Here is a 230,686-nt window from a genome sequence, read left to right as displayed (position 1 = left end):
ACATCAGAGCGTCACCCAAGCCGCATCCTGCGCGGAGGAACTCACACAGGCGGAGATAAAGGCCATGCCCTCCAGTCCTGCCTGGATCCCCGGCAAGAGCCCCATAGCGGTTGCTTTGTCGGTGCCGTTCTGAACCGCGCGAATGGCTTCGGCGGATTCGTTGTAAATGGTCGCAAAGCCTTCAAGATAGCCTTCGGGATGACCCGCTGGGATGCGGCTGACCGCAGAGGCTGCGGCACCGGCGCCTGCACCATTTCGGGTGATCAGACGTTTGGGTTCTCCTTGCGGGGTGAACCAGAGGTAATTCGGGTCTTCCTGAGACCATTCCAGCCCGCCCTTGCTTCCATAGACGCGCAGCTTGAGCGCGTTCTCGTTGCCGGGCGCGACCTGAGACGACCAGAGCATCCCGCGTGCACCAGAAGCAAAGCGCAACAGCACATGGGCATTGTCATCAAGTGTGCGTCCGGCCCCGAAGGCTTGCAGATCTGCCGCCAGTTTTTCGACCGAGAGACCCGTGACAAAACAGGCGAGGTTGTGGGCATGAGTGCCAATGTCACCGACCGATCCGCCCGCACCGGAGCGTTTCGGGTCGGTCCGCCATTCGGCCTGTTTGACGCCTTCTTTCTCAGCGGGGCTGGTGAGCCAGTCCTGCGGATATTCGACCTGAACAATGCGGATATCGCCAAGATCACCGGCATGCACCATGTCGCGGGCCTGACGGATCATCGGATAGCCTGTGTAGTTATGTGTCAGGATGAAAAGCGCGTCACTGTCAGCCACGGACTGTGCCAGACTTTGCGCGTCTTCCAGCGTCGAGGTCAAAGGCTTGTCACAGATCACATGGATGCCTTTCGCGAGAAAAGCCTTCGCGGCGGCCGCATGGACGTGGTTCGGGGTTACGATGCTGACCGCCTCGATCCCGTCTTCGCGTGCCGCTTCTGCATTGGCCATCTCGGTGAATGATCCGTAACTGCGGTTGATGCCGAGTGCCTTGGCGCTGGCTTCGGATTTCTCCGGTGTCGAGGATAGCGCCCCGGCCAACAGTTCGAACCTGTCGTCGATCCGCGCGGCGATGCGATGCACCCCGCCGATAAAGGCGTCATTTCCGCCGCCGACCATACCCAAACGAATACGTTTCATCAGTCGATCCCCAACATTTTACGATTTGCAGCCTCATCCGTGCCGCCATCTGCGAAGTCATCAAAAGCGCGTTCCGTGACGCGGATGATGTGGTCTTTCACGAATTGCGCCCCTTCGCGCGCACCGTCCTCGGGATGTTTGAGCGCACATTCCCATTCAACCACGGCCCAGCCATCAAAATCATTGGCCGCCATTTTGGAGAAGACCGCGCCGAAATCCACCTGACCGTCGCCCAGACTGCGGAACCGTCCGGCACGATTGACCCAGGATTGATAGCCGGAATAGACACCTTGTCGCCCCGTCGGATTGAATTCCGCGTCTTTGACATGGAACATGCGGATGCGGTCTTTGTAGATGTCGATATTGTCGAGATAGTCGAGGCACTGAAGCACATAGTGCGACGGGTCATAGAGCATACAGGCACGGTCATGATTACCGGTGCGCTCAAGGAACATCTCATAGGTGATCCCGTCATGCAGATCTTCACCCGGATGGATCTCATAACAGACATCAACGCCGCAGTCTTCGGCATGGTCGAGAATTGGGAGCCAGCGCTTGGCCAGTTCCTCGAATGCGGTTTCGATCAGACCGGCAGGGCGCTGTGGCCACGGGTAGATATAGGGCCATGCCAAGGCGCCGGAGAAGGTCGCATGTGCGCCGATGCCCATATTCTTGGAGGCAGACAAGGCTTTCTTGACCTGCTCGACCGCCCATGCCTGACGCGCCTTCGGATTGCCGCGCACTTCAGGAGCCGCGAAACCGTCGAACGCATCGTCATAGGCGGGGTGGACGGCAACAAGCTGGCCTTGCAAATGGGTGGACAGTTCGGTGACCGTGACGCCGTTTTCGGTGGCTTGTCCCTTGAACTCGTCGCAATAGTCTTTGCTTTCGGCGGCCTTGTCGAGGTCGATCAGACGCGCATCCCAACTGGGCACCTGAACCCCTTTATAGCCGCAGTCCGCCGCCCATTTGGTGATGCTGTCCCACGAGTTGAACGGAGCTTCGTCACCTGCAAATTGCGCCAGAAACAGCGCGGGCCCTTGAATGGTCTTCATGATTTTCCTCCTCCCTATTCAACCGCGTTCAAACGAAGCGGTTCACAATATTTTCCAAGATTTCCTGACGACCGGACCGCGGTTGCGGATTGATCGCGTCGGCTTCGACCTGTGCAGCGATTGTGGCCAGATCGCTCTTGAGAAGTGCCTGACCTTTCGGCGTGTCCCATCCGGCGTAACGTTCGCTGCGCATTGCTTCGAGCGTGCCATCCTCCAGCATGGCCGCCGCGGCTTTGAAACCGCGAGCGCAGACATCCATTGCACCAGCATGTCCGGCGATCAGATCCACCGGATCAAGAGACTGACGGCGCAGTTTGGCATCGAAATTGGTCCCGCCGGTGGTGAAACCGCCCGCCTTGAGTACTTCGTAATAGGCCAAGGCCACTTCCGGCACGTTGTTGGGGAACTGGTCGGTGTCCCAGCCAGACTGATAGTCATTGCGGTTCATGTCGATGGAACCGAATATTCCGAGAGCAGAGGCCAGCGCCAGTTCGTGTTCAAAGGAATGACCGGCAAGGATCGCGTGGCCTTGCTCGATGTTCATCTGCACTTCGCTTTCAAGGCCGAACTCCTTGAGGAAGCCGTAGACAGTGGCCACGTCGAAATCATACTGGTGCTTGGTTGGTTCCTGGGGCTTGGGCTCGACAAGGATCGCCCCTTTGAAGCCGATCTTGTGTTTATACTCGACCGCCATTTGCAAGAGCCGTCCGGCTTGTTGGCGTTCGCGCTTCAGGTCGGTGTTGAGCAGGGTTTCATAGCCTTCGCGCCCGCCCCAGAGCACATAATTTTGGCCGCCCATCTTATGCGTGGCATCCATACAGTTTTTCACCGTTGCGGCAGACCATGCGAAAATATCGGGGTCGGGATTGGTGGCCGCGCCCGCCATGAAACGACGGTTGGAAAAGAGGTTGGCGGTTCCCCAAAGCAGCTTGGTCTTGCTGCTTTCCATCTTTTCGCTGAGATAGTCGACCATTTCTTCGAAGTTGCGCTTGCTCTCGGCAAAGCTGTCGCCTTCAGGGCGGATATCGGCATCATGCCAGCAGAAGAACGGCACATTGAGCAGGTCGAACATTTCGAAAGCGACATCTGCTTTCATCTTTGCCAGATCCATCGTGTTGCCAAACCATGGCCGTTCAAAGGTTTGCCCGCCAAAGGGATCATCTCCGGGCCAGGCAAAGGAATGCCAATAGGCGACAGCAAAACGCAGATGGTCTTCCATGCGCTTGCCCATGACGACCTCGTCAGGATTGTAATGACGGAAAGCCAACCCGTCGGATTGCGGATCGTAACGAAGCGGTGAGATGTCTTTGAAAAAGTCGGTCATCGGGGCACTTTCCTGATCAGTTCATTTCGGTTGGAAGGTTGTCGCGCACATAGATCGCCGGAATGAGCTCCGGCGATGGGGGTGGCGGCATTTCATCTGCGATGGCTTGCAGCAGCGCCAAAGCGCGGTTCATCTCAATCTCGGGGCGTTGGTCGAGGGCGACATCAACGAAACCGTCTTGGAGCGCATCGCAGACAGTTGTGGAAAGTTCATGGACGATGCAGAAAATTGCGCCATCCGGATCACGTTCGCGCAGGGCACGCACCAGACCTTCGTTGCCCGCGCCAGCATTGTAGATTGCCGTGATTGGGGAGGCGTCGGACAGGTTCTGGTGCAGGCTTTGCTGCATCAGTTCGGCTTGGTCCTTGGTCTCGATGACTTCGGAAATCCCGATATTGGGGAAGTCGGCCTCTATCACTTCGCGAAACCCGTTGATCCGGTCGCTGTGGTCGCGAAGATCAAGAGATCCTGCCGTCAGAACAACATGGCCCGGCTTTCCGCCATGTGAGAACCCGATCAGGCGTCCGGCGGTGCGGCCAGCCTTGACGTTATCAATCCCGATATAATGATCGCGATTGTTCTCCGGCACATCAGAGACGAGCGTGACAATTTTCGTCCCTTCGGCCCGCAGAGCCGTGAGGGAGGTGGAGAATTTGTCCAGACCCTGCCCGACAAAGGCGACACCATCATAGTTTTTTCCGATCAAGCCGGAGAGAGCCTGCTCCAGAGCGCGCGCGTCAAAGGCTTCGAACTCGATCACATCGAGCACCACTCCGGCGGTTTTGAGATGCAATGCGGCGGCTGCAAGCTGGTCATGCATCCGGCCGAAAAAGTCGTGGGATTTGTCAGGCAGAACGAAAGCGAGGTGGTGGTGCCGGCTTTTGGAGAGTTTGGCAGCGGCGATATTGCGGACATAGCCAAGCTGAGCGACGGCATCATTGACCTTGCGCACCGATTTCTCGGCCACATTGCCGCGCCGGTTCACAACGCGATCCGCAGTCGCATAGCTGACGCCCGCCAAAGCGGCGACATCATGAAGTGTCGGGTTTTTCATCTTTCCTCCCGTGCGCAGCACTCCTCCTGCTGGCACGGGTTTAGAGTTGACGCAAAAATGATATACGTCAATCATTTTCTTGTAATTTAATTTATCAACTATAAATCAATGCATTAGATGGTGCTGGCGTTTACCCGAATCTCAATGCCACTTGGGGCGATGTCCGATATCATCCTGTAATGCACAGCTGCCCGGAGTGCTTCCGTCGCCAAAGGGCGGGCATACGTTTCAGAAGTCGAGGGAATTGCGTTCGCGATAGCCTTGCAAAAAGCTGGCGAGGCGCGGGTCGGTCGGGTTGTTGAACACATCGCGCGGCGAGCCGGTTGCAACGATCTCTCCGCGTTCCATGAACACCACCCTATCGGCCACATGCGCGGCAAATCCCATTTCGTGGGTGACCACGACCATGGTCATGCCTTCGGCGGCAAGCTGTTTCATCACACCGAGCACCTCGCCCACCAGTTCCGGATCAAGTGCGCTTGTCGGTTCGTCAAACAGCATAATGCGCGGTTCCATTGCGATGGCCCGAGCGATGGCGACCCGTTGCTGTTGGCCGCCGGAGAGATGGCTGGGATGGTTGTCTTCCTTGTCCGCCAGCCCGACCTTGGCCAGAGCCTCGCGTGCACGGGCCTGCGCCTCGGGGCGTTTCAGCCCACGGACGCGTTCCAGCCCTTCGGCCACGTTCTGCAAGGCGGTCATATGCGGCCAGAGGTTGAATTGCTGGAACACCATGCCGATCTCGCGGCGCATCTCGCGCAACCGGTTTGCGGCCATCACTTTGCCGCCGGGGCTGTCATAGCCGATCAGCTGGTCGTCAATCCGCACCTCGCCGCTGTCGTAGAGTTCAAGAACATTGATACAGCGCAGCAATGTGGACTTGCCCGAACCGGATGGGCCGATCAGGCAGGTCACCTTGCCCGGCGGGATGTCGAGGCTGACGTCCTTCAGAGCCTGAAACGGGCCATAGAATTTGTTGACATTGCGCAAATGGGCGGAGGCGGCGGTCTGGCTGGTCATCTCTCAGCTCCGATCAAGAAGGTAATGGGTGAAGCGGCGCTCCAGACGGCGGCCGAAGCGCGAGATCAATTCGACGAAGCCCCAGAAGAACAAGGCAAGGATCAGGATCGGGGCGACGAAAGCGAAGGTTTCGCTCATCATCGTTTGGGTCTGGAACATGATCTCGGGAACGGTGATCATCGACAGGATCACGGTTTCCTTCGTCAGGATGATCGCGAAATTCACCAGTGCGGGCAGGGCGGAGACCATCATGACCGGCACCATGATGCGGGTGATAATGGTCGTGTTGCGAAAGCCGATGGCGCGGGCGGCTTCGACCTGACCGACGGGTACGGCATCAAAGCCCGCACGCAGGATTTCGGTGAAATAGGCGCTGCCGTAAATCGTCAACCCGAGGATGCCTGCGGGTAGGGCGTCCAGACGCAGCCCGATGAGCGGGCCACCGTAATACAGGACAAAAAGCTGCACGAGGAAGGGCGTGCCACGGACGAATTCGACATAGGCGCGGATCGGATAGCGCAGGAATGCGGGGCCAAACCGGCGGGCGATCTCGATCATGAAACCGAGTACAAGGCCGAGGAGTGTCCCCAGCGCCCAACTCAGAATGGTGTATCCGAAGCCTGTAAGCAGATCAGGGCCGTAGCGTTGGATTATCTCCGTCATCAGACCGTAAGCCTCCGTTCAAGCATGCGTCCGGCCTGTGCAATCACAAGGTTGATCACGAGGTAGATAAAGGCGGCGGCAAGGTAGATTTCGAGGGGACGATAGGTGGCGGCGGCGATGGACTGGCTCATGCGCGTGATTTCCACAATGCCGACCACGGTGACAAGGGAGCTGGCTTTGACCAACAGGATCAATTCGTTGACGATAGCGGGCAGGCCGATCTTGAGCGCCTGCGGCAGCAGAATACGGATCCAGACATCGCGGGGCGCCATGCCGATGGCAGCGGCGGCTTCCGCCTGACCTTGGGGGATGGCGTTGAGAGACCCGCGCAGCACTTCAGACAGGTAGGCGGCGGCACAAAGCCCGACGGTCAGGACCGCCGCGGCCAGTGCGGGCACATTGATGCCGATCACAGGCAGCAGGTAATAAGCCGCGAGAAGCTGGATCAGCAGCGGGACGCCGCGAAAAAAGCTGACATAAAGCGCCGCAATCCGGCGCATCCAGCGCTTGTTCGACAGTGCCGCAGCACAGATCACCGCACCGAGAATGAGCCCCTCGATACAGCCGAGGACCGAGATCAGGAGCGTGTAGCGGGCCGAGCCGAGCAACACTGGAAAATTTTCCACGATCGTCTGGAATGAAAACATTGCCATGCCTTGAGAATGGGGAGGGCGTTGCGCGGGCGAGTGGGCCCCGCCCGCGCGGGTTATATCTTAGAGTTCAGGCATTGTCGCCGGAAGTTCGGTGGCCATGCCGAACCATTTTTCTTGCATGGCGGCCATCCGGCCATCGGCCTTGATCGCTTCAAGAGCGTCATTCACAGCGGCAACCAGTGTATCGCCATCACCTTTGCGGGCTACAAAGCCGAAATAGGTGGGTGTGCCGAAGGGCGGGGTGACAACGGCGAAGTTGTCAGGGCGTGTATTGGCAAGGTAGCTGAGAAGCGGTGCAGACCCCGCAACCGCGTCAAGACGACCGGTCATCAGATCGGCATAGGCTTCGTCCGGTGTGCCGTAACCTTTGACAGTAATACCGCCGATTTTCTCGCCATAGGCTTCAAGCTGTTTCTCTTGCGCCGTGCCTTTTTGCACGCCGACCGTCATGCCTTTGGCATCTTCCGGCCCTGTCATCTTGCCATCTTTACGCTGCACAAAGGCAACGGTCGCATCCGCGATCGGCAGGGTGAAGCTGTAGCGTTCTGCGCGTTCGGCGGTCATGGTCACAGGGGCCAGAACAAAGTCGAATTTGTTGACTTCGAGACCCGGCAGGATCGAGGTCCACGGCAAGTCCAGATATTCCGGCGTGACGCCCAGTTCCTTGGCGATCTCGTCAAACAGGTCGCGGTCAAACCCGACATATTCACCGTTTTCGAGCATGTCGAAGGGTGCGTAATGCATCTCTGTCGCGACGACAATTTTGCCTGCGGCTTTGATGTCGGCCAGATCATCTGCCAGAACCGCTGAAGTGGTGAAAGCAAGTGCGCCCAGACCAAGAAGCGCGGATTTCACAGTTGTGTAAAAGGTCATATTGTCTCTCCTGTTGGCGGGGCTTTTCATTCCGGCACCGCGCCCCTTGGGTGCCGGACAGTCGGACCAGCGCCGGTTTTCCCGGCGTCGGAATTTTCTATGTCAGATGACGCACAATGACGGCAATCACGGGACCGGAGACGACTTGGCCGCTCAGGTCATGATTTTGATCTGAAACTATAATTTCGTCGGGATGCAAGACGAGATCGCCAATTTTAACCGGTTGGTGGCGCGTGACAAGGGCAACTGCACAATTTGGCACAGGTTGACCTGCCGCCAGCATCACGACCTGATGTGTGCAGACCCCGCGTCGCGTCATGACGTTGAAGTCCAGAACCGGACCTGCGCTGAGGCGAGCATGGAGTGCGGCCTCTCCGGGAAAGGAGAAAGGCGGCGTGTGATTGTCCAGTGTGACAGACCCGCCCTGCGCAAAATCGAGATGCAGACCCGTGCCGGACAAAACCGTTAACGTGCGGTCTATGCCCGTAAAGGCGGAGAACCCGCCCTCGGTCGCGACCTCGGCCATACTGATCCGCCACAGCATATCGTCAAAGCCTGCCCCGGCGGGGAAGGCGGCGATTTTCCATGTCAGCCCGCCGCCATTTTTCCATGGCTGTGCGGTGAGATCGCTGCGGCGGATCAGTTTCATTTCAGGATCCCCGGCAGGTTGAGATCATGTTCAGTGGCGCAATCACGGGCAATCTCATAACCTGCATCGGCGTGGCGCATGACGCCCGTGGCCGGATCGTTCCAAAGCACCCGCGCAATGCGGCGGTCTGCATCTTCGGAGCCGTCACAACAGATGACCATGCCTGAGTGCTGCGAAAAGCCCATACCGACGCCGCCACCGTGATGCAGCGAGACCCATGTCGCGCCTGACGCGGTGTTGAGCAGAGCATTCAACAAAGGCCAGTCGGAGACGGCATCGGAGCCGTCCTTCATGGCCTCGGTCTCGCGATTGGGCGATGCGACCGAGCCACTGTCGAGATGGTCGCGCCCGATGACGACCGGTGCTTTCAACTCGCCGTTGCGGACCATTTCGTTGATCGCAAGCCCCGCCTTGTGCCGTTCGCCCAACCCGATCCACATGATCCGTGCGGGCAGCCCCTGAAACTCGATCCGCTCGCGGGCCATATCCAGCCAGCGATGCAGATGGGCATTTTCAGGGAACAGTTCCTTCATGCGTTGGTCGGTTTTATAGATGTCCTCGGGATCGCCCGACAGAGCGGCCCAGCGGAACGGCCCGACGCCGCGACAGAACAGTGGACGGATATAGGCCGGCACGAAGCCCGGAAATGCAAAGGCATTTTCCAGCCCTTCTTCCTGCGCCATCTGGCGGATGTTGTTGCCGTAATCGAGCGTTGGCACACCCGCGTTCCAGAACCCTACCATCGCCTCGACATGATCGCGCATCGAAGCCCGTGCGGCGCTCGCGACTGCGGCGGGATTGCTTTCCTGCTCTGCGCGCCATTGCGCAACGGTCCAGCCTTTGGGCAGGTAGCCGTGGAAGGGATCATGCGCCGAGGTCTGGTCGGTCACAATGTCAGGCCGGCCGTTGGGAAGCGCTTCGCCAGCCTGCATCCGGCGCAGGATTTCGGGGAAAACATCTGCGGCATTGCCGATCAAGGCGACGGATTTGGCCTCGCCCGCTTTGGTCCAGCGATCAATCATCGCCAGCGCTTCGTCAAGCGAATGGGTTTTCTCGTCGCAATAGCGGGTGCGGATGCGGAAATCGGCGCGGGTCTCGTCGCATTCCACTGCCAGACAGCAGGCTCCGGCCATCACAGCGGCCAGCGGCTGCGCGCCACCCATGCCGCCCAGACCGCCGGTCAGAATCCAGCGTCCCTGCAGATCACCGTCGTAATGTTGGCGACCGGCTTCGGCAAAGGTCTCGTATGTGCCCTGCACAATCCCTTGCGCCCCGATGTAAATCCACGACCCCGCGGTCATCTGGCCATACATCGCCAGACCCTTTTTATCGAGTTCGTTGAAATGCTCCCAATTCGCCCAGTGCGGCACGAGGTTGGAGTTGGCAATCAGAACGCGCGGCGCATCCTTGTGGGTTTGGAATACACCGACCGGTTTGCCAGATTGCACCAACAGCGTTTGGTCGTCGTCAAGTTCGCGCAATGCGGCACAAATCCGGTCGAAATCGTCCCAAGTGCGTGCGGCACGGCCAATCCCGCCATAGACCACCAGTTCATGCGGATTCTCGGCGACATCGGGATGCAGGTTATTCATCAGCATCCGCAGCGGCGCTTCGGTCAGCCAGCTCTTGGCCGTCATCTCGGTGCCGGTTGCGGGGAAGATGTCGCGGGTGTTGTGACGCGGATTGTTCATCAGTTCGATCCTTTCTGCATCTCAGGCGAGCAATCTGCCCGCGATGATGTTGCGTTGAATTTCAGAGGAGCCTTCATGCGCATGATCCGCAGATCGCGAAGGTGGCGCTCCAGCGGGAAATCCCGCGTGAAGCCGTATCCGCCACAGGCTTGCGCCCTTCGAGCGGTTTCATCTCGTCAGCTCCGGAGCGAGGGTTTCAAGGGCGGTCAGAATTTCGGCGAGATAGGGGCGCAGGCGTGCGGCCTTCTCTGCGTTGATCTCCCAAGGCGGAGCCTCGGCAGTCAGGTGGGTGGACTGCGCCAGTTCCATCTGGATGGCATGGACGCCTGTTTCGGGCTGGCCATAGTGGCGCGTGGTCCAACCGCCTTTGAACCGCCCGTTAACGACATGGGTAAACCCCTGAGCTCGGGCGCAGATCTCTGCAGTGACAGCTTCGATTTGCGGCGCGCAACTGGTGCCATTTGCCGTGCCGATATTGAGATCCGGCAGCTTCCCGTCGAAGAGATAGGGGATATGCGAGCGGATCGAGTGGCAGTCATAGAGGATCGCCACACCGTGCCGAGCGCGGACCCGTTCGATCTCGGCCCGCAGGGCGGCATGATAGGGGGTGTGAAACTGCACAAGACGCGCTTCGACTTCGGCCGCATCAGGTTCCTCGGTCCAGATCGGTACGCCGTCGAAATCGGTCAGGGGCACAAGGCCCGTCGTGTTCTGGCCGGGATAGAGGCTTTCATTTTCCGGTCCGCGATTGGCGTCGATCACATAGCGGTGGAAGGTGGCGCGGACGGTGGTCGCATTCGGGAGCAGCCCGTCATACAGGTGATGGATATTCCAGTCCGTATCCGCCAAGGCACGTCCGCGTGGATTCAGTTTGGCCCGAACCGCATCAGGGACATAGGTGCCCGTGTGCGGAAGGCCCAGAATAACAGGGCTGTCGCCTTGAGTAACTTCAACGGGATCAGGGATAGTGCGGCTCATGAGGCCACCTCCAACCCCGCAGCCGAGACAAGCACTTGATCTTCGACGAGGCTTTGTGCTTTTTCAAGATCGGGCGCGAGATAGCGGTCAGCACCTATCGCGTCTACATGAGCGCGCAGCGCCTCGATCACCCGTGTGAGCGGCGCGGAGGTTGTCAAAGGAGCGCGGAATTCGATGCCTTGGGCGCTGCATATCGCTTCGACCCCGAGGATCATCGAGAGGTTCCGCGTCATCAGCCCCAGCCGCCGTGCGCCATGAGCGGCCATGCTGACATGGTCTTCCTGATTGGCGCTGGTGGGGGTGCTATCCACCGAGCAGGGGTTGGCGAGATGTTTGTTCTCGCTCATCAGGGCGGCGGTCGTGACCTCAGCAATCATCAGGCCACTGTTCAACCCCGGCTCCGGCGTCAGAAAGGGCGGCAGGCCGAAGCTCAGCGCCGGATCGACCATGAGCGCGATACGGCGCTGGGCGATGGCACCGATCTCGGCCACGGCCAGTGCGATCTGGTCAGCGGCAAAGGCCACAGGCTCCGCGTGGAAATTGCCGCCGGAGACGATGCTGCCATCCGAGAGAACGAGAGGGTTGTCGGTCACCGCATTGGCTTCGGTGATCAGGGTCTGACCCGCGAAACGCAGCAGATCAAGCGCGGCCCCTGTGACTTGGGGCTGGCAACGAATGCAATAGGGGTCTTGCACGCGGGCATCACCTTCGCGGTGGCTTTCACGGATTTCGCTGCCTTCGAGCAAATCCCGCATGGCGGCGGCAACGTCGATCTGGCCGCGATGGCCGCGTAGGGTGTGGATTTCGGCGCGTGTCGGTGCGGTCGATCCCATGATCGCATCGGTTGACATTGCCCCTGTGACAATGGCTGTGCGCAGACAGGTCATGGCGCGGAACAGACCGACCAAGGCCAGAGCGGTGGAGAATTGCGTGCCGTTGATGAGCGCGAGCCCCTCTTTCGCGCCCAGCACTACAGGAGCCAGTCCAGCACGCGCAAGCGCCTCTGCACCGGAGAGACGTTGACCTTCAAACATGGCCTCGCCCGCGCCGATCATCACCGCCGCCATATGGGCCAGTGGCGCAAGATCGCCCGAGGCGCCAACGCTGCCCTGTTCCGGCACAACAGGCGTCACGCGACGGGCCAGCATGCCTTCGATCAGCGCGATGATCTCGGGACGCACGCCTGAGGCCCCGCGTCCGAGGCTGAGCAGTTTGAGCGTCATCATCAACCGCGTGGTCTGTTCGGCCAAGGGCGCGCCCACTCCGCAGCAATGCGACAGGATCAGATTGCGTTGCAGCGTGGCCGTGTCATCGGGGACAATGCGGACAGAGGCGAGTTTGCCAAAGCCCGTGTTGACCCCGTAAATCGCCGCATCCCCTGACGCGGCAGAGGCAATCCGTCCGGCCGATGTTGCTATGGCCGCCGCAGTGCGCGGATCAAGTTGTGCCGCGGCGTCTGTGCGCCAGAGGGTTTCGAGTTGGTCGAGTGTTGTCTCGCCTGGAATGAGGGTCAGCATTTGCGGCCTCCGAAATAACGGCTGTAAAGAGGGTTGAAGCCGATGCGGTAGGTCAGCTCGGCGTAGTCAGTGACATCCCAGATGGCGAGATCGGCCCGCAGCCCCGGCGCAAGGCGCCCGCAATCATCCAGCCCAAGGGCCTTTGCTGCGTTGCAGGTCACGGCTTCCAGACATTCGGTCGGCGTCATGCGGAACAGGGTCGCTCCCATGTTCATCGTCAACAGCAGCGATGTCAGCGGCGAGGTTCCCGGATTGCAATCCGTGGCCAGCGCCATCGTGCATCCCGCCGCGCGAAAGGCTGAAACCGGCGGCATTTGCGATTCGCGCAATGTATAGAACGCACCGGGGAGCAGGACTGCGACGCTGCCGGCTTTGGCCAGCGCCTCGGCATCCGCCTTTGTTGTATATTCGATGTGATCGGCCGAAAGCCCGCCTCGTTCAGCAACAAGCTGTGCACCGCCTTGGTGGCTGAGTTGCTCGGCATGGAGTTTGACCGGCAGGCCCAGTTCCTGAGCAACATCAAAGACCCGCGCCATCTGGTCGGCAGAAAAGGCAATGGATTCACAAAACCCGTCGACGGCATCGACCAGCCCTTCCGCGTGGGCCGTGCGCAATCCGGCGATCACCACCTCGTCAATATAGGCCTCTGTGCGATCCTTATATTCGGGGGGCAGCGCATGGGCCGCGAGCCATGTTGTTTTGATACGCACATCGCGCAGCGTTTCAAGACGCCGTGCCGCGCGCAGCATTTTAATCTCGTCCTCAATCGTCAGCCCGTAGCCCGATTTGACTTCGACCACCGCCGCACCTTCGGACAGGAGCGTGTCGAGACGGGGCAGGGCCGTGGCCACCAAATCCTCCTCGCTGGCCTCGCGTGTCGCATTCACAGTCGAGAGGATGCCGCCACCGCTGCGGGCGATGTCTTCATAGCTGACACCTTCGAGACGTTGTTCGAATTCCCGTGCGCGGCTGCCACCATAGATAATGTGGGTGTGACAATCGACCAGCGCCGGTGTCACCAGCCGCCCGCCCAGATCCTCGCCCTCGGCATCCCCTTCACCAAGTGCGGCGATTCGTCCGTTCTCGATGCGTATCCAGCCGCGAAAGGCACGGTTCTCGCGATCTCCGGTGCAAGGGACAAGGGTTGCGTTGGTGAGGGTGATTTGGGTCATAATCTCGATTCTCTCTTGATTTGAAATTAATATGTCTGCACATAATAATCCTGTCAACACGGAGAGACGAGCATGCAGACGATCTGGGCCCGCAGGGCGCTAGTGATGAATTCTTGGGCAGAGGCGGTGAAAGTCGATATTCATGAGGATGGCCGGATCGGGGCTGTGGTCGTGGGAGCGGACTGCCCGCCTGAGGCAACGCGGGTCGAGACTTTGCTGCCTGCGCCGGCCAACTTGCATAGCCACGCGTTCCAACGAGCGATGGCCGGTCTGACCGAACGGCGCGGCGATGATCCGCAAGACAGTTTCTGGACGTGGCGCCAGTTGATGTATCGCTTTCTCGACCGGCTGACCCCTGATGACATTCAGGCCATTGCGGCTTTCGTGCAGATGGAGATGTTGGAGGCGGGCTATGCCACGAATGTGGAGTTCCACTATCTGCATCACGGGCCGGATGGTCGTCCCTATGACGATTTGGCGGAGATGGCGGGCCGGATCGCGGCGGCAGCGGCACAAACGGGGATTGGGCTGACCCTTTTACCGGTGCTCTACAGCTACGGCGGTCTGGACCGCCGCGCGCTTGTGACGGGGCAGGACCGGTTCGGCAATGATCCCGACCGCTTCGCCCGCCTTGTCGAGGCGGCGCGGGGCCATGTCGCAACGCTCGGGGCCGATAGCGGGTTGGGCATCGCACCGCACAGTCTGCGGGCCGTTGATGCGGCGGGGCTTCAGTCCGCGATCTCGCTTGCGGGGGATGCACCGATTCATATCCACCTTGCCGAACAGGTTGCGGAAGTGGAGGAGGTGCTGGACGCCACCGGACGTCGCCCTGTCGAATGGTTGCTGGAAAATGCTCCGGTCGATAAACGCTGGTGCCTGATCCATGCCACCCAAATGCTGCCCGCCGAGACCGAGACGCTTGCCGCGACGGGGGCGGTAGCGGGGCTGTGCCCGATCACCGAGTCCAGTCTGGGGGACGGGATTTTCGATGGAGCGCGCTGGCGTGCGGCTGGCGGGGTGTTTGGTGTCGGTTCGGACAGCAATATCCGCATTTCTCTGACAGAAGAATTGCGCACGCTCGAATATTCGCAACGTCTGCGCGACCGCAGGCGCGCCGTTCTGGCCGATGCGGGTCGCTCGACCGGACGGGTGTTGTTTCAAGGCGCGGTCGAAGGCGGGGCGCAGGCGGCAGGCCGCGAAACCGGTGCCATCGCGACGGGGCTTTGGGCCGACCTTCTGGCGCTGGATGATCTGGGACCGGATGGCTGCGCCAAGGCCGGTGATGGCCTGTTGGACACATGGATTTTCGCGCGTGACGACAGATCGGTGCGCGATGTCTGGTCAGCGGGGCGTCATATGGTACAAGATGGGCGTCATATTGAACGTGACGCGATTGTGCCGGCCTATGCGCAGGTCATGGAGCGGCTTGGACATGAGGTGTGAGCTTGAGCAAAGAGGGCAAGGCCGACAGTTCGGTCAGCTGGCAATCTATTCGTGATACGATGATGGCCCGTATCCGCGCGCAGGACTATGCGCCCGGAGAGTTGATCCCCAACGAGGTGGATCTTGCTGCGGAATTCGGCTGTGCGCGGGCGACGGTCAACCGTGCCTTGCGCGACCTTGCGACCTCGGGGTTTCTGGACCGCCGCCGCAAGGCGGGGACCCGTGTGCGCGAGGCACCGCGCCGCAAGGCCACGCTCGCTATCCCCCTGACGCGCGCCGATGTTATCGCGAGCGGTGCGCGTTATGAATACCGCCTGTTGGAGCGCAAACTGGACACGCCGCCACCGCTGGTGCGTGAACATCTCAAACTCTCCGGCTCGGAGCGCCTACTACGGGTGCAGAGCCTCCACCTCGCTGATGACGTGCCGCATATGTTTGAAGACCGCTGGATTGTTCTGGACACTGTGCCTGACATCGAAGACGTGGACCTGACAGAGACCAGCGCCAACGAATGGCTGGTGCGGCAGGCCCCTTACACGCATGGCACAATGGAATTTTTCGCGGAAACCGCAGGGGCGCGGGGCCAGCATCTTGTCTGTGCACCCGATGATCCGGTGATGACGATGATCCGTGTGACATGGCTGGAGGCCGCACCGATCACGCTGGTTCAGCAATCCTATTCTCCCTCACACCGTATGCGTCTCGACTTGTAACAGGTGAGGGTGAGCGGGGGCGGGCTGATCCGGCCTTTTGTGCCGCAGATTTTTGCGCAATGCGGGTCATTGTGGAGCTACTGTGGGGCCAGTGTGAGGGTCGCCACCCTGTACGCGCATGCCATATGCGGTGATGAGACGCTGGCCAGAGCGCGACCGAAGCGCTGACCGTCGGGCCACGCGGAATTCCTCTATAAACATTATTTTCATCAACACTTTAACAGGGCTTTCCTGCTGCGCCCTTATTGTAAGTTGCTATTACATAAATGGTTAGAATTAGTTCCTTTGTGTTAGTTAAACTCTCTCATAATGTATTTTCATAACCCATTGAAGAACGACAGGTGCGCCGTGAGCGAAGAAGACATTCTTGAAGTATCGGTCTGGAGAGGCACTGGAGACACTGGAGAATACGAGACATTTCAGGTCCCAGCGCGTGAAAGCCAGACGGTTTTGGACGTGGTGACATGGATCCAGCAGCAAATCGATCCCTCGCTGAGCTACCGCTATGCGTGTCGGGTCGGGATGTGCGGGTCCTGCGCCATGATGGTGAACGGCGAGCCGCGCTGGACCTGTCGGACACATGTCAAGAAGGTCACGCGGGACGGGGCGCTGCAAATCGGTCCGTTGCGCAATCTGCCGACGATCAAGGACCTTGCCGCAGATATGGACCCGTTTTTCGACAAATGGATCGCGGCCGGTGGTGTCCATACACCCAGCCGCTCCCGTGCAGAACCTATTGCCGAAGTCTCTCCCGAGGATCCCGGACGCGTCGAGGCCAACAAAGGTATCGAATGTATCAATTGCTCGGTGTGCTACGCGGCCTGCGATACGGTGGCCAACACGCCCGACTATCTGGGGCCGGCGGCGCTGCAACGGGCCTGGACGCTTTACAATGACAGCAAGGTCGAGGACCGGCAGGCCGTTCTGGACGCTGTGTCCAAAAACAACGGCTGCCACAACTGCCATACCCAAGGCAGCTGCACACAGTATTGCCCGAACGAACTGGACCCGTTGAGTGCAATTGCAGGGCTCAAACGGGCCAGCGCGAAGTCGTTCCTCTTCAAATCCAAGGAGGACAGACAATGAATCTCGGACTTTATATGGCGCAACGGCTCAGTGCGATGGTCATGGTCCCGCTGGTCTTCGGGCATCTGGGCGTGATGATCTATGCCATTCAGGGCGGTTTGACCACGGCTGAAATCCTTGAACGCACCATGGGAAGCCTGTGGTGGTTCCTGTTCTACGGTTGCTTTGTGGTGGCCGTGTCAATCCACTCCGCAATCGGTATGCGGGTGATTGTCCACGAAGTTCTCAAGCTGCGCGGTCTCGCCCTTGAGCTTGTCATGTGGGCCTTTGGAATTTCCATCCTGTTTTTGGGGGCACGTGCTGTAATGGCCGTGACAATGCTATGATCCGTCCTCATCGAACCCACCCGCTCTGGTTTGCCTATATGCTGCACCGCCTTTCGGGGCTCGGTCTGGCCCTGTTCCTGCCCGTGCATCTGTATGTTCTGGCAATGGCACTGACACGACCTGCCAGCCTGGACCGGTTTCTGGCATTTGCCGACAACCCGATCGTGAAGCTGGCCGAATTCGGTTTGGTCTTTTTGCTGGCTGTCCACCTGTTTGGCGGTCTGCGCCTTCTGGCTCTTGAATTTCTTCCATGGTCCGGACGGCAAAAAAGTGCGGCAGCGGCGGCACTGGCGGGGGCTTTCCTCGTCTCCGGTTCTTTCCTCTTGCGAGCGGTGTAAGCTATGCCTTTGAAAATCGATATCGAACGTTATGACACGGATATTCTGATCCTCGGCTCCGGTGGTGCGGGCCTGTTCGCCGCATTGCACGCGCATCAAAGCGCCCCTGCGGGCACCAAGATCACGCTGGCCGTCAAAGGCCTGATCGGCAAGTGCGGGTGCACCCGTATGGTTCAGGGCGGCTACAATGTCGCGCTTGGAAACGGTGACACGGTCGAGCGTCACTTCATGGACACGATTCAGGGCGGCAAATGGCTGCCCAATCAGGACATGGCCTGGAAGCTTTGCGAACAAGCCGTGGTGCGTGTTCGGGAGCTGGAAAATGAAATCGGTTGTTTCTTTGACCGCATGCCCAATGGCCAGTTGCACCAAAAGGCCTTTGCCGGACAAACGGCGGACCGCACGGTGCACAAAGGCGATCTGACGGGGATCGAAATCATCAACCGTCTGATGGAACAGGTGCTGTCCCGCCCCATTGAAAAGCTTCAGGAACATCGCGCCATCGGCTTGATCCCGAACAAGAGCGGCGATGCGCTGGCAGGTGTTTTGTTCATTGATATGCGCAGCGGAAAGTTCCGTTTCGTGCGGGCGAAATGCGTGATGATGGGCACGGGCGGCGGGCCGACCATGTATAAGTATCACACGCCCTCAGGCGACAAGACGATGGACGGTCTGGCGATGGCGCTGCGCGTCGGTCTGCCTTTGCGCGACATGGAGATGGTGCAGTTCCATCCGACAGGGCTTCTGGCCGGAGAACACACCCGCATGACCGGCACGGTTCTGGAAGAAGGTCTGCGCGGTGCGGGCGGGCAATTGCTCAACGCCGCCGGAAAGCGGTTCATGTTCGATTATGACGACCGCGGCGAACGCGCCACACGCGATGTTGTGAGCCGCGGCATCTATGCCGAAATGCGCAAGAACAACAATCCGGAACAGGTCGGCATGTTCATTTCCATGGGCCATCTGGGACCGGAAAACGTGCGCCAGAAATTTGCCGGCATGGTGAAACGCTGTGCTGACTCGGGCTTTGATCTGGCCGCAGGCAAGGTCGAGGTTGTGCCCACAGCGCATTATTTCATGGGGGGCGTGGTGGTTGATCCCGATACCCGCACCGCTATGGAAGGCCTCTATGTTGCGGGCGAGGATGCCGGCGGGGCGCACGGGTCCAACCGTCTGGGCGGCAATGGTGTGGCCAATTCGACGGTCTATGGCGGCGTTGCCGGTGATACGATGGGCGCTGACATCCGCAAGATGCCCACTCTGCGCGATCCGGACGAAGAAATCCTCTCCGCCGAAGTCGAACGCGCCATGCGTCCGTTTAGCAACAAGCCTGCCAACATCCAGACCCTGCGCAACAATTTGCAAGAAGCCATGTGGGAAGACGTGGGCGTGATGCGCACCGGCGAGGGGATGGAACGTGGCTTGTCCCGCATTGCCGATCTGCGCGGAGAATTGCTAGAAACCGGTGTGGACGCCTCTCATCTGGCCTTTAACCTGACGTGGCATGACTGGCTGAATATGGCGTCTCTGATCGATATTTCCGAAGTCATCAACCGCGCCGCCTTGACGCGTGAAAACTCGCGAGGCGCGCATTTCCGCGAAGATTTCCCCGAGCCGGGCGAACTGGAAGCCTCCTACTTCACCGTGGTGCAAAAGCAGGGCGACGAGCTGACTGTCAGCAGGGAAGATGTCCAGTTCACCATCGTAAAACCCGGCGAAACCATTCTTCCGGACGACGAACCCGAAACATTGGTTGCGGCCCAGTAAATCGGTGCGGCCTTCGGGCCGGAGCGCCGAGATAGCAAGGAAAAGGAAACGGTCAGCATGATACCGATAGATATCATCCAATCCACTGCCGAAGATCTGATGGCGAAAGCGGCCATTGAAATCCCCGAGGATTACCTCGAAGGATTGAAATCCGCCTCCAATACGGAAGACGGAGACCTCAGCTCGTTTGTGTTGCAGGCAATGCTGGAAAACTATGAGGCGGCCAAAGAGGACCACCGTGCGATGTGTGGCGATACGGGCACGCCGCGTTGGTATGTCAAAATGGGCAATGATGCCCGCGTGGAAGGCGGCCCTGTCGCGCTGGAGGCGGCATTGCGTCGGGCAACGGCGAGTAGCACCAGTGCCGTTCCGCTGCGCCCCAATCGCGTGCATCCGCTATGGCGCACGGATCATAACAACAATGTCGGCATCGGCGCTCCCGAAATCGAATACGGGTATGAGCCGGACGGCGACTGGATCGATTTGATCACGGTTCATAAAGGCGGACTGTTCGGCACAGACTACCGGATGCTGTTCCCGTCAGACGGATTGCAGGGGATCAAACGGTTCTATCTCGATAGCCTTGTGGCCTTCGGAAAGCGGGGGCTGGCGTGTCAGCCTGCGATCATCGGCATCGGTCTGGGCGGGTGCAAGGACACATGTATGGTCCTTGGCAAGCGCGCCGCCTGTTTGCGTACGGTTGGCAGCCGGAATTCCGACCCGCGTATTGCCGAGCTTGAAGACGAGTTGAAGGAACTGGGGAACTCTATCGGCATGGGCGCCATGGGATTTGTCGGCAAGAACATGGTGATCGATGCCAATATCGAGGTGGGCTATTGCCACACCGGCGGGATGCAGATGTCTGTCCATGCGTTCTGCCTGTCCTCGCGTCGTGCCGTGGCGCGGATTTACCCTGACGGACGGGTCGAACATCGCACGGATCCGGATTGGTTCACGCCCTATCAGCGGCGCGAAACCGTTGAATGGGATGGAACTATGCAGGAGGCAGCCGAATGAAACCTCGCGAAATCGTATTGAGCACAACCCCGACACAGGAAGAGCTTGCCCAGCTGCGCCTTGGCGACGTCGTTTATCTGGACGGGCTGATGTATACCGCGCGTGAGGGCGTCTATATGCGGGCGTTGGAGGACAAGGCAAATATCCCGATGGAATTGCCTTCGCAAAGTGCCGCAAATTTCCATTGTTCTCCGGCGGCTGTGATCCGTGAAGACGGTTCTTTCGACATGGGGGCCGTGACCGCAACGGCAAGTTTCCGGTTCGCCAAATGGTTGCCGGAATGGCTGGAGAAAAGCGGTGCCAAGTTGATCATCGGCAAAGGCGGCATGTCTTCGGCAGATTACAAATCCTATTTCGTGCCACACGGGGCCATTTACCTGTCGACCGTAGGCTACGGCACCGGCGCATTGTTGGGGCGGGGAGTCGAGAAGGTCGAGGCCGTGCATTGGCATGAGGAACTCGGGCTCGCCCAGGCGATGTGGGTCATCCGGTGCAACCATATGGGGCCGTTTTTTGTGGCGTCCGATCTCGAAGGGAACTGCCTGTTCGAACAGGAAAATGAAAAGATTTCCCGCAATCTCGACCGGATTTACGAAGGCACCCGTCCGGCGGTTCTCAAACGGTTCGGTGAAACGGACGACCGGTCCGAAGAGTTGATCGGATGAAGGAGGCTCTCAATTCCAGCGCCCCGCATGTTGCCATGTTCAGAAAACTGCAAACCCTGTTTCCCGGAGTCCTCTCTGCGGTCACTGTTGCCTTGGCAGCCAAATTCCTGTCGGAGCATTACGGCGCGCCCGTCATGCTCATGGCCTTGCTGATCGGCATGTCCTTTGCGTTCCTGTCGGATGCGGGCACGCATACGGTCAGCGGCATTGAATTTGCCTCGAAACAACTGCTGCGCTTTGGTGTCGCGCTCTTGGGACTGGGCATTACGGTGCAGCAGATTGCCTCTGCAGGTCTCGGGGTTTTGTTGATCACATTAAGCGGTGTGGGGCTGACCATTGCAGTGGGCATCCTCTTATCGCGTGTGTTGGGTGGTTCCGCGCGTTTCGGTCTTCTGACCGGAGGCGCGGTCGCGATTTGCGGGGCCTCTGCGGCTCTGGCCATTTCTTCTGTGCTGCCCAAAGACGATCCGGATCTGGAACGCAACACTGTGTTCACGGTGATTGCGGTGACGGCACTTTCCACGCTGGCGATGATCCTCTACCCGATCCTGTCAGGGGTTCTGGGACTGTCCGATGAAATGACGGGCGTGTTCTTTGGTGCCACAATTCACGATGTCGCGCAGGTGGTCGGGGCGGGGTATTCTGTGTCTGATCTGGCCGGATCGACCGCAACATTCGTCAAGCTGCTGCGTGTTGCGACTTTGGTGCCGGTTGTCATCATCCTGTCTCTGGTCTTCTCCGGCGCATCCGCACAAACGGAGAAGAAGTCTCTCCCCATTCCGTTTTTTGTTCTGGGGTTTGCGGCTCTGGTTCTGATCGGAAGCGCGGATGTGATCCCCGAGACGGCCGTTGCCTTTCTTCTGGATCTGTCCCGCTGGTGTCTTGTGACAGCCATCGCCGCGCTCGGGATGAAAACATCCCTGCGCAAACTCGGAGATGTCGGCGCGCGGGCCATTATCGTCATCTGTCTCTCAACAGTGATTTTGGCCGTCTTCGTGCTCAGCGCCATCCACCTGTTTCTTATCTAACCTGTGATCTACAAACGAGGGAAATCCATGTTCGTTGATATGCGTACCTATACGCTCAAAAATGGCAATGTGCCGAAATTCCTGAAACTCTATGAAGAAGAGGGGCTGGAGGTCCAGACCCGTATTCTGGGGCAGATGGTGGGGTATTACTTTACGGACATCGGGCCGCTGAACCAGATTGTCCATATGTGGGGCTACAAGAGCATGGATGATCGCTGGGAACGGCGCAAAGCCCTTCAGGCCTCTCAGGAATGGCAGGACTACGCGGTGCAAATGAGACCGCTTGTCGATCATATCGAGAATAAAATTCTGGTTCCGGCCCCGTTCTTCAAGGCCGACTGACCACTTTGACGTTGTCCCCCGAGACAAGGCGCATCGTTTTCGGTGCGCCTTGTTTTATGTCCGCGTTCAGAACAGCTCGCGCAGCATCAGGAGCGCGCCGGACAGGAACATCATAGCGATCAAAAGGCGGCGGAACTGGAGGTCGCTCAACCGTTTGAAAACATAGATGCCGAGCTGGGCCGAGAGCATGGTGACAGGGAGGGCAACTGCCAGAAACAACAAGGTTTGTGGCGTGTATTCACCGCGCAAGGCCAGCAGTATCGCGGTGAGACACAGGATGATGACGTTGAACGGCTGCAAGACAGCACGGGTTTCCTGTTTGCTCCACGGTCGCATGGCGCACCACATGGTTGGCAAAGCTCCCGACAAAGAGGCTGCACCGCCTAAGACGCCGCCCAGAAAACCGACCCCTGCGTCCAGAACCGGAGTCGGTCGGGTGAATTTCGGGAGCGTTCTTCTGACGGTAAAGAACCCGCCAAACAGCAGCATGAAAGCGGCAATGGTCACTTTGAGGGTGCGACTGTCGATCCATGACAAAAGCTCTACGCCGAGAGGGATGCCAATAACGGCCGGCAGAAGGAACAAAAGCAGACGCCCCATGCGGGCGCGTATATCTGTGCGCACAATCCAGACGCCCTGAAGGCCGGAAAGCGTGGAGACAATGACAACGATGGCCACCGCTTGCGGGGCGGGCATGATCTGGAGCCAGAATCCCAACGCAAACAGCGCCGTGCCGAACCCCGCCAGACCGTTGATAAATCCGCCAGCGACAGCGCCGCAAACGAGCATAAGAATGAATTCCAACGTCATTTAGTGTGGTCCTGAAATCGTATCGGATGAAAACAGCCCGACATCAATCGCCTCGCGCAGCGCGTTGGTGACTTCTTCCAGAACACGCGTCTTGGTGCTGGATTTGCTCTGGATGAGGCCAAGCTGACGTGTCGGCGGGGTCGCGCAGAGTGGAATTTTGCGCAGAGGCAGGCCGTTCATGGGCACCACGCAAGGATCGGGAACGATGGAAACGCCGAGGTTGGCCATAACCATGCTCGAAATGCTTTCGAGGCTGATGAGCTCCATCGTATCTACAACGCTGATGTTGTTGGACTGAAGCCAGTTCTCGATAATGTCCCCCACGACAGCGTCACGAGAAAAGCGGATGAACGGATGGGTGCGCAAAATCTCTTGCGCATCGTCGCCTTCGACATCCTGAGACGCGATCAGGACCATGGGCTCCTCTGCGAGAGGTGTCCATGACAAGCTCTTGGAAATCACGCTCGGCTTCGAGATCAGCGCGGCGTTCAGGAGATTGCGCTCCACCTGATTGATAAGGTGGTTGGACAGACCCGGATAGAGGCTGACATGGAGATCTGTATACTTGTTTTTGAGCATTGCACTGGCCAGGGGGACCAGTCCGGTCATGGAGGTCGGAACCGCGCCGAGATTGAATTCCCCTTTCAGCCCGTCATCCCCGATCACGGAGGGGACAATATCGTCATAGGCCTGAACGACTTCTCGGGCTTTCTCCAGAATGGCCAGACCGAGCGGTGTGAATTCAGGGGTGCGTGTGGCGCGGTTGAAGATCTGGACCTGCCATTGTTCTTCCAGTGCTCGCATCTGCTGGCTCACGGCCGCATGGGTGACAAAGACAGCGTCCGCCGCGGCGCTGAAGGTTCCGTGGTCAGCAATAGCAATGAGCGTGCGCAGCATGCGAATGGACATTTTCTCACCCTAAACGTAAGTAATTGTTTCATAAAAATCATTTCATACGGACATATATTAATCAATACTTTCCTGTTGTGGCCGCGCAGGCTGTAAATGCCGTCCGACCTACGGGATTTCCGGTTGGCAATAGGTGTGAACTGCCAACCGAAGTGGTGAAGTGTCGCCGGTCCTTCCCTTTACGGGATCAGAATGGAGGTGAGGAAGGGCAGCAACGCAATCATGATCCAGACCACGAAGAGCGACAGGAGGTAGGGCACGGTGTATCTCAGCAGTTTGAGATAGGGCACCCCTGTGACGCCGGAGGCCACATAGAGATTGAGCCCGTAAGGCGGGGTGATGAACCCGATGGAGGCGCCCACGAGGAAGATCACACCAAATTGCACGGGGTCCACCCCGACAGAATGGGCCACCGGCGCGAGGATCGGGGCAAGGATGATGGTCACGGGCAGGCTTTCGAGCACCATCCCCGCTACAAACACAATCGCCATCGAGGTGAAGAGCACCGCATAATAGCCACCCATACCGCGCACGAAATCTCCGATGATCTCCTGCGCGCCAAGCACGGACAGGATTTGCTGCATCATGACCGAGACCGCAATCAGCGGCGCCAGCACCCCTGCAATCTGGGCAGACCGCATGGTGATCGAGGGCAGTTCAACGGGCGTAAACCCTTGCACGACGAGATATTCCGACATGTTGCGCTCTGTGTAGGGTCTATCTTCAGACGGCGATCCCATAAGGCGATAGACGGGCAGGCTGATAAATCCCACAACAATACAGAACCCGACAGTAACGCCCGCCGCTTCGGTGGGGGAAAACTTGCCGGTGTAGATGCCCCACAGGACAAGACCGATGGCAAAAAAGCCGAGCCATGCCCCGATGGCTGTTTTCATGATCCGGTTGAGTTGCAGCGGGATCAGATAGCCCCAGCCGTTTCGCTTACAGATCATAAAGGCCACCAGCATCATGGCGCCGACCATCATGGCTCCGGGAATAATGCCAGCGACAAACAGTTCGGAAATGGGCAGGTTTAGCAAGAACCCGTAGACGATGAAGATGATGGAGGGCGGGATGATGATGCCGACCGTACCCCCCGCTGCGGCGGTTGCGGCGGAGAACCGTTCGTCATAGCCGCCCTTGACCATCTCCGGATGCAGCATGGAGCCGATGGTGGCCGTTGTGGCCGAGTTGGAACCGGAGATCGCCGCGAACAACCCGCAGGCCCCCAGACTGGCCATGGCCAAACCGCCCCGCAGCCAGCCAAGGCAGGCATAGGCAAAATCCGACAAGCGCCGTGCAATACCGGAGCGGTTGATGAGATCGCCGGTCAGAATGAACAACGGCATGGCCAAGAGGGCAAAGCCGTCCGTAAAAACATCCGCCAGGGCCGACCCCGTATTGATCAGGGGCAGGCCCAGCACGAAACTCATGCCAATGACCCAGTAGCCGATCACGAGAAAGACTGGAACGCCAAGCATAAACAACAGTGTCACGGCAATGGAAATAAGTGTGGTCCAAGATCCATCAGTCATTGTGGTCTCCTCAGTCTGCGCCAATTGCGGACGTGACGATCAGGTCATTGCCAGCGCGGAAGTTTTTCAGGTCGAGCAGCCAGTTTTCGATGGTGCGCGCCGAGATCAGGATGAAGCTGAGCGGCACGGAGGCGAGAAACCACCACTGCAATAGATTGTCGGTTCCCATCATGACCTGAAAATTAGCGGCGGAATTCGCAACCGTCTGTGTCGATGTCACCACGATGATCCATGAGAAACCGATCCAGAGCACAGCATCCAGCGACAGACAGAGGAACTGGAGCTTGCGTGGCATATTCAGACGGAATTCTGAAAACGTCAGATGGCTGCGGGTCTTGACGTTATAGGCACAGCCCACCCACGTCATGATGAGAAAGAGGAACGGGGGCAGGGTTGTCGACCATGATGACTGAACATTCAGGACGAAACGGCGAAACACCTCGACAAAGATAATGACCCCGATCAGCAGGTATGTTGAGACCATTACCGAGGCTTCCAGATTCCGCTCAAGCCACGGCACATAGTGGTAAATAACAAGAAACAATACGCCACCGAGCAGCGTCACCGCGCCGCCCAAGACCCAAACAGCATTTGACGTCAGTGCTTCGCTGATCATCCAGGCGTCGTTCGATAGAACGGCACTTAGTATTTCGCAAATATCTCCGAACATGGTGGTCCTCCTCCTTTGGGGTGGTCGCGTCGGAAGACACGCCACCCCTTGTGCGTCAATGTGTCGGGATCAGGCTTTCCACCAGCGCCGCGGCTCGACGTTTTCTGCGCGCATATCGGCCGGGATTTCACGGGCGACACGGTGCAACTCGGTGTATGTATCAATGCCGCCTGCCCAGTTATTGATGCGCTCGCGCCATTTCTCCCAAGGTTTGGGATTGAATTCAGGGGAACACATTTCCTCTGCGACCTTCAGTTGGTCGGGGGCGAGGAATGCGGTGCGCACATTGTTTTGTTCGAAAATGGTGCCGGACAGGGGCGGGGCCGTGTAGCCGACAGTGTTCACCAGAGAGGCTTCGTTTGCCGCCTGCACATGCACCTGCGCCAGATAGGCGGATTCCATCACGGCATCTTGCAGATAGCCGTCCAGCTTGTCGAAGACCTTTGCCGACATGGCGGTGTGCTCTGTGCCGCTGAAGAACCGCAGGTCAATGGATTGCGACACGACTGGGGACATATTGGCATAGGCCACAGCAGAGGCCCATGTTTCGGCCCCGTCAATCAGGCCGGTTTTCAATCCGTCCAGTGTTTCCTCCCACGCGATCGGAACCGGATTGAGGTTCATCAACCGCATGGCGATCCGGCCCATTTGGGTGCCGGTCACGCGGTTCTTGGTGCCAAAGAGATCCTCGATGCGCGTGACGGTGGGCTTGTCCTCAAAGCTCTTGCCCATCTGGAGCCCGCGAAGTTCGCAATGGCTGAACAGGAATTTCAGCCCGTGACGTTTCTCCAGAGGCTCACGCAACAGGGCGTTGGATTCCGGACTGTAGAGGAAATGGTATTGCGAGGCCCTGCTCGGGAAAACATAGGCATAATCCAGAACATTGAGATAGGGAGCCCCGCTGGCGGAGTTCTGTGTGGCTGATGTGTAAATATCCACAATACCGTTCTGGGCTTTCTCGACGCAGCTCAACTGCCCGCAGATCTGGTTGTCTCCCATGAATTCAACGCGGATTTCTCCATCCGTGCGCGATTCCAGATCGCGTGCAAATTCCAGACATCCGGCCCGCTCGACCAGCAAGTTGCGGGGGTTCAAACCGGCGCCGCCAAATTTCAGTGTGTGTTTTGCAGGTTTGGCATAGCGCTTCTCGTATGTCGATTCCGCTGCGCGCGCCAATCCGGGCAGCGTCACGGCACCGGTGAAACTTCCGGCGGCAAGCAGGGTGGATGACATGCCGTATTGTCCGGCCAGTTTAAGCAGGTCGCGCCGTGAGATGCGGCTCAGTTTTTGTGAGATGTTCATTGGGTCCTCCTCCAAATTTCGGTAAATCAGCCTGTTGATCAGGCCGTCTGCCTCTGGGAATGCCTGATGCGCGATGCCTCTTCCTCCGAAAGACATCATGCCCGTGCCTAGTCAATCCGGCGTTTTAATGCTGGCCTATGTGGCGTTGGCCAGATGTTTGACCGTCCGGTAAATCCCGGTGGTCCAGTCTTCCCTGCCATGTCCGGCAGCACTCGCAATATTATAGATTTCACGGGTGACGCTGCCGGTGGCCAATGGCACTTTGGCGTCGGCCGCGGCAGTCAGCGCCAGCCCCAAATCCTTGCGCGCAAGGTCCAGCATGAACGCAGGCGAGGGGTCATCGGCCAAGGCCTTGGCCGGCCATGTGGTCTTGATATGCCCGAGCCCTGCGGGCGTCTGGGAGATGACTTCCACCATCGTGTCCTGATCCGCTCCAGCCGCCAGACCAAGCGCCATACCTTCCGCCGTGACCAGATTGCACACCGCAGAAATGTAATTGTTCACGAGTTTCACGGTCGCACCAGTTCCCAGAGGGCCGCAATGGGTGATGCATTCTCCCATACACTCCAGATAGGGCATGACCCGTTGCACATGTTCTTTGTCCCCGCCCACCATGAAGGTTGACGTGCCCGCAACCGCATGTGCCGAGGTGCGCCCGACGGGAGCATCCACCATCGCCACGCCTTGCTCCGCGAGCTTCCGGCCAATGTTGCGCGTTTCTTCGGGCAGAATGGTGCTCATATCCACATAGATCGCATCATTGGAAATGCCTTCGGCAATGCCGTCCGGACCGAAGACCGTCTGGTAAACAATGTCACCGATCGGGAGCATCGTGAACACGACCTCTGCACCTTCGGCAGCAGCGCGTGCGCTGGTTGCGGCTTCCGCGCCGGCATCAACCATGTTCTGAACGGCGGCTTCGGCGCAATCGTAAACCTTGAGTTGGTGCCCTCCCTTGATCAGGTTGCGACACATGCCGCTTCCCATTTGACCAAGACCGATAAAGCCGATTTTTGCCATGTTGGTAGTCCCTTTTGTGCGTGCGCGTCCGGGGGCGCGATCAGGTTGTAAGGTTGGAGTGTGCCGCCCCGCTGCCGGTCCGGGTGTGTCGGATCAGGCGACAGCGGAGCGCGTGGCATTTCGGGTCAGGCCGGTTTCGCCAGACCACCCATGCAGCGGTATTTGATGTCCAGATATTCATCGATCCCGTATTTGGAGCCTTCGCGCCCGAAACCGCTTTCCTTGATGCCGCCAAAAGGGGCGACCTCGTTGGAAATGGCCACTTCGTTGACGCCGACCATCCCGTATTCCAAAGCATCCGACACACGCCACGCGCGGCCCAGATCCTGTGTGTAAATATAGGAGGCGAGGCCATATTGGGTGTCATTGGCCAGAGCGATGGCTTCTTCTTCCGTGTCAAACCCGAGAACAGGTGCGATCGGCCCGAAAATTTCGTTGCGCGCAACGTCCATAGTCGGCGTGACATCGGTGAGCACTGTTGGCTGGTAGAAGGCTGTTTTCTCATTCGGGGCAACGTCCTCACAGCCCATCTGCCCTCCGGTGACGATGCGCGCGCCAGCTTTCACTGCATCCTGAACGATCTCGTGCATTTTTTGCGCCGCATCAGGGGTGATAAGCGGACCAATATCTGTGTCTTCGGCATGACCGTCACCGAGCTTCAAGGCCGCCGCGCGTTCGGCAAAGCGGGCGACAACTTCATCACGGATGGAGTTTTGCACAAAGATCCTGTTGGCGCAGACACAGGTCTGACCGGCGTTGCGGAATTTCAGGGCCATCAATCCGGAGATCGCGGCCTCTATATCGCAATCGTCAAAGATCAGAATAGGGGCGTTGCCCCCCAGCTCCATCGACATGCGTTTGACCGTATCGGCGCTTTGTTTGATGAGGCTTTTCCCGACTTCTGTCGATCCGGTGAAAGAGATTTTCCTGACCGTTTGACTTTCTGTGATGACCTTGACGATACGGCGCGAACTGCCCGTGAGAACGCTGAACACTCCCGGGGGAAGCCCCGCTTCTTCGGCCAGCGCGGCAAAGGCCAGCGCCACGAACGGGGTGCGTTCTGAGGGGCGCACGATCATCGCACAACCTGCCGCGAGCGCGGGCGCGAGTTTGCGGGTGAACATCGATGCCGGAAAATTCCAAGGCGTGATGGCGGCGGCCACGCCGACGGGGTGTTTGGTGACCAATGTCTGCCGCCCGCCGACCGGCGAGGGGATGACATCGCCGTAAACTCGACGGGCTTCCTCGGCGAACCATTCGACATAGGCTGCCGAAATATCGACTTCAATGCGGGATTCTGTGATCGGCTTGCCTTGCTCGCTTGTCATGATCCGCGCGAGATCTTCCTTATGCGCCAGTATGAGGCCATGCCAGCGCTTGAGCACGGACGCGCGGTGGGCCGCTGTTTGCGCGGACCAACTGCGAAAGGCCTCCTGCGCTGCGGAGATCGCGTTTTCAACGTCTTCTTCTGTCAGGGAAGGACAAGTGCCCAAAACGTCTCCGGTCGCCGGATTGGTGACTTCGAAGGTTTTCTTGTCTTTGGCATCTAGCCATTGGCCCGAATGATACGCCTGTTGCTTAAAAAGTGCACAGCTTGCGAGGGTGAATGACATGCGTTTCTCTCCGAACAATTCTTTAGAAAAATTTATGGTGTTAGGGGATTTTAATAAAGCGCATTAAGCTAACGATATGTGTAAGATTAGCTTAATATTTGAAATCTGTCCGCTTTCGTCAACGGAGACTAATATTCTGTAAAAGATAGGTTTTTCAGACAGAGTTGGAGTGACATCCCATCTGTGCGCCCAGACGTTTTCCTGTCTCGGGCGCTGTTCAAGAGTGAGTTATCGTTGATGCCAAACTTACCGTTCCTACGACAGAAAACATGGGGGCAAGGTCGTGTTTTTACGGCACTTGGCCCGCCAAAACCGGCGGGCCAAGTCCTTCCGTCTGTATTTTTGCACGGGCCGGATGGCCCTGTTGCGTTAGCTGGTCTCGTAACCGGATTCTGCCGCTCTTTTCCGTTTTTGCGACAGGACAATGATCAGGCCAAAACCGATCCCCGTGATGTCAGAGATCACCCCGCCATCAATCATCGCCAAGGCTCCGGCAAAAAGCATCAGACGCCCGAGGGGTGACATTGTGCCAAAGCAATATCCCGAGACAGCTGAGGACAGCATCAGAATCCCGACCATTGCGGTGATGCTGACGTGCACGATATCCATGAGATTTCCCTGCATCAGAAGGGCAGGCGCATTGAAGAACATGAAGGGCACGATGAACGCCGCCAAACCGATGCGGAAACTTTCGACCGAGGTCTTCATCGGGTTGGAACCGGCAAGTGCCGCGCCAGCATAGGCGGCCAGTGCGACCGGAGGCGTGATGGCGGACATGACGGCAAAGTAGAAGATAAAGAAATGCGCCGTCAGCGGTTCGATCCCTGATTGTATCAACCCCGGCCCGATCACAGAGGCCGCAATCGTATAGGCCGCTGTTGTCGGCATCCCCATGCCCAGAATGATCGCCAGCAACATCGCAAAGAACAGGGCGAGCAGATGGCTGTGGCTCGACACCGCCAGCAGAATGGAGGCAAAACGGCTGCCGACACCTGTCAAGGAAATGACGCCCACGACAATACCGGCACAGGCGCAAACGGCCACAAGCTGGATCGACATTTGCGCGGCAAGTTGCAGGGCATGCAGGATCGCGCGCGGCCCCATGCGATTGGGGGTCAGCCAGCTCACCATCGCGGCGGCGGCCATAGCCAGAGTGCCCGCACGGATCACGGAATAGCCCATGAACAGCGCGTAGATCAGTATGATCACCGGCGTGAACAGATAGACCTGCCGCAACAACTGCGCAAGTTTTGGCAACTCGTGTTTCGGAAGACCTTTCATCCCGCGTTTGAGGGCTTCGAAATCCACCATCAGGTAGATGGACGCAAAGTAGAGCGCGGAGGGAATGATCGCGGCGATAACGATCTCGGAATAGGCGATGCCGGTGATTTCCGCCATGATGAAAGCACCAGCCCCCATAATCGGCGGCATGATCTGCCCGCCCGAAGACGCGGCCGCTTCGATGGCGGCAGCGGTCTGGCCCCGATAGCCCACACGTTTCATCAGCGGAATGGTGAGCGAACCGGTGGAGACGACGTTCCCCGCAGAGGTACCGTTGATCATCCCCATCAGACCGGAGGCGAACACCGCCACTTTCGCAGGACCGCCACGGCTCCGACCGGCGGCGGCAAAGGCGAAGTTGACGAAGTAATCCCCGACTTTCGAGGCCTGAAGAAAGGCCGCAAAGGTCACGAACAGAATGATATAGGTCGATGACATCGCCGTTGTCGGCCCGAGGATACCGTTGTCGGAATAGATGTAGGTGATCATCCGGTCCAACGTATATCCGCTGTGTTGCAAGAAGCCGGGCATATAGGGGCCGACAAAGCAATAGAGGATGAAAATCGCGGCAATGATGACCAGCGCAAATCCCGCAACGCGGCGCGTCAGTTCCAGAATAAGCAGCGTCCCCGTCAGCGCGGCATAGACATCACCGGCCGTCGCAAGGGGCGTGCCCGCCCGCATCCGGATAATGCCGAGATTGGAAATCAGGTAAAGCGCCACCGTGACCGCAGCCAGCGCCAGTAGAATGTCGGACCAATGGAACCATGCGCGTTTGCCGGAGCTTCCTGACCAGGACGCAGCCAATGTCAGCAGAACACCGATGAGCAAAGCCGCTCCGAACCCGTTGGTGACCATATCGGGTAAGACCGCACGGGCATCCTGAGACTTCACCATCATCCCGTAGCTTTGCAGGGCAAATGTCCCGAAAATCAAAGCGGCGGCGAAAAGGCCGACAGGCCATTCAAGGCGAAAGCGCGTCAGAAAGGATGTCTCGGCGGTGTCATGCTGCCATGGGCGGGGCGCGGTCAGCAGAAATCCGAGGACCAGTCCGCCTGCAATATGCATGATGCGATAGGTCCATTGTTCCACCGGATAGACGTTCATTACGAACAGGTGGAACGCCGTATAGGCCACACAGAGCGCCCCGAATAAAAGCGCAGGAACTCCCTCAAATATCCGGTCGTTCGGCCCTGCAGGTTCGATATCGGCCCCGTGTGACAAGATCGGGGGCTTTTCGACATCTTTCTCAAGTTGGGAAACAAGGTTCCCCAGTTCAGTTCGACTTGTCATGGAAGACTCCAGCGTTGGGGATAAGGTTTTAGAGAGCGGGCGTCCTCACGCCCGACTCCCGTTCCGCTTATTGGCCAATCAATTCATCAGGGATCTCGAATCCGGCCTCACGCAGATACCGTGCGGCACCCGGATGATAGGGGATCACTTGATTGGCTTCCCAATTGTCGGCGACCATGTCCTTCATGACGGAATGGACCTGTGTCATATACTCATGGTTGGTCAGAACCGTCTTGGTGATTTCATAGGCCATGTCTTCCGGCATTTCGCCGCTGGTAATGGCGAAATTCCACATGCCCACGGTTTCCTGATCATAGTCATGGCCCTGATATGTCCCGCCGACGATGTTGAACGGGGCGAACACCGGCATCTCGGCCATCACCGTCTGGCGCTCCTCCTCGGTCAATCCGAACATAAGCACATCGGCCTCAACCGTGAGCTGCGAGAAAAACGGCACAGGCACACCACCGGCAAAGGCGATGGCGTCGATCAGACCATCGGTCAACTGTCCTGCGGCATCCGACCCTCCGGAAAATCGCTCGCTATAAGAAACGTCAAGCGTGTCCAGAATGAGGGGCCAGTAGGTGCCTCCGGTGCCCGTGGCCGGTCCGAAGTTGATACGTTTGCCTTCCAGATCGGCAACCGTTTCAATGCCGGATTTGCGCAGGGTAATCACCTGAAACGGCGTGACATACATGGGGAACAGCGCCCGAAGGTTCTTGTGCTCCATGCCGGGGGCCAGCGTGCTCTGACCATCCCATGCGGCCTTGGCCGGTCCGAGCGTGGCAAGCGCGATCTGGTGGTCGCCGGTTTCAACCATTGTGACGTTCTGAACCGGCCCTCCGGTGATCTCGGCAGAGGCATTGATGCCAAGCTGGTCCGAGATCAGACTGGCAATCCCGCTGCCAATGATGGAATAGCTGCCACCCTGACTGGCGGTCCCGATTTTAATATCGCTTGGCCAATCATTGTCTGCCAAAAGCGGTCCGGACCCAGCCAAAAGCACAGCTGATGCGAGAACCCCTTTCAAGATTTTCGTAATATTCATGTTTTCCTCCCATTTGTCCTTCACATCCGGACCTAATGCCTCTCGGGCATTCAACCTCCCAGTTGTCCGTGTGTGAATTCATTTTTTGATGCTATACTCATTTTTTGATGCGTGAGCCCAATAAATAGTTTCGCCCAGAGTAAGTGCTGCTTACATGAACTCCCTTAAAGCAAGGGGCGTCTATATTAAACGCTTACAAAAAATTCAGAAAACTGCATCCGTAGGGGATCACAGGATGACAGCAACTCGGTCAACGTGCCGGAGAGCCCTGTCTGCGTTGTAACCACATGTGAAAACTAATGATTTTCACCCGTTTGAATGCGATATTCAGGATTGGTCAAATTTTTTTTACACCTCACTTTATCCGCATAATTCGGCTTAAAACGCAGATTAGCGGAACAAAAACCCTTTTATCATTCCGCAAAATGTCCTTACCTGTGTGTGAGAGACAAGAGAGCGCAGGAGGCGCGGAGCATGGGGCGGATGGCGGACCAAGAGCGGATGGATAACGGAGCGACAATCATGTCTCTCGCTGACGTTTACCGCGCCGAAATCCTTGCGGCGCGGCTGGAGGGCGCGTTGCGGGCCGATGCGGAGCTTGCGATGCTTTGGCGCGCCGAGGCAGCTGTGCAGGAGGCCTGCGCTTCGGCATGGCTTGAAGATTTGCCCGTCCGGCCCGAGACGCTTCTGGTGCGGGATTTCCGTGCCGAGGTTGGCGATCCTGATCAGGACCGTGCGGCACTCTCTGCGGCGGGGATTTTGCGCGGGCTGCATTCGCCGGGGGATCTTCTGCATATGACCGAAGAGGTGATGAGCCGCATCTGGGCGCTCTCCATGCGCGAGGTGACCGGCGACGCGCCCTTCACAACCGCGGATTGCGCCCGCATCCAGACCGCCTTGCGCGATGCGGAAAGCCCCATTCTCGGGGCCATCGCAGTCGCGCAACTGGTCAGCGAATTCACGGAAGGGCAGGCGCCCTCTGTCGAGCGGCTGGCTTTCGTCGCCGCAGATCACAGCTTGCGCGGGTCGGGGCGGTTCATGCTGGGAGAGGTCGAGGCCCCAAGGCATCTGATCGCAGCGCCGCGTGGCAACTGGGTGGTGCAGCCTTCTGTCGCGCTGGTGGACAACGGGTTCCGGCTCTGGTCGGTGATGCGTCCGGAACGGGTGGCTGATCTGGTGGCGGGGCTGACACACAGTCTTGAACGCGCCGTCGGATCGCTTGCCCTGCATTGCAGGTTTCTGGACCATGCGCGCAAGCTTGAAGCCAGTGCCCACGGCAGCTCCAAAACCCCCGAATTGATGCGGCTTTTGATGGTGCAGCCGATTGTCTCCAGCGGCGAAGTGGCCGCACGTCTCGACATCAGCCCGCGCGGGGCGCTCAAGCTCATCGATCGCGCCGTGGAGGACGGGATTCTGGTCAAGGTCGTGGGCCGGAACACCTACCGCGCATGGGCCACCGTGCCTTTCGCGCGGGTGTTGGGACGGCGGTGAGAGGGCTGCGACAGCCACCTCCCATGCCCTCACCGCCGCCGCATCTCGCTCAAGACACGCCGCGTGCTCAGACGCACTCTTCGATCAAACGGTCGATGAAGGTCTCGCAGCGGGCGAGTTGATCCACGGCGATGAACTCGTTCGGGCGGTGCGCTTGAGCGATAGAGCCGGGGCCGCAGATGATCGTGGGAATGCCGAGAATGGTTTGAAACAGCCCGCCTTCTGTGCCGAAAGCGACTTTCTTGACCTCGTTGGATCCCGCAAACCGCATCGCGGATTGCGCGACAGGGTCATCTTGGGCGGTGTCAACGCCGGGGAAGGCCGCCAGAGGGGTAAAGACAATATCCGCGCTGGTATCAACCGCGCGCATTTCGGGCAGAAGGACATCGCTGGCATAGGCTTTCAACTCATCGGCCAAGGCATCGGGATCATCGGCGGCAATGGTGCGGAATTCCAGATCCATCTCGAAGACCTCCGGCACGATATTGAGTGCGGTGCCCCCGTGGCCGGTGCCGACATGGGCGGTGGAATGAGGGATGTCATACATAGTGTCGGACGCCCCCGTCCCCAGACGGCGGCCGATTTCCTGCATTTTTACTATCAGCCTTGCGCCATATTCCACGGCATTGACGAATTCCGGCGCGCGCGAGGAATGACCGGGGGTGCCTTTGACGGTAACGTGAAAGCTGCGTTTGGATTTGTGCCCGATCACCACGGCCATCGAAGTCGGTTCTCCGACCACACAGGCCAGCGGTTTGACGGGGCGGCTGGCGAGTTCTTCCAGTAGCCCGCGCACACCGATGCAGCCCAGTTCCTCATCATAGGAAAAGGCGAAATGAATGGGCACGCGCAAATCCATCTTGGAGATTTTCGGTGCCATTCCCATGCAACAGGCGAGAAAGCCTTTCATGTCACATGTGCCGCGCCCGTAAAGATAATCGCCCTCTGCGTGCAACTTGTGCGGATTTGTGGCCCAGTCCTGCCCGTCAACAGGCACCGTATCCGTGTGTCCCGAAAGCACCCAGCCGGGCGTGTCGGTCGGACCGAATGTGGCCCAGAGGCTGGCTTTTGTGCCCGTGGCGTCGAACACGCGCTCGCAGCGCGCACCAAGGGCAGTCAGCTCGGCCTCGGCCCAGTCAATCAGCGCGAGGTTGGAATTGCGGCTGGTGGTGTTGAACCCGATCAGATGGTCCAGCGAGGTGAGCGTGTCTGGTCCGGGGCGCAGGGGGGCGGTCATTCGAAATATCCTTTTTGTGAGGCAACAGTTTCGCGCACCAGTTTCATGAAGGCCAACACGGCCGCGCTCGGGCGGCTGGAGGCTGGCGTCATGAACCAGGTCCGCATGGCAACACGCGGCCGGAAGGGGCGCGCACAGAGCGCCGGATCGAGTCGCAAAATCGTCGGGAAAGGGTTGATCAGCGCCACGCCCGCGCCTTGCAGCACAAGCTGCGTGGCAAGCACGACGGTGCCGACCTCGAAAATGGCATCGGGATGGGCATTGGCGGCGGCCAGCACACCGTCTTGGGCGGCGCGAACCGTGTGGCGGCGCGTCTGGGCGACAAAGGGCTGCCCGTCCAGATCGCGCGGGGTGATGACATCGCGCTCCGCCAGAGGATTGTCGCGGCGCATCACACAGACCAGATCGGAGGTGCGAAAGGCCTCGGCCCAAACACCGGGGTGGTTCGGCTCGCTGTCAACCAGAGCCAGATCGAAGCGCCCTTCGGCCACTTGGGTGACGAGGCTGTCGCTGGAGCCGATGTCAGCCACGATTTTCTGGCGCGGGAAGCGTCGGTTGAACTCGGCCATGACCAGCGGGAGGAACCCGTGCCCGATGGTCGGTGGTGTGGCCAGATACATGGGCCGCTCGGAAGGGGGCAGGTCGGTCGATTGCGTTTCGATACGCGAGATCGCGGCGAATATGACATCCAGCTCCGAGTCGATCTTGCGCGCCTCGTCTGTGGGCAGCAGCCGCCCGCCTTCGCGTAGAAAAAGTTTGCGGCCAAGAGTGGCTTCCATCTGGGACAGGGTCCGGCTGATCGCGGGTTGCGACAGGCCCAAGGCTTCCGCCGCAGCGGTGGCTGTGTTGTGATCCATCAGAGCGCGCAGCACTTCCAACTCGCGCAATGTGAGGTCGCTTTTCATATCTCCACCTCCCGTATCCGGCCGAAACTCTATGCGTTTTCGTTATGAGTTTGTGTGTTGACAATTCACAATACGAATAGACAATGTTTGTTACAAGTAGGATTTACGCAAAACCGCGGCGGTCTTTTCCCTCCTCCAGACGAGAGGCCGGATCCTATGCGTTGGTCGGCATGTCCGCCGATCATTGACCGGAGCGCAGGCGCGGGCTGTGGTCAAATGAAGTATGAAATAACAGAGCCAGAGGACCATTGCGCCGGTCTATAGTTGGCTTTCAAGCACTACAGGGAACTAAAAATGACACTTAATCGCCGTTTCTTTCTTGCCGGCACCGCAGCGCTGGTGACTTTCGCCGGTGCTGCCGCTCAGGCTCAGGATGCTCTTGAAAACGTCATGAGCTCGGGCGTCATCCGCATCGCCGTTCCGACAGATTACCCGCCCTATGGATTCGTTGGTCTGAACCTTGAGTCGCAGGGGCTCGACATCGATATGGCTTCGCTCATTGCTGAAAAATTGGGCGTAGAGCTTAAAATGGTGCCAGTGACCAGCGCCAACCGGATTCCTTACCTGCAAACTGGTCAGGTCGATTTGGTGATTTCCACCTTGGGGAAAAACGCCGAGCGGATGGAAGTCATCGACTTCACCCACGCCTATGCACCGTTCTTCCAAGCCGTCTACGGTCCGAAATCCATGGCGATTGAAACCTTTGACGATCTCGACGGCAAAACCATCGCCGTGGCGAAAGGCGCTATGGAGGAGCCGGAACTGGCGAAGCTCGGGCCGGATGGCATGATCTTCAAACGTTACGAAGATCAGGCCTCTGCGACAGCCGCGTTTGTGGCCGGTCAGACCGATGTGATCGCAACCTCGACCTCGAATGCGGCCCTGATGGCCAAGAAGAACCCGCATCTTGATGCCGAGTTGAAAAAGATCATCAAGGAAAGCCCCTGTTTCGTTGGTATCGCCAAAGAACAGGATGCGCTGCGTGGCAAGGTCAACGAGATCATTCTGGCGGCCAAAGCCGACGGCACGATTGATGCGATGAGCCAGAAGTGGTTGGGCAAGGCCGCTGGCGACCTGCCGTTGACCGAATAAGACTCCGTTAAGGTCGTAAAGATGACAGTAGAACTCAATTTTCTGGCCGTCTTTCAGGACTGGCCCATGTTGGTTACGGGCGTCATCTGGACACTTGGGCTAACGGCGATTGCGATCGTCGTTGGCCTGACGGTCGCAGTTGCCTGTGCATGGGTGCGCACTGAAGGCCCCAAATGGTTGGCAATTCCGGTTGCCGCCTATGTAGAACTGATGCGCAATACACCCTTCATTGTGCAGCTGTTCTTTATCTTCTTCGGATTGCCGGCTCTGGGGGTGCGCTTTTCGCCGCCTGTGGCTTCGGGCATCGCTCTGGTGTTGAACCTCGGCGCCTACGGGACCGAGATCATTCGCGCAGGGCTTCTGGCCACGCCGAAAGGACAGATCGAAGCGGCGCTGTCGCTGGCGCTCTCCAAATTCCAGATTTTCACCCGCGTCGTGCTGCCGCCTGCGTTGAAAAAGGTCTGGCCCGCGCTGGTGAGCCAGATCGTGATTGTCATGCTGGGCTCTGCGGTCTGCGGTCAGATCGCGACCGAAGAACTGAGCTATGCGGCCAATGTGATCTCGGCCAACACGTTCAGAACCTTCGAAGCCTATATCATTGCCACGGCAATCTATCTTGTCCTGGCCCTCATGGTCCGTAGCCTGCTCAATTGGGCCGGACCGCGTTTCATCTTCGGAAGGTGAGATCATGGTCGATTTTACACTATGGGATATCCTGCGAAACCTCATCATCGCGGCGCAATGGACGGTTCTTCTGTCGCTGATCGCCTTTGTCGGTGGCGGGCTGGTCGGGCTGTTCTGGCTTTTGCTGCGGCTGTGGCGCCCCGGCGCGTTCAAGCTTCCCTTCGCCATCTATGTGCAACTGTTTCAGGGTACACCGCTTCTGATGCAGCTTTTCCTGAGCTATTTCGGTCTGCGCCTGTTTGGGGTGGAGGTCTCGGTCTGGGTCTCTGTGTCTCTGGCACTGACGCTCTATACCTCGGCCTTCCTCGCGGAAATCTGGCGTGGCTGCGTGGCCTCGATTCCGAAAGGCCAGTGGGAAGCCTCCGCCAGTCTTGCGCTGAGTTTTGGTGAACAGATGCGCTATATCATTGCGCCCCAAGCCCTGCGCATTGCGATCCCGCCGACTGTCGGGTTTCTCGTGCAGGTCATCAAAGGCACGGCGCTGGCCTCTGTCGTGGGGTTCGTAGAACTGACCCGCGCCGGAAACATGATCGCCAATGTCACCTATGAACCCTTTACCGTCTTCGCCTGTGTCGGATTGATGTATTTTATCATGTGCTATCCGATCAGTGCCTATGCCCGCTATCTTGAAAGGAAAACGCATGCCGTTAGCCGCTGAATCCCATGCCGTTCCCACAATCGTAGACATTGCCGGGCTGCGGAAGTCCTACGGCTCCACGGAAGTCCTCAAGGGCATCGACCTGCGCGTGGCGCGTGGCGAAGTGATCTCGATCATCGGGCGAAGCGGCTCGGGGAAATCCACATTGCTGCGCTGTATCAACGGGCTGGAAATGTTTCAGGAAGGGGGGCTGTCCGTCGATGGCAAATCCCTTTTGTATGACAATGCCACGGCGATGCGCGAACTGCGTCAAAGCGTGGGGATGATTTTCCAGAGCTTCAACCTCTTTCCGCATCTGACCGTGGGGCGCAACATCATGCTCGCACCAACGCTGGTCAAAAAACGCGACAAGGCCGCCGCCGAAGAGATAGCAACAAAGCTGTTGGAACGTGTGGGGCTGGAGGACAAATTCGATGCCATGCCTGACCAGCTTTCCGGCGGGCAGCAACAGCGTGTCGCGATTGCGCGCGCCTTGGCGATGGAGCCGAAGGTGCTGCTCTGTGACGAGGTAACCTCGGCGCTGGACCCCGAACTTGTGGGCGAAGTGCTGCGCGTGGTCGAAGGGCTTGCCAATGAGGGGATGACGCTTCTCATGGTGACCCATGAGATGAACTTTGCCCGCAAAGTGAGTGATCGCGTTGTGTTCATGCATCAGGGTCTGGTGCATGAAACGGGGCATCCGTCGGAGCTGTTCGAAAATCCGAAAACCACGGAGCTTCAGCAATTTCTCTCGTCGTTGAAAGACTGACGCAAACGGCCTGACCCCTTTGCGCCCTTCCTGTCTTTGGCCCCATCTCTGTGGCGCGGGACGGGGAGGGCGTTTTATACCGCTATGCTATGCTCGGCTGTCGCTGCGCTCAGTATCCATTCGCCCACTTTCCGGACCTTTGCACTCGCTTTCCTGTCGTCGCGCAGAAAGAGGTAGTAGCCACGGTTCGTCGCAAGCTGCACATCGCTCAGCCGGACCAGCGCGCCGGTGTCAAAATAGGTGTCCAGCAACCCTTCCCATGCCAGACCGACGCCATGTCCCGCGAGCATCGAATTGACCAACAGGGAATAGGAATTGAACTCCACCTTGCGGCGCGGGTGTTGCTCCGGTGCGCCGAGGTTCTTGAAAAAGACATCCCAACTATACCACCGGTCCCCCGCATCGACTGAGAGAAAGACAAGATCCTGCGTAAAGCGGCGCAGGTCCACGCCCCCTCTTTGCGCAAGATAGGCAGGGCTGGCCGCCGCAAACACGGCTTCGTTAAAAATCTGTTCACCTTCTCGATGCAGAGGCTGGTCGCTGGCCGAGCTGATGAACCGGATATCAATATCACCGATCAGGTCCGAGCCACTGGTGTCACTGTCGATCACCTTGATGTTGATGTCGGGGAAGGCCTGATTGATCTCGTTGAGCCTGTGCAAGAACCAGTAGTTCAGAAACCCTGTCGGCCCTGTGATTGTCACGCAGGGAACCGCCGTTTTCTGGCGCAGCCGGTCCGTGGTGGACTCCACAATTCCGAACCCGTGCTGCAACGCGTCCAGAAGCTCCCGCCCCTCCGGCGTGAGCGAGACGGGCTTGGTCGATCGGTCGAACAGCGGACAGCCGAGATCGTTCTCCAGTTCCTTCAACCTCCGGCTCATCGCGGGTTGCGACACGTTGAGAGAAGCCCCCGCCTTCGCAAGGGTTTTATGCAGCGCGGCTGCGCGGAATGCCGTCAGTCCGGCGAAGGGCAGGTGTCGGGAAATCATTATAACCTCAGCGCATAATGACGAATATCTTATGGAGATTGCTGTGCAGATTTGGGGTCAATAGAAAAATAGCAGTGCGGCAACAAACAGGGGAAAGGCAGCGAGATGCAGCCTAATCAAACATCACAAATCGACGTCGATGGTAAGATTTTGGACGGGTGCGATTTTGAGGAGATGCAATGCCGGAAAAGAGATGCCTTTTCCGTGCATGTCGAACATGTCCCGCAAGAGGGCGGCGATGATCCGGCTTATGGCACCGTGCGCTGGCGGACGCTTATGGGTGGAGAGCAACGGGAAACGCCGGAGTTTGTCTTCGGCATTGCCGAATACGGCCCCGAAGGCCTGCTTCCGGCGCATCGTCACAGTTCTGCGGAATTCTATTTCGGCTTGAGCGGCTCCGGCGTTGTGACGGTCGATGGTGTGGCGCATCCGATCTCGGAAGGGATTGCGATCTATATCCCCGGAGATGCGGAACATTCCGTCAACGCCAGCGCGGAAGGTCTGCGCTTTGCCTATGGTTTTGCAGAAAGCTGTTTTGACAACATTGTCTACAGGTTCTCCGATAATGCCACATAAATAACAGCAAATACAATGGGTTGAGGTCAATTTTCTGCCATTGTAAAACGCTCGGAACAGTCGCGTTCCTGCGCGACTGAACCGTTGGGGCTGGACCCGAACAGGCCTGTAAGAGCCGGTCCGGCCGTCACGTCATTCGGCACCTACGCACAACACGCACGCCGCAATACCCATTATAAAAACAACACGGGAGCCTTCTATATGGAAGACATACAAACTGCTGATCCAAAGGTGGACAAGCTGATCTTCGGTATGGCGTTTATCGTCATACTGGCCTTTGCCACCCCTTTGGTTCTTTGGCCCGCCGAGGGCAAGGCCCTGCTCGGCACCGCCCTGTCATGGGTGACGAAAACTATTGGTTGGATGTTCTTGTGGTTCGCCATCGGCGCGCTGGCTGTTCTACTGTATTTTGCCTTTGGAAAATATGCGAATGTCCGCTTCGGCGGCGCTGAGGCCACGCCGGAATTTTCCACCCTGAGCTGGATCGCCATGCTGTTTTGCGCGGGCATCGGGTCGAGTGTCATGTATTGGGGCACAATCGAATGGGCCTATTATTACGCAGGCCCGCCCTTTGGTGTTGAGCCGAAAAGCAAGGATGCGCTGGAATGGGCCGGTGCCTATGGTTTGTTTCATTGGGGCGTGGCCGCTTGGTCGATCTATTGCCTTCCGGCCTTGCCTCTGGGCTATGCGCTGTGGAACCGCACCACACCCAGCATGCGTCTGTCGACCGCCTGTTCGGGCGTGATCGGCCACGCGTCGGAAGGTTTCGCGGGCAAGCTGATCGACGTGATGTTCATGTTCGGTCTGATCGGCGGCATCAGCACCACAATCGGCCTCGGAACACCCATGCTTTCTGCCGGTTTGTCGGAATTGCTGGGCATTGAGCGCACCTTCATGCTGGACGCTGCGGTGATCTGTGTCTGGGGCGGGTTGTTCGGGTTCTCCGTTTACACCGGCCTCGACAAAGGCATCCGCATTCTGTCCGACATCAATGTCTGGCTTGTGGGTGTCCTGCTGGGCTGTGCCTTTTTGTTTGGTCCCAAGATGTTCCAGCTTGATATGCTGACCAATTCCATTGGTTTGTTCTTTGAGCATTACCTTTCCATGAGCTTCAACTCCGACCCTGTCACCAAGGCAGAAAACATTCTCGCCGCTCAGGCTGCCGGAGAAACCTATGTCGCGGCCAGTGGCACGTTTTCGGAATGGTGGACCATGTTCTATTGGGCGTGGTGGATCGCCTATGCGCCCTTTATGGGTCTGTTCGTGGCCCGCATCTCCCGCGGTCGCACGTTCCAGCAACTGATCGCCGCCGAGCTTGTGGCCGGCACGATTGGCTGCTGGCTGTTCTTTGCGGTGCTGGGCAATACCTCCATGTTCTTCCAACTGGACGGGACGATGGATGTCAACGCCATGATTGCCAACGGGCAGGCGCCCGAAGCCATCATCCAGACCATCAAGCTGTTGGGTGACCGGATCTGGCCGCTGGGCTGGCTGCTTGTGCTGGTGTTCGTGGTGCTGGCCTTTATCTTTGGTGCAACGACAATGGACAGTTCCGCCTATACGCTGGCGGCGGTGGCCAGTCAGGAAGACGGCGTGCGTCATGAACCCGCCCGCTGGCACCGTTTCCTGTGGGCGATCGTGCTGGCCTGCGTGGCGCTTTCCCTGCTCTATGTGGGCGGGAAAGACACGCTCTCGGCGCTGCAATCTGCCTCGGTGGTCGTGGCTGTGCCCTTGGTGCCGATCTTGGTGATGTCGGTCATTTCCCTGTTCAAATGGCTGCGCGAGGATTTCGCCTAACTCAGTCGCAAAACCCACGGGCATATAGCCCTATGCACAACCGGCCCGCCCTCAGACATGGGGGCGGGTTTCTTGTGGCCGAAGTTCATGACATCGTGATGAGCGCCGGAATGACTTGTCGCGCGTGCTGCGCATCTTTATGGAGCACAGCGTTAAACCGCCAGAAGTGCAGCGGCCCTCAAAGCGACCAAGCTCATGCCGCATGTCTCACAGAGCAATTTTCGGTGTCTGCAACCAAGGATGTGCGCGCATGGAATATCTTCTAAACTTTCGCAAAGCCCTGCAACCTGTCGTCATGTTGTGGCTGGCCTGCGTCATGGCGCTGGGTTTTGTCACCCCCGCCGCCAGTCACCAGATGGACCCTGCGGTCATCTCCGCGCTGGTGCAGAGCGATCATGTCGAGATCACGATCCGCGATGCTCTGGAACCCCTCATCGCCATATCGCAGGTTGATCCCAAATCCAACGCGGATGCCGAGCGCGTCAACAGCCTGTATCGGGACTTGCGGACCAGTGATCCGGCCACTCTGGAAGAGGTCTTGCGCCAGAATTGGGACGTGATTTCCGCCAACTTTCACGTTTATGCCGGAGACACCCGACTCGAGTTGAGTTTGGACAGTGTCACGGTGCCCGAGATTGGCGATCCCTTGCAACTCAGGTTCAGCAGTCTGACCATGACCGCCGCCTTGCCCGCAGATGACACGCCCGTGCGCTTTTCATGGCGCGCTGACTTCGGCCCCTTCAGCATTCACCAAGCAGGCGGAGACGGCGACGGTTACACCGAGCTTTTGCAAGGCGGGCAGGAAAGCCAGTTCATGCCTCGCGCCGCCCCTGTCAAACAATCCGCATCAAGTCTTTTTGTGCGTTTCGTCGTCTCGGGTTTCGAACATATCGTTCCCAAAGGCACCGATCATATCCTGTTCGTTTTGGGCCTGTTCCTGTTCTCCTTGCGGATAAAACCCATTCTGGCACAGGTAACGGCCTTTACGCTGGCCCATAGTATCACGCTGGCCTTGGCGAGCCTGAACATCGTCTCCCTTCCTGCCAGCATCGTCGAACCGCTCATTGCGGTCTCGATTGTCTATGTGGCGTTGGAGAACATCCTCTTTGCAAATCGCGGCGCCATATCGCTTGCGCGGGTTGCGGTCGTGTTCGGCTTCGGCTTGCTGCACGGTCTGGGATTTGCCTCTGTCCTGAGCGATGTCGGCCTGCCCGCAGGGCAATTCCTGATCGGTCTGGTGGGCTTCAACGTCGGCGTCGAACTGGGGCAGCTGTCCGTGATCTGCGCCGCGTTGCTGTTGGTGGGCCTGCCCTTCGGGCAAAAGCCCTGGTATCGGTCCTACATCGTTATCCCTGTCTCTGCCGTCATCGCCGTGATCGGACTCTGGTGGGCAATCGAGCGCGTGTTTTTTTGACGCGCAGCTTGTCGGCCTCTGCGCTGCCATGAGGTTGCGAAGAGGCCGAGCGTGTCGGTTTTAGTCGTTGCGCGGCGGCGGTCCTGCCGGTCTGCCGCCACCGATTGAGGCGTTACAGCTTGCGTCGGGGTCGTCCAGACTGCATCCGGTTTGCGCGGTCAGGCAAGGCAGGATCTCGTTCGTGCCCGCAGCCTCAACGTGATAGTGATAGCCCAGCCCCTCGGTCATATGTCCGCGGCAAGCATCCAGATCGGCAGGTTCCGTGCCGTCGAGGTCGTGTTGGTCATAGAGGTCGTAGCCGTCCAGAGCGACACCAAGGCGCGCGGCATGACCGCTCAAGGCGGCGTCGGCGCGGGCACCGCAGTCTTCTTGTATCCCGTGGTAGTGATAGCCTTCGCTCGGGTTGATATGCCCGCCACAATCATCAAACGGCCCCAGCGTATGCTCGCCAAGGATAAGCTCAAGAGGCGCGGGGCCTTCGACCTTCACACCATTCAGCGCCACCCCGATACCTCCGTGAACATCCCCCTTCTGCCCGTCGGTCGGGACAGGCGAAAGCGGAATGAAATAGGTCCGTGTCACTGTCTTGCCGATGAAGCCGAGGCTGCAATCAACACAGATATTGTCCGGCTGCCCAGTCTCGTTGGTGGGATCCCCCGCGACGATACAGCCGATTTCATTGTTGCGGACATAAATGTCGCCGGTTTCGGGATCAAACATATGCCACGCATCGTCCTGATAGATCTCGGCAAGATTAGCGATGAAGTCGCCATCCACATCGCGCACCTCACCATCCACAAACCATGTGCCACCATCTTCGGCCGTGTCATTGATGTTGAGAGGGCAATAGGGGCCTGTAATGTGATCGGAAGGCGCGGCGACCACGGTGATCTTCATACAATGCGCTTGGGCCCCTTGGGACAGGATACAAGGTTCAACACTCGGCTCACCGACGATGGTTGCGCTCTGGTAGAGCGCCGACAATTCGGCAAAGCGGTCCAGTTCGGCCTGTGTCTGGGCAACAGCAGGGGCCGCAGAAGCGGTCGCGGCGGCGATGAGGGGAATCCAGATGCGCATGGGGAAGCTTTCATTGCGGGAAAACAGAGGCTTCCTCAATACCCGTTTCCTCCATGCACGATCAAGGCGAACTGTCGGCCTCCCGCGCGATTGGTGGCAGGCGGCTCATGCACATTGCCGATGGACCGAGATGATGGGCGTATATGTTCCGTTTTTAAACCTTTGCGCATGGGCTTTCATCACGATGACCTGATCCGTCACCCTTGGCGCTGATCCGGCCTTGGTTCTGTGAACCTCGCTTGCTATGCCTGCTTTAACACAACGGAACAAATCCCGTTGGCTTGGGCCACAAAAGGAATATGGCCCTCATGAAACACGCCGGAAAATTTGCCCTCCTGATTGCTCTGGTTGGCGCTATTGCCGTGGGGGTGATGCTCTTCGGGGCGCGCTTCGGGTTTTGGGAGCCGATTGTGGGGTTTGGCCTTTACCGAACCTATCTCAACCCTTTGGGGGCCATCCTGACCGGAATAGGGCTTCTCGCACTTGTCCTTCATCTTATACGCAAAGAAAGCGGCAGCGCTGTCGCAGGTGGCTTTGCCGCGCTCATCGGGCTGGCTTGTCTGATGCCTTTGATCGCCGGAACACTCAATCCGCCCCTCAGAGCGCCACCTATCCATGATATTTCGACGGACACGGTCAATCCGCCTGTGTTTGAAGTGTTGGATGAGACCCGTGCAGGGGCGAAAAACACGCTTGAATACGGCGGAGCGGACCTGGCCGCAGCGCAAGAGGCCGGCTATCCCGACATCGCACCTCTGAACACGGATCTGTCCCCGAAAGAGGCCTTTGAGCGCGCCTTGAGCGTCGGCAGAGACATGGGATGGGACATTGTCGCGTCGGATGCGGAGCGTCTTCGTTTCGAAGCGACGGCCCATACGCCGGTCTTCCATTTTGCCGATGATATTGTGGTTGTTGTCACGGCAGATGGCGATGGCAGCCGTGTCGATATGCGCAGCGTTTCGAGAGTCGGACGCGGTGACCAAGGGGTGAACGCCGCAAGGATTCGCACATTCCAAGACCGTTACGCGGAATAAACACGGCAATAGAAACGCCTGTCGGCAAAGCCCTGGCGCAAATCTGCGCTTTGACCTTGCCGATGGATGTGTTCTGGCGGGGGAACCGATTGCCGGTTTCCACCCGCCGAAAGAGGCCTCAGGTGCCCGCGATCGGTTGCCAGTTTCCGTTCTCGTCTGGTGCGAATTGCGGGATATGCGCGACGGAGACGAGATGGTTCACATCCTCGCCCAGTGTTTTGCGCCATTCCTGTGCTTCGGTCAGAATAACGCCCGCGCCGACAACTTCACCGCCCGCCTGACGGACCAGTTCGAGAGCCGCTTTGAGGCTGGAGCCGGAGGCCACAACATCATCGACCACCACCACGCGCTTGCCCTTGATGAGCGGGATCGCGGCCCGATCAAGCAGGAGGCGCTGTTCACCCTTGGATGTGATCGAGGTCAGTTTGTATTCCAGCGCATCGGACAAGTGAAGTTTGGGGGATTTCTGCAAAACCACATATTTGTCCAGCCCGAGCGCCCGTGTGACCTCAATAGCCACAGGAATGCCGAGGGTTGCCGGCCCCACGATGATGTCGGGCTGAAGCGGCGCGATCTGTTCCGCAAGGCAGCGTCCGATATGCTCGCCAAACTTCACGCCAAGGTCGATCACCATCATCAGGGAGATGGCAAAGTCGGGGTTGATCGGCACAATCGGGAGATCAAGAGAATAGCCTTGAACATCCACGGTCCATGTCTGGGGGGCGGTTTTGTCGGTCATCGGGTCTTATCCTTCCAGGACATATGCGGCTCGACCATCAACCCCACCTCGCGCCATGTTGTGCGTTTGCGGGACAGATCAAAGCCGTAAAGGGTCAGTGAAAATGAGATGGCATGGGCGGTGCGGATGGCTTGCACCAGAAGCGGCACCCCGCGCGCAAGTGCAAAACGGAGCTTTTTCACAAGGCCCACATTGTCGATCTCCATGCCGCGGGCGCGCTGGGCGTCGGCAATGCGCTCGAACTCGTCGCGGAGCATCGGGATAATTCCGAAGGTCAGGGACAGAACCAGCGTGACAATGGCGGGCAGGCGCGCGGCAGAGCAGGCGGCCAAAATCGCACCGGGGCTGGAGGTTTCCATCACGAAGTAGAACAGCGCCGTCGTGGCCACCAGCCGTGCGGCCATTTTGGCGGCAATCGCCAGCGCGTCGAGCGGCGCGGTGCCTTGCAGCAGGAGGTTCACCATCCAGCTTGCAATTACCATCACCGTGAGCAATCCGGCCCCTTTGAGATAGCTGCGCAGTTTGGGCACTTTGGTAACCCAGAGACCAAACAGACACAAAAGTGCAAAGGGCACACCATATTGCCAGTTCGGCGCAAACCACGCGACGGTCATCAGGGCAAAGGCGAAGGCCAGTTTCACGAAGAAATTCAGGTCATGCAAGCGGGTCATTCGGCGCATTCCTTCTGAGCGGCGTAGGGCGCGGGCCAGCCGAGCGCCGCAAAGGCCGGACTGTTCCAGCCGTCCTCGCATGTGCCGTCGAACGGAATGTGCCCGTCCCCGACAATCACAAGGCGGGTCGACACATCGTCCACCAGTTCCAGATCATGGGACACCAACATCACCGCGCGTCCGGCCTGTGTCATCCGCTCAAGGAATTTTTCGAGAAGCGCGCGGCCTTCGAGATCACGTGCCAGCAGGGGTTCGTCAATGATGGCAATCACCGCACCACTGGCATCGGCACAGGCAAGCCCGAGCTGGCCTTGCTGGCGGGCGGAGAGTGCGAAGGGGTTCGTCTCGCCCAGACCGGCCAAGCCGTAGCGGGCCAGCAGGGTCTCTTCCTCCTCGTGACTGTCACCCATGGAGAGCGCGAAGCGCACCTCTTCCGCGACGGTCATATGGAACAGGATTTGTCGCATGCTTTGCGGTACATAGGCGATAGACCGTGCCCGCCGTGCCGTGGTCCATCCGTCCGCCCGCGTGCCAGCCAGCGTGATTTCACCCGAGGCGACAGGGGACAGGCCCAGAACAGAGCGCATCAGCGTGGTCTTGCCCGCGCCATTGCGACCGATAACGCCCAAGACTTCGCCTTCGCGCAGGGTCAATTCAAGCTGGTCCAGAACCGGCTTGCCGGAAGCGCGTGTGAGCTTTGTACGCAGGTTTGAAATGCCCAGCAATTCGGCGCCAACACTTTGTGCGGCACGGGTGCGGGCCGGACGGCGCGGTGCCAGAAGTCCGGCGTCTTGCCACAACGCGGTCTCCTCCAGCGCAGGGCGCAGAGGCCTGATCGGGGACAGTGTGCCTTTCGAAAGAATGGCCAGACGCTCTGTGACGGAGGCAAGATGGGTCGGATCCTGTTCCGCAATGATTACGGAGGACACGGTCTCTGCGGCCTGTGACAAAGCGTGACACAGGCGCTGCCGTGCCGCCGGATCAAGACCGGTCGTCGGCTCGTCAAGGACCAGAACCTTCGGATGAGGGGCCAGAGCCGCCGCAAGAACCACCATGCGCCGCTCACCGCCCGACAGGGTCAGGACGCGGCGTCCGGCCAGTTCGGTCAGTTCCAGCTGTTCCATCAAATCCCGCACACGGTCGCGGACCTCGGCCCGCGCCACGCCACGGTTTTCGAGCGGGAAGGCAATGATGTCTTCGACCGAAAGGTCCCAAAGCTGGTCTTCGACGGTCTGGGCCACAAAACCGATATGGGAGAACAGCGCGTCATTGCCCATTTCGGACAGCGCGCGGCCTTCGAGAGAGACCCGACCGGAATAACTCTGGTTCGGAATGATTTTCGGGATGATGCCGGCCAGCGCCATCATCAACGTGGTTTTGCCTGCCCCTGTCGCGCCACAGATCAACAGGCGTTGCGCGGGGTCGAGGTCAAAGGTGACATCAGACAGAAGGGGTTCGGACGCGCCGAACCCCAATGTCAGGTTTTGTGTAGAGAAAAATGACATGTAATCAGAAGCGCTTGAAGCCGGCCGGATGTGCGGCAGTCAGGATTTTCTGCGCGGAAGCCACCAACAGAGGCGTCCCGATCAACATCGGCACAATGTCCGACAGGCCGAGATAGCCAACAGCCCACCAGAAGGGGAAGATGTTGAGGAATGCAAGGCTTGCGGAGACGGCAACAACCATCACCAGACCGACACCCAGACATACGGCCGCAATGCGGATCAGGGTCTTTTTGTCGAATGTGGTTGTGGCAGGATTGAACAACAGCCCCGGAACCAGACCTGTCAGACCCACGGCCAGACCATCGACGATCAGCGAATGGGCCGGAATAAACGTGCCCGCCAGAAGCGACCAGATGATGGTGCCGAGATAGCCGCAAATAAACCCGCTCTTCCACCCCAGAAGGATGCCGATCAAAGGCGGCAGGAAGGCAAAGATGCGCCATTGAATGATCCCCGGAACAAGCTGGATCGGGTTGGCATAGGTCCACAACACGCCTGTTGCGGCGGCAGCGACGATGGAGAGAACGAGGGGAAAGAGGCTGGAGCCATTCTCCTCGGGAAGAGCGGTGTTGGTCATGATGTTGGTCCTGTCGGTTAAGGGGAGGCGTTGTGCCTTTGGGGTGGTGTCGTATGCGATCTGGCCTCCTCCCAACCGTCTTCGCGCTAGTGTCGTGTCTATTCCGCCATGAGTGGTTGCGTCGGGGCGAGGCTCGGGTCCGCGCTGCTCAGATCAATGCGCGCTTCGCCGTCAACGATGCGGAATTGCGGAATGTGGCCCAGCCGGTGCACCAGAGCGGCGTCCTGCGCCAAGGCTTCGCGCCAGCGGTTGCCCTCTGTCAGAATGGAGCCGACGGCGAGAATTTTTGCGCCCGCCCGCCGCACCAGCCGCATCGCTGCCGACATGCTTGCACCAGTGGCAATCACGTCATCCACAACCACCACGCGGCGGCCTTGCAGCAGCGAAATCTGCCTGCGATCCAGCAGCAATCTCTGGGGCTTGTCCGTGGTGATGGACCGGACGGGCTCTTCCAAAGCATCGGCAAGGTGGAATTTCGGAGACTTCTGCAAGATGACATACTGGTCCAGTCCGAGATGGCGGGAAACATCCATCGCCACCGGAATGCCCAACGTCGCGCTGCCGATCACAACCTCGGGCTTGAGCGGGGCGAATTTCTCGGCCAGCGCCTTGCCGACACGGTCGCCAAAGGCCAAGCCCATCTCGATGTCCATCAGAAGCGCAATCGCCCGTTGATCGTCAAGCTGTAGCATCGGCAGGCACGTCGGTTCGCCTGCAATATTCACCTCATAGTATTCCGGAGCGATCAACCGCAAGAGACACACCTTTCGAGTCGTAAATACAGGTCATAACCTCTGACATTCACGGAAGCGTTACAAACGCGAAGAATCCAACACAGCGTTGAGTTTTAGTTTACACTCTGCGATGATTGCGCCTTATGGTGCTCACGGATAGAGGCGTCTTTATGGAGCGCGTATTTTTCTCTCGTTTTTTCAAGTATATGGATGAAATTGCCCGCCTCGGTTCCATCCGTCAGGCGGCGGATAAACTCCATGTCTCGGCCTCTGCAATCGACAAGCAACTGCTCAAAGCGGAGGAGGATTTAGGTCTTCAGCTCTTCGAGCGTCATCCTAGAGGCGTGCGACTGACCTCCGCCGGAGAATTGCTCATGTACCGGATGCGGGAATGGCAAAAGGACATGCGTGCGGTCGGGGCCGAGATCGAAGAGTTGAAGGGGCTGCGCCGTGGCGAGGTCCGTATCGCGGTGCCGCAGGAGACGGTTGTGAGCTTTCTGCCGCAGGCCTTGAGCGCCTTTCTGCACGACAATCCCAAAATCAACATCACCGTCCAGACCGTGGATTCTGAACAGGTGCGCCAGATGGTGATCGACGGGGAGGTGGATTTCGGCCTGACCTTCAGTCCGCGCCCCTTGCCCGGAGTTCTGATCCTGCGCGAATTGGCTTTCAAGATTTTCGCGCTGACGCCAGCGGATGGCACGACACGCAAAAGCATCTCTCTGGAACGCTTCTTCGCCCGCCCGATCCTGATGCCGGACGGGACCAGCCATTTGCGCGATATTCTCGACATCGCGGCGGCGCGGGCGGGAGTCGATTTCAAACTGGGGCTGACCTCAAACAACCTCGAACTTTTGCGCCAGCTTGTGCGGGAAGGCAGTGGTCACAGCGTCATTCTGTCCTGTCCCGCGACATTCTCCGGTCCGGGCGAAGGGCTGACCGCCCTGCCGCTGCGCGGGGCAGGGGTCTCTGATCTCGACCTGTCCCTGATCGCCGCGCGAGACCGGTCTGCGGGGCTCGCCGCTGTTGTGGCCATACGCCATTTCGAGACTTTCATCGACACCATCTCAGGCGCGACCTGACAGAGAGCGCTGCAAGAAGGGGCCGCCTTTCAGGGAACGCCTTACAACAGTCTTGCGCGGCGTGGCCTCTTTCAATATATGCACATTTGCGCTAATGAGCGAATAATTGAGTCGAAACTGGATATGGTCGCAAAAATGCAAGACAGCCCTTGGACACTAGCCTTCAATGAATTCCTCCATGTCGGTGGCGTTCTTGTCGTCATCATCGCCGTTGTCTCCGTGGTGACAGGCATCATTCGGGAATATATTCCGCAGGAAAAACTTCAGAAGAAACTGGCCAAACATGAAAACCGCGGCCCGTTGATGGGGGCGCTTCTGGGCACGCTGACGCCGTTTTGCAGCGCGTCGATGGTGCCCGTGGTGATGGGCATGGCGGAGATGGGGGCCTCGATGGGCACGATCTTCGGCTTTCTGATCTCCGCGCCCCTGTGCAACTTCGTGGTGGTCGGGCTTATTCTGGCGACCTTCGGCCTCAATGTGACGCTTATCTATATCGCGATCACGTTGGGCGGGGCGGTTCTCGCGGGCTATCTCATCGGATTTACGCCGCTGAAGCACGCGGTCCGGCGCGACATGACCGCCCCTGCGAGTGGTTGTAGTGCCGCGCCCGCCCCGTCTTGCGGCGCAACCCCTGCGCCCACATGCGGCGGCACACCAGCAATGGCCACGGCTAGCTGCTCTGCGGCTCCAGCCTCTGCCTCCGCCTGCGACGATACGGGCGTGCCCATCGTCTTTTCGGCGGACACGGCAAATTCCACCCATGCCACGCTCCCCCATGCCCAGCGGATCCGTGCCTCCATGCCCTTTGCCTGGGCGCTGTTCAAACGGATCATTCCCTATGTGCTGATCGGTGCCGTGATCAGCGCCATATCGGCCGCCTTCCTCCCCGCCGAAATCGTCGAGAAATATGTTGGCAGCGACAGTTGGTATGCAATCCCGATTGCGGCGGGGATCGGTGTGCCGCTCTATCTGCGCATCGAAATGGCACTGCCCCTGCTTCAGGTGTTGATCGCCAAAGGCATGGGGATGGGCGCGGCCATGGCGCTTCTGATTGGCGGCACGGGGGCCAGCTTGCCCGAAATCGCGATCATCTCTTCGGTGCTCAAGCCCAAGGCCGTGGTCGCCTTTGTCGTCACCGTGTTGACGCTGGCCATGATCGGCGGCGGGCTCTTTGTTGTCATCGCGTGATCTGCCCCGAACCAAGGAGGCCTGACCTTGAAACGGCTTTTGAACCTCTGCCCCTACACGCATCTCTGGCGGGCGGGCAAACGCGCGGTGGTGGAGCGTAAACTGCCCGACTCCGCAAGACCGGGAGCCTTTGTCACGCTCTTGGGCCTGTTCTGCCCCTTTTTCTGGCTGGCGCTCTTCACCGGTGCCAGCCGGAGCGAACTGACCTTCCATGCCATCCATTCCGGTGTGGTGGTGCTGATCGGTGTCATATTACTGGTGATCGGGCTGGCGAAAGACCACAGCGATCCAGAGCGCCGCGATCCGCCAGCATAACGCCATTTGCGCAGGGCACGGGAGCGGACGCATTGCTGTTCCGTGCCCGCTCGGTTAGTTTTCGCACAGAGGATTTTCGATGGGGGATAAAATGGACGACCGCTATGTCGAAGCGCTAAAGGCCATTGCCGAGCCCCATCGTTTGCGGCTGTTCTGGCTATTGCTGCAAGTCAACGAGCGGATCTGTGTGGCCGAGGCGATGGATGTGCTTGGCGAGACCCATTACAATATGTCGCGCAACCTGAAGATCCTGTTGAAAGCGGGACTGGTGCGTGCCGAGAAAGACGGAAAATGGGTGTTCTATACCCTGAGCCCCAAGGATGACGCTTTTCATCAAGGGCTTGTCGATGCGGTCCGGTCCATCCCCGCCAGCGAATTCACGGACGAGATCAAACGGTGCCGCCTGCGCCTGAGCCTGCGCGAAGACGGGCGTTGCGTGGTCGGGGCCGGAAGCGCGGAATGGGAAGAGGCCTGCCGCGCCGAGCAGGCGCAAAGTAGCCCGCGACCGAACTAAGTCGCCGGTGTCCGAATTGGACACCGGCCCTCGCTCTACTCACATATTCGGATAATTCGGCCCGTCTGCGCCTTGCGGCGTGGTCCATGTGATGTTCTGCGACGGGTCTTTGATGTCGCAGGTTTTACAATGGACGCAGTTCTGGAAATTGATGACGAACTCCGGTTTGCCGTCTTTCTCCACCACCTCGTAGACGCCTGCGGGGCAGTAACGCTGTGCGGGCTCGTCAAACTTCGGCAGGTTGACCGAGATCGGCACATCGGCCTGCGCGAGTTTGAGGTGACAGGGCTGGCTTTCCTCGTGGTTGGTGGCCGCGAAGGCAACGTTGGTCAGCCGGTCAAACGACAGCACGCCATCGGGTTTCGGGTAGTCGATCGGCTCGAACTTGTCGGCGGGGCCGGTGGCTTCCGCATCGCTCTTGCCGTGTTTGAGCGTGCCAAAGAAAGAGAAGCCGAACAGCGAATTGGTCCACATATCCAGACCGCCAAAGGCCAGAGAGCCCATGAGGCCGAGCTTGGCCCAGAGCGGTTTGACATTGCGCACGGGTTTGAGATCCTTGCCGACCGGTCCCTCGTGGATGGCGGTCTCGTAGGCGGTCAGTTCGTCGCCCGCCCGCTCTGCCGCGATGGCACCGGCCGCGGCTTCTGCGGCCGCGATACCGGAGAGCATGGCGTTATGGTTGCCCTTGATGCGCGGCACGTTCACCATACCCGCCGAACAGCCGAGCAGCACACCGCCAGGGAAGCTCAGCTTCGGCAGCGACTGATAGCCGCCCTCGGAGATCGCGCGTGCGCCGTAAGCCACGCGTTTGCCGCCTTCCAGAAGATCGGCGATCATCGGGTGGTGTTTGAGGCGCTGGAATTCCATGTAGGGAAAGACATGCGGGTTTTCGTAGTTCAGGTGGGTCACAAGCCCGATAAAGACCTGATTGTTTTCCGCATGATAGATGAAGGAACCGCCGCCCGCGTTCTTGCCCAGAGGCCAGCCCATCGTGTGGCTCACCGTGCCTTCGCGGTGTTTCGCAGGGTCGATTTCCCAGATTTCCTTCATGCCGAGGCCGAATTTCTGCGGCTCTTTGCCCGCGGAGAGATCGAACTTGGCAATCACCTCCTTGCTCAGAGAGCCGCGTACGCCTTCGCCGAAGAAGACATATTTGCCGCGCAACTCCAAGCCCGGCTCGTAATTCGCGCCGATAGAGCCATCCGGCTCGCGCCCGAACTCGCCTGCAACAACCCCTGCCACACGCGGGGAACCGTCCTCATTCGTGTCCCAGACGATCTGCGAGGCGGCCATGCCGGGAAAGATTTCAACCCCAAGCTCTTCGGCCTGTTCGGCCAGCCAGCGGCAGACATTGCCCATCGAGACAATGTAATTGCCGTGGTTTGACATGAGTTTCGGCATCGGCCAGTTGGGAATGCGAACCTTGCCGGAAGCGCTCAGCATGTAGAAATTATCTTCCTTGACCTCGGTGGTCACAGGCGCGCCCTTGTCCTTCCAGTCGGGGAACAGGGTTGCCAGACCCACCGGATCAAGCACGGCGCCCGACAGGATATGCGCCCCCACTTCCGATCCTTTTTCCAACACCACGACCTCAAGTGCGGGGTCGATCTGTTTCAGCCGGATCGCCGCAGACAGGCCCGAAGGCCCCGCGCCGACGATCACGACATCATAGTCCATGGCTTCGCGTGTTATCTCGGTCACGGCTGGCTGTCCTTATGTGTCTGGTTTGAAGGGCAGGCCGCCCGATATGCGTGGGCGGCCTTGATGTGTTGTGTGGGGAGGGGGGCGGAGGGTATGTTTTACCCTGCGCCCACAGGTTTTCGGGGGGTTATGACTCAGCCCTCGCAAGTGTGCTCGGGCGCGTTTACCCTGCGCCCGCAGGTTTGCGGGCGCGTTCGAACCTTTCAAAGGTCCACTGGACCTTTGAATCCGGCAAAGCCGGACCGGTTCTCACCCCATTCTTTCCGAGCTATAGCTGCCCGGTGATGCCTGGAAGACCACCGTCTTGTTGCCGTTCAGGAACACGCGGTGGTTGGCGTGGGCGTGGATGGCGCGGGCAAGCACCTGACTTTCCACGTCACGACCCAGCGAGACGTAATCTTCCGGACTTTGCGCATGGGTGACGCGGACGGTGTCCTGTTCGATGATCGGACCTTCATCCAGATCGGCGGTCACATAGTGAGAGGTCGCCCCGATCAGTTTCACGCCGCGCGCATAGGCCTGTTTGTAGGGGTTCGCGCCTTTGAACGAGGGCAGGAACGAGTGGTGGATGTTGATGATCCGACCCGACATTTTCTGGCACATCTCGTCCGACAGGATTTGCATGTAGCGCGCCAGAACGATCAGCTCGGCGCCCGAGTCCTCGACCACTTTCATGATCGCGGCTTCGGCTTCGGGCTTGTTCTCCTTGGTCACCTTGATGCAGTGGAAGGGAATGTCGTTATTCACCACAACCTTCTGATAATCCATGTGATTCGAGATCACTGCCACAATCTCCACCGGCAGCGCGCCGATGCGCACGCGGTAGAGCAGGTCGTTTAGACAATGACCGAAACGCGAGACCATGATGACCACTTTCATCTTTACGCTCTCGTCGTGGAAGGCGTAGGTCATGCCGAAGTCTTTGGCGATGGGGGCGAAGCTCTCTTCGATCTCGGCCAGATCAATGCCGGTTTCCGGCGTGAAGCTCACGCGCATGAAGAACTGGTCGGTTTGCGGGTCGTCGAATTGCGAACTGTCGGTGATGTTACACCCCATTTCGGCAAGCTTGCCGGAAATGGCCGCAACAATGCCGCGCTGGCGTGCGCAGGTGACGGTAAGACAGGAGTTGGTCATAGATACGGGGTCCTTATCAAACGCCCAGAAGCGTTGGTTCGGGGAAAGAGTGAAGATGGCAACAGGCGCTCAGCGTATTGGCCAGAAGACAGGCGATGGTCATCGGGCCGACACCGCCGGGCACAGGGGTGATGGCTCCGGCAACTTCGGAAACCTCGTCAAAACAGACATCGCCCACAAGACGGGTCTTGCCCTCGCCGCGTTCGGGCGCGGGGATGCGGTTGATGCCCACGTCGATCACAGTGGCACCGGGCTTGATCCATTCGGCTTTCACCAGCCCCGGCACACCAGCAGCCACCACAACGATGTCGGCCATCCGTGCCAGTTCGGGAATGTTGGTCGAGGACTTGTGCGCCACAATCACCGTGCAATCGGCATTGAGCAACAAGCGGCCCATCGGCTTGCCCACAATGTTGGAATGGCCGATCACCAGTGCCGTCTTGCCGCGAAGATCAGGGTAGATCTGCGCCAGCATCATCATACAGCCGCGCGGCGTGCAGGGCACAATCGCGTCCTGTCCGGTGCCAACCATGCCGACATTGGTGGTGTGGAACCCGTCCACATCCTTATGCGGATCAATGGCGTTGATCACCAGCTTGCTGTCCAGATGTGCAGGCAGCGGCAGTTGCACGAGGATGCCATGCACCTCCGGATCGGAGTTGAGCCGTGTGATGAGGTTCAAAAGCTCCTCTTCGCTGGTGTCCTCGGAGAGCCGGTATTCGAAGGAGTTCATCCCCGCCTCGACAGTCTGCTTGCCCTTCGAGCGCACATAAACCTCGGAGGCCGGATCGTTGCCGACGAGGACAACGGCCAAGCCCGGGATCACCCCGTGCTCGGCTTTGATCTGTGCGACGACATCCTTGACGGAGCTGCGCAGGTCCGCTGCGAGCGCCTTGCCGTCGATGATCTGCGCTGTCATTTGAGCTTCTCCGTCATCTCGGGCACAGCGTCAAAGAGATCAGCGACAAGACCGAAATCGGCGACCTGGAAGATCGGCGCTTCTTCGTCCTTGTTGATCGCCACGATGATCTTCGAGTCCTTCATGCCGGCCAAGTGCTGGATCGCACCGGAGATGCCGCAGGCGATGTAGAGATCGGGGGCGACGACCTTGCCGGTCTGACCGACCTGCTTGTCATTGGGCGCATAACCGCTGTCTACAGCCGCACGCGAAGCACCAACAGCCGCGTCCATCGTATCGGCCAGACCTTCGATCAGTGCAAAGCTCTCTTCGGAGCCGACACCACGCCCGCCGGAGACCACGACCTCTGCGGAGGTCAGTTCGGGGCGGTCCGAGGTCACAACACGGTCTTCGATCCACGAGGCTAGATCGCTTGCGGCGACCGGATCAAGTGTTTCGACCGGAGCCGAACCGGTAGACCCCGCGGCATCGAAACCGGCGGTCCGGATGGTCAGCACCTTGACCGGATCGTTGGATTTTACGGTCTGGATCGCGTTGCCCGCATAGATCGGACGCGCAAACGTATCCGCGCTCTCGACAGCCACGACATCAGAGATCACCATCACATCTAGAAGGGCGGCCAGACGCGGGAAGGCGGCTTTGGCCGATGTGGTCGCTGGCGCCACGATATGGGTGAAACCCGGAGCCAGAGAGAGCAGAAGATCGGTCAGCGCCTCGGGCATCTGGTGGCCGTAATCAGCGCCTTCGACATGCAGCACCTTGGCAACGCCATCAAGTGCAGCCAGCGGCGCGGGATCGACACCTTCGCCTGCGGCCAGAACCGTGATCGGCCCCAGAGCGGTTGCAGCCGCCACAGCTTTGGCCGTGGCATCAAGCGCGATATTTGCGCCGGAGATTTCAGCGACGAGAAGTACAGACATTAGGCCACCCCTGCTTCTTTGAGTTTGGAAATCAGCTCATCAACAGAGCCCACAATCTGACCTGCGGCCCGCGCGGCGGGTTCATCGGTCTTGACCAGCTCAAGGCGCGGTGTGACATCCACGCCGTAATCCGCCGGTGTCATCTTTTCGAGCGGCTTTTTCTTGGCCTTCATGATGTTCGGCAAGGAGGCATAGCGCGGCTCGTTGAGACGCAGATCACAGGTTACGATGGCCGGAAGCTTGACTTCCACCACTTGCAGACCGCCATCCACTTCGCGGGTGACACGCGCGGTGCCGTCCGCGATTTCCAGCGCAGAGGCCGAAGTCGCCTGACCCCATCCCAGAAGCGCGGCCAGCATCTGACCCGTCGCGTTCATGTCATTGTCGATGGCCTGTTTGCCCGCGATCACCAGACCCGGCTCTTCGACTTCAACAACCTTGTCCAGAAGCTTTGCCACGGCCAGAGGCTCGATGTCCGTATGCACATCGTCCGCCGCCGTGATCAGGATGGCGCGATCCGCCCCCATAGCCAGCGCCGTGCGCAGCGCATCTTCCGACTTGGCAACCCCGATGGACACAGCCACCACTTCCGTCGCGATCCCTTTTTCCTTGAGACGCACAGCTTCTTCCACCGCGATCTCGTCGAAAGGGTTCATCGACATTTTTACATTCGCAAGATCGACACCGCTGCCGTCCGACTTCACACGGACCTTCACATTGTAATCAATCACGCGTTTCACAGGCACGAGAATTTTCATGTATTCATTTCCTTTTGAGGGGGAGGAAGGTCCGCGCTTACGCGCGGATCCGTGCATATTCAGGGTCGTAGAGGTCCGGCTCGACCACTTTCGCCGCAATCGGCTCGCCGATCACTTCGACAAAGAGATCTGTGCCGATGGGCGCGAAGTCGGGATCAACAAAGCCCATGGCGATGTTCTTGCCGGTCCGGTAGCCCCAGCCCCCAGAGGTGATCGTGCCGATACATTTGCCATCGGCATCCACGATGCTGTCGCCACCTTGAGCCGGGGCATGGGTGCAGTCGATCACCATAGAGACAAAGTTCCGGCGCGGGCCTTCTTCCTTCATCTTGAGCAGGGCGTCCTTGCCGATGAAGGCGGGCTTGTCGAGTTTCACGAAACGGGACAGGTCGCTTTCCAACGGGTTGTATTCGGTGATGAGATCGGCCTTCCAGTGACGGTAGCCTTTTTCGAGACGCATGGAGTCCACTGCCATGCCACCGAAGAGTTTCATGCCGAATTCTTCGCCTGCTTTTCTCAGGGCAAGGTAGGCGGCATAGAGCTGGTTGTTCGGGACGTGGATTTCGTAGGCCAGTTCGCCAGAGAAGCTCACCGACATGACCACAGCAGGGGCGATGCCGATGAAGGCTTCGCGCACGGAGAGCCACGGGAAGGCCTCTTTCGACCAGTCGCCACGGGACACGGCAGAGAGGACATCACGGGATTTCGGCCCTGCGATCACGAGGATGGTGTAGTCGTTGGTCAGGGATTTGACCTGAACAGAGCCGTCTTCGGGCAGGTGTTTTTGCAGCCAGTCCATGTCGTGATATTCGGACGCCGCTGCCGAGCCATACCAGATTTTGTCTTCGGAGAGGTTCGCAAGCGTGGCCTCGCCTTTGACATTGCCGTGGTGGTTCAACAGATAGGTCAGACCAACCTTGCCGACTTTTTTCGGCACGCGGCTACAGACAATCGTGTCCAGCCATTCGCGCGCGCCCGGACCGGTGATCTCGAACCGGTTGAACCCGTTCACCTCGGTCAGGCCGACAGAGGTCTGCACGGCTTTGATCTCTTCGGCGACCACGTCGAAGGTCTCGTTGAATTTGAAGCTGTAGCTCTGGTGGAAATCCGGTGTCGGCTTGATGAATTCCATCCGTTCCCAGCCGTTGACGACACCGAATTCCGCACCTTCTGCGGCCAGCACAGGAGTGATCGGCGTGGTTTTCGCCGGACGACCTGCGGGGCGGTGTTCGTGCGGGAAGTGGAAGCGGAATTCGTTCTGGTAATCCTCGATGGCTTTAAGGGCCGTGAGTTCCACATTGGCGTGGCCGGTGAAGCGGCGTGGGTCGATCACCCATGTGTCGTAGCAGGCTTCGCCATGCACGATCTGTTGCGCGAGAAGCCAGCCGTGACCGCCGCCTTCGCCAAGACCTGCACGCAGGCCGATGATGCAGAAAGCATTGCGCTTGCCGGGGATCGGGCCGACGAGCGGGGCGCCGTCGATGGTGTAGGTGATCGGGCCGTTGACGATGGAGTGGATACCCACTTCGGTCAGCGCCGGCATACGTTCAAACGCGCCTTCTAGCACATCCATCACGCGGTCCAGATCGTCGGGACAAAGGGCGTTGACAAAGTTCGGGTCGATCCCGTCCATGCCCCAAGTCTTACAATCCTGCTCATAGAAGCCCACGAGCAGACCGTTTTTCTCCTGACGGCAGTAGTAGTCGCTGATCGGGCAGCGCAGGAGCGGCATCCGGAAATCGGACTCTTCGATGGCTTTGATCGGCTCGGTCAGGAAATACTGGTGCTCCATAGAGGCAACAGGGTGGTGCACACCCATCATCGCGCCCACTTCGTTCACGCGGTAGCCACAGGCGTTGACCACAATGTCACAATCAATGTCGCCATGTTCCGTGTGGACGGTCCATGTGTCATCCTTGTGCTGGGTCAGACCGGTCACCGGCGTGTTGCGGTAGACTTCCGCACCGGCCAGACGCGCACGACGCGCCAAAGCCTGACAGAGCTGCGCAGGGTCGATGTCCCCGTCGAGCGGATCCCAAAGACCGCCCAGAAGGTTGTCGGTGGACACCAGCGGGTGACGGCGCGCGCATTCTTCGGCGTCGATCAGTTCGAAATCCACGCCCATGCCTTTGGCAACGCTGATGAAATGGCGGTAGCCTTCCATCTGCTCTTCGGTGTTGGCAAGGCGGATACCGCCATCGGCGTGGTGGTAGTTGATCGGATACTCGGGATCCTCCGCCAGCTCTTTATAGAGCGCGATGGAGTGGGACTTCAGCCCGACCATGGTCTGCGTGGCCCCGAAGTTGGTGACCTGTGCCGCAGAGTGCCAAGTGGTGCCCGAGGTCAATTCGTTGCGTTCGACCAGAACGACATCCGTCCAACCTTCCTGCGTCAGGTGGTAAAGCGTGGAACAGCCAGCAATACCGCCACCGATAACAACAACTTTCGTTCGCGTCTTCATATCGACCTCATCTGGAAAAATTCTTTCTTCCGCTAAATCCTTCCGCCTGATTTGGGTCAATTGATTAAAATGCGGGTTCAGGAAAACAGAACGGGTAAAAAATGAAATGCGAACATCTCGAAAAGATCGTTCAGGCGTTAAAATTGCTTTGTTTCTTGTATTTTTAAGGGTTTAATGGGATTCTGGCGGCATATCCCATGAAATTGCCACGGCGGAAAATTGTGCCTGAAATACGGGCATTTTGAAAATGGACCTGTTTCGGGTTCATCAAACAAGAATAGGGTGTGACAGGATAAATGGCAGAGTCGACTCAATCATCGCGGGTTCTGACGGAGTTCTCGGACCGGCTGACCCTGCGCGGTCTGCGGGTGTTCATTGCTTTGGAAGAGGTCCGCTCGGTGGCCGAAGCGGCCAAGGTTCTGGGGTTGAGCAAATCCAATGTTTCGCAAAACATCACCACTTTGGAACAGAACCTCGGAACCAAGCTTTTCGACCGCAAGCAAAAGCCGATTTCCCTCACACCGGCGGGGCATGTGCTGAGTCTGCACGCGCATCGCATCATGGCGATGGTCTCGGCGGCGGAGGCCTCTCTGGCTGAATTCAATGTCGACAGCCTGCCGGTTCTGAACTTCGCCATTATCGATGATCTGGACGCCTCTCTGGCTCCCGTCATGGCGACAGCCCTGCAGTCGCATCTGGCCAACAGCTATATCTGCACCTTCTCGGGCCGCTCCGATCAGGTTACATCGCGGCTCATCTCAAGGGCGGCGGATATTGCGGTGACCGCCAGCATCCCCACCGACATCCACAAATTCCACATTCAGGAGCTTTACCGCGAACAATTCGTTCTGGTCACGGCGCGAAGCAAATACCGCCCCTCCGATGACTGGCGCGAAACGCTTTCGCAACTGCCCTTTGTGCAATATTCCGATGCCATGCCCGTGGGCCAGCTTGTCGCCACACACCTCAAACGTATCGGCTTTGACGTGCCGCGCCGCTTTGCTTTCGAGACCAGTCGCTCGGTGATTGCTACGGTCGCGCGGGCAGGGGGCTGGACACTGGCCACACCTCTGAGCATCCTCGATGCCAGCCGCTTTCGTCAAGACGTGGACATTTATCCGCTGCCGTTTACGGGGCTGTCCCGTCCGATCTATCTCATCAGCCGGATGAACGAATTGGGTGCTTTGCCGGATATTCTGGCCAAGCAATTCCGGATTTTGCTGCAAAACGAATTGTTCCCGGAATTTGCCAGAACCGCGCCAAATGTGGCCGATGCTCTGGAAGTGCATGACATGCCATAGCGGGGCAGGGCGTCAGGGCGTGCCCAAAGCCTGCGCCGTGTGTTTCATCAGAGCCTCTACCGCTGCGATCCGCGCAAATCCTGAACGCCCCCGCCGCGAGATCGACCAGAGCCGATGATAGCGACGCTTCGGCAAGGGCAGGATTTTGAGCGCGTCTTGATGCGGAAAGGGATCAATGCCGGAGCGTGGCAGGATCGTATAGCCCAGCCCCTGCGCCACGGGGAGCGGGATTTGCCCGATCTGGTTGACGAAGGTGCGCAGCCTGAGCCGGTCCGAGCCGAGATACTCCTGTGAGAAATTGAGCGCGAACAACTCGTTGGCATAGGCATACCCGTCCGGATGGCCCACAAAACCCAAGGCATTCAGCCGCGCCAGATCAATACCGTCGCCCTCATAGGTTGCAGGCAGGACAAGGCAAAGCTCCTCACGCGCCAAGGGGGTGGCCTCCAGCCGTGGGTGATCCGGTTTGTCCGAGACCACGCCCAGATCAAATGCGCCTTCTAACACCTGCGATATGATGCTGGCTTGCGGCGCGGCGGTGACCTGTATCACCAGTTCGGGCGCGTCCTGCATCGCTTTGAGCAGATGCGGATAGACCCACATGGCAAAACTGCCGGAACATCCGATGCGCAACTCTCCGACCTTCGGATCATCCGCACTGATCGCGTCCCTGAGTGCGCGTTCCTCGGCGCGGCGGGACTTTCCCAGTTCGAACACCGCCTCGCCCGCAGGCGTGAGGGTAAAGGACTTGCCGTCTTTCAGGATGAGCGGCTTGCCGACTTGCGCCTCCAGCTTGCGCAGATGTTGCGACACGCCGGGCTGGGTCATGCCCATACGTTCGGCGGTGCGGGTGAAATGCCCGACCTCGCACAGGGTGGTGAAAGTCTCCAGCCAGATCGCGTTCAGCATGTTGATCCATTTTGTTATGAAAATAATGATAAATGATAATTTTTGTAAATTGATCCGTCGAGGTAATTCTGTCTCCAGACCCAAATGGAGATTATCATGATACCGACCCCGCGCAGCTTTTCCCATATCGGCCTGTCCGTTCCCGATCTCGACAAGGCCGTGGCCTTTTACCGCGATGTTCTGGGCTTTTATGTCATCATGGAGCCGACCGAGATTCTCGAAGACGACAGCGACATTGGCCGGATGTGTTCCGATGTTTTTGGCAAAGGCTGGACCCGCATCCGCATCGCGCATCTGGCCTCGGCGGACCGGATCGGCTTTGAATTGTTCGAATTCGACGGGCACCACGCGCCGGAGAACAATCTGGATTTCCGTCAGCACGGCACGTTCCACTTCGCGATTCAGGACCCGAATCTGGAAGACACGCTGGCCAAAATCGTCGCGGCCGGAGGCAAGCAACGGATGCCCGTGCGCGAATATTTCCCCGGTGAGAAACCTTACCGCATGGTCTATGTCGAAGACCCTTTCGGCATTGTGTTCGAGCTTTACAGCCACAGCTATGAGTTGACCTATTCGGCAGGCGCGTATTCCTGAGTATTTGGGCCATCAGAAAGCCGAAACGGTAAAACGAAAACGGCAGCCCCGTCAAGCTGCCGTTTGCTGTTTCATGAGATGCGAAAGAGGCGTTAGCTGCGGCCCTTCCACGGCACCAGCCATGCCTCGGCCTTGCGCATCAGGATGTCGATGCCAAAGCCGATCAGACCGATCAGCACGATGCCCATGAGGACGATATCTGTCGCCTGAAACTTGGAGGCGGCCACGATCATCTTGCCCGCGCCTTTTTCCGCAGCGACCAGCTCGGCGGCCACAACGGTCCCCCAGCAGACCCCCATCGCCACACGCGCACCGGTGAAGATTTCCGGCAGGGAGTTGGGCACAATCACATGGCGCAGGATTTGCCATTTGCTCGCGCCCAGCGAATAGGCGGCTTGCACTTTGGTGATGTTGACGCCGGAAACACCGGCCCGCGCCGAGATGATCATCACCCAGAGTGCCGCGAGGAACAGCAGCACGATCTTGCCGCTTTCACCGATGCCGAACCAGATGATCACCAGAGGGATCAACGCCAGTGGCGGCACGGGACGCATGAATTCGACGATGGGATCGAACCAGCCGCGTGCCCAGCCCGACAGGCCCATCGCATAGCCCAAGGGAATACCCACGAGAGAGCCAAGCACGAAGCCCGCGAACACCCGCCACAAGGACCAGCCGACATGTTCGAAGAGCGAGACGTTCTGATAGCCGTCCGTGGCGATTTCCCAGAAGCGCGAGAAGACGGATTCAGGGGAGGGCAGCCAGATCGGCTCCATCTGCCAACCGGCATCGGGGGAGAAGTTCAAAGAGCCTTTGGCGGTCATGGTCACGTCACCGTGGGGCACTTTGACCGTTTCGCCTGCGGCAATGGGTTTGCCTTCGATGGCGACGATCTTGGCGTCTTCGCCGTCATTGGCCTGCGCACGAATGAGGACAGAGCGCCATGCTGCCACACTCGCCGCGTCACCTTGGGCAAAGCCGCTGGCGGCAGGGGCTTCGGGGGCCTCAACCTTTTCGCCCGCCTCATGCACGATCACATTGACCGTGGCTTGTGCGGTTTCGCCGGCGGGGTTCTCGGAGGTGTATGTGAAACTTGTCTCCCCCTTGAACGGTCCGGGCATATGGACCGGCACCAGTTTGGAATCCGTGAAGGCCCCCCAAACCAGAAAGATCATCAGAACCGAGATGATCGATGCCGCCCGATCCGGTATGACCGCGCTTTCGTCCCCGAAGGTCACGGTCTTGAGCGAGGTGAAATCGGTGGTCTTGCTCATGAAGGTGCGGGCCATTTTCACGAGGACATAGGCCCCGAGAAACAGCCCCACATAGATCAATAGAACGATAATACCAGACATGTTCAGCTCTCCGCTCCGCCCATGATTTCTTCTTCCATTTCCCAGATCATCTGGAGAATTTCTTTCTTGGTCGCCCCGAACTCGGGATCATCCTTGACCGCTCTGAGATCGGCGCCCACGGCCTTGTCGGCAAAGGGAAGGTTGTATTCCTTGAAAATACGCCCCGGACGCGGGGCCATCACCAACAGGCGTTCGCCCAGCAATAGCGCCTCGTCCACCGAGTGGGTGATGAGGATGATCGTCTTGCCGGTCTTCTTCCAGAGGTCGAGCACAAGCCCCTGCATCTTCTCGCGGGTCAGCGCATCAAGCGCGCCCAGAGGTTCGTCCATCAGGATCACATCGGGATCATTGGCCAGACAGCGCGCCAGAGCGACCCGTTGCTGCATCCCGCCGGAGAGTTCGTAAACCGCCTTGTCCTTGAAATCATGCAGACCCACGGTGTCGAGCAGGTTCTCGACAATCGTGTTGCGTTCGGTCTCTTCCATTTTTTTCATACGCGGGCCGAATTCCACGTTATGGCGCACGCTCATCCATTCGAACAATGCGCCTTTTTGGAACACCATGCCGCGCTCGGGGCCGGGGCCGGTCACGTCCTTGCCGCCAAGGGTCACAGTGCCCGAAGTCGGGGCCAGAAATCCCGCGAGAATGTTCAAAAGGGTGGATTTACCACATCCCGAAGGGCCGAGGACGGAGAGAAGCTCGCCCTCTTTCAATTCGAGTGAAACGTCTTGCAAGGCTTGAACGTGCGAGCCGTCCGGCAATTCAAAACGCATGGAGATGTTATTGATTGTCAGAGCACCCATTCGGGATCTCCCTGTCCATGATGGTTTGTTGGAAGGATGCACATACGGCGCAAGTCACGCCGTATGTTCTGTTTGTTGCCGAGGCGATTATTCGATCGCTTCGAGCGGGCCGAGGGCAATCGTGCCCTCATAGCTTTCAAGAGCCGAAGGGATCGCGCCGGATTCGACGAAGACATCCGCAACGCCCTTCATGTAGCTGGCTGCCGTACCGCCAAGCCATTTTTCGGAAATCTGCTCTTCGATGGTCGGGAAGGTAAAGCCGGAGATCGACGCCAGAGCGGCCTCTTCGTCCATGCCGGATTCCATTGCGATCTTGGACAGCATTTCTGCGGGATGGGAGTCGTTCCATGTCGCATTGGCTTCGGCTGTAACGGAGAGGAAGGTCGAGACCAGCTCTTCGTTTTCGACGATGAAATCGGAGGGCGCCGAGGTGACGTCAAAGACCAGAATGCCGAGTTCTTCTTTTTCCGCACCGGTCAAAAGGATGTTGCCATGCTCTTTCATGCGCGTCAGGCCACCGCCATAGCCGCAGGCGAAATCAACAGAGCCCTGCGCCAGAGCTGCGGCTCCGTCAGTCGGAGCCATATCGACGATTTCAAGGGTGGAGATATCGACGCCGAAGTGGTCCATCTGCTTGAGGAAGCCGTAATGCGACGCAGTGCCGAGCGGCACGGCGACTTTCTTGCCGGCCAGCTCTCCGGCGCTGTCCTTGTCGATCTCAAGTTCGGTCGCCACAACACAGTTGTCATTTTCCGAGTAGCTCACAGCCACGTCGATCATCTGCAACGGCTGGCCGGAGGACACGGCAACCACGAAGGGCGGCACGCCTTGGCTGATGGAGATTTGCACATCGCCGGAGGCCATCGCGGCGGACATTGCGGTGCCGGTCTCGAAGCTGACCCAGTTCACCTCCATGCCGAGCGCCTCTTCATAAGCGCCATCGGCTTTGGCGGCGAGGAACGGCATGGGCCATTCGAGGAAGTAACCAACGGTCAGGCTGTCCTGTGCAACGGCGGGAGTGGCTGCGGCAAAGCTGGCCAGTGCAATGGCGGATACGCCCAAGAGCGGTTTCATAAAATTGGTCATTCAGTTCTCCTTGTTGGGGTCGGACATCTCTTTCGTGTCCGGTTTTTGTAAGCGGTTAAATCCGGTTCCGCGTGTCGGCGATTGTGCGACATGTCTGATCAAGATCGGATGTGCGGTCCTTCTTCTGGGGCAGGTGATACCCGGTTTTGGCGCGCACCTCTGAGCAATTCCTTTCGAGGCGGGCAGATATACAGGTCAAACTCATTACAAAACCTAAGGGGCGCGGGATCGAAACGGTCAATTCAGCCATGCGTTCGTTCAGGAAATCAGAACGGAAAAACCTGTAAATCTGAACGCCTGATCGAAAGGGCTTCTCCTGAAATTCGTGAATTTTCTTTTTATTCTCATGTCTTAGATACCTGCGCTTGGGGGTTGCATCCAATTTGCCGCAAATTTCCCTGCCCAGAAATCAAGCGTTTCGAAAATGCCCGACACATGTCCGACCAAAGTCCGACATGTGTCCGACCGATATTTTCGGTTCTTGTTGCGGGGTGTGACGGTCGGAACAGGGGAGGCATTCCGACCGTCACGAGGCGCACCGACCCGACCGCAGAGACGGCGCGGTCAAGGGGTTCGGTGATGTGCAAATGCCCGTTGAGGCTGGCAGCTGGCATCGTTTGTGCGAATGGAGTGTTCGAGCTTTGACGGGGCATGTGATCATTCTTTGTGCATTGGCGTCTCGGTCCCCTGCCTGACTGCCAGTGGCCCACACAGAGCCAGTTTTAGAGTTTGAATTGGGCCAGTTTGCCGACTGAGAGCCAAACGTCTTGCATCGGGCGGAAAATGATCGCAGCCTTAGCGCCACACAGATGCGCCGCCTCACTGCACCCAATGTCACAGGGTCAAACCCGTGCAAGCGAGGCTGCCCGCACTCCAACCTATTTACCGATGAGGCCCGCCATTCATTCGCTGCCTATTTCCATTGATCGCGCCAGCAAGGAACCGATCCAGAGCCAGCTGCGCCGGGGCATCATCACGGCCATTGGCACAGGTCAGTTGGCACCGGGCCAGAAGATGCTTTCGACACGGCTTTTGGCCGACCAGTTGGGCATTGCGCGCAACACGGTTTCGGCGGTGTTCGAGGAGCTTATGGCGCGTGGTTATCTGGAGGCACGCCCCCGTCGCGGTTACTTCGTCAGCGACAGCAAGCCGCCGGTCACGGACCGGGTGGATTCGGCGGTCACGCTCGATTGGGAAAGCCGTCTGAACCATCATCCTTCGCGCTTGAACCATATTCGCAAGTCATTGAATTGGCATGATTATAAATACCCGTTTATCTATGGGCAGGTAGATCCCGGACTGTTCCCTTTGAACGCATGGCGGACCTCTTCTCGTGACATGTTGGGACGAGCCTCCGTGGACTGGTGGGGAGCGGATCGCGCGGTGGATGACGACCCTATGTTGATCGAGCAGATCCAGACACAGGTTCTACCGGATCGCGGTATCTATGCCCGTCCTGAAGAGGTGATGATCACCTTGGGCGCACAGGAGGGTTTATACCTCATTTCGCAACTGCTTTCGGGGGCCGGAAAACGGGTGGGATGCGAGATGCCGGGCTATCCGGATTCACGGTTTATCTTCGATCTTTCAGGGGCGGAAATTGTGCCTTTGGACCTCGATACAGAGGGGGCGTTGATCCCCTCGAATGCGGGGTTGGATCTGGCGGTTTTGACCCCCGGTGCGCATTGCCCGTCCATGACCGTGATGTCGGATTCCCGCCGGAACGAGACCCTCGCGCTGGCCGCAAGAGAGGATTTTCTGATCGTCGAGGACGACTATGAGGGGGATATTTCCTTCGCCAAAGACCTTGCCTTAAAATCGCGCGATAAAGAGGGCCGCGTGCTATATTTGGGCACTTTGTCTAAAGTTTTGGCACCCGGTGTACGGCTCGGTTACATCGTGGCACCGGCACCGGTTATCCGCGAAGCACGGTGGTTGCGCCGACTGATTCACCGCTCGGCGCCGCTCAACAACCAACGCGCCGCCGCCATTTTTCTGGCCGAGGGACATTACCGCAATCTGGTCCGTAAATTGCGCAGCACCTATCAGGCGCGCTGGGAAACGGTGATGGAGCATCTCCCCGACCTGATGCCCGGTTTCCGCGCCCCCGACCCCTGCCATCCCGGCCGAAGCGTCTGGCTGGAATGCCCCGAGGGGGTGGACGCACATCAGCTTTTGCAGGAAGCGATGGCGCAGGGCATCCTGTTCGAAAGCGGCGACCCCTTCGTGGATCCGAGCCAGAGCGGACGTTTTTTCCGACTGGGCTTGTCTGTCATCGAAACGCATACGATTGTGCCCGGAATGCGCAAACTCGGAGAAATCGCCGCGCGTCTGTAGACGTCTGCGAACGAGAGGCGTTAAGAGGATAGGGCCGCACGGTTCGTTCCGTTGGCTGGCCCAATGGATATACCCTTTCTGGCCCGATCCTGATTTGGGCCTTCGCGCTAAAGAAGGACGATTCGCATATGGAGCGCCGCGCATGACCGTTATGATAGTTCTCTTTGTTGGTATTGCTGTTCTGTTTTCCTCTTTTATTCGTGGCATTGCGGGGTTCGGGTTCGCGATTGTTGCCGTGCCGGTCATGTCGCTGGTTCTGCCGCCGCTGCAAGCTGTTACTCTCGCCGTTCTGGCGCAGTTGATCGTGGGCTTTCATGATGTCTATGCGTTGCGCCAAGACATTCACAAACCATCTGTGCTGCGGCTGGCGATTGGCTCTCTGATCGGAACGCCCATCGGAATCTATGCGCTGGCGGTTCTGTCGCCGGATGCCGCACGCGTGCTGATCTCCGTGGCGGTCATGCTTGGACTTTTGCTTTTGCTGCGCTACAAACCCGCCGAGCCGCGCCCGAGCGGACATCTCGCGGCGGTGACAGGTGTTGCTTCGGGTGTGTTCTCCGGCTTGGCCGCCATGCCCGGACCGCCCGCTGTGGCCTACTATCTCGGAGTAGGGATGCCCGCAAAAGAAACCCGCGCCTCTTTGCTGATCTTCTTTTTCTTTTCATCCCTGATTGCCACGCCAGGGTTGGCCTTGGCAGGAGCGATTGATCTGCACATGCTGGTGCTTGTGGTCGTGTCTGTGCCGGGGCTGATCTTCGGAACGTGGCTGGGCACAGAGGCGTTCAAGCGGCTTGGTTCGGATCAATACCGCAAAATCGCAATCGGTGTGATGGCCGTGGCGGCAGTGCTTTCCGGCTGGCGCGGGTTGTCTGCCTACCTCTGAGCGAGACCTCAATTTTGAATTGAAACGGCCTTGGCACATGTTGTTGAGGCCGTTTGCGTGTTTTCTGTGCGCATTTTGCCCTGTGTTTTGCTCAAAAAATATTCACCTATGGGTTTTCGTGAAATTTTGTTAAGAATTTTCATGACTGTTTGTGAAAATTTAGAGATAAATTTCATGACGCAGAGAGGTGCTGATTCACCCCTTGCCCGCCAGAAGATGAGAGCCCCATGCCTAACACTCCCGACCTCGGCCAAGATATTCGCGCTTTGCGCACGGCCCGCAAAATGACCTTGGAAACCCTTGCGCAGAAGTTGGGGAAGTCCTTGGGTTGGGTGTCGCAAGTGGAACGCAACCTCTCGACCCCGACGATGGATGATCTGCGCGACATTGCGCGGGTGTTCGATGTGCCGCTGTCCTTGTTTTTCGGCACCGCCCCTGCGCCGGAAAAAGAGCGGGGCCGGATCGTGCGGGCATCGGCCCGTCGCCATATCGGCGCACATGAGACCGGATTGGTGGAAACCCTGATCTCGCCGGACCTGACCGATGATTTCGAGGTGATCCATTCCACCTTTCAACCGGGTGCCGCGCGTGAAGAAGTCATCACGCGTCCGACCACCGAAGTCGCCTATATGATCTCCGGCATGCTGGAGCTCTGGATCGACGGTGAAAAGTTCACAGTCTCCGCTGGAGACAGTTTCCGCATTCGTGGCGACAGCTACCGCTGGGCCAATCCCTATGACACTCCGGCCATTGCGGTCTGGGTCATTTCTCCCCCTGTATACTGAGGTCTCCCCATGTCTCTTCCCTCTACAGCTCGTGTCGTCATTATCGGTGGCGGTGTTATCGGTGTCTCCACGCTCTACCATCTCGCGAAAGCGGGCTGGTCCGACTGTGTTTTGTTGGAGAAAAACGAACTGACCGCAGGCTCCACATGGCATGCGGCGGGCAACTGTCCGAACTTTGCAGCGAATTACAGCGTGATGAATATGCAGCGTTACGGTCTGGCGCTGTATCGCGATCTGGCCGATGAGGTGGACTACCCGATCAACTACCATCTGACCGGCGCGGTGCGGCTGGCCCATAGCCATGACCGGATGATGGAGTTCGAGCGGGTCAAAGGCATGGCGGCGCATATGGGACTTGAGATGGATATGTGCACGCCGGAGGAATTGCAGGCGCATTTCCCCTTCATGGAGACCCATGATCTCGAAGGCGGGCTTTGGGATCCGCTCGATGGTGACATTGACCCGTCGCAGGTGACGCAGGCACTGGCCAAAGGCGCACGCGCTCTTGGGGCGACGATTGCACGGTTCACACCGGCCACGGGCGTATCCCGCGACAACGGGGAATGGGTGGTTCACACGGAGAAAGGCGATATTCGCTGTGACTATGTGGTGAACTGCGCGGGGTATTATGCCGCGCGGGTGGGAGAATGGTTCCTGCCACATGGCGGGCGCGAGGTGCCGCTCACGGTCATGAGCCACCAGTATTTCCTTACTGAAGCCATCCCAGAGATCAAAGCATGGACGGAAGAGAACGGGCGCAAAGTGCCGATGCTGCGCGATGTGGATTCGTCCTATTACCTGCGTCAGGACACCTATAGTCTCAACCTCGGCCCCTATGAACGCAACTGTCAGGTCGGCTGGGCCTCGGGGCAGGAAATGCCCGAAGATTTCAGCTTCCAGCTTTATCCCGACGATCTGGACCGCCTTGAATGGTATATTATGGATGCGATGGAACGGGTGCCGCTTTTGGGCACGCAAGGCGTCCAGCGCAACATCAACGGCCCGATCCCCTATGCGCCGGACGGCCTGCCGATGGTGGGGCCGATGCCGGGTGTGCCCAATGCTTTCGAGGGCCACAGCTTCACCTTCGGCATTGCCCAAGGTGGCGGTGCGGGCAAGGTTCTGTCGGAGTGGATCATGCACGGGCAAACCGAGTGGGATATGTGGTCCATTGATCCGCGCCGGTTCACAGATCACGCCGATCACGATTTCAGCATGAAAAAGGCTATGGAAACCTATGGTCATGAATATGCCATGCATTTCCCCCATCACGAATGGCCCGCCGCGCGGGACAAGAAACTCTCCCCGAACCATGAGCGCCTGATTGCGGACGGGGCGCAGATGGGGGCCTATAACGGCTGGGAACGCGCCAACTGGTTCGCCAAAGATGGTGACGACACCTCTGAGGAGGCCACCCATACATGGAACCGCACCGGCCCGTGGACGCCGCGTGTCCGTGAAGAGGTCGAAGCGGTACGCGATGGCGTTGGCGTGATCGACATGTGCGGCTTTTCGCGGTTCACCCTGTCGGGCGAAGGTGCGGCCGAGTGGCTGCGCGGACGGATCACGGGGGCGCTGCCGAAGATTGGCCGGATGAACCTGATCTATTTTGCCACGCCGACGGGGCGGGTTCTGACGGAAATGTCCTGCATGCGTCATGACGAGGAAAATTTCACCCTGATGACCGCCGCTCTGGCGCAATGGCATGACTTCGAGATCCTGTCGCGGAATTTGACGGACGGGCTGCACCTGAGCGATCACACCAAGGCCGTGACGGTCATGCTCGTGAGCGGTCCGAAATCCCGCGATCTGTTTGCGCAGCTTTCGGATGCGGACCTGTCCCTTGGCTGGCTCACCCATCAGTCGGCGCTGATCGCGGGCAAATCCGTCACGCTCGCACGGGTGTCCTTTGTCGGCGAACTGGGCTGGGAGGTCCATTGCGCCACCGAAGACGCGGCGGAGGTTTACAAAGCCATCCGCATGGCCGGTGCAGCGCCCTTTGGCATGTATGCGCTCAATTCGATGCGGATCGAAAAGGGGTATCTGACGTGGAAAGGCGATCTGTCCACGGATTACAGCCTTCTGGAAACCGGACTAGATCGCTTCGTCAAACTCGACAAGCCGCAGGACTTCGCCGGCAAGGCCGCGTTGCAAGCGCAGGCGCAGGCCGGTGTCTCCAAACGCCTTGTCACCCTGACCGTCGAGACCGCAGAGCAGGACGCGCCCTATATGGCCGCCGTGTTCAAGGACGGCCAGCGCGTGGGGGAGGTGACCTCCTCGGCCTATGGCTACCGCGTCGAGAAGGCCATCGCTTTGGCCATGCTGGATATAGAGGCAACGGCAGCGGGCACGGAGCTTGAGATCGAAGTCTACGGCAGGCGTCTGAAAGCCGTGGTTGAAGCCAATGCGACCCTGTGGGACGCGGAAAACGCGCGTCTGCGTGCTTGATCTGAAAGGACTATGACAATGGCAATGCCTCCAAAACACGCGCGTGTCGTGATCGTCGGCGGTGGGGTGATCGGCTGTTCGGTCGCCTATCACCTGACCAAATTGGGCTGGACCGATGTGGTTCTTCTGGAACGAAAACAGCTCACCTCGGGCACAACATGGCATGCGGCGGGGCTGATCGCCCAGTTGCGTGCCACGAAGAATATGACCAAGCTCGCCAAATATTCGCAGGAGCTTTACGGCACGCTCGAAGACGAAACAGGCGTGGCCACAGGGTTCCGGCGCAACGGGTCGATCACAATGGCGCTGTCGCAAGAGCGCCGCGAGGAAATCCTGCGTCAGGCGTCTATGGCCCGCGCTTTCGGGGTCGAGGTCGAGGAAATCGGACCTGACGATGTGCTGGCACGCTATCCCCATGTGAATGTCGAAGACATGACCGCCGCCGTCTATCTCGACAAGGACGGGCAGGGCGATCCGGCCAATATCGCGCTGGCACTGGCGCGCGGGGCCAAGGATCGCGGCGCAGTCGTTCTGGAGCGCACAAAGGTCACAGGGTTCGAAAAGCAAGACCGCCGGATCACAGCTGTGAACTGGGAAAGTGCCGAGGGCGAAGGCCGCATCACCTGTGACCATGTGGTGAACTGCGCTGGTATGTGGGGCCATGAGGTCGGGCGCCAGATGGGCGTCAACGTGCCGCTTCATGCCTGTGAACATTTCTACATCGTCACGGATACGGTGCCGGAGCTGACACAGCTTCCGACCCTGCGTGTGCCAGAGGAATGTGCCTATTACAAAGAAGACGCTGGCAAAATCCTGTTGGGCGCTTTTGAGCCTATGGCGAAACCTTGGGCGATGAAAGGCATTCCCGAAGATTTCGAATTTGACCAGCTTCCCGAAGATTTCGACCATTTCGAGCCGATCCTTGAGGCGGCGGTGAACCGGTTACCGCTTTTGGCCGAGACGGGAATACACACGTTTTTCAACGGGCCGGAGAGCTTTACGCCGGACGATTCCTATCACTTGGGTCTTGCGCCCGAGATGGACAATGTCTGGGTTGCAGCGGGGTTCAACTCCATCGGCATCCAGTCAGCGGGCGGGGCGGGTATGGCGCTGGCCGCGTGGATGGACACGGGGTCGAAGCCTTTCGATCTAGGGGATGTGGACATTTCCCGCATGCAGCCGTTTCAAGGCAACAAGACCTATCTCTTCGAACGCTCCAAAGAGACCTTGGGCCTGTTGTTCGCCGACCATTTCCCCTACCGCCAGAAAGCCACCGCACGGGGCATCCGCCGCTCGCCGCTGCATGAGGCGCTCAAGTCCGAAGGGGCTGTCTTTGGCGAATTTGCAGGATGGGAACGCGCCAACTGGTTTGCCGATGCGGGGCAGAAGGCCGAATACGAGTATTCGTGGAAACGCCAGAACTGGTTTGACAATGCCGCCCGCGAACATCAGGCCATCCGCGAGAATGTCGGGATTTACGATATGTCGTCCTTTGGCAAGCTGCGGGTTGAGGGGCGCGATGCGGAGGCCTTTCTGAACTATGTGTCCGCCTCGAACCTGTCTGTGCCCGTGGGCAAAATCGTCTATAGCCAGTTTCTCAACACCAAAGGCGGGATCGAGGCGGATGTGACCATCACGCGCCTGTCGGAGACCGCCTATCTCATCGTTACCCCTGCGGCGACGTGCCTGGCCGACCAGACATGGCTGCGGCGTCATCAAGGGGATTTCAACGTTACCATCACAGACATGACCGCCGCAGAAGCGGTGATCTGTGTCATGGGGCCCAATGCGCGTGCGCTTCTGGAGCGGGTTTCCCCGAATGATTTCTCCAACGCGACCAACCCCTTTGGCACCTGTCAGGAGATCGAGATCGGCATGGGCCTCGCGCGTGCCCATCGTGTGACCTATGTGGGCGAGCTTGGCTGGGAAATCTATGTGTCCACTGATATGGCCGCGCATGTGTTCGAAGTGCTGCACGAGGCGGGGCGAGACATGGATGCCAAACTCTGCGGCCTGCATATGATGGACAGTTGCCGCATCGAAAAGGGCTTTCGCCATTTCGGCCATGACATCACCTCGGAGGATCATATTCTGGAGGCAGGGCTGGGCTTTGCCATCAAGAAAACCGATGTGGATTATATCGGGCGGTCTGCGGTGGAGCAAAAGCGCGAAGAGGGGCTCAGGATGCGGATGGTGCAATTCCTGCTCACTGATCCCGAGCCGCTACTCTATCATGCCGAGCCCTTGCTGCGTGATGGTGAAATCGTCAGCTATCTGACCTCCGGCGCTTACGGGCATACGCTCGGCGGGGCCATGGGGCTGGGCTATGTGCCCTGTGAAGGGGAAAGCGCCGCGGAGCTTCTGGCCTCCAGCTATGAGGTCGAAGTGGCCGGACAGCGCGTGGCGGCGCGTGCTTCTCTGAAGCCGTTTTATGACCCGAAGTCGGAACGCGTCAAATTTTGACGCGGGGGCACGAATAGGGAGAACTGGCCCGCCTCCCGTCATGAGAGGGGAGGCGGGGCTTTGTCGGTTGTGTCCAATCCTCGCGATGGACTAACCTGCCTCAACGCACCGAATTTACGCGCTTCGATCAGGGTTTTCTCCCGATGATCCCGCAGCGTTGCCGTGAGCCGCACCGTGCCGCGCTCTCCCGTGAGGCGGAGCCAGCATCCGGTGGTCCCGCCTTGCAAGACGGGGCAGTTCGGACCGATAAGCGTCGCGGGGCCCTCGACCTCCAGAAACACAGGCTCGTTCAGAAAGTGGAGCTTGTTGCCCGCCTGATCCAGCGCACGGATCATCACGCGGATGTCGTCGCTTGGGTCGGCCTCGGCCTCTTGGACATCGGGCGCCAGTTCCAGCCGGTCCAGCACGGCGTCGGCGGGGAAGAAACGCTTCACCACCATCTTCCCGTTCAGGAAACCGCGCAAATGTCCCGCGTGCCAGCTTTCGCCCCAGTCGCCCAACTCGTCTTCGGTGAAATGGCGATGGTCGATGATGACCGGCGGGTGAGGCAAATGCGGGAAACGCTCACGGTCCGGCCCGACGCGTTTCGTGACATTGGCATAGGACAGTTCCACCTCGTCGCAATTGGTCAGCACGATCAGCGGAAGCACCCCGCCGATATTGCGCTCCCCACGCGCCCAGACGGTGACGGGCTCCATAAGGATTTCGTCCTCGGGATCGCGCTGGCTGGCATAGGCATAGGCGGCGAATTTCGGTTCACGGAAGATCGTCATGACACCGTGGTGGCAGATCCGGTCTCCGGCGCCGAAATCCTTGTGCGTGTTATAGTCGAACATACACCACCCTATACAGCCCGCCAGACCGGTGGCCGGATCATGAGCGGCGTTGAGCACTTCGAGATGGCGAATGACATGCTCGTGCTGGCGATGTTCGGGATCACCCGCCTTGGTCGGAAACATATGGCCGTTATATTCGGTGACCAGATAGGGCACACGTTCCGGCAGGCCCGTGACCTCCTGTTGATCGCGCAACGCGGTGCGCGGGCGGTTGGAGAACGGCATCTCGAAATCGCCCAAGATGAAATCGTTCATCGTGTAGACATCTTCAAGCAATGTGCTGTCGGGGATGCAGCGCACACCGCCGGTCTGGCGCGTTGGGTCGAGATCGCGGGCGAGGGCATTGGTGCGCGTATAGAACGCATCCTCATCGGGGCTTTCATTGATCCGCACCCCCCAAATGATGATAGAGGGGTGGTTCCAGTCGCGCCGGATCATGCGCTCGACATCGAGCAGGGATTCATCTTGCCACACGGGGCCGCCGATATGCTGCCAGCCCGGGATTTCCTCAAAGACCATCAGGCCGATCTCGTCGCAGCGGTCGAGGAAATAGGGGCTTTGCGGATAGTGCGACGTGCGCACGATGTTGCAGCCCAGATCAAAGCGCAGAATTTCTGCATCCCGTTGCTGGCTGCGTTTGCCTTGCGCATAGCCGGAATAGGGAAAGCTCTGGTGCCGGTTGAGGCCGCGCAGGATCACCCGTTCGCCGTTGAGAAAGAACCCTTCCGGCGTGAACTGTGCTTCGCGAAAACCGAAGCGTTGTGTGATCTGGTCCCCGCTGTCGGGCAGGGTGAGCGTTAGCGTGTAAAGCGCAGGCGTCTGCGTGGACCAAAGCGTGATGTCTGTCAGGCCCTTAAAGCGGATATCCCCCTCGCCGGTGCTATGCGCGATCTCGCGGCCTTGGGCATCGGTGATCTGTGCTTCGACCGGCCCCGCCTCACTGGTCGCGACTTTGGCAATCACGGTCTTGGTTGCGGCCAGCACATCAGGCGTTTCGATTTTGACCGAGGTGATGTGGCGCGCAGGCAGGACTTCCAACCAGACATCGCGGTAAATGCCGGCATAGGTGAGATAGTCGATCCGGCCACCAAAGGGCGGGATCTCGGGATTTTCCGCACCGTCAACGCGCAGGGTGACGAGGAGTTTCCCGTCCACAAATGCGTCACTCAGATCGACGGTAAAGGGCGTGTAGCCGTCGCGGTGGTGGCAGGTCTCGACCCCGTTGAGCCAGACCGTCGCATCGGCCATAGCAGCATCGAACCGCAGGCGGACGCATTTGCCCTCCCATGCCGGAGACCACCGGATTTCGCGCTGATAGGTGAAGGGCTTCTGATAGGCGCGTTCGTCGAAATAGCTCATCGGCAGATCTACCGCGTTGTGGGGCAGGGTGACACTTTCGCCTGCCATTGGCGCGTTGATATGGGCGGGATCGAAACCGGCGGCAAAGGTCCAGCCGGTATTCAGGGATGTAATCTCTCTCATGTTACCACTCCGCAAAGCTGCCATCGGCGTGACGCCAGACCGGATTGCGCCAGCGGTGACCTTCGGCGGCGGCTTGCCGGACTTTGGCTTCGTTCACCTCGATGCCCAATCCCGGCCCTTGCGGGATCGCCACGAAACCGTCCTTGTATTCGAAGACGGAAGGATCAATCAGGTAGTCGAGCAGGTCGGAACCCTGATTGTAATGGATGCCCAGAGATTGTTCCTGAATAAAGGCATTGTAGCAGACCGCATCCAGTTGCAGGTTGGCTGCGAGGGCAATCGGCCCCAAGGGACAATGCAGCGCCAGCGCGACGTCATGGGCTTCGGCCATGGCCGCAATGCGGTAGGTCTCTGTGATGCCGCCCGAATGGCTCGGGTCGGGCTGGATGATGTCGACATAGCCGCCTTGCAACACGGATTTGAAATCCCAACGACTGTAGAGCCGCTCGCCCAAGGCGATGGGCGCGGCACAATGGTTGGCAATCTCGCGCAGGGCTTCGGCATGTTCGCTGAGCACCGGTTCTTCAATGAACATCAGATTGAATGGCGCGAGTTCTTTGGCCAGTTGTTTCGCCATCGGGCGGTGCACACGGCCATGAAAATCAACGCCGATGCCGAAATCCGGTCCCATCTCGTCGCGAATGGCCTGCACACGTTCCAGAACCGCGTCGATCTTGGCATGGCTGTCGATGAACTGAAGCTCCTCCGTGCCGTTCATCTTGACCGCCGAAAAGCCGCGATCCCCACAGTCGCGGGCCATGCGTGCGGTGTCGCCGGGGCGATCGCCTCCGATCCAGCTATAGACCCGAATCCGGTCGCGTTGTTGACCGCCCAAAAGCGCGTGGACCGGCACACCAAGGGCTTTGCCTTTGATGTCCCAAAGCGCCTGATCAATGCCTGCGATGGCGGACATATGGATGCCGCCACCGCGATAGAACCCGCCGCGATACATCACCGTCCAGTGGTCCTGAATATGGCCGGGATCCTTACCGATCAGAAGATCCGACAGTTCCTCGACACAGGCCGCAACCGTTGCTGCACGTCCCTCCAGAACAGGTTCGCCCCAGCCGGAAATGCCCTCGTCTGTGGAGATTTTCACAAAACACCAGCGCGGGGGCACGATGAAGGTCTCAATTGCGGTGATTTTCATAGTCTATCCTCGGAAAAACTTATTGGGCCGCTTCGGTGTCAAACGGCGCGACAGTGTTGAAACGGGCGGTCATGAAAGCATCGGCCACAAGGCGTAGCGGCGCGAGGTCGAGATCGCTTTGCCCTTGTGCCACCAGATCACGCATGCGGGCATAGAGGCGGGCGTATTCGTGGTTGTTGCCGCGGCATATCTGCGCGCCGTTGACCGAAAACTCCGCGCCGCCCTTGTCAAGCTGCGCCAGATCGCCCTCGTCGGTTTCAATCGTGATACGCCAAAGCTCGTCACCGGTTTCGCGCCAGTCGAACTGCGCTGTGACGGGGGTGTCGCCTGCGCACAGTGTCAGATCTGCAGCAATCGGTGTCTGGCGTCCTTCGGGAATGTTCAGTGTTGCGGATTTGAGATGGACAGGATCGTGCAGAAGCCGCGTCAGGATCGACAGGGCGTTGATGCCCGGATCAAAAACGCCAAGCCCGCCGGGTTGCCAGATCCACTCCTGACCCGGATGCCATTTGCGCACGTCCTCACGCCACGCAATCGCGATGCGCGTGGCTTTGCGCTCCAAAAGCCACGCGCGCGCGGGCTCGACAGCAGCGGCTTCGCGTGAATGCCATGTGGCAAAGATCGTGCACTCGGCTTGCGCCGCAGTCTCGCGCAAGGTTTCGATTTCGCTCAAACTCATGGCGGGCGGCTTTTCGAGCATCAAGTGACGGCCTGCGTGCAGCACCTCCATCCCCTGTTCGAACCGCCCCTGCGGCGGGGTGCAAAGGGACACGATGTCGAGCTCTGGATGTGCCGCGAGCATTTCGGTCAAACCGTGGTGGCTTGGCGCATCGGGCAGGGTGGCGTTGCGGCTGGCGATGGCGGCAAGATGCACGCCTTCGGTCGCAGCAATGGCCGGAAGATGCTGGGCCTTGGCAATGGCACCAAGCCCCACAAGACCGATTGCAAGGCTCATCCGCGCACCCTTGCGCCGTTGTCAGCACGGAACAGGTAGAGCGAGGCGGGATCGAAATTCAGCCCCACCGTGCCGCCGCCGGAGGTTTCGAGGCGCTGGTCGGTCTCCACCACAACGCGCTCGCCGGTGGAGGCGCTCAGATGAGCATAGCTGACGCCACCGAGGTTCTCGGCCATCTGGATGCTGAATGGTCCTTCGGTTCCGCTCAACTCAAGGGCATTGGGGCGAATACCGATCTCAAGCGCCGTGCCTTCTGGCGGCAAGGTCACCGGACTGTCGAATTTCTGCCCCAAGGCGGGAATGTCGAGTTTTCCGCCGGAGACAGTTGCAGCGAGGAAATTCATCGAGGGCGAGCCGATGAACCCCGCAACAAAACGGTTGTCAGGATCGTCATACAGGTCCATCGGACGACCGACCTGCTCGATATAGCCTGCGCGCAGCACCACGATCTTGTCGGCCATTGTCATGGCTTCGACCTGATCATGGGTGACGTAGATCATCGTCGCGCCGATCTCGCGGTGCAGTCGGGCAATCTCGGCCCGCATCTCAACACGCAGTTCCGCATCAAGATTGGAAAGTGGTTCGTCGAACAGAAACACCTCCGGCCCGCGCGTGATGGCGCGCCCGATGGCCACACGTTGCCGTTGTCCGCCTGACAGAGCCGCAGGTTTGCGGTTCAGCAGCGGTTCAAGTTTGAGAATTTGCGCAGCCTCTTTGACTTTAGCAGCGATGTCTTCCTTGGGATGACCGTTCATTTTCAGGCCAAAGCCCATGTTTTCGGCCACGGTCATATGCGGGTAGAGCGCATAGGTCTGGAACACCATCGCAATGCCGCGTTCTGCGGGTTCGACATGTGTCACGTCCTGCCCGCCGATGCGGATGGAGCCGCCGGAGGTCTCTTCCAGCCCCGCGATCATCCGCAAAAGCGTGGACTTGCCGCAGCCGGACGGGCCGACAAACACGCAGAATTCCCCCGGTTCGACCACAAGGTCGACTCCGTGGATCACTTTCACATCGCCATATTTCTTGACGATCTTCTCTAAGGTCACTCCGCTCACAAGGTCTCCTCCCTTATTACTGGCGTTATATCTGGTGCGCTGTCTGGTTTGTCCGTGCGCGATTGGGTCCTGTCAGGCTGTTTCTGTTGCACGTTGTTGTTCGGGAAAGCGCCACTCCATAGCGGCCTTCGCAATTTTTTCTGCTGTTTCCTTTAGAAGTGGCGCGTAGGTTTCGAGTTGGGCGTGGCTGTCGTTCTGGCCCGAGGTGATGGAAATCGCCCCCAGTACACGGCCTTGCGCCGACAGGATCGGCGCGGCGATGCAGCGGATGCCGGGTTCGTGTTCCTCATTGTCCCACGCAAAACCGCGCGCGCGGATATTGTCCAACTCGGCCCGCAGGCTCTCGGCATCCGTGAAGGTGGTGTCGGTGAAGCGGTGGAAACTCTGACGCTTCAGCGCGTCTTGCAAAGCATCCTCGGGCAGATAGGCGAGCATCGCCTTGCCCACGCCGGTGCAATAGGCCGGTCCGACCTTGCCTGATTGCGAGAACATTTCCACCGGACGGGCGGCGTTGCGTTTGTCCACATAAAGCACCATGCCCTGATCCAATTGTGCAAGGTGCAGGGTCTGGCCTGTCTGTTGCGAAAGCTGGTCGAGATAACCAGCGGCAATCGGAGCAAGCGAGCTTTGCGCCCAAGCCGCATGGGCAAGACGCACGAGGCGCAGTCCGGGTTTGTAGGCTTGGCGCTCGTCATCATAGGCCAGCATGCCTTGATTGGTGAGGGTTTGCAGAAAGCGGTAAAGTGTCGCTTTCGGCAAGCCTGCCTTGGGCAACAGTTCCGCAAACCGCACGGGCCGCCCGAACTCTGCCACAAGGTCCAGCACGGCCAAGGTGCGCCCGACGGTGCCGTCGGTTTTGCCCGCTGAACGTGCAGGGGTCTGCTCGGTCGTTTCGCCAAGGGATCGGGATGCGTCGGTCATGGTTCCTCCTCAGGACTGTTGACAGGATGAAAGATTCGCGGCAACATTTCAATATGTAAAACATGGTTCCAATATTTGAAACTAAAATATGGAGCCTGTGCTGCAAAACGGGAGGAAACCGAATGAATATTTTGAAGACAACGGCGCTAACCGCGCTGGTGGGTGCGCTTGCGATGCCGGCGATGGCCGAACAGCGCGTGCTCAAGCTTTTTACAGATGCCTCTGACCCCGCCCCTAAAGCCGCTTTCGAACAGCTTGTGGCAGGGTTCGAAGCCGAAAATCCCGATGTAACTGTCGAGGTGAACACCTTTGATCACGAGGGTTACAAAACCGCGATCCGCAACTTTCTTACAGCAGACAGTCCGGATCTGGCCAACTGGTATGCGGGCAACCGTATGGCCCCCTTTGTAAAAGCGGGACAGTTCGTGGATGTGTCGGATGTGTGGGAAGAAAACGGGCTGAAAGACAGCCTGAGTTCCGCGCTTTCGTCGATGACCATTGATGGCAAGCAATGGGGCGTGCCTTACACCTACTACCAGTGGGGCATCTATTATAACAAAGACGTTTATGCCAAAGCGGGCGTTGAAGAGCCGACCACTTGGGACGAATTCATCTCGAATTGCGAGAAGTTTCAGGAGATCGGCGTCGACTGTCTGACCACAGGGACCAAGGCACTCTGGCCCGCTGCGGGGATTTTCGACTATCTCGATCTACGCACGAACGGATATGACTTCCACATGCAGCTCACCAACGGCGAAGTGCCGTGGACCGATGAGCGCGTGCGCAATGTCTTTGCCGAATGGGCCAAAGTGGTGCCCTATACCTCGAAAAATGTGGCTGCGATTGACTGGCAGGACGCCGCCTCGAACATTGTTCAGGGCAAGGCCGCCAATTACGTCATGGGAAATTTTGCGGTCGCCACCTTCAAGGATGGCGGGATGACCAATGACACATTGGGCTTTATGGACTTCCCGACGATCAATCCCAACATTCCCCGCGCGGAAGAGGCTCCCACGGACACGATTCACATTCCGGCAGGGGCCAAGAACGTCGAGGATGCCAAGAAATTCCTCGCCTATCTGGCGCGCGCGGATGTTCAAAGTGCAGTGAATGCCACGCTTGGCCAGTTGCCGATCAACAAGAACAGCGAAGTTGGCGACGATCCCTTCCTGCAACAGGGGTTCGAGGTTCTGTCCACGGCAGAGGGCGGCATTGCCCAGTTCTTTGACCGCGATGCGCCGGCCCAGATGGCCAAGGCCGGAATGGAAGGCTTCCAGGAATTCATGGCCTATCCCGATCATCTGGATGCCATCCTCGAGCGTCTCGAGAAGATGCGTCAGCGCATTTACAAAGACTGATCCTCCCCGGGGGCGGTGCCTGTTTTGAGGTGCCGCCCCTTGTGTCCCCAATCGAGGAGAGCCGTGATGACCGATTCATCCGTCCCTGCGTCGCGCAACAGCGGCGCTTTTACCCCCCGTCGCAAACTTGGCCGGAAACTGGCTCCGTGGCTGTTCCTTGCGCCGGGCATGATCATGTTTTTGGTTTACGTCATCATTCCCATCGGCCAGTCGATGTGGATCTCGTTTTTTCAATGGGACGGTTTGAGCCCCAAAAGCTGGGTCGGGATCGAGAACTATATCGAGCTTCTTGATGACGAGGCCTTTTATACCAGCCTCAAAAACAATGTGATCTGGCTGGTGCTCTATATGCTGGCGATCCCCTTCGGGCTGTTCATCGCGCTTTTCCTGAACCAGACCGTGCGCGGGATACGCATCTATAAATCCCTGTTCTTTTTTCCCTTCGTGATTTCGCAAGTCGTGGTGGGGCTGATCTTTTCCTGGTTCTATGCGCCGGGGTTCGGTCTGTTGTTCGAGTTGACGAAAATCTTCGGCGGAGAAGGCATTGCGGTCCTCGCCAATCCCCACACGGTCACTTACGGGATCATCGTCGCGGGGCTCTGGCCACAGATCGCCTATTGCATGATCCTCTATCTGACCGGCCTGAATGCCGTCGCCCCCGATCAGATCGAGGCCGCGCGTCTTGACGGGGCCAAGGGGATCAAGATGCTCTGGTATGTGGTCTTGCCGCAACTGCGTCCGGCCACGTTTATCGCCGTAGTTGTGACGGTGATCGGAGCGCTGCGCAGCTTTGATCTCGTGTCGATCATGACCGATGGCGGACCCTTCGGCTCCTCGCGTGTGCTGTCTTATTACATGTATGAACAGGCACTCTCCGAATACGGTTATCGCATGGGCTATGGCGCCGCGATTGCGGTGGTGCTTTTCGCGATAATGATGATCTTCATTTCGGGCTTCATCTGGAAGATGTGGCGCGACGAAAGGGGGCTTTGAGATGTTTCCGAAACCTGTCCAATCCATGAGTCGGACTGCACGGCTTACCTATCAAGTCGCGCTTCCGGTCATGTTGGTGATCTGGCTCCTGCCGCTTTTGGGGGTGGCTGTGACCTCTCTGCGTCCGTCCAGCGATCTGGCGCAGGGCAATTACTTCGGCATGCCCTCGGCACTGGCCTTTTCGAACTACCTTGATGTGTTTAAAAATTCGCCTTTCGCCAGCTACATGCTGAACTCGTTCCGTGTGACCATCCCGACTGTGATCGGCGCTGTGGCGCTGTCGTGCCTGACGGGCTATGCGCTTGCTGTCTATAAATTCCGCTCCAACCTCATCATCTTTTTCATGTTCGTCGCGGGGAATTTTGTGCCCTTTCAGATCCTAATGGTGCCGGTGCGGGATTTGACGGTGAACATGGGTCTTTATGACTCGATCACGGGGCTTGCGCTGTTCCATGTGGCGTTCCAGACCGGCTTTTGCACCTTGTTCATGCGCAACTTTATCAAGGCTCTGCCGAAGGAACTGATCGAAGTCGCCCGTGTCGAGGGAGTCGGAGAATGGCAGATTTTCTGGCATATCGTCCTTCCGCTGGTCCGTCCGGCCATTGCTGCCCTTTCCGTTCTGGTCTTCACCTTTATCTGGAACGACTATTTCTGGGCGACGGTCCTGACCACAGGGGCCGATACGCAGCCGATCACTGCAGGGCTGCAATCGCTCAACGGTCAATGGGTCGCGGCCTGGCATCTGGTGTCTGCGGGCTCCATCCTTGCCGCGCTGCCGCCGGTTGCGATGTTCTTTCTGATGCAGAAACACTTCATTGCGGGGCTGACGCTCGGGGCGGTCAAATGATCCGCACATGGCATCTTGAAGACCCGCAGCAAAGCCTTGTTCTGGCCAGCCATGATGATCGCCTTCCCGAGATCATTTATTGGGGCGCGGCCTTGCCTGCGAGCGAAGACCTGACCTCACTGGCGCAGGCCTGCCGTCCCGATGTGACGGGGGGGATGCTGGACCGTGCGCCGGAGGTTTCGATCTGTCCGGAGAGCACACAAAGTTTTCTGGGAGAGCCGGGTCTGATCGCCTATGACGCCAAAGGCCGCCCGCTGCGCCCAGCGTTGCGCTTCGAGGCGGAGGAGTGCGATGAGAACGGCGTGACCTTGATCTATGCCGATGGGGCGACGGGGCTGCGCTATCGGGCCAACTTTGCGCTTGACCCACGCACCGGTCTCGTCTCTGCGCGGGCTGCCATTGAAAGTGCGGAGCCGATCACCTTGCACTGGCTGGCCGCGCCGGTCTTTCCGGCCCCTCAACTGGCCGACGAGATGCTGGAGTTTTCGGGTCGGTGGTGCGGCGAATTCCGGATTGCCCCTACGCCTTGGCAAGCGGGGCAACGAGTGCGGGACAACCACACAGGACGCACAGGCCACGAACATTTCCCCGGCCTGATCCTGCCCGCACGCGGAGCAACCAAGACTGCGGGCGAGACCCGTGCCTTCCACTATGGCTGGTCAGGTGGTCACCGAATGGTGGCGGAAGAATTGCCTGACGGGCGCCGCCAAATCCAGTTCGGCCATGCCTCTGGCTCGGAGCCGCAACCGGACACAGGGTTTGAAACCGCAACGCTTTTCGCGGCGTTTTCGCAAGAGGGATCAAACGGCTGCGCCCGCGCGTTCCAGCGGCACCTGCGGCACACCGCGCCGCAAATCTCCCCGCGCCCTGTGCATTACAATTGCTGGGAAGCGGTCTATTTCGATCATAACCTGTCCGAGTTGCAAGAGATCGCCAGCCGTGCAGCGGCACTTGGTGCAGAGCGGTTTGTGCTGGATGACGGTTGGTTCGGGCGTCGGGATGATGACACGACCAGCCTTGGCGACTGGCAGGTTGACCGGCGCAAATATCCCGACGGGCTTGCGCCGTTGATCGACCATGTGAAAAGCCTCGGCATGAGCTTTGGTATCTGGTTCGAGCCGGAGATGGTCAACCGCGACAGCGATCTGGCGCGGGCACATCCTGACTGGATCTTGGGGCCGGAAGACCAGATCGAAGGCCGCCAACAGCGCGTGCTTGATCTGGCGCGCCCTGAGGTGCGGGCCTATCTGTTCGAGGTGATCGACGGGCTGCTCTCGGATTGTGACATCAGCTATATCAAATGGGATCACAATCGGGTTTTGCCCGCACCGGATGCGGCCCAGACGCGTGGGGTTTACGACCTGTTCGACCAACTGCGCAGCGCGCATCCCACGGTGGAGTTTGAAAGCTGTGCCTCGGGCGGCGGGCGCATCGACTTCGGTATTCTGGAACGCACCGGACGGGTCTGGCTTTCCGACAGCAACGACGCGTTGGAGCGGTTGCGTATTCAACATGACGCCGCCCTGTTCCTGCCTGCTTCGGTCACAGGGAGCCACGTTGGCCCACGCGTCTGTCACACCTCGGGGCGGGAGATCGATATTCACACCCGCGCCTGGGTTGCGGCACAAAGGCATATGGGCTTCGAGATGGACCCCCGCGAATTGACTGACACAGAGGCCAAGGTTCTCTCCTCCGTCACTGCATGGTGGAAAGCCAACCGTGACTGGCGTATGCGCGCGGATATTCTCCGGTTGGAAAGCGCCGATCCGGCGGTGATTGCAGAGTTGCAACTGGCCAAAGATGGTCAGCGTTTCGTGGTCTTTGCAGGACAGGTGACGCCCTCGGATCATGTGTTGCCCCGTCCATTGCGCCTGAGCGGGCTTGATCCCAAGGCGCGGTATCGTGTCCGGCTGATCAATACGGATGAGACATCACATCTGTCCCGCGGCAGCCCCGCACTCAAGACCGGTACGCTGGAATTGAGCGGTCAGGCCCTGATGGGCCAGGGGCTCACCCTGCCTTGGAGTTTCCCCGAGCGCATCCGGGTTATCGAAGGAGAAAGACTATGAGTCATACGATGCCGGACTGGATTGCTGCGGACTGGGGCACCACGCATTTGCGGCTCTGGGCCATGCGCGGGCACGAGGTGCTTGAGCGACGCGCCACGGATCAGGGCATGGGTAAGCTGTCCCCTGCGGATTTCGGCGCGGTGTTGGAAACGGCGGTGGAGGGCTGGGGTGCGGCTCCGGTCGTCACATGCGGCATGGTCGGGTCCCGTCAGGGCTGGTTCGAGGCCCCTTATGCGCCTGTGCCTTGCGCCGCCGCGCCAAGACTGGTGCGCGTTCCCGACCATGAGGCCCGCCCTGTCTACATTGCCTGTGGCGTGCGTCAGGACAGCCCGCCCGATGTGATGCGCGGAGAGGAGACCCAGATCGCGGGGCTTTTGCTGCGCGAGCCGGACTTCAACGGAACGGTCTGCCTGCCCGGCACCCACACAAAATGGGTCGGGCTGCGTGACGGGAAAATCATGCGCTTTCAAAGCTGCATGACCGGCGAAATCTTCGACCTTCTGTCGCGTCAATCGGTGCTACGGCATTCTTTGGGCGGGGCAGGAGATGATCTTGCCGCTTTCGAGGCCGCCTGTTCTGACGCCTATGCGAACCCGGCCCTTGCCTATGGCGCGCTGTTCGGTCTGCGGGCGGGGGCTTTGCTCGGTGATCTGGACGCCAATGCCGCCACGGCGCGGCTGTCGGGTTTGTTGATCGGGTGGGAATTGGCCGCGACCCATGAAATCTGGTCCGGAGGTTCTGTCGCCTTGATCGGCAGTCCGGTTTTGAGCCCGCTCTACAAACGCGCCTTGGCGCTCTGCGGGATCAGCGCAACGGTCCATGATGCCGAAGATGTAACGCTCGCGGGGCTCTACGCCGCGCAACAGACGATAGGAGATCAGACATGAGCCGCCCCTTGATTGCGATCCTGCGCGGGATTACCCCGCCGGAAGCCCTGCCTGTGACAGAAGCCTTGCTGGAGGCAGGTGTGACGCGGATCGAAGTGCCGCTCAATTCGCCTGACCCGTTGGACAGCATCAAGGCGATGGTCGTTGCCTTCGGAGATCGGGCGTTGATCGGCGCGGGCACGGTTTTGCGTGTCGATCAGGTAAACGCAGTTGCCGCCACGGGGGCCAAACTGATCGTCTCCCCGAATTGCAACGCGGAGGTCATCGCCGCAAGCAAGGTCGCCGGATTGCAGAGCTTTCCCGGTGTGATGACCCCAACCGAGGCCTTTGCCGCGTTGGACGCGGGTGCAGATGGTTTGAAACTCTTTCCCGGCGAATTGATCGGCCCCATCGGGCTGCGGGCGATGAAGGCGGTTCTGCCCAAAGAAGTGCCCCTGTTTGCTGTAGGCGGCGTCTCGGTGGAGAACATGGCCGACTGGCACGCGGCAGGTGCGGTGGGCTACGGGATCGGCTCGTCAATCTACAAACCCGGCGATAGTGCCGCAACCGTGGCCGAAAAGGCGCGGCGGTTGGTGTCCTGCCTTAATGAGGTTTGCGGCACATGACGGCGCAGGTTTTTGATGACCGGCCGTGTTTCCTCGGCGAAGGCGCATTCTGGCACCCCGAACGCGCACAGCTTTTCTGGTTCGATATTCTTGCCGGACGACTTCTGAGCCGTGTAGGGCAAAAGCCGCTGGAATGGCAGATCGGCCAGATGGCCTCAGCCGCCGCGTGGGTAGATGCGGAGGCTTTGGTCATTTCGACTGAAACCGGATTGCGCCGTTTTGACATTGCAACGGGCGCGCATGAGCCGCTGATCGGGATCGAAGCGGATCGCAATGAGACCCGATGCAATGACGGGCGGGCCGATCCTATGGGTGGGTTCTGGGTGTCGAGCATGGGCAAACATGCCGAAGCCAAGGCCGGCGCGATCTACCGCTATTATGGCGGTGCCGTGGAGCTTTTGTTTCCCGAAATCACTATCCCGAATTCGATATGTTTTGCGCCGGACGGGCGACGGGCCTATTTCGCGGATACGGCGGAAGGCAGGATCATGACGGTCTCTCTGGATGCGGACGGGTGGCCGGATGCCTCGCCGGATGTTTTTGTGGATTTGACTGCGCAAGGGTTGAACCCAGACGGTGCACAGACCGATTGCGAAGGCGCACTCTGGAGTGCGCAATGGGGGGCGGGCCGAGTGGCACGCTACCTGCCCGATGGCCGGTTTGATCGCGCGATCGCGCTTGCCGGACGGCACTGTTCCTGTCCGGCGTTTGGCGGGCTGACATTCGAGACGCTTTTTGTCACCACCGCGCGCGAAGGGATGGAGACGCCCGATGCGGGGCAGGGGGTCATCTACCAAGCGCCTGCAGGGGTCGCAGGGCGGGCCGAGCCGGCCCTCCGGCTTTGCGCGAGGTGAAGTAGGGCACGGGGGATCAATGCCCCCCGGCCTTGGCGCCTTTGCGCGGCGGTTGCATGGCCAGCGCCAGCACTGCCAGCCCTGCAAACAACAGGGTGATCAGGGTAAAGACATCGATAAAGGACATCACCGTGGCCTGCTGCGATATGCGGGCGGCCATGTATTTGAGCGCACCCGTCTCTCCATCCACGCCATTGAGGCTCAACAGGGAGGAGATGAGATCAAGTTGCCTGAGGGCTTCGGCATTGGACCAGTTCAAAGCCTCGCGCAGATGGGCGCTGTGCAACGCATTGCGGTCGGTGAGCAATGTATTGATGACAGCCAGCCCGACAGCCCCGCCAAGATTGCGCATGAGATTGTAGAGACCGGATGCGTTCTTCATCTTGTCCGGCGGCAGCGTGCCCAGTGCGAGATTGTTGATGGGCACCATGCAGATCATCAAGGATATGCCGCGTAGGATTTGCGGCGCGAGCAATTCGTTGAAGTCCCAGTCTGCGGTCATGCCGGTCAGCATCCATGAGGAGGTCGCAAAACCGATGAACCCTGCCAGAAGCATCACACGCAGATCAAGTTTCGAGGCCAGCGCCCCTGCAATCGGAGCGGTCATGAACATGGCCAGACCGGAGACGAAAACGGTCTCCCCGATCATCAGGCTGTCATAGCCCCTGATTTGGGATAGATAGAGCGGGTAGAGATAGGTCATACCATAAAGCCCAATCCCCATCACAAAGCTGAACACGGAGCCGACGGCGAAGTTCACATTGCTAAAGGCGGAGAAATCCACCACGGGGTTCTTGCGCGTGAAAGCCCGCCAGAAGGTTATGATCCCGCCGACAATCATCACGACGAACAGCCCTGCGACAAGTTCATCGTCGAACCAGTCATTTCCCGGTCCTTCCTCCAGCACATATTCCATAGCTCCCAGAAAACAGGCCAGCGCCCCCAGCCCGATCCAGTCGAAATTGTCGAACAGGGACCAGTTGGGCTTGTCAAAGTCGATCAGGACAAAGGCCCCGATGGTGACGGCAATGCCTGCGGGGACATTGACCAGAAAGAGCCAGTGCCAGCTCAGCGTATGGCTCAGATAGCCGCCCACGGTTGGCCCCACCGTGGGGGCCAGCGTGGCAATCAGGCCGATCATGGGGGATACCACGTTGCGCTTGGAGGCGGGAAAGATCGTAAAGGCGGCGGCGAAGACGGCAGGGATCATGCCACCGCCGAGAAAACCCTGAACCGCGCGCCAAAGGATCATTTCATTGATGCTGCCGGAGGTGGCGCAGAGAAAGGAAGCCACGGTAAATCCCGCCGCCGAGGCGGCAAAGAGGTAGCGTGTGGACATCATCCGGCCAAGCAGCCCCGACAAGGGGATCATGATGACCTCTGCAATCAGATAGGCGGTCTGCACCCAACTGATTTCATCGGCAGAAGCACCGAGACCCGCCTGAATTTCCGGCAGGGAGGCGGAGACAATCTGGATGTCGAGAATGGCCATGAACATGCCGAAGACCATGACCAGAAAGGCCGCCACCCGACGCGGGGTGACCTTTGGTTCGACGGCTTCTGCGGCGGAGGTCATTTGCTTGCCTGTGCCAGATTTGTGCCTGTATCGGCGGGGGTTGTGCGCTCGTCCACCTCGACCACAACGGACAGGCCGGCGCGTAAACCCTCGACCATATCGGGCAGCAGGATGCGCACGGGTACACGTTGCACGATCTTGGTGAAGTTGCCGGTGGCATTGTCCGTGGGCAGGAGCGAAAAGATGGAACCGGTCGCCGGAGACACAGAGGCCACACGCCCTTCGATTTCTTCGCCCCCCATCGCATCCACCCGCACTGTCGCGGATTGACCGGGGCTGATGCCGTCAAGCTGGGTTTCCTTGAAATTCGCTTCGACATAGAGCCCGTGGTCGGGAACAACGGCGGCAAGGCTTGCGCCAACGCTCACAAGTTCACCGGCCTCAATGGCGATATTGGCTACGGTGCCATCAAAGGGCGCGCGCAAGATCGTATGGTCGAGATCTCGTTGTGCTTTGGCGACGTTGAGTTCTAGGGTGCGGCGATTGGAATCGGTTTCCGCACGCTGGGCCTTGAGCACATCAATTTCCGCTTTTGCCCCTGTGATGGCGGCTTGGGCGGCGGCGCGGTTGGCGCGGGCCGTGGCCAATGCCTCGTTGGCGTCATCAAGGCTGGCTTGCGAGCTGACCTTGCGATCGTTCAAATCCTGCGCGCGTTTCTGTGCGGTTTTGGCGGTTTGGTAAGCCGCTTCAGCAGCAGCCAGTTCGGCTTCGACCTGTGTGACCGTCGCTTTTGCCGCTATGATCTGTGCATCAATCCGCGCGAGCGTTTGATCCAGTGAGGCGAGGTCAGCCTGCGCTTGGGCCAAGGCAATGCGGTAATCACTGTCGTCGATCTGAACCAGAATATCGCCTTTGGAGACGTGTTGGTTTTCCTTGACCGGAATTTCGGCCACATAACCTTGCAGCTTGGCCGAGACCAGAGACACATCGGCCTGCACATAGGCGTCATCGGTCTCGATCATAAACCGTCCATGTGTCCACCAGTTCATCCCCGTATATCCACCTGCCAGAAGTACTGCGACGGCGATGGACCCGAGAATGATTTTTTTGCGCCCGCTTTTCGGTGCTTCGGACTCCATAGGGGTGGGGGATGCGTTTTGTGTCATGAGTGAAGGCTTCCGGTTTCAGGAATGAGTGCGTTGGGCTGTTCGTTATCGAACCAGTTGGTTCGACAGAAATTAGGGCGAACGGAAATCAAAATCAAGCCTTCATCGAACCGATTGGTTCGACTATATTCAAAACATGAGTGAAGAATGTTCCGAGTCTCCGGCCTGTCCTACGCAACAGGGTGAAGCGACCACACAGAAATGCCGGCATCCTGCGGGCAAAGACCCCGAAAAACGTCGCCAGATCCTGAGCGGTGCTTGGCAGGTCTTTGTCGATCAAGGCTTTGACGCGGCCACGATGAACGGAATTTGCAAGGCGGCAGGCGTGTCCAAGGGAACGCTCTATGTCTATTTCAAAAACAAGGAAGACCTCTTTGTCGCTCTGGTCGAAGACCGGCGGGAGGCTTTTTTCGCGGGCATTATCGAGCGCCTTGAAGACGCCGGAACGATAGAGGATCACCTACTGGCCTATGCCACTGGTCTGTCCATGCAGGTCAATTCCGAAAATGTCATCCGCGCGCAACGCATTGTCATCAGTGTGGTGGAGCGGATGCCCGATCTCGGTGCGCGGTTCTATGACGCGGGGGCGCGATATTTCCTCGGCCATCTTGCCGAGTTTTTGCGCTCGGAGACCGAAGCTGGACATCTCGCTGTGCCTGATCCGGAGTTTGCGGCTGCGCAGTTTATCGAACTTGCCACCGCCGGAACATGGCGTGCGCGTATCTTCGGGCGTAGGCGCACGGAGCCTTCAGCCGAAGAAATCACTCGCACCGCCAGAGAAGCTGTACGGATGTTCATGGCGACCTATGGCGTGTGATCCGCCTTGAAAGGGCGCAATAGGCGAAAAAAGAATATCCTTCCGGTTCTTGCGCTCCGACCAAGACAGTTTTTCCGAAAAGTCATGCGACACAAATCCCTCTCATGCGCAGCGGCGCAGATGCGGAACTTTGTCTGGTCTCAACGGGCGGGGTGACGCGGACCATTCCTTGACCTCTCACACTATCGGGTCGAGATGCCTTGCAAACCCGTTTGGATGAAGAGGCTTCGTATGACCTTGAACATGATTTCTATCGCGGCGGCAGCGGTCGCTCTATCTGCCAGTGTCGCTATGGCAGCAGACCTTGGCCCGCTGGTAACCCCCATCGAATTGAACGCGGCACTCGAAGATGCGGAGGGTGCGCCTGTCCTTTTGGACATTCGGGGCGATGCCTATAGCAAAGGCCATATCGAAGGTGCTGTGTCTGCGCCTTATAGCCTGTTTCGCGGACCGGCAGACAACCCCGGCCAGATCGTGCCCGTTGAGACGCTTGAGGACACTTACGAACAACTCGGACTGACGCTGGACCAGCCAGTGGTGATTGTGACCGATGGCAAGACAGATAGCGATTTTGGTGCGGCTGCACGGGTGTATTGGACCCTGAAAAGCTCTGGTTTTGAACAGCTGTCCATTCTGAATGGCGGCGAGCTGGCATGGGTTAATGCGGGGCTTCCCGTGTCCACGGATGCCGTGGAGCCCGTGCCGACAGAACTTTCCATCACTTGGGATAACAGTTGGACGGCAGAAACCGCCGATGTGCAGAATGTTGTGAACGGAGCGGCGGATGCTCTCTTGCTCGATGCCCGTCCTGCGGCATTTTTCGAGGGCAAACAGGCTCATGCTGCTGCGGCCCGTCCGGGGACGCTTCCGGGAGCGAAAGACTATCCCTACAATAATTTCTTCCGGCCCGATGCCTCCGCAATCTCGGCGGAGTCCTATACGCCGGAGATGAAAGAGACCTTGGGGATCAGTGACGGCCAGGACGTGATTTCCTTTTGCAACACTGGGCATTGGGCAGCGACAAACTGGTTCGCTCTCAGTGAACTGGCGCAACTGGATCAGGTGAAGCTCTACCCCGGTTCTATGGTCGAATATTCGAACATGGGCGGCGAGATGGCGAACGCGCCCGGTCTCATCGAAAACCTGTTCAACCAGTTTCGCGGAGGCAATTGATGACGCAGGCGGTTTCTCCTGATTTGCGGCTGGAAACTGGCAGCGGTGTGATCTCGCGCCGTGCCGCTTTGGTTGTGGCCGCATTGGTGAGTGTGGCGCTTGTTGCGGTATTTGTCGGCGCGCGCTACGGGCTTTTGCTGGCCGTCGGCCTCGGGTTCGGCGTGGTGCTGGAAGGGATGCGCTTCGGCTTTGCCGGACCATGGCGTGCGATGATCCTGCGGCGTGAACCGTCGGGGATGCTGGCGCAGCTTCTGGCGATTGCGCTGGTCTCTGTAGTGGCCATCCCCTTGCTCTCGGCGCACCCCGGTGAATTGGTGGGCGCACAGGCCGCTGTCGGATTTGCGATGGTCGGCGGTGCGTTTGTATTCGGGGCCTGTATGCAGATTTTGCTGGGCTGCGGGTCCGGCACATTGGTGAATGCGGGCAGCGGCAATCCCATTGCGGTTTTCGCCCTGCCGTTTTTCTGCATCGGTAGCTTTTTCGGCGCCTATGGTCTGGTCTGGTGGACCTCGCTCGGAGCTCTGCCGATCCTGCAATTCCGCGGCATGACGGGGCTTGGCCTGACTCTGGTGTTGCTGGCCATTTCCGCCGCCATCGTGCTTTGGCGCGCAGCCCCCGGCACCGTGCGTCTGAGCCGTCGTCACGGCATTGCGGCAATCGTGCTTGCGGTTCTGGCGATTGGCAATCTTGTGGTCGCGGGACAGCCTTGGGGTGTTGTCTATGGTCTGGGCCTATGGACCGCGAAAGTTGCCACCGTGGCGGGCGCGGACCTGTCCGGTTCGGCCTTTTGGGCAGCATCGGGATCCGTTGAACGGGTGCAATCTAGCCTGCTGACCGACTACACCTCATTGACCGACATCGGCCTGATCGCCGGTGCTTTCGGCGTTGCCACATGGCGGCGCGGCGGTTTGACTGCGAAATTGCCAAGCTATCCCGCCCGCGCTTGGATCGCGACCATGGTGGTCGGGTTCCTGCTGGGGTATTCGTCACGGCTTGCGTTTGGTTGCAATGTCGGGGCGTTCTTCTCGGGGATTTCAACAGGCAGCCTGCACGGCTGGGTCTGGTTTATCTCTGCATTTGCAGGGGCATTTGTCGGCATCCGCTTGCGGCCCCTACTGGGATTGGAGGCACGCGCATGACACGTCGTTTCACTGCAACTCTTGCCATTGTCGGTCTGTTTCTTCTCGTCGGCTTTGACCTGATGAGCGCTCCGCCCAACCCCTATCATGCCCCGCCTGCCTTGGCGCTTGGCTCGGGGATTGCCGCCTCGGGCGGGTTCTGCGGCGCGCTGCCCGATTGAACGCTCTGCGCGACCGAACACAGAGAAAACCGGCCCGCCCCAAGAGATCGCCTTTGGCCGTCTCGGGGCGGGCTTTTTTATGCGCCCACATAAGGCCCGTCACTATTGGGATTTACGGAACGCGGAGATCAGGGACCAGAGGATCAGCGCCGCTGTCAGGACGACAAAGACACAGGCGATAGGGCGTTCGATAAAGACCATCGGATCACCACGGGAAATGAGCATTGCGCGGCGCAGGTTGGTCTCGATCAACGGCCCAAGCACGAAGCCGAGCAGTAAGAGCGCAGGGCTGAATTTCGCCCGTGACAGGGCGTAGCCGATGATGCCAATGCCCGCGACCATCGCAATGTCAAAGCTGGAGCCACGCACGGAATAGACTCCCATCGAAATGAACACGATGATGGCCGGATAGAGCCAGCGGAACGGAATGCGCAGCATGTTCACCCAAATGCCGATCAGCGGCAGGTTGATGAAGAGCAAGAACAGGTTGCCGATGGCAAAACTGGCGACCAGTCCCCAGAACATGTCTGGATTGCTCTCCAACATCATCGGGCCGGGCTGCACCCCGTGGATCACCAGAGCGCCGAGCATGAGCGCCATGATCGGGTCCCCCGGAATGCCCAGCGTCAGTGTCGGCACAAAGGCTGAGATGGAGGCGGAATTGTTCGCGGCTTCAGGGCCGGAAATACCTTCGATCTGGCCGGTGCCGAATTTCTTCGGCTCGCGGGAGACGCGGCGTTCCAACGCGTAGCTGAGAAAGGAGGAAATCGTCGAACCTGTGCCCGGAAGTGCGCCGAAAAAACTGCCCAAGGTGCTGCCGCGCAGGATCGGGGCGGGGAGGCGTTTGAGTTCCGCGCGTGAGGGGAGAAGTTCCCGCAAGGGGATACGGGCGACGGGAGTGCTGCGCTCTGTGTTGCGGATGTTGGAAATCACTTCCGCCGCACCGAAAAGACCCATAGCCAGTGCCACAAGGTTGACCCCGTCCATGAGTTCCGTGCGCCCGAAGGTGAACCGCTGAAGGCCGGAGTTCACATCGGTCCCGATAACGCCAATGATCAGGCCGAGGACAACCATCGCCAAGTTCTTGGCCGGGCGGCCCGAGCCGACCGTGGAGGCCGCGACCAGCCCCATAATCATCATTGCCGCATAGTCCGCCGCACCGAATTTCGTCGCCACGCCGCTTAGCCATTCGGCAAGGAAGATCAGCACGATGATCCCGAGCATCGAGCCCGAGAATGACGAGATCATGGAGGTGAACAGCGCAAGCCCCGCCCGACCGTTTTGTGCCATAGGGTAACCGTCAAGCGTGGTCACCGCCGATTGCGGCGTGCCGGGAAGGCGCAGCAGAATGGAGGCCACCGCTCCGCCATATTGCGCCCCGTAATAAACCCCCGCCAGCATGACCAGCGCGGCTTCGGAGGACACATAATAGGTGATCGGCAACAGCAACGTGATGGCGGCCATCGCTCCGATGCCGGGCAGGACGCCGACGAATGTGCCGAGGATCGCGCCGAACAGGCTATAGACGAGGACAGAGGGATGAAGGGCAACGGACAAGCCGTGCATCAGGCCTTCGTACGTGGTCATATCAACGGCTCCATGGCCCGACGGGGATCGGCATTTGCAGCGCCAGAATAAAGACACCTGCGGCCAGAAGCGTGATGACCAACGACAGGACCACGCGCCACAGGATGCCTTTGTGCGGGGCAACAGAGCTGGCCAGAAGGACGGTGATTGCCGTTGTCAGCAAGAGCCCGACACGGTCCAGCGCGAATCCGAAGAACAACAGGGACGCCGCAACAGCGAGCGTTTCACGCCACGCGAGCGGTTTTGCCTCCGCCTTGCGCCACCATGCGGGCAGGCCGATGACCAGCCCCAGACCGAAGAGGACCACGCCAAGCACGATCGGGAAGAACCCCGGCCCCATGCGCCGCAGATCGCCCATGTCATACTGGACAGAGGCATAGGCTGCGACGCCAAGCCCGAGCAGGGCGAGAATCCCGCCCCACAGCACATCGTCAATATCACGTCGCATCGGTGGCCCTCTTTCGTGGCGTTACTGGCGCGCTTCGATCCCGTCGATCACAGCACCCCAAAGAGCAGTATCTTCGGCAATGCGTGTGGCAAATGCTTCGGTGCTGCCCGGCTGGACCTGCCAGCCCATAGCCAGAAGCTTGTCGGCCACTTCGGGCATCGCGAGGATTTCCACGATTTCACTGTTCAGACGCTCGATGATTTCGGGGTCGGTGCCGCTCGGCGCGATGAAACCGTTCCAGAGTTCGGCGCGGAAATCTTCCGGCAAACTCGACTGACCGGCCATGACGGGCACGTCGGGAAGGCTGGGGAAGGGGGCGCTGGAGGTGATGCCCAGAATTTTCATCTTGCCAGCTTCGACATGGGGCATCGCTGCGGAAGGCGCCATGAAACCACCGTCGATCTCGTGTCCGATGATGGAGGTCGTGACCTCTGCATAGCTTTGGAACGGGATGTGATAGAGTTCCACGCCTGCTTCATTTGCGAACAACTCGGCGGTTAGATGCGCGCCGGAGCCGTGCCCCACGGAGCCATAGGCAATATCACCGGGGTTTTCCGTGGCTTGCTCGATAAATCCTGCGACCGTGTCGGCCGGGAAATCGCTCGTGACGCCCAGAACCAGCGGGCTTGTGGCGATCAGGGCCACAGGCGCGATATCCGTGGCGGGATCATAGCTGAGATCTTCCACAAGGCGCTGCGCGGTGGTCAGCGGTCCGTTGATTGTCACGGCAAAGCTCAACCCGTCGTTTTTGTCGGCGAGCATTTGTTGCACGCCGATGACACCACCGGCACCGGGTTTGTTTTCCACCACAACAGGCTGCCCCAGCGCATCGGCCAAAGGCTCGGCCACGAGACGGGCGATGGTGTCGGGCGACGATCCGGCCGGAAAGCCCACATAGAGATGCAGCGGGGCAGACGGCCAGTCTTCGGCGGCCAGCGGTCCTGCGGCACAGATGGCGGCGAGGGCGATGCAGCTCAGTTTGCTGTGATGAAACATAAGAACTTCCTCCAATAATTTAGGGGTTTCTTTCTTTTTCCAGCCAAAGTGTCAATCAACCGTGCATGTTTTTTATACACGAGGGCCTTGTTCGCGGTTGTATTGCAGTGATTTCCAGTGAAATTCGTTCAAAATCGGCAATTTTGCATAGGCTGAACAGGTCCAATTTTCCGCAGCGCCATGCCTCACGTGACCGAGGCGTGGGGTGGCGGCTATTGAGATTGCGATCACTTTTTTCATGAGATGTCTTGTCTTCTGCCGCGGAATACTTTTCCTTCTGCGCAGTGTTGCCCCACGTTGCGACGGTTGCGCATTACGCATTCCAACGTCCGGCAAAGATGAAAAACCTGCCCACAGGAGGTCTTTATGAAACTTACCACTGCTTTGTCTGCACTGGCCCTGCTCGTGGCTGCACCGACGGCATTTGCTGCCGATGTGCCAGAAGGCACTGTGCTGTCCGAGAACCAGACCTATACGTTCTGGCTTCTGGACGCGATCAAGTCGATGGACCCGCAAATCAACACCGATGTTGAAGGCTCCGATGTTCTGCGTAACCTTTTTGAAGGCCTCTATAACGAAGATGCCAAAGGCGCTTTGGTGCCGGCAGTGGCGTTGAGCCATGACCTGTCCGAAGATGGTCTGACCTACACATTCCACCTGCGCCCCGAGGCGGTCTGGTCGGATGGCAAGCCTGTGAGCGCAGGCGATTTCGTATATGCGTGGCGTCGTCTGGCCGATCCGGAAACCGCATCGGAATATGCGTGGTATATGGAGCTTATGCAGGTGAAAAACGCCGCCAAGGTCACGGCAGGTGAAGTGCCGCCGTCAGAGCTTGGCGTGAAAGCGATTGACGATCATACGCTTGAAGTGACGATCGAGACGCCGCTGCCCTATTTTCCGCAGATGCTGGTGCATGCCTCGACCTTCCCTGCGCGTCAGGATGTGATCGAGAAATTCGGTTCGGACTGGACGAAACCGGAAAACATGGTGACCAACGGGGCGTATACTCTCACCGAGCATATTCTTGGCGAGCGGGTCGAGATGGACAAATCCGATACCTATTGGGATGCGGATAAAACAGTGATGACCCATCTCACCGCGTTAACCGTCAATGACCTGAATCAGGCTTTGACACGCTATCTGGCCGGTGAACTGGACCGTGTAAATATTCCAGCAGGCCAGTATCCGCGTCTGAAAAAGGAATATCCCGATGAGGCAACTTCGCTGCCGTATTCCTGTTCCTACATTTACATGATGAACCTGTCGGACAAGGGTCCCGAAGCACTCAAGGATGTGCGTGTGCGCAAGGCGTTGTCCTATGCCATGAACCGCGATGTCGTGGTAAACAACATTCTGCAAGGTGGTCAGCATCCGGCCTATAACTGGACCCATTGGGCGACAGCGGGCTTTGAAATGCCCGAGATCGACTATGCGGGTTGGACACAGGAAGAGCGCAACGAGAAAGCCAAAGAGCTTTTGGCCGAAGCAGGTTATGGCCCCGACAACCCGCTTGATCTGACGTTGAACTACAACACCTCTGACGATCACAAGAAGATCGCCATCGCTGCGCAGCAATTCTATCGCCCGCTTGGCATCAACCTGACGCTCAACAACATGGAGTGGAAGGTGCATACCGACAAGATGCAGAGCCAAGATTTCGATATGGCGCGCTATGCGTGGTGTGGAGACTATAACGAGGCGTCGACTTACCTCGATCTGTTCACCTCCTACTCGGGGCACAACAGCGGCAAGTTCTACAGCGAAGAATATGACGCGCTGATGAAAGAGTCGAAAACAGCCGAGAATCCGCAGCCACTCTATACGCAGGCAGAGCAAATTCTGGCCGAAGAAATGCCGGTGGTTCCGATTTATCACTATGCGAAAGTGGATATGATCTCTTCGGATATCAAAGGTCTGCCGACGGAGAACGTGATGCAAACATGGTATGGCAAAGACCTCTACCGTGTCGCGGAATGATCCGGATCGTATAAATCAGGCAGGATGCGGGGATGCCCCCCGCGTCCACCCATAGGAAAAACCGTATGATCGTCTACATTCTCAAGCGTCTGGCGATTGCCATTCCGACGCTGCTCTTGCTGATTGTGTTTTCTTTCCTGCTGATGCATGCGGCCCCCGGCGGGCCCTTTACGCAGGAACGTGAACTGCCTGCACAGGTGCTTGCCAATCTCAACGCCAAATATGGTCTCGACCAGCCGCTGTGGAAACAGATCTGGAATTACATCTGGGGCATTGTTGCGCATTTCGATTTCGGGCCGTCCTTTGTCTATAAGGACCGCACCGTGAACGAGATCATCGCGCAGGGCTTTCCGGTGACGCTGACATATGGCGGCGTTTCGTTTGTGGTGGCGGTGCTCGCCGGAGTGACGCTGGGCGCAGTCGCTGCGGTCAAGCACAACACCATTATCGATTATTTCGCCGTAGGCATTTCGATCGGTGCGCAAGTGTTGCCGAATTTCGTCATGGCCCCGATCCTTGTGATTGTCTTCACACTGTTTCTGGGCTGGCTGCCCGGTGGTGGCTGGCGTTTCACAGATCCGTCCTACTGGATCATGCCGGTGATCGCGCTTTCGACCTCCTATATGGCCTCGATTGCGCGGATCATGCGCTCCTCCATGCTTGAGGTGCTCAATTCCAACCACATCCGCACTGCGCGCGCCAAAGGGCTGCCGGGGCATCGCGTGATCTGGCGTCATGCACTCAAACCCGCGCTTTTGCCGGTGATTTCCTACCTCGGGCCAGCCTTTGTGGCGATGATTACAGGGTCCGTGATCGTGGATATCTATTTCTCCACTGGCGGCATCGGTAAAGCCTTTGTCGATAGCGCTTTGAACCGTGACTACGCCGTGATGATGGGGGTGACGATCCTCGTCGGCGCACTCACCATTCTTTTCAACCTCCTCGTCGATATCATCTACGGATGGATCGACCCGAAAATCCGGTATTGAGCCATGGTCATCGACAGTGAGAAAATGAAGTCTCTGGCCGAAGCCACCTCCCGCGAGGACGTGGTTGGCCGTTCCCTCTGGGCCGATGCACGGCGCAGGTTCTTTCGCAACAAGGCGGCGATATTCGGTTTGGTCCTGTTGGTTTTCGTCAGCCTTTTTGCGATTTTCGGCAATTTTGTCGCACAGTGGTCCAATGAAGAGATCGATTTCTCCGTCATGGGAATGGTGGCTGAACAGGGTGGGCCGTCGCTGGCCAACGGACACTATTTCGGCACGGATGATCTGGGGCGCGATCTGTTCGCCCGCACAGTGCAAGGAACGCAGATTTCGCTGGCTGTGGGGATCATCGGCTCTGCCATCGCAGTGGTGGTCGGCACGATCTATGGTGCCACCGCAGGTTATTTTGGCGGACGGATCGACAACATCATGATGCGGACCGTCGATATCCTGCTGGCGATCCCCTATATGTTTGTGCTGATCCTGCTTCTGGTCATGTATGGCCGATCCATCACCATGCTCTTCGTTGGAGTGGGCCTTATTTCGTGGCTGGAAATGAGCCGGATTGTGCGTGGGCAAACCCTGACCCTCAAAGGGCGCGAATATATCGAGGCAGCGCGCGCCATCGGTGTGCCTGCACCGGTGATTATCCGCCGTCACATCCTGCCCAACCTGATCGGTGTCGTGACTGTCTTTGCCACGCTTCTGGTGCCCAACATGATCCTGACCGAGAGTTTCATTTCCTTCCTTGGTCTCGGTGTGCAGGAACCGATGACGTCACTTGGTGCGTTGATCTCTGAGGGGTCTGGCACAATTTCCTACGGGACGCTTTGGCAACTGGCCTTCCCACTTCTTTTCTTCGTTCTCACGCTGTTCGGCTTTTTCTTTGTCGGTGATGGGCTGCGGGACGCTTTGGACCCGAAGGATCGTTAAACATGGCACTTCTGGACGTTAAAAACCTTTCCGTTCAATTTGATACACCTGAGGGAAACATTCACGCCGTCAACGGGGTGAGCTTTGCTTTGGAACAGGGCGAGACCTTGGGTATTGTAGGGGAAAGCGGCTCGGGAAAGAGCCAGCTCAACTTTGCGCTTCTGGGACTTTTGGCCCGCAATGGCCGAACCTCGGGGCAGGCGATATTTGAGGGACAAGATCTCTTGTCGATGTCGGAACGCGACCTCAACAGGATACGTGCCAATCGTATCGCTATGGTCTTCCAAGACCCGATGACCTCGCTCAATCCCTATATGCGCATCTCCGAGCAGATGGCCGAGGTGCTTATGCTGCACAAAGGCTTGTCCAAACGCGCGGCGATTGCGGAAAGTGTCGATATGCTCGATGCGGTGAAAATTCCGGATGCAAAGAACCGCGTGCGTCTCTACCCGCACGAGTTCTCCGGCGGGATGCGCCAGCGGGTGATGATTGCCATGTCATTGCTCTGTCGCCCAGATATCCTCATTGCCGACGAACCAACCACCGCGCTTGATGTGACGGTGCAGGCGCAAATCATGGAGCTTCTGGCCGAGTTGCAACGGGAGTTCGACATGGCGACAATCCTGATTACCCATGACCTTGGCGTGGTGGCAGGGTTCTGCGAGCGGGCCATCGTGATGTATGGTGGCCGGATCATGGAAGAGGCGCCGGTTGACCCACTTTTCGAAAGTCCGAGCCACCCCTATACACGGGGACTTCTGGACGCGATTCCGAGAGTCGATGAGGATCAGGACGCGCTGCGCGCGATCCCCGGAAACCCGCCCAATATGACGGGACTGCCGCAGGGCTGTCCCTTCGCACCGCGCTGCGAGAGCGTCATGGAAACGTGCTGGAGTACGGCGCCCGAGCTTGTGAACTTTGCTCCGGATCGAACCCGCGCCTGTTTTCGCCCTGTCGAGGAGATCGTCGCATGAGCCGTCCGTTGATCGAGGCCCGTGATCTGCGGGTGACATTTGAAATCCGTCGTCCCTCCGATCTGCCGTGGACCCCTCCGGCGTTGCTCAAGGCTGTAAACGGCGTGAGTTTTTCGCTAGAGGCCGGGCAGACGCTTGGCATAGTCGGGGAGAGCGGCTGCGGCAAGTCTACGCTAGCGCGTGCGCTCATTCGTATGCTGCCTGCGACCGGTCAGGTGATCTGGGAGGATGGCACCGACCTTCTGACCTTGTCACCGCGCCAGATGTTGCAATATCGTTCGCGCATCCAGATGATCTTTCAGGACCCGCTGGCTTCACTCAATCCGCGCATGACGGTGGGGGACATCATCGCCGAGCCGCTGCGGACACATCGTCCCGACATGAGTGCGAAAGAGCGCAAGGAAAAAGTGCGTGCCGTGATGGAACGTGTGGGACTTTTGCCCAATCAGGTAAACCGCTACCCGCACGAATTTTCCGGCGGACAGTGTCAGCGCATCGGCATCGCTCGGGCTTTGGTGGTCGAGCCGAAACTGTTGATCTGCGACGAGCCGGTTTCTGCGCTTGACGTCTCCATTCAGGCGCAGGTTGTGGGGCTTCTTGAAGAATTGCGCCGTGAATTGGGGCTGACGATTATTTTCATCGCCCACGACCTTTCCGTTGTGAAGCATCTTTCTGATGACGTGATGGTGCTCTATCTCGGACGCATGATGGAAAAGGCCAGTTCTGACGACTTGTTCGCCGATCCGCGGCATCCCTATACGCAAGCACTCTTGTCTGCCGTGCCGATCCCCGATCCGAAAGTCGAGAGGAACAAGACGGTGATCCCCCTCGAAGGGGATCTGCCTTCTCCTATGGCACCGCCCAAAGGCTGTGTTTTCCGCACCCGTTGCCCGAAGGCGCAAGCAATCTGCGAGACTGTGCCAGAGACGGAAATGCTGGGAACTCACGCCACGGCCTGTCATTTTGCGGCTGCGCCGGTTGAGGCATAACTGACGGATCATCAGCGCGACGCCAGCACGGATTGATAGAGCGCGAGATAGTCGCGGGCCATGCGTCGTGTGGTGAAGTGCGCGGCCACATGGGCGCGGGCGGTGGCGCGGTCGAGTATACTGACCTGCTCCACCGCGCGAATGGCTTCTGAGAGGGTGTCGACCAGAAAGCCAGTTTGACCGTCACGGATCAGTTCGAGCATGGAACCGCGCGGGTAGGCGATCACAGGCGTGCCGCAGGCCATCGCCTCCACCACCGACAGGCCGAAGGGTTCATCGAAACCGATCAGATGCAGCAACGCCTTGGCCGATCCGAGCGCCTTGGCGCGTTCGATGCCACCGACCGGCCCATGCCAAAGGATTTGTCCGTCACCGAGATGAGGGCGCACATGAGCGTCGAAATAGCCCTGATCCTGAATGATGCCGTAGATGTGGAGCCGGTGCCCTGTCGCACGGGCCACCTCGATGGCGTCTTTGGTTCCTTTGTCCGGATGGATGCGCCCGAAGAACAGCAGGTCTTCGCTGCCGACCGGATCAAAGGGGAAATCCTCCATCTTGATGCCGTGGTGGATCGTGGCGGAATAGCGCAGGTCCGGATGCCGGCCGGCTTCGCTGATGGCGACGAAATGCACTTGGTTCTCGAAGGGTTTATACATCGGCAGGATGCGCTCGGAGGAAAAGCCGTGAATGGTTGTCACGACCGGCGTTTCGACCAGAGGGGCAAAGGCATGGGCGGGGAAATCGGCTTGGTTGTGGATGATGTCGAAATCACCTGCCTTGGAAAACACATGCGACAGATGCCGATATTCCCAGACCTTTGGATCTATTGACGGATCTTCGCTGTAGGGAGCAGGAACAACCGCATCGAGACGGGCGGAGGTCTGGCTGTCCTTGGTGGCGAATAGCGTCACATCGACGCCCAATGCCACCAGTTCCTCGGTTAGCAAATGTGTCAGAAGCTCCCAAGGGCCGTAGTGCCATGGCGGGGTGCGCCACGCAATCGGGGCAAGCATGGCTACACGCATCGTCTTGCCCCTTGCTGTGTCATGAGGATACCTCTCTGCGGCATGGCTCACACCAATGAGGCCAAAAGATCGTCAACGCGGATCGTGGCAAAGCCGATGGAACTGTCCGCGATGCCGAAGGGCACAAAGAGATATTCACCATGCACCAGAGCGCCACAGGTGTAGACCACATTCGGCACATAGCCTTCGCGCCCCGCATCCGAAGGAGAGAGCAGCGGCACTTGCGAGCGCCCCAGAACGCGGGAGGGATCCTGCCTGTCCAGAAGCATCGCGCCGATGCAGTATTTGCGCATTGCGCCCACCCCGTGCGTGAGCAACAACCATCCTTGCTCCAGTTCAATCGGCGCACCACAATTGCCGATCTGGATCAGCTCCCACGGGTAACGCGGCCCCGCCAGTTTCTCGCCTTCGCCCCAATGGGTGAGATCGTCCGAGCGAATGAGGAAAATATTTTCCCGATCCTGTCGCCCGATCATGACATATTGCCCGCCGATCCTGCGCGGGAACAATGCCATGCCCTTGTCCCTTGATGCCGGACCGCTCATACGGCGAAGCTCGAACTGATGGAAGTCCTGCGTGACCATCAGTTCGGAGGCAATGTCGTGTCCGCTCCATGCGGTATAGGTGCCGCAATAGAACTGGTTTTCACCATCGCGGAACTGCACCAGACGCAGGTCTTCCAAACCGCCCCTTTGGGCCTGTGTCACCGGAAAGAGAACGGTTTCGTTCATTGGCCCGTCGCTTTCGCGGATCAGGCTGATCCTGTCCTCGGTGATCTCATGCGGACGGGCGGCGACCGCAAATTCGGAAGGTTCGACCAACTGCATATCACAGTCTGCACTCAGCACCCCTTCGCGGAAAGTGATCGAGGAAATATGCCCTTCCCCGACCGCACGCAGCGACATGAGAAAGCGTAATTCGCCGGGTTTCAGCCCCGTCTGGTCGGGATGGGGCACGACGCTCGGATTCATCAGTGCCGCGGCCTGATAGGAGTACTCGTGGCAGAAATATGCCCCGATCAATGCGCGTTCTGCCTCACGGGTTGCGGCGGTGAGGCCGAGGTCACGGGCAATGGAGTCATATCGCGCCTCGAAATACTCGCGAACCTTGCGGTGACGGGTCTCGAAATCCGAGAGCACAAAGGACAGTTCCGCCTGAATGGTGCGGTTGTCCATGTTCCGCACGGTCTCGACAATCCGTCTGGCGCGGGCATCCACCGAGGGATCAATGGCGCGCCCTTTCGGCGGGAGCGGATAGGCGCGCACAACGACACGTTCGGCATTGGGATGGAGACGTTGGGGAAGAAGATTGACGCAGACCATATCATCCTCTCACGACAGTCGGTTTGACAGGCTGGATTTTCGGAAGACGTTTCAACCGCTGGATTTCCAAGGCAGCAAACTGGAAGGCGAGGATCGACTCGGCTCCCTGATTTAGGTTGACCCGATCCACTTCCAGCCCGTCGAAACAGCCGCCGTTGGACGTGGCCATGCGCAGCCCCAGATCATTGAGACCGAGATACCAGTCAAAGGCCGCCTTGGCCAGCGTCAGCCAGACGGGGTGGCCGGTCACATCATGCGCTGTGGCGCAAGCACCAATCATGGCCCAAGCTTCCAGTGGTTGCTGGTCAAAGGGACGAGGCCGCTCATGTGGACGACCGAAACTCTCCGTGCCGACAGGGCGGAAAACCCCATTCGCGCCGGTCTGCACCTTCGCCAACCAGTTAAGGGCATCTACCCCGTCCTGAATCATATCCTCCCGCTCAAGCAACTGCCCCGCAGAGATCAGGGCTTCGGGCAGACGTGCATTGTCATAGGAGAGGGTTGGTTCGAACCAGTTCCAGTCCGTGCGTCGTTCTGCTTTCAGCCGCGTGTGAATCTCTGTGGCAAACCGGTTCACCATGGTTTGCGCGACACGGTGCCCCGGATAGACCGACAGCCAACTGATCAGCCCCAGAAGGGCAAAGGCCCGCGCCCGTAGTGCCGACAGGGATTGATTGGCGGGGATAACCCTTTCGGTCAATCCCGTCGCCCAGAGCTTCACGCTTTGATCGTCACTGTCGGCCACCACGCGACCAAGCGCCCAGAGTGCGCGACCGTGGCTGTCTTCGGAGCCTTGTGTCTCAAGCCAGTTGCGCCGGTAATCCATGAAATTGCGGAACACGGAGGTCTCTTCGTTCCACGCGTCCTCCACAAACGCGGCGCAGGTGTCGATGATGCGGTCCGCACGTTCGGTCTCGATCCCTTCGGCTTTCATCTCGACGGCGAGCATTAGAGCGCGGGCATTGTCGTCCAGACAATATCCATGCTGACGGTGGGGGACCGAGGCCCTGCTGTGTTGCAACATGCCGCATCCATCCACCATCCGGTCCACCGCTCGAAGCGTCGAGACATTCGGGATATTCATGCCGGAACGCAGGCTATGGACCGCTGTTGTGGGGCGGCGCACGCCACGGGCCTCTCCCAACAGGCCAAGGTAACCGCGTGCCACTTCCGGCCAGATCATATGCCGTCCGGCCTCGTAGGCGCGGGCACGCATCTGGTCGCGGCGGGCGGGATCGTCCAGCAACGCGCCGATGCTTTCGGCCAGCGCTCGGGAATCGGCAAAGGGCACAAGCACGCCAGTGTCCTGCGCCAACAGTTCTGTCGCGTGCCAATAGGGTGTGGATACCACAGCTTTGCCGCGCCCGACCGCATAGGCCAATGTGCCGGAGGTGATCTGCGCCTCGTGCAAATAGGGCGTGACATAGATGTCAGCCGCAGACAGCCATGCCTGTAACGTCGGGGTGTCCACATATTGATTGACGAACCGCAGATGTTCCCAGACCCCTGCCGCTTTCGCCTGTGCCGTGAGCCGGTCGCGGTAGGCTTCGCCCTCAGCCGCCAGAAGGTGCGGATGGGTGGCGCCGAGAATGACATAGGTCAGGTCCGGATGGCCGCGCACCAGATCGGGCAGGGCCGCGATCATGTGTTCCAGCCCTTTGTTGGGGGATAAAAGTCCGAAGGTGAGAATGACCTGCCGCCCGTCCAAACCGAAACGGTGTTTTTGGAATGCCGGATCAAGGAAGGGCAGATCGGGGATGCCATGGGGGATCACCGCGATGCGCGCGTCGGGAATATGCCAATGCTCCGTCAACAGGGCGCGGCCTTTTTCTGCCATGACCACCAAACGGGCGGAATGCGATACCAGCGCGTCCATGACACGACGCTCGTCGGGATTAGGATCCGTCAAAACAGTGTGCAGTGTCGTGACAAGCGGCGCGCGGAGCCTTTCGGTTAGCTCCAGAAGATAATCGCCGGAGGCCCCGCCAAAAATGCCGAACTCGTGTTGTAGCAGGACCACGTCCGGATTCAGCGCGTTGAGATGGTCGGCAGCGGCGCGATAGGCGTCACGGTGATCCTGCTCAATCTCGTAATCTACGTCCGAGGAATAGGCATATGTCTGTCCCGGATCCGTCATCGCGACTGTAGTGATCCTCAGCGTGGGGTCTGCCGCAATCAGGGCGGACCGGAGATCGGCCGTAAAGGTCGCAATGCCACATTTCCGCGGCGGGTAATTCCCGATCAGGGCGATGTGGCGCACTGGTGATGGTGTATCTGTCATTTTCGGGCCCTCCAAAGTGTTTCATCATCCGTGGTGCTCTCCACCGGCTCCGCGAGGATCAGCACCGTCGGTTCCGTCGTGTGCACGGGCATCGCATCGGTGAAGTCCCAGCATTGGTGCGGGGCATAAGACTCGGTTCCGAAACTGCCGCGTCCCTCGGCCACCATGACGCTCGCGCGCGGAGCGACCAACATGCTGCGCTGGTCGGGGGCGAGCATCTCGTGGGTGATCTGGAAAGGGGCTGTGCCGTTTGGCATCGGAGTCAGAGGTTGCGGATCGAGGATGGCCTCTTGGAGCGCTTGATCAAGATGCAATTCCCGTGGGCGGCCATAGTCGAATAGGCGCCATGTGACATCGCTGGGTTCCTGCACTTCGACCACGGTTAATCCCGGTCCGAGCGCATGGATGGTCCCTGCCTCGATAAAGAAGGTATCTCCGACAGCCGGTTCGATCCGGCGCAGCATGCCAGGGAGGCTGCCGTCTTGCGCGGCGCGTCGGATGTCTTCGGGAGTGGCTGACTCCTTCAATCCGAGCTGGAGATATGCGCCGGGTTTGGCATCGGCAATATACCACCATTCATGTTTGCGACCGGGGCCGCGCTGCGGGTGGATTTGTACGGACAGAGGTTCGCTGGTCTGGAGCCATTTGAGGACAAGACCGCTGGTGTCCGATTTGAAAATGACTTCGCCCAAGGGCTGGGCGCTGTCCGGTGCCCAAAGGCCGTCACGACGGCCCCAAGGTTTGGCTCTGTACTCTGGCGTCAGTTTGACGTGGGTTGGAGCTGGTTGTGAGTTCTGACCTGTTTTTGTGTGTTGCGTATCTATCAACATCGACTCAGTGTCCCTAACAGATGACGATGATGTGAGTGGTGAAAGTCTGACGTCGCCGGAATTCAGCGATGGACCTTCTAAATAACCGTTCCGGGTTGGAGCCCGCCTGTGCGCGGTAGAAACAGCCTGTGCTAGAGTTGCGCCATGAAGGGCAGCGACCGTTCGCTTATTGGTGGTCTGTTTTAGGGCAGAACCCCGTTAAAAAACGTGGTCCATGGGTTGATGCGGACTTGAGAGTGGTGACGCTGCTTTGCGGTGATCCCGGTTAGGAAGATGACGGATTTGCATAGCCCACGCCCTTCTGTTGCCAACAGGAGGATCAAAGATGGCAAAGCAAAAGACCCGCAAGGCCCAAGCGATCGAGACGGTGAACGTCGGTGCTGCGGCTGTTGATATCGGTTCGCGTGAACACATGGCGGCAGTCAGTCCCGAGGTGACCGACATGCCTGTAAAGGCCTTCGGCACCTTCACCCATGATCTGCATGATCTTGCCGACTGGTTCAAAACGCACGGCGTGACCAGCGTTGCTATGGAATCTACAGGCGTCTATTGGATCCCGGCCTACGAGATACTTGAGCAGCATGGTTTCGAGGTCATCTTGGTCAATGCACGCTACGCCAAGAATGTGCCAGGTCGCAAAACCGACGTCAGTGACGCCAGTTGGTTGCGGCAACTGCATTCCTACGGTTTGCTACGTGGCAGTTTCCGTCCATCAGCTGAGATTGCCACACTGCGGGCATACCTGCGCCAACGGGAGAGGCTGGTAGAGTATGCGGCGGCGCATATCCAACACATGCAGAAGGCACTGATGGAGATGAACCTGCAACTACATCACGTTGTGTCTGACATCACCGGTGTAACCGGAATGAAGATCATCCGCGCCATTGTCGCAGGAGAACGGGATTTGGATGTTTTGGCATCTCATCGCGATGTCCGCTGTCGCGCATCTGTTGAGACAATCAAAGCTGCCCTGAACGGCAACGATCGTCCGGAACACATCTTTGCGCTGACCCAGTCGCTGGAGCTTTATGACTTTTACCAAAATAAAATGCTGGAATGCGACCGCCATCTTGAGGCTACGCTAGCCGCATTGGCAGCAGACCAAGATCACGACCCCAGCCAGCTTCCCCGTCCACGCACAAAGACCAAGCAGGTCAGCACGCCGTCATTTGATGTACGCGCGGCGCTGTTCGGTATTCTTGGTGTTGATCTAACCGAGATCCATGGGATGGGGCCTTCACTATCGCTCAAGTTGGTTGGGGAATGTGGGACTGACCTGCGCGCATGGCCAAGTGCCAAACACTTCACGTCGTGGCTCTGCCTTGCACCGGGCAACAAGATATCGGGCGGCAAAGTGCTGTCTTCTCGAACCCGACGATCATCCAGCCGCGCTGCGGCCCTCTTACGATTGGCAGCTGTTACGATCGGGCGAAGTGATACTGCGCTGGGTGCGTTTTACCGACGGCTGGCAGCACGAGCGGGCAAAGCCAAAGCCGTCACAGCAACGGCGCGCAAGATTGCAGTTCTGTTTTACAACACTCTCCGACACGGCATGACCTATAAGGATCCTGGCGCATCACATTATGAGGAACGGTACCGCAACCGCGTCCTCGGCAACCTCAAGCGTCGCGCCAAGTCATTTGGGTATGATTTGCACGAATTACCTGCCGACGTTGATATGGCTGTTTCTTAGGAAGTAAGCCCCAAATCGGATTTCAAGATGTGTTAAGGGCGCATTTCTGGAGATGTTTTCGAGCACCCTGACCGCGAGCCGGAGCGGGGGGGGGGGGGCTTTGAAACTCGTTTGATTTGTCATTTCTGAAGGTGCGCGTAAAATTGACAACAATGTCACATTGCGATTCAACCAGAAGAGGCGCACAGTTCGCGCAAACAACCCTTTGTCTCAACATTGTCCACGTCCATAGCACGAGGAAATATCCCCCATGTCCGAAAAGCTTTTTCACCGTCTGGCCTCTGTTCCTCCGGTCATAGCGATGTGCCTCCTGTCGGCGTTCTCTACATTGGCTACCCCCGCGCAGGCCGAAAACGGCTTTGACGCTTTGCTCGAAAAATTCGGCAAGTCGAACGGGGATGAGGGCATTTATAGCTCTAATGGCCGGATCGAGGCGCAGACCGTGGATGTCGCCACGAAATACGCCGGACGGATCGAAAGTGTCACCGCCCAAGAAGGGGATATTCTGGCCGCAGGGGACGAGATCGCACAGATGGACACGGCGGATGCGATGGCCAAGCTCAATGCCGCCAAGGCCGCTGTGCTGCGCACCAATGCGGGGCTGACCGTGGCGCAGGCGACTCTCATGCAGGCACAAAGTGCCTTATCGATGGCTCAGACCACCTATAATCGCGTGGTCAAATTGCATGAAACCGGCACTGCGCCACAAAGCACGCTGGATGATGCGACCAATACGCTCAACAGTGCCAAAGCCTCCGTCGAAATGGCCAAGGCGCAGATCGAGGATGCCAAGGCCTCCATCGCCGCAGCCGAGGCCGATCAGGAACAGGTGCAGCTCGCCCTCAATGATCTGACCATCAAAGCGCCGATCCGTGGTCGGGTGTTGTATCGTCTGCACGAACCGGGCGAGGTGATTGACGCGGGTTATCCTGTCGTCACAATGCTTGACCTGAGCAATGTCTATATGAACATCTACTTGCCCGCGACGGTGACTGGAACGCTCTCCGTGGGCGATGAGGCGCGGCTGATCCTTGATCCGATTCCGGATATCGTCGTGCCCGCCACGATCACTTTTATATCGCCACAGTCGCAATTCACGCCGAAGAATGTCGAGACACAGGAGCAACGCGAAGACCTTGTGTTCCGTGTCAAACTCTCTGTGCCGCGCGCGCTTTTGGTAAAATATGAGGAATTGATCAAAAGCGGGGTGCGCGGCATCGGTTTTGTGCGGAGCCAGCCGGATATGGACTGGCCGGACCATCTCGCCGTCAATGTGCCGGAGTAAGCCGCGATGGAGCATGTGGCACGCCTGAACGCTGTGTCGCACCGTTACAAGGCGGTCTTCGCTCTGAACGATGTGACGCTCGACATTCCTGCCGGACAGGTTGTCGGTTTGATCGGGCCGGACGGGGTGGGAAAATCCACGCTTCTGGGGCTGATCGCTGGCGTGCGCCGTGCGCAGGAAGGGGAGGTGACGGTTCTCGGACAGGACATGCGCGACGCCCGTGCTCGCACCGCTTTGGGCGCAAAGATCGCCTATATGCCGCAGGGGCTTGGCCGCAATCTTTACCCGTCTTTGAGCGTGCGCGAAAATCTCGATTTCTTCGGGCGGCTTTTCGGTCAGAAACGGGAGGAACGCCACGCCCGCATCAGTATGCTGACCGAGGCCACGGGGCTTGCACCGTTTCTTGATCGACCTGCGGGGAAACTCTCGGGCGGGATGAAGCAGAAGCTCGGACTTTGCGCGGCGCTGATCCATGATCCCGATCTTTTGATCCTAGACGAGCCGACAACAGGCGTGGACCCTTTGTCGCGGCGGCAGTTTTGGGAATTGATCGACCGCATTCGCGCCAAGTTGACAGACATGAGCGTAGTGGTGGCCACAGCTTATATGGAAGAGGCCGAACGGTTCGACTGGCTGGCCGCGATGAATGACGGGCAGGTGATTGCCACCGGCAGTCCCGAAGACATCCGCACGAAAGCGGGCAAGGCGACGTTGGAAGATGCTTTCGTCGAGATGCTGCCGAAAGAGGAAGGCGAGGAGGTCGGCGTAACCCTGCGTCCGCGCATCGAACAGGATGGGGCCGTGCCCGCAATCGAAGCCTTCGATCTGGTCAAACGCTTCAACACTTTCACCGCCGTGGATCACGTCAGCTTCACGATCCCCGAAGGCGAAATTTTCGGGTTTCTCGGCTCCAACGGCTGCGGAAAATCGACAACGATGAAGATGCTCACCGGCCTATTGCAGCCGACCGAGGGGCGCTCGAAACTCTTTGGCGAAGAGCTTGAAAACGGTGACATGGCCGCGCGTCAGAACATCGGCTATATGTCGCAGGCCTTTTCGCTCTATGCCGAACTGACCGTGCGCCAGAACCTTGAGTTGCATGCCAAGCTCTATCATATTCCGGCGCAACGCCGCGCCGTTCGGGTGCGCGAGGTGCTGGACGAATTCGAATTGACCGAGATTGCCGAGGCGCTGCCCGATGGTCTGCCTCTGGGTATCCGGCAGAGGTTGCAGCTTGCCGTGGCGACGATCCACGAGCCGCGTATTCTCATTCTTGACGAGCCGACCTCCGGCGTGGACCCGCTGGCGCGGGATGCCTTTTGGCGCAAGCTGATTTCGCTGTCTCGTGACAAGGGCGTGACGATTTTTATCTCCACCCATTTCATGAACGAGGCGGAGCGCTGTGACAGGATTTCGCTCATGCACGCGGGACGAGTGTTGGATGTCGGTACCCCGCAGGAACTGACCGAACGCCGCGGAGCACAGACGTTGGAAGAGGCATTTATCGCCGCGCTGGAAGGGGAGACCCAAGACGAAGACGCCCCGTCCAACACCGCCGGTCTGACCGCAGATGTGGCCACCAAGACAGCCAGTGCCGCACATCGCGCGATGAGCCGGCTTTGGGCTTATACGACACGCGAGACGCTGGAACTGGTCCGTGACCCGATCCGTATGTTCTTTGCGTTGGCCGGACCGATCATTTTGATGCTCACAATGGGGTTCGGGATTTCCTTTGATGTGGATAAGCTGAGTTTTGCGGTCAATGACATGGACCGCACACCGGAAAGCCGCCGTTTGGTCGAGGCCTTCTCCTCCATCCCGCAATTCGAACAGCAGGAGGATTTTTCCTCTCTCGACGAATTGGATCAGTTGATGGAGCGCGGAGATGTGACCTTAGCTATGGAAATCCCCGACGGGTTCGGCAAGGCCCTGCACCAAGGTTTGACAGTACCGGAAATCTCGATCTGGATCGACGGCTCCATGCCGTTTCGCGGCGAGACAACCGAGGGCTACACGTTGGGCTTGCTGACCCAGTTTGCCGAGGATCTTGAAGCCGAAACCGGCACAGAGAGTTCCGCCAGCCTGTCGATCTCGACACGCTATCTTTTCAATCAGGCGTTCAAAAGCGCGCACGCGATGGTGCCCTCGATGATCATGCTGATCCTGATGCTGATCCCCGCGATTATGTCCACCATCGCCGTGGTGCGTGAAAAGGAAACCGGCACGATCGCCAATTTCCGCGCCACGCCCGTGCGCAAGGTGGAATTCCTTGTCGGCAAGCAACTGCCCTATATAGTCATTGCGTGGTTCAATTTTTGGGTGCTTGTGGGGCTGGGGCTTTGGGTTTTTGAAGTGCCTTGGTATGGCAGCTTGCCAGTGCTTGGCCTTGCTGCGCTTTTCTTTGTCATTGCGACCACGGGGTTTGGCCAGTTGGTGTCGGCGTTCACTCGCACGCAAGTTTCGGCGGTTTTTGCCACGGCGGTGATTGCGATTATTCCAACGGTCAATTTTTCCGGTCTGATCACCCCTGTCTCGACGCTCGCACCCATAGGGCGTCTTATCGGTTTGAGTTTTCCGGGTGCCTGGTTTCAGCCGGTCTCCGTTGGCATTTTCCTCAAAGGATTCGGATTGAGCGATGTCGCGCTGAATATCCTGATGCTTGCAGGTTTCAGTCTGATCTATCTTGTTCTCTCGGTGCTTGCCCTGCGCAAGCAGGAGGCTTGAGATGTTAAAAAGCCTCGCCAACATTCTCCGCCTGACGGTCAAGGAACTACGTGCGATCCGTGGCGATCTGGTGATGATTGTGCTGATCATCTATGTGTTCAGCGCGGCCGTCTGGCTGGTGTCCGACGCCGGATCGACAGAGGTGCAAGACCTCTCGGTCGCTGTCGTGGACGAAGATCACAGCCCGTTGACGGCGCGGATCATAGACGAAATTCGTGCGCCGCTGTTCGCCTCGCCTGCGCTTTTGAGTCCGCAAGAGGCTGAGCAAGCACAGATTGATGGCGACTATGTGCTTGTCGTCGCCCTGCCACCACATCTCGAACGCGACCTGCGCCGAGGTGATGAGGCGGAAATTCAAATCCTTGCCGATGCTACCGCTGTTGCTTTCGCGGGGACGGGTTCCACCTTTATGTCGGAGCTTCTGGCCGAGACCGTGTCGGATTACCTGACGCCGGGTGTGGAAGGCGACGATCTTGTGGACGTGGTGTTCCGCAGCCGCTTCAACCCGAATTTGACCGCGCGATGGTTCACAGCTGTGATGCAGTTGATGAACAACGTTACGATCCTGATGATGATCCTGTCGGGCTCGTCCCTGATCCGCGAACGCGAGCGCGGCACGATTGAGCATGTTCTGGTCATGCCTGTGCGCCCGCATGAGATTGTGTTTTCCAAAATCCTCGCGACCGGTGGCGTGATCCTCATTGCTTCTGTTCTCGGTCTCATCTTGGTTGTGCAGGGCGCTATGGGGGTTCCGATTGCGGGATCTATCTGGCTTTATGTGTTCGGAGCAGCGATTTATGTGATCTCAATGGGGGCGCTTGGCCTGATGCTGGCGAGTTTTACCCATAACATGGGGCAGTTCGGGCTTTTGGCTATTCCGGTGATCGTAATCATGATCCTGCTTTCAGGTGGGATCACTCCACTTGAATCCATGCCGGAGTGGCTTCAGTTCGTGATGCATTTGATCAGCCCAGCCACCCATTTTGTGTCTTTCGCGCAATCCGTGTTGTATCGGGGTGCGGGGCTTGATCTGGTCTATCCCGATTTGCTGAAGATCGCGGCCATGTCCCTGATCGCGCTGGTGCTGGTCCTGGCGAGGTTCCGCAAAATCCTGAGCTAAGGCCAGCCTGCCCGAAATTGCATAAAATCTGTGATGTCGTTTTTGGCAAAACGCATTAAAGATGCGTTTATGAATAAAAACACGCACACAGAAGACGGACAGAACGGGGTGAAAGCTGCCTTTGGACCAGAGTTGGCCAAGGCGTCCATCCTCGTGGTGGATGACGAAATCGGTATGCGTCATTTCCTGAAGAAGACGCTCGCGGACAAATGCCGCCTTGTCGAGGTGGCGGCGACCCCTGCCGAGGCCTCAGAATGTCTGGATGGTAAAAGCTATGATGTCATCATGCTCGACAATATCATGCCGGGGATGACAGGCTTAGAATGGCTGGCGGATCAATGGCAGATCGGGCTGCGCTCCGACATCATCCTGATGACGGCCTATGCCGATCTCGACACGGCCATCGAGGCGTTGCGACTGGGGGTCAGTGACTTTCTGTTGAAGCCCTTCCATTCCAATCAGGTGTTGAATGCGATTTCCAAAAGCCTCGCCAAGACCGAGCTCAAACGACAAAACTCCGTGCTGCGTCAGGAACTCGCTGCGGGCAGCGATCTTTTGCGCCAGAGGGACAGCTTTATCGGGTCTTCACAGGTGGCGCAGGCTCTGCGGGAAACAATTGAACGCGCCGCTGCTATCAACGCCCATGTCGTGATCGAAGGCGAGACCGGCACCGGCAAACATATCGCCGCGCGAATGCTGCATAGCGTCTCGCCTCGTGCACACCAACCTTTCACTTGGTTGCCATGCTTCGGTATCACGCAGGAGGAATTCCGCGAACGCCTTTTCGGGCGGGTGGACGGGTCGCATGCGTCAGGGACGGAAGGTATCTTGAGCACGGCTGAAGGAGGTGTTCTCTTCCTTGAAGACGTGGATATGCTGCCCGCGAATTGCCAGAATACGCTTGTCGAATGGTTGAGCACAGGCCGGTTCCAGCCGGTCGGTGGTGGTCGGAGTTTCCAGAGCGACATCCGTGTGGTTTGTTGTTGCAAGGAGTCCTTGAAAGAGGCGGTGGAAAGCGGACGGTTCCGGACGGATTTGTATTACCTCTTGAATGTCCATGAAATCTGGCTTCCGCCCCTGCGTGAACGTCCGAGCGACGTGATCGAAATTGCGGAATTCTTTCTGAAAACGCTGTCTTCACGCATGGGTGGCGCGGCTCCGGAGTTGACCGCCTCGGTGAAGCGGCGGCTGATGGCGCATGACTGGCCGGGCAATGTGATGGAACTGCGCAATGTGGTGGAGCGGGCCATCATTCAGGGAGGTTTTGACCGGGCATTGCAGGACGTGGGCGGAACCGAGACAGAAAGCCTCGAAGCTGTAGAACAGCGCCATATCCTCAATGTCTTGCAAGCCTGCGGTGGCAACAAGGCCGAGGCCGCGCGCATTCTGGGTGTAGCGCGCAAAACCATTGATCGCAAATGTCAGGCGTGGGGCCTTTAACATATGACCCCGCTTCTTGCGCGTCTCAAAACTCATGTGCGGTTGAAACTTCTGGCGCTGGCGCTTTTGCCGATTGCAGTGCTGCTGCCCATCTTTTTGGGCGTGACTATGTGGCATTGGATCGGGCGGCTCGATGATCTTCTGATTGCGAAAGTCACCAGTGACCTGCGGATTGCAGAGCAATATTTCCTGAAAATCGAAGAGGCGCAGGCCCAGAGCATTGTGGCGGTCGGAGACTCGCGGCAGTTGGCGCAGGCAATGGGAGAAGGCGAGGACGCCCTAAACCGCTATCTGGCCGATGCGCAAAGCAGCATGGGGCTGGACTTTTTGATAATGGATGCGTTGGGGCCGCAGACGAATGTGCCGGATGCCGTGCGCGAGTTGCTGGAAGCCTCAGCGGCGCCCTCGCTCTCCGGTCTCATCGTGGCCACACCTTCCGAATTGGATCGGCTGGGCGAGGGGCTGTCAGAACGGGCACGGTTGAGCATTGTGCCAACCTCCGGCGCGCGGCCTTTGGAGAGGGAGCATGAAGACCGCGGATTGATCCTTTGGGCGGCGTATAAGATTGAGGGCGCAGACGGCTATCTCTTTGGCGGGAGGCTTTTAAACCGCAACCTTGATGTGATCGACCGGATGAACGCACTGATTTACGGCGCAGGCTCGGAGACCCCGTCGGGAGCAGGCACAACGACGCTGTTTCTCGATGATGTCCGGATTTCCACCAACGTGCGCCTGTTCGAGGGCGACCGCGCCCTTGGCACGCGCGTGACAGAGGTGGTCTGGCATCAGGTGGTGGAGCAGGGGCAGCCTTGGCTGGATCGTGCCTTTGTGGTCAATGACTGGTATGTTTCGGGCTATATGCCACTGACCGATGTGACGGGGCAACGTGTCGGGATGCTGTATACGGGGTTTCTCGAAAAGCCCTTTGCGGATCAGCGCAACGGCACGGTTGTGGCACTTGGACTGGCGTTTCTGGCGGTGCTGTGCCTCGCCGCGCCGCTGTTCCTGCGTATGGCGCGGGAGGTGTTCGCGCCGTTGGAGCGCATGACTTCTACAATGAAACAGGTCGAAGATGGCAATCTGAGTGCTCGCATCGGCACAGTTGAGGCCGAGGATGAAATCGGTGCCGTGGCCCGCCATCTGGATCGCTTGCTGGATCAGGTGAAAGAGCGCGACGAGGCGTTGCGCGACTATGCCGATCACCTCAATGATCTGGTGGACCAGCGGACACAGGAATTGCGCGAGGCGAACCAGAAGCTCGAAGACACCTATGCCCAACTCATCCTGAAGGAAAAGCTGGCCTCTCTGGGCGAAATCACCGCCGGCGTGGCCCATGAGATCAACAACCCGATTGCTGTCATTCAGGGCAATATGGAGCTTTTGCGTCTGGGTTTGAGCGACGAGATCAAATCTGAGGTGGAGACCGAGCTGGATCTGATCGAGACCCAGACGCGGCGGATCAATACGATTGTCGGCAAGCTGTTGAGTTTTTCCAGATCAGGTGAAATGTCGGATCATTCTTCTTTGGTGAATGTCTCGGAAGCGGTGGACAGTGCCTTGGTTCTGGTCGCCGCAGACCTGCGCCAGCACAAGATCGAGACGCGGCGGATCGAGAGCGACGTGCCGCTGATCGAGATTGTTGAAAATGAATTGCAACAGGTGCTGGTCAATCTCTTCATCAATGCCGCGCAGGCCATGAGCAAGGGCGGTACTTTGACGGTCGAAGTGAAACCCCTTGCGCAGGGCGGCAAGGATGGTGTGGCGATTCTGGTGCATGACACCGGTCCGGGCATTCCCGCCGCACAGATCGACCATGTTTTCGATCCGTTTTTCACCACAAAACAGGCCGAAGGCACAGGTTTGGGGTTGTCGATCAGTCAGGCTTTGATCGAGCGGGCAGGGGGAAACATTACGGTCGAGAGCATGTGCGGACGCGGCACAAGTTTTTCTGTCTGGTGTCCGGTTGCGTCATTCTGTCCTGACGAAGAGTGAGGTGCTCTGGAAAAGTGGACATTTTGTCCATTTGGTCGAGTGGTTCATCGGCGGAAAATGGTAATTCTTACCTTTCTGCGCTGCGGTGAATTCTTGTAACCTGTTGATTGTATTTATGATTTTAGTTTGACAATTCCAGACCCGAAATGGCAATTCCTCAATCATTGCGCGACATCTGGTCGCGGAGTGACGTTTGTACGCACCCAAAATCAGGTCGCGCACGCAAGAAGGGGCCGCAGAGCCCCACAGATCGGAGGAAACTTCATGTCAGTTTCAGGAGCGGGGCCGCTTGGCTTCCTGCGCAAAGAGAATATCGTGGCCCCAGAGGGCTATAACCGCTGGCGCGTGCCGCCGGCTTCTATCGCGATCCACCTGTGTATCGGATCGGTTTACGCGTGGTCCTTGTTCAACCCCGCCTTGACCCGCGAATTTGGCGTTCTGACGCCTGCCGCGTCGGATTGGTCGCTGACCTCCGTGGTCTGGATCTTTTCCGTGGCCATTCTGTTTCTTGGCCTCTCGGCTGCTTTTGGCGGCAAATGGCTAGAAAAAGTCGGTCCGCGTTTTGTCGGTGTTGTGGCCGGTTTTTGCTGGGGTGGCGGCTTCCTGATCGGTTCGCTGGGCATTGCCTCGCACCAATTGTGGCTCATCTACCTTGGCTATGGCGTGATCGGGGGGATCGGTCTCGGCCTTGGTTATGTGTCTCCTGTGTCCACCTTGCTGCGTTGGTTCCCTGACCGTCGTGGTATGGCGACCGGCATGGCGATCATGGGCTTTGGTGGCGGCGCGATGGTCGGGAAAGTCCTGATCGACAAGCTGCTCACCGCCTTTCAGAAAGCCCCCGACTTCCTTGGCGCTGAAGGTGCGGTAGCCCTCATCACCGAGGGCGGCAAGCGTTTCGCTGAAACCGCAAACGGCACAGTCGAGGTCATTGTGGCCACAGCCGCCCAAGCCGCTCCGTTCGGCGGTGAAGCGGGTGTCTATGTGGTCGGCACTGGGGATACAGGCGCGGCTGCGACCTTTGTCACCTTGGGGATCATCTACTTCGTCGTTATGCAGATCGCCTCGTTCCAATATCGCGTCCCTGCGAAAAACTGGAAGCCGGCAGGCTGGGAACCCAAACCCACCACCTCCGGCATGGTGTCGCAAAACCATGTCCACATTGATCAGGCGCTCAAAACGCCGCAATTCTGGCTGCTGTGGATTGTGCTCTGTTTCAACGTGACCGCCGGTATTGGTGTGATCGGTGTGGCAAAAACCATGATGGACGAAATCTTCGGCAACCTGCCGATCGTGACGGCAGCGTTCGCCAGCACCTATGTGTTCATGATTTCCGTGTTCAACATGCTGGGCCGTTTCTTCTGGGCCTCCGCATCCGACTTTGTCGGGCGCAAGAACACCTATCACATCTTCTTCGTGCTGGGCACCGCGCTCTACCTTTCCGTGCCGTTCTTTGCCTCGATGGGGGGCACTCCGGCGCTGATCGGGTTCTACGTTGCAACCATGGTGATCTTTACCATGTATGGCGGTGGTTTCGCGACCATTCCGGCTTATCTGGCAGATGTTTTCGGGACCTTCCACGTTGGCGGCATCCACGGGCGTCTGTTGACCGCATGGTCCACCGCAGGGGTGCTTGGTCCGCTGGCCATCACCACCTTGCGCAAAATGTCCAAGGAAAACGCCATCGCCGATCTTGCATCTCAGGTTGATCCCGCGACATTTGCTGAGAAATTCGGCGCGCCCATCAGCCAGCTGAATGATCTGATGGCGGCGAATACGGTGACGATTGCGAACCTGCTCGAAATTGCTCCAGCAGGGACTATTGACCCGACATCGACGCTCTATAACACTACGATGTATTGCATGGCTGCACTGCTGGTGATTGCATTCTTTGCGAATTTGCTGGTACGACCGGTGCACGAAAAGCATCACGTCAGCCGCACGCATCCAGAGGCTGTTGCCGCCGAATAAGCGACACAAACCGATTGTGTGGGGCCGCTCTTTTCAAGGGTGGCCCTGCGCCACGTCCCCTCAAGAGACAGGCGTAAAGCTAAGCAAGGGATACGCACTATGACCAAAGACGATTGTATCAAAAAGCCTTCCGGCGCGGCCGGTGGATGGGGCGCATTGAAAAGCGTGGGCCGTCAACTGATGGGCACCGGCAGCCCGGTGAGCCGCGCAAAGACGCTCTTGAGCCTCAATCAGGCCGACGGGTTCGACTGTCCCGGTTGTGCCTGGGGCGATCCCGAGCACGGGTCGTCTTTCGAGTTTTGCGAGAACGGTGTGAAAGCCGTTGCGTGGGAGGCCACCAAGGCCCGCGTGACACCTGAATTTTTTGCCGAACATTCCGTCACGGAATTGCAGGGCTGGACAGATTATGATCTCGAACATGCGGGCCGTCTGACCACGCCGATCCGTTACAATCCGGAAACGGACCACTACGAAGAGGTAAGCTGGCAGGACGCATTCGATGGCATTGCCGCAGCGCTCAATGCCTTGGAAAATCCCAATCAGGCGGAGTTCTACACCTCTGGCCGTGCCAGCAACGAGGCCGCCTTCCTCTATCAGCTTTTCGTGCGTCTCTACGGGACGAACAATTTCCCCGACTGTTCCAACATGTGTCACGAGGCCAGCGGCGTCGCTCTGACGCAGGCAATTGGCGTTGGTAAGGGCACCGTGTTGCTCGATGATTTCGAGAAATGTGATCTGATTTACTGCGTCGGTCAAAACCCCGGCACCAACCACCCGCGTATGCTCGCCAGCCTGCGCGAAGCGGTGGAGCGTGGGGCGAAGGTCTGTGTTTTCAACACGCTCAAGGAAAAGGGCCTGACCAAATTCGCGGACCCGCAGAAAAAGCTGGAAATGCTCACAGGCGGGGCCGAGCCGACATCGACCGACTATTACCGCCCGCGTCTGGGGGGTGATATGGCGGTGTTCCGTGGCATGTCCAAGGTCGTGCTTGAGGCCGAAGACCGCGCTATGACCGAGGGGCGTCCGCCCATTCTCGACCATGACTTTATCCGCGAACACACCTCCGGTTTCGAAGGTTGGTGCGATATGGTGCGCGCGACCTCATGGGAGATTATCGAAGAACAATCCGGCCTGAGCCGCGACGAGATCACTCGCGCTGCTGAAATGTATCTCAAGGCCGAGCGCGTCATTACCACTTGGGCGATGGGTGTCACACAACACCTGCATTCCGTGCAGACCATCCGCGAAATTGCCTCTTTCATGTTCCTCAAAGGTAATATCGGCCGTGAGGGTGCGGGGCTTTGTCCGGTGCGCGGGCACTCCAATGTGCAGGGCGACCGCACAGTGGGGATCAACGAAAAGGCCCCTGCGGCCTTCCTTGATGCTCTGGAAAAAGAACTTGGCGTCACCTTGCCGCGTGAGCCGGGGCACAATGTGACCCACGCCATTGGCGCCATGCTCGAAGGGACTGTAAAAGCCTTTGTCGCGCTTGGTGGCAATTTCGCGCGCGCGGTGCCGGACAGTTCGCTGGTCGCGGATGCCTTCCGCAATCTAGATCTGACGGTGAACATCGCCACAAAGCTCAACCACGGGCACCTTATGCCGGGTAAAGCCTCCTACGTCCTGCCTTGTCTGGGCCGCACGGAGATTGACCGGAATTCCAAAGGCGAGCGTCAGATGATTACCGTCGAGGATTCCATGTCGATGGTGCATGGCTCGTCGGGCATCAATCTGCCCGCATCCAAATCGCTGAAGTCCGAGATCGGCATTATTGCCGGCATGGCCAAGGCGACCTTGGGTAGCGATGTGGTGAACTGGGACGAGATGGCCGAAGATTATGACAAGATCCGCGACATGATTGCGCGGGTTTTGCCGAGCTTCGGAGATTTCAACACGCAGGTGCGCAAACCGCGGGGCTTCTGGTTGCGCAATTCGGCCTCTCATCGCGAGTGGAAAACCACGACGGGCCTCGCCAATTTCGGCACGGATGATCTGCGGGACCGGACGGAGTGGCAGGAGGTCAAAGGCGAGAATGGCAAGTTTGTTCTGCAAACCTTCCGCTCGCACGACCAGTATAACACCACGATCTACGGCATGGACGACCGCTACCGTGGCGTCTACGGCATCCGCAATGTTGTCTTCATTAATCCAAAGGATATGGAGAAGAACGGGCTGTCGGACGGCGATATGGTCGATCTGATCGGTTGCTTCGATGACGGGCGCCACCGCGCCTGTAAGGGGTTCCGCGTCGTGCCCTATGACACACCCTATGGCTGTCTTGCGGGCTACTATCCCGAAATGAACGAACTGGTGCCGCATCAGACTGTGGGCGATCAAAGCTATACGCCGACCTCGAAATCGGTGATTGTGAAAATCGAACCGCATCAAAGCGCATAAGGCATGTCGCAAGAAGAAGACTTAGAAGCGGCCTTTCACGCCGCGCACAGCACTGGCCTGCCATATCTCAGCCCTATGGGGCCGATGATATTGGCAGCCACGCATCTCGGGGTTGCCAGAGACAGCCGGAGTTTTGCGCGGATTTTCGATCTGGCCCATGCCTTGGTGATCCGCGAATGCACCAGTCTCGAACAAGAGCTGGGTCTCATTGAAACCGAACGCAAAGACGTGCGCACGTCGCGCGTCTTCTACCGGCTGACAGATGCCGGAGATGCGCTTTTCGAGGCGAAAGATGACTGAACCGACCGTTCCTGATGTCGTGGTGCGCCACGCGAGCACCACATGGACCCATGAGGGAGAGCACCAGACCACGCGGGATTTGGTGGTCGAACGGCCTGTGGCGATTGTGTTCAACGGCACGACTGTGGCGGTGATGATGGCTTCGCCGCAAGATATCGAGGACTTTGCCTTGGGCTTCGCGCTGACCGAGGGCTATGTGAAAAGCCGCGCCGAGATCGAGCGGTTCGAAGAGATTGTTCATGACAAAGGCACCGAAGCGCGGTTCTGGCTTGTGGATACTGCCGCAGATGCCTTTCTGGACCGACGTCGTGCCGCATTGGGGCCGATGGGCTGCGGGCTTTGCGGGATCGACAGTCTGGATGAAGCGCTGCGCAATGTGCCCCCAGTGGGGAGCGGTGTCCGGATGTCGGCAGAAGAGATTGCGCAGGCCCCTGACGCACTCCGCGCGCGTCAGCCTCTCCATGATCAAGCCCGCGCGGCCCATGCGGCCGGGTTTCTCATCCCAAAACAAGGGATATATCTGGCCCGCGAAGATGTCGGTCGCCACAATGCGCTGGACAAACTTTGCGGCGCGTTGATCAGTGACGGGATTGCTCCGCAAAGCGGCGCAATCGTGATGACCTCGCGGCTTTCGGTGGATCTTGTGCAGAAAGCGGCGATGATCGGCTGCCCGACATTGATCGGCGTTTCCGCACCAAGCAGTCTGGCCGTCGAAACCGCGCAGGAGGTTGGCATGACTCTCATTGCCTTTTGCCGCGCAGGGCGTTTCGATATACTCACCGGCGCAGAGCGGTGCGCGTGAAACCTCAGGCGTTGTCAGGTGTCGCAGCGATGGGGAAAGTGGTAAAAAATGTTGTTTTGCGGCCTTCTTCGCTTTCGTAGAAGATATTTCCCAACATTTTTTCGGCCAGATTTCTTGAGATATGCAGGCCGAGGCCGGACCCTTGAGTGTAGCTTTCAACCTTGTCGTTCACTTGCTCGAAACGACCAAAAACCTGACTTTCCATACCGGCAGGAATGCCACGACCGGAGTTGGTGATTGACAGTGTGGCCTGTCCGTTTGATGCAATGACCGAGCCCTCCACAACGCCGTTCTCGACGGAAAATTTGATGGCGTTCGAGAGGAGGTTATCGACAATCTGACGAATGGCAAAAGCGTCTCCTATGACGACGGCGTTCCGATCCACATCTTTCAGGGCAAGCTCGATGCCACGTTCGGTCGCGAACATCTTGTTTTCTTCGAGGCTCTCTTCAAGCAGTTGAGCAAGCTTGACCGGCTTGCTCTCAAGATTCAGCGCATTGACGTTGATCTTCTGGGTCAGCAGGATGTTGTCGATCAGCCGCGTCAGCCGCAGGCCATTGCGATGCGCGATCTTGAGAAGTGACAGGATGGGATCGTTGACCTCTCCGAGGCGACCGCTCAGAGCAAGAGACAAACCACCTGTGAGCGAGGTCAGAGGTGTGCGCAACTCGTGGCTGACGACAGAGATAAACTCGTCTTTCGCGCGGCTGGCCTCGTCGGCCCGTTGCAAGGCTTCTTCGAGAGCCGCACTGACTGCAATGCGGTCGGTGATGTCGACAAAGGTGATGCTCCAGCCCAGAATGGTTTTCGCAGGATCAAGCGGGCTTTCGATTTCGCGGATGCGAGGCTCGTATATACGGTCGTCGATGCAGAGTTGATCGGGGCTTCCGGAAGGGGTCATGTCCCTGATGTTCGCAAGTAACTCTTTGAGGTTTCGACCCGAGTTATGATGCAGGCCGCTTTGCTTGGCCGCCGCGTTCATCTGCATGATATTTTGAAAACGGTCGATCATAATGACCGGCTCTGTCATCGTATTAAATAGGGCGGACTGGCCTACGAAAGCCATATCCATGGTTTTGTTTGTCAGGAGCATCCATGTGAAAATGATGATGCCCAGAGTGAACATGAAGGAGGTTGGGTCTAGTCCGAAGATGGTAAAGCCGAAAATGACATAGGACGCATTCGCGGTCAGTGGTGTGATGGTGATCAACAATAGCGTGATCAGAAGAGGCCATGCTGTCCGCTTCGCACGCTTAAAGGCCTTGGCGAGGCACCAAAGGGTCGGAACGACAAATGCATAGAGGATTGTGACGATGACATAAAAGCCGGGACCATGAACATATTGAATGTGGTCTTCCCCGGGCAGTATACGCGTTTCATCCGTATAGACGAGATTGTGCCACTGATTGGTGGCCGCGAATGTGAAGATCGCCAAGGGGATCAAGGTGAGTGCCGCGAAAACGATGCGTTTTTTGAGCCAAGCGGCATGATCGACATAGGCGAAGACAAAGAAACACCACGCGATTGGCACCATCGCATTGCCCGGCCATGCCAGTATAGCCCATTGGAACTGACAGTCGAAATCTGTGGACGCAGATTCAAACCCGACTGCAAGCAATGTCCAGATCAAGGCACCGAAAGTATGGGCGTAATAGAACTTGCCGTTAAACTTCTGGAGTTTCAGCGTTGTGAACAAACCTAGAGCCGCAACCGCACAGACCCCGCAGACAGACCAAAAAACCGGATTTGCAGGGACCCCCTCTAAGCACGTCATCATTGTTCCCCACAGACCCCTACTTTGTTTGCATGTTCATCAGCCGGTTCTGCCGACGTTAGACAGAACTGAGAAGCTTGAACACTTAAAACGCGAACTTTTAGGGCATTGCTCTCGTTTTAAGATGTATCTGAGATGAAATATGAGCAAATTGCAGTTTGCTCTGCGCGCAGTCGGGATGGCACCCGCAGATTTCTAGCTATGAACGTGCCTACGAGGAACTGGCAAGAGCCAGCGCAAGACCTGCCTGCGCTGGTTTCGTCTCTGATCAAGAGGGGCCGAAAGGGAGCAGGATTGCTCTTACGGAGAACGCTTTCCGACCTGGGCCCGCCTGTCGAGTTGCACCAGAGCGCGATCAAAGGTCTTGCGCACTCTTTGGGTGCGGTGGGCCGCGGGGCGGAAGGGCCGACCAACCGTCACGGTGATATCTCGACCAATATCCATTGCGCGCACAGCATCGGACGCACCAAGAATTTCGTTTATGTTGTTCCCTATGTTATGCCAGTCTTCAAGCGCATCGCTTGAACTGATGCACAGAAACGCGCCGGAACCGAAATAGGCGTTCAGAAGGCGACGCCCCTTGGCCGTCGCGCTGATCCCCTCCGAGACCTCGACGAGTATCGATAATACTTCGAGTGGTGCAAGCGTGGCAAAGAGCCGGTTGAATGAATTGATCTGCACCGCGAAGACAACACTTTGATCGATTTTCTTGCGGTTGAGTTGCGAGAGGTAATTGCCGAGGGAAAAAGGGTCGGTGTGTTGTTCGACATCGGTGATGCGAACTGGAGTCTCCATAGCAAAATCGAGTGTTTTGCTGTCTTCAGATGTCGGATCTGTCAGAACCTCGCGGGCCACGGTGAGACAGTCATCGCGCATTTTGCGCTGTGCAATTCTCAGGCGCGGCTGAATGTCTTTCACATCGAAGGGTTTGGTGATGTAATCCGTCGCACCGGCGGCAAAGGCCCCCTCGATATCCGAAACGCCGGACTTTCGCGTGAGCATGACGATTGCAGTGGTCTTGTAATCGGGGAGTTTTCTGATGGACCGACACAGTTCGATCCCGTCCATTTCCGGCATCTCGATGTCGAGCATGAGCATCTCGAAAAGCTCGTCTTCATGCTGGAGAATATCCAGCGCTGCGGGACCAGAGTCCGCGACGACAACTTCGTTGGTCTGATCCTGCCGCAGCACGGTGCGAACCAAATCACGAATGAGCGGGTCATCGTCAACAATAAGGATTCGCATAACTTCTCCCTGCTAAGGTTAGAATTTCACTCGATTTTGTGCGCACATGCGCAATGGTTGAAGTAAAAACTATAGTTCAACCTTGGCAAAATTATGGTGAATTGCAGCTTAAAGTTGTCATGGGCGGCTTTGTGCTCTCTTTGGGTGGAAAATCGCCGATAGCGTGTTTGGAGGGTAAGTCGCATTTGTGATACCTGGCATGAAGAGGGGCTTTCCTGCTCCAGAAACGGCATTAAGATATTGAAGTATATAAATTTTCATATCACAAATTTGCGACGCCACGCTTCAAATGAGAGGCTTCCGCAAAGTCTATGCCTACGGCTCAGCGCCTAGGTTGGTTTCAACTTTGCTGCGAAAAGGGCGTGCCTATGCGATGCTGGCCCAGATTGTGCGGAGCTGGTCTGGCAGTTCCATCGGCTCAAAGGGCTTTATAATGACGTCCAGCGCACCGTTTTCTTTCAGGTGTTTGAAATCCGACTTGGATGTCTTGGCGGTTACATAGATGATCGGCACATCCTTATAGGCGTCGATTTCTCTGAGCCTCGCATATGTCTCGATCCCGTCCATAACCGGCATCATGACATCAAGCAAAATCATATCGGGAGCATCATCCGGCAGGTTTTCAAGGGCGATATCGCCTCCCGCGAACTGAATGACGTCAAACCCGCCCACGAGTTCTAGTGACATGCGTGTGATTTCACGAATGTCAGGATCATCTTCGATGTGCATGATGCGGCGTAATTCACTCATAGCTTTTCAATACACCTTTCGCTTGCTTCAAACAAGCACACGCCAAAGTGGAATCGAAAAATCGCGCTCTGCCCGTTGAATGGCTCTCCTTTTGGACTTTTTTCTGCCTTTGGCCACCATGAAGACACACGAAATTCTGTCAATGCAGTCAAAAATATAATTATTTTGCAAAATTATTTTTATAATGAAATCATTGCATTAAATGGGTTGAAGTGATCAGCTTCCTCATTTTTTCTTCAAAACTTAGTTCTGCCGTATTTCGGCCCGCTTTTGTGACAACTTTGCCGATAGTTCTAAAGCAATAGGGCTGTTTACCTGAGGCTTTGGAGGCTGATATGGCAATACTGGTGGTTGATGATGATCGAAATATCCGGACTCTGATTGAAGAGATTCTCCGGAGTGATGGTTACGAAGACATTCACTGTGCAGAAAGTGGCCGCGAGGCGCTTGAGCTTATTATCGCAGGTGATGATCGGTTCTCGACCATATTCCTCGACATTCAAATGCCGGAAATGGATGGGATCGAGCTTTGTGGTCACATCCGCGCACTTCCCGAATATCGCCAGACACCGATCATCATGCTAACTTCCATGAAGGACAAGGCTCATGTCGACGCCGCCTTTATGCAGGGTGCCACCGACTATATGACCAAGCCCATCGACATCACCGAGATGCATGCGCGGTTGCGTGTGGCGCAGATGTTGTATGAGGAACAAATGCGGGCGCGAGAGGCGCAAAACCGCGAGGCAAATTTGCGTCTTGGGATGGAGGGTAGCGCGCACCCTGCTTCCGATACACAGTTCGAATTTGCAGACCCTGTGATCATTTACGACGTCCCTCGCGTGATCGGCAGCACGGAAATGGAAAACTATCTCCACCGTATGTCCCATGTGCAGCGGTTCATGTTTAGCGCAATTGCGTTTCAGATCGACCGTCCCGAGCGGCTCTTCTCTCTGAGCACGCCCGTTGAATTTTATGACATTCTGACCGATGTGGCAGAGGCCATTTTTGAAAATACCCGCCAGTATGACCCGATGATTTCCTATGCCGGTGAAGGTAAATTCATCGCCGTTCTTCCGCGCACAGTTCAGCTGGATCACGACGAGCTTGAGGCCGAGTTGACCCTGACTTTGCGCGAGTTTGGTTTGATCGGGGGGGAAACCGTCCCTATGGATGTTACAGTTTCAGCGGGCGATGTGGTTAAAATGTCGATGTTTGACTCGACGCCGCAAAAAATGTTCAATCGGGCTCTTGTGAGCGTGTCCAAGGAACGGAATACTGCCAGAAGAGCCAGCGTAAATATGATGTTCGCTTAAGGCCGGAATACGCACGGACATGCTGCGTGGGGGCGGGCAGGCATTGCGTGCAAAGGATTGCGAGATATGACAACCCAGAATTCTGCCCGCTCCGATTTGCCACCCGCTCTTCAAAAAGCGATTGAAGAGACCCGCTTGCGTTTCATTGAGACTGTCTGTGGGCGACTGCCTGAAGTCGAAGCCCTTCACATCGAAATCCTGCGCAACCCCGCTGATGTGGAGGCGCAGAAAAAGCTGTCTTTCATCGTCCACCGGCTTAGCGGTATTGCCGCAACGGTGGGGTATCCGGAACTTGGTGCAACCGCAGCGGAGATCGAGGGCATCCTTGCGCAATTTGATCAATCTGCGGACGTCAAAGACATTTTAACAGGTCAGGTCGAGACGCTTCTGGATCATATGGAAGACGCGATCATTGACGCCAGTTAACCATGACGCGATATGCGCTGATTGTTCATGACAAAGCCCTACACCGAGTCTCTCGCAGAAGGCCATTTACCGCCAGTCTTTGCTTGGTGTGACTTGCACATGGCTCTAAGTCAATAAGGCTTTCGGCAGTGTAACGCAGAACGTCGTGCCTTTTCCCGCATCAGAGACAAATGACACGTTCCCGTCCATCGTCTCTGCCAACGTTTTCACGATATTCAGTCCCAGCCCGGAACTGCCAGTGGATTTCTCGTTGAGCCATTGGCTACGTGTAAATCTCTCGAAGAGTCGGTCCTGGATCTCCGCAGGAATGCCGCTGCCATTGTCTTTCACCAGAATTTTGATTTTGTCCTCGGAGGATTCCGCCCAAAACTCGACATGCTGACCTTTTTGAGAAGCTTTAACCGCATTGGAAATCAGGTTGGTGACGATCTTGATCAGATGCGAGGGTACAACATTCACCGCAAGCGTATCGTCAACAGATTTTAAACGTATCTCGACGCCGTGATAGGTGCCGTAGCCTTGCAAAGACGTGGCGATGTTGCTGAGGACGGGGGCAAGCGCCGTAACTTCACGTTCCGCGGTTTTCTGTGTCTGTGTCTGCTCGTTGGAATCCAGCATGTCCTGAATCAATTCGAGCATCCTGTCACAGTTTGTATGTGCAATTTTCAGAAGTGCTGTGGCCTTGTCGCTCAAAGGTCCGACGACCTTCGGATGCAGCATTTCCAGCGCGCCCTTGATGCTGGTGAGCGGGGTGCGCAGCTCATGGGTGATGACGGAATTCACGTCCTGCGCAAATTGTTTTTGTTTCTTTAGCTTAGCTTCAAGTCTAAGGAAGGTGATATAGAATGGCACGCCGTTCTGATCGGCAGATGTGTAAATATTTCCGATGATCGTGTCTGTCACACAACGCGGCTGGGTGCTGAATTCGGCATATCCGGAAGCCCGCAGCGTGCCGATGAGTTTTTCTTTTTCTTCACTCGACCCAAAAAGTGCGCTGCTGTGTAGTTTTGTAATGGCGCTCTCGATGTGCTCTTCGCCCAATAAGTCCAGCGCGGCGGCATTCAGATATATCGGATGGTCCAAGTCACCTTTGAACATTAGGACGGGCGTCAGCATTGCGGCGCAAAGGTCTTCGGGTGAGGGCAGGGGGGATTGAGACGCCAGATGTGGGGTGTCGGCTGGATTGAAATCACTGTTCGTATGGTTCATATGTCGATACCCCAAAAGTACTTAATACGCGTTGCCTACGTTACTATCATAATTTGTATTTTGATGCTGGACGTCTTTATTCACTCCAAACAGAGCATTGATAAGGAAAAATTAAGCAAGAACTATGTCAAAGAGATTTGGGGACGAGCCACTATAGGTTTTAGGGTTTGGGCTTCCAAAGAGGTAGCGCAAAGCTCATCGTCGTCCCTATGCCGATCTCGCTTTTGACTTTGATCCAGCCATTCTGCGCAGAGATGAGATCCTTGCAAATCGCCAAGCCAAGGCCGACGCCGTTATTCTTGCGGTCCGTGCTTTCTTTGGCCTGCGCAAAGCGGTCGAAGACCTGGTTTTGCATGTCCTTTGAAATTCCGATGCCGGAATCCTGCACCTCGAACACAACCATATCGCCTTGTAGGGAACTTCTGACTTCGACCAGCCCTTCGTCCGTGAACTTGTAGGCATTTCCCAGAAGGTTGGTCAGAATCTGGCGAAACCGCGTTTCGTCGGCATAAATGGGCGCACCTATCAGGTCGAATTTGATCTCAAGCCCCTTCTCGGAGGCGAGCGTCTGGGTCTGTTCAACCACAGATCGGGCGACCGCAGCGCTTTCGACACACCCCAGATTGAGCCGCAAATTATTGGCTTCGATACGCGCCAGATCGAGCATGTCGTCGATGAGCGCTTTCAACTGTGTGCCCGCGGCTTGTATCCGTCCGGTAAACTGGCCGAGGTCCTTTTCAAACTGTTCCAGTGCCGCTCTGATGGTGGCCTCGTCGCCAGAGGGCAGGGCCTCTCTCAACGCGTTGTAGCTGGGCAGTTTGGAGTGATTAGCGAGAAAGCTATTGAACCCGAGAACGGCTGTGAGTGGCGTTCTGAGTTCATGGCTTATCATATTAAGAAATTGTGTTTTGGCCTCGTCGGCCTGCTTTGCTTCACGCAATGCTTCGTAGAGCGGCGTGACGTCCGCAGCCATTCCGATATAGCCAGTAAAGAGACCTTCGGGGGTATAAAGCGGCTTGCCACTCATGCGCACCCATTTGGTTTTGTTGGGCTCGAAATTGTGGCTGAAAATGATATCGCGAAACGGCTCATGGGCGATCATCTTTTGCACCATCTCGCCAAAGGGCGTCTCGGCAGTTTTCGGGAGGGTGCCGAAAATCTCGTAGCGGGTTTTGCCGATGTAATCCTTGGGGTCCACCTCCATCGCACGCGCAAACCCTTCCGAAATGTGGACCAGACGCATTTCAGTGTCTTGTTCCCAATACCATTCCGATGTCATGTCAGCCACGGCTTGCAAACGCTGTTCCGCCTCATCGCGTTTGCGCAGGGCTGCGCGCAGCTCTGTGTTGGATGCCTCGATCTGGCGTTGTTGCTCGCGAAGGTCCGTAATTTCCACACGGAACATAACGAGCCCGCCTTCGGACGTGCGCCGTGTGTAATAGCGGAACCATCGGCCTTCGCTATAACGGGCTTCGATCTCAGATGTTTCTTCCTGAAGTGTTTTTGTGATGAGTTTATAATCGTTGACAGGCTTGCCGTTGACCAGAACAAGTTCAGCGATCTCCACGCGACGCTGGACAAGGTCACCGATCGGGCGGCCCAATGCCAGATCGCGCTTTACGCCTTCAAATTTCTCGCGTGCTACTGTGTTGAACAGGATCAGTCGATCCGTGGCATCGAAAAGCCAGAAGCCGACAGGTAGCGCATCAATCGCGTCATTCAGTCGTTGTTCCGCCACTTTTGCGCGTTCACGGCTTTGCAGTGTTTCGGTGACATCGTTCAGGATCATGACGCGACCGCCGGAACTGGTTGTGTGCTCCAGAATTTGTAGCCATGTGCCGTCGCTCATGGCGGCAGTGTTCCTCTCACCGCGCACAGTGAGGTGCTTCATTTGCTCTTTGATCCAGCCCTCTTCATCTTCAATAGGAACCATGAAAAGGTTGTGGCGCAGCGTTGCGCGGAGCAGGTTTTCCCGGGACGCGCCTCTGTGGACCGAGGGCGCAGCGTCGCCGAGCAATTCGACAAAACGGTCATTGAACAATTCTATGCGATCATTTGCATCGAACAGGACAAAGCCCGATGGTGCGGTGTCGAGGGCCGTTTTGATGTGGTGTGCTGCACGCCTGTTCCGTCGGCGTAAAACATGAAGATATCTGGTCAGCATCATCGCGAGGACGCCACCGATAAGAAGAAGTGGAACAATCCGGCTTTCTCGGGAGGGAATTAGGCTGAGCGTTTCGCGTGGCATAAGCGCCAGTTTCCAGACCATTCCAAGGATCGGGAGTGTTGATACGGCTTGCGCATCATCCAGTGTCGTAAGATCTCCGTAGATGGCCTGTTGTGGCTGCGTTTCACTCTCCACACTCAAGACAATATTGTATCGTTCAGAGAACTTATTCAGACCCAGCTCATTCAGAAATGCTTCCAACGAAAAGACGAGAGAGACGATATCAATATTTTCCGAGTTATCTCGGTCCGCGCTTTGTGTGGAGACAGGCTGGCGCATGACAAATCCGGGATATTCTCTGAGAAGCCATGTCGGCCCGCTCAGACGGGTGCGGCCTTCCTGACGGACCTTTTCCAAGTCCGGAAGTTGGTTCGGGCGTTCTGCAAGGTCACGTCCGAGCAGGTTTTTCATAGATACCGTTGAATAGACACGCGTTACTATGGTGCCGCGTACGATTGCGATCGTGTCAATGGATGGATCTTCGACATTTATGGCCTCCCCAAAAGCGTAAAATTCGTCTTGGGTTATGTCCGGATTGATGGTGAGCGCAGCCGAAACACTACGGGCAATCAGTTGTTTGTTGCTGAACGACTGCTGGATTTTGGCGGCAATTTCGGAGCGTGTGGCGAAGAGATCCTGCCTTTGTTCCTCGCGCAGTTCATTCAATTCAGTGTAGGACAGCATAAGATATGCCGCGATGCAGATGAGGATGATTGCGATATATGACGCAGCCTCAATAAGGCACTCGATCAGTTTGTCTGCGATCTTTTGTGGCATAAATATTGAACCGGTTCCTGCTGCGTGGCCGACCTTGTCCGCTCCGCATAAGACTTAATACTCTACTACAACCCTTCAGAGAATAACGGATTGCTTACTCGCTCTACAGGATGGGTGAAGATCGGCGCAATTACCAGATGTATAATCCGAAAAGCAATGAACCGCTGTCTCTATATTGCGCCAACTTTTGCGACATGCATCAAGGCGGCTTGTGAAATATCGGTGTCGAATGTCACACGCGGACCAACGGGTAGGGCGCTCATGCCCAGTCGTTCCAGCCAGCGTTTGAACACATAGGGGACAATGCCGATCACATGGGTCGCGCCTTCGGAAACTGCGGTGCGGGCCATTTCATGCATGAGCCGCGTCTGCACCCTGATGCGCCGGTTGGCGGGGACTTCCGGTGTGATGAACAGACGTGTTGCCTCCCAGACCCAATCGGAGACGGGCGCGTCTTCGTAGAGGATATAGGGCGGGATCGTATCAATAACGCCGTCCTTGGCGTCTTTGAGCATATAGGTATAGCAGCCACACCGCGCCGTTGTGGGCAAAAGCCTGATCCCTGCCACCACCTGCCCGTATTCATGCAGGACAATCGTGCGGCTTTGGGGCGTGTCATATTGGTCGAATTCCATGCCGGAGGTCTGCGGCAGGTCCCAGCCTTTGTTGTCGATGAAAACCCGTTTGCGCGCTTTGAGTGCCTCGACATAAAGCTCGCCATGCAAATGATTGTTCTCAACCGACAGAACCGTTGCTCGGATGTGGTCATTCTGCGCGGCTTTGGCGGCGATGGCCTTTTGACGTTTCTGATATGTCTGAGCGTCACCTGCGGTACCAGTGTCCGCCCATGGCATCAGGTCGGGAAGTCGATCATGTCCGGGTAAGCCCCGTCTGGAATCCGAATGCAAAGCCATATGTTTGTGCCTCAGTTAAAATTTTCTCGTGTCGCCTTATGCTTAGCTGTTATGATCAATGAACACATTTGTGCCACATTTCCAATAGATAATTCATCCTATTGGAGGGCTGTGTTGCTTTCGTGCAATTTGAAGTTGTGTTAACAGTGAGGGTCTATTGGCTGAAGACGGGGGCTCAATGAAATCTTTTTACGCATTTTTGAAGAAGGCACTCGGGGCCGAACGCCACCTCCCGAGAGGGGAATATCAACGCCGTCTTCTCGATTATGCGGAAACGGGACAGCGTCTCTTTGTTCAACGGTTTGTGATTTACGGAATCGCAATCCTTCTGTCGGGCGCCTATTATAGCTGGCCTTTGGCCGCAGTTTTCTTATGCTTGGTCATGCTGTTCGAGACCTATGATTTTTTCGTTGGACGCCGCATCCGTGCGCAAAAAGCATGGACCGCCAAAGCCATTCGCTCTGCTTTGTTCAAGCTTTTCCTAGGCACGGTAATAAGCGGAATAACCATCTCGCTTTTCGCGATCTCTTTTGCCATGCAGCAATCACCTGAAAGCGGGCATTTCATGCCAATGTTCATGCTGGTTTCCGCATCTATTTTTGCAACCATGCACAATCATCAGTTCCTATCGCTCTTGGCCACACGCCTGCTTATTTATGTGGCAGCTATCATTTATATTCCGATTCATGATCTTGTGGTGACTTCCGCGCCACTTGGGTCCGAGATTTGGCTGCATTTTTTCACGGTGGTTTTCGTGCTGGGATTTTTGGTCGAACTGGCTCGGAATTTTGTCGCCAACTATAGCGATTCTCTGAAAAACCTGATGGATCTTGAGGCCAAGCACGAACAGGTGAAAATGGCATATCAGGCCAAAACCGAGTTTGTCGGTACCGTCAGTCACGAGCTTCGCACGCCGCTTACCTCGATCAAAGGGGCTCTGGACTTGATGAATTCGGGAGTATTGGGAGACGTCCCCGACAAAATGCAATCTCCGATCAAGATCGCGCAACGCAATGCGATACGCCTGTCTGCCATGGTCGAAGACCTGCTCCTGCTCCAACGTATTGATGCAGGGCGGTTAGACTTCACCTTTGAGCGGGTCGAGCTCAACGCCTTCCTTCAGGACGTTGTTGACCGTTTCCTTCCTTTTGCCGACTACAAGGGGGTAACGGTGCGCAAAACGGTGGCCGAGGAGGATTTCTTTGTCGACTGTGACGAGAAACGCATCGAACAGGTTATCAGCAACCTTCTCTCCAATGCTGCCAAATTTTCTGAATCTGGCGGAAAGATTACCGTGGGACTGGAGAAGTTCGGCAATTACGCGCGTATTTCTGTGACGGACGAAGGAATAGGGATTCCAAAAGACACAGGAGACCGCATCTTCGAAGCCTTCAACCAACTCGACACCTCGGCGTCGAGGAAATTCGAGGGAACAGGATTGGGTTTAAATATTTCACGCAAAATTGTCGAAGCGCACGATGGGCTGCTCAGTTACGGAAGTGAGCTTGGCAAGGGGACAACATTCTTTGTTGATCTGCCAATTCATCATGACGGAGTTGTGTCGTAGTTCACGTTATTGAGCGCTGGCGCAGATTTAATTTATCACGTGATGTCTGATGTGTCCGGCGGCAGAAGGCTGCCCCTTCCCGAAATTTTTCGAGATGGTTGTCAGAAAGTTTTTTTAAAACATAAACTTTTAATCTGATCCCTCGGGATTTCAGGAAGCTCTGAAAACACCACAAACCATAGATGCTTGCGCCCGCTTCAATCATCTGAACTGATACCACAGGCTACTCCTCGGCCAGCTCAACCAATGCTCAATGGTGTCAGGAGTGTCGGGATGTGGAGCCGATAGGTCCGCAAGAACTGTGGCGGTTCAACTGTCCTGCTTGAAGTACAAGGTCGTGACTGCTTTTCTTTTAATCTACCGTAAAAAATGCCGCCGGAAAGAGAATGGCTCCAGCGGCATCTTTGATTTTCATTCGCCTTGAAGTCAGACTGTGCCTCCAAGTGAACCTTCGAGCTGGGCCAACTCTTGTCCTCCCGCCATAAGGTCTTGGAGTTCCTCGGAAGAGATTTCGCCCCGTTTGGCCGTGCCTAGAGTTTTGCCTCGGTTGAGCACGGTGAACCTGTCGCCAACTGCCAGAGCATGTCGAACGTTGTGGCTGATGAAGACGACACCTACGCCTTGTTTACGAACCCTGTCGATCGTGGCTAGAACATTTGAGGTTTGGCGCACCCCCAGAGCGGAAGTGGGTTCATCAAGGATCAAGATCTTGGCGCCAAAATGTACCGCCCGTGCGATTGCTACGGTCTGACGTTCCCCACCGGACAGAGTCCCAACGGCCTGATCTGGACCGCGGAGGTTAATGCCCATTTTGCGCATTTCTTCCATAGTGATGGCATCGGCCTTTTTCTTGTCCAGAAAACTGAGGCCAGCGACCTTACGCGTCGGCTCGTTTCCCATGAAGAAGTTTCGACTGACGCTCATCATGGGGATCATCGCCAAATGCTGGTGCACAGTTGCGATCCCTGCAGCAATGGCATCTCGGGGATCTTCGAAATGTAGCGGTTTCCCCTCGAAATAGATTTCACCTGCAGTTGGTTTGTGGACGCCCGACATGGTCTTGATGAAGGTCGACTTCCCGGCGCCGTTATCACCCAAAAGGCAATGGCACTCACCCGGCTTCACGTCGAAGCTGACCCCGGCAAGCGCAATGACGCGCCCGAAGTGTTTTTCGATGTTCCTCATCTCGATGATCGGTTTCACATCGCTGAGAGGATCGCCATGATGGAACTTGGTTTCAGCGGTCATATTAACGCTCCCCTGTAATCATGCGGCGGATGTAGGTGTTCAAGATAACTGCGCCAAGCAGGATGACCCCAAGGAATACTCGGAAGAGCGAGCTTTCCACCCCAGCAAAGAACAGGCCTTGTTGGACAACACCAAAGATCAGAGCACCAAGCGCCGCCCCCAGAACAGAACCATATCCACCGGTCAGAAGCGCACCGCCGATCACAACGGCGATGATGGCCTCGAATTCTTTGAGCAGGCCACGGTCGGCGCCAGCAGAGCCAAATTCCATCACCTGACACACCGCGAAAACGGTGGCGCAAAAGGCGGTAAACATGAACATCAGAATTTTGACACGGTTAACAGGAACGCCGGAATTCCGCGCAGCTTCTGCATCCCCTCCAGCCGCGAAAATCCAGTTGCCGAATTTGGTCTTCGTCAACAGAACATGGCCGAAAATGATGAGTATGATTGCCCAGACGATCAACATTGGAATGCCGTCGACCACCGGTTGTCCGGCTTTGGTGCCGCGTTCGAAGGTGGCGATCATACCCGCATCTGCGAGCCAGGTGAAAAGCCCTCCAAAAATCTTGCCTCCAAACACCGGTGCCAGCCAATCACCTTCGGAGACATCGATGATGCCGCCAATAATTGTTTTGCGCTCGATGACCTGAGGCAAAAAGATGGTGAACCCTCGCAGGATGAAGAGAAAGGCCAGTGTCACAATGAAGCTTGGCAGACCGGTACGAACGACGATCCAGCCATTGAGTGCGCCGATTGCGGTGCAAAGCACAAAGGTTATGATGATTGCGAGCCAGACGGGCCAGCCGTAGGTGACCGAAAAGATCGCGATCATCATACCCGCAAAGCCAATCATGGATCCGACTGACAGGTCGAACTCACCGGCTATCATGAGCAAGCAGGCACCGACGGCGATAATCATGAACTGGGCCGATACGGTTGACCAGTTCATCACACCTTGGCTGTTGAACATGCCACTATCGAATGCGAACAGTAGAAAGAAGGTGAACACGGCAATGGTTCCAACGATGCCGCCCAGCTCGGGACGGATCAACGCCTTCCTGAACGCGGAAATATCCTTGATGCGTTCGTCGGTTTTTGCCGTGGGTTGGGCCGCGTTTGACATACGACATCTCCCCAATGACTAGGTTTTCAGGAACAAAACCGGAAGGGCTTCACCGCTATGGTTGGCCCTTCCAAGACGGGAATTAGCGGTATTCGCCCGCAAACTCTTCGACTTTTTCAAGACCTTCAGCGGTGACAAACCCCGGGCCGGAGTTCACGTTGTTGCCCGGAAGAACGCCGTAGCGGTCGTAATTGGTCAGGATCACAACCGGCAGATAGGCTTGCAAAAACGGTTGCTGGTCGATGCCCCACTCAATGATTCCGGACTTGATACCTTCGACGATATCTCCGCCGAGGTCGAATGTGCCGAAGTAGATGTCACCAGCCATGCCATTTTCGTTTAACGCTAAGAGCGTTGGGTTGGCGGATGTCGGACCAAGGGTCAGAACGGCATCGGTGTCAGGATTGGACGACAGGTAAGCCATGACGCGGTTCTTGATTTCGGACGGATCCTGGCCCGCATCGATCATTTGATTGCCGAGTTCGACACCCAGACCATCTGCAAAACCCTGACAGCGCTCTGTTGAAGCCGGCTGGACAATGTAATGATTTACGCAGAGAAAAGAGCCAACCCCATCGCTTTTGGCGCGCAGCCCTGCCGCGTAACCCGCATCATATTCCGGTTGACCGACATACATCAAAGCGCCAATTTCGCGGGCTTTTTCAGGGCTGCCGGTATTCATGATGATGACATTGATGCCACTGTCAATCGCGTTTCGAATCGGACCTTCGAGAATGTCCTCATCTGCCAGTGTCGTTATGATCCCGTCGGGTCCAGATGCAGCGACTTGATCAATGATCCGCGCCATATCAGCAAGGTCACCTGTCGGCGGGTTGCGGTATTCAACCTCAACATCCATTTGCTCGCCGGCAAGAGCGATGCCGTTTTTAACCGTATTCCACCAGCTATCGCTATCTGGCGCATGGCTCACGAGAACGTATCTTTCGCCATCGGCATATGCGCTTGCAGCGGTGATAAGGGGCGCGGCGGCGGCGACCGTGGCCAACGCAACTTTCCTGACAGTCGATTTCATTTCTTCCTCCCTGGAACTTTTAAAACAGAGGCGGCTAGGCCTATGCCTCTACATGCAAGCTAACGCGGAACAGATATTTTTGCAACCGGTTGCATAAACTAATCGCATTTTGGGGATGTTCTGCTCTAAAACTTAAGGTAGATTGTCGAAAATACTGTAATAAATGAGGGTAGTAGGTTGGCGGTAACATTGAAAGAGGTTGCGGAAAGAGCTGGTGTATCGCGCTCTGCCGTATCACGTACCTTTACAGATGGGGCCTCGGTTTCTGACGCAATGCGGCGCAAGGTTGAAAAGGCGGCGCGGGAATTGGGATACAGTCCGAACGCTCTGGCATCGTCACTGACCACGGGTCGAACCAAGTTGATCGGACTAGTGTCGAACAACTTTCATAACCCGATTTTCCTGGAGGTTTTTGACCTTTTTACGCGAGGGCTTCAGGATCGAGGGTTGCGCCCCTTGCTGGTGAATCTGTCGGATGAAACCGAACCGGACGCGTCGGTTCGGATGCTGCGGCAGTATTCTGTGGATGGCGTCATTGTCGCCTCGTCGACCTTGCCACCGGGATTTGCGCGGGCGTTTCGCGACGCAGGCGTTCCAGTGGTTCACGCTTTTGGCAGGTATTCTTCGTCCCCCGAGGTGCATGTCGTGGGGATCGATAACCGTGAAGCCGGACGTTTGGCGGCGCGAACGCTTGTGGAGCGGGGATATACCAATGTGGGCTTCTTGGGGGGGCCGGAATCATCAACGTCTACACAAGATCGCTACACGGGCTTTATGACCGAGATGTCTGCGCACCCGAATATCAAGGCCACCTATTCTTTTGCGAAAGCCTATTCCTTTGATGCCGGACGTGACGAAATGTTGCGTTTGCTGCAGGATTCTCCGGCACAAGCGTATTTCGGCGGCGATGATGTGATGTCGATCGGCGCTCTGTCTGCGATTAGCGACAGCGGCCTGAATTGTCCGGCGGATGTCGGAATAATCGGGCTAAATGACATGGAGATGGCACGTTGGAACAACATTAATTTGACAACGATCCGTCAACCTATTCGCCAAATCGTGACATCGTCTATCGAACTGATGGCCGCAACCCTTGCCGATCCTGAACGCTTTCCGGAGGCGCGTATCTTTTCATGTGCAGTGGTGGAGCGGGGCACGTTACGCCCCGCTCCGAAAACTTAACGGAACATCGGCGGGCGCGCGTCAAGCCATGCGCCTTTGTTTTGGGCGGAAGCAACTGCGGTATGTACGGCGGCCATCGACCGCACGCCATCCTCTGCTGTTGGCAAGCCATTACGCGTTTCGCCAGCAATGGCATCAGCAAGATCACAATAGATATTGGCCACCGCGAGCGGGAAACCTTCCGGGTGTGCAATCGAGACACGGCTTAAACGTTGCGCGTCTTCGTGCAGACCTGCTTCGCCTTTCTCGATGATCTGAGTGCGTCCGCCGACTGGCGTATAGATCAGTTGGTTCGGCTGTTCCGAAGCCCAGCGTAGGCCGCCCGTTTCACCAAAGACCTGAATATCGAAACCATGCTGGCGTCCGATTGCAACAGAAGAGGTCCAAAGCCGCCCGACCGTGCCACTCGCCATGCGGAAATTGACCATCGCGTCGTCTTCCAGTTCACGCGAGGGGATGGTCGAAGCAAAGTCGGCAGATAGTTTTTCAACTTCGTCGTCACAGACAAAGCTGGCCATATGCAGCGCATGGATGCCGCAGTCGGCAAACTGGCCTGAAACACCGGCCATCTTCGGGTCATAGCGCCAACGCACGCGCGGATTGTCCGCATCGGTTGCATCACCGTGGTGGCCGTGGCTGAAATTGGTGACGACCAACCGGACTTTGCCAATCTCTCCGTTGCGAACCATTGCGCGGGCCTGCCGCACCATTGGATAAGCGGAGTAGCAGTAGTTAACCGCACAAATCTTGCCGGTTTTATTTGCCACGCGGACGATTTCCTCGCCTTCCTCGACCGTCATGGTCATGGGTTTTTCGCAAAGCACGTTAAACCCTGCCTCCAGAAAAGCCTTGGCGATCTCGAAATGTGTCGCGTTCGGCGTGGCGATGGTGACCAGATCAATCTTATCCTGACGGTCCTTTTCGCCCGCCAGCATTTCGGTCCAGTCGCCATAGGCGCGATCCGCAGCAATACCGAGGCGTTGTGCATAGGCGCGACCTTCTTCAGGACGGTGATCCAGAGCTCCGGCGGCAAGGTTGAAAAGGCCATCGGCTTGTGCGCCAAGCCTATGAGCGGGCCCGATCTGGCTGCCTTCTCCGCCGCCAATCATTCCCCAGTTTAGTTTAGTCATGTTCTTCCTCCTCAGACGAACCCGATGGATTCAAGGTATTCGCGGTTTTTGCGAGCATCGCCCAATGTGTCCGGATTCAACAAGGGGTCACAATCCTGTTCCACCGTGCACCACCCTTGGAAGTCAGCATCCAGAAGTATTTGGCGAACGGTCGGGAAATCGACATCTCCTTCGCCCAGATTGCAAAAGATCCCCTGACCGCACGCATCATAAAACCCAGTACGCTTTTCGATCACATCTGCTTTGATAACCGGATTTATGTCTTTGAAATGCATGTATGAAATCCGGTCGATATGTTTTTTCATAAATGCTACCGGATCAAATCCGGCGTAGGAATGGTGGCCTGTGTCAAAGCAGATTTTAAGGATGGTTTCATCAACTTCATCCAATAGGCGTTCAAGTTCGGGTTCGAAATCCATGAAACCTGCTGCATGAGCGTGAATACCTACGGTTAGCCCATACTCTTCTGCTCCGACCCGCGCGCTGGTCGCAATACGATCACGGAAGGCGGTCCATTCGGCCTTGTCCATTTGCTCGGCCTCGCTGGAACGACCTGCGGTTGGTGCACGGCGGGGCGAAATCGAGTCAATTAAAACCATGTGCTGAGCGCCATGCGCCTTGAGCGCTTTGGCTGTGCGATGCGTGGCGTCAAGAACTTCATCCCATGCGTCTGGGTCATGATAGGGGCGGAAGACCACGCCACCTATCAGTTCGAGCCCGTGTTCCTCTAGACCGTCCTTCAGTTGGGCGGGGTCTTCAGGCATGAATCCTACAGGGCCAAGCTCGATGCCTTTGTATCCGGCTTCAGCGCATTCTTTCAGGACGTGCTGCCATGTCGGATTGCGTGGATCTTCGGCGAATTCCACACCCCATGAGCAAGGGGCATTGCCAATTCTGATTGTCATTGTTCGATGTCTCCCATCATCAAAAGTCACTAATTTCTTTCCAGGTTCCGCTGTCGGCCGAGGCGATTGTCGCGGCAATCACCCGATTGACTTCATGTCCGTCACGAAATGTCGGCCAAAGCGCTTCTCCGGTTTCGATGGCGCGCAGGAAATCCTTTGCCTCGATAATGATCTGGTCCTGATAGCCTGTGCCGTGTCCCGGGCCCTGACAGAATGGCTCGTAATCAGGATGGTCTGGCCCAGTCAGGATTTTGGTAAAGCCCCGCGTGGCATCCGGTCCGTCCATGCGGTAAAGCCAAAGCGCGTTTTGATCTTCCTGATCAAAGCGGATCGCGCCCTTGGTGCCGGAAATTTCATAGGCATATCCCATTTTCCGCCCCGTCGCGACGCGACTGAAATACATCTGCCCCATGGCGCCGTTTTCAAAACGGCACATCATCTGGGCATGATCATCATTTGTGACTGTGCCGCCGGGGCGTGCTTTGTGAACGGTTTCATAAAGCCCCATTGTTCGAGCAATAGGCCCCATCAAAGCCAAGGCACCGTTAATCATATGCGGTGCCAGATCTCCGAGCGTCCCGTTGGCCATACCGCTGGTGCGCCAGTTGGCGGGTGCGTTTGGGTCGGCTAGAAAGTCTTCGGTATGCTCGCCACGAAACCATGTAATGTCTCCAATTTCTCCTGCGGCAATGAGCTTGCGGGCGAATTGGCTGGCGGGGGTGCGGATATAGTTGAAGCCGACCATATTGACGACGCCAGAGGCTTCTGCGGCGGTGACCATTGCGGCGCTGTCTTCTAGCGAAGCGCCAAGGGGTTTTTCGCAAAACACGGGTTTTCCAAGAGCAAACGCTGCCTCTGCAATCTCGCGGTGAGTTTCTTGTGGGGTGGCGATGACAATGGCCTCGATTTTGGGGTCGTTGACAAGGGTGCGCCAGTCGTCTGTTGCGCTGGCAAAACCGTAAGCTTTGCGATAGCGCTCGGCGCTTTGGGCGCTGGAGGCGCAGACCATTTCCAGTCGCGGACGCAGAGTGGTGTTAAAAATCGCTCCTACCGAAGACATAGCCACGGCGTGCGCCTTGCCCATATAGCCCCCGCCAAGAATGCCGATCCCTATGTCAGCCATGTCGCTCCTCCCTTTTTTGCGAATATAATTTGCAACCGGTTGCAAAATGTGTATCGTGAGTCTAAACATCGCGCAAGCTGGAATTGATCGGCAAACAAGATTTTACAGGGAGGGTTCTCACATATGACCAAGACAGAGGGCACCATTCGGTTGACGACTGCTCAGGCGGTTATTCGTTGGCTGGCAAACCAATATATAGAGATTGACGACCAGCAGATGCGGGTCTGCGGTGGCGGATTTGGCATCTTTGGGCATGGGAATGTCACATGTTTGGGCGAGGCGCTGAACAGCGTGCAAGAGGAGCTTCCGCTCTACCGTGGTCAGAATGAGCAGAGCATGGGATTTGCCGCTGCAGGCTATACCAAACAGTGGTTCCGCCAGCGCTTCATGTTCTGCACTGCCAGTGCGGGGCCGGGAACCGCAAACTTGCTCACAGCAGCAGGGCTGGCCCATGCCAACCGCCTGCCGATGCTGCTGCTGTGCGGAGATACTTTCATGACACGCCTGCCTGATCCGGTTCTTCAGCAGATGGAGAACTTCTATGATCCGACTTTCGGCGTGAATGATGCATTCAAACCCGTCACGCGCTATTGGGACCGCATCACCCATCCGGCGCAGGTCATTCAATCACTGCCCAATGCGCTGGCCACAATGTTGGACCCCGCCGATTGCGGCCCTGCTTTTATCGGTCTGCCACAGGATGTGCAGGGCTGGGCATATGACTATCCGGAAAAGTTCTTTGAGAAGAAGGTCCACCGCATCCGCCGTCAGTCCCCTGACGTGGCCGAGATCGCCGACGCCGTTGCGGCGTTGAAGGAAGCGGCGCGTCCAATGATCATTGCCGGCGGCGGGGTGCAGTATTCACGCGCGGTTGAAGAGCTGACCACATTCGCCGAGACCTACAACATCCCCGTGGTCGAAACCATTGCAGGTCGCGCCAATATGCTGGCGACCCATCCCCTGAACATCGGCCCGATAGGTGTGACCGGATCGGACAGCGCCAACGCGATTGCCGAAAAGGCCGATGTGATCCTTGCCGTGGGCACCCGGCTTCAGGATTTCACCACCGGATCGTGGACCGCCTTTGACAAGGATGCGCAGATCATCTCGGTCAACGCGGCGCGCCATGACGCAGGCAAACACATGTCTCTACCTGTGGTGGGGGACGCAAAGCTTTCGCTCACTGCGCTGACCGAAGCGCTGGACTATACCGCACCGCAAAGCTGGGTGGACTTCGCCAAAACCGAACGGTCCAAATGGGATGCCTACGTCGCCGAGAACGTCAAGCCGGGGAACCGACCCAATTCTTACGCCCAAGCCATCGGTGTGGTGAACGATCTCTGCGCTCCCCGCGACCGGATCGTGGCCGCGGCTGGTGGATTGCCCGCCGAGGTCACGGCCAACTGGCGCACGCTGGACGTAGGGACTGTGGATGTGGAATTCGGCTTTTCCTGCATGGGCTACGAAATCGCCGGAGCTTGGGGCGCGCGCATTGCACAGACGCAGCAGGAGCCTGAGCAGGACACCATCACCTTTTGCGGCGATGGGTCTTATATGATGTTGAACTCGGACATCTATTCATCGGTTCTCAGCCGTAAGAAACTGATCGTTCTGGTGCTCGACAATGGCGGATTCGCCGTGATCAACAAACTCCAGAACAACACTGGAAATGAAAGTTTCAACAACCTTCTGGAAGATTGCCCGACCATTCCCGAACCCTTTGGCGTGGATTTTGTCGCACATGCGGCTTCGATGGGGGCGCAAGCTGAAAAAGTCACCAATCCGTCCGAACTTGGCGATGCATTCAAGCGCGCCAAAGCATCAGACAAGACCTATGTGATCGCAATGGATGTCGACCCCTACGAAGGGTGGACCACTGAAGGTCATGCTTGGTGGGAGGTTGGCACGCCAACTGTCACCGAAAGCGAGCGTGTACGCAAAGCGCATGAAGACTGGGAAGCGTCACGCAACAAACAACGGAGGGGCGTGTAATGAGCGCCCTGATAGCGGGTATCCGCAAAGGCAGTTTCGTGGTCTTCGGCCGCGCGGGGATGGATATGTTTGCCGATCCCCCCGGCACCCGTGCGGACGAGGCCGATACCTTTCGCGCCGACCTTGGTGGCTCCTCTGCAAATATCTGTGCAGGGCTGTGCAAATTGGGAATGCAATCGGCGCTGGTCACCTCGGTTTCCGACGACGCTGTCGGGCGGTTCTGCACCAACCGGTTGCGCCATTACGGCGTGGATACGCAGTATTTGAAAGTGCTGGGCGGTGAGGCGCGGGTATCTCTGGCGGTCTATGAAAGCTGCATTGAGGATTTTCAGCTGGTCATCTACCGCAACAACGCGGTGGACTTTCAGGTAACCGAAGAAGACGTCGATCGGGTGAACTATGATAATTTCGGTGCTTTGATCACGGCAGGAACAGTCTTTGCCGCCGAACCCTCGCGCAGCGCCACATTCCGCGCTTTCGAGAACGCCCGCGCTGCAAATCTGCCGGTGATCTTCGACATAGACTATCGTCCCTATAGCTGGCCCTCGGCTGAAGTTGCCTCCGTGGTATTGACCCGCGCGGGCGAGGAAAGCGACCTGATCGTCGGCAACGACGAGGAATTCGGCTTCATGGCCGGAAGTATGGACAAGGGGTTGGCAAAAGCCCGCGAGCTCGCCGCAAAAGGCAAGATGGTGATCTACAAGATGGGGCACGAGGGAGCGCTGACCTTCGCCGATGGCGAAGAGATCCGTACCGGCATCTATCCCGTCACCGCCATCAAGCCGAACGGCGCAGGCGACAGCTTCATGGCTGGGCTGTTGGCGGCCATAGCCGAGGGACGACCACTGAAAGAAGCGGTGCTGCGTGGCTCAGCCTGCGCCTCAATGGTGGTGAGCCGTCCGGGATGTGCTCCAGCCATGCCGACAACTTCACAACTCAATGACTTTTTGGCCGCGTGTTCCGGCCCCACTGATATCTGAAAGGAAAGCCCGATGCATATCGCGCCCCATGATAATGCCAATATGCCTATCGTTGATGTTGATCACGATCTTGTGCCATTGAACTATTTCAACATCGTCAAACTGCAAAAGGGCGAGGTTTTTGAATACTCGGTTGCGGGATATGAGACCTGTGTGGTGCCTGCTACGGGAACTGTCGATGTGGATGTCGAGGGTGCGGTTTATACCCATCTTGGCAATCGCAATGCCGATGTTTGGGACGGTGAGCCCGAGGGGGTCTATGTGCCCGTGGGTGCCAAGGTTCGTATCACCTGTGTATCGGATAAAACGGAGACGTTTATCGCCGGCGCCAAATACGACAAGGTGCTGGAACCGTTCGAGGTCCGTGACGTAGAGATTGATATTGTCCAATACGGCTCGGATGACACCAAAACTCACCGCAAGATCAAGCACATTCTAGGCGCCAACCATCACGATAAGGTTGGTCGCCTGTTGGTGAGTGAGCTGTACACTGTCGGTGCTGGTGGCTGGTCGGGTTTCCCGTCGCACAAACATGACACCGATCGCTACGAGAACGGTGAATTGGTAGAAACCCGCCATGATGAAACCTATAATTTCCGGTTTAGACCGAATTATGGATCGGGTCTTCAGATGCTCCAACGTGAGGACAATGAACCCGGAGACGCCTATCACATCGTCGATGGCTCGACGATCTGCATCGACAAGGGCTATCACCCCTGCAGCGTGTTGCCCGGCTACGAAATGTATTATTTCACTATTCTCGGAGGGCTCAGCCAACGCAGCCTGAAACAATATTTCCAGCCCACCCATGCAGCTCAGTTGCACACGATTCCGGGCATTATGGATATGGTGGCAAAGTTCAAATGAGTATCGCAACGCTATCAGAAGTGCTGCAACCGGCGCTCCGTCAAGGCTACGCTGTCGCGGGTTTGGTGACGCTAGGTTGGGAAGACATGCGCGCTTATGTGGCGGCGGCTGAGGCCGAGGGCGTGCCCGTTATCCTGCAGGCAGGGCCATCCTGTCGGGAACACACACCTTTGCCCGTTCTGGGAGCCATGTTTCGTTATCTTGCAGAAAATGTCTCTGTCCCAGTCGTTGCCCATTTGGACCACGGTTATTCTGTCGAAGATTGCCGCCTTGCCATTGAGAGTGGCTTTACCTCAGTGATGTATGACGGCTCGCGCAAACCCTTGGCCGAGAATATTGCCGAGACTGCCGCGATTGCCCGGATGGCGCATGATGCAGGGGTGTCTTGCGAAGGGGAAATTGGCTTTGTGGGCTATTCCGGTGGGGAAGGCTCTGCCGGAACCGACCCTGAGGAGGCCGCGCAGTTTGCACGGGAGACCGGGGTCGATGCTATGGCGATCTCGGTGGGAAATGTGCACTTGCAACAAGACAAACAAGGGGGGCTTGATGAAGACCGTATTCGTGCCATTGAATCTGTGACAAGTGTCCCCTTGGTCATACATGGCGGGTCCGGAGTGCCGGTAGCTCAGCGTCGAGCGCTGGCGCGGAGTTCAGCGGTCTGTAAATTCAACATCGGCACAGAGTTGCGTATGGCGTTTGGTCAAGCTCTGCGTGAGGCAGTCAATCGCGATGCCACTCGCTTTGATCGTGTCCAAATTCTGAAAGACACTCACGATCCATTGGTGGCTGCCACCCGCACTGTCCTGCAAGCCTTCAAAGGAGAATAACATGTTAAATATCGGACTTCTGGGCTGCGGCAGGATCGGACAGGTCCATGGCCGGACAATATCCCAGATCGACGGCGCTCGGGTTACGGCTGTTGCCGATGCCTTTGAAGCTCCAGCTATGGCGCTGGCTGAGAAGACGGGCGCAAAGGTTATGGTTGCGGTTGAACTTATCGCTCATGCAGATGTCGATGCTGTGGTGATCGGGACGCCAACCGATACGCATTATGATTTAATCCATGCCGCCGCAGCAGAAGGCAAAGCCATCTTTTGTGAAAAGCCGGTGGATATGTCCGCTGACCGGATCCGGGAGTGCATCACGGCTGTCGAGGCCGCCGGTGTGCCATTCATGACTGCTTTTAACCGCCGCTTTGACCCCAATTTTGCAAATCTACAGTCTCGTATCGTGGCTGGAGAAATTGGCGGCGTTGAGATTGTGACGATCCAGTCGCGTGATCCGTCTCCGCCTCCTATCAGCTATATCAAGAGCTCCGGTGGTCTATTTCGTGATATGATGATCCATGATCTCGACATGGCGCGTTTCCTCTTGGGAGAGGATCCTGTGATGGTTTACGCGGTTGGTGCTTCCCTTGTTGATGCCGAAATTGGGGAAGTGGGGGACGTGGATACCGCGGCGGTCACGTTGACCACCAAAAGCGGTAAGATTTGTCAAATCACCAATTCGCGCCGCGCCAGCTATGGGTATGATCAAAGGATCGAAGTGCACGGCGCGAAAGGCATGCTGCGTGCAGAGAATGTTCTGGAAAGCACCGTAGAGATCGCTACGGAGGCTGGGTTTCAAAGGGCACCAGCTCAGCACTTCTTCCTTGAACGATATGATGCGGCTTACCGAGCCGAGATGACTTACTTTGTCGATGCCGTCACCAACCATAAGCGCATCATGCCCGGGATCGTGGATGGCTTACGCGCACAGGTGTTAGCGGATGCTGCGGCCCAGTCGTATGAACAAGGGGTGCCTGTTCGGGTGGATAATGGCACCGTGTGAGTTGCACGAAACAAATTCAAGTTACACCATACCGGTAAGCGGCGATCCGGTTATGGCTACGTGCGCAATTTGAGAGCTGCGCACGTGGCTATTGCTCCATTTGAAGCCGCAGTGCTTCAAAGCCTCCGCCCCAAAACACAAGGTTCCGGCCCAAATGTGCATCAAACTTTTTATTGATGCACGCGATACCATCGCGCTTACCCCGTCCGCTCACTCACCGGCATAAGCGTCGGGCGCAGGAGGATTGCGGCGGTCAGCCCGATGATCGAAAGCCCCGCCGCCACCATGTAGAGCCATGTGAAGGCATCCGAGAACAGCATACTGACTGCGATGCGGCTGGTCTCCGGTAGGGCCGCAAGGGCTTCGGGAGACAGGCTGGAGGGATCTGGCAAATCGCTCACATTTCCGGCCCCTGCAATTAGTCGCGCCGACAAGACCGCGCCGTAGATCGAAATGGCCAATGAGGCCCCTGCCATCCGGCACAGCGTCACCGCACCCGTCGCGGCACCAATGTCGCCCTGCGGGGCCACCATCTGCACCCCGATGACCGGAGATTGCTGCGCCAGACCGATGGCCAAGCCGCATGTTGCCAGTACGGCTCCAATCAGCCAAAGCGAGCTTCCCACCTGAACTTGAGAAACCCCGATCAAAGAAAGAACGGAAAGCGTCGTGCCGGTGATCAGGAACGGTTTGTATCGCCCCGTGCGCTCGATCAGGCGCCCCGCGGTCAGTGATCCGGCAGCAATACCGCAGGTGATGGCAATGAAGAACAGACCCGCATGGGCGGGCGAGAGCCCCGTGGTCATTTGTAGAAACAGCGCGTGATAGTTGACGAGGCCGATCCCGATCCCGCCCGATGTCAGCGCCACAATCAGCAAAAGCGGGAAGTTGCGATTGCGGAACAGGCTCAGCGGAATGATTGGCTCCAGCGTGCGGCGCTCGATGTGGACCCAAGCAATGGCGGATATGGTGGCCAAGGCGAGAATGCCGAAAGTCACGGGCGTGAACATTCCTCCGAAAATCTGCGCCCCGTCAGCCCAAAGCACGATCAACCCGATCGTCAGCGCTAAAGTCGCAGCCCCCGCATAATCGATCTTCGGCTGGCGGTTCGGGCGGACATAGGGCAGCAAAAGGAAGATACCAGACAAAACCAGAATCCCGACAGGCAGGTTCACAAGGAATATTGAGCGCCAGCCGAAATACTGGCTCATGGCCCCACCCAGCGTTGGACCGATGGAACCTGACGCCATGAGGACGAGACTGGAAAAGCTCTGATACCGCGCCCGCTCACGCGGTTCGAACAAATCGGCATTGATCGAGAAAATCGACACCATAATACCGCCGCCGCCCAGACCCTGCAAAACACGTGCAGCAATCAGGCTTTCCATCGACCACGCCAAACCGCAACTCAGAGAGCCCACGACAAAGAGCGAGATCGCAAACATCATCACATATTTGCGGCCGAACAAATCCCCCAGCTTGCCATACACCGGCATGATGGCACTTTGCGCCAAAAGATATGCGGCACTGACCCAACCGAAGCGTTCAATAGACCCTAATTCAGCGACAATCGTGGGCAACGCGGTTGCGACGATCTGATTGTCCAGTGTCGCCATGAACAGCGCCATCATCATGAACGCATAGATCGACAACCGGCGGCGACGAGAGAGATGGGCAAGAGGAGCGGCAGGCGCAACCGTGGGCATTGCAAGTATCCGTGTGATGCGTGTTAGCGCCAGCGGTATGGTGCAGCCCGAGAGGTGTCAATCGCACTTACCTAAGAATGGCGTATGCGAAAAACGTTGATCCAGACCGCTTGAGCCGCTTCGACACCTTACTCTGCTGAAAGCGGCAGCAACTCGGTCACAAGCGCGCAGAGGGTCGCATTTACCATTTCCAGCGCTTGGTCCCTCAACGCCTTTTTGCGCAGGTTGCGGGCCAGTTCCGAGCCACGCGTGGAGGCGTCCTGAACCAACAGGAGAAACGCGATCTCCTGTATCTGGTGCAAGGCCTGATCGGCGGCGTCCGGCTCCGCAATCGCTCCAAGCCCGGAAGGTCTGGCACATTCGCCCAGCAAAGCCTTCAGGGCAGGGCCATGTTTCGATGCCTCACCCTCGGCAATGCAAATGTCGGTCATGTCTGCCATTCGGGACAGGAAGCTGCGCGCGGGGATCGTTGCGCTTTGTGAGGTGTAACCAGAGCGGCGCTCCACATGCAGTTCAGGGCTGTCCGGATCATAGCGCAGTGTTAGCCCGTCAACAGATACCTCTGATGCCACAGGATGCCCGAAGTGCCGACGCAGGCTGAGCGCCTCGGCATAAAGCACCAGTTGCAGCAGGTCATCCTGCGACACAGCGCAGGACATGCGCTGCAAGCCGCTTTGTCCGGCCACTTTATAATTGAGCGTGAGTTTGGCGCCGCCGTCCTGCTGCGCCTCAATCGAGAATATTCTGGCAGTCATTGAGGTGAATTACAGGCAAATCCCGTGAAAGGGCAATCGCTGTCTGGGCCATTCTTCACCATAGGTGAAAACATGCGCACCGCCGCGCAGCAGACATTTCGTGCATATTCACACATACACAAATAACGCACAGAAAATCCATAAATCTGATCGATTTCGACATTGTTACAAGATATCACGAAGACCGGCGTATGGATCGCTGAAATTTGATATGCGTATACGCACAGATATGTGGATAAAAACCTGATATTTGTTCAGCTTTAAACATTCTGGCCAATGACCTAAATATCATTTCATCGAGAGACGCAAAAACGAACAGACCGCGTCACCCACAAATAGAAATGAATTGAAAAGGACCACAACCATGACATTCTCCCTCAAAACACTGACCGCCGCCGCTATCGTTGCTGTTGCAGGCACTGCCGCTGTTGCAGGCCCGAACTACATCATCCCAGGCAACCAGTCCTCCACCAAAACCGTAGCGAATGTTGAACTCGTGCGTGCCGAAGCTCCGGCAACTCTGGAAGTCTACTCCGTCCACGGTGGCGAGCGCGTGGCCCTGCTCGGCTCAACCGACGTGAACGCCGGCGCAAACACCGATGTGAAAGTGAGCCTCGACGCAGGTGCTGCTCAATCCAACCTTGAGTTCGTCCTCGTTGGCTCCAACGGCGCAACCCTCGCCGACAAAAGCATCAACAACTACCAATAAAGCGGCTTTCGTTTAATCTGAATCAGATTAAGCGAGAAACGTTTCCACACTTCTTTGATGTTGCTGCGTTTCTCAAAAATTGAGTACCCCAAGCTTTTTGAGAAACGCTTTAAGAGGTGGTCCCGTTCGCTCTGAGCCTTTGTGCTCAGGGCGGATGGAAATCAGAAATGCCGCCGGAGTCCCCTCCCGGCGGCATTTTTGTGAAAGCCCCGAAACCTCGGAGCCTTCGATCACATGTTCATGCTCAAAATTACGGAAGAAGCACTGCGTCGATTACATGGATGACACCGTTGGATGCCATGATGTCTGCCGTTGTAACCGTTGCGGCTTCTACCGTTACGCCATTTGTGCCGTTGATATGCACCTTCGAGCCTTCCACGGTTGCAACAGAGAGGCGCTTGCCTGCGAGTTGATCTGAAGTCACTGCACCCGGCACGACGTGATAGGTAAGGATAGAAACGAGTTGATCTTTGTTTTCCGGCTTCAGAAGGTTCTCCACTGTTCCCTCGGGAAGAGCCGCGAAAGCTGCATTTGTGGGAGCAAAGACGGTGAAGGGACCGTCGCTTTTCAGAGTATCCACAAGGTCGGCAGCTTGCACGGCAGCGACCAGAGTTGAAAAGTCGTCATTCGATGCAGCGATGTCGACAATATCGTCTCCATTATCCATCATAGGGGCGCAGGCGGCGGCAAACGCAGCGACACCGAGGGCGGCAAAAGTCCTGATTGCAAAGCGGCGGTTCATGGTCGTTTCCTTTCTAACTTGTGAAGTTCGGACGTCGAAGACGACCTCAAGCCGTCTATCCATGTTTACGTTTGCTGGCGTGGTTTGGATCACTTTAGGGAAAAGGGGCCTATTTTTAAGCCAGAGGAACTTGGCCCACGCTGCCAGTGACTATAGCACGCGCACCAGCATAACACCTGCCCACGCGGACAATCCGGTCAGTACTCCACCCCAGAGCGTATCGACGACCACCTGCTCCATCGACCAGTCCCGCAATGTTGCGTAATTGGTGAACTCATAGGTGCCATAGGCCATGAGTCCCAAGAGCACACCCCCAACCAAGGCTGCCATCGGATCACCTGAACGATAGGCCGGAACAGACACGAACCACAAAAGTCCGGCAACATAGCCCATATAGAATAAAGCCGCAGGCAAGCCTCGAAAGGGGTCTACGAACAAATGTTCGATGTGGCGTTCGAATACCGGTTTGATCAAGACACGCAGACCAATGGCGTCCACGGTGAAGAATATTATGGCGGTGACAGCGTAGAGGATGAGAATTTTCATTGTGTCAGCTTTCCGGTTAAGGGCAGAGAGAGCCAGTAGGGCAGAATGCGCAACAGCTTCAGCGCGAGGGTCAGGCGGCGCGGGAAATGCACCTCAAACCTGCGTCTGTTCAACCCGTTCAATATGGCGCGTGCTGCCGTTTCCGGAGTGACCATGGCAGGCATTCGAAAGTCATTGCGCTGTGTGAGGCGGGTGTCCACAAAGCCGGGACTGATCAGACGCACATCGAAACGTCCGGCCAGTTCCGCGCGCAGAGATTGGGCAAGATTGATCACGCCCGCCTTTGTGGCCGAGTAAATCTGCCCTTGAGGCAATCCGAAATAGCCAGCCACTGAACCACAAAGCGCCAGTTGCCCGCCCGCCCGCATCAGCGGCGGTGCGATTTGGGCGACATGAAAGCTGCCCGTCAGGTTGGTTGTGACGATGTGCGCAGCCATGTTCGGGTCGAGGTCGCTAATTTTGCCCGGATCATACTGCGCGGCCAGATGCACCACGCGGTCCAGCGGCCCGATTTGCGCAATCTGCGCCGCCGCAGCCTCAAAGCTGGCACGGTCTTCAACATCGAGAGGGAGCGCAATGTGGTCGGGTCCAAGGGCGCTCGCAAGCTTTTGCAACCGGTCGCCTGATCTCGCGGACAAAATCAACCGCGCTCCGCGTTTGGCATATTCATGCGCCAAAGCCGCGCCGATGCCGTCACTGGCGCCAATGATCCAGATTGTTTCTACATCAGGCATGGGTCAACTCCACCTGAACAACATCGGTTTGCCCGACCGAAAAAGAAGCCGCACAAATGCCAAGATAGAATTGCCAATTCCGCAGAAAGTTCTTGTCATATCCGAGCTTCAGAATGCGATCGGTTTTTTGCGTCAGCCTGTCGTTCCAGATGGCGCAGGTGCGGGCGTAGTCGCCCCCAAAAGCATGGTTCCCCGTCACAATAAGGCCCGCATCTTTGGCCTGATCGGCAATCACCTTGTTCGACAACAACATGCCACCGGGAAAGCTATAGTGACGGATGTAGTCCGAGCTGCGTTTGTATGTGTCGAAATAGCTGTCGGGCACTGTGATCGCCTGAATGACGGCGCGGCCACTCTGTGCCAGACGCGCCTTGAGTGTTGCGAAATACGTCGGCCAGTAATCTTGCCCCACAGCTTCGATCATTTCGATCGAGACGATGCTGTCGAATTGTCCTGTGGTAGTGCGATAATCCTGCAACCGGATCTCGGCACGTCCGTCAAGGCGCGCGTCAGCATAACCCTTTTGGCTCGGCGAGATGGTCAAACCCGTGACATGACGCCCCGTCTCGGCAGCCCGCTCTGCAAAACCACCCCACCCGCAGCCGATCTCCAGAACACGCTCTGCGGCTCCGATCCGGTTCAAGACACGATCATATTTACGGGTTTGCGCACGACCAAGGTCATCATCGCCGGGGGCAAACATGGCCGACGAATAGGTCATGCTCTCGTCGAGCCAGAGTTGGTAGAACTCGTTCCCCACATCGTAATGCGCGCGGATATTGCGGGCGGCTCCCCGTTGGGAATTGGACCGCATCAAACGGTTCACGACCCGAAACTTCAGGCTATTCCAGAACCCTGCATAGGCATAATCGCTGAAGTTTCCGAGATTGTTCAAAGCAACGGTTGTGAGGTCTTCGATGGACGAGGTCTCCCAAAGCCCCGCCACATATGTTTCTCCGAGTCCAATGTCGCCGCGTGAGGCAATGGCTGTCACAACAGACCAGTCGTAGATACGCATGTTTGCGGCAGGCTGACCGTGACCGAAGTCGTAAATTTCGCCTTCAGGTGTATGCAGGCGCAGGCTCCCGGCTTGGATTTGCGCACAAGTTTCCAAGAAATCGTGCTTTACGCGCTTGGTCAGAAACAGCATCAGGTTACCTCGTTGTTTGGGGGGCTGGGCCGCTTGCGATATTTGGCACCCTTGAGTTTCAGGCGCAGCGCCTGCCAATGGATCAGAATAGTTGTGCGCAGAGCGCCTAAAGGCCGGCGCAAACCGGCTTTGACCAATCTGAAGGAGGTCAGTCGTGAGCGATTGCCAGACAGGGTCGCCACCACACCCTCCGCGCCGTTGCGATACAGGATGGTGATATCGATGGTCTCGGGTTGAATATCAAAGCTGAATTCATACCGCCCCGCGACCTCTTGGAAGGGCGAGACATGCAGGGATTTCGGCCTGTCGATCCGGCTGTCTCTGGTGATCGGCGCAAACTCCGGTAGATGACACAGATAGGAATGGCGATCTCCGAAGGGGGTCGACACTTCGGCAATCACCGCAACCAATGCGGCACCTTGCATAGCCAGCCAGAAACTGACCGGATTAAAGCTATATCCCAAAAAGCGGGGTTGGGTCAGAAGCAATATCTGCACATGCGGATCACATAGACCCTCCGCCGCAAGAACATCACGCGCCCAAGACGTCCCGCGTCCCTCTTTCAAAGGGCCGCCGTGATCCCGATCATGGACCGAGGTCAGATTGAAGCGGTTGCGCGAAAACAGCATCGGCGTTCTGGCGCTGGCTTCCATGTCTATCAGCACATAGTCCACGCCATATCGAAACGCATTGCGTATCGTGCCGCGCCGTGCGTGTATCGTCACACCCGCGATATATTCCGGCCTATGGGTCATGCGATCTGCCGGTCCATCTGCCGGGCGATGCGTGCGGCGCTGGCAAAACCGTCCTCGTGAAAGCCGTGGCGCGTATAGGCCCCTGCAAACCACGTGTTGTTCTCGCCCTGAATCTCACGCAATTGCTTTTGTGCCGTCAGCGCCGCGGCATCAAACACCGGATGACGGAACACCTTCTGATCATAGATCAAATGCTCGGGAACCTCGACGGACGGGTTCAAAGACACAAACAGCGGGTCATTGTCAGGAATATTCTGAAGCCGGTTCATCCAGTAGGTCACGCCAATTGCAGGCTCCGGCCGTGTCGTATCGGCCTTATAGTTCCAACTGGACCAGACCGCGCGCCTCCGAGGCATTTGACTGGTGTCACAATGCAGAACCATTTCATTGTCCTGAAACCGGATGGACGACAAGGCCGCGCGCTCTTGCGGCGTTGGCTTCTGCAACAGGCGCAAGGCTTGGTCTGAGTGGCAGGCAAAGATGACCTGATCGAAAGGCGCATGTGGACCAGAAGAGCACTGCACATTGATCTGCCCGCCTTCTCGCGTGACGTTTTGCACAGGTGTCGCCGTGCGGATCGCAACACCACGCCCGCGCAGGTGATGCTCCATCCTGCGCACATATTCGATGCTGCCGCCATCCACAGTCCACCATTGATGCTGCCCCGAGGTGCTGAGCAATGCATGGTTGCGGAAAAACTGGATCAGCGCCCGCGCCGGAAAAGCGCGAATTTCGTCCGGCGGCGTGGACCAGATCGCACCGCAGAGCGGCAACAGGTAATAGCGCTGAAACCACTCCCCCAGCTGCATCTCGTCCATCAGATCACCGATCAGGGACGTGTCGTCCTCGGCCAACGCTTCGGCCTTGGCATTGAACTTCAGAATATCTTTGATCATGCGCGCAAATCCGGGACGCGCCAGATTGCGCGGCTGTGCCATCAGCGCCCGCAATCCGGACAGCCCATATTCGATCTTTCCGTTATCGATCGACGCGCCAAAACTCATGTCGCTTTTGGCGACCGGCACATCGAGATCCTGAAACATGCGCGTCAGATGCGGGTAGTTGGCGTAATTGAAGACAATAAACCCGGTATCCACAGCCTGATTGCCACGGGCCCCAGCCATCACGGTGCGCGCGTGCCCCCCAAGTTCCGGCGCGGCCTCGAACAAGGTTACAGCGTGATGTGGCGCCAACAAATAGGCTGACGACAGGCCGGATATGCCCCCGCCAATAATAGCGATGCGTTGAGCGCGAAGAGGGGGAGCATCAAGGGTCATACAATTTCCTGCTTGTTCTATGTAGTAAATACGGAGCGAGCAGGCATTTGGATCAAAATGTGATCCGGAAAAAAAATGTGATCCGGAAATTAGGGCCTGTGGACAATCAGGATTCCCATCGGGTTTGATTTCTGATTCAAGTCTCCCAAAAGGAGGTTTGAATGATCGAGCAGCGCTTTGTGATTACAGATCAATTGTGGCAGCGGATTGAGCCGCATCTTCCGGGTAAGGTCGGCGATGCCGGAGCCACGGCAAAGGACAATCGCCTATTTCTGGAAGCGGTCTTCTGGCGGGTGCGCACTGGGTCGCCGTGGCGAGATTTGCCACCTGCTTTTGGCAACTGGAACAGCCAGTTCCGGAGGTTTCGTCGCTGGGCCATGGCAGGCGTATTCGAAAGGCTTTTTAAAGCCGTGAGCTGTGATCCAGATTTCGAATATGCACTCATTGACGGCACTATTGTTCAGGTCCACCAGAAGGCAACCGGCGCAAAAGGGGGACTCAGGCTCAGGCCATTGGACGCTCGCGCGGGGGGCTGACGACCAAGATTGTGGCATTGGTGGATGCGCTCGGCAATCTGGTGCGCTTCTTGCTGCTGCCGGGACAAGCGCATGATATGAAAGGTGTTGCGCCGTTGATCAGGGGCGTGTCATTCGATGCGCTGCTGGCGGATAAGGCGTTTGATGCGGACTGGTTAATACAAGACCTAGACGAACGCGGTTCAACAGCCGTGATCCCACCCAAAACCAATCGAAAAATTCAGCGCGACTATGATGCAGAGATATATAAATGGCGGCATCTGGTCGAGAACTACTTCGCAAAGATAAAGGAATTCAGAGGCATAGCCACACGCTACGATAAAACCGATTGTAGCTATGCCGCCAACTGGAACCTCGTGGCAGCCTTAATTGCGTCGCGTTGATTGTCCACGGGCCCTAGAATTTCACGCGTGAGGGCGTACGATCCCTGACATACATCGCCGCGCCTCAGACATTCCGTGCATATTCACACATACACAGATAACGTACAGAAAATCCATAAAACTGATCGCTTTTGACATTGTTACAAGAGATCACGAAGATTGGCGTATGGGTCGCTGAAGTTTGATGTGCGTTTTCGCGCATTAATTTGTGTAAATCCTTATATTTGTTCACCTTTAAACATTCAGGACAATACCCTAAATATCATTTCATCGAGAGACGCAAAAACGAACAGACCGCGTCACCCACAACTAGAAATGAAATGAAAAGGACCACAACCATGACATTCTCCCTCAAAACACTGACCGCCGCCGCTATCGTTGCTGTTGCTGGCACTGCCGCTGTTGCAGGCCCCAACTACATCATCCCGGGCAACCAGTCCGCCACCAAAACCGTTGCGAACGTTGAACTCGTGCGTGCCGAAGCTCCGGCAACTCTGGAAGTCTACTCCGTCCACGGTGGCGAGCGTGTGGCTCTGCTCGGCTCGGCCGACGTGAACGCCGGCGCAAACACCGATGTGAAAGTGAGCCTCGACGCAGGTGCTGCTCAATCCAACCTTGAGTTCGTCCTCGTTGGCTCCAATGGCGCAACTCTCGCCGACAAAAGCATCAACAACTACCAATAAGAGGTGGTCCCGTTCGCCCTGAGCCTGAGTGCTCAGGGTGGATGGAAATCTGAAATGCCGCCGGAGTCCCCTCCCGGCGGCATTTTTGTGTTTGCGGGCAGGATAGAAACCCCATTTGATGGCTTTGTGCTATAGACCGAACACCCGCTTTATGAACCTCCATTACGCGCCAAAATATTAGGCCCGCCGTGTTAACAAGGCATATTGGACTTCAGTTTCAAAATGCTTTTCGCTGTTCAATGGACTTCCAATTAATGTTGGGCTGACACAGCCGGATCCTGTCCCGCCACTAACATTTTGTTATTGAGCGCCGTCCTTTTCGCCAGACGACGACCACGACGGCCAGAGACCAGAAACCGTGCCGGTTTAAAGGCATGCAAGCCTTCTTTGCCAAGCTCAGGGAAAATATCGAGTATCTCTTGGCGTGCCTCTCTTCCAACGGCTTTCAATGCCTCAGAGCCCGTGTACAAACTCTCTGTTGCCGCTCCATTCGCGAAAACAATCTGATGAGCATCAAACATGAAGTGCCAGTAAGTCACTTCGGTAACATCATCTGCGATCTCAATTCCATCCACTTCAAGAAGCTGCTTTGCGGCCACCAGTACTTCGGATTGCCCAAACATCCGCTCCGCAATGATCGAATGAATCAATATCCGATGCTGAGGCGAAACAAGGAGATCATGCTCAGGCTGGTTCACGCCAAGTGCGTCTGCGGCAATGCGAATGGGAAGAAACTTCGGGTGCGCCTTCAATTGCGTTGAAGAAAGAGTACGGGCCCCAATCCAGCGGATCTCTTGATACCCCAAATTAAGTGTCAGAACCTGGTCTCCCAACTGAAGGGCTTCGACAGGGACTTCACCATGAGCCGTTTTGATCAATGTACCCGAGGTAAAACAAACAAGATCGGTATCGTTAAACGTGAGCGTGCCGGTTGTATCGACTTCAAAAGTCACAACCGCTGTATCCAAAAGACTTTGAACAAGTGGGGCTACGGCATTTCCGACGACAGGAACATCGTCCAAGGTGTCAGAAAGGTTAAGTTCAACAGATGTCACGCCCCCAAGGAACGTATCTACTTCGATGGTGATCCCGAGATGGTCCTCGTCGAGAGGCTCATCGGTTATCATGAAAAAATTTCCGTCTTCGTCCTGGTAAAGTTCGCCCTCAATCGGATTTAACGACACGGTGACCCCAGCCAGTCCAAGAAGATTTGCCGAAACAGTGGCCGTCGACAGGGTAAAACTTCCTAAATATGTGCCCGAATCCACGCTGGTGCTGGTGCCTGCCCCGTCATCATTGACTATGTTGAAGTCATCACCATAGCTGAGTTCTGTCGGGCCCTGCTCTTCGGGAACATTGTAGTCCGTAAACTCTGTACTATCGCCAAGGTTATTGAGAATGCTTATGAAATTGGTGTCTACAACGGGAAGGCCATCGACATCTAAAGTAATCAATCCGTTGGGCAACTGCGTTGAATACGGCATGCTTTATCAATCCTTTATCACGGCACCACCCAAGCTGAGGATTGCCCATTCAGGAATATTTGTACAACTAAAGAATGGTTTTTTTAAATAATTGCCGATTCTTCCTATCCATTTGGGTGTAAATTTAAGGGTGCGAAGTGTTCTCCTTCCTGCGTGCCTTCCCCCATGATTGCGCGAGTTACGCAGTCCAATTGATGGGAAAACGACACGCTTGCCATTATCCGACCTTTCCTCAATCATAGGTTGTGAGTGCCCGCGTTTTGAACACGGGCAGAAACCTTGCGCCGGGGATCTTCTCGGTCGTTCATATGGAGGGCCTCGGGATCAAGCGGTTCATGTTAATGGCTTTGGTCGGCCTGTCTCTCGCGATCGGTTCACTCAGCACCCCGCTCCATGCGGAGGTCCGGTTTAACAATGCGGCACGCAGCGACACCTTGGGAGAGCTGGTCCGTTACGCTATCTATCTGCCACCCGGGTATGATGCCGATGATCGCAGCTATCCCGTCCTTTATCTCCTGCATGGAGGCGGCAGCGGGCAGCCAAGCGACTGGTTCACGCTTGCCGGTCTCGACAAGATGCTCGACCGTCTGATCGAAGACGGCACAATCCGCCCGCTGATTGCCATTGCCCCCGATGGCCGCCGCGATGAAACAAATGAGGTGGCGACTTATTTTCTGAACGATCAGGACGACACGATGCTCTGGGAGGACATGTTCTTCGAGGATTTCATCCCCGCCGTCGAAACCCGCCACAAGGCCATCGCCAGCGGTGATGCCCGCGCCATTCTTGGAATATCAATGGGGGCGCTTGCCGGGGTGGTCTATCAACTGCGTGCGCCGGATGCCTTTGCCGGTGTTGCCGCGCTCAGTTCGGCCTTCCGGACCGAAGATCAGGTTCTCGGACTGTCGCCCGCCGCCTATCGCAGCCGCTACGCCGGTGTTTTGGGCGCGGAACTGGAGGGGAAGGCGCGGCTGAACGAAGCTGGGGACGCGATACAGGGAGAGACATTGGTGGCGCAGACTGACGCAGCACGTTTTTCTCGCGTGCCGCGTCTCTATTTCGACATCGGTGCGGATGATCCGTTTTTCGAAGGCACAGCAGACCTGCACGTCACCCTGCGCAAGGCAGGCATCCGTCACCGGTTTCGGGTCAGCGAGGGCGGTCATGACTGGAGATTCTGGCGGTCGTCTCTGGAACAGGCCCTTTTGCATATCGATGCCGTCCTGACGCGCGGCTATGGCGAGTAGCGTTATCCTCGCTACCCTAGTGATTCAATGTGTGCTCGCCGCCTCCATCAAAGCCGTCACCAGCAAAGATCGTGAGGTGTATGGCGCACGTAAACTTTGGCATGCAATGTAACGAGAGAGGTTTGACATCGTTCACTGCACTGTTGAGCACTAAATACGCGACATAGGAATTAAAGGTGTTCGGCGTGGCAAGAAGATCAAGACGACATGGTCGGACAAAGCCCTGTCATATCCATTAGATCAGGTGAACAGGCAATTCTGTGCGATCAAAAACTGGCGTAAGCTGGGCGATTTTTCACACCTCGCCAGCGTTCAGTTAGGTGTCGATTGCATAGACGTCATCAAGCCATCCCACTAGGATCAGGCCACCGTATGACAAGCCCTTGGGTCCTAGATTTGACGATAGCTCGTGCCTGCATGGCATAAATATACGCAGGGACGGATAAGTGGTTAATATTCGCCAAGTCACATAATGCTCTTTGGCGCATAATTTCGACATATGTCTTTTTCGGAAAAGATTCTACTTTCGTTTATAATTTCAGTTTGATACATATACTTTCGTACCTGCCAAGTTGGTTGCATTACACCAATTTCTTCGTACAGCTCGAACTACAAGGCCGCTGTGTTTATCACAGCGGCTCTTTTTTGTATGACGGGAGCTTGCCTGACGCATTTCGCAAAAGGCTTGGTATCAGGTCGGTGACGTGCCGAAACCTCTAGGGTTCGAGGTCTGGCCATCGCAATATTCTATTGCGTCCTTGCGGCGTGGCTGACACGCTTGGAGCAGGAGGTCTCTATGGCGAACATTTCCACAAAAATGGGCGAAGAGCTCAAGCCCGGCTTTGATGACGCGGCGTGGGTGGATGTGCTCGACGCGGTAGACAAAACATATGCCGAGCTGGTCGATTATCAGGAGCAGCTTGAGGCGCAGAACGCGGAACTGTCCAGCCTGCGCACCTTCCTCGGGTCGATTATGGCGTCAATCTCCGACTATCTTGTGGTCACGGACAAGGACGGATTTATCGCCGATTTGAGCCAGTCTTTTTGTTCTGCGATTGGAGAAGAAAAGAGTGCTTTGATCGGACGGCCTATGGTGGCCTTTTTTGAAGGCGCAATGCGCGATCGAATGGGCATGGCGATGTCCGAAGTTGTGCGGGATAAAGAAGAAAAGACGTTCGAGGTTGATCTGGAAACACCGGGAGGGGCCAGTCCGGTTGATTTTCGTGTTGCGCCGCGTCTGGATCGCCGCAAGCGGGTGAGTGGAATTATCCTGACGGGTCGGCCTTTGGGTGAGGTGCGTCGCGCTTATCGCGAATTGGAGCAAAGCCTCGAAGAGCTCAAGCAGGCCCAGACTCAATTGGTGCGGACCGAAAAACTTGCCTCTTTGGGGCGGTTGCTGGCTGGTGTTGCGCATGAGCTGAACAATCCCATCTCTTTCGTCTACGCGAATACGCATAGTCTGCAAAAATATCTCGACCGGTTCGAAGCCTATTTTGAACAGGTTCAGGCCGGGGCCAGCCGTGAAGAACTTGTCGAGCTACGCTCCAAGTTGAAACTCGAACGGGATTTGAAGAACCTGCGCGTGGCTATTGAAGGGGCGCACGACGGGGCGGAACGTGTGCGCGACATTGTCGAAGATTTGCGACGCCTGTCGGCTGATGGTTCCGGCGAGGTGGCGCCGTTCGATTTGGCGCAAACTGCGCGGATCGGGGCGGAATGGGTCAAACGCGGTCAGAAAAGCCGGATGAAAATCTCGGTTGAGGGGGAAAGCCCTTGTATAGCCTTAGGGCGGCTGGGGCATGTCCAGCAGGTCATTATGAACCTCGTGCAAAATGCGGCTGACGCCATGCAGGATGTCGAGGAACCGGAAATACAAGTCAATCTCTCTTATCAGGATGATTTTGCAGTGCTTCAGGTCTGTGATAACGGTCCAGGTGTGCCCGAAGAGTTGCGGGCCGCGATCTTTGACCCTTTCTTCTCCACAAAAGAGGTCGGACAAGGCACGGGGCTGGGCCTGTCTATTTCCCACAAAATTGCAGAGGAACATGGCGGGTCTTTGGTCTATCTGCCGGACGTGGCAGAAGGGGCCTGTTTCCGGCTGACCCTCAAACGGGGAGATCAAATTTGAATATTCTCTGGTTGCAATCGGCGGGCTGCGGGGGCTGCACAATGTCGCTTCTGTGTGCAGAAAGCCCGAATGTCTTTGATCTCTTTACGGCAGCGGGGCTCGAATTCCTCTGGCACCCGTCCTTTTCGGAGGCCAGCGGGGCGCAGGTGCGGCATCTGTTGGCGTCGATCGAGGCGGGCGAGCAGGAGCTTGATATTCTGTGTGTTGAGGGCTCCATCGTTCACGGCCCCAAAGGGACAGGGCGCTATCATATGCTCGCAGGAACGGGACGCTCCATGCTTGACTGGGTGCAAAGCCTTGCGCCAAAGGCGAAACATGTGGTCGCGGTGGGGACTTGTGCCACATATGGCGGCGTGACCTCTGCGGGCGACAATCCGTCTGATGCCACCGGAGTGCAATATGAAGGTCGCCACAGCGGCGCAGCGTTGCCTTCCCATTTCCGGTCGCAATCGGGGTTGCCCGTTATCAACATCTCCGGTTGTCCGATCCATCCTGACTGGGTGACGGAAACGCTGATGTTATTGGCCTCTGACAGTCTTGGTGCTGACGATCTCGACAGTTTCGCCCGCCCCCGCTTCTACACGGACAATCTCGTGCATCATGCGTGCACCAAGAACGAGTTTTACGAATACAAAGCTTCTGCCGAAGAGTTGAGCCAGATGGGATGTATGATGGAACATCTCGGTTGTGTTGGCACGCAAGCGGTAGGTGATTGCAACATCAGGCTCTGGAATGGGGAAGGGAGCTGCACACGCGCAGGCTATCCCTGTATCAGTTGCACCTCGCCGGAGTTTGAAGAACCGGGACATGGGTTTACAGAGACGCCAAAATTTGCGGGTATTCCCGTTGGTTTGCCGACGGATATGCCGAAAGCGTGGTTCATGGCGCTGGCGTCTCTCTCCAAACGAGCAACGCCGGATCGGGTGGCCCGAAATGCTGCGGCAGATCGTATCGTTGTCCCGCCCACAGTGAAAAGCCGTAAGAATGACTGATGCGACCACATTACTCGTAGGCCCTTTCAATCGTGTGGAAGGAGATCTCGAAATCCGGCTGGAGGTGCGCGAGGGGCGTGTCTCTGCGGCCTATGCCAATTCGCCTCTGTTTCGGGGGTTTGAAAGCATTTTGCAGGGCAAATCGCCCATAGATGCCCTCACCATTACACCGCGCATTTGTGGCATATGTTCTATCAGCCAGTCTATGGCGGCCGCGCAGGCTTTGGCGGATTTGGCTGGCAAAACCCCGTCGCCCGAAGGCGCAAAAGTGGCACAGCTTTTGCATATGATTGAAAATGCCTCCGATCATTTGATGCATTTCAACATGTTTTTCATGCCGGATTTTGCCCGCGCTGTGTATGCGGATCGACCTTGGTGGGATCAGGTGCTGACGCGGTTTACCGCAGCTAAGGGCTCCGCGCTCAAGCGGGCAGTCGAAGCGCGGGCCGGATTGATGCACGTTACCGGCCTTTTGGGAGGGAAGTGGCCCCATACTCTGGCCATTCAGCCCGGTGGTGTGACCCGTGCACCTTCGGTTCGCGATAAAGTCCGTATCAGTGCCGATCTTGCCGCGTTTCGCGCCTATCTTGAAGAGGTTGTGTTCGGGGGGCCATTGGAACAGTTCGCAGAACTGGCAACGATTGTGCAATTGTCCGGTTGGACGGGCGGGGATGTTGCACTCTTTCTTGCCATTTCGGACGACCTCGCACTCGACTCTTCAGGATGTGGAGAAAAGCGTTACTTGTCGTTCGGCGCCTATCCCGGCCCGAATGGCCCGCTCTTCAAGCGCGGAACCTTGGTTGACGGCACTTCCAGTCAGTTGGTGCCGGAGCAGATTGTAGAAGAGATCACACACAGCTGGATGCTTGGACAGGATGCACATCCGTCTCGGGGTATGACGCGACCTGACGAAGACATGCGCGAAGATGCCTACAGTTGGTGCAAAGCGCCGCGTCTTGCCGGAGAGACCTTTGAAACAGGGGCTTTGGCGCGGCAAGCAATTGACGATCATCCGCTGGCTGTGGCGCTTGCCGCAGAAGGTTCTGTGCGGGCGCGGGTGATTGGGCGGTTGTTGGAATTGGCGCGCACCCAGATCGAGATGGAGCGACTTCTGGCTTCCATTGATCCTCGGGCAGCGTTCATGCGGCACGTCAGAATTCCGGATGATGGTGAAGGAGTCGGGATGGTTGAGGCTGCGCGGGGGGCCTTGGGCCATTGGGTGCGGGTCGAAGGTGGCGTGATCACGTCCTATCAGATCATCGCACCGACAACGTGGAATTTTTCGCCGCGGGATGGACGCGGTGTGCCCGGACCGGTCGAGGCGGCATTGGTCGGTGCAGAAGTGCGCGACGGTGAGGAAACGCCGGTTTCTGTCCAGCATATTGTCCGGTCTTTTGATCCGTGCATGGTCTGTACGGTCCACTAGAGTATTTTGAAGAGGTCTCTACGGGAGGCGGGAGCGAGAATTGTGACCCATAGTGCAGAGGTGATGCCTCAAGATCTGCTTGGACTGGAAATCCGTGTGCGCGGACAGGTGCAAGGCGTAGGGTTTCGCCCCTTTGTTTGGCGACTCGCGCGCGACATGGGGCTATCTGGAGATGTGCGCAATGATAGCGAAGGGGTTCTGATCCGTCTTGTCGGCGATGCAACGGGATTCGAGGATCGCTTGCGGGCGCAGATGCCGCCGCTTGCACGTATTGATGCTGTTGAAACCCGGTCTCTGCAACTGACGGATACAGTGTTCGAGGGTTTCGAGATCGTCGCATCGCAAAGCGGTGCCACGCATACCCGTGTGACGCCTGATGCGGCGACTTGTGACGCCTGTCTTCACGAGGTTTTTGACCCGCAAGAACGCCGCGCAGGCTATGCTTTTACCAATTGCACACATTGTGGCCCGCGGTTCACCATCGTCGAAAAGCTGCCTTATGATCGAAGCCGGACCACGATGGCCCCGTTCGAGATGTGTCCGGCCTGTCGGGCGGAATATGAAAATCCCGAAGACCGCCGTTTCCACGCGCAGCCCGTGGCTTGTGCCGATTGCGGTCCACGACTTTGGCTACATCCTCCCATAGAGGGTGACCCTGTCACCAATACTGCAAAGCTTTTGCGGGACGGAAAGATCATCGCAGTGAAAGGGCTTGGGGGCTTTCATCTGGCGTGTGATGCTTGTGATGACGAAGCCGTGGCGAGGCTGCGCAGGCGCAAGCACCGTCCCGCGAAACCTTTTGCCCTGATGGGAACGCTGGAGATGATCCGGCAGTGGTGCGACGTGTCGGATGCGGAGGAAGCCATGCTCAGAGATCCTGCCGCCCCCATTGTTCTTTTGCCCGCACGATGTGTTCCAAAGGGGATTGCGCCCGGACAAAATACGCTGGGCTGGATGTTGCCCTATACGCCGCTACACCATCTGTTGATTGATGCCGTGGGCGGGCCGTTGGTGATGACGTCCGGCAATCTGTCAGGAGAACCGCAGGTGATCGGGAATGAGGAAGCTTGCGAAAAACTGGCAGGGTTCGCAGATGCGTTCCTCTTGCATGATCGCAGGATCGCCCGCCGCCTTGATGACTCTGTTGAACGGGTGACGCCGCATGGGGCAATGGTGCTTCGACGTGCGCGCGGGCGAGTGCCGGGAACCTTGCATTTGCCGGAAGGCTTTGAGCAAGCGCCACAGGTTGCGGCCTATGGTGGCCAGATGAAAGGCGCGATTTGTCTTTTGAAAGACGGGCAGATGCTCTTGGGTCATCATCTTGGCGACATGGATGATGCCTTGACCTACGAGGCATTCTTACAGGCCGATAAGGACTATACCGCACTGTTCGATCACCAGCCGGAGGTGGTGGCTTGCGACCTTCATCCGGAGTTTCGCACCTCGATTTATGCGCAGGAGAAAGGCCTCCCCGTCCAGCGGGTGCAACATCACCATGCCCACGGAGCCGCGTGTTTGGGCGAAAACGGCTGGCCGCTCACGGGCGGGAAGGTTGCCATGATTGTCCTCGATGGTTTGGGTTTGGGCCCGGACGGAACCGTGTGGGGTGGAGAGGTGTTGTTAGGTGATTATTGCGAGGCGCAGCGCATGTTCTGGCTGAGGCCTGCCCCTTTGATCGGCGGGGATATGGCGGCGAAAGAACCGTGGCGAAACCTCTTGGCGCGGCTGGATCAAGCGGGCTGTGGCGATGTGGCGGAGACTTACGTGCCGCAACCTGCTTTGTTGGGCATGTTGCGCAAGGCTGTGGAGCGTGGCGTCAATACAACGTTGTCCTCTTCGGCAGGACGTCTGTTTGATGCGTTTTCCTGTCTGACAGGCTTTGTCGGAGCGCAGTCATATGAAGGCCAGGCTGCTATGGAGCTTGAGGCAAAGGCGCGGTTGGAGATCGCCCGCTATGGCCAATCGGGGCTTTGCGCCTTGCCGTTACCGGTTTCCAAGGGGGAGATTGATCCTGCGGAGATGTTCCGTCGTGTGCTTGAGGGCTCCGAACACGGTGGAGATTGGGCGCGTAGTCCCGCGACACTGTTTCATATGAGCTTGGCGCAGACCTTTGCGGCGTGCGCACGCGGGCTTGTCACCTCGGGGCAGGCCGAGGCTGTGGCGTTAACCGGCGGCGTGTTCCAGAACGCTTTGCTTCTGGATTTGACACGCAAGGCGCTTGGCGATGTGCCGGTTCTGATCCACACCAAAGTGCCCGCAAATGATGGGGGGCTGGCTCTGGGACAGGCTTTGGTTGCTGCGGCGCGGCACCTTGATCTAGACCGGTAAGAGTCTTTCCGATCAGATCAGTGAGCGGTTAGCGTCTTCCCGTCTTGTGTTTGGAGGCGTCAAATAAACTACTGAAAATACGACGAAATAAAACGGCGATATTTGCGCGTCTTTATTTGGCATGCGCTTTTGCTCCGGCGAAAATGAGGAACGAGGCATTGTATGCCATCGTATTCGCAAGTGGCCGGAAGGCCTAGCCAAATTCAGGGAGGGACGCACCTTGACCGATACCTCGGCTCAGATCGAGACGTTCTATGACGTCATGCGCCGGCAGGGGATCACCCGCCGCTCATTTATGAAATACTGTTCACTGACGGCCGCCGCCTTAGGTTTGTCGCCCTCTTTTGTACCGAAAATCGCTCATGCGATGGAGACAAAACCGCGGACGCCGGTGATTTGGGTGCACGGTCTGGAGTGCACCTGCTGTTCCGAAAGTTTTATCCGCTCGGCACATCCTCTGGCGAAAGATGTGGTTCTGTCGATGATCTCGCTGGATTATGACGACACGTTGATGGCTGCGGCCGGTCATCAGGCCGAAGCTGCGCTCCAAGACACCATCGAGAAATATAAAGGCAATTACATTCTGGCTGTGGAGGGGAACCCGCCGCTCAATGAAGACGGAATGTATTGCATCGTAGGCGGCAAGCCTTTTGTCGATCAACTCAAACATGCGGCAGAACATGCCAAGGCCGTCATCAGTTGGGGTGCTTGCGCCTCTTATGGCTGTGTGCAGGCGGCAAAGCCGAACCCGACCCGCGCAACGCCCGTGCACAAGGTCATTACCGACAAGCCTATCATCAAAGTGCCCGGTTGCCCGCCGATCGCGGAGGTGATGACAGGGGTTATTACATATATGTTGACCTTCGACCGCCTGCCGGAACTGGACCGTCAGGGCCGTCCCGCAATGTTCTATTCTCAGCGTATCCACGACAAGTGCTATCGTCGTCCGCATTTTGACGCCGGACAGTTTGTTGAGGCATGGGACGATGAGAATGCCCGCAAAGGCTACTGCCTTTATAAAATGGGGTGCAAAGGTCCGACCACCTATAACGCCTGTTCTACCGTGCGCTGGAACGAGGGCGTGTCCTTTCCGATCCAATCGGGGCACGGCTGTATCGGATGTTCCGAGGATGGTTTCTGGGATCAGGGGTCGTTCTATGACCGTGTGACCGATCTTACCCAATTCGGGGTAGAAGCAAACGCTGACAAGATCGGTATGGCCGCCGCTGGCGTTGTAGGAGCGGGAGTTGCTGCACATGCCGCCGTGTCTGCTCTCAAGACCGCGCAGCGCAAAGTTCAAGATAATAAAAAGAAAGAGGAGGCGTAACTTATGGTCAGTACTCCGAACGGCTTTAACATCGACAATTCCGGTAAACGGATTGTTGTAGACCCTGTGACCCGTATTGAAGGTCACATGCGTTGCGAAGTGAATGTCGACGAAAACGGCGTGATCCGCAACGCGGTGTCGACAGGCACGATGTGGCGCGGCCTCGAAGTGATCCTCAAAGGTCGCGATCCTCGCGACGCATGGGCCTTCACAGAGCGCATTTGCGGTGTTTGCACCGGCACCCATGCGCTGACCTCTGTGCGTTCAGTGGAAGATGCTTTGGGCATCATGATCCCTGACAACGCCAACTCCATTCGCAACCTGATGCAGCTTGCGCTGCAAATCCACGACCATATCGTTCATTTCTACCATCTGCATGCTCTCGACTGGGTGAACCCGGTGAACGCGCTAAAAGCGGACCCCAAGGCCACCTCGGAGTTGCAGCAGGCGGTGTCTCCGTCGCACCCGATGTCCTCCCCGGGGTATTTCCGCGACGTGCAGAACCGCCTGAAAAAATTCATCGAAAGTGGACAGCTTGGCCTGTTCAAGAACGGGTATTGGGACAATCCGGCCTATAAGTTGCCGCCCGAAGCAGATCTCATGGCCACAACCCACTATCTTGAGGCGCTCGATCTTCAGAAGGAAATCGTCAAGATACACACGATTTTCGGCGGCAAGAACCCGCACCCGAACTGGTTGGTGGGCGGCGTGCCTTGTCCCATCAATATTGATGGCGTGGGTGGTGTTGGTGCCATCAACATGGAACGGTTGAACATGGTCCAGTCGATCATCCAGCAAACGCTGGAGTTCAACCGCAACGTCTATATTCCTGACGTGATCGCCATCGGAGGCTTTTATAAAAACTGGCTTTATGGCGGCGGACTGTCGTCCAAGGCCTGTCTGGCCTATGGTGACATTCCTGAAAATCCGAATGACTTCTCGCCGGAACAGCTGCACATGCCGCGCGGCGCAATCATCAACGGTGATCTGTCGACAGTCTATGATGTTGATCCGCGTGATCCGGAGCAGGTGCAGGAATTCGTGGATCACAGCTGGTACACCTATGGTGAGGCGGGTAAGGGGCTTCACCCGTGGGACGGGATCACTGAGCCGAACTACGAGCTTGGCCCGAATGCGAAAGGTACCCGCACCAATATCGAAGAGTTGGACGAGGCTGCCAAATACAGCTGGATCAAGGCTCCGCGATGGAAAGGGCACGCGATGGAGGTTGGTCCTCTGGCGCGGTATATCATCGGGTATGCGAAAGGGCATGAAGATATTTCCGATCAGGTCACGGGGCTGCTCAAGACCATGGACCTGCCTTTGGATGCGTTGTTCTCGACGCTGGGCCGCACAGCCGCCCGTGCGCTTGAATCCGAATATTGTTCGCGCTTGCAGCAACACTTCTTTGACAAGCTGATCACCAGTATTAAAAACGGCGACAGCTCCACGGCGAACGTGGAGAAATGGGACCCGAGCACATGGCCGTCAGAGGCCAAAGGTGTCGGCATGACCGAAGCTCCGCGTGGCGCTTTGGGTCATTGGATCAAGATCAAGGACGGGCGCATCGAGAACTATCAATGCGTGGTGCCGACCACTTGGAACGGCAGTCCACGGGACACAGAGGGCAATATCGGGGCCTTCGAGGCTTCGCTGCTGGATACGCCGATGGAGCGTCCGGAAGAGCCGGTAGAAATTCTGCGCACATTGCACAGCTTTGATCCCTGTCTGGCGTGTTCGACCCATGTCATGTCGCCGGATGGTGCCGAACTGACGACAGTCAAAGTGCGTTAAGGGAGGAAAATACCATGAAAAAACATATCGCATCTGCAACTTTTCTGGCCGCAACAGTGGCGTCTCCGGTGTTGGCACATGAAGGACATGCCACATTGCCGGGAGAACATGGGCACACAGAGGCGCATCTGGTGATGGCCGCGCTTGCCGTCGTCGTAGTCTGGCTGGCTGTGAACACGATCAAAGGGCGTAAGGCCAAGCGTAAGGAGGAATAAAAATGTCGGAACAAGACACTCTTCCTTATCCGCAAAGCGATTTGGCCGTCCCTTTGACGGGAGATGCCACAGCAGAGGATCTGGAAAGTCTCCATGATCAGACGTCGATCTTTGTGTATGAGTGGCCTGTGCGCGTGTGGCATTGGGTCAATGCTCTGGCAATCACGATTCTTTGTGTGACGGGCTGGTTCATCGCCTCGCCTTTGCCCTCGATGCAGATTGCCGAGGCGACGCATCAGTTTGTTATGGGCTATATCCGCTTTGCGCATTTTGCGGCGGGCATGATCGTAACGGTGGGCTTCTTTGGTCGCATCTATTGGGCCTTTGTTGGCAACCATCACGCCAAGCAGCTGTTCTACATTCCGGTTTGGAGAAAGCGGTGGTGGAAAGAAGTCGTGACCGAGCTCAGATGGTATGCGTTTCTGGAAAAAGAGCCGAAGAAATATGTGGGCCATAACCCGCTGGCACAAATGGCCATGTTCTTTTTCATGACTTTGGGCCTGAGCTTTATGATCCTCACGGGTTGGGCGCTCTATTCCGAAGGCACGGGGCAAGGCAGTTTTGCCGATACGATGGCTGGCTGGGTTCTGACGCTCTTTGGGAATAGCCAGATCGTCCACTCCGTGCATCATTTGGGCATGTGGTTCATCGTGGTGTTTATGATCGTTCATATCTATGCCGCGATCCGCGAAGATATCCTGTCACGTCAATCTATGGTTTCGACCATGATTTCGGGCACACGGAGTTTCAAGGACCGGCGACCTTAATAGATGACGATTCACGTCGGTTTTGCAGGAGGCGGGGCGTGTCCTCGCCTTTTGTAATTTATGTTTCCAAATTTATATAAAAATGGATAGGTTTCTTCCATAAGGCATGTGGCAACCTAGTGGTGTGTTCTGAAAAGCTCTGTGTTTCTAGGCGTTTAATTGTATCCCATTGTATTCTGAATTTTCTGGGCTGCGCCCGAACAGAAGGACTAGGATCACTTAGAACACATGTCGAAAGTATATCTTCCGACCCGATATAGACATAAAAGCACGCGGGCGGAGATGTGATGACCTTTGGAGGAGGGGCACAATGACTGCGAGAGTTCTCGTCCTAGGAATCGGAAACGTTTTGTGGGCTGATGAAGGCTTTGGTGTGCGCTGTGTCGAGCGACTGGCGCAGACATACGCCTTTGGTCCGGATGTCCGGCTGCTCGATGGCGGCACCCAGGGGCTTTATCTTTTACCGTTTCTGGAAGAGGTGGACACATTGCTCGTATTCGATGCTGTGGACTACGGGCTTGCGCCGGGCACGTTGAAAATCGTCGAGGATGACGAAGTTCCCGCCTATATGGGAGCCAAAAAGATGTCGCTGCATCAAACCGGATTTCAGGACGTTATCGCTACAGCGCAGCTCATGGGATATTGCCCTGAAAAACTGATCCTGATTGGTTGCCAGCCAGAAGAGTTGGAAGATTACGGCGGAGGGCTGCGTGAAGTTGTCTCTGCCCAGATCACGCCGGCCATCGAGATTGCGGTCGAGAAATTGCGCGGACTTGGTGTCGATGTGCAAAAGGGTCAAACCAGAAGTCCGGACCTCGCCGATCCTTCCATCCAGCGTTCAGCCTATGAAATGGGCCGCCCTTCGGAAGAGGAGGCCTGTCGTGTTGGCGATGACCGCTTCCTGCCGCAGGACGTTTGAGATGTGTGTCGGCATCCCGATGAAAATTCTCTCCCGTGAAGAGCTGGCTGCGACGGCTTCTGACGGGACACATACACATCTGATCGATCTTGCCCTGACCGGTCCTTTGGAGCCGGGCACATGGGTGCTGACATTTCTCGGTACCGCACGGGAGGTTCTTTCGGAAGTGGAGGCCATCAAAATCAAAAACGCATTGGACGGATTGCGTGCACTTATAGAAGGGCGCGATCTCGGGGATGCCTTTGCTGATCTCGAAACTCGTGAACCACAACTACCGCCGCATCTTCAGGCGGCACATGATAAAGGGGAGACTACCGCATGAGCCACCCGCTGATTGAGCGCCTGACGACCGAATTCGGCTGGCCTGTCTTGGACACGGACCATGATGTGACCGAATTCACCAATCGAGCAGGCACACATGTTCTGTTTGTGCCCGGAGATGCGAAACGCAATCTTGAAACGGCGGATGTGGCGGTGATCCTGCCGGAACTCAAAATTGCCTTTCAGGGTAAATTTGACTGTGCTGTGGTTGGTGATGCGATTGAAACCGAGTTGCGGGAAACCACACGTGTTCTCAAAACCCCGTCCCTTTTGTTTTACCGCGACGGGGTCTTTTTCGCCGGTATCCCGAAGGTTCGGGATTGGGATGAGTATATGCATCGCATCGTGCAAATCCTTGCCATGCCCACACCACAAGCTGCTTGAGGGAGCTCGCCAATGGTCAACAATTTTCAACTCCCGCCGATGGGCTTTGGTCCGGGAACGCAACCGCCTGAAGAGGACGGAGCCGAGCTCGAATACATGCCGATGCCGCAGGACATGCAGACCTATACGGTGCATATTCCCGAGGTTGAAATTACCAATGCACTCGAACCGGCGCTGGACCTTCTGTCGCAAATTTCCAAATCCTGTGCACGGGTTGCGCAAACCCATGTTCCTGAACAATTTGACCTATCCGGTCTCGATGAGGCCAACCGTGCCCTGATCGCAGAGACGATGGGAGCGGGTGAAGTCGCGATGAAAATTAGCGGTATTCCCGCCATTAAGGTTCAGGAAAGCGTTTTTGCCGGCGTCTGGATGCTCAAGGCGGCGGGTCTTGATGCGATCGAGGTGGGCAATGTCCCGCAAATGGCGCGGGATCGCGCTTTTGAGCCGCTGCGTGCGGGGCAGGGTGCAAAGGCGCCACGTAGTCCCGCTGTCGTGAATGCGCCACCGTTGTTGATCGAGCTCGAAGACAAATCGCGCAGCCATGCTTCGGCGCAGGGGCCGCATGTGATCAACCTGACGCTTTTGCCTCACACAGAAGAAGATCTGGCGTGGCTCGATGTGGCCTTGGGGCAGGGTTCGACAGACATCCTCTCTCGCGGCTATGGCAACTGTCGGGTGATGGCGACCGCGATGCCGCATGTCTGGCGGGTGCAGTTCTTTAATTCGATGGATGTCCTCATTCTCGATACCTTCGAGGTCACGTCCATGCCGGAGGTGGCGCTTGCTGCGGATGAAGACCTCGTGGACAGTGGCGCACGTCTGCAAGAAGTGATGGAGGCAGTCCAATGAGCGCGGTCGGGTTCGAAGGTTCGTTCCTTGGCGCAAATGACAAGATTTCGGATCAGGCGATCATGGAATGCAAAATTTGCTGGACCCCTTATGACCCGCTGGAGGGAGATGACACACGGTCGATCCTGCCGGGCACGCCGTTTCTGGCTTTGCCGGAGGATTGGAAATGTCCGAATTGTGATGCGCCGAAAGAGCTGTTTCTGGTGTCGGAAGACCCCGGCTCCGACGCGATGCAGGCCGCAGCACGTTTGGCCAGAAAGACCGAGGCATTGGTAAGCGATTTCACCGAAGTCTGGCATGCCAAAATGCGGGACGTGCCGATTGTGAACAAGCTTTTGCATGTGCAGGCTGTCGGCTTCATGGAATATGAAGGCCGCCCGCTGGGTGTATTGATTTCGCCATGGTTCATGAACCTGCTTCAGCTGCCTGCCGAGGGCGAGGACTGGAGCGGCCTCATTGCGGGCGAGAAAGAGATTATTTCTTTCCCGTCCGGTGACTATGAATTTATTCACAATACACGCGAACAAACGGGAGGCTATAAGGCTTGCTCGTTGTTTTCTCCCATGGGGGAGTTCAAAACACAGGCTCAGGCCGTTGATGTCGCAAAGGCCGTTATGGTGGCTCTGTTTCAGGAAGAGCATCGGGCGGAAACGGATCGTAGCGCTGATATTCGTGCGGCTCGTGAACAGGAAGTCGCGGAGCAGGCTGAACGTGAAGCAGAGGAACAGGAGGTCGGTGGTGAAGAACTGACCGCATCTCCAACCCGCAGACAGGTTTTGACCGCCGGAATGAGTGAGGCGCCGAAAAACGAAAGCGAAATCGAGGAAGGTGCGTGAGCATGGCTGTTTCCACCTCGGGTACCGGTGCTTTGATTGCGACGTTGGCACAGGCTATGCCGGTGTCAAAGCTCGTACTCGGCAAGCCGGTTGAAGAGGTGGTCACCTTGATCCCGAGAGTGTTCAACCTGTGTCGAGGCGCGCAGGAGGCTGCAGTAAAGCTTGCTTTTGGCTTGCCTCTCGATGCGGATGTGCGCCGGAAACTTGCACAGGACTTTGTCCGCGACCACCTCGTTCGTCTGGGTCTTCTTTTGCCGCGTCACCTCGGGCTTTCTACCCTGCCTGTGGCGCAAGGAATAGACGGTCTCCTGCCGGCGCAGATGCCGGAAACAGAGGCGGATTTTGTGTTATATCTTCGGCAGAATGACGGGGTTGCGCCCATGTTGCGCGCATTGGATGCCGCGTTTCAATCAGGGGAGGCCGTGGCGGATCTGCCGTTGGCGGATGATGCGCGGATTGTTCAAACTGAAGCCTGTGAAAACTCCGTGGCGGCACGACACTGCACCCATCCGGTGATGCAGCATATCGCCGAGACGCGGGGGCGCGGGCCGTTGTGGCGGATCTTTGCGCGGATGCTTGATCTGGTTACATGTTCGCGTGGCGAAGTTCCGGCCCCGAAGCGGCTGGACGATGGCTGGGTTGTGGTGCCGGCTTCGCGGGGAGCCTATGCGATGCGGGCCTGTGTGCGGGAGGGTATCGTAGCGCAATTCGAACGGATCACCCCGACAGATCATATGATGGCGGCAGGGGGGATTATGGCCCAATCCCTTGCAAGCCTACCAGCGCGAAGCCGTCATTTGGCGCCGCTTCTGGTTGATGTCTTGGACCCATGCTCTCCGGTGACATTGCAGGACGGCGCACATGTTGGAGGTGTCGCTGATGCATGAAATGTCATTATGTGAAGGTATCCGCTCTGTGATCGAAGACGCTGCGGTAAAAAACGGGTTTTCTTCGGTGAAATCTGTTCGGGTTGAAATCGGAAAATTCGCAGGTGTCGAAAAGCCTGCGCTCGCTTTTGCATTTGATGTTGTGATGCGTGGTTCTGTTGCGGAAGGCGCGATGCTGGAGATGATCGACCTTCCAGGGCGGGCCATGTGTTACGATTGTATGAAAGAGGTTGAGATCGAAAACCGGCTGGACCTTTGCCCGACTTGTGGCGGTGGCAAGCTGATGCCCGTTGGGGGCGATGAAATGCGGATCAAGGATTTGGAGGTGCATTGATGTGTAATGTGTGCGGATGCGGAACAGCAAGTGTCGAAGGTCATGGTCATCACCACGATCACGGGGACGGGCATGGCCATGACCATTCCCACCACCATCATCATGACCACCATCACGGGGCCAATATGCATTTCGGTCAGGGTCCTGCAGGTGTTGAAGTGCCCGGCATGACGCAAGAGCGCCTGATTGAAATCGAGACCGATATCCTTGCCAAGAACGACCGTTACGCCGAGGCAAACCGCGCAGTGTTGAAAGATAAGGGGGCCTTCGCGATCAATCTTGTGTCTTCTCCCGGTTCAGGCAAAACCACATTGCTATGCAAGACGATCGAGATGCTTGGCGATCAGCCGCTCGCCGTGATCGAGGGCGATCAGCAGACCGAGAATGATGCCAAGCGCATCCGCTCCACAGGGGCCAAGGCCGTTCAGGTCAACACTGGCAAGGGCTGTCACCTCGACGGTCATATGGTGGGGCATGCGATGGAACATCTGACGCTGGATTCCAATTCGATGCTGTTCATTGAAAATGTCGGAAACCTTGTATGTCCGGCGGGGTTCGACCTCGGCGAAGATTGTAAGGTGGCTGTCATTTCGGTCACGGAAGGTGAGGACAAGCCGTTGAAATACCCGGACATGTTCACCGTGTCCGAGGTGGCGTTGCTCAACAAGATTGATTTGGCGCCGTATTGTGATGTTGATCTGGATCTCTATGAGGAAAACCTCCGGCGTGTGAACCCCGCGATTGAAATCCTGCGCATTTCCGCGCGCACGGGCGAAGGGATGGAAAGCTGGGTGCAATGGCTTCGCGACCGGCTCGCAGCCAAACCGGCGGTCAGGGCCTGATCATGGCCAATTCTCTGCCTACAATTCTGTTGGTGGACGACGAGGAACACAGCCTCGCGGCCATGCGTATGGCGCTTGAAGACGAGTTCGACATTCTGACCGCATTGAATGCGGGTGACGCACGAGAGCTGATGGAAGAGCATTTTGTGCAGGTGATTTTCTGTGATCACCGGATGCCGGGCACAACTGGCGTCGAATTCCTGACAGAGGTGCGCGAACGCTGGCCGGAAACGGTGCGGATTATCATCACGGGATACACAGAAACCGGTGATATGATTTCCGCGATAAATGATGCCGGGATTTACCAGTTCCTCACCAAGCCGTGGCACCCTGACCATTTGATGATGGTCGCGAAAAATGCCACGGACCTGTTCCGGCTGACCCGCGACTATGACCGCATGTCTCTGGAAATGCGATACCTTTCCCGTTCGGTTGAGGCAAAGCTTGAAGAACAGCGCAAAGCTCTGCGTGAGGGAATGGGGTTCGAAACCGTGCTGCGTGCGGCCAATTCTCCGCTCAACGCAGTCATCGAACAGGCGCGCCAGTTTGCCACTTTTGACGTGCCTGTGATGATCACGGGAGAGACAGGCACGGGCAAACGGAATTTGGCGCGGGCGATGCACTACAGTTCGTTGCGATCGGACAAGCCCTATTTCGAAGTCGACTGTGCTTCAGTCGATGACGATATTCTGGAAATCGAATTGTTTGGCGCCCGTCGCGGGGCTTTGTCAGGGATCACCAGTCACAAAACTGGACTGTTCCAGAAAGCGGATCGGGGCACGCTCTATCTGTCAGGCGTATGTAGCCTGTCGCCCCGTCTCCAGCTTCTGTTATTGCGGGCGGCGCGGGACGGGGCTTTCCGGCCTGTGGGCAGTCACGAAATGCGGCATGCTCAGGTGCGGCTTTTGACCGGCACAGAGCGGGATTTGCGCATTGAAGTGGCCGAGGGCCAGTTCAATGCCGAGCTCTATTTTGCTCTGTCCAAGGCGGGATTGACCGTGCCACCCTTGCGTGAACGTCAGGGAGATCTTCCGGTACTGGCGCAAACCTTTCTGTTCGAGATGGCAGAACAACATGGCAAGCCTGTCAGTGGTCTGTCCGATGATGCGCTGCAATTCCTGTCTGAATATGACTGGCCGGGTAATATGCGTGAACTTGAAAATGAAGTTCTTCGTATGTTGATCTTTTCACAGGATGCGCTGCTGGGCCCTGAATTGATTTCGCGTCATATTTTACAGGCCATCCCGACCAGGGATGTCGAGCCGGAGACAGCCGTCGATCGTGTGTTGATCGGAACCGGAACGCTCAAGGATCGGGTGGAGCAGATCGAAATGCGTATTCTTCGGGAGACGCTCACAAGATTGAAATGGAATAAAAGTCGCGCGGCAGCGGAGCTGGGTCTTTCCCGCGTCGGATTGCGCGCCAAGATAGAGCGCTACGGGCTGGTTGAGCGAAAGCGCCATGACGATGCCACCACAAGCGAGGAGAAATAGCCATGTGTCTGGGAATTCCGGGGCAGATCGTAGAGATCACCGATGAGGCGCGAATGATGGCCTTGGCTGATGTCTCCGGCGTCAAACGCGAGGTGAGTATCGCACCGGTTCTGACGGGGGCGATAGAGGCCCTGATCGGGAAGTGGGCTTTGATCCACGTCGGTTTTGCTATGGCCCTTATCGACGAGGAGGAAGCCGCGGCCACTCTTCAGGCGCTTCATGATCTGGGCGAAGCGCAGGAGGCGCTCGAGGCGATGGCCGAAGGGCAAAAGGCGTTGAGACAAGATGGTTCCGCTTCGGAGGTTCAGGCATGAAATACGCAGAAGAGTTTCGCGATCCGAAAGCCGCCAAGGCGCTTTTGGCACGGATCAGCACGCTGGCCGACGAGATCGGCGCGACGAAAGAAAAGCCGGTCTATATCATGGAAATCTGCGGCGGGCATACCCATGCGATTTTCCGCTACGGGTTGGACAAGCTCACGCCCGAAGGTGTTGAGTTCATCCACGGTCCGGGCTGTCCCGTCTGTGTTCTTCCGATGGCACGGGTTGATGAATGTGTGGAGATTGCGGAGAAACCGGAGGTCATATTTACCACCTTCGGCGATGCCATGCGGGTGCCGGGACAGAAGAAATCTCTTTTGCAGGCCAAAAGCGAGGGCGCTGATATCCGTATGGTCTATTCGCCGCTTGATGCGCTGGAACTGGCCCGCCGCAATCCTGACCGCGAGGTGGTGTTTTTCGGGCTGGGGTTCGAGACGACAACGCCGTCTACAGCCCTGTCCATTCAGCAAGCCGCGCGTGAGAACCTCACGAATTTTTCTGTGTTTTGCAATCACATCACTGTCCCGCCGCCTATCAAGGCGCTTCTCGATGATCCTCATATAAGGCTCGACGGGTTTGTCGGACCAGGACATGTGTCGATGGTCATTGGCACACATCCTTATGACTTTATCGCGGATGAATACGGCAAGCCCATCGTGGTTGCGGGGTTCGAGCCTCTCGATTTGTTGCAATCTGTTCTTATGGTGCTTGAACAACTGCGCGACGGACGGGCCGAGGTTGAGAACCAATACGCCCGTGTGGTTCCAGAACACGGCAACCCAGTCTCCTTGGCGGCAATAGAAGATGTCTATGAGCTTCGGCCGTCCTTTGAATGGCGGGGCTTAGGTGAGATTGATCATTCAGGTCTACGCATCCGCGACACATACCGCGCATTCGACGCCGAAGATAAATTCGGCATCGGTTATGCGGCGGGGGTACGCTCGGTGCAGGAACCGGAAGGCTGTGCATGTGGTGCGGTGATGACCGGTCAGCTGAAGCCGACAGGATGCCCTCAGTTCGGGAAAGGCTGCACACCGGAAATGCCATTGGGGGCATTGATGGTCAGCTCTGAGGGCGCTTGCGCGGCATACTATCAATATGGTGGCGCACGTGCGGCAGAGGCCGCTGAATAGCCATTCACGCCAAGAAAAGAAAGAACAGACATGGCATTGAGGGATCAACATGTGACGTTGGCGCATGGCGGCGGCGGCAAGGCAATGCGCGATTTGATTGGTGAGGTCTTCACCTCTGTGTTCGAGCCGGAAAGCTCAGAAGATCAGGCGCGATTGATGAGTGATGCCGTGCGGGAGCCCGGTGCGCGGCTGGCCTTTACTACCGACAGCTTTGTGGTTGATCCTGTGGAGTTCCCCGGTGGTGACATCGGAAAAATTGCGGTTTGCGGGACCGTGAACGACCTCGCCGTTGGGGGTGCTACACCGCTGTGGCTTTCGGCGGCTTTTATTATTGAAGAAGGAACCGAGATTGCTCTTTTGCGTCGAATTGTGGCCTCGATGAAAGCAGAGGCGGACAGGGCAGGCGTCAGGATTGTCACGGGCGACACCAAGGTGGTGGGCCGGGGTTCGGCGGACAAGGTGTTCATCACCACATCCGGTATAGGGGTTATTCCGGCAGGCCGTGATCTGTGCGCGGCGCATGTCCAGCCCGGAGACGTTGCGATTGTCAATCATGTGCTTGGAGATCACGGGGCAGCTATTCTGGCGGCGCGTGGGGAGATGGCATTAAGCGCGGACATGCCGTCGGATTGTGCGGGCCTTGGGCATCTGATGGCCGCTGTGGCTCAGGCCTGTCCAACCTTGCGTTGCGCCCGCGATGCGACCCGCGGAGGGCTAGCCTCTGCGCTCAATGAAATCGCGGATGAAGCGGGGGTGGCCGTGGAGATTGCCGAAGACACGTTGCCAATCCGTGCTGAAGTCAAAGGAATGTGTGAAATTCTGGGACTTGATCCGCTCTATTTGGCCAACGAGGGAACGCTGGTCCTGTTTGTTGCGCCTGAAGACGTGGATGCAGCGCTTGCGGCAATGCGTTCCGTGCCCGAGGGGCAGGGAGCGGTGGTAATCGGTCGCGTACATGACTCCGGTTCTGGGCCGCGAGTTACGATGCGCACGTTATTCGGGGGCGCGCGCATTGTTGATATGCTGGTCGGGGAACAACTTCCGCGTATTTGTTGAGTGATCCGAGAGAAACGCGATCGTCAAGCGCACCCTGCAAACCTGAACAGTTTGTCGATGACGTATTTGCTGTTGGCAAAAATTTGCCTGCGGCAATTAGACCATGCTTAAGTGTATTAAAATAGCGCCAATATATTCCTAAAGTGCATGTCGTGAACTTAAGTATGTTTGTGAGGTGCAAAATAATGCAAAATTATTCAACGGTCGGTCTGGGCAATGTGCCAATGGCCCTTGTCATTCGCAACGGACGACAGATCCAAGTTGCTGAAAGTGACATTCAGCCAGGTGATACGCTTGTGACTTCTGACGGATATGTCAGCGTGAGTACAGGCGGATATAGCCCTGTGTTGGGTGAGCCCGAAATTTATGAGCCGGAAGCAACGGATGAAGGTCTGTTCGGTGTATCCCCGCTCGCGATTGGTGCAGGGCTGCTTGGTGCCGGTGCGATCGCGGCAAGCCTGTCTGACGATGACGATGACGATGATTCCGACGACGGGACAAATGGGGATACGGACGACGGGAATGACGACGACGAAGATAACACCGGTGGCAATGATAATCCTGATGACGGTATTGATTTGGGCAACGCTGATCCCGGCGTTGTTGACTTCCTTTTGGCTGACGGTGGCCTTCTCGGAGATGTCACAGGCAATGACGGTTTGCTTGGTGACATCACGGGCTCAGAAGGCCTTCTTGGCGATCTGATCGGTACAGGAGGCGTTCTTGGGATGTTGACCGGTGCGGAGGGACTGGTCGGAGAGCTGACTGGTCTGACATTACTCGGGGATGGCTCCGGTGATGATGCCATATTGGATCCCATCATTGCAGACGACGGCGCTTTGGGCCTTGTGAGCGGAAACTCGGGCCTTCTTGGCGCGGTCACCGGATCTGAAGGGCTACTTGGAAGTCTGATCGCTGACGATGGTGCCCTGAGTATGGTTACAGGTGAAGACGGGCTGGTTGGCGCTCTGACTGGTCGCGGCACTTTGGGAAGCGACAGTTCCGTATCAGACGGGGAGGGCGGTCTGCTTGACGGCCTGCTCGGGGGCGGCGACGGTCTGCTGGGCGGCCTTCCGCTCGTTGGTGACTTGCTGGGAGGTGGCGAAGGGGACGATGGTCTCCTCGGCGGCATTCTCGGAGATAATGGCCTTGTTGGAGGTCTCCTTGGAGGCGAGAGTGGCGGTCTGCTTGGCGATCTTCCGTTGGTTGGTGATCTGCTCGGCAGTAGTGAAAGTGATGGCGGCCTCCTTGGCAGCGATGATGGCGGTTTGCTCGGAGGGCTTCCCCTTGTCGGAGATTTGCTTGGGGATGGTGGTCTTCTAAGCGGGCTTCTCGGCGGGGATGATGCCGACCCTGTGGTCTGATCGCAGCTGGTAAACCCAAGGATCAAAACTGAATGCGTCTCTCACACTGTGAGGGGCGCGTTTTTTGTGGTGGGCGTGAGTTTCGGAGTCGGCGCAGACCGTGTTGCTGCTTGGTGGGAGTAATGCGTTCGGCGGTTTTCAATATCGATAATTAGGCTTTAATTCATGCGCCAGAAAAAACCAACAACCCGTAGTATTCATTAGGCTATGTATTAATATCAAATGTATATATCTGATATATCTAAAAATACTTAAGGGTGTGGATTTAATGTAACAAACAACCATGCCGCGAATTTTTATTGATTTTTGGCTTGGCAAAAAGTCGCCTACTACATCTTAAGGCTGGGTAGATCTTTTGCGACATAGACATCATGCGGGGCCATTTGCCCAAAGTTGTTAGGTTGCCTCAGATTTCAATGAAAACCATTCTTTAGGAGGCTACGCCCAATGAAATTCTTCAAACTTATGAACCGCTTCAACCGTGAAGAAGACGGTGCGACAGCGATCGAATACGGACTTTTTGCTGCTCTAATTTCTGCGGTGATTGTTGGGACCGTTTCTACTCTTGGTGGAAATGTAAAAACAGGTTTTGAGACGGTGAACACTGCCATTGCACCGGCTACAACTACACCATAAACATGTTCCCCTCCCTCGGACTATTTGGCCGCATAGGTGCCGTTTTGACGGTTTCCGCTTTGGTCGCCGGATCGGTGATGTGGTTTGGTCTTCGTCAGGAAGATCAGGCTGCATCACAGCCCGCGCCCGTGCAGGCCGCAGTAAAAATTGCATCCGATCGGGTGCTGGTTGCGGCGGCTGAGTTGTCCGTTGGCGCGCCAATCTCTGACGATGGCATTGTCTCTGTCGCGATGCCCGAAGCCCAGATCACCGAGAGCTTTTTGCGCGACACCTCTGCAAACCGTGAGGCGCTGCTGCGACTGTCTGCGGTGAGAATGGTGCCGAGCGGCACGCCTTTCGTGTCCTCTGATCTGGTCGTGCCGGAGGTTCCCGACACACCAGCGCCAGTGCAGACATCTATGCTGCATTTGAGCGAAGGGATGCGGGCGATTTCCTTGCCGGTGACGGAGGCGACATCTGTGGCCGGTCTCGTGCGCAACGGGGACCGTGTCGATGTGATGCTCTCCTATAAAGCCGAAAACAATGCGCTCGCCATCCGCACGGTGCTGCGCAATGTGCGGATTATCGCCACGGACCAAGTCGCGGAACCGACTGACGGCAGTGAGCAGAAACCGCTCAAGGCATCGCCGAAAATCGTCACCTTCGAACTGCCTCCAGATGGTGCCAAAGTCTTGGCGCTCGCCCAGAAAATGGGAGACCTGATGCTGGTTCTAAGCGACGGGACGGAGGGGGATGACCCGATTGTCGCCAAAGATACGCCGATATTCGCCTCCCAAGTCTCCGGTGGCGCAGAGCATTCCGAACCCGCAGCGCCAAGCCGGCGTGTCTCCGTGGTGCGCGGCACCCAGACACAGGTGAACGTGCTCACGGTGGCGGATGCCGATGTCGCTACCTTGGAGGCATTGGCCGCCGCCGCGGCCGGTGCGGGCGCTCATGTCACGCAAACGCCGACGCCTGAGAACTAATACACGACGCCAGCCCCTTTAGCCCATTGTTTCAAAAGGTTTGCTCCGAATGTTTCGCACCATATCCCTGTTTACGCTTTGGATGATTGTCGCGCTGCCTGCTGTGGCGCAAACCTTGATAGAGACGCGCAATCGCGACATTGATCTGTTCGCGGGGCAGGGGAAGCTGATCAAGCTCGATGAACCGGCGCAAACCGTGTTCCTTGCCAATCCCGATGTCGCGGATGTGGAGATCAAATCACCGACGCTTCTGTATATCTATGGCAAGCGCATTGGCGAGACCACGTTGTTTGTCATTGATGATCAGGAAGAGGTCACTCTGAGCAGCGCGGTTGGCGTTTCGGTCAATATGGATGCCGTCAGCCGCGCCGCACATGCCACAGTGACGGGCGGGTCGTTTTCGGTCTCCGAAGTCGGGGGCGCGATTGTGCTAAGCGGTCGGGTGGGCACCATTGCCGATGCAGAGCGCATTGACTCTGTTGTGCGCCAACTGGCCGGCGAGACGGTCACAGTGGTGAACAGTCTCTCACTGGAAACCCCGCCGCAAATCAACCTGCAAGTGCGCATCGCGGAAGTCTCGCGCAGTGTATCTGAAGATTTGGGCGTGAGCTGGACCTCGTTATCGGGCGGCCGGTCGCAAAGTGGCGACGGCTTGTTGACGGCATTTTCCATCAGCGGAACAATCGAAGCGCTCAAAAGCAGAGGTTTGGTGACCATTCTTTCGGAACCGAACCTCACCGCCCGCTCCGGTGACAAGGCAAGCTTTCTCGCCGGTGGCCGCTTTCCATATCAAACCGTCGCGGAGGGAGATGATTCCAGCTCGGTGCAGTTCGAACCCTATGGGGTCGAGCTAGAGTTTTTGCCGGAAGTGCTGCGCGCCGACCAGATCAAGCTTAACGTGCGCACGCAAATCCGTGAGTTGGACTTTTCCAACGGCAGCACGTCGAACACACAGAACATTCCTTTGATCCTTGAACGCAGCGCCAGCACGACCATCGAAGTGGGCAGCGGGCAGAGCTTTGCTATCGCGGGGCTTTTCAGTGCCACGACACAACAGGATGTGAAGGATGTGCCGGGTTTGGGGGAAATCCCGATCCTCGGAGCGCTGTTCCGCTCGACCAGCTATCAGTCGGGAGAAACCGAACTGGTTATCATCGTGACCCCCTATATCGTCGAGCCTGCCGCCCCTGACAAATTCAAGACGCCACTGGAGGGCTTTGCCCCTGCCAACAGCTTGGACCGGCATTTTCTGGGTTCCCTCTCGGCAGGTGAGCCGATTAGCAAAAGCGGCCCTGTTTCGGTCAAAAATATCAACGGCAATGCGGGGTTTTTGCTGCAATGAATATGGGTAAAGCAAAGTCTATTCTGGCAGGGCTTGCCGTTCTTCTGGTCGCAGGCTGTGAAGGGCCTGCACCGGCCTCTGGCGTCACGGAACGTTTGTCCGCCCCTTATGTCGAAGCGCAGCACCAATACCGGTTTGCCTCCGGCTCCTCGACACTTTCCGCTGGGGAGCGCAGCCGAATTTCATCGTTTTTGAATACGCTTGTGCTGGATGCAGGCGATGTGCTCATCGTCACCATCCCGTCAACGGGCAAGCCGCAGATTGATGCAGAGCGGCAAGGCGTGATGCACTCGCTTCTGGCGCGGTATCCGGCCAAGACGCAGTATCTGCAAGACAACAATTTTGGCACGCGCCCGTCTCCCTATCGGCAGGTCGGGATTATTCGCGTCACGCGAGCGCAGGGGCTGAGTGTCAGTTGCCGGTCGGGAATTGATGATTTGGGCTGTGCCAATGCGACCAATCTTGCTGTGATGATCCATGAACCGGGTGATGTGCTTGAGCCGGATACGACGGCAGCAATGGCCTATCGGGACGGGAGCGGTCAATGAATCAGGTGTTGCCACTCTCTCAAACAGCGCGTCGCGTCGAAGCCTTCGTTGCGACAGAAGCCGGCCGCGATGCGGTAGCCTATCTCATGCGACAAGCTCCGGACGGAGATCAGGCGACCTATCACACTGGCACCTTGGAAACCTTGTCGCGTTTGTCCGGTATGGCCGAGTTTGGCGATATTGTTCTTGCGGAACTCGGTTCCTCGCCTCTGGGCGACACATTGGAGCTTCTGCGGGACGTGGTTGCGGATGGCGTCGAGATCGTGCTTCTCGGACCCGAGATCGATGTGCCGACCTATCGGGCCTACCTTGCTGGTGGGGCCAAAGACTATCTCATCGTTCCGCATCAGGAAGGCGACCCCCTGCTGGACTTGTGGAGCGCCTCCACAGCTTTGACCGCCCCTCCCACACAGCGGGGAAAATCCGTTGCGGTTTGCGGTGTTTGTGGCGGGGTGGGGGCAAGTCTTCTGGCCACCAATCTGGCTGCGGCATTGGCCGCATCGGTCAAAACCAAGGGTGAAAACCAAACAGGGGCCTCCCGTGTAGGGCTGTTGGATGCGGAATTGCATTTCGGCACCTTGGCTGTCGAACTGGATGTTGAAATGACGCCAGGCGTTTTTGATGCGCTGACAACTCCGGAGCGCGTGGATGCCACTTTCTTGCAAGCCACGATGCATGAGGTTCAGTCTGGTCTGTCGGTCTATTCCGCCGAGATTGAAGATCCGGCGCTTCTGCCCCGCTATGAAGCAGGTCTTGCGAGCCTGATGGGGGCTTTCAAGGATGTCTTTACCTCCTCTGTCGTGGACCTGCCGCGACGGTTCGTCATGGACGATCATCCTGTGCTGGAGACAGTCGATGATCTTGTCCTTGTGCTTTCGCCGGGTTTTGGCGCTGTCCGCTCTGCGGGGCGTTTGCTCGACCGGCTGAACCGTCGCAATAGTCCGCAACCACGGGTTTGGCTGTCACTGTCACATCTCCGTCGGGATGCCGGACTGAGTGCCAAAGAGATCGCCGATGCGCTCAATCACCCGCTGTCCTTTGAATTGCCGCTGTGTGCGAATGATATTGCGCGGGCTTCGGTCAAAGGGGAGCCGCTGCAAACACTTGCGCCGCGCAGCGCCTATGCCCGCCGCGTTCGTCAGTTTTCCGATGATTTGCAAAAGGGGTGGACTGCTGGCCCCTCAACCCCCGTTCAGTCTGCGTCATGGTGGAAGAAAAAGGCATAAGCGATGAGCGAGAGTGTCATAATGGCTCGTCAGGATATGGACGCTGTTCGCGCGGTGATTGCGGAGCGATTGCAAACACTTGTGTCCGAAGGGCGCGAAGGTGGCGCCTATGCGGTTAGTCTGGCGATTGATTGGTATCAGGACACCACAGGCCATATTCTTCCGCGTGAGCGTCAACGCCAGTTGATGCAACAGCTTGTGCCACTTGCAGAGGCTTCTCCTGTCGACACGGACAGACAGAGACCGGAGGCCAAACCCCGCGCCAATTACCAGCCGGATTTTACCAAGCGTGTCATGCGGCTTGGAACACAGGTTGCGCCGGAGGTGATGGACCTGTTGGATTTGCGCACACTTGCGGAACTCCCCTCCGAGGCACAGCGCATCGCAATTCGGGATGCCGTGCTTTCCGTCAGTCAGACACAGCGCATTGATCTCAACGGAATGGAGAGCGCCGAGCTGGTCGACTATGTGGTCGACGACATGCTCGGGCTCGGGCCGCTTGAGCGGCTGCTGGAGGACGACAGTATTTCCGAAATCATGGTGAATGGGCCGAGCCAGATCTATGTCGAACGTCAGGGCCAGCTTGAATTGGCTGATATTTCCTTTCGCGACAACGACCATGTGCTGACGATCGCAACGCGGATCGTGTCCGCGGTCGGTCGCCGTGTCGATGAGACAACGCCTTTGGTGGATGCCCGTCTCGAAGATGGCAGCCGGATCAATGTGACGATCCCGCCTCTGGCCGTGGACGGGCCGACCATGACAATCCGGAAGTTTCCCAAAGATGATTTGCAACTTGCGGACTTGATCCAGCGCCAGTCTCTGACCAAGGAAATGGCGGAGTTTTTGCAAATCGCGACACAGTTGCGTCTGAACCTGCTGGTGTCCGGAGGCACAGGGTCGGGCAAGACGACGTTGCTCAACGCGATTTCCCGCGAGATTCCGACAAATGAACGGATTGTCACGCTCGAAGATGCTGCCGAACTCCGGTTGCAGCAGCCGCATGTGGTCCGCTTGGAAACCCGCGCTGCCAATATTGAAGGTAAGGGTGAAGTGCCCATGCGGCGTCTGTTTCGCAATGCGCTGCGGATGCGACCGGACCGGATCATCATCGGGGAGGTGCGCGGCGAAGAGGCGTTTGATTTGTTGCAGGCCATGAACACAGGCCATGACGGGTCCATGAGCACCTTGCACGCCAACAATCCGCGCGAGGCTTTGACACGCATGGAAAACCTGATTGCCATGTCGGGCATTGTGCTGCCCTCAAGTTTTGTGCGCCAGCAACTCAGGGATGCCATCCATCTGATCGTACAAATCTCGCGCATGCGCGACGGGGTGCGGCGGATCACCTCCATCTCGGAGGTCGTCGGCGGCGAGGATGATGTCATCAGCCTACAGGAACTCTTTCGCTTCGTTCCGGAAGCGGGTTTGCAGGGTGGCCCGTTGAAGGGTCAGTTTGTCCCGACTGGAATGCTTCCAAGTTTCATAGACCGCGCGGCAGAGCAGGGGCTTGATGCCAAACTGCGGCAAGTTGTGAGGGTCTGATTATGGTCGGAACTGTGTCGGCCTTTATTATGATCTTTACGGCCTGCGTTGCCTTCGGCGCGGTTAGCCTGATCTTATATGACCGCGCACGGCGCATCCGGCGCGCGCGGCTTGTCCGTTACTCGGCAGATCAGTCCAAAACCACGCCCGAACTGGTGCGCCAACGGGTCGCCGAAACGGCCCGCAATGCCACACGCGCAGCTATGAAACAGAGGCGCGGCGGTGTGCGGGGGCTTCTGGAACAACGGGTCCGCGAGGCAGGTCTGTCCATGACACCCGCTTCGGTCCTGCTCTCTATGGGGATCATGGCCATCGGGATCGGGCTGGGCCTTACCTTTATGACATCTCTGGCCATGCCTTTGAGAGTTTTGGTCGCGATTGGTGGCGGCTGGATGATGGTCAATCTCTTTCTTGATCTGTTGAAAGGCCGGCGGGTGCGTCAGTTCACCGAAGCGCTCCCTGATTGCCTTGATGTGTTCGCCCGCGGTCTGCGGGCGGGTCAGCCGCTCGGCGAGTCCCTCGGACTTGTGGCCAGCCACTCATCGGGAATTGCGCGGGAGGAATTTCTGCGCTGTCGGGACGAGCATCGTGTGGGGCTGCCGTTGAACGAAGCACTCTCGGGTATGGCAGACCGGATCGCGACACCGGAGGCGCGGTTTATCGCTGTGGCGACCAGCCTTCAGGCCGAAACCGGCGGTAATCTGGTGGAGACGCTCGAAAACCTTGCAGAGCTTTTGCGCGACCGGCGCAAGCTGCGAAAGAAAGCCGCCGCTCTGTCCGCCGAGACACGAGTCAGCGCGATGATCCTGTCGGGGCTGCCCTTTGGAATTGGCTTGATCCTCTTCGTCCTCAATCCGGGTTATCTCAGCCCGTTGATCGAGGATCCGCGTGGGCATCTGATGACGCTTGCCGGAGTTCTAAGCCTCTCTTTGGGCATCTACAGCATGTATAAACTCTCACGGATTGATGTTTGATATGGCAAAGATCGGTGTCATCCTCCTGATTGTTCTGGGCCTCAGCCTCCTACAGTTTTTGTTCATGGGGGTGATGGATCAGCGGGCGCGTCGGTCCCGTTTGGCGCGTAGCATCTCGCGCCAAGCCTCCGGCGGGAGACCATTTGCAATTCAGCCTTCCGTAACTGCGCGTCTTGCACAGGGTATCACCCGTGTGGCGGCGTTGACTGCCGAACGGGTTTCCATCGTCAAAGGGGGCGAGGCAGAGGCGTCCGCAGCGCTGTTGAAAGCTGCCGGTATACGCAGTCGGGACGCTCATATTGTCTATGCGTTTCTGAAGCTGGTTCTGCCGGCTGCCGGTGGTCTTGTTGCCCTTCTGTGGCTGGTCCTCAATAGGGACGACACGGTGAGCCCGTTGAAAGTGATCACGATTGTCGCCGCCACTGCATTGGCTCTGTCGCGCGCGCCTGATGCGATCCTGTCGCGGAGAAAGAAGAAACGTCTCGACAGTGTGCGGCGGGGCTTTCCGGACATGTTGGAATTGCTGGTGATCGCCAGCGAAGCCGGACTGGGCCCGATGCCGGCGCTCAAACGCGTGGCGCGGGAGGTCTATGCGACCTGTCCGGATCTGGCTGTGGAAATGCAGCAATTGGTCATCGAACTCGGGGTTCTGCCGGAGCGGGATCAGGCATGGCGTAATTTTGAAGAGCGCCTTCCCCTGCCGGAAATTTCGGTTTTTGCTAATGCCATGGTGCAATCGGCCCGCTACGGCACGCCGTTTCGGGCGGCACTGCGGTCGTTGATGCTGGATTCGCGTGCGCAGCGGTTATTGCGGTTGGAAGAACAGGCAGGCCGTCTGCCTGCGCTTATGACTGTTCCGCTCATTCTTTTTATCATGCCCGCGCTCTTCATCGTTCTGATCGGTCCGGCGGCATTGAGTATTCTGGATAACTTAATGATCGGGGGATCGCAATAATGTTCAACTGGCGTGCGTTTTGGCGCGAAGAGGACGGCGCAACAGCAGTGGAATTTGCACTTGTTCTGCCGTTGCTGCTTAGCATGCTCTTCGGAATTGTGGCCTTCGGCCAATATTTTGCCATCTCAAACAGTCTCCAGCAAATTGCGGCGGAAGCCGCACGCTATTCTGTGAGTGAGCCGTATTTTGCGGATCGCAAAGATCGAGCTGAAACGTTTCTTACCTCTCCGGGGGGGCGTTTTTCCTTTCTAGACGCAGATCACATCATCAATACGGAAATTTGCGTTTTTCCGGAGGATCAAACCGATTGCGGCGTGACGAATGATTTCGATGCTGTGCAGATCACGCTGACCTATGATCTCGACGGGACCGCTGTCGCCATTGCGGACAGTTTTCTTGGCATCGGAATCGAGGATATTACACGAAGGAGCTACCTTGCGTATTAAGCAATTTCTCCAGCGTTATAACGCGGATGACTCCGGTGCCGTGGTGATCATCGTTGCCTTGTTCCTGACAGCGGCGGTGGGGTTTATGGCCTTGGGCATTGATCTTGGCTCTTTGTATTTCCGGCAGAAAACCCTCCAGACGCAGGCGGATATGGCCGCTGTCAGTGCGGTTCTGAATCTCTACGACGAAGCCGAAAGCGAAGAGGAGGAGGCGCCGCGTGTGGCGGTGACGCAGACTGTTTCGGGCAATGCACTGTCGGCGGCTGCGCTGACGGGCTTGAGTTACGGGCGCTATGATTACGACAGTGCAGTGCTTGCCGAGGACCGGTTCACAGAAGGCAGCCTGACGGACGCCGATGTTAATGCGGCGAAAGCCGAGCTTGCGGATTCCGCGCCCTTGTTTTTTGCGAAGAGTTTTCTCGATGCGGACAGCACGCCGCTCTCCGCCAGTGCCACAGCCGCGCGTTTTGACTTTGCATCCTTCAGTCTCGGGTCGCGGCTTTTGTCGATCAATACGGGAGAAAGTGTGCTGGACGGGCTTTTGGGCGGCGCATTGGGCACAACGGTTGATTTGGACGTTCTGGATTATGAGGCCCTACTGGATAAACAGATTGACCTTCTGACCTTTTCGGATGCCTTGGGAAACCGCATAGGTGCGACGGTTGGTGATTACGACACAATTCTGACCTCCGACATTGATCTGGCGGATATTGCGGGAGCCATTCTGGACACGGGGGTTGTCACTGACTCGACAGATGTCTTGACGACAATTCTCAATAGCACCGCATCTACGGCATTGAATGCGTCGGATTTGATTGGAATTGATGGCGACAATATCGCGGTGCAGCTGGAGGACATCCTTGGAGAAGTCAATGTCAATGCGCTGGATTTGTTGAAGGCCTCGCTGGATGTGGTGAATAAGGACCGGATTATCGAGATAGATAATCTAAGCCTGAGTCTTCCCAACCTATTGAACACAGATTTGAAACTGGTCGTCGGTGAGCGGGAGGCACATTCCGGTTGGATCATGCTCGGCGCACGCGGCGCAACCCTTCACACTGCGCAGGTGCGGTTGAAGCTGGAACTGGAGATAGCTACTCCAACATTGCTTTCTGGAGTGGTCAAGGTCTCTTCAGAGTTCTCCGTTTATGTTGAAGTGGCGAATGCAACAGCATCCTTGGTGGCTCTCAACTGCAATGCGCAGGAAGATACGGATATAATTGCGTCCTTTGATACCGGTCTGAGCGAAGACTGGGCAGGAACAAGTCTGGTAGAGGTTTTTATTGGTGAATTCTCTGAGCCGGATTTTGAGGACACAACAACTCCTTTGGTAAGTGCGGAACTCTCGCCAACGACATTGCTAGAAGTGTCCGCATTGACGACATCTCTTTTATTGGGTGACCACGTTGCCTCTGTGGAACTTGAAGCACACATTGATGTCGGCGCGGCCGAGCAAAAACAAGTCGACTTCACCCGTGAAGATGAAAAAAACAAAGTCAGCAAACAGATTTCCACGGGTGACCTTCTTGGGACAACGGTGTCTTCACTTGTGTCCGAGACAGATCTGGATGTGATCATCGGTGCGCGTAGCTCGCTTCTTGGTTCGCTTCTGGGGTTTTTGTTACCACCTGTTGACGATCTTCTGGATCGGCTTTTTGGTATCGTGCCGGAGCAGCTTATCACGGAGCTTCTTGGTCCCGTTGATGACACCATAGACAGCCTTCTCAACACCCTCGGCATCGGGATCGGGCAAGGAGATCTGACATTGGATGGTGTTAGTTGCGGAAAGGTTATACTTGTTCAATGACGCTGCATCACCCCACTTCCCGCCACGCTCTTTTTCGATCAACCTGACCGGAGTATCGCTTTGCGCATTTCCTTTATGACGACCCGTCTTCTCGCCCCTGTCTTGTTCGCGCTAAGCCTGTCCGCGTGTTCTTTGAGCATGCCCGCCGGAACGGGTGGCAGCACTTCGGGAGGATCGGAAACCCTGCGGCTGGCGCAGGCCACGTCCGAGACGGGGGATAATGAAACCGCCGCGCGTTTGTTTGAAAAAGTGCTCGTAACAGATCCGAATTCTGTGCCGGCGCTTTTGGGGGCGGGCAACAGTTACGCCGGTATGGGGCAGAACAGTCGGGCCGAAGCGGTTCTGTTGCGGGCTCACGACCTTGCGCCAAATAATGCCGAGGTGCTCACGACATTAGGGCGGGTCTATCTTGCCCAGCATCAGTCCGAGAAGGCGGTGGAGATCTATGACAAAGCCCTGCGCATTGATCGGCGCAACGTGTCGGCTCTGACGGGGAAGGGGGTCGCACTGGATACATTGTCACGCCACAAACAGGCGCAAGGCGTCTATGAAGATGGCCTAACCTACTATCCGACAAACTTCATCCTACGCAGCAATTACGCCCTGTCTCTGGCGATTTCCGGTGACATTTTGCGTGGAACAGCGATTTTGCAGGAATTGGTCAAGGACCCGGCGGCGGCGCCCTATGTGCGGGGCAACCTTGCGCTGGTATACGGGCTGGACGGGCGCGACAATGACGCCCGCGCAACCTTGGCGCATGACATGACACCGCAAGAGGTCGAGGAAAATATCCGGACCTATCAGGCTCTGCGCCGGATGAATCGGGAGGGTAAGCCTATCGGCTCTCTTGTATTCGTGTGAGGCAGTCCTCGTGGATACATCCTTAAGTTGATATAAAATACAACTTTTAGTTGTTTTATTCCCATCCTTATGTATGGATTTCCTCGTGCAGCCCTAAAACATGGTTGTGCGAGGAAACTTCCAACTACAGGAGAGGGAAATGACCCTTGAAAATCTGACGTTTGTTAAAGACCAACTGGCCGCTATTCCCGGCACACTCCAGACGACTCTTGGTTCCGTTACACCCGCAGTCGGGACACTGCTCTCAGGTGACGTGGTCAGTGATGCGTTGTCGGGTGTGACCGGCGCGCTGGATCTTGACTTGCTTGATGCGTCTGTCCTCACCGATACGGTCGGAACCGTGACAGGCTCTCTCGGGCTCGTCGATGGCTTGACAGGGACAGCCGGTCTCGACCTCCTCGACGCATCGCTCGTGAACGATGTGGTGTCTCTGGCGACAGATACGCTTGATGCCGACCTTCTCGGTGGTGTGTTGGATACGGTCACGGACAGTCTGGACACTTCGGTTGTCGATGGCCTTCTCGACACTGTAACTGGTGGCCTTGATACGTCGGTCGTTGATGGCCTGCTCGATACCGTGGCTGGCGGGCTCGATACATCAATCGTTGACGGTTTGCTCGACACAGTGACGGGTGGTCTTGATACGTCTATCGTCGACGGCCTGCTTGATACTGTGACTGGTGGTCTCGACACATCGATCGTTGACGGTTTGCTTGACACCGTGACGGGCGGTCTCGATACGTCGCTTGTCAGCAATGTGCTGGGAACCGTTACAGATACGCTTGATCTGGGTTTGACCGACACTCTGACCGACGGGCTGAACCTCGATATTCTCGACGGGCTGCTCGGAGGCCCGACCGATCTGCTTGATCTGTCTCTCGTGGACGGCGTGCTCGACACTGTCGAAGGGCTGCTGGGTGATGTGGATACCGGTCTCGTTGGCGGGGTTCTCGGGACGGTCACCGACGTGGTGGACACCGTTCTTGATACTGTTGGCGGCTTGACTGACGGTCTGCTCGGCGGACTTGATGACTTGGGCGGTCTGGGCGAGGAACTCGCTGCCTAAGTCGCTGATTAGTAACAAAATTACAGCCACCGCGCCATTCGCGCGGTGGTTTTGTTTTTGAGCTTCCTGTTCAACCTGTCTTTGGCATTTTGTCCTCAGACGACCCCCTTGATGCCCGAAGCAAGATGCACAAACGACCACAGAGACGAATGCATCCATGGCTTGTGTCATGTGTCTCGGGGTGGGATTGAGGCGGACCATGCTGGGTGAGTGGTTGGGGGGGGGGTGACACAATCCGCCTCTGGGGGGTGTCATGGAAACGCAACACCCCAAATGGAGAAGCAATGCAGGTTACTCCTCCTACGCTTCCCTGTGGGGCAGGAAAGCGATCTTGTTGTGGAAGGGCGGGGTAAACCGCCTTTCCGAGGCAGTCGGGCACTATGTTGCGCCCGACTGCGGAATTTTCCGGTTAGGCCACGTCGTCCAATAACCCACCTGTCAAGTCGCTGACGATGTCCATGACGGGGTCCAGGAGGTCGAGACCAAGGGTGGAACCGCTGTCGGATGTATCGCTTTCGGATTCTGTTGGTTCGCCCAGTAGACCTGTGCCGGTCAGTGCACCGACAAGCCCTTCCGAACCCGTGAGTGTTCCGAGGGCTCCATCATTGAGCACAAGGTCACCGAGAAGTCCTTCGGAGCCGGTGATGTCACCCAAGAGGGTCTCGCCATTGCCAGTCAGGTCGCCAAGGAGCCCTTCTGTTGCAATGATCGGGTCTAGAAGTCCCTGCCCAACGTCAAGCAGCCCCTCCGTCAAGCCATCAAGAAGATCGTCAAGCGGGCTCTCGTCGCTATTCCCGTCTGAAGCATCACCTGTTTCACCGAGCAATCCTGTGCCGGTCAGTTCACCAACCAGACCTTCATGCCCACTGACCGCTCCAAGCACACCGTCAGTGAGGAGAAGATCGCCGAGAAGTCCTTCGGACCCTGTAATGTCTCCGAGCAAACCTTCATTTCCGGTGACAGGGCCAAGCAGGCCGTCATCGCCGATCAAGCCATCCAGAATGCCATCCTCATCATCCTCTCCGACGCCGTCCCCAAGAAGCGGTTGCCCCAAGAGTTCGTTGCTCAGATCACTGAGGGGGCTGGACGACCCCACCAGTTCGCCAAGCAAACCTTCAGAGCCGGTGATGTCGCCAAGCGCCGCCCCGTCAGCAGTGACAAACCCGAGCAAACCATCTTCGCCGATAAGCGGGTCAAGGAAGCCTTGTTCTTCAGTGTCTGCAGTCAAGGACGGTTCAACAGTAACAGTAACGTCTGACTCGAGCGTTGCACCATGTTCATCCTCGACGGTGTAACTCAGGGTGTCGTCGCCTTCATAGCCGGGATCAGGCGTGTAATAGACGGTTTTGCGATCACCTGAGAGTGTCACAGTTCCATGTTCTGCGCTCACATCGGTGAACGTCAGTTCGGAATCGTCGCCGTCAGGGTCAGATGCAAGATCATCCGCGTTAATCGCGTTATCTAAGCTGTCAGGACTGACATCTGCTTCATATCCATTATCGATAGGATCTTTATTCTCGACGTTGACGAAAATGGTTTGGGTTTCCGTTTCACCAGTATCTTGATCTTGGACTGTATAGGTGAGGACATGCACACCGGGTTCGGCACCGTCGTCAGGTGTATACGTGACTGTCTGCCCGTCGTCGGAAACTTCTACTTCACCCTGTCCGTCCGCGCTCTCAGCATCCATAATGATAAGGTTTTGATCCGAGACGCCATCTCCATCAGTGTCACCGTCGTTATCAAGAGGAGTAATGACTGCGGAGGAATTGTTCTTATCTAAGTCTACCACATCGGAGTTTGTTACAATCGACGTGTTATCGTCCTGACTTGATGGAACGTAGATTTGAACCGTTCCAGTTTGTGTCTCACCATTTTCATCTGTGACCGTATATGTGAATTCGTCTACGCCTCCCTCTGAGTCTGCTGGCGCTGTGTATACATAGTCACCATTTTCACTGAGAACGAACTGCCCTCCAAGCTCCGTGGTGTCAGCATCTGGTGTAACGACAAGCCCCTCACCCGTGTCATTGGCAAGAACATTGCCTTCTGCACTATTGGTAGATGTATCGACGAAATCCTCATCATCGTTCACATTGAACGCTTCTTCACTACCACCATCGTCGTCATCATCATCACCTCCGCCGCCACCTGCGGCCAGAGCAGCAAGACCGAGAGCGCCCAGAGCGGCCACGGCGATGCCTTCTTCGGAGAAGCCGGTTCCGAGACCCGCCGCTGCGGTCGGATCGCCTTCCACCGTCATGTCATTGCTATAGACAATGCTGTGCAAAGATCCGTCGGACGCAGGGACATAGAAATCCTGGACCGTAATCTGGTCTCCTGTGCTCAAATTGATGACGAGATCATCGCCCGTTCGCGCATATGTTTCGAGGCCGGTTTGATCAATATCCAGATTTACACGCACCTGATCCGGAGATGCTTTGAGAATTCGATTTGACATGGTTCCACTCCTGATACCCATTTTTCACCCCCCGACTGGTTAAAACTCGGCGCACAATAGCGTCGCCTCAAAAGAGGACTTAAGTATGTATTAGGCATATACGATAGTTTATAGTCAATACAAACTGTTGATTATATGCGGCCAGTTTTGTCTCGGTGGTCGTTTGTGAGGCTTTTGCGGCCTGCACAAACGCAAAACGCCCCACCAGAAGGCAGGGCGTTTGTTGTGAATGGGTCGTTCTGTGGAATCAGGCAGTCTCCTCGCCGCCCAACAGGCCACCAGTCAAGTCACCGAGCAGATCACCGCCCAAGAGACCATCCGTCAGACCACCAAGCAGGTCACTGGAGCCCGATGCGTCACCATCCGTGATCAGGCTCAGGCCTGTCAGGTCATTCACGAGACCTTCGTCGCCGATCACTTCGCCCAGCACACCGTCATTGCCAGTCACATCACCGAGTAGACCGCTGTTGCCCGTGACATCTCCGAGCAAGCCGCCATCGGAAACAACCGCATCAAGCAGACCTTCGTCACCTGTGAGGCCACCGAGAAGACTGTCGTCTCCGCCTGTGAGACCATCAAGCAAACCGCCTTCGCCGCCGGTGAGGCCGCCAAGGATGCCTTCGTCTCCGGTTATCGCATCCAGCAAGCCATCTTCTCCGCCCAACAGGCCACCAGTCAAACCACCGAGCAGATCACCGCCCAAGAGGCCGTCCGTCAGGCCACCAAGCAGGTCACTGGACCCCGAGGCGTCTCCGTCTGTGATGAGGCTCAGGCCTGTCAGGTCATTGACGAGACCTTCGTCGCCGATCACTTCACCAAGTAGGCCGTCATTGCCAGTCACATCACCGAGCAGACCGCTGTTGCCCGTGACATCTCCGAGCAAGCCACCATCGGAGACAACCGCATCAAGCAGACCTTCGTCACCGGCGAGGCCGCCGAGAAGACTGTCGTCGCCACCTGTGAGACCATCGAGCAGACCGTCTTCACCGCCAGTGAGACCGCCAAGGAGACCTTCATCTCCGGTCACAGAACCGAGTAGGCCATCTTCGCCTCCAAGCAGGCCGCCGACGAGACCTTCGTCTCCAAGGATGCCACCCAGCAGACCGTCCTCGCCGCCTGTGAGGCCACTCAATAGACCATCTTCGTCACCGAGTAGTCCACCAACGAGGCCATCGCCACCAAGGAGACCACCGAGTAAGCCGTCATCGGCAAGGAGACCGCCCAGAAGGCCATCATCGCTGATCAAACCGCCAAGCAGACCATCATCGTCGGTCAGGCCGTCAAGCAACCCGCCAACGAGGCCGTTATTTCCAAGCAGGCTACCAACAAGGCTGTTGCCGCCCAGAAGTCCACCGATCAAACCGTCGTCCGTCAACAATCCGCCAACAAGCCCGTCTTCCGTCAGAAGACCGCCGACGAGGCCTTCGGAAGTCAAAAGACCACCAATGATGCCTTCGGAGCCGAGGAGGCCGGACGTCAGCCCAGTGCTTCCGAGCAGGCCACCCAGTAAGGAATCTTCGCCGAGAAGCGGGTCCGTGAGGCTGGCGAGGGGGTCGTCCGAAGTGGTGCCGTCACCAATCAATCCGGTGCCGAGAAGGGAGCCCACGAGGCCATCTTCGCCGGTCACGGCACTCAGCAGACCGTCCTCACCAGCGAGGTCGCCCAAAAGACCTTCGGAGCCAGTTACGGCGCCAAGACTGCCTTCGTTTCCGGTCAGTGTTCCAAGAACTCCATCGTCGCTCAACAATGAATCTACGGCCCCGGTTGTTACTACGGCTTCGTCATCTTCGGTGCCGTCGCCTTCGGTGCCGTCGTCTTCATCGTCCTGCCCGGTATTGTCGTCAGAGCTGTCTTCGTCTGTCGTATCATCATCTGAGTCGCTCAAAAGCACGGCTGCGCCAAGACCGGCCGCGGCTGCGATGCCTGCGCCGATCTCGTCGATGGCAAATCCTTGTCCGAGCCCTGCCGCTGCGGCTTCTTCGGACGTCAGACCTTCAACACCGCTGAATGTGCCGTCTTCAAAAATCAGGCGATGCGCTTCGCCATTTTCTGTGGGCGTATAGAAATCCTGAATGTTCAGAACCTCACCATTGGTTTGCTCAACCAAAAGATCATTGCCCGATTTCACATATCGGCTGACGCTGTCTTTGTTCAGATGAATCTGAACGTCCACACCGTCCCCAACCACAAATCCACTCATCGCCATTCTTCAAATCCTTCTGCTGAAGACCCCTGCGGCCAATACCCAAATGTAGTTAACAGGGAAAAGGATTACCTGTCACACCTAAAATAATCAATAAATATATAATACCTATCCATAAGGATGTTGCTGATACGCCATATTATGAGAAATCTGGAAATCCGGCTTGCAGTCGGTTTGTGGGCGGTGGATGTCTACTTCATCACCAGAGCAAGCGAACAACAAACAGCCTTATAATTTCGGGATTGGCTGCGGCAGAACAGTCGTCGCAGACCTTCTGAAAACAACAGTTAGGGTTTTAATATGCGCCCCATTATTCAGACGATTGCCCGCATGATCGCCACGGATCGCAGACCGTCTGTTCTCGCGAGCGAGGGCGGCAAGGTGTTGCTCGCCAATGCGCCTGCGCAGCGGTTGTTGCTCGACCAGGAAGGCATTCACGACAGTCTGGACTGGCCCGGGCTTTGTGCGCAGGCGCATCGGGCAGGGAGTATTCCCGTTTCACTGACACTGGGGACGGATACTTTGGAGGGAGAAATCGTCCACCTGTCTCTGGGCGCCGGTGATGGCTATCTTTTACGACTAGCCTCGAATGACCTCGAAGCCACATGGCTGCGCAACCGGTCGCGCGCGGCGACGCTTATGCGGGTAGCGCATGATTTGCGCACGCCGATCCAGTCGCTTCTGGCAACGGCGGAGAATGTGCTGGACGATGGGGGGCAAGCCTCTGAAGAGCAACGAAATAAGGCGCGCGAGCAACTGCAGCAGACATCCGAAGTGGCTCTTGATCATATCAGCAATGTGCTTGGCGTTATTCGCGGCGAGCAAAGTGTCGCCGGTATACGCCCTGATGAAACCTTCAACCTCACGGAGGAATTGCGCACGCTTGTCATGATGATTTCGCCGATTGCGCGCAATCAGGATGTGGCGCTCAAACTCTGGTTGGATCCGCATGAAGACATCTGGGTGCATGGACCGGTGCGTTTCGTGCGCGCGCTGTTCCAGAACATCATCGACAACTCCGCAAAATACGGCGGCAAGGAAGTCGAGATCGGCCTGACCTGTCGTCCCTTGCCGTCGCCGGAGACCGGGGTGGAACGTCTCAAGATTATCCTGACGGTCAAGGACATGGGCGGTGGCATTCCTCCCGAACAACAGGCACGACTGCGCGCGGCTTTGGGGCAAGGCGATGCGGCTCAACCGCCTGCCGTCACAGAGCGCAAGGACCGTCCCTCTGCGGGGATGAATGTGCTCGCCCATGCACTGCGCCAGCTGGGGGGCACACTCGAACTGTCAGACAGATACGCCGAGGGCGCAGAAAACGACCGTGCGGATCACGCAAAAGACGTGATCGGGACAACAATAAAGGCCACCTTTATGCTCCAGAAAGGTGAGAAGGCTGACAATTTCAGCCCAAGCACCCCGCCAGAAAAGCATGCATCTTTGCAAGGCGTATCGATGATTCTAGTCGAGGACAGCCCGACGAGTCGGGACTGGCTTCAGCATATCCTCACCTCCGCAGGAGCAAAGGTCTGGTCCGCCGGAAACGGCATCGAGGCGCTATCCTTGCTAGACAAGTCGGAGATTGTAGACAATCTGGATCTTATACTTACGGATATGACCCTACCGTATATGTCGGGAGTCGAATTTGCGCAGCGTGTGCGTCAAACCCGAAAGGGTGGGTGGAATGGGCCTATTCTGGCGCTGACGGCACATGTTGCGGACGAAATCGTGACAGCTTGCCATGAGGCCGGTATCGCCAAGGTGTTGGAAAAACCTATTCGTCCGGCGCAATTAAGTGCTGCAATCCTTGCTGTGCTTCACAAGCCTGATGAGTCGGAGCCACCTGTGCCACACCAACCTAAAATTGCTAAAATCTCGCAAACCGTCACACCGGTCCTGAAAGATGAGGTTGTGCAAGATTTGCTCTCCCAGTTAGGGACGGAGGGTGCAATGACCTATATGCAGCGCGCTCATGCAGAAGCGAAAGATATTTTAACCAAACTTAAGTCGGACGGGGTCGGGCCGGATACGGGTCGAATGCTACATGCAGCCACCGGCGTGTGTAGCCTGACCGGCCTTGGTGCGCTTGAAAACTGTTTAAGAACAATGGAATGCGACTTTGATGAGGGCAGCGATCTCCCGTCTCGTTTCCCGGAACTCGAAGAGTGTCTTGATCTAACACAAGAAGCCATTCACACACTCAAACAAAAGTAAATGATCTGACGTCAAGACTTGTCGTTATTTTGAATTTAATTCATACCATGTTGATATTTCTCGGTTCAAACTGTTTCTGTCAGCTATGTTGAGTTTACATCGTTTAGGCGGTAGGAAATTAGACAAGCTATCAAAATAATTTTTAGAGAGGCTCTAAATGCCAAAAGCAACCGCAAGTTCCATGCAAGGCAGCAAAATTAGCGTCTTGATTGCGGACGATCACGCCATGATTCTGGATATGTTTGATCATTTCCTATCGAATCTACCTGAATTTGAAGTGCGCACCGCGCCCGATCTGGATGCTGCATTGTCTATTATTGACGAACATGGAGCTTTTGATCTGGTTTTGGTGGACCTGCAAATGCCCGGTATGAATGGCGTCGGCGGGTTGAAGAAGGCGCTGGATAGAAACGAGGGGCGGCCCACGGCGCTCTTGACCAGTGATCCCACGGCTCAAGTCATCTCCGAAATTCTTCAAATGGGCGGTTCCGGTGTTATTCTGAAAACCACGTCCCTGAAAAATCTCGCTAATGAAATGCGTTTCATGGCGGCAGGCGGTCGGTACGTTCCGGTTGAACTTCTTGACCCGCATATGATGAAATCGCGGGGCACAGCGCAATCGCCTTTGTCGACCCGCGAAATGGATGTGCTTGCCTTGTTGGCCGAAGGTCGCCCGAACCGTGAAATCGCTGAAGAGCTGTCTTTGGCCGAGGCTACGGTGAAGATGCATGTGAAATCGATCTGCACAAAGCTTGGCGCCAACAACCGCACGCAAGCCGTGATCGTCGCGCAAGACAAGAACTACATCTAGAGCACGCGGGTTTCCGGGGCTTAGTTCAAAGCACGCAGCTTTTCGAGAATTTGTCTCTTGGTCGCATTGGCGGGCAGGGTTTCATTACACAGGCCCAACTCTGCCAAGACTGACTCGCCTTCCCACATCTCGCTTTCAATCGCGATGATGCACGCATCAGGCTGCGCGCGCCGGATTTGCATACAGATGTCGGCGGCCGCTTCGGGCGAGCCAAAGAAATCTTCATCGACAATAAGAATGTCTGGCGCGTTCTCGCTATGACGCAGGATGCCGAGGGCCTGATCGCTGTCTTCGCCACGCAAGAGTGACATGCGATACCCGCAGCCAGGCTGACTGAGCTCATAGGGCAGGTGGTCCCAGTCGAGAAGAGCAAGCACGTTCAGATCTTCGGCGAGCGCATTTTGTGTAACAAGCGCGGAGTTTGTTGTGTCGAAAGTCTGGCGCAACATGTGGCAACATCCTTTTCCTTGCACCATTTAGCTGGTGCGTGCGAACTACCCGGTGTGAAGAGCTCTGTTCACCGGCAACCAGCGTGTGGCTTTGGTCTCGGTCAAAGAAGTGTGTTTGTATGAAGGATCAACCCAACCACGGTTTGCACGCAAAAGAGGCACAGCGCCGTTGCTGGGGCAATTGGCATGCTTCATCTCTATCTCCATCCGCGCGAAAAGACGGCTCTCAAGGGTGGAGACATTCGGACGCGGTTTGTGTGAGCGAAAGAGTTTCATATCTGCATCATCCATCACGTTGGTTCCGCGAGAGTGACATTGTGCTACGCACGAAATGTAGTCTCTCGCCCACGATTGTTTTGAGGCTAGCACAAGAAATATACGTTAGTATATAGAAAATATCTTTTGATACAAAAATACCTATTTATGGGGTCTTTCGCTGAGCTCCGCCGGAGAGCAATCGCTTTGAAAAACGGATTTATATGCGGAGGAACTCACCCTGCCGGAGGATATTGAAATCCACTAGCCAATTGTTTCTACAGGAGAAAAATTGAATAGACGCCCCAGTGCACCGAAGGCGCGCCGTTTCAATTCGGGGGCGGGGCCCAGAGTCCTGTATCATGCGCAGCCAATGCCGAAGCGATATGAGGGATCAGAAATTGGTGCTCAGACTCAAGCCGAAGACCTGTTCCTCATCGCCGTCCTCTTTCTTCAAGGCCTTTGCGACATAGAGTGATATCGGGACGATTCCGATTTCCAGTGACAACGAGACACCGACAGAACTGCGTTGATGGTAGTCGTCATCAATCGTGCCGGATTGGGTGTCATCAAGCCCCCATGCCGCGCCGGTTTGCCAAAACACGCCGCCGATCAAGGGCGTCGAATCGAAGTTATCGAAATTCCTCTGCAGCTCGATGGTCGAGACCGCGAAGTTATTGCCTCCAAGCGCATCACCATTGTCACGCGGCCCAACGCCACCCGAGGCAAAGCCACGAAAGCTGTCTGCTCCGGGGGTAAAGCGGTCCATAACCCGTGTTGCATTGCCGTTGGTGCCGGAGACCGTTCCTGCATCAAGTGAAATCAACATGCGTGTGCTGCTGCCGAACGGGACATAGGAGCGCGTCTTGAGACGGAAATCTCTTAGGGCGTCCTCTGTGCCGAGATTCCAGAAATACTGGTCCACCCCGAACTGATAATTCCATGCACCCCAAGAAGTTTCGCCTTTGGAAATGGAACTGTGATCAAGCCCGAACCGCATGAACGGGGCGTCAATGGTTGATGTTTCCTCCGATAGCAAAAGCGGGCTGGCATCAGCTGACACGTCAAAAAGGCCATAGCTGCGATAGCCGAGCCCCGCCTCCAGACGGGTGTCGGGTTTGGCATTCCAAACGGCATAGGCTTCAAGCTGGCGGGTTTTCTCGGTATAGGGCGTGTCATCATAGGACAGTTCTTCCCATCCGGCCCTGAGACCGAGATCAAGAACATCCTCGATCATGTCGACATGATACAGCCGCGCGATGCCACGTTTCACTTCGTCATTATATGCGAGGCGAACAGACCCATAAGTGTCGGGGAAAAGGTTGTATTGCTCAAAGGACAGCCCGCCGATCAAGCCGTCTTGTGAGGAGTAGGCCAGTGAGGCTTCGATGCGTCCCGGTTGGGTGTTCAACTCCTCGACTGCAATCACCAGCGTGTCATCTTCGGGTGTCAGCGTGACGCTTTCGAAGACGCCCGTGGACATAAGACAGTCCTCGATCGCACGCAGTTCAATGGTGAGGTAGGGGACATTCGGCACAGCACCACAGGTGAGTTTGATATCCTCCTCGGGGATAAACTCCGCGCCGCGCACCACCACCTTCGTATATATCCGGCTATTGCCTTCGCCGGATTGTGCCGCAGCGCCCAAGGAAGAGGCCAGAACTGCACCCGACATCAGCCCCCCTCGCAGGAGGCCTTTCATATATGCGGAATTTACACAGGAACGAGGCAGCATTGTTGTCTCTTTTCTACTTTCATGGATGTCCGCGTCGGATCAAAGGTTCAGATGTTGCTTACCGTAGCCGTGCCCGCATGAGAGGTCGCGTCAGGTAACTCAGCACCGAGCGATTGCCACTTTCGATATCCACCTGTGCCACCATCCCGGGCCGGATGGGGAATTGTTCGTCAAACTGTTCCAGATAGCTGGTCTCGGTCTTGACCATGACACGGTAGAAGTCCTGCTTGCCTTGCGCGGTTTCTTCTTCGACCGTGTCTTCGGAAATCTGGGTCACAACGCCGCGCAAATCGCCATAGGTTGCAAAATCATAGGCGGTGATCTTGACGCTGGCGGGCATACCGGGCGCGACGAAAGCCACGTCTTGCGGCTTGACCTTGGTCTCGATCAGAAGTTGATCATCTGTTGGGGTGATTTCCATGATCGGCTCACCCGGTTGCACCACCCCGCCGAGGGTTGTGATCTCGATGTTGTTGACGCGACCGGCCACGGGGGAACGGATTTCCGTGCGCTGGAACTCATCCTGTTTCTGGATCAAATCCTGCTGCAAGGTTGTGAGCTTTGCCCGACTGGCCGCGAGGTCTTTGTAGGCATCTTGCACATAGGCGTTGCGCACCTCGTTGATCTTGCCATCAAGCTCGGCCTTCTGCTGGCGTAGCTGCAACAGGTCGATCTGGCTCACCGCACCGGACTCGGCCAGCGGACTGGTGATTTCGATCTGGCTTTCGATTGTTCCACGTTCTTCGACAAGAGATGCAATAGAAGCCTCAAGTTTTGTGCGCCGCGCTTGGAACAGGCGCAATTCTGTGGCTTCCGCTTCATTCGGATTGGGGCCGAAATCCAGTTCGGGCTGTTCCAGAACTTCCGCTTCAAGGCGCTTTACTTCTGCGGAAAGAGAGGTGATCTCCGCCTGTGTCGAGTTAAATGCCGTTTCCGACTTTGTCGGGTCGAGTTTGGCAAGCAACTGACCCTCTTGCACAATATCGCCTTCGCTCACATGCAATTCAGCGAGGATCCCACCTTCAAGGCTTTGAATCGACTGCAACCTGCGTAGGGGCACGACACGCCCGTCGCCGCGCGTGATCTCGTTGATCTGGGCGACGGAGGCCCAGCCGACAGCGATCACCAACGATAGCACAACCGTCTGGATCACCAGCCGCGCTCGCTTCAGGGTCTGCCGCCGGTAGCTTCCATCAATATGGCTTGTGGACATCAGGTCGGGGCTGCTCATGTCACGGCCTTTACAGGTTTACCTTGCGATGCATTTGCGCGCGCGGAATTGAGAATTTGCAGCAAATCCCCGTCGCGTGCGATCCGGCCATCCTTCAGGACAATTGCGCGTTCTGTAAGGCCCAGCAATTCACGCTTGTGCGTCGAAATGATCGTGGTCCGGCCTTTGAGCCATTCCTTCAGATGGGCAATGACTTTTGCTTCTGTAACGTGGTCGAAGGCAGATGTCGGCTCATCGAGAAGAACCACTTTCGGATCCTGCAAAAGAACGCGCGCCAGTCCGATGGATTGTCGTTGACCACCGGACACATTCGCATTGCTTTGTATCTGTAGGTCGAGGCCGCGGACGTGTTGGCGGACGAATTTGCCAAGCCCGACTGCATCAAGCGCCTGAAGCAGTTCCTCATCAGAATGCAGCCCGTGGTCCAGCAGGAGGTTCTCCCGCAATGTTCCTTGGAACAGGGCCACGCTTTGCGGCAAATAGCCGATCTGCCGGCGGCGGTCGATCGGATCAATCTGGCTCAGGGACAGGTCATCAAGTAGAATGCTCCCTGCTTGCGGATCGGTCAGCCCCGCCAGAAGGCGCAGCATTGTAGATTTGCCTGCGCCATTGCCGCCCAGAAGGGCAATCCGCTCACCTGCGGCGATTTTCAGTTCCGGTATAGCCAGAACCGGCGGCGCTTGGGGATCATGGCGGAACACGGTTTCCTGAAGGTGGTATTTACCTTCTATCATCTCGGCGCGAACAAAGTGACGATCCGCTGGCCGTTCGACGGAAAGATTCATGATGTTGTTCAGCCCTTCCATCGCGGCGCGCACATGCTGCCACTTTGCCAGAAGGCCCGCGACTTGCCCCATGGGCGACATGGCGCGGGTGGACAGAAGCGTGCAGGCGATAAGACTCCCGACAGTCAATTCACCGGCATTGATCAGATAGACACCAGCGATCACCACTCCGGCGTAGGCCAGACGTTGCACTGTGCTGACAAGCTGCGTCATCAGAGTTGTGATGTTGCGCGTCTTGATTGCGGTGGTGGCCATAGTCGCGGTCAGCTGCGCATGCGCCCGTTGCAGGCGACCCTCGGCGCGGGCCGCTTTCACGGTTTCAAGATTGGAAATCGTTTCCAGCAACAGGCCGTTAAGAGCCGCTGCTTCGCGAGTGTTTTCTTTGGACGCACGCGCCAGTTTCTTTTGCATTGCAATGCCCGGTAGAATGGTCAGGACGACCCCAGCCAGAACCACAAAGGCAATCGGCCCGCCAATAAACCAGATCAGGCCGAGAAAGATAACCACAAAGGGCAGATCGCTGATGGCGGTCACTGTGCCAGAGGTGAAAAACTCCCGCACAACGGCGAAGTCACGCACCTGATTGGCGAACACACCGGTCGAAGAGGGCTGGTTGATGAGCCGCATATTGGCGACCTTGTCAAAGAGCTGCGCCGAGAGACGCAGATCAAGATCACGACCGGATACATCCACCAAAGAGGCCCGCATCAGACGCAGGATCAGTTCGAGGACGATGGCAATTCCAACCCCGCTGGCCAGAATCCACAAGGTATCTATGGCATTGTTTGGCACGACGCGGTCATAGACCTGCATCGAAAATAGCGCTGTCACCACGGCCAGAAGGTTCGCGGCAAAAGAGGCGATCATCACATCGCGATAAATCCACCAGTTTTCCCACAATGGCCCGAGCAGCCAATGCCCGTGCCCTTCTTTCTTCCCGTCCAGACGATCCGACACAATGTCGATCGGTTTTGAGATGAGAACCTTGCCATCATGAAGACGGTCGAGTTCCTCAAACGTCCATATCGCTTTGCCGCCACCGGAGTCCGGCAAGACGACTGTCGCGCGATCGCCGGTCAGCTCTTCGAGTATGACTGTGCGTCCGTCTTTAAGGAACACAAGAACAGGGAAGCTGTGCGCCGGAATGGTGCGCAAAGGTTCGCGGCTGATCCGGCAACTCATATTTGCGCGACGAAGCGCCAAAGGTGCCAAATCCGGCGTAAGTTTGGTGCCGTCTTCGCGCGGCAGCCCCTCCGTCAACTGCGTGACGGAGGTCGAAACCCCTTGTATTCGGCAGAGTTCGAGAAGGCCGAGAACGAGAGGATCGTGAAATGCCGTGTCTTTCATGTCTCTAAAGCCTCTTTGTGCCTTGTATTATTGCAGGACTGGTCTCACGGACAGCATCGTGCCCAGAACGCCGAGATCTTTGGCGGCCTCATATGCCGTGCGTTTACGTTCGTCATAGGTATCGATCTCATCGATTTGAGCGTCATAGAGATCACGGCCGGTGGTCAGCAGGTCGAGTATTTCCCGCCGCCCTGCGACAAATTGCTGTTCATAAGTGGCAAGAACCTTCTCGGATTCCGCCAACTGGAGGGCCTTGGATTGTTCGCTCTGACGCAACAGGCTCAACCGTTGCAATGCGCTGCTTGCGGTATTCATAAGCTCGCGTTCAACACCGTTGAGAGAGGCCTTGGCGCTCTCGACTTTCAGCATTGCGGACTGAATCTGGCGTTGCCCAAAGCCGCGCGAATTCAAGTCTATTCCTGTGGAAATTCCAATCGCGGTTTCCGTGTCCCCGTTCATATCCAGAAGCGCTTGTGCTTGCAGGTTGATGGTCGGAAACCTCTGCACTTTTGCGGATTTCACGCCAGCTTCGGCCTCTGCGACGGAAGCTCGTGCCGAAATATATTCAGGCGCGAGGCGAATGGCGGCGCGGATTTTTTCAGGCATCCCGTAATGGCTGGAAAATCCTATATCAGGTGGTCGACTGACATCACTGATCGGAGTTCCAACTAGATATTCAAGCTGCGCCAAGGCGATCTGACGATTGGCAAGAAGCTGAGCCATTTGCTCATCAGCGCGCGCGATCTCCAACCGGGCACGCGCAACCTCGCTGTTGTCGCTCAGCCCTGCACGACCGCGATCCTGCGCCTGTTTGGCGAGGCGGCGCGCAAAGGTCATATATTCTTTGGTATAGGCAATCTTGCGGTCGAGGACTTCAACATCAAGAAAGAAGCCTGCGATCTCGAAGCTCAAGTCTTCTACAGCCATCTTCAGGTCTGACATGGCCTGAACCCGCGCCTGTGAGGTTTCCTCGATTTCGGCTTTGGTTTTGCCCCAATCCATAAGAACCTGCGTCACGCTGAGCGTCAGTCCGTTGTCGTCGTCATCCGCCGAACTGGTTTCACCGGACAGGCTGATCGACGGGAAATAGGCATCACGGGCAGCTTCGATATCAACCGCTTTAATCGCCACTTCCTGACGAAGGGCTTCAACCCCGGGGTCGTTCGCGGTGGCTGTCAGAACTGCCTCTTGCAGCGACACTTGAGCCGATGCGGGAGCAGGGTGCATAAACGACAGAACCGCCAGAGCAGAGTAAAGGTGGGTAATTTTGGGGCGAAAACATGAAATAGAGCGACGAACGTACGCCCCTACGCGCTTGTGCGTATAACACACAGCACCAATGCCTCCCTTTCTCTCCGCATCATCGTGACACCGCCGGAACAGGCGTATATCAGCACCCCTATGACGCGTAAGTATGGCTTTTCGCTGAGACAAAATTCCCATTCAGCCGCACCCCATATACCTATGTCTATTTAAAGGGATAACATCCCCGCACCAAATCAAAGGTTTGTCTACGGATGCACCCCTACCCCAACCAAGGGATGTTGGGATAGACTATTTATAGATTTCTCAAAAAACACAACCCAAGGATGCATCTTTTTTAGGAAATGTTGTCCTGATCGTCCATCAACCCATCAAGCAGGGATGCGCCGGCGTCAAATGCATCGCTAACATCGTCGACCAAACCACCAGCGCTATCTGCGAGCAAACCGCCAACACCAGAGGTGTCACTATCGCCAGCTTCATCAAGAAGGGCGCTCAGGGCATCCCCACCTGCCAGAACATCGCTACTCGACGGGCCAAGTATTTCATTGAGCAGGGTGTCCACCTCACCATCTGGAAGCGCGTCACTACCGCCTGCCAAAAGCCCTTCGTCAACGAGAGAACCAACAAGGCTGTCTTCGCCCACGAGACCGGCAAAGAGATCATCAAAGCCACCGGTGACTGCGTCGGGAACGTCAACATCGAATACATCCTCGTCACCGAGAAGGCCCGCCATGACATCGCCGGCCCCATCAAGCGAAATGTCGCCAAGGACACCGGATACGGTATCGCCCAGATCACCCGCCGGATTATCTAGTCCGAGCAACGCATCAAGATAGTCGCCTTCCTCAGAATCATCCTCGGAGCTACCTGTCTCTTCGTCGCTGCCGCCGAGGCCAAGCAGGCCACCAAGCGCGCTGTCCTCACCGATCACGTTGCCAAGCAATCCGTCTTCGTCCAGCAGGTCGCCTACAACGGGAATGTCCCCGACGAGCTCATCGACAAGCCCTCCGTCGCCGAGCAGATTGCCGACCAGACCGGATACAATGCTATCTTCACCGATAATATTCCCGACCACATCGTCTCCGAGGACCGGACCCAGTATATTATCCAGAACACCACCGGTGCCGGTCAGAGCCTCCACCAGATCGTCAACGACACCCTCATCCCCGAGAATGCTTGCAACAAGGGACTCATCTCCGAGAAGCTCGGAAATTGCCCCGCCAAGAAGTCCGTCAGGCCCCAGAACGACTTCAAGCGCCTCAAGATCAAGAAGCCCGTCTTCTCCGATCAACGTATCAAGCAGAGTGTCAACGAGGCTGTCATCGCCGAGCAAGGTATCAAGGATACCGCCTTCGCCAAGGAGCGTATCAAGCAGATTGTCCACAAGACCGTCATCGCCGAGGATCGGGTCCAACACGGTTCCCAGCACACCGTCTGCGTCGCTCTCATCCAGAAGATCAACAACTGTGGCCGAAGTCTGCTCGTTCAACAGGCTTTCATTGTCTGTTTCGAGCGCGTCCGACAGTCGGTCTTCCGCCGCAGCGGCAGCAGCTCCGGCGTTTGAAATATCAGAGGTTCGGCCTGCGGCAGCAACGGCACCGGACGCTTCACCTTCAATGTCTTCGAGCGAAACGTCATCGTCCTCGGAGATGTCGCCGTTTGCCACGTCGGGAAGAGTATCTTGGAGATTTGCGCTCGCTGCGCCCTCGGAAATTCCGTTTGGAACGCTCGATGTGTCTGCATCAGACGAATCAGATACGTCAGCATCTTGCGCAAATGCGGCCAGAGACCCGGTCAAATCGGATTGCAGCGCCAAGCCCATGCCAATCGCACTGGCCGACACACCATTCAGTCCGGATTTTGTGTTGAGCCGCTCAGCCTCGACAGACTCCACAGAAAAAGGAGCTACCGCACTCTCTTTTGAGCGCTCCGTCTTGCTTTCTGTTTCTCTCTTGGTCACCAAACCTACGTCCCTCAACACACTCTCGGGCCTACACTGCCATTCAGCATAAACCTAACGAGACTGATTTCAATAGTTCTATATATGATCCACCCCAATCTGGCTAGATCAATTATCTAGCAATACATACTTTAGGTTAATTATATATACTTTGACGTGGCGTCAGTAACGGGAAAAGTCGATTTTTTGTTAAAATTCGGCATATTCGAGACTGTAAGCGCTTTGTGAGGCGCGGCGCTTATTTTTGTTGAGGGTAGGGAAACCGTCGCATTCCGGCCATCATCCTTTCTCGGAAGACCTCTACGGGCGTCTTCCAGCCAAGCATTTTCGGACGTATATTCGAAGCGGGCGCAGAGTTGCATCAACTCATGATCCGGCATTCGCGTGATGTCTCGAGTGCGTGGAACCACTTACAGGATTAGATAACTTATTGGTTTTTAATTGGGTTCGCAATTTTAGATGATGCTCATCCCGCATCGTCATTTTAGCCTGTAACGCATTTAATCTTATGTCCGCATAACTGTATGTGTGGGTGTTGTATAGAAAATATGAGATAAAATTGTATTGATTTTCCAAATGCCTGAAATGTCCGGTCATCCCAACGAATTTTTCTGAAAAATTTGCTAGTATTTGGATATTTCAAGTTCTGTAGTGCCATTGTAAATTACCGGGGCCCGTTTTTAAGAAAAAAATAACCAGAACTGTTGAAATAATTCCTCGGGAGACATCGTGCCCAAGAATCTACTTCTTTGGTGTGGAGGCCTGATCACAGTACCGGATTATGCGGCGATTAAAGCCGCTGATGAATTTAAAGCCAAAACCACAGCCATCAACGCGATGTGGCAGACGGATTTCACCAATTTTAAGATTATCGGTTTCTTTTATGACATTCTTTGTATCCTTCGCCCCGACAAAGTATACTGAAACAAGGGTGGGAAGCAGTCCTTGGCTGCGGATGCAAACAGCGCCGTTGGACACTTCGATAGCAACCATTCGCATAGTGCAGATCGGTAAAAGTTGAGGTAGATTTGTCAGAGCGGGCCTTTTTATGGGGCGCGTCGAGAGCGCTTCTGAAAATTAGAATAGTTGGGGATTCATTTGATAGCATATAGAGGCAACGTTCTTCTCAGTGATGAGATTGAATTGACGGCGCATTTGGCAACCCTCCTACGTATGGAAAATATCGGTGTTTTGCTTGGGGCAGGCGCGTCCGTAGGGTGTGGCGGGAAAACCATGGCCCAACTTTGGGAAGATTTTAAGTCATCGTCTCCAAGCGAATACCAGTGGCTTTGCCGCAATAAGTTTGTGGACGCCCCTGTGCCACCTGTTATGCCTCAAACCGCCCCTGTGCCTCCCGGCATACCTCAAGCTGCCTCATTGCCTCCCGGCATGCCAAAGCCCGCCCCGGCGGCACCCGGTGTATCTCAATCCGCACCACCAAATGTTGAGAGCCTATTGGACACGTTGGCGATTGCTTTGGCGGAGTGGGAACGGGCAGGATCAATCGAGAAAGATGAAGGAAAGAAGGCTCGCGCTGCAATCTATCGAGCATTGGTCAGAGCGTCTTTTCTAGACGAAAGCTGGTGGAATACTCCAGAGGGAGTCGCGCACAGCGAGGACAGGCTGTCCGCTCACCGGCTGCTTTTGCAGCGCTTAACGTCTGCCAGACAGCCGGGGCAATCGTCTCCTTGGCTGTTCACCACCAATTATGACCTCGCCATTGAATGGGCGGCTGACTCAATTGATATGAACGTCATCAATGGTTTTTTGGGCCTGCATTCTCGCCGCTTCACACCCCAAAGTTTCGATCTGGGGTTTCGGAATGTTCAGGCAAAGGGAGAGGCGCAGTTTGGGTCCTACAATGTCTATTTAGCTAAGCTTCATGGCTCTCTGACATGGAAGGAGGTTTCCGGGCAGTACTATGAAATTCAGGCGACTGAGGCGCAGGAGGAAATCCAGACTTTCGTAAAAGGCGACACAGATAAACTTGCTTTTACAGTTCTCCCTAGCGCCGCAAAGTACATTCAAACTGTTGGCTTTGTACTTGGGGAACTGTTTCGCAGATACTCTGAGTTTCTGGCTCGTCCACAGTCTGCCCTTTTAGTGTCAGGGTATGGCTTTGGAGACGAGCATATCAACAGGTTACTTTTGTCAGCGTTGCTCAACCCGACGTTCCAATTAGTTGTCTATCTCCCCGAGTTTTCTGGGTTGGAAGACGTGTCTAAACTTCCAACAGCGGCGCAAAAACTGCTTTCTCTGCAAAGCCCACGCGTAACATTCGTAGGCGGCGGTGGGGATGCCTATTTTGGTAGCTTTGTCGAACACCTTCCTGAACCATCAATCTACAACGATGACCTTCGCCAGCTTCAAGAAAGGCTAAAGGCACTTGATACGGCCACAAACCCAAATGAAGGTGGTTCATCGTGATCGGTCGTTCACCAATAGGGTATGTAGTTCGGATAGACGGGGCGGAAATCACTTTAAACGTCTTGGATCACCACCGAGGGATGGTCGCAGGGCATTCTCACGGTGTGTCGATGGTTGCGGAGATTGGCAGCCTTTTGGGTATTGATGCGGGCGACCGCTTACTGTTGCTGCGGGTTAGGTCGATCAGTTTTGCTGAACCAAATGAGGTTCATCGCCGGTCCATGGGAAAAAGCTCTCTTTCGGCTGAGCCCCTGCGCCATGTTGTTGGCATCGTTGTCGGAAAACTCACCCGAAAATCCGGTGAACTCGAATTTGTGTCGGACTCACTGTCTACCCCCGCTTTAGGGGCAATGGTCTATCCGCTGATCGCGGATGAGGAAAAAACAGTTCTTGGTCGCGACGACAACGCGCCTACATCGATTCACTTGGGAAATGAGCTACGCAGCGGCGCACCGGTCCAAGTGGACATTCAAAGCCTAATAAGCAAACACGTAGCCGTTCTCGGGAGCTCAGGACAGGGAAAAAGCTGTTTTACAGCCGCTATACTCCAGCAAATTGTTAAGCTTCCCGGCTCTCGGACAGTCATATTTGATATCAACGGTGAGTATGAGCAGGCCTTCTCAGAAAACGTAGAGCCGGACTGGGTCAGGACTACAAAGCTCGGAGAGGGTGGCCTGAAAATCCCCTACTTTGCGCTTGGGCGGCACGGCCTCCAAAGGCTCCTAATGCCAAGCGAAAAGACGCAAAGACCAGCTCTGATGTTCGCCTTGGAGTCGCTCAATCGGGTCAAATGGATCGATGCCGGAAGTGGTGTCGGCATTTTGACTGACACCACACCATTTTTATTCGATGACTGCCGAAGCGGCGATGCAACGCAAGCGCAGCAGCGAATTTCGGCGCTACAGGACAAGACTGCGGCCGAAGTGTCCATGTGGCCCCCGATGAAGGCTCTGGGACCCTTGGTTGCGGAAAGCTATTCACTGACAAATGGCAGGAGTGGTTGGGAACGAAACGCGTTTCAATATGGTAATGTTGCCCCGCTGGTAAACCGCATCCACAGGTTCGTTGAAGACCCGATGTTTTCAGCCGTAGTTGATACGGATGGAGCGCCCCGCAAGGAACCGCTTGATTGGCGGAGCGAAGCTTCTGAGTTAGTGGCAAACATATTCGGCGATGAGCACTCAAACTGGAGAATTCACATTGTTGACCTGCGACGGGTGGCTCACGACCTGATGCCGTTTATCCTCGGTTCTTTGTTGGAGCTTTTTGCGTTCGAGATTTTTGAGCGTGGCCAAGACAAGAAAGTCCCCACTCTCTTGGTGTTGGAGGAAGCACACCACTATTTGAGACCCGTAGGTGTTGGGGAAAGCGACACGGGCAGTTCCTTGGCCTATGAGCGACTGGCAAAGGAAGGTCGGAAATTTGGATTGGCGCTTTGGCTGAGCACTCAACGTCCATCAGAGATATCTCAAACCGTTCTTTCCCAATGCGGGAATTGGATTTCATTTCGGCTGGCGTCCGATAGAGACTTGGCGGCAGTTCAAGCATCGAGTGAATGGGCTGACAGAAGAGATGTAAAAAGAATTTCTGGCCTTGCACGGCAAAACGCTGTTGCCTTCGGAGAGAGCCTCAGAATGCCCGTGAGCCTTATCGCTCCGACGGCATCGCCCACACCGAAATCAAGTGACGCCCCTTTCGACAAGTGGGCAGATTCCCGTGAGAATATAGGGTAGAAGGCATGAGAATGGCTGGTCTTTTAGGCAGTTTTGCCCCGCCGAGTGTGAGACCGCTTGTGCTGTGATTTTGCGCTCAAGCGCGCGGCGGCAGCTTCGACGGGCCGCATTGCAGCGTCGTCAGGTGAGGATGAGCGTCCGCTGTGGGCCGTCATTTCTGGTCTGAAACTGCCCTGTTCCAGTGTTTATCAAACCGAACACATTTTTTCCGATACTCCGCCTCTGAGTGCCAGCTTTCTTCGTAAAGTTCTTGGAACAATTCCGAAGATTGAAAGGTGTGCTGCGGCAAACGTACTTCCAACTCTTCGCATAGCTGGCGCGCAGTGACTGTCAGCCGCTCAATAGTAGCGCCTAAATGGATCAATCCCGGCTTAGATGCCGCATTCCAACGAAAAGCGGGAGAATGTTGAAACCGAATAAGAAGAGCCAAAAGAGCCCTCAACCTTTCCAAGTTCTCAGATCGAGTCTCAAAACTTCTCGGACATGAGAACCAGGTAAACTCATCAATCACCCGGTAGTCCGCGGGATTAGCAAGCCCCTCAAATGCACTTGGGGAGATGCCCTGAATATGGCGCCCACCAATTTCCCTATCAATGAAGATGCGGGAACCTTTTCCTGAACCCTCAAGTTGGGCTGCCCTCGTAACCGCGTTTCCACAAATGAACTGACCCAAACTACGGTTTGTTTTCTCTGGCTCAATAATTTGCCCAAAAGTCATACCACCTCTAGCGAAAACCCCGGTTTCAGAATTTTTCTCAAATAGAACCTTAGCGGCTTTGACCACCAAGCTCACATCCTCCGCCCATAGAAACGCACAATCCGACAGTTGTGCTATCTTCAATCCTTTCTTTTGGCATTGGAGAAGGTTTTTTCGAAATACTGATAACAACCGAGCGCAAAACAGTTGATTGCCACCTGTTTTCTTCGAGCGCGGGGCTAGTGCCTTGAAGTCTTGCTCGATGACTATGGGCGCGGACGACGTCGTCAATGCACTGATGCCTAGGATGTCTACAAATAGTACCGCCCCATTGTACTCTCTCATAAATCAACCTCTCCAGAATATTAGATCTGAGCCGACACTCACTACCACGCAGAAAAAGGGTTAGGAAGGTTGAACCAAGCATATCCAAGGTGCTTGTAGGTAGATTTAATGGCGCGTCCACGAATTTCGGCTCTGAAAACGCTGCAGCGCGGAAGGGTGGCGCCCTCTCAAAGGCAGCTAAGGGCCGTCCTTGCCACAACATGTTTCCCAGGCAGGCGACTTTGCAACGGCTGCTATTTTCGCATTGCTGCAGTTCACAATAAGCCCAACGAATGGCAGATCGTTGCCCTATTAAAACAATAGAATGCGGTAATCTCAGCTTGTCTTTTCTAAAGGGAGGATTTTCTGACTTTCGACATCGTACCTATGCAGATGTAGTGTACCATCTTCGATCAATTTTACGGCTTGACCTACATGATCAGGAAGGACGTAGAACCACTCTTTTGGAAAAACCTTCTTTCCGAAACGATCGGTTACGAAGAGCTCGGCAGGGCGAGCGGCTGCGAAAAAACGATGTAGAAGGTTCTCGACTTTGCTGCGCGATAGGTTTTGCAGACTGTATGTTGCGACAATTTCCACCGGAGCCAAGAGAAATGTCGGATCATTTCTAGCATCTGCAACACGGCGGGCAACGTCCTGACTGGTTACGCCGATCTTGTGTAAGATCATGCGCTGACTTTTGATTTCGGGATTGTCCGATTGGGAGCGCGCAACGTAGATCGTGCCCGACAATTTCAGCCGATCACCCTCCCATTCTGGATCGAGCGGACCTAGACCAACCTTTTGAACTATACGTGCTGTTTTGTCATCGTTTAGGGATTTTCGGAATGACGACATGAGCGGGTCGCTCTCTGTGCCGTTTGAAAAGATGACGCGAAGCCGATGGTCGCGCGTGCCGCCACGGGTGGTCATTTCTGACTTCTCAGCTATCATGGCGAGCAAACCGTTCCTGATGAAGAAGTCCCCTTCGATCGGCTCGATCACCGACCATTTCCTTACCGGGTATGCTTGGCGTTCACCTGCTTCCAGACCGCGCTGCACCGTCTCGAAACGCTCCCGAAACCGCTCGAAATCCTGACAGGGCACGAAGTCGGCGCGATGATCTGGAACATGGCGTTCGGCGGAGGGCGTGGTGTGCTTGAGACTGATCAGTGACGCATCAACATCAAGATCGTCCTCAGCGAAGATGTCATCCAAACTATCGGGGATATCAGCGTCGACCGGGTCATCTTGCCATGAGTGCGGCGTGGGAGCAGAATCTTCGCCCAGTAGGCCTAAACGATCCACAGCCCGCATCTGATCGGTGGGTGCCAGCTTCACGGTGTCCCAGATCGCGCCAAGGCGCATCTCGTCGTGATCTAATGCGTCCGGATCAGGAAGATGCGAATGCCGCTCATAGAAGGCCGTGACTTCGAGCAAGGCGGCGACGCCACTATCCTGCGACGGACCACCGCGCCCCGTACGAGGTTTGACATCCAACAGGCCGAATTCGTCGTCTTCCGCGAAAATGTCATCCAAACTGGGGCGCGCCATCATAGGCCCCCCTCACGCAGCCGCTTGGCCTTCTCGGCCTTCAGCCAGGCAAGCGCCTCAGCCATACGCTTTTCAAGCGGGTTGGCGGAGTGGACATTCGGCTCACACCCCTCAGTGGCGCGGAATGCCTTGATGCGGGGCCATAGTGTTCTGGCCTCATCACCGGTCATGTTCACGCGCAGGGCAACCATAGCTGACTGGACATGCGACAGCAGCTCAGAGTTCATCGATTTCGATGCGACCTCGAAACGCTCCTGGAAGGTGTTCACGCTGTCGATCAGCTCGATGTCGATATCTCGAACATTGATGAACTTCCGAACCATTTCTAGCAGGGTATTCGGCGCGCAGGCAGATTCGTCGGCATCCTCGTCATCACTAGACTTCTGAGGTGTGCCACTCAAAGTGGACTGTCCCTCGACAATACTGCGTTCGGTCTCCTTCCGCGCTAGCGTCAGAACGTTCATGTGAGCCGCGAGATGCTGGCGTACGGACTCCGTTTCCTCGGCATCCAGCGTTTCATAGCGCTTCTCGATGATATCTGTCAGCACTAATTGCGTGGCAACCTCGGGGGCGGTATCGGGCGACAGCACCCGTCGATCCATCTCCTGGTAGGCCGTTGCCATCAGGTCGTTCATGTCCTTCTCACAGATCTCGCGTGAGCGATCCGTGGGCGGTTCGATCAACCCCTTGATGCCGATTGTTATATTGCCCTCGACATCAGTTCCCATCGGCGCACGCACGTCGCCATCTTCGCGCCGGTAGAATTTGAAATTAGGGGCTAGCACCTGCTCCATTAGCAGCGACCCAGAGATCGCCTTGAGCATGTCGTTCACGGCATCGCTCACGATTCCTGTTTCCACGCCAGGTTCGGCAACGAGGTTCGTGAACAGCGCGCGTGGCTTGCCCGGCGCATCGCGCGTCGCTCGCCCGATGATCTGCACGATCTCGACCAGGGACGACCGATAGCCGATTGTCAGCGCGTGTTCACACCAGACCCAGTCGAACCCTTCCTTTGCCATCCCTAGGGCGATAATGATGTCAACCTTGGCTCGGTCAGCCACGTCGTCGCGCTTCCCATCCGGTCCCTTGATCTCGCGTGACAGCGCAGCCTTCACGATATCGCGGCCCGGCCCGTCATCCACCAGGTCCGCTATTTTCAGCAGCCTACCATCAGGCCTGCGCACCAGATCAAACCCCGTCTCGGGTTCGCGGCCCTCATGGTTGCCCAGCAGGTCTAGGATCATGCCCACCTCGTTGAACTTGTCATCGAACGCTTCAGACGATCCGCGGTGCGGGATGTGGATGATCGTTTTCTGCTCAGGATCCAGCACGCCTGGCAGTCCGTTGACGTATTTCCCCTTGTAAAACTCGTAGTTGATTCCGAGCGCCTTTAGCCAGGCGTAGCCCTCTAGTTGCTCGTAATAGCTGTAGGTGATCTTGGCGAAACGGTCTTCGTCCTCGGGGCGAAGTACCGGATCGGCATCGCCGCGGAAATAGCTGCCTGTCATGGCCATCACATGGCATTGCGCGCGGGAGATCAGGCTACGAAGGATAACCCCCAGCCGGTTGTTGTCCGAGGACGACACATGGTGGAATTCGTCGATGGCGATGAAGCAGCTGTCGAAGACCTCGATCCCCTTGGTCTTGATCACCTCGTCAAAGCCGAAGCGGAAGGTGGCATGGGTACAAACCAGCGCCTTGGCATCGCTCTCCATGAACGCCTGAAACGCCTTAACCTTCTTCTTCTCGGCATCCTCGCCGGTCAGGCAGAGGTTCCAGCGGTCATCGACCTCCCAATCCGCCTCAAACCCATAGCTGGTCAGATCGGTCGAGCGGAACGAGCCGCCGATCGAGGTCTCCGGTACACAGACGATCACCTTTTCCAGCCCCTGATGGCGCAGCTTGTCGAGCGCCACGAACATCAGCGCACGGCTTTTGCCTGCTGCGGGCGGCGCCTTCAGCAGCAGGAACTGCGCAGCGCGCGCGGCATAGGTACGGGCCTGCATCGGGCGCTGACCAAGTGCGTTCGTCGTCGCCTTGGAGGTGCCATAGGTGACATTGACCATCTGAACCATCTTACTCTTTACCTCTTGGTCGTGCGTTGATGATTTGGTTGACCCTGCAGCGGCCAGCAACCCAAGTCTCCAATGCGGGCGATGACCAAGAGATCAAAGTGAGAGCGTCTTGGTATTTTGCTGACGGCCCCTTGTCGAAGACCGCGTTGTGGTGAGCAATACGGTTGCGCCAGCGACGAACGCTCTCGATCAGGTCATGCAACTCGTCTAGCTCGGCTTTCCAAGGGGCGTGCTTGAAGTTTTTCTGAAAGCCCTTTGGAAACAGGTATCGTTTAAAACGCTTGGTCGTCAGATGCTCCCAGAATCCAAAAGACAATGCGGAAACGAGGTGATGCGTGTCAAAGCTTTCGGCATGCTGAGCACGCTCGTCTGCCAGAGCCATATCGAGATCGTTCAATCGTGGGCCGTCCAGGAGCTTCCTGAATGTGCTGTCCTCAAACCACCTATCGCCTTTGTAGAGCAAGGCGGAGTGAATGCTGTTGCGGCAAGTGATTTCAGCCATGTGGAGAGCGAACTGGAATGCATCCGCAAGGTCGCAGTTCCACAGGTAGATGTCCTCGCGTGCCACACCTGCGTCGCCAGCGGCGGGCGCATACCGCTGGAGCCTTCGCTCGCTCAGGGACTCGGTTAGTAACTTCTGAATGGTAAGATCTGTGAGACTCGGCACTTGATTGATATGGCTCTTATCGCTATCTAATGAGGTGTGAGACGTGGTGAGGTTGCCCTTAGGTGCTTCGGCAGGCTTTTGGCCCCTCCTGCGGACAAGATCATGAGGCGGGCCTTCGGGCGCCGCCTCGCTTGTTTTTTGCGACCCATTCTGATCGGTCATTTTGCACCTGCCTTTTCAGCACGATCTTTCAGTATCGCCTTCTCGAACCAAGCTGGTACGCTGGTAACATCAGGCTCAGAAATGTTCTCGGGCACGTCCTTCCAGAAAGATACGATGGCATCAGAGAACGCCTGAAATTGGACATCGCTGACTTTCAGATCTGTATGATCAAGGAAATCGATCGAAGCCCATGCAAGGCGCGTCCCTGCATTCGGGTCAGGGAGATATTCGGGGAAACTTTGCTTCAGATCGTCCAGTGACGTCCCTTTGCCATGCTTGTAGACATTGACGACCAGACGGCAGGCATCCAGCAGCTTAAAATATCCCGTGTTACGGATCTTCCACCCGAGGCCTTCGAGCAGGTCAGCGAGATCTGAAAAGTTCGCCTTCCAGATCTTTTCGGGGGCCATATCTCCACGGTGCCAGCGTTTGACCTCGGCGACCAGCCAATCGCGAAGCTGCTTATCCCATTCATGGTACATACCCGCGACTACGCTCAGTTGGGTCTGATCACGCATATCCGAGAGCAAGCGGTAGAACTCGATGCCGGATTCGCCTGCAGCCTCATAAAAGCTCCCCGGATCGTCTCGATCAGGATCGAAACGGTGACTGTTGTCCTTGAGCCAGTCATCCGAAGCTTTGTCCGCCTCAGCTTCGATGTTCTCAAACTGCGTGAGCAGCCGCTTCCGCGCTTGTTCGACATAGAAGAGGTGCCCGTCGATCAGCGACTGGCGAAATGGTCCCCACATCTGGAACAGCACATAGGTCGTCGTCATGCTTTCGCGCCTTTCGCATCCTGCGACTTCACCTTGGCAGCATAGAGCTTGAAGAGCTTTTCAAGCCGTTCGGTGTCATTGCGGAAAGGGCGGCCGATATACATGGTTTCCAAAAGATCGTCGTTTTCCCGATGCACGGCGCGTAGGTCGTCGGGCATCTTGTCCGGATCATAGAGTTCGGCAATTGTGGCCGGATAATGAGAATAGCGGCAGCGCAGGATTTTGCGGGCCGAGGCCGAGAGTGCCTCCAGCTGATCCTCGGAGAATTTAGGCACCGGGAAGGTGTTCCAGCCGAGGGTATTAGAGTAGCGGTAGCGGCTTTCCAACCTTCCGCAAACAATTCCGATCCAGACAATATGTAGTCGCGATGCAATGAGCGCGATGCACCATTCGGGGGCGTCATAGAGTACCTGATTGAGGTCCGATGAGATGACATCTGCGCCAACCCGGACAACAGGGAGGTAAGGTCGGCGTTCGGACGTGACGCGAGGAACGAGGATGGAATGGCTTTCAGCCTCGCCGCTGATGAACCAAAACCTGTGCGGTGTTTCAGCTGCTGGGCGGGTCACCGCGTTCTTACTGGCAGCGCGGAACTTTGCCACAGCTCTGAGCCGCTCTGCGATGGGTGGAATGCTCCAGGCAAGTTCGACGTCTTCATCCTTGATCCAAAGGCACCAACGCATCTCGCCCCTCACCACCTCCTTGGAGCCCTGGAACTTACGAACAAACTTTGCGGCCTCGGGGAACTGCTCCGACAAATCCTGAGCCTCAGTTTCCGTGAGGATCAAATTTCCACCTTCAGTTGCGGCACTACCACGATACATTTTTGGAAGGTTAAAGAGCGCTGAGTTGGAGGCCGCGACAGCTACGTTTGGACCTTCGACCAAGTATCCATTGATGGAAGTGGCTTCTTCACGTAAGTCTCCGTCATAAATCACCTTTTTACGATTATTTCCAGCGGAGATTCCAACAACGACGCAGAGAACCGCTGCGTTCTTTGCGGCATTGTTGGTCCACTTGAACGGTCGGTGTGCGAATTGGATTTGGAAGTTCTCCGACAGGGTATTGCCCCAAAACATAGGGACTGACTGTCCTTGGCATATTGAGTTGGTTGCCACAAAAGCTGCCGATGCATTGTTTGATCGCAAATATCGGGCGGCCAGGAAGAACCAGCATATGACGTAATCGAGATCTTTGAACGTTTTGAAGTGACCGGAAAGAAGCTCGCGCATATCATCTTTTTGATCGGCAGTCTGATAGGTAGAGCCAGCGAACGGTGGATTACCCACAATGAACACGTCTTCGCCTTCACCAGGAGGCGAGCAGACTTCCGCCCAGTTGATCCGAAGCGAATTCCCCGTGCGGATATGCGCCGCATCCTTCAAGGGCAGCGCAGCAGGGCGTCGCCCAAAAATCTCGGCAAAGCTGGCATTGGCCTGATACTCGGCGATGAACAGCGCCAGCTTGGCGGTTTCGGCGGCGAAATCCGCGATCTCGATCCCATAGAAATGGCTGATCGAGATGGCCGAGAACATGGTCAGCGACCCGGGGCCGATCAGTTCTTCCAGCCGCCGCAGGATGCGCGTCTCGCGCGCCCGTAGTTCGCGATAAGACACGACAAGGAAGTTGCCCGAACCGCAAGCCGGGTCGAACACGCGGATGCGCGACATCCGGTCCAGCACCTGTTGCAGCCCTTTGGCGCGGTCCCATGCCTTGTGAATCTCGGCATCAAGATCATCAAGGAACAGCGGCCCGATCACCTTCATGATGTTCGGCACCGAGGTGTAGTGCATCCCCAGTTCCGAACGCTGCTTCGGGTCCGCCACCGACTGGATCATCGAGCCGAAGATATCCGGGTTGATCTCGCGCCAGTTCAGGTCGCAGGCCTCACGCAGATAGCGGAAGGCCACGGCATCAAAGCGCGGCGCATCGATGGTGCCCGCAAAGAGCCCGCCGTTGACGTACTCCAGCTCGCCCGTCCACGCGGGCAGGCCATCGCGCTTGTCTTTCGCTTGGTTCATTGCCCGGAAGGCCGCGATGATGGTTTCGCGCGCTTCCTCGCCCTTGTCGCCCGCATGGGTGAACAGCAGGCGCGAGAACTGGTTGTCAGGGAAGATACCGACGTCTTCGGCAAACATGCAGAAGATCAGCCGCATCATCAGCTGGTTCATCTCGTGCCGACGTTCGTCGCAGCCCCAGTCTGGGTTGGCTTTGGTCAGAGTGTCATAAAGCCGAGCCAGCTTGCCGGTCGCTTTGACGTCGACGGGATTTTCTTCGACCGCGCGGTAACGCTCCTTGCCCGCAGCGGGCAGGAAGAACCCGAAGTTGTCGCCAAGCTCATCGAAACGGCAGTGCAGTGTGTCGCCCGAGGCCGGATGCTCTGCCGAGATCATCTCGCCATCCGTTGCGATCAGGATCGCGGGCTTCGAGGTCTTGGTCTTCTTCGAGCTGTGCAGCTGGTCCAGCGTGACATCGGTCATCCCCGCCAGCGCGGGGGCGAAGTGGAACTTCTTGCCGAACAGCACTCCGCCGGGAAGGTCGGACTTGTTGGTCGACCCGCTCCGCAGCTTGGAGATCGCCGCCTTGGCGCCATCGGTGGCGGCCGCAAAGGCGAAGGGGAATTCGGTGGCGTCAAAAGGTTCGGCGGCAATCTCCGCCAATGCGTCATAAATTTCGGTAGGGTTCATACTGGGCCTCAAAATACGTAAATGGAAGGCTATGAGAAGCTTTACTCGAAAACCACTGAAAAGTGTATGATGGCAATAGTCGCCCCAGAAAAGGCAGAAAGCGCTACGATAGATGGAAGTCTTCGCACTTCCTGCCTTTTCTATCGAAGTTCTGGAATGAACATTGGTAATGCTCCGGCGAGGGCCGTCTGAACAGGGCTTGGCTCCGATGGTAAGTCCGACCTTATGTCCGACTTTATCAACTGTTCCCAAATTGAAGTTCTTTCCGCGACCGATGGCGTTCGCCGTCGGTCCTGGTCTGATGATGACAAACTACGCATTGTGGAGGAAAGCTTTGTTGGTCACCGACAGGTGACCGCGACAGCTCGGCGGCATGGTATTTGCCGCTCGCTTCTGACCACTTGGCGGCGGCAGTATAGAAACGGAGAGCTTGGCTCTTCTCGCCCGGTGTCATTTACGCCGGTGAGTGTAACGCAGAGCGGGATCGCGCAGCAGAGCAGTTCGTTCAGTTCCTGTCC

Annotated in this window: 200 protein-coding genes (1 of these 200 cut by a window edge); 108 read left to right on the top strand and 92 right to left on the bottom strand. The window is 57.0% G+C overall.

Annotated features, from left to right (window positions below; genetic code table 11):
• The 14 genes from BM152_RS05710 to hutI all read right to left on the bottom strand — a co-directional run.
• Window positions 1-4, bottom strand: the start of a protein-coding gene (locus BM152_RS05710) for a sugar ABC transporter ATP-binding protein (RefSeq protein ID WP_066601320.1). The gene continues 1,526 nt to the left of window position 1, outside the view; the window shows 4 of its 1,530 coding nt (coding positions 1-4); its start codon is at window positions 2-4; its stop codon lies off the left edge, out of view.
• Complete coding sequence (locus BM152_RS05705; protein WP_066601321.1) at window positions 4-1,140, bottom strand: Gfo/Idh/MocA family protein; 1,137 nt, start codon at window positions 1,138-1,140, stop codon at window positions 4-6. The genes BM152_RS05710 and BM152_RS05705 overlap by 1 nt, the downstream gene beginning before the upstream one ends.
• Window positions 1,140-2,195: a sugar phosphate isomerase/epimerase family protein gene (locus BM152_RS05700; RefSeq protein WP_066601323.1), complete on the bottom strand. Its 1,056-nt coding sequence runs from the start codon at window positions 2,193-2,195 to the stop codon at window positions 1,140-1,142. Before BM152_RS05700 ends, BM152_RS05705 begins: the two co-directional genes overlap by 1 nt.
• 28 nt (window positions 2,196-2,223) lie before the next feature.
• Window positions 2,224-3,519 (bottom strand): xylose isomerase, encoded by a 1,296-nt coding sequence (xylA, locus tag BM152_RS05695; RefSeq protein WP_066601326.1) that lies wholly within the window; start codon window positions 3,517-3,519, stop codon window positions 2,224-2,226.
• Between the two features lie 16 nt (window positions 3,520-3,535).
• The gene (locus BM152_RS05690) at window positions 3,536-4,573 is read right to left on the bottom strand and encodes a LacI family DNA-binding transcriptional regulator (RefSeq protein WP_066601328.1); all 1,038 of its coding nucleotides are present in this window, start codon (window positions 4,571-4,573) and stop codon (window positions 3,536-3,538) included.
• A 228-nt stretch (window positions 4,574-4,801) separates the two neighbouring features.
• Window positions 4,802-5,590 (bottom strand): amino acid ABC transporter ATP-binding protein, encoded by a 789-nt coding sequence (locus BM152_RS05685; protein WP_066601329.1) that lies wholly within the window; start codon window positions 5,588-5,590, stop codon window positions 4,802-4,804.
• A gap of 3 nt (window positions 5,591-5,593) precedes the next feature.
• Window positions 5,594-6,253: an amino acid ABC transporter permease gene (locus BM152_RS05680; protein ID WP_066601331.1), complete on the bottom strand. Its 660-nt coding sequence runs from the start codon at window positions 6,251-6,253 to the stop codon at window positions 5,594-5,596.
• Window positions 6,253-6,900 (bottom strand): amino acid ABC transporter permease, encoded by a 648-nt coding sequence (locus BM152_RS05675; RefSeq protein WP_066601334.1) that lies wholly within the window; start codon window positions 6,898-6,900, stop codon window positions 6,253-6,255. The genes BM152_RS05680 and BM152_RS05675 overlap by 1 nt, the downstream gene beginning before the upstream one ends.
• A gap of 66 nt (window positions 6,901-6,966) precedes the next feature.
• A complete protein-coding gene (locus BM152_RS05670; protein WP_066601335.1) occupies window positions 6,967-7,779 on the bottom strand; it encodes a transporter substrate-binding domain-containing protein in 813 nt (270 codons plus the stop codon).
• Window positions 7,780-7,876: 97 nt separating this feature from the next.
• Window positions 7,877-8,428, bottom strand: a complete 552-nt coding sequence (locus BM152_RS05665; protein WP_066601336.1) for a HutD/Ves family protein — start codon at window positions 8,426-8,428, stop codon at window positions 7,877-7,879.
• Window positions 8,425-10,119, bottom strand: coding sequence for a urocanate hydratase (hutU, locus tag BM152_RS05660; RefSeq protein ID WP_066601338.1), 1,695 nt, complete (start codon window positions 10,117-10,119; stop codon window positions 8,425-8,427). The genes BM152_RS05665 and hutU overlap by 4 nt, the downstream gene beginning before the upstream one ends.
• Window positions 10,120-10,287: 168 nt before the next feature.
• The gene (gene hutG / locus BM152_RS05650; RefSeq protein ID WP_066601340.1) at window positions 10,288-11,097 is read right to left on the bottom strand and encodes an N-formylglutamate deformylase; all 810 of its coding nucleotides are present in this window, start codon (window positions 11,095-11,097) and stop codon (window positions 10,288-10,290) included.
• Window positions 11,094-12,614: a histidine ammonia-lyase gene (gene hutH, locus BM152_RS05645; RefSeq protein WP_066601342.1), complete on the bottom strand. Its 1,521-nt coding sequence runs from the start codon at window positions 12,612-12,614 to the stop codon at window positions 11,094-11,096. The genes hutG and hutH overlap by 4 nt, the downstream gene beginning before the upstream one ends.
• Window positions 12,608-13,786 (bottom strand): imidazolonepropionase, encoded by a 1,179-nt coding sequence (gene hutI / locus BM152_RS05640; RefSeq protein ID WP_066601344.1) that lies wholly within the window; start codon window positions 13,784-13,786, stop codon window positions 12,608-12,610. Before hutI ends, hutH begins: the two co-directional genes overlap by 7 nt.
• Window positions 13,787-13,858: 72 nt before the next feature.
• On the opposite strand from hutI, the gene BM152_RS05635 reads away from it, so the two are divergent.
• The 10 genes from BM152_RS05635 (at window position 13,859) to BM152_RS05590 (ending at window position 22,511) form a co-directional block, all read left to right on the top strand.
• Window positions 13,859-15,229: a formimidoylglutamate deiminase gene (locus BM152_RS05635; protein ID WP_066601346.1), complete on the top strand. Its 1,371-nt coding sequence runs from the start codon at window positions 13,859-13,861 to the stop codon at window positions 15,227-15,229.
• Complete coding sequence (locus BM152_RS05630) at window positions 15,226-15,942, top strand: histidine utilization transcriptional repressor HutC (RefSeq protein WP_231730494.1); 717 nt, start codon at window positions 15,226-15,228, stop codon at window positions 15,940-15,942. Before BM152_RS05635 ends, BM152_RS05630 begins: the two co-directional genes overlap by 4 nt.
• Window positions 15,943-16,290: 348 nt before the next feature.
• Complete coding sequence (locus tag BM152_RS05625; protein WP_231730495.1) at window positions 16,291-17,028, top strand: succinate dehydrogenase/fumarate reductase iron-sulfur subunit; 738 nt, start codon at window positions 16,291-16,293, stop codon at window positions 17,026-17,028.
• Window positions 17,025-17,354, top strand: coding sequence for a succinate dehydrogenase (locus BM152_RS05620; protein WP_066601356.1), 330 nt, complete (start codon window positions 17,025-17,027; stop codon window positions 17,352-17,354). Before BM152_RS05625 ends, BM152_RS05620 begins: the two co-directional genes overlap by 4 nt.
• Window positions 17,351-17,692, top strand: coding sequence for a succinate dehydrogenase, cytochrome b556 subunit (sdhC, locus tag BM152_RS05615; protein WP_066601357.1), 342 nt, complete (start codon window positions 17,351-17,353; stop codon window positions 17,690-17,692). The genes BM152_RS05620 and sdhC overlap by 4 nt, the downstream gene beginning before the upstream one ends.
• Window positions 17,693-17,695: 3 nt before the next feature.
• Entirely contained in the window at window positions 17,696-19,459 is a 1,764-nt protein-coding gene (locus tag BM152_RS05610) for an L-aspartate oxidase (protein ID WP_066601358.1), read from the top strand.
• A 57-nt stretch (window positions 19,460-19,516) separates the two neighbouring features.
• A complete protein-coding gene (locus BM152_RS05605; RefSeq protein ID WP_066601359.1) occupies window positions 19,517-20,476 on the top strand; it encodes a fumarate hydratase in 960 nt (319 codons plus the stop codon).
• A complete protein-coding gene (locus tag BM152_RS05600; RefSeq protein ID WP_066601360.1) occupies window positions 20,473-21,141 on the top strand; it encodes a fumarate hydratase C-terminal domain-containing protein in 669 nt (222 codons plus the stop codon). Before BM152_RS05605 ends, BM152_RS05600 begins: the two co-directional genes overlap by 4 nt.
• Entirely contained in the window at window positions 21,138-22,169 is a 1,032-nt protein-coding gene (locus BM152_RS05595; RefSeq protein ID WP_066601362.1) for a YeiH family protein, read from the top strand. Before BM152_RS05600 ends, BM152_RS05595 begins: the two co-directional genes overlap by 4 nt.
• Window positions 22,170-22,196: 27 nt before the next feature.
• Entirely contained in the window at window positions 22,197-22,511 is a 315-nt protein-coding gene (locus BM152_RS05590; RefSeq protein WP_066601366.1) for an NIPSNAP family protein, read from the top strand.
• 66 nt (window positions 22,512-22,577) lie between these two features.
• Here the strand turns inward: BM152_RS05590 and BM152_RS05585 are convergent, their stop codons facing one another.
• The 9 genes from BM152_RS05585 to BM152_RS05545 form a co-directional block, all read right to left on the bottom strand.
• Window positions 22,578-23,321 carry a sulfite exporter TauE/SafE family protein gene (locus BM152_RS05585; protein ID WP_066601367.1) on the bottom strand — a complete coding sequence of 248 codons (744 nt, stop codon included), beginning with the start codon at window positions 23,319-23,321 and terminating at the stop codon, window positions 22,578-22,580.
• A complete protein-coding gene (locus BM152_RS05580; RefSeq protein WP_066601371.1) occupies window positions 23,322-24,230 on the bottom strand; it encodes a LysR family transcriptional regulator in 909 nt (302 codons plus the stop codon).
• A gap of 179 nt (window positions 24,231-24,409) precedes the next feature.
• Window positions 24,410-25,765 (bottom strand): TRAP transporter large permease, encoded by a 1,356-nt coding sequence (locus BM152_RS05575; protein WP_066601372.1) that lies wholly within the window; start codon window positions 25,763-25,765, stop codon window positions 24,410-24,412.
• A gap of 10 nt (window positions 25,766-25,775) precedes the next feature.
• Entirely contained in the window at window positions 25,776-26,435 is a 660-nt protein-coding gene (locus BM152_RS05570) for a TRAP transporter small permease (RefSeq protein WP_066601373.1), read from the bottom strand.
• Window positions 26,436-26,504: 69 nt separating this feature from the next.
• Window positions 26,505-27,737, bottom strand: a complete 1,233-nt coding sequence (locus BM152_RS05565) for a TRAP transporter substrate-binding protein (protein ID WP_066601375.1) — start codon at window positions 27,735-27,737, stop codon at window positions 26,505-26,507.
• 135 nt (window positions 27,738-27,872) lie between these two features.
• Window positions 27,873-28,757 (bottom strand): NAD(P)-binding domain-containing protein, encoded by an 885-nt coding sequence (locus tag BM152_RS05560; RefSeq protein WP_066601377.1) that lies wholly within the window; start codon window positions 28,755-28,757, stop codon window positions 27,873-27,875.
• 125 nt (window positions 28,758-28,882) lie between these two features.
• Complete coding sequence (locus tag BM152_RS05555) at window positions 28,883-30,370, bottom strand: NAD-dependent succinate-semialdehyde dehydrogenase (protein WP_066601379.1); 1,488 nt, start codon at window positions 30,368-30,370, stop codon at window positions 28,883-28,885.
• Between the two features lie 369 nt (window positions 30,371-30,739).
• A complete protein-coding gene (locus BM152_RS05550) occupies window positions 30,740-32,944 on the bottom strand; it encodes a TRAP transporter permease (protein ID WP_082715310.1) in 2,205 nt (734 codons plus the stop codon).
• Window positions 32,945-33,011: 67 nt separating this feature from the next.
• Window positions 33,012-33,992 (bottom strand): TAXI family TRAP transporter solute-binding subunit, encoded by a 981-nt coding sequence (locus BM152_RS05545; RefSeq protein ID WP_066601381.1) that lies wholly within the window; start codon window positions 33,990-33,992, stop codon window positions 33,012-33,014.
• Window positions 33,993-34,514: 522 nt separating this feature from the next.
• Here BM152_RS05545 and BM152_RS05540 point away from each other — a divergent pair.
• Window positions 34,515-35,483, top strand: coding sequence for a helix-turn-helix domain-containing protein (locus BM152_RS05540; RefSeq protein ID WP_158527944.1), 969 nt, complete (start codon window positions 34,515-34,517; stop codon window positions 35,481-35,483).
• Window positions 35,484-35,550: 67 nt separating this feature from the next.
• On the opposite strand, the gene argE is transcribed toward BM152_RS05540, so the two are convergent.
• Together argE and BM152_RS05530 are read right to left on the bottom strand one after the other, a co-directional pair.
• The gene (gene argE, locus BM152_RS05535) at window positions 35,551-36,720 is read right to left on the bottom strand and encodes an acetylornithine deacetylase (protein WP_066601384.1); all 1,170 of its coding nucleotides are present in this window, start codon (window positions 36,718-36,720) and stop codon (window positions 35,551-35,553) included.
• Complete coding sequence (locus BM152_RS05530) at window positions 36,717-37,625, bottom strand: LysR family transcriptional regulator (RefSeq protein ID WP_066601388.1); 909 nt, start codon at window positions 37,623-37,625, stop codon at window positions 36,717-36,719. The genes argE and BM152_RS05530 overlap by 4 nt, the downstream gene beginning before the upstream one ends.
• 294 nt (window positions 37,626-37,919) lie before the next feature.
• Between BM152_RS05530 and BM152_RS05525 the strand changes: the two genes are divergently transcribed.
• Genes BM152_RS05525 through BM152_RS05510 form a run of 4 tightly spaced genes read left to right on the top strand, consistent with a single transcriptional unit; the run spans window position 37,920 to window position 40,807 of the window.
• Window positions 37,920-38,717, top strand: a complete 798-nt coding sequence (locus BM152_RS05525) for a transporter substrate-binding domain-containing protein (RefSeq protein ID WP_066601390.1) — start codon at window positions 37,920-37,922, stop codon at window positions 38,715-38,717.
• Window positions 38,718-38,738: 21 nt separating this feature from the next.
• Window positions 38,739-39,401, top strand: coding sequence for an amino acid ABC transporter permease (locus BM152_RS05520; protein ID WP_066601392.1), 663 nt, complete (start codon window positions 38,739-38,741; stop codon window positions 39,399-39,401).
• A 4-nt stretch (window positions 39,402-39,405) separates the two neighbouring features.
• The gene (locus BM152_RS05515; protein ID WP_066601395.1) at window positions 39,406-40,059 is read left to right on the top strand and encodes an amino acid ABC transporter permease; all 654 of its coding nucleotides are present in this window, start codon (window positions 39,406-39,408) and stop codon (window positions 40,057-40,059) included.
• Window positions 40,043-40,807, top strand: coding sequence for an amino acid ABC transporter ATP-binding protein (locus tag BM152_RS05510; RefSeq protein ID WP_231730496.1), 765 nt, complete (start codon window positions 40,043-40,045; stop codon window positions 40,805-40,807). The genes BM152_RS05515 and BM152_RS05510 overlap by 17 nt, the downstream gene beginning before the upstream one ends.
• A gap of 74 nt (window positions 40,808-40,881) precedes the next feature.
• Here the strand turns inward: BM152_RS05510 and BM152_RS05505 are convergent, their stop codons facing one another.
• Entirely contained in the window at window positions 40,882-41,796 is a 915-nt protein-coding gene (locus BM152_RS05505) for a LysR family transcriptional regulator (RefSeq protein ID WP_066601404.1), read from the bottom strand.
• Between the two features lie 105 nt (window positions 41,797-41,901).
• On the opposite strand from BM152_RS05505, the gene BM152_RS05500 reads away from it, so the two are divergent.
• The 3 genes from BM152_RS05500 (at window position 41,902) to BM152_RS05490 (ending at window position 45,583) form a co-directional block, all read left to right on the top strand.
• Window positions 41,902-42,372: a cupin domain-containing protein gene (locus BM152_RS05500; protein WP_231730497.1), complete on the top strand. Its 471-nt coding sequence runs from the start codon at window positions 41,902-41,904 to the stop codon at window positions 42,370-42,372.
• A gap of 201 nt (window positions 42,373-42,573) precedes the next feature.
• On the top strand, window positions 42,574-44,169 hold the full coding sequence (locus BM152_RS05495; RefSeq protein WP_066601406.1) for a BCCT family transporter: 1,596 nt from the start codon (window positions 42,574-42,576) through the stop codon (window positions 44,167-44,169).
• A gap of 250 nt (window positions 44,170-44,419) precedes the next feature.
• Window positions 44,420-45,583, top strand: a complete 1,164-nt coding sequence (locus BM152_RS05490) for a HupE/UreJ family protein (protein WP_066601408.1) — start codon at window positions 44,420-44,422, stop codon at window positions 45,581-45,583.
• Window positions 45,584-45,643: 60 nt separating this feature from the next.
• Here BM152_RS05490 and BM152_RS05485 read toward each other — a convergent pair whose 3' ends face one another.
• Window positions 45,644-46,660, bottom strand: a complete 1,017-nt coding sequence (locus BM152_RS05485; protein ID WP_066601409.1) for a YHYH protein — start codon at window positions 46,658-46,660, stop codon at window positions 45,644-45,646.
• Window positions 46,661-46,968: 308 nt separating this feature from the next.
• Between BM152_RS05485 and BM152_RS05480 the strand changes: the two genes are divergently transcribed.
• Window positions 46,969-47,694: a DUF1499 domain-containing protein gene (locus BM152_RS05480; RefSeq protein ID WP_066601410.1), complete on the top strand. Its 726-nt coding sequence runs from the start codon at window positions 46,969-46,971 to the stop codon at window positions 47,692-47,694.
• A 118-nt stretch (window positions 47,695-47,812) separates the two neighbouring features.
• On the opposite strand, the gene BM152_RS05475 is transcribed toward BM152_RS05480, so the two are convergent.
• The 5 genes from BM152_RS05475 to BM152_RS05455 all read right to left on the bottom strand — a co-directional run bounded on the left by BM152_RS05475 (window position 47,813) and on the right by BM152_RS05455 (window position 51,941).
• A complete protein-coding gene (locus tag BM152_RS05475) occupies window positions 47,813-48,433 on the bottom strand; it encodes a phosphoribosyltransferase family protein (protein ID WP_066601413.1) in 621 nt (206 codons plus the stop codon).
• Entirely contained in the window at window positions 48,430-49,104 is a 675-nt protein-coding gene (locus BM152_RS05470; protein WP_066601414.1) for an energy-coupling factor transporter transmembrane component T family protein, read from the bottom strand. The genes BM152_RS05475 and BM152_RS05470 overlap by 4 nt, the downstream gene beginning before the upstream one ends.
• The gene (locus BM152_RS05465; RefSeq protein ID WP_066601416.1) at window positions 49,101-50,609 is read right to left on the bottom strand and encodes an ABC transporter ATP-binding protein; all 1,509 of its coding nucleotides are present in this window, start codon (window positions 50,607-50,609) and stop codon (window positions 49,101-49,103) included. The genes BM152_RS05470 and BM152_RS05465 overlap by 4 nt, the downstream gene beginning before the upstream one ends.
• Before the next feature lie 4 nt (window positions 50,610-50,613).
• Window positions 50,614-51,186 (bottom strand): aminotriazole resistance protein, encoded by a 573-nt coding sequence (locus BM152_RS05460; RefSeq protein ID WP_066601417.1) that lies wholly within the window; start codon window positions 51,184-51,186, stop codon window positions 50,614-50,616.
• A gap of 98 nt (window positions 51,187-51,284) precedes the next feature.
• Window positions 51,285-51,941, bottom strand: coding sequence for a phosphoribosyltransferase family protein (locus BM152_RS05455; RefSeq protein WP_066601418.1), 657 nt, complete (start codon window positions 51,939-51,941; stop codon window positions 51,285-51,287).
• Window positions 51,942-52,090: 149 nt separating this feature from the next.
• Between BM152_RS05455 and BM152_RS05450 the strand changes: the two genes are divergently transcribed.
• The 4 genes from BM152_RS05450 (at window position 52,091) to BM152_RS05435 (ending at window position 55,019) form a co-directional block, all read left to right on the top strand.
• The gene (locus BM152_RS05450; protein WP_066601420.1) at window positions 52,091-53,002 is read left to right on the top strand and encodes a LysR family transcriptional regulator; all 912 of its coding nucleotides are present in this window, start codon (window positions 52,091-52,093) and stop codon (window positions 53,000-53,002) included.
• Between the two features lie 135 nt (window positions 53,003-53,137).
• A complete protein-coding gene (locus tag BM152_RS05445; RefSeq protein ID WP_066601454.1) occupies window positions 53,138-54,190 on the top strand; it encodes a permease in 1,053 nt (350 codons plus the stop codon).
• Between the two features lie 27 nt (window positions 54,191-54,217).
• Window positions 54,218-54,505 carry a hypothetical protein gene (locus tag BM152_RS05440; protein ID WP_066601422.1) on the top strand — a complete coding sequence of 96 codons (288 nt, stop codon included), beginning with the start codon at window positions 54,218-54,220 and terminating at the stop codon, window positions 54,503-54,505.
• 79 nt (window positions 54,506-54,584) lie between these two features.
• On the top strand, window positions 54,585-55,019 hold the full coding sequence (locus tag BM152_RS05435; protein ID WP_197418767.1) for an ArsR/SmtB family transcription factor: 435 nt from the start codon (window positions 54,585-54,587) through the stop codon (window positions 55,017-55,019).
• A gap of 39 nt (window positions 55,020-55,058) precedes the next feature.
• Here BM152_RS05435 and BM152_RS05430 read toward each other — a convergent pair whose 3' ends face one another.
• The 6 genes from BM152_RS05430 to BM152_RS05405 all read right to left on the bottom strand — a co-directional run bounded on the left by BM152_RS05430 (window position 55,059) and on the right by BM152_RS05405 (window position 62,912).
• A complete protein-coding gene (locus BM152_RS05430; protein WP_066601426.1) occupies window positions 55,059-56,720 on the bottom strand; it encodes an electron transfer flavoprotein-ubiquinone oxidoreductase in 1,662 nt (553 codons plus the stop codon).
• 249 nt (window positions 56,721-56,969) lie between these two features.
• The gene (gene purU / locus BM152_RS05425; RefSeq protein ID WP_066602080.1) at window positions 56,970-57,854 is read right to left on the bottom strand and encodes a formyltetrahydrofolate deformylase; all 885 of its coding nucleotides are present in this window, start codon (window positions 57,852-57,854) and stop codon (window positions 56,970-56,972) included.
• Window positions 57,855-57,870: 16 nt separating this feature from the next.
• Complete coding sequence (gene folD / locus BM152_RS05420; protein ID WP_066602078.1) at window positions 57,871-58,773, bottom strand: bifunctional methylenetetrahydrofolate dehydrogenase/methenyltetrahydrofolate cyclohydrolase FolD; 903 nt, start codon at window positions 58,771-58,773, stop codon at window positions 57,871-57,873.
• Entirely contained in the window at window positions 58,770-59,693 is a 924-nt protein-coding gene (locus tag BM152_RS05415; protein WP_066602076.1) for an electron transfer flavoprotein subunit alpha/FixB family protein, read from the bottom strand. The genes folD and BM152_RS05415 overlap by 4 nt, the downstream gene beginning before the upstream one ends.
• Window positions 59,693-60,451 (bottom strand): electron transfer flavoprotein subunit beta/FixA family protein, encoded by a 759-nt coding sequence (locus BM152_RS05410; protein ID WP_066602073.1) that lies wholly within the window; start codon window positions 60,449-60,451, stop codon window positions 59,693-59,695. The genes BM152_RS05415 and BM152_RS05410 overlap by 1 nt, the downstream gene beginning before the upstream one ends.
• A 37-nt stretch (window positions 60,452-60,488) precedes the next feature.
• A complete protein-coding gene (locus BM152_RS05405; protein WP_066602070.1) occupies window positions 60,489-62,912 on the bottom strand; it encodes a GcvT family protein in 2,424 nt (807 codons plus the stop codon).
• 296 nt (window positions 62,913-63,208) lie between these two features.
• Between BM152_RS05405 and BM152_RS05400 the strand changes: the two genes are divergently transcribed.
• Window positions 63,209-64,213 (top strand): LysR family transcriptional regulator, encoded by a 1,005-nt coding sequence (locus BM152_RS05400; protein WP_066602068.1) that lies wholly within the window; start codon window positions 63,209-63,211, stop codon window positions 64,211-64,213.
• A 12-nt stretch (window positions 64,214-64,225) separates the two neighbouring features.
• Here BM152_RS05400 and BM152_RS05395 read toward each other — a convergent pair whose 3' ends face one another.
• Window positions 64,226-65,122: a LysR family transcriptional regulator gene (locus BM152_RS05395; protein WP_066602066.1), complete on the bottom strand. Its 897-nt coding sequence runs from the start codon at window positions 65,120-65,122 to the stop codon at window positions 64,226-64,228.
• 96 nt (window positions 65,123-65,218) lie between these two features.
• On the opposite strand from BM152_RS05395, the gene BM152_RS05390 reads away from it, so the two are divergent.
• Entirely contained in the window at window positions 65,219-65,716 is a 498-nt protein-coding gene (locus tag BM152_RS05390) for a lactoylglutathione lyase family protein (protein WP_066602126.1), read from the top strand.
• 92 nt (window positions 65,717-65,808) lie between these two features.
• Here BM152_RS05390 and BM152_RS05385 read toward each other — a convergent pair whose 3' ends face one another.
• From BM152_RS05385 to BM152_RS05375, 3 genes are all read right to left on the bottom strand, one after another.
• Window positions 65,809-67,062 carry an ABC transporter permease gene (locus BM152_RS05385; RefSeq protein WP_066602120.1) on the bottom strand — a complete coding sequence of 418 codons (1,254 nt, stop codon included), beginning with the start codon at window positions 67,060-67,062 and terminating at the stop codon, window positions 65,809-65,811.
• Between the two features lie 11 nt (window positions 67,063-67,073).
• Window positions 67,074-67,874, bottom strand: coding sequence for a taurine ABC transporter ATP-binding protein (locus tag BM152_RS05380; protein ID WP_066602059.1), 801 nt, complete (start codon window positions 67,872-67,874; stop codon window positions 67,074-67,076).
• A gap of 87 nt (window positions 67,875-67,961) precedes the next feature.
• Complete coding sequence (locus BM152_RS05375; protein WP_066602056.1) at window positions 67,962-68,960, bottom strand: taurine ABC transporter substrate-binding protein; 999 nt, start codon at window positions 68,958-68,960, stop codon at window positions 67,962-67,964.
• A gap of 888 nt (window positions 68,961-69,848) precedes the next feature.
• Between BM152_RS05375 and BM152_RS05370 the strand changes: the two genes are divergently transcribed.
• From BM152_RS05370 to BM152_RS05350, 5 genes are all read left to right on the top strand, one after another.
• On the top strand, window positions 69,849-71,297 hold the full coding sequence (locus BM152_RS05370) for an aminotransferase-like domain-containing protein (protein WP_066602046.1): 1,449 nt from the start codon (window positions 69,849-69,851) through the stop codon (window positions 71,295-71,297).
• Between the two features lie 142 nt (window positions 71,298-71,439).
• On the top strand, window positions 71,440-72,180 hold the full coding sequence (locus BM152_RS05365; protein ID WP_066602040.1) for a sulfite exporter TauE/SafE family protein: 741 nt from the start codon (window positions 71,440-71,442) through the stop codon (window positions 72,178-72,180).
• 227 nt (window positions 72,181-72,407) lie between these two features.
• A complete protein-coding gene (locus BM152_RS05360) occupies window positions 72,408-72,965 on the top strand; it encodes a helix-turn-helix domain-containing protein (protein WP_066602037.1) in 558 nt (185 codons plus the stop codon).
• 9 nt (window positions 72,966-72,974) lie between these two features.
• Window positions 72,975-75,413, top strand: coding sequence for a GcvT family protein (locus BM152_RS05355; RefSeq protein WP_066602034.1), 2,439 nt, complete (start codon window positions 72,975-72,977; stop codon window positions 75,411-75,413).
• Between the two features lie 18 nt (window positions 75,414-75,431).
• Window positions 75,432-77,876, top strand: coding sequence for a GcvT family protein (locus tag BM152_RS05350; RefSeq protein WP_066602032.1), 2,445 nt, complete (start codon window positions 75,432-75,434; stop codon window positions 77,874-77,876).
• 38 nt (window positions 77,877-77,914) lie between these two features.
• On the opposite strand, the gene BM152_RS05345 is transcribed toward BM152_RS05350, so the two are convergent.
• The 5 genes from BM152_RS05345 to BM152_RS05325 form a co-directional block, all read right to left on the bottom strand.
• Window positions 77,915-80,194 carry a glycoside hydrolase family 2 protein gene (locus BM152_RS05345; RefSeq protein ID WP_074914016.1) on the bottom strand — a complete coding sequence of 760 codons (2,280 nt, stop codon included), beginning with the start codon at window positions 80,192-80,194 and terminating at the stop codon, window positions 77,915-77,917.
• A 1-nt stretch (window position 80,195) separates the two neighbouring features.
• Window positions 80,196-81,344: a galactonate dehydratase gene (gene dgoD / locus BM152_RS05340; RefSeq protein ID WP_066602030.1), complete on the bottom strand. Its 1,149-nt coding sequence runs from the start codon at window positions 81,342-81,344 to the stop codon at window positions 80,196-80,198.
• A 19-nt stretch (window positions 81,345-81,363) separates the two neighbouring features.
• Window positions 81,364-82,299 (bottom strand): Gfo/Idh/MocA family protein, encoded by a 936-nt coding sequence (locus BM152_RS05335; protein ID WP_066602023.1) that lies wholly within the window; start codon window positions 82,297-82,299, stop codon window positions 81,364-81,366.
• Entirely contained in the window at window positions 82,296-83,357 is a 1,062-nt protein-coding gene (locus tag BM152_RS05330) for an ABC transporter ATP-binding protein (protein ID WP_066602022.1), read from the bottom strand. Before BM152_RS05330 ends, BM152_RS05335 begins: the two co-directional genes overlap by 4 nt.
• Before the next feature lie 72 nt (window positions 83,358-83,429).
• Entirely contained in the window at window positions 83,430-84,278 is an 849-nt protein-coding gene (locus BM152_RS05325) for an IclR family transcriptional regulator (protein WP_082715327.1), read from the bottom strand.
• Between the two features lie 122 nt (window positions 84,279-84,400).
• Here BM152_RS05325 and BM152_RS05320 point away from each other — a divergent pair, with 122 nt between their 5' ends.
• The 7 genes from BM152_RS05320 (at window position 84,401) to BM152_RS05290 (ending at window position 91,891) form a co-directional block, all read left to right on the top strand.
• Complete coding sequence (locus BM152_RS05320) at window positions 84,401-85,636, top strand: ABC transporter substrate-binding protein (protein WP_066602013.1); 1,236 nt, start codon at window positions 84,401-84,403, stop codon at window positions 85,634-85,636.
• Window positions 85,637-85,702: 66 nt separating this feature from the next.
• Window positions 85,703-86,629 (top strand): carbohydrate ABC transporter permease, encoded by a 927-nt coding sequence (locus tag BM152_RS05315; RefSeq protein WP_074914013.1) that lies wholly within the window; start codon window positions 85,703-85,705, stop codon window positions 86,627-86,629.
• A 1-nt stretch (window position 86,630) separates the two neighbouring features.
• Entirely contained in the window at window positions 86,631-87,476 is an 846-nt protein-coding gene (locus BM152_RS05310; RefSeq protein WP_066602011.1) for a carbohydrate ABC transporter permease, read from the top strand.
• Entirely contained in the window at window positions 87,473-89,545 is a 2,073-nt protein-coding gene (locus BM152_RS05305) for an alpha-galactosidase (RefSeq protein WP_066602009.1), read from the top strand. The genes BM152_RS05310 and BM152_RS05305 overlap by 4 nt, the downstream gene beginning before the upstream one ends.
• Window positions 89,542-90,432, top strand: a complete 891-nt coding sequence (locus BM152_RS05300; protein WP_066602007.1) for a 2-dehydro-3-deoxygalactonokinase — start codon at window positions 89,542-89,544, stop codon at window positions 90,430-90,432. The genes BM152_RS05305 and BM152_RS05300 overlap by 4 nt, the downstream gene beginning before the upstream one ends.
• Complete coding sequence (locus BM152_RS05295; RefSeq protein WP_066602004.1) at window positions 90,429-91,037, top strand: 2-dehydro-3-deoxy-6-phosphogalactonate aldolase; 609 nt, start codon at window positions 90,429-90,431, stop codon at window positions 91,035-91,037. The genes BM152_RS05300 and BM152_RS05295 overlap by 4 nt, the downstream gene beginning before the upstream one ends.
• Window positions 91,034-91,891, top strand: coding sequence for an SMP-30/gluconolactonase/LRE family protein (locus BM152_RS05290; RefSeq protein ID WP_066602002.1), 858 nt, complete (start codon window positions 91,034-91,036; stop codon window positions 91,889-91,891). The genes BM152_RS05295 and BM152_RS05290 overlap by 4 nt, the downstream gene beginning before the upstream one ends.
• Before the next feature lie 16 nt (window positions 91,892-91,907).
• Here the strand turns inward: BM152_RS05290 and BM152_RS05285 are convergent, their stop codons facing one another.
• The gene (locus tag BM152_RS05285) at window positions 91,908-93,467 is read right to left on the bottom strand and encodes a DHA2 family efflux MFS transporter permease subunit (protein WP_066602000.1); all 1,560 of its coding nucleotides are present in this window, start codon (window positions 93,465-93,467) and stop codon (window positions 91,908-91,910) included.
• A complete protein-coding gene (locus BM152_RS05280) occupies window positions 93,464-94,573 on the bottom strand; it encodes an HlyD family secretion protein (protein WP_082715326.1) in 1,110 nt (369 codons plus the stop codon). Before BM152_RS05280 ends, BM152_RS05285 begins: the two co-directional genes overlap by 4 nt.
• Before the next feature lie 136 nt (window positions 94,574-94,709).
• On the opposite strand from BM152_RS05280, the gene BM152_RS05275 reads away from it, so the two are divergent.
• The 4 genes from BM152_RS05275 to BM152_RS19225 all read left to right on the top strand — a co-directional run bounded on the left by BM152_RS05275 (window position 94,710) and on the right by BM152_RS19225 (window position 97,863).
• Window positions 94,710-95,390 carry a TetR/AcrR family transcriptional regulator gene (locus BM152_RS05275; protein ID WP_066601998.1) on the top strand — a complete coding sequence of 227 codons (681 nt, stop codon included), beginning with the start codon at window positions 94,710-94,712 and terminating at the stop codon, window positions 95,388-95,390.
• A 231-nt stretch (window positions 95,391-95,621) separates the two neighbouring features.
• Window positions 95,622-96,563 carry a sulfurtransferase gene (locus BM152_RS05270; protein ID WP_111481337.1) on the top strand — a complete coding sequence of 314 codons (942 nt, stop codon included), beginning with the start codon at window positions 95,622-95,624 and terminating at the stop codon, window positions 96,561-96,563.
• Complete coding sequence (locus BM152_RS05265; RefSeq protein WP_066601996.1) at window positions 96,563-97,702, top strand: YeeE/YedE family protein; 1,140 nt, start codon at window positions 96,563-96,565, stop codon at window positions 97,700-97,702. The genes BM152_RS05270 and BM152_RS05265 overlap by 1 nt, the downstream gene beginning before the upstream one ends.
• Window positions 97,699-97,863 carry a hypothetical protein gene (locus BM152_RS19225; protein WP_170125647.1) on the top strand — a complete coding sequence of 55 codons (165 nt, stop codon included), beginning with the start codon at window positions 97,699-97,701 and terminating at the stop codon, window positions 97,861-97,863. The genes BM152_RS05265 and BM152_RS19225 overlap by 4 nt, the downstream gene beginning before the upstream one ends.
• A 102-nt stretch (window positions 97,864-97,965) precedes the next feature.
• Here the strand turns inward: BM152_RS19225 and BM152_RS05260 are convergent, their stop codons facing one another.
• From BM152_RS05260 to BM152_RS19220, 4 genes are all read right to left on the bottom strand, one after another.
• Window positions 97,966-99,450, bottom strand: coding sequence for a tripartite tricarboxylate transporter permease (locus BM152_RS05260; protein ID WP_066601995.1), 1,485 nt, complete (start codon window positions 99,448-99,450; stop codon window positions 97,966-97,968).
• A gap of 1 nt (window position 99,451) precedes the next feature.
• Window positions 99,452-99,898 (bottom strand): tripartite tricarboxylate transporter TctB family protein, encoded by a 447-nt coding sequence (locus BM152_RS05255; RefSeq protein WP_066601994.1) that lies wholly within the window; start codon window positions 99,896-99,898, stop codon window positions 99,452-99,454.
• 21 nt (window positions 99,899-99,919) lie between these two features.
• Window positions 99,920-100,894 carry a Bug family tripartite tricarboxylate transporter substrate binding protein gene (locus BM152_RS05250; RefSeq protein ID WP_066601993.1) on the bottom strand — a complete coding sequence of 325 codons (975 nt, stop codon included), beginning with the start codon at window positions 100,892-100,894 and terminating at the stop codon, window positions 99,920-99,922.
• A 72-nt stretch (window positions 100,895-100,966) separates the two neighbouring features.
• A complete protein-coding gene (locus tag BM152_RS19220) occupies window positions 100,967-101,134 on the bottom strand; it encodes a hypothetical protein (RefSeq protein ID WP_156444355.1) in 168 nt (55 codons plus the stop codon).
• Window positions 101,135-101,260: 126 nt separating this feature from the next.
• On the opposite strand from BM152_RS19220, the gene BM152_RS05245 reads away from it, so the two are divergent.
• The 5 genes from BM152_RS05245 (at window position 101,261) to BM152_RS05225 (ending at window position 106,753) form a co-directional block, all read left to right on the top strand.
• The gene (locus tag BM152_RS05245) at window positions 101,261-102,871 is read left to right on the top strand and encodes a peptide ABC transporter substrate-binding protein (protein WP_066601992.1); all 1,611 of its coding nucleotides are present in this window, start codon (window positions 101,261-101,263) and stop codon (window positions 102,869-102,871) included.
• A gap of 65 nt (window positions 102,872-102,936) precedes the next feature.
• Window positions 102,937-103,860, top strand: a complete 924-nt coding sequence (oppB, locus tag BM152_RS05240; RefSeq protein WP_066601990.1) for an oligopeptide ABC transporter permease OppB — start codon at window positions 102,937-102,939, stop codon at window positions 103,858-103,860.
• Between the two features lie 24 nt (window positions 103,861-103,884).
• Window positions 103,885-104,790: an ABC transporter permease gene (locus BM152_RS05235; protein WP_231730506.1), complete on the top strand. Its 906-nt coding sequence runs from the start codon at window positions 103,885-103,887 to the stop codon at window positions 104,788-104,790.
• A 2-nt stretch (window positions 104,791-104,792) separates the two neighbouring features.
• Window positions 104,793-105,764 (top strand): oligopeptide/dipeptide ABC transporter ATP-binding protein, encoded by a 972-nt coding sequence (locus BM152_RS05230; RefSeq protein WP_066601984.1) that lies wholly within the window; start codon window positions 104,793-104,795, stop codon window positions 105,762-105,764.
• Window positions 105,761-106,753: an ABC transporter ATP-binding protein gene (locus BM152_RS05225; protein WP_066601982.1), complete on the top strand. Its 993-nt coding sequence runs from the start codon at window positions 105,761-105,763 to the stop codon at window positions 106,751-106,753. Before BM152_RS05230 ends, BM152_RS05225 begins: the two co-directional genes overlap by 4 nt.
• Before the next feature lie 11 nt (window positions 106,754-106,764).
• Here BM152_RS05225 and BM152_RS05220 read toward each other — a convergent pair whose 3' ends face one another.
• The 4 genes from BM152_RS05220 to BM152_RS05205 are packed head-to-tail and all read right to left on the bottom strand — an operon-like array spanning window position 106,765 to window position 112,211.
• Entirely contained in the window at window positions 106,765-107,778 is a 1,014-nt protein-coding gene (locus BM152_RS05220; protein ID WP_066601978.1) for a glycosyltransferase family 4 protein, read from the bottom strand.
• Window positions 107,779-107,825: 47 nt separating this feature from the next.
• A complete protein-coding gene (locus BM152_RS05215) occupies window positions 107,826-109,100 on the bottom strand; it encodes a glycoside hydrolase family 130 protein (RefSeq protein ID WP_066601975.1) in 1,275 nt (424 codons plus the stop codon).
• Between the two features lies 1 nt (window position 109,101).
• On the bottom strand, window positions 109,102-111,381 hold the full coding sequence (locus tag BM152_RS05210; protein ID WP_074914010.1) for a glycosyltransferase family 4 protein: 2,280 nt from the start codon (window positions 111,379-111,381) through the stop codon (window positions 109,102-109,104).
• Entirely contained in the window at window positions 111,378-112,211 is an 834-nt protein-coding gene (locus BM152_RS05205; protein ID WP_139222475.1) for a class I mannose-6-phosphate isomerase, read from the bottom strand. Before BM152_RS05205 ends, BM152_RS05210 begins: the two co-directional genes overlap by 4 nt.
• A gap of 325 nt (window positions 112,212-112,536) precedes the next feature.
• On the opposite strand from BM152_RS05205, the gene BM152_RS05200 reads away from it, so the two are divergent.
• From BM152_RS05200 to fdhD, 10 genes are all read left to right on the top strand, one after another.
• Complete coding sequence (locus tag BM152_RS05200) at window positions 112,537-113,904, top strand: IS110 family RNA-guided transposase (RefSeq protein ID WP_066601971.1); 1,368 nt, start codon at window positions 112,537-112,539, stop codon at window positions 113,902-113,904.
• A 250-nt stretch (window positions 113,905-114,154) separates the two neighbouring features.
• Window positions 114,155-115,189 (top strand): HlyD family secretion protein, encoded by a 1,035-nt coding sequence (locus BM152_RS05195; RefSeq protein ID WP_066601969.1) that lies wholly within the window; start codon window positions 114,155-114,157, stop codon window positions 115,187-115,189.
• Window positions 115,190-115,195: 6 nt separating this feature from the next.
• Window positions 115,196-117,913: a ribosome-associated ATPase/putative transporter RbbA gene (rbbA, locus tag BM152_RS05190; protein ID WP_066601966.1), complete on the top strand. Its 2,718-nt coding sequence runs from the start codon at window positions 115,196-115,198 to the stop codon at window positions 117,911-117,913.
• A 1-nt stretch (window position 117,914) separates the two neighbouring features.
• Window positions 117,915-119,033, top strand: a complete 1,119-nt coding sequence (locus tag BM152_RS05185; RefSeq protein WP_066601962.1) for an ABC transporter permease — start codon at window positions 117,915-117,917, stop codon at window positions 119,031-119,033.
• Window positions 119,034-119,102: 69 nt separating this feature from the next.
• Complete coding sequence (locus BM152_RS05180; RefSeq protein ID WP_066601961.1) at window positions 119,103-120,473, top strand: sigma-54-dependent transcriptional regulator; 1,371 nt, start codon at window positions 119,103-119,105, stop codon at window positions 120,471-120,473.
• Between the two features lie 3 nt (window positions 120,474-120,476).
• Window positions 120,477-122,465: a sensor histidine kinase gene (locus tag BM152_RS05175; RefSeq protein ID WP_066601960.1), complete on the top strand. Its 1,989-nt coding sequence runs from the start codon at window positions 120,477-120,479 to the stop codon at window positions 122,463-122,465.
• A 264-nt stretch (window positions 122,466-122,729) separates the two neighbouring features.
• Window positions 122,730-124,433 carry an OFA family MFS transporter gene (locus BM152_RS05170; RefSeq protein ID WP_066601958.1) on the top strand — a complete coding sequence of 568 codons (1,704 nt, stop codon included), beginning with the start codon at window positions 122,730-122,732 and terminating at the stop codon, window positions 124,431-124,433.
• Window positions 124,434-124,532: 99 nt separating this feature from the next.
• A complete protein-coding gene (locus BM152_RS05165) occupies window positions 124,533-126,830 on the top strand; it encodes an FdhF/YdeP family oxidoreductase (protein WP_066601955.1) in 2,298 nt (765 codons plus the stop codon).
• 3 nt (window positions 126,831-126,833) lie between these two features.
• The gene (locus BM152_RS05160) at window positions 126,834-127,130 is read left to right on the top strand and encodes a hypothetical protein (RefSeq protein ID WP_066601953.1); all 297 of its coding nucleotides are present in this window, start codon (window positions 126,834-126,836) and stop codon (window positions 127,128-127,130) included.
• On the top strand, window positions 127,123-127,932 hold the full coding sequence (fdhD, locus tag BM152_RS05155) for a formate dehydrogenase accessory sulfurtransferase FdhD (protein ID WP_066601951.1): 810 nt from the start codon (window positions 127,123-127,125) through the stop codon (window positions 127,930-127,932). The genes BM152_RS05160 and fdhD overlap by 8 nt, the downstream gene beginning before the upstream one ends.
• A gap of 4 nt (window positions 127,933-127,936) precedes the next feature.
• Here the strand turns inward: fdhD and BM152_RS05150 are convergent, their stop codons facing one another.
• The 3 genes from BM152_RS05150 to BM152_RS05140 all read right to left on the bottom strand — a co-directional run bounded on the left by BM152_RS05150 (window position 127,937) and on the right by BM152_RS05140 (window position 131,701).
• Window positions 127,937-129,706: a sensor histidine kinase gene (locus BM152_RS05150; protein WP_074914007.1), complete on the bottom strand. Its 1,770-nt coding sequence runs from the start codon at window positions 129,704-129,706 to the stop codon at window positions 127,937-127,939.
• A gap of 300 nt (window positions 129,707-130,006) precedes the next feature.
• Window positions 130,007-130,951, bottom strand: a complete 945-nt coding sequence (locus tag BM152_RS05145) for a response regulator (RefSeq protein ID WP_066601947.1) — start codon at window positions 130,949-130,951, stop codon at window positions 130,007-130,009.
• A gap of 366 nt (window positions 130,952-131,317) precedes the next feature.
• The gene (locus tag BM152_RS05140) at window positions 131,318-131,701 is read right to left on the bottom strand and encodes a response regulator (protein ID WP_066601944.1); all 384 of its coding nucleotides are present in this window, start codon (window positions 131,699-131,701) and stop codon (window positions 131,318-131,320) included.
• 335 nt (window positions 131,702-132,036) lie between these two features.
• Between BM152_RS05140 and BM152_RS05135 the strand changes: the two genes are divergently transcribed.
• On the top strand, window positions 132,037-133,017 hold the full coding sequence (locus tag BM152_RS05135; protein WP_066601941.1) for a response regulator: 981 nt from the start codon (window positions 132,037-132,039) through the stop codon (window positions 133,015-133,017).
• 66 nt (window positions 133,018-133,083) lie between these two features.
• Window positions 133,084-133,443, top strand: coding sequence for an Hpt domain-containing protein (locus BM152_RS05130; RefSeq protein WP_066601937.1), 360 nt, complete (start codon window positions 133,084-133,086; stop codon window positions 133,441-133,443).
• Between the two features lie 105 nt (window positions 133,444-133,548).
• Here BM152_RS05130 and BM152_RS05125 read toward each other — a convergent pair whose 3' ends face one another.
• The 3 genes from BM152_RS05125 to BM152_RS05115 form a co-directional block, all read right to left on the bottom strand.
• Window positions 133,549-134,652, bottom strand: a complete 1,104-nt coding sequence (locus BM152_RS05125; RefSeq protein ID WP_082715324.1) for a sensor histidine kinase — start codon at window positions 134,650-134,652, stop codon at window positions 133,549-133,551.
• Window positions 134,653-134,812: 160 nt separating this feature from the next.
• Window positions 134,813-137,656, bottom strand: a complete 2,844-nt coding sequence (locus BM152_RS05120) for an ATP-binding protein (protein ID WP_066601930.1) — start codon at window positions 137,654-137,656, stop codon at window positions 134,813-134,815.
• 170 nt (window positions 137,657-137,826) lie between these two features.
• Window positions 137,827-138,570: an acyl-homoserine-lactone synthase gene (locus tag BM152_RS05115; RefSeq protein WP_231730505.1), complete on the bottom strand. Its 744-nt coding sequence runs from the start codon at window positions 138,568-138,570 to the stop codon at window positions 137,827-137,829.
• Between the two features lie 178 nt (window positions 138,571-138,748).
• Between BM152_RS05115 and BM152_RS05110 the strand changes: the two genes are divergently transcribed.
• Window positions 138,749-140,137 (top strand): sensor histidine kinase, encoded by a 1,389-nt coding sequence (locus tag BM152_RS05110; RefSeq protein ID WP_066601928.1) that lies wholly within the window; start codon window positions 138,749-138,751, stop codon window positions 140,135-140,137.
• Window positions 140,138-140,563: 426 nt separating this feature from the next.
• Here the strand turns inward: BM152_RS05110 and BM152_RS05105 are convergent, their stop codons facing one another.
• The 3 genes from BM152_RS05105 to BM152_RS05095 all read right to left on the bottom strand — a co-directional run bounded on the left by BM152_RS05105 (window position 140,564) and on the right by BM152_RS05095 (window position 143,544).
• The gene (locus BM152_RS05105; protein ID WP_066601926.1) at window positions 140,564-141,385 is read right to left on the bottom strand and encodes an ATP-binding cassette domain-containing protein; all 822 of its coding nucleotides are present in this window, start codon (window positions 141,383-141,385) and stop codon (window positions 140,564-140,566) included.
• Between the two features lies 1 nt (window position 141,386).
• On the bottom strand, window positions 141,387-142,511 hold the full coding sequence (locus BM152_RS05100; RefSeq protein ID WP_066601924.1) for an ABC transporter permease: 1,125 nt from the start codon (window positions 142,509-142,511) through the stop codon (window positions 141,387-141,389).
• Between the two features lie 82 nt (window positions 142,512-142,593).
• A complete protein-coding gene (locus BM152_RS05095; protein WP_066601921.1) occupies window positions 142,594-143,544 on the bottom strand; it encodes a sugar ABC transporter substrate-binding protein in 951 nt (316 codons plus the stop codon).
• A gap of 177 nt (window positions 143,545-143,721) precedes the next feature.
• Between BM152_RS05095 and BM152_RS05090 the strand changes: the two genes are divergently transcribed.
• A complete protein-coding gene (locus BM152_RS05090) occupies window positions 143,722-144,726 on the top strand; it encodes a LacI family DNA-binding transcriptional regulator (RefSeq protein WP_066601919.1) in 1,005 nt (334 codons plus the stop codon).
• On the opposite strand, the gene BM152_RS05085 is transcribed toward BM152_RS05090, so the two are convergent.
• The 3 genes from BM152_RS05085 to BM152_RS05075 are packed head-to-tail and all read right to left on the bottom strand — an operon-like array spanning window position 144,723 to window position 147,884.
• A complete protein-coding gene (locus BM152_RS05085; protein ID WP_066601916.1) occupies window positions 144,723-145,856 on the bottom strand; it encodes a Gfo/Idh/MocA family protein in 1,134 nt (377 codons plus the stop codon). The genes BM152_RS05090 and BM152_RS05085 overlap by 4 nt on opposite strands.
• An 11-nt stretch (window positions 145,857-145,867) precedes the next feature.
• Window positions 145,868-146,761: a sugar phosphate isomerase/epimerase family protein gene (locus tag BM152_RS05080; RefSeq protein WP_066601910.1), complete on the bottom strand. Its 894-nt coding sequence runs from the start codon at window positions 146,759-146,761 to the stop codon at window positions 145,868-145,870.
• Window positions 146,762-146,780: 19 nt separating this feature from the next.
• Complete coding sequence (locus BM152_RS05075) at window positions 146,781-147,884, bottom strand: Gfo/Idh/MocA family protein (protein ID WP_066601908.1); 1,104 nt, start codon at window positions 147,882-147,884, stop codon at window positions 146,781-146,783.
• A gap of 123 nt (window positions 147,885-148,007) precedes the next feature.
• Between BM152_RS05075 and iolD the strand changes: the two genes are divergently transcribed.
• Genes iolD through iolG form a run of 5 tightly spaced genes read left to right on the top strand, consistent with a single transcriptional unit; the run spans window position 148,008 to window position 153,553 of the window.
• Complete coding sequence (gene iolD / locus BM152_RS05070; RefSeq protein WP_066601904.1) at window positions 148,008-149,876, top strand: 3D-(3,5/4)-trihydroxycyclohexane-1,2-dione acylhydrolase (decyclizing); 1,869 nt, start codon at window positions 148,008-148,010, stop codon at window positions 149,874-149,876.
• Window positions 149,876-150,856: a 5-dehydro-2-deoxygluconokinase gene (gene iolC / locus BM152_RS05065; RefSeq protein WP_066601899.1), complete on the top strand. Its 981-nt coding sequence runs from the start codon at window positions 149,876-149,878 to the stop codon at window positions 150,854-150,856. The genes iolD and iolC overlap by 1 nt, the downstream gene beginning before the upstream one ends.
• A gap of 12 nt (window positions 150,857-150,868) precedes the next feature.
• Complete coding sequence (locus BM152_RS05060; protein ID WP_066601897.1) at window positions 150,869-151,723, top strand: 5-deoxy-glucuronate isomerase; 855 nt, start codon at window positions 150,869-150,871, stop codon at window positions 151,721-151,723.
• Window positions 151,720-152,550, top strand: a complete 831-nt coding sequence (locus BM152_RS05055; protein ID WP_066601895.1) for a class II fructose-bisphosphate aldolase — start codon at window positions 151,720-151,722, stop codon at window positions 152,548-152,550. Before BM152_RS05060 ends, BM152_RS05055 begins: the two co-directional genes overlap by 4 nt.
• A gap of 1 nt (window position 152,551) precedes the next feature.
• Window positions 152,552-153,553, top strand: a complete 1,002-nt coding sequence (gene iolG, locus BM152_RS05050) for an inositol 2-dehydrogenase (protein WP_066601893.1) — start codon at window positions 152,552-152,554, stop codon at window positions 153,551-153,553.
• 197 nt (window positions 153,554-153,750) lie between these two features.
• On the opposite strand, the gene BM152_RS05045 is transcribed toward iolG, so the two are convergent.
• Both BM152_RS05045 and BM152_RS05040 read right to left on the bottom strand, forming a co-directional pair.
• Window positions 153,751-155,259: an MDR family MFS transporter gene (locus BM152_RS05045; RefSeq protein ID WP_066601890.1), complete on the bottom strand. Its 1,509-nt coding sequence runs from the start codon at window positions 155,257-155,259 to the stop codon at window positions 153,751-153,753.
• A gap of 128 nt (window positions 155,260-155,387) precedes the next feature.
• On the bottom strand, window positions 155,388-156,014 hold the full coding sequence (locus BM152_RS05040) for a hypothetical protein (protein ID WP_066601887.1): 627 nt from the start codon (window positions 156,012-156,014) through the stop codon (window positions 155,388-155,390).
• 364 nt (window positions 156,015-156,378) lie between these two features.
• Here BM152_RS05040 and BM152_RS05035 point away from each other — a divergent pair, with 364 nt between their 5' ends.
• Window positions 156,379-156,723, top strand: coding sequence for a hypothetical protein (locus tag BM152_RS05035; RefSeq protein WP_066601885.1), 345 nt, complete (start codon window positions 156,379-156,381; stop codon window positions 156,721-156,723).
• Between the two features lie 250 nt (window positions 156,724-156,973).
• Here the strand turns inward: BM152_RS05035 and BM152_RS05030 are convergent, their stop codons facing one another.
• The 6 genes from BM152_RS05030 to BM152_RS05005 all read right to left on the bottom strand — a co-directional run bounded on the left by BM152_RS05030 (window position 156,974) and on the right by BM152_RS05005 (window position 161,927).
• Complete coding sequence (locus tag BM152_RS05030; protein ID WP_066601883.1) at window positions 156,974-157,465, bottom strand: fasciclin domain-containing protein; 492 nt, start codon at window positions 157,463-157,465, stop codon at window positions 156,974-156,976.
• A gap of 150 nt (window positions 157,466-157,615) precedes the next feature.
• A complete protein-coding gene (locus BM152_RS05025; protein WP_066601880.1) occupies window positions 157,616-158,011 on the bottom strand; it encodes a DUF2177 family protein in 396 nt (131 codons plus the stop codon).
• Window positions 158,008-158,745 carry an SDR family NAD(P)-dependent oxidoreductase gene (locus BM152_RS05020; RefSeq protein WP_066601877.1) on the bottom strand — a complete coding sequence of 246 codons (738 nt, stop codon included), beginning with the start codon at window positions 158,743-158,745 and terminating at the stop codon, window positions 158,008-158,010. The genes BM152_RS05025 and BM152_RS05020 overlap by 4 nt, the downstream gene beginning before the upstream one ends.
• Entirely contained in the window at window positions 158,738-159,895 is a 1,158-nt protein-coding gene (locus BM152_RS05015) for an SAM-dependent methyltransferase (RefSeq protein ID WP_066601874.1), read from the bottom strand. The genes BM152_RS05020 and BM152_RS05015 overlap by 8 nt, the downstream gene beginning before the upstream one ends.
• Complete coding sequence (locus BM152_RS05010) at window positions 159,895-160,650, bottom strand: DUF1365 domain-containing protein (RefSeq protein ID WP_066601871.1); 756 nt, start codon at window positions 160,648-160,650, stop codon at window positions 159,895-159,897. The genes BM152_RS05015 and BM152_RS05010 overlap by 1 nt, the downstream gene beginning before the upstream one ends.
• Window positions 160,647-161,927, bottom strand: a complete 1,281-nt coding sequence (locus tag BM152_RS05005) for an NAD(P)/FAD-dependent oxidoreductase (protein WP_066601868.1) — start codon at window positions 161,925-161,927, stop codon at window positions 160,647-160,649. The genes BM152_RS05010 and BM152_RS05005 overlap by 4 nt, the downstream gene beginning before the upstream one ends.
• Window positions 161,928-162,088: 161 nt before the next feature.
• On the opposite strand from BM152_RS05005, the gene BM152_RS18785 reads away from it, so the two are divergent.
• Window positions 162,089-162,846 (top strand): IS5 family transposase gene (locus BM152_RS18785; RefSeq protein WP_111481338.1). Its coding sequence is split into 2 segments (ribosomal slippage): window positions 162,089-162,425 and window positions 162,425-162,846, totalling 759 coding nucleotides; the frame shifts between segments, so codons are not numbered across the junction.
• A gap of 338 nt (window positions 162,847-163,184) precedes the next feature.
• Window positions 163,185-163,529: a hypothetical protein gene (locus BM152_RS04990; RefSeq protein WP_074914004.1), complete on the top strand. Its 345-nt coding sequence runs from the start codon at window positions 163,185-163,187 to the stop codon at window positions 163,527-163,529.
• A 251-nt stretch (window positions 163,530-163,780) separates the two neighbouring features.
• Here BM152_RS04990 and BM152_RS04985 read toward each other — a convergent pair whose 3' ends face one another.
• Window positions 163,781-165,013 (bottom strand): Hint domain-containing protein, encoded by a 1,233-nt coding sequence (locus BM152_RS04985; protein WP_074914002.1) that lies wholly within the window; start codon window positions 165,011-165,013, stop codon window positions 163,781-163,783.
• 260 nt (window positions 165,014-165,273) lie between these two features.
• Between BM152_RS04985 and BM152_RS04980 the strand changes: the two genes are divergently transcribed.
• The 34 genes from BM152_RS04980 to BM152_RS04815 all read left to right on the top strand — a co-directional run bounded on the left by BM152_RS04980 (window position 165,274) and on the right by BM152_RS04815 (window position 200,349).
• Window positions 165,274-166,260 (top strand): alpha/beta hydrolase, encoded by a 987-nt coding sequence (locus BM152_RS04980; protein ID WP_139222474.1) that lies wholly within the window; start codon window positions 165,274-165,276, stop codon window positions 166,258-166,260.
• Window positions 166,261-167,056: 796 nt separating this feature from the next.
• Entirely contained in the window at window positions 167,057-168,388 is a 1,332-nt protein-coding gene (locus BM152_RS04975) for a PAS domain-containing sensor histidine kinase (protein WP_066601850.1), read from the top strand.
• On the top strand, window positions 168,385-169,380 hold the full coding sequence (locus BM152_RS04970) for an NADH-quinone oxidoreductase subunit B family protein (RefSeq protein ID WP_066601847.1): 996 nt from the start codon (window positions 168,385-168,387) through the stop codon (window positions 169,378-169,380). The genes BM152_RS04975 and BM152_RS04970 overlap by 4 nt, the downstream gene beginning before the upstream one ends.
• Window positions 169,373-170,806, top strand: a complete 1,434-nt coding sequence (locus tag BM152_RS04965) for a nickel-dependent hydrogenase large subunit (protein WP_066601842.1) — start codon at window positions 169,373-169,375, stop codon at window positions 170,804-170,806. Before BM152_RS04970 ends, BM152_RS04965 begins: the two co-directional genes overlap by 8 nt.
• Window positions 170,807-170,869: 63 nt before the next feature.
• Entirely contained in the window at window positions 170,870-173,134 is a 2,265-nt protein-coding gene (gene hypF, locus BM152_RS04960) for a carbamoyltransferase HypF (protein WP_066601838.1), read from the top strand.
• Between the two features lie 220 nt (window positions 173,135-173,354).
• Window positions 173,355-174,461 (top strand): hydrogenase small subunit, encoded by a 1,107-nt coding sequence (locus tag BM152_RS04955; RefSeq protein ID WP_269446555.1) that lies wholly within the window; start codon window positions 173,355-173,357, stop codon window positions 174,459-174,461.
• A 3-nt stretch (window positions 174,462-174,464) separates the two neighbouring features.
• Window positions 174,465-176,255 (top strand): nickel-dependent hydrogenase large subunit, encoded by a 1,791-nt coding sequence (locus BM152_RS04950; protein WP_066601836.1) that lies wholly within the window; start codon window positions 174,465-174,467, stop codon window positions 176,253-176,255.
• Window positions 176,256-176,269: 14 nt separating this feature from the next.
• On the top strand, window positions 176,270-176,470 hold the full coding sequence (locus BM152_RS04945; RefSeq protein WP_066601833.1) for a hypothetical protein: 201 nt from the start codon (window positions 176,270-176,272) through the stop codon (window positions 176,468-176,470).
• 2 nt (window positions 176,471-176,472) lie between these two features.
• A complete protein-coding gene (gene cybH, locus BM152_RS04940) occupies window positions 176,473-177,237 on the top strand; it encodes a Ni/Fe-hydrogenase, b-type cytochrome subunit (protein ID WP_066601831.1) in 765 nt (254 codons plus the stop codon).
• Window positions 177,238-177,547: 310 nt separating this feature from the next.
• Window positions 177,548-178,156, top strand: a complete 609-nt coding sequence (locus BM152_RS04935) for a HyaD/HybD family hydrogenase maturation endopeptidase (RefSeq protein WP_066601830.1) — start codon at window positions 177,548-177,550, stop codon at window positions 178,154-178,156.
• Between the two features lies 1 nt (window position 178,157).
• On the top strand, window positions 178,158-178,478 hold the full coding sequence (locus tag BM152_RS04930) for a HypC/HybG/HupF family hydrogenase formation chaperone (protein WP_066601829.1): 321 nt from the start codon (window positions 178,158-178,160) through the stop codon (window positions 178,476-178,478).
• Window positions 178,475-178,861 (top strand): thioredoxin domain-containing protein, encoded by a 387-nt coding sequence (locus tag BM152_RS04925; RefSeq protein ID WP_066601828.1) that lies wholly within the window; start codon window positions 178,475-178,477, stop codon window positions 178,859-178,861. The genes BM152_RS04930 and BM152_RS04925 overlap by 4 nt, the downstream gene beginning before the upstream one ends.
• 12 nt (window positions 178,862-178,873) lie before the next feature.
• Window positions 178,874-179,713, top strand: a complete 840-nt coding sequence (locus BM152_RS04920; RefSeq protein ID WP_066601827.1) for a hydrogenase expression/formation protein — start codon at window positions 178,874-178,876, stop codon at window positions 179,711-179,713.
• On the top strand, window positions 179,710-180,549 hold the full coding sequence (locus BM152_RS04915) for a [NiFe]-hydrogenase assembly chaperone HybE (protein WP_066601821.1): 840 nt from the start codon (window positions 179,710-179,712) through the stop codon (window positions 180,547-180,549). The genes BM152_RS04920 and BM152_RS04915 overlap by 4 nt, the downstream gene beginning before the upstream one ends.
• A 2-nt stretch (window positions 180,550-180,551) precedes the next feature.
• Entirely contained in the window at window positions 180,552-181,436 is an 885-nt protein-coding gene (locus BM152_RS04910) for a hypothetical protein (RefSeq protein ID WP_066601819.1), read from the top strand.
• The gene (gene hypA / locus BM152_RS04905) at window positions 181,429-181,770 is read left to right on the top strand and encodes a hydrogenase maturation nickel metallochaperone HypA (RefSeq protein ID WP_066602091.1); all 342 of its coding nucleotides are present in this window, start codon (window positions 181,429-181,431) and stop codon (window positions 181,768-181,770) included. The genes BM152_RS04910 and hypA overlap by 8 nt, the downstream gene beginning before the upstream one ends.
• On the top strand, window positions 181,770-182,612 hold the full coding sequence (gene hypB, locus BM152_RS04900) for a hydrogenase nickel incorporation protein HypB (RefSeq protein ID WP_066601817.1): 843 nt from the start codon (window positions 181,770-181,772) through the stop codon (window positions 182,610-182,612). The genes hypA and hypB overlap by 1 nt, the downstream gene beginning before the upstream one ends.
• Entirely contained in the window at window positions 182,567-184,105 is a 1,539-nt protein-coding gene (locus BM152_RS04895; protein WP_066601814.1) for a sigma-54-dependent transcriptional regulator, read from the top strand. Before hypB ends, BM152_RS04895 begins: the two co-directional genes overlap by 46 nt.
• Window positions 184,106-184,107: 2 nt before the next feature.
• Window positions 184,108-184,419, top strand: a complete 312-nt coding sequence (locus tag BM152_RS04890) for a HypC/HybG/HupF family hydrogenase formation chaperone (RefSeq protein ID WP_066601812.1) — start codon at window positions 184,108-184,110, stop codon at window positions 184,417-184,419.
• Entirely contained in the window at window positions 184,416-185,558 is a 1,143-nt protein-coding gene (hypD, locus tag BM152_RS04885; RefSeq protein WP_066601806.1) for a hydrogenase formation protein HypD, read from the top strand. The genes BM152_RS04890 and hypD overlap by 4 nt, the downstream gene beginning before the upstream one ends.
• A 30-nt stretch (window positions 185,559-185,588) precedes the next feature.
• Window positions 185,589-186,614, top strand: a complete 1,026-nt coding sequence (gene hypE, locus BM152_RS04880; RefSeq protein WP_066601795.1) for a hydrogenase expression/formation protein HypE — start codon at window positions 185,589-185,591, stop codon at window positions 186,612-186,614.
• A gap of 185 nt (window positions 186,615-186,799) precedes the next feature.
• The gene (locus BM152_RS04875) at window positions 186,800-187,978 is read left to right on the top strand and encodes a hypothetical protein (protein ID WP_066601792.1); all 1,179 of its coding nucleotides are present in this window, start codon (window positions 186,800-186,802) and stop codon (window positions 187,976-187,978) included.
• 447 nt (window positions 187,979-188,425) lie between these two features.
• Window positions 188,426-188,614 carry a Flp family type IVb pilin gene (locus BM152_RS04870; protein ID WP_066601789.1) on the top strand — a complete coding sequence of 63 codons (189 nt, stop codon included), beginning with the start codon at window positions 188,426-188,428 and terminating at the stop codon, window positions 188,612-188,614.
• Window positions 188,615-188,658: 44 nt separating this feature from the next.
• A complete protein-coding gene (gene cpaB, locus BM152_RS04865) occupies window positions 188,659-189,579 on the top strand; it encodes a Flp pilus assembly protein CpaB (RefSeq protein ID WP_158527945.1) in 921 nt (306 codons plus the stop codon).
• A 49-nt stretch (window positions 189,580-189,628) separates the two neighbouring features.
• Entirely contained in the window at window positions 189,629-190,921 is a 1,293-nt protein-coding gene (locus BM152_RS04860) for a type II and III secretion system protein family protein (protein ID WP_066601784.1), read from the top strand.
• Between the two features lie 2 nt (window positions 190,922-190,923).
• On the top strand, window positions 190,924-191,469 hold the full coding sequence (locus tag BM152_RS04855; protein ID WP_231730504.1) for a CpaD family pilus assembly protein: 546 nt from the start codon (window positions 190,924-190,926) through the stop codon (window positions 191,467-191,469).
• Window positions 191,466-192,695 (top strand): CpaE/TadZ family protein, encoded by a 1,230-nt coding sequence (locus BM152_RS04850; RefSeq protein WP_066601777.1) that lies wholly within the window; start codon window positions 191,466-191,468, stop codon window positions 192,693-192,695. Before BM152_RS04855 ends, BM152_RS04850 begins: the two co-directional genes overlap by 4 nt.
• 21 nt (window positions 192,696-192,716) lie before the next feature.
• Complete coding sequence (locus tag BM152_RS04845; RefSeq protein ID WP_231730503.1) at window positions 192,717-194,240, top strand: TadA family conjugal transfer-associated ATPase; 1,524 nt, start codon at window positions 192,717-192,719, stop codon at window positions 194,238-194,240.
• 2 nt (window positions 194,241-194,242) lie between these two features.
• Window positions 194,243-195,214, top strand: coding sequence for a type II secretion system F family protein (locus BM152_RS04840; protein WP_066601773.1), 972 nt, complete (start codon window positions 194,243-194,245; stop codon window positions 195,212-195,214).
• A gap of 1 nt (window position 195,215) precedes the next feature.
• On the top strand, window positions 195,216-196,169 hold the full coding sequence (locus BM152_RS04835) for a type II secretion system F family protein (RefSeq protein ID WP_066602089.1): 954 nt from the start codon (window positions 195,216-195,218) through the stop codon (window positions 196,167-196,169).
• Window positions 196,169-196,615: a TadE/TadG family type IV pilus assembly protein gene (locus BM152_RS04830; protein WP_066601770.1), complete on the top strand. Its 447-nt coding sequence runs from the start codon at window positions 196,169-196,171 to the stop codon at window positions 196,613-196,615. The genes BM152_RS04835 and BM152_RS04830 overlap by 1 nt, the downstream gene beginning before the upstream one ends.
• Complete coding sequence (locus BM152_RS04825) at window positions 196,605-198,422, top strand: TadG family pilus assembly protein (RefSeq protein WP_066601767.1); 1,818 nt, start codon at window positions 196,605-196,607, stop codon at window positions 198,420-198,422. The genes BM152_RS04830 and BM152_RS04825 overlap by 11 nt, the downstream gene beginning before the upstream one ends.
• 75 nt (window positions 198,423-198,497) lie before the next feature.
• Window positions 198,498-199,283, top strand: coding sequence for a tetratricopeptide repeat protein (locus BM152_RS04820; RefSeq protein ID WP_082715321.1), 786 nt, complete (start codon window positions 198,498-198,500; stop codon window positions 199,281-199,283).
• A gap of 139 nt (window positions 199,284-199,422) precedes the next feature.
• Window positions 199,423-200,349, top strand: a complete 927-nt coding sequence (locus BM152_RS04815) for a hypothetical protein (protein WP_066601762.1) — start codon at window positions 199,423-199,425, stop codon at window positions 200,347-200,349.
• A gap of 409 nt (window positions 200,350-200,758) precedes the next feature.
• On the opposite strand, the gene BM152_RS04810 is transcribed toward BM152_RS04815, so the two are convergent.
• Both BM152_RS04810 and BM152_RS19505 read right to left on the bottom strand, forming a co-directional pair.
• Window positions 200,759-202,810 (bottom strand): Ig-like domain-containing protein, encoded by a 2,052-nt coding sequence (locus tag BM152_RS04810; protein ID WP_066601755.1) that lies wholly within the window; start codon window positions 202,808-202,810, stop codon window positions 200,759-200,761.
• A 247-nt stretch (window positions 202,811-203,057) separates the two neighbouring features.
• Window positions 203,058-205,016: a BapA/Bap/LapF family prefix-like domain-containing protein gene (locus BM152_RS19505; protein ID WP_066601744.1), complete on the bottom strand. Its 1,959-nt coding sequence runs from the start codon at window positions 205,014-205,016 to the stop codon at window positions 203,058-203,060.
• Between the two features lie 297 nt (window positions 205,017-205,313).
• Between BM152_RS19505 and BM152_RS04800 the strand changes: the two genes are divergently transcribed.
• Both BM152_RS04800 and BM152_RS04795 read left to right on the top strand, forming a co-directional pair.
• On the top strand, window positions 205,314-207,227 hold the full coding sequence (locus tag BM152_RS04800; RefSeq protein ID WP_066601743.1) for an ATP-binding response regulator: 1,914 nt from the start codon (window positions 205,314-205,316) through the stop codon (window positions 207,225-207,227).
• 157 nt (window positions 207,228-207,384) lie between these two features.
• Window positions 207,385-208,038 (top strand): response regulator transcription factor, encoded by a 654-nt coding sequence (locus BM152_RS04795; protein WP_066601741.1) that lies wholly within the window; start codon window positions 207,385-207,387, stop codon window positions 208,036-208,038.
• 20 nt (window positions 208,039-208,058) lie between these two features.
• Here BM152_RS04795 and BM152_RS04790 read toward each other — a convergent pair whose 3' ends face one another.
• The 6 genes from BM152_RS04790 to BM152_RS04760 all read right to left on the bottom strand — a co-directional run bounded on the left by BM152_RS04790 (window position 208,059) and on the right by BM152_RS04760 (window position 217,066).
• Window positions 208,059-208,487, bottom strand: a complete 429-nt coding sequence (locus tag BM152_RS04790) for a hypothetical protein (RefSeq protein ID WP_066601735.1) — start codon at window positions 208,485-208,487, stop codon at window positions 208,059-208,061.
• Between the two features lie 649 nt (window positions 208,488-209,136).
• Window positions 209,137-210,417 carry a BamA/TamA family outer membrane protein gene (locus BM152_RS04780; protein ID WP_158527946.1) on the bottom strand — a complete coding sequence of 427 codons (1,281 nt, stop codon included), beginning with the start codon at window positions 210,415-210,417 and terminating at the stop codon, window positions 209,137-209,139.
• Window positions 210,418-210,535: 118 nt separating this feature from the next.
• On the bottom strand, window positions 210,536-211,708 hold the full coding sequence (locus BM152_RS04775) for a beta-barrel domain-containing protein (protein WP_066601728.1): 1,173 nt from the start codon (window positions 211,706-211,708) through the stop codon (window positions 210,536-210,538).
• On the bottom strand, window positions 211,705-213,840 hold the full coding sequence (locus tag BM152_RS04770; RefSeq protein WP_066601722.1) for a type I secretion system permease/ATPase: 2,136 nt from the start codon (window positions 213,838-213,840) through the stop codon (window positions 211,705-211,707). The genes BM152_RS04775 and BM152_RS04770 overlap by 4 nt, the downstream gene beginning before the upstream one ends.
• Before the next feature lie 27 nt (window positions 213,841-213,867).
• Complete coding sequence (locus BM152_RS04765) at window positions 213,868-215,067, bottom strand: TolC family protein (RefSeq protein ID WP_111481339.1); 1,200 nt, start codon at window positions 215,065-215,067, stop codon at window positions 213,868-213,870.
• 373 nt (window positions 215,068-215,440) lie between these two features.
• Window positions 215,441-217,066 (bottom strand): hypothetical protein, encoded by a 1,626-nt coding sequence (locus BM152_RS04760; protein ID WP_139222473.1) that lies wholly within the window; start codon window positions 217,064-217,066, stop codon window positions 215,441-215,443.
• A gap of 729 nt (window positions 217,067-217,795) precedes the next feature.
• On the opposite strand from BM152_RS04760, the gene BM152_RS18780 reads away from it, so the two are divergent.
• The 3 genes from BM152_RS18780 (at window position 217,796) to herA (ending at window position 221,226) form a co-directional block, all read left to right on the top strand.
• On the top strand, window positions 217,796-217,990 hold the full coding sequence (locus BM152_RS18780; protein ID WP_066601714.1) for a hypothetical protein: 195 nt from the start codon (window positions 217,796-217,798) through the stop codon (window positions 217,988-217,990).
• 162 nt (window positions 217,991-218,152) lie between these two features.
• The gene (locus BM152_RS04750) at window positions 218,153-219,493 is read left to right on the top strand and encodes an SIR2 family anti-phage-associated protein (protein ID WP_331711561.1); all 1,341 of its coding nucleotides are present in this window, start codon (window positions 218,153-218,155) and stop codon (window positions 219,491-219,493) included.
• Entirely contained in the window at window positions 219,490-221,226 is a 1,737-nt protein-coding gene (herA, locus tag BM152_RS04745) for an anti-phage-associated helicase HerA (RefSeq protein ID WP_066601711.1), read from the top strand. Before BM152_RS04750 ends, herA begins: the two co-directional genes overlap by 4 nt.
• A 151-nt stretch (window positions 221,227-221,377) precedes the next feature.
• Here herA and BM152_RS04740 read toward each other — a convergent pair whose 3' ends face one another.
• The 6 genes from BM152_RS04740 to BM152_RS04715 all read right to left on the bottom strand — a co-directional run bounded on the left by BM152_RS04740 (window position 221,378) and on the right by BM152_RS04715 (window position 230,168).
• A complete protein-coding gene (locus tag BM152_RS04740) occupies window positions 221,378-222,268 on the bottom strand; it encodes a hypothetical protein (RefSeq protein WP_066601709.1) in 891 nt (296 codons plus the stop codon).
• Between the two features lie 315 nt (window positions 222,269-222,583).
• A complete protein-coding gene (locus tag BM152_RS04735; RefSeq protein ID WP_197418772.1) occupies window positions 222,584-223,804 on the bottom strand; it encodes a GIY-YIG nuclease family protein in 1,221 nt (406 codons plus the stop codon).
• Window positions 223,801-225,876 carry a DEAD/DEAH box helicase gene (locus BM152_RS04730; protein WP_066601707.1) on the bottom strand — a complete coding sequence of 692 codons (2,076 nt, stop codon included), beginning with the start codon at window positions 225,874-225,876 and terminating at the stop codon, window positions 223,801-223,803. Before BM152_RS04730 ends, BM152_RS04735 begins: the two co-directional genes overlap by 4 nt.
• Before the next feature lies 1 nt (window position 225,877).
• Window positions 225,878-226,705 (bottom strand): Abi family protein, encoded by an 828-nt coding sequence (locus BM152_RS04725; RefSeq protein ID WP_066601706.1) that lies wholly within the window; start codon window positions 226,703-226,705, stop codon window positions 225,878-225,880.
• Window positions 226,702-227,481: a hypothetical protein gene (locus BM152_RS04720; RefSeq protein ID WP_066601705.1), complete on the bottom strand. Its 780-nt coding sequence runs from the start codon at window positions 227,479-227,481 to the stop codon at window positions 226,702-226,704. Before BM152_RS04720 ends, BM152_RS04725 begins: the two co-directional genes overlap by 4 nt.
• The gene (locus BM152_RS04715; protein WP_066601704.1) at window positions 227,478-230,168 is read right to left on the bottom strand and encodes a class I SAM-dependent DNA methyltransferase; all 2,691 of its coding nucleotides are present in this window, start codon (window positions 230,166-230,168) and stop codon (window positions 227,478-227,480) included. Before BM152_RS04715 ends, BM152_RS04720 begins: the two co-directional genes overlap by 4 nt.
• Before the next feature lie 225 nt (window positions 230,169-230,393).
• On the opposite strand from BM152_RS04715, the gene tnpA reads away from it, so the two are divergent.
• A partial coding sequence (gene tnpA / locus BM152_RS04710; protein WP_139222472.1) for an IS66-like element accessory protein TnpA occupies window positions 230,394-230,686 on the top strand: 293 nt, incomplete at its 3' end.

This window comes from Celeribacter halophilus, assembly GCF_900114135.1.
GTDB classification, from domain to species: Bacteria; Pseudomonadota; Alphaproteobacteria; order Rhodobacterales; family Rhodobacteraceae; genus Celeribacter; species Celeribacter halophilus.
The sequence above is the reverse complement of the archived record's forward strand: the minus strand, read 5'-3'. Positions and strand labels throughout refer to the sequence as shown.

Excerpts from the sequence above, each read along its gene's own strand:
- BM152_RS05705 (WP_066601321.1), bottom strand. The coding sequence starts at position 1,140 with ATGAAACGTATTCGTTTGGGTATGGTCGGCGGCGGAAATGACGCCTTT.
- BM152_RS05700 (WP_066601323.1), bottom strand. The coding sequence starts at position 2,195 with ATGAAGACCATTCAAGGGCCCGCGCTGTTTCTGGCGCAATTTGCAGGT.
- xylA (WP_066601326.1), bottom strand. The coding sequence starts at position 3,519 with ATGACCGACTTTTTCAAAGACATCTCACCGCTTCGTTACGATCCGCAA.
- BM152_RS05690 (WP_066601328.1), bottom strand. The coding sequence starts at position 4,573 with ATGAAAAACCCGACACTTCATGATGTCGCCGCTTTGGCGGGCGTCAGC.
- BM152_RS05685 (WP_066601329.1), bottom strand. The coding sequence starts at position 5,590 with ATGACCAGCCAGACCGCCGCCTCCGCCCATTTGCGCAATGTCAACAAA.
- BM152_RS05680 (WP_066601331.1), bottom strand. The coding sequence starts at position 6,253 with ATGACGGAGATAATCCAACGCTACGGCCCTGATCTGCTTACAGGCTTC.
- BM152_RS05675 (WP_066601334.1), bottom strand. The coding sequence starts at position 6,900 with ATGTTTTCATTCCAGACGATCGTGGAAAATTTTCCAGTGTTGCTCGGC.
- BM152_RS05670 (WP_066601335.1), bottom strand. The coding sequence starts at position 7,779 with ATGACCTTTTACACAACTGTGAAATCCGCGCTTCTTGGTCTGGGCGCA.
- BM152_RS05665 (WP_066601336.1), bottom strand. The coding sequence starts at position 8,428 with ATGAAACTGATCCGCCGCAGCGATCTCACCGCACAGCCATGGAAAAAT.
- hutU (WP_066601338.1), bottom strand. The coding sequence starts at position 10,119 with ATGAACAATCCGCGTCACAACACCCGCGACATCTTCCCCGCAACCGGC.
- hutG (WP_066601340.1), bottom strand. The coding sequence starts at position 11,097 with ATGAGCCGCACTATCCCTGATCCCGTTGAAGTTACTCAAGGCGACAGC.
- hutH (WP_066601342.1), bottom strand. The coding sequence starts at position 12,614 with ATGCTGACCCTCATTCCAGGCGAGACAACACTCGACCAACTCGAAACC.
- hutI (WP_066601344.1), bottom strand. The coding sequence starts at position 13,786 with ATGACCCAAATCACCCTCACCAACGCAACCCTTGTCCCTTGCACCGGA.
- BM152_RS05635 (WP_066601346.1), top strand. The coding sequence starts at position 13,859 with ATGCAGACGATCTGGGCCCGCAGGGCGCTAGTGATGAATTCTTGGGCA.
- BM152_RS05620 (WP_066601356.1), top strand. The coding sequence starts at position 17,025 with ATGAATCTCGGACTTTATATGGCGCAACGGCTCAGTGCGATGGTCATG.
- sdhC (WP_066601357.1), top strand. The coding sequence starts at position 17,351 with ATGATCCGTCCTCATCGAACCCACCCGCTCTGGTTTGCCTATATGCTG.
- BM152_RS05610 (WP_066601358.1), top strand. The coding sequence starts at position 17,696 with ATGCCTTTGAAAATCGATATCGAACGTTATGACACGGATATTCTGATC.
- BM152_RS05605 (WP_066601359.1), top strand. The coding sequence starts at position 19,517 with ATGATACCGATAGATATCATCCAATCCACTGCCGAAGATCTGATGGCG.
- BM152_RS05600 (WP_066601360.1), top strand. The coding sequence starts at position 20,473 with ATGAAACCTCGCGAAATCGTATTGAGCACAACCCCGACACAGGAAGAG.
- BM152_RS05595 (WP_066601362.1), top strand. The coding sequence starts at position 21,138 with ATGAAGGAGGCTCTCAATTCCAGCGCCCCGCATGTTGCCATGTTCAGA.
- BM152_RS05590 (WP_066601366.1), top strand. The coding sequence starts at position 22,197 with ATGTTCGTTGATATGCGTACCTATACGCTCAAAAATGGCAATGTGCCG.
- BM152_RS05585 (WP_066601367.1), bottom strand. The coding sequence starts at position 23,321 with ATGACGTTGGAATTCATTCTTATGCTCGTTTGCGGCGCTGTCGCTGGC.
- BM152_RS05580 (WP_066601371.1), bottom strand. The coding sequence starts at position 24,230 with ATGTCCATTCGCATGCTGCGCACGCTCATTGCTATTGCTGACCACGGA.
- BM152_RS05575 (WP_066601372.1), bottom strand. The coding sequence starts at position 25,765 with ATGACTGATGGATCTTGGACCACACTTATTTCCATTGCCGTGACACTG.
- BM152_RS05570 (WP_066601373.1), bottom strand. The coding sequence starts at position 26,435 with ATGTTCGGAGATATTTGCGAAATACTAAGTGCCGTTCTATCGAACGAC.
- BM152_RS05565 (WP_066601375.1), bottom strand. The coding sequence starts at position 27,737 with ATGAACATCTCACAAAAACTGAGCCGCATCTCACGGCGCGACCTGCTT.
- BM152_RS05560 (WP_066601377.1), bottom strand. The coding sequence starts at position 28,757 with ATGGCAAAAATCGGCTTTATCGGTCTTGGTCAAATGGGAAGCGGCATG.
- BM152_RS05555 (WP_066601379.1), bottom strand. The coding sequence starts at position 30,370 with ATGTCATTCACCCTCGCAAGCTGTGCACTTTTTAAGCAACAGGCGTAT.
- BM152_RS05550 (WP_082715310.1), bottom strand. The coding sequence starts at position 32,944 with ATGACAAGTCGAACTGAACTGGGGAACCTTGTTTCCCAACTTGAGAAA.
- BM152_RS05545 (WP_066601381.1), bottom strand. The coding sequence starts at position 33,992 with ATGAATATTACGAAAATCTTGAAAGGGGTTCTCGCATCAGCTGTGCTT.
- BM152_RS05540 (WP_158527944.1), top strand. The coding sequence starts at position 34,515 with ATGTCTCTCGCTGACGTTTACCGCGCCGAAATCCTTGCGGCGCGGCTG.
- argE (WP_066601384.1), bottom strand. The coding sequence starts at position 36,720 with ATGACCGCCCCCCTGCGCCCCGGACCAGACACGCTCACCTCGCTGGAC.
- BM152_RS05530 (WP_066601388.1), bottom strand. The coding sequence starts at position 37,625 with ATGAAAAGCGACCTCACATTGCGCGAGTTGGAAGTGCTGCGCGCTCTG.
- BM152_RS05525 (WP_066601390.1), top strand. The coding sequence starts at position 37,920 with ATGACACTTAATCGCCGTTTCTTTCTTGCCGGCACCGCAGCGCTGGTG.
- BM152_RS05520 (WP_066601392.1), top strand. The coding sequence starts at position 38,739 with ATGACAGTAGAACTCAATTTTCTGGCCGTCTTTCAGGACTGGCCCATG.
- BM152_RS05515 (WP_066601395.1), top strand. The coding sequence starts at position 39,406 with ATGGTCGATTTTACACTATGGGATATCCTGCGAAACCTCATCATCGCG.
- BM152_RS05510 (WP_231730496.1), top strand. The coding sequence starts at position 40,043 with ATGCCGTTAGCCGCTGAATCCCATGCCGTTCCCACAATCGTAGACATT.
- BM152_RS05505 (WP_066601404.1), bottom strand. The coding sequence starts at position 41,796 with ATGATTTCCCGACACCTGCCCTTCGCCGGACTGACGGCATTCCGCGCA.
- BM152_RS05500 (WP_231730497.1), top strand. The coding sequence starts at position 41,902 with ATGCAGCCTAATCAAACATCACAAATCGACGTCGATGGTAAGATTTTG.
- BM152_RS05495 (WP_066601406.1), top strand. The coding sequence starts at position 42,574 with ATGGAAGACATACAAACTGCTGATCCAAAGGTGGACAAGCTGATCTTC.
- BM152_RS05490 (WP_066601408.1), top strand. The coding sequence starts at position 44,420 with ATGGAATATCTTCTAAACTTTCGCAAAGCCCTGCAACCTGTCGTCATG.
- BM152_RS05485 (WP_066601409.1), bottom strand. The coding sequence starts at position 46,660 with ATGCGCATCTGGATTCCCCTCATCGCCGCCGCGACCGCTTCTGCGGCC.
- BM152_RS05480 (WP_066601410.1), top strand. The coding sequence starts at position 46,969 with ATGAAACACGCCGGAAAATTTGCCCTCCTGATTGCTCTGGTTGGCGCT.
- BM152_RS05475 (WP_066601413.1), bottom strand. The coding sequence starts at position 48,433 with ATGACCGACAAAACCGCCCCCCAGACATGGACCGTGGATGTTCAAGGC.
- BM152_RS05470 (WP_066601414.1), bottom strand. The coding sequence starts at position 49,104 with ATGACCCGCTTGCATGACCTGAATTTCTTCGTGAAACTGGCCTTCGCC.
- BM152_RS05465 (WP_066601416.1), bottom strand. The coding sequence starts at position 50,609 with ATGTCATTTTTCTCTACACAAAACCTGACATTGGGGTTCGGCGCGTCC.
- BM152_RS05460 (WP_066601417.1), bottom strand. The coding sequence starts at position 51,186 with ATGACCAACACCGCTCTTCCCGAGGAGAATGGCTCCAGCCTCTTTCCC.
- BM152_RS05450 (WP_066601420.1), top strand. The coding sequence starts at position 52,091 with ATGGAGCGCGTATTTTTCTCTCGTTTTTTCAAGTATATGGATGAAATT.
- BM152_RS05445 (WP_066601454.1), top strand. The coding sequence starts at position 53,138 with ATGCAAGACAGCCCTTGGACACTAGCCTTCAATGAATTCCTCCATGTC.
- BM152_RS05435 (WP_197418767.1), top strand. The coding sequence starts at position 54,585 with ATGGGGGATAAAATGGACGACCGCTATGTCGAAGCGCTAAAGGCCATT.
- purU (WP_066602080.1), bottom strand. The coding sequence starts at position 57,854 with ATGACCAACTCCTGTCTTACCGTCACCTGCGCACGCCAGCGCGGCATT.
- folD (WP_066602078.1), bottom strand. The coding sequence starts at position 58,773 with ATGACAGCGCAGATCATCGACGGCAAGGCGCTCGCAGCGGACCTGCGC.
- BM152_RS05415 (WP_066602076.1), bottom strand. The coding sequence starts at position 59,693 with ATGTCTGTACTTCTCGTCGCTGAAATCTCCGGCGCAAATATCGCGCTT.
- BM152_RS05410 (WP_066602073.1), bottom strand. The coding sequence starts at position 60,451 with ATGAAAATTCTCGTGCCTGTGAAACGCGTGATTGATTACAATGTGAAG.
- BM152_RS05405 (WP_066602070.1), bottom strand. The coding sequence starts at position 62,912 with ATGAAGACGCGAACGAAAGTTGTTGTTATCGGTGGCGGTATTGCTGGC.
- BM152_RS05400 (WP_066602068.1), top strand. The coding sequence starts at position 63,209 with ATGGCAGAGTCGACTCAATCATCGCGGGTTCTGACGGAGTTCTCGGAC.
- BM152_RS05395 (WP_066602066.1), bottom strand. The coding sequence starts at position 65,122 with ATGCTGAACGCGATCTGGCTGGAGACTTTCACCACCCTGTGCGAGGTC.
- BM152_RS05390 (WP_066602126.1), top strand. The coding sequence starts at position 65,219 with ATGATACCGACCCCGCGCAGCTTTTCCCATATCGGCCTGTCCGTTCCC.
- BM152_RS05380 (WP_066602059.1), bottom strand. The coding sequence starts at position 67,874 with ATGGGTGCTCTGACAATCAATAACATCTCCATGCGTTTTGAATTGCCG.
- BM152_RS05375 (WP_066602056.1), bottom strand. The coding sequence starts at position 68,960 with ATGACCAATTTTATGAAACCGCTCTTGGGCGTATCCGCCATTGCACTG.
- BM152_RS05370 (WP_066602046.1), top strand. The coding sequence starts at position 69,849 with ATGAGGCCCGCCATTCATTCGCTGCCTATTTCCATTGATCGCGCCAGC.
- BM152_RS05365 (WP_066602040.1), top strand. The coding sequence starts at position 71,440 with ATGACCGTTATGATAGTTCTCTTTGTTGGTATTGCTGTTCTGTTTTCC.
- BM152_RS05360 (WP_066602037.1), top strand. The coding sequence starts at position 72,408 with ATGCCTAACACTCCCGACCTCGGCCAAGATATTCGCGCTTTGCGCACG.
- BM152_RS05355 (WP_066602034.1), top strand. The coding sequence starts at position 72,975 with ATGTCTCTTCCCTCTACAGCTCGTGTCGTCATTATCGGTGGCGGTGTT.
- BM152_RS05350 (WP_066602032.1), top strand. The coding sequence starts at position 75,432 with ATGGCAATGCCTCCAAAACACGCGCGTGTCGTGATCGTCGGCGGTGGG.
- BM152_RS05345 (WP_074914016.1), bottom strand. The coding sequence starts at position 80,194 with ATGAGAGAGATTACATCCCTGAATACCGGCTGGACCTTTGCCGCCGGT.
- dgoD (WP_066602030.1), bottom strand. The coding sequence starts at position 81,344 with ATGAAAATCACCGCAATTGAGACCTTCATCGTGCCCCCGCGCTGGTGT.
- BM152_RS05335 (WP_066602023.1), bottom strand. The coding sequence starts at position 82,299 with ATGAGCCTTGCAATCGGTCTTGTGGGGCTTGGTGCCATTGCCAAGGCC.
- BM152_RS05325 (WP_082715327.1), bottom strand. The coding sequence starts at position 84,278 with ATGACCGACGCATCCCGATCCCTTGGCGAAACGACCGAGCAGACCCCT.
- BM152_RS05320 (WP_066602013.1), top strand. The coding sequence starts at position 84,401 with ATGAATATTTTGAAGACAACGGCGCTAACCGCGCTGGTGGGTGCGCTT.
- BM152_RS05315 (WP_074914013.1), top strand. The coding sequence starts at position 85,703 with ATGACCGATTCATCCGTCCCTGCGTCGCGCAACAGCGGCGCTTTTACC.
- BM152_RS05310 (WP_066602011.1), top strand. The coding sequence starts at position 86,631 with ATGTTTCCGAAACCTGTCCAATCCATGAGTCGGACTGCACGGCTTACC.
- BM152_RS05305 (WP_066602009.1), top strand. The coding sequence starts at position 87,473 with ATGATCCGCACATGGCATCTTGAAGACCCGCAGCAAAGCCTTGTTCTG.
- BM152_RS05300 (WP_066602007.1), top strand. The coding sequence starts at position 89,542 with ATGAGTCATACGATGCCGGACTGGATTGCTGCGGACTGGGGCACCACG.
- BM152_RS05295 (WP_066602004.1), top strand. The coding sequence starts at position 90,429 with ATGAGCCGCCCCTTGATTGCGATCCTGCGCGGGATTACCCCGCCGGAA.
- BM152_RS05290 (WP_066602002.1), top strand. The coding sequence starts at position 91,034 with ATGACGGCGCAGGTTTTTGATGACCGGCCGTGTTTCCTCGGCGAAGGC.
- BM152_RS05285 (WP_066602000.1), bottom strand. The coding sequence starts at position 93,467 with ATGACCTCCGCCGCAGAAGCCGTCGAACCAAAGGTCACCCCGCGTCGG.
- BM152_RS05280 (WP_082715326.1), bottom strand. The coding sequence starts at position 94,573 with ATGACACAAAACGCATCCCCCACCCCTATGGAGTCCGAAGCACCGAAA.
- BM152_RS05275 (WP_066601998.1), top strand. The coding sequence starts at position 94,710 with ATGAGTGAAGAATGTTCCGAGTCTCCGGCCTGTCCTACGCAACAGGGT.
- BM152_RS05270 (WP_111481337.1), top strand. The coding sequence starts at position 95,622 with ATGACCTTGAACATGATTTCTATCGCGGCGGCAGCGGTCGCTCTATCT.
- BM152_RS05265 (WP_066601996.1), top strand. The coding sequence starts at position 96,563 with ATGACGCAGGCGGTTTCTCCTGATTTGCGGCTGGAAACTGGCAGCGGT.
- BM152_RS19225 (WP_170125647.1), top strand. The coding sequence starts at position 97,699 with ATGACACGTCGTTTCACTGCAACTCTTGCCATTGTCGGTCTGTTTCTT.
- BM152_RS05260 (WP_066601995.1), bottom strand. The coding sequence starts at position 99,450 with ATGACCACGTACGAAGGCCTGATGCACGGCTTGTCCGTTGCCCTTCAT.
- BM152_RS05255 (WP_066601994.1), bottom strand. The coding sequence starts at position 99,898 with ATGCGACGTGATATTGACGATGTGCTGTGGGGCGGGATTCTCGCCCTG.
- BM152_RS05250 (WP_066601993.1), bottom strand. The coding sequence starts at position 100,894 with ATGTTTCATCACAGCAAACTGAGCTGCATCGCCCTCGCCGCCATCTGT.
- BM152_RS19220 (WP_156444355.1), bottom strand. The coding sequence starts at position 101,134 with ATGAAAAAAGTGATCGCAATCTCAATAGCCGCCACCCCACGCCTCGGT.
- BM152_RS05245 (WP_066601992.1), top strand. The coding sequence starts at position 101,261 with ATGAAACTTACCACTGCTTTGTCTGCACTGGCCCTGCTCGTGGCTGCA.
- oppB (WP_066601990.1), top strand. The coding sequence starts at position 102,937 with ATGATCGTCTACATTCTCAAGCGTCTGGCGATTGCCATTCCGACGCTG.
- BM152_RS05235 (WP_231730506.1), top strand. The coding sequence starts at position 103,885 with ATGAAGTCTCTGGCCGAAGCCACCTCCCGCGAGGACGTGGTTGGCCGT.
- BM152_RS05230 (WP_066601984.1), top strand. The coding sequence starts at position 104,793 with ATGGCACTTCTGGACGTTAAAAACCTTTCCGTTCAATTTGATACACCT.
- BM152_RS05225 (WP_066601982.1), top strand. The coding sequence starts at position 105,761 with ATGAGCCGTCCGTTGATCGAGGCCCGTGATCTGCGGGTGACATTTGAA.
- BM152_RS05220 (WP_066601978.1), bottom strand. The coding sequence starts at position 107,778 with ATGCGTGTAGCCATGCTTGCCCCGATTGCGTGGCGCACCCCGCCATGG.
- BM152_RS05215 (WP_066601975.1), bottom strand. The coding sequence starts at position 109,100 with ATGGTCTGCGTCAATCTTCTTCCCCAACGTCTCCATCCCAATGCCGAA.
- BM152_RS05210 (WP_074914010.1), bottom strand. The coding sequence starts at position 111,381 with ATGACAGATACACCATCACCAGTGCGCCACATCGCCCTGATCGGGAAT.
- BM152_RS05205 (WP_139222475.1), bottom strand. The coding sequence starts at position 112,211 with ATGTTGATAGATACGCAACACACAAAAACAGGTCAGAACTCACAACCA.
- BM152_RS05200 (WP_066601971.1), top strand. The coding sequence starts at position 112,537 with ATGGCAAAGCAAAAGACCCGCAAGGCCCAAGCGATCGAGACGGTGAAC.
- BM152_RS05195 (WP_066601969.1), top strand. The coding sequence starts at position 114,155 with ATGTCCGAAAAGCTTTTTCACCGTCTGGCCTCTGTTCCTCCGGTCATA.
- rbbA (WP_066601966.1), top strand. The coding sequence starts at position 115,196 with ATGGAGCATGTGGCACGCCTGAACGCTGTGTCGCACCGTTACAAGGCG.
- BM152_RS05185 (WP_066601962.1), top strand. The coding sequence starts at position 117,915 with ATGTTAAAAAGCCTCGCCAACATTCTCCGCCTGACGGTCAAGGAACTA.
- BM152_RS05180 (WP_066601961.1), top strand. The coding sequence starts at position 119,103 with ATGAATAAAAACACGCACACAGAAGACGGACAGAACGGGGTGAAAGCT.
- BM152_RS05175 (WP_066601960.1), top strand. The coding sequence starts at position 120,477 with ATGACCCCGCTTCTTGCGCGTCTCAAAACTCATGTGCGGTTGAAACTT.
- BM152_RS05170 (WP_066601958.1), top strand. The coding sequence starts at position 122,730 with ATGTCAGTTTCAGGAGCGGGGCCGCTTGGCTTCCTGCGCAAAGAGAAT.
- BM152_RS05165 (WP_066601955.1), top strand. The coding sequence starts at position 124,533 with ATGACCAAAGACGATTGTATCAAAAAGCCTTCCGGCGCGGCCGGTGGA.
- BM152_RS05160 (WP_066601953.1), top strand. The coding sequence starts at position 126,834 with ATGTCGCAAGAAGAAGACTTAGAAGCGGCCTTTCACGCCGCGCACAGC.
- fdhD (WP_066601951.1), top strand. The coding sequence starts at position 127,123 with ATGACTGAACCGACCGTTCCTGATGTCGTGGTGCGCCACGCGAGCACC.
- BM152_RS05150 (WP_074914007.1), bottom strand. The coding sequence starts at position 129,706 with ATGACGTGCTTAGAGGGGGTCCCTGCAAATCCGGTTTTTTGGTCTGTC.
- BM152_RS05145 (WP_066601947.1), bottom strand. The coding sequence starts at position 130,951 with ATGCGAATCCTTATTGTTGACGATGACCCGCTCATTCGTGATTTGGTT.
- BM152_RS05140 (WP_066601944.1), bottom strand. The coding sequence starts at position 131,701 with ATGAGTGAATTACGCCGCATCATGCACATCGAAGATGATCCTGACATT.
- BM152_RS05135 (WP_066601941.1), top strand. The coding sequence starts at position 132,037 with ATGGCAATACTGGTGGTTGATGATGATCGAAATATCCGGACTCTGATT.
- BM152_RS05130 (WP_066601937.1), top strand. The coding sequence starts at position 133,084 with ATGACAACCCAGAATTCTGCCCGCTCCGATTTGCCACCCGCTCTTCAA.
- BM152_RS05125 (WP_082715324.1), bottom strand. The coding sequence starts at position 134,652 with ATGAACCATACGAACAGTGATTTCAATCCAGCCGACACCCCACATCTG.
- BM152_RS05120 (WP_066601930.1), bottom strand. The coding sequence starts at position 137,656 with ATGCCACAAAAGATCGCAGACAAACTGATCGAGTGCCTTATTGAGGCT.
- BM152_RS05115 (WP_231730505.1), bottom strand. The coding sequence starts at position 138,570 with ATGGCTTTGCATTCGGATTCCAGACGGGGCTTACCCGGACATGATCGA.
- BM152_RS05110 (WP_066601928.1), top strand. The coding sequence starts at position 138,749 with ATGAAATCTTTTTACGCATTTTTGAAGAAGGCACTCGGGGCCGAACGC.
- BM152_RS05105 (WP_066601926.1), bottom strand. The coding sequence starts at position 141,385 with ATGACCGCTGAAACCAAGTTCCATCATGGCGATCCTCTCAGCGATGTG.
- BM152_RS05100 (WP_066601924.1), bottom strand. The coding sequence starts at position 142,511 with ATGTCAAACGCGGCCCAACCCACGGCAAAAACCGACGAACGCATCAAG.
- BM152_RS05095 (WP_066601921.1), bottom strand. The coding sequence starts at position 143,544 with ATGAAATCGACTGTCAGGAAAGTTGCGTTGGCCACGGTCGCCGCCGCC.
- BM152_RS05085 (WP_066601916.1), bottom strand. The coding sequence starts at position 145,856 with ATGACTAAACTAAACTGGGGAATGATTGGCGGCGGAGAAGGCAGCCAG.
- BM152_RS05080 (WP_066601910.1), bottom strand. The coding sequence starts at position 146,761 with ATGACAATCAGAATTGGCAATGCCCCTTGCTCATGGGGTGTGGAATTC.
- BM152_RS05075 (WP_066601908.1), bottom strand. The coding sequence starts at position 147,884 with ATGGCTGACATAGGGATCGGCATTCTTGGCGGGGGCTATATGGGCAAG.
- iolD (WP_066601904.1), top strand. The coding sequence starts at position 148,008 with ATGACCAAGACAGAGGGCACCATTCGGTTGACGACTGCTCAGGCGGTT.
- iolC (WP_066601899.1), top strand. The coding sequence starts at position 149,876 with ATGAGCGCCCTGATAGCGGGTATCCGCAAAGGCAGTTTCGTGGTCTTC.
- BM152_RS05060 (WP_066601897.1), top strand. The coding sequence starts at position 150,869 with ATGCATATCGCGCCCCATGATAATGCCAATATGCCTATCGTTGATGTT.
- BM152_RS05055 (WP_066601895.1), top strand. The coding sequence starts at position 151,720 with ATGAGTATCGCAACGCTATCAGAAGTGCTGCAACCGGCGCTCCGTCAA.
- iolG (WP_066601893.1), top strand. The coding sequence starts at position 152,552 with ATGTTAAATATCGGACTTCTGGGCTGCGGCAGGATCGGACAGGTCCAT.
- BM152_RS05045 (WP_066601890.1), bottom strand. The coding sequence starts at position 155,259 with ATGCCCACGGTTGCGCCTGCCGCTCCTCTTGCCCATCTCTCTCGTCGC.
- BM152_RS05040 (WP_066601887.1), bottom strand. The coding sequence starts at position 156,014 with ATGACTGCCAGAATATTCTCGATTGAGGCGCAGCAGGACGGCGGCGCC.
- BM152_RS05035 (WP_066601885.1), top strand. The coding sequence starts at position 156,379 with ATGACATTCTCCCTCAAAACACTGACCGCCGCCGCTATCGTTGCTGTT.
- BM152_RS05030 (WP_066601883.1), bottom strand. The coding sequence starts at position 157,465 with ATGAACCGCCGCTTTGCAATCAGGACTTTTGCCGCCCTCGGTGTCGCT.
- BM152_RS05025 (WP_066601880.1), bottom strand. The coding sequence starts at position 158,011 with ATGAAAATTCTCATCCTCTACGCTGTCACCGCCATAATATTCTTCACC.
- BM152_RS05020 (WP_066601877.1), bottom strand. The coding sequence starts at position 158,745 with ATGCCTGATGTAGAAACAATCTGGATCATTGGCGCCAGTGACGGCATC.
- BM152_RS05015 (WP_066601874.1), bottom strand. The coding sequence starts at position 159,895 with ATGCTGTTTCTGACCAAGCGCGTAAAGCACGATTTCTTGGAAACTTGT.
- BM152_RS05010 (WP_066601871.1), bottom strand. The coding sequence starts at position 160,650 with ATGACCCATAGGCCGGAATATATCGCGGGTGTGACGATACACGCACGG.
- BM152_RS05005 (WP_066601868.1), bottom strand. The coding sequence starts at position 161,927 with ATGACCCTTGATGCTCCCCCTCTTCGCGCTCAACGCATCGCTATTATT.
- BM152_RS04990 (WP_074914004.1), top strand. The coding sequence starts at position 163,185 with ATGACATTCTCCCTCAAAACACTGACCGCCGCCGCTATCGTTGCTGTT.
- BM152_RS04985 (WP_074914002.1), bottom strand. The coding sequence starts at position 165,013 with ATGCCGTATTCAACGCAGTTGCCCAACGGATTGATTACTTTAGATGTC.
- BM152_RS04975 (WP_066601850.1), top strand. The coding sequence starts at position 167,057 with ATGGCGAACATTTCCACAAAAATGGGCGAAGAGCTCAAGCCCGGCTTT.
- BM152_RS04965 (WP_066601842.1), top strand. The coding sequence starts at position 169,373 with ATGACTGATGCGACCACATTACTCGTAGGCCCTTTCAATCGTGTGGAA.
- hypF (WP_066601838.1), top strand. The coding sequence starts at position 170,870 with ATGCCTCAAGATCTGCTTGGACTGGAAATCCGTGTGCGCGGACAGGTG.
- BM152_RS04950 (WP_066601836.1), top strand. The coding sequence starts at position 174,465 with ATGGTCAGTACTCCGAACGGCTTTAACATCGACAATTCCGGTAAACGG.
- BM152_RS04945 (WP_066601833.1), top strand. The coding sequence starts at position 176,270 with ATGAAAAAACATATCGCATCTGCAACTTTTCTGGCCGCAACAGTGGCG.
- cybH (WP_066601831.1), top strand. The coding sequence starts at position 176,473 with ATGTCGGAACAAGACACTCTTCCTTATCCGCAAAGCGATTTGGCCGTC.
- BM152_RS04935 (WP_066601830.1), top strand. The coding sequence starts at position 177,548 with ATGACTGCGAGAGTTCTCGTCCTAGGAATCGGAAACGTTTTGTGGGCT.
- BM152_RS04930 (WP_066601829.1), top strand. The coding sequence starts at position 178,158 with ATGTGTGTCGGCATCCCGATGAAAATTCTCTCCCGTGAAGAGCTGGCT.
- BM152_RS04925 (WP_066601828.1), top strand. The coding sequence starts at position 178,475 with ATGAGCCACCCGCTGATTGAGCGCCTGACGACCGAATTCGGCTGGCCT.
- BM152_RS04920 (WP_066601827.1), top strand. The coding sequence starts at position 178,874 with ATGGTCAACAATTTTCAACTCCCGCCGATGGGCTTTGGTCCGGGAACG.
- BM152_RS04915 (WP_066601821.1), top strand. The coding sequence starts at position 179,710 with ATGAGCGCGGTCGGGTTCGAAGGTTCGTTCCTTGGCGCAAATGACAAG.
- BM152_RS04910 (WP_066601819.1), top strand. The coding sequence starts at position 180,552 with ATGGCTGTTTCCACCTCGGGTACCGGTGCTTTGATTGCGACGTTGGCA.
- hypA (WP_066602091.1), top strand. The coding sequence starts at position 181,429 with ATGCATGAAATGTCATTATGTGAAGGTATCCGCTCTGTGATCGAAGAC.
- hypB (WP_066601817.1), top strand. The coding sequence starts at position 181,770 with ATGTGTAATGTGTGCGGATGCGGAACAGCAAGTGTCGAAGGTCATGGT.
- BM152_RS04895 (WP_066601814.1), top strand. The coding sequence starts at position 182,567 with ATGGCTTCGCGACCGGCTCGCAGCCAAACCGGCGGTCAGGGCCTGATC.
- BM152_RS04890 (WP_066601812.1), top strand. The coding sequence starts at position 184,108 with ATGTGTCTGGGAATTCCGGGGCAGATCGTAGAGATCACCGATGAGGCG.
- hypD (WP_066601806.1), top strand. The coding sequence starts at position 184,416 with ATGAAATACGCAGAAGAGTTTCGCGATCCGAAAGCCGCCAAGGCGCTT.
- hypE (WP_066601795.1), top strand. The coding sequence starts at position 185,589 with ATGGCATTGAGGGATCAACATGTGACGTTGGCGCATGGCGGCGGCGGC.
- BM152_RS04875 (WP_066601792.1), top strand. The coding sequence starts at position 186,800 with ATGCAAAATTATTCAACGGTCGGTCTGGGCAATGTGCCAATGGCCCTT.
- BM152_RS04870 (WP_066601789.1), top strand. The coding sequence starts at position 188,426 with ATGAAATTCTTCAAACTTATGAACCGCTTCAACCGTGAAGAAGACGGT.
- BM152_RS04860 (WP_066601784.1), top strand. The coding sequence starts at position 189,629 with ATGTTTCGCACCATATCCCTGTTTACGCTTTGGATGATTGTCGCGCTG.
- BM152_RS04855 (WP_231730504.1), top strand. The coding sequence starts at position 190,924 with ATGGGTAAAGCAAAGTCTATTCTGGCAGGGCTTGCCGTTCTTCTGGTC.
- BM152_RS04850 (WP_066601777.1), top strand. The coding sequence starts at position 191,466 with ATGAATCAGGTGTTGCCACTCTCTCAAACAGCGCGTCGCGTCGAAGCC.
- BM152_RS04845 (WP_231730503.1), top strand. The coding sequence starts at position 192,717 with ATGGCTCGTCAGGATATGGACGCTGTTCGCGCGGTGATTGCGGAGCGA.
- BM152_RS04840 (WP_066601773.1), top strand. The coding sequence starts at position 194,243 with ATGGTCGGAACTGTGTCGGCCTTTATTATGATCTTTACGGCCTGCGTT.
- BM152_RS04835 (WP_066602089.1), top strand. The coding sequence starts at position 195,216 with ATGGCAAAGATCGGTGTCATCCTCCTGATTGTTCTGGGCCTCAGCCTC.
- BM152_RS04830 (WP_066601770.1), top strand. The coding sequence starts at position 196,169 with ATGTTCAACTGGCGTGCGTTTTGGCGCGAAGAGGACGGCGCAACAGCA.
- BM152_RS04820 (WP_082715321.1), top strand. The coding sequence starts at position 198,498 with ATGACGACCCGTCTTCTCGCCCCTGTCTTGTTCGCGCTAAGCCTGTCC.
- BM152_RS04815 (WP_066601762.1), top strand. The coding sequence starts at position 199,423 with ATGACCCTTGAAAATCTGACGTTTGTTAAAGACCAACTGGCCGCTATT.
- BM152_RS04810 (WP_066601755.1), bottom strand. The coding sequence starts at position 202,810 with ATGTCAAATCGAATTCTCAAAGCATCTCCGGATCAGGTGCGTGTAAAT.
- BM152_RS19505 (WP_066601744.1), bottom strand. The coding sequence starts at position 205,016 with ATGGCGATGAGTGGATTTGTGGTTGGGGACGGTGTGGACGTTCAGATT.
- BM152_RS04800 (WP_066601743.1), top strand. The coding sequence starts at position 205,314 with ATGCGCCCCATTATTCAGACGATTGCCCGCATGATCGCCACGGATCGC.
- BM152_RS04795 (WP_066601741.1), top strand. The coding sequence starts at position 207,385 with ATGCCAAAAGCAACCGCAAGTTCCATGCAAGGCAGCAAAATTAGCGTC.
- BM152_RS04790 (WP_066601735.1), bottom strand. The coding sequence starts at position 208,487 with ATGTTGCGCCAGACTTTCGACACAACAAACTCCGCGCTTGTTACACAA.
- BM152_RS04780 (WP_158527946.1), bottom strand. The coding sequence starts at position 210,417 with ATGTCGGGTGCAGTTCTGGCCTCTTCCTTGGGCGCTGCGGCACAATCC.
- BM152_RS04775 (WP_066601728.1), bottom strand. The coding sequence starts at position 211,708 with ATGAGCAGCCCCGACCTGATGTCCACAAGCCATATTGATGGAAGCTAC.
- BM152_RS04770 (WP_066601722.1), bottom strand. The coding sequence starts at position 213,840 with ATGAAAGACACGGCATTTCACGATCCTCTCGTTCTCGGCCTTCTCGAA.
- BM152_RS04765 (WP_111481339.1), bottom strand. The coding sequence starts at position 215,067 with ATGCACCCTGCTCCCGCATCGGCTCAAGTGTCGCTGCAAGAGGCAGTT.
- BM152_RS04740 (WP_066601709.1), bottom strand. The coding sequence starts at position 222,268 with ATGAGAGAGTACAATGGGGCGGTACTATTTGTAGACATCCTAGGCATC.
- BM152_RS04735 (WP_197418772.1), bottom strand. The coding sequence starts at position 223,804 with ATGATGGCGCGCCCCAGTTTGGATGACATTTTCGCGGAAGACGACGAA.
- BM152_RS04730 (WP_066601707.1), bottom strand. The coding sequence starts at position 225,876 with ATGGTTCAGATGGTCAATGTCACCTATGGCACCTCCAAGGCGACGACG.
- BM152_RS04725 (WP_066601706.1), bottom strand. The coding sequence starts at position 226,705 with ATGACCGATCAGAATGGGTCGCAAAAAACAAGCGAGGCGGCGCCCGAA.
- BM152_RS04720 (WP_066601705.1), bottom strand. The coding sequence starts at position 227,481 with ATGACGACGACCTATGTGCTGTTCCAGATGTGGGGACCATTTCGCCAG.
- BM152_RS04715 (WP_066601704.1), bottom strand. The coding sequence starts at position 230,168 with ATGAACCCTACCGAAATTTATGACGCATTGGCGGAGATTGCCGCCGAA.